Annotated in this window: 146 protein-coding genes and 2 pseudogenes (1 of these 148 cut by a window edge); 84 read left to right on the top strand and 64 right to left on the bottom strand. The window is 67.7% G+C overall.

Annotated features, from left to right (window positions below):
- Nucleotides 1–53: 53 nt before the first annotated feature.
- The 3 genes from RYH80_RS16440 to RYH80_RS16430 form a co-directional block, all read right to left on the bottom strand.
- Nucleotides 54–1,157 (bottom strand): sensor histidine kinase, encoded by a 1,104-nt coding sequence (locus RYH80_RS16440; protein ID WP_370905121.1) that lies wholly within the window; start codon nt 1,155–1,157, stop codon nt 54–56.
- Nucleotides 1,158–1,253: 96 nt separating this feature from the next.
- Nucleotides 1,254–2,207: a sulfite exporter TauE/SafE family protein gene (locus tag RYH80_RS16435; RefSeq protein ID WP_370905120.1), complete on the bottom strand. Its 954-nt coding sequence runs from the start codon at nt 2,205–2,207 to the stop codon at nt 1,254–1,256.
- Nucleotides 2,208–2,700: 493 nt separating this feature from the next.
- The gene (locus RYH80_RS16430; protein ID WP_370905119.1) at nt 2,701–4,230 is read right to left on the bottom strand and encodes an ATP-grasp domain-containing protein; all 1,530 of its coding nucleotides are present in this window, start codon (nt 4,228–4,230) and stop codon (nt 2,701–2,703) included.
- Between the two features lie 107 nt (nt 4,231–4,337).
- On the opposite strand from RYH80_RS16430, the gene RYH80_RS16425 reads away from it, so the two are divergent.
- Nucleotides 4,338–5,336: a succinylglutamate desuccinylase/aspartoacylase family protein gene (locus RYH80_RS16425; protein ID WP_370905117.1), complete on the top strand. Its 999-nt coding sequence runs from the start codon at nt 4,338–4,340 to the stop codon at nt 5,334–5,336.
- A gap of 15 nt (nt 5,337–5,351) precedes the next feature.
- On the opposite strand, the gene RYH80_RS16420 is transcribed toward RYH80_RS16425, so the two are convergent.
- The 6 genes from RYH80_RS16420 to RYH80_RS16395 form a co-directional block, all read right to left on the bottom strand.
- A complete protein-coding gene (locus tag RYH80_RS16420) occupies nt 5,352–5,786 on the bottom strand; it encodes a MarR family transcriptional regulator (protein WP_370905116.1) in 435 nt (144 codons plus the stop codon).
- Nucleotides 5,783–6,208, bottom strand: a complete 426-nt coding sequence (locus tag RYH80_RS16415) for a winged helix-turn-helix transcriptional regulator (protein ID WP_370905114.1) — start codon at nt 6,206–6,208, stop codon at nt 5,783–5,785. The genes RYH80_RS16420 and RYH80_RS16415 overlap by 4 nt, the downstream gene beginning before the upstream one ends.
- 223 nt (nt 6,209–6,431) lie before the next feature.
- A complete protein-coding gene (locus tag RYH80_RS16410; RefSeq protein ID WP_370905113.1) occupies nt 6,432–6,815 on the bottom strand; it encodes a hypothetical protein in 384 nt (127 codons plus the stop codon).
- A gap of 82 nt (nt 6,816–6,897) precedes the next feature.
- A complete protein-coding gene (locus RYH80_RS16405; RefSeq protein WP_370905112.1) occupies nt 6,898–8,163 on the bottom strand; it encodes a M20 family metallopeptidase in 1,266 nt (421 codons plus the stop codon).
- Nucleotides 8,164–8,291: 128 nt separating this feature from the next.
- Entirely contained in the window at nt 8,292–11,258 is a 2,967-nt protein-coding gene (locus RYH80_RS16400) for a PAS domain S-box protein (RefSeq protein WP_370905111.1), read from the bottom strand.
- 189 nt (nt 11,259–11,447) lie between these two features.
- Nucleotides 11,448–11,813, bottom strand: coding sequence for a DsrE family protein (locus RYH80_RS16395; protein WP_370905109.1), 366 nt, complete (start codon nt 11,811–11,813; stop codon nt 11,448–11,450).
- Nucleotides 11,814–12,026: 213 nt separating this feature from the next.
- Between RYH80_RS16395 and RYH80_RS16390 the strand changes: the two genes are divergently transcribed.
- Both RYH80_RS16390 and RYH80_RS16385 read left to right on the top strand, forming a co-directional pair.
- On the top strand, nt 12,027–13,808 hold the full coding sequence (locus RYH80_RS16390; RefSeq protein ID WP_370905108.1) for a glutamate synthase-related protein: 1,782 nt from the start codon (nt 12,027–12,029) through the stop codon (nt 13,806–13,808).
- A gap of 23 nt (nt 13,809–13,831) precedes the next feature.
- Nucleotides 13,832–15,823, top strand: coding sequence for a thiamine pyrophosphate-binding protein (locus RYH80_RS16385; protein WP_370905106.1), 1,992 nt, complete (start codon nt 13,832–13,834; stop codon nt 15,821–15,823).
- A 51-nt stretch (nt 15,824–15,874) separates the two neighbouring features.
- On the opposite strand, the gene RYH80_RS16380 is transcribed toward RYH80_RS16385, so the two are convergent.
- Complete coding sequence (locus RYH80_RS16380) at nt 15,875–16,249, bottom strand: STAS/SEC14 domain-containing protein (protein WP_370905104.1); 375 nt, start codon at nt 16,247–16,249, stop codon at nt 15,875–15,877.
- Between the two features lie 158 nt (nt 16,250–16,407).
- Here RYH80_RS16380 and RYH80_RS16375 point away from each other — a divergent pair, with 158 nt between their 5' ends.
- Nucleotides 16,408–17,973 (top strand): PAS domain-containing sensor histidine kinase, encoded by a 1,566-nt coding sequence (locus RYH80_RS16375; RefSeq protein WP_370905103.1) that lies wholly within the window; start codon nt 16,408–16,410, stop codon nt 17,971–17,973.
- Between the two features lie 80 nt (nt 17,974–18,053).
- Here RYH80_RS16375 and RYH80_RS16370 read toward each other — a convergent pair whose 3' ends face one another.
- The 3 genes from RYH80_RS16370 to RYH80_RS16360 all read right to left on the bottom strand — a co-directional run bounded on the left by RYH80_RS16370 (nt 18,054) and on the right by RYH80_RS16360 (nt 20,463).
- A complete protein-coding gene (locus RYH80_RS16370; RefSeq protein ID WP_370905102.1) occupies nt 18,054–18,422 on the bottom strand; it encodes a DUF7522 family protein in 369 nt (122 codons plus the stop codon).
- A 127-nt stretch (nt 18,423–18,549) separates the two neighbouring features.
- Nucleotides 18,550–18,918 (bottom strand): hypothetical protein, encoded by a 369-nt coding sequence (locus RYH80_RS16365; RefSeq protein WP_370905101.1) that lies wholly within the window; start codon nt 18,916–18,918, stop codon nt 18,550–18,552.
- A gap of 180 nt (nt 18,919–19,098) precedes the next feature.
- On the bottom strand, nt 19,099–20,463 hold the full coding sequence (locus RYH80_RS16360) for a dihydrolipoyl dehydrogenase family protein (RefSeq protein WP_370905100.1): 1,365 nt from the start codon (nt 20,461–20,463) through the stop codon (nt 19,099–19,101).
- Nucleotides 20,464–20,737: 274 nt separating this feature from the next.
- Here RYH80_RS16360 and RYH80_RS16355 point away from each other — a divergent pair, with 274 nt between their 5' ends.
- Nucleotides 20,738–23,071: a methyl-accepting chemotaxis protein gene (locus tag RYH80_RS16355; RefSeq protein WP_370905098.1), complete on the top strand. Its 2,334-nt coding sequence runs from the start codon at nt 20,738–20,740 to the stop codon at nt 23,069–23,071.
- Between the two features lie 58 nt (nt 23,072–23,129).
- On the opposite strand, the gene RYH80_RS16350 is transcribed toward RYH80_RS16355, so the two are convergent.
- From RYH80_RS16350 to RYH80_RS16340, 3 genes are all read right to left on the bottom strand, one after another.
- A complete protein-coding gene (locus RYH80_RS16350) occupies nt 23,130–23,357 on the bottom strand; it encodes a hypothetical protein (RefSeq protein WP_370905097.1) in 228 nt (75 codons plus the stop codon).
- Between the two features lie 411 nt (nt 23,358–23,768).
- Nucleotides 23,769–24,158, bottom strand: coding sequence for a HEPN domain-containing protein (locus tag RYH80_RS16345; RefSeq protein WP_370905096.1), 390 nt, complete (start codon nt 24,156–24,158; stop codon nt 23,769–23,771).
- Nucleotides 24,151–24,516: a nucleotidyltransferase domain-containing protein gene (locus RYH80_RS16340; RefSeq protein ID WP_370905095.1), complete on the bottom strand. Its 366-nt coding sequence runs from the start codon at nt 24,514–24,516 to the stop codon at nt 24,151–24,153. The genes RYH80_RS16345 and RYH80_RS16340 overlap by 8 nt, the downstream gene beginning before the upstream one ends.
- A gap of 439 nt (nt 24,517–24,955) precedes the next feature.
- On the opposite strand from RYH80_RS16340, the gene RYH80_RS16335 reads away from it, so the two are divergent.
- The 3 genes from RYH80_RS16335 to RYH80_RS16325 all read left to right on the top strand — a co-directional run bounded on the left by RYH80_RS16335 (nt 24,956) and on the right by RYH80_RS16325 (nt 27,775).
- Nucleotides 24,956–25,837, top strand: coding sequence for a hypothetical protein (locus tag RYH80_RS16335; protein ID WP_370905094.1), 882 nt, complete (start codon nt 24,956–24,958; stop codon nt 25,835–25,837).
- Nucleotides 25,838–25,953: 116 nt separating this feature from the next.
- Nucleotides 25,954–26,493 (top strand): DUF1097 domain-containing protein, encoded by a 540-nt coding sequence (locus RYH80_RS16330; protein WP_370905093.1) that lies wholly within the window; start codon nt 25,954–25,956, stop codon nt 26,491–26,493.
- A 523-nt stretch (nt 26,494–27,016) separates the two neighbouring features.
- The gene (locus RYH80_RS16325) at nt 27,017–27,775 is read left to right on the top strand and encodes a hypothetical protein (protein ID WP_370905092.1); all 759 of its coding nucleotides are present in this window, start codon (nt 27,017–27,019) and stop codon (nt 27,773–27,775) included.
- 3 nt (nt 27,776–27,778) lie between these two features.
- On the opposite strand, the gene merA is transcribed toward RYH80_RS16325, so the two are convergent.
- Nucleotides 27,779–29,236 (bottom strand): mercury(II) reductase, encoded by a 1,458-nt coding sequence (merA, locus tag RYH80_RS16320; RefSeq protein ID WP_370905091.1) that lies wholly within the window; start codon nt 29,234–29,236, stop codon nt 27,779–27,781.
- 74 nt (nt 29,237–29,310) lie between these two features.
- Between merA and RYH80_RS16315 the strand changes: the two genes are divergently transcribed.
- The 3 genes from RYH80_RS16315 (at nt 29,311) to RYH80_RS16305 (ending at nt 31,326) form a co-directional block, all read left to right on the top strand.
- The gene (locus tag RYH80_RS16315) at nt 29,311–29,667 is read left to right on the top strand and encodes a winged helix-turn-helix transcriptional regulator (RefSeq protein WP_370905089.1); all 357 of its coding nucleotides are present in this window, start codon (nt 29,311–29,313) and stop codon (nt 29,665–29,667) included.
- Nucleotides 29,668–29,763: 96 nt separating this feature from the next.
- Complete coding sequence (locus tag RYH80_RS16310; RefSeq protein ID WP_370905087.1) at nt 29,764–30,504, top strand: NAD(P)H-hydrate epimerase; 741 nt, start codon at nt 29,764–29,766, stop codon at nt 30,502–30,504.
- Between the two features lie 102 nt (nt 30,505–30,606).
- Nucleotides 30,607–31,326 carry an SDR family NAD(P)-dependent oxidoreductase gene (locus tag RYH80_RS16305; protein WP_370905086.1) on the top strand — a complete coding sequence of 240 codons (720 nt, stop codon included), beginning with the start codon at nt 30,607–30,609 and terminating at the stop codon, nt 31,324–31,326.
- Nucleotides 31,327–31,408: 82 nt separating this feature from the next.
- Here the strand turns inward: RYH80_RS16305 and RYH80_RS16300 are convergent, their stop codons facing one another.
- On the bottom strand, nt 31,409–31,768 hold the full coding sequence (locus tag RYH80_RS16300) for a hypothetical protein (protein WP_370905084.1): 360 nt from the start codon (nt 31,766–31,768) through the stop codon (nt 31,409–31,411).
- A gap of 260 nt (nt 31,769–32,028) precedes the next feature.
- Between RYH80_RS16300 and RYH80_RS16295 the strand changes: the two genes are divergently transcribed.
- The gene (locus tag RYH80_RS16295; protein WP_370905082.1) at nt 32,029–32,154 is read left to right on the top strand and encodes a hypothetical protein; all 126 of its coding nucleotides are present in this window, start codon (nt 32,029–32,031) and stop codon (nt 32,152–32,154) included.
- Here the strand turns inward: RYH80_RS16295 and RYH80_RS16290 are convergent.
- Nucleotides 32,126–33,802, bottom strand: coding sequence for a histidine kinase N-terminal 7TM domain-containing protein (locus RYH80_RS16290; protein WP_370905081.1), 1,677 nt, complete (start codon nt 33,800–33,802; stop codon nt 32,126–32,128). The genes RYH80_RS16295 and RYH80_RS16290 overlap by 29 nt on opposite strands.
- Before the next feature lie 542 nt (nt 33,803–34,344).
- Here RYH80_RS16290 and RYH80_RS16285 point away from each other — a divergent pair.
- From RYH80_RS16285 to RYH80_RS16265, 6 genes are all read left to right on the top strand, one after another.
- The gene (locus RYH80_RS16285) at nt 34,345–35,577 is read left to right on the top strand and encodes an aryl-sulfate sulfotransferase (RefSeq protein WP_370905079.1); all 1,233 of its coding nucleotides are present in this window, start codon (nt 34,345–34,347) and stop codon (nt 35,575–35,577) included.
- Nucleotides 35,578–35,976: 399 nt separating this feature from the next.
- Nucleotides 35,977–36,192, top strand: coding sequence for a DUF7861 family protein (locus RYH80_RS20175; RefSeq protein ID WP_489753335.1), 216 nt, complete (start codon nt 35,977–35,979; stop codon nt 36,190–36,192).
- A gap of 186 nt (nt 36,193–36,378) precedes the next feature.
- Nucleotides 36,379–36,774 carry an ArsR/SmtB family transcription factor gene (locus RYH80_RS16280; protein WP_370905077.1) on the top strand — a complete coding sequence of 132 codons (396 nt, stop codon included), beginning with the start codon at nt 36,379–36,381 and terminating at the stop codon, nt 36,772–36,774.
- Nucleotides 36,767–37,933 carry an ACR3 family arsenite efflux transporter gene (gene arsB / locus RYH80_RS16275; RefSeq protein ID WP_370905075.1) on the top strand — a complete coding sequence of 389 codons (1,167 nt, stop codon included), beginning with the start codon at nt 36,767–36,769 and terminating at the stop codon, nt 37,931–37,933. The genes RYH80_RS16280 and arsB overlap by 8 nt, the downstream gene beginning before the upstream one ends.
- Before the next feature lie 10 nt (nt 37,934–37,943).
- A complete protein-coding gene (locus RYH80_RS16270) occupies nt 37,944–38,420 on the top strand; it encodes an arsenate-mycothiol transferase ArsC (protein ID WP_370905074.1) in 477 nt (158 codons plus the stop codon).
- On the top strand, nt 38,413–38,853 hold the full coding sequence (locus RYH80_RS16265; protein ID WP_370905072.1) for an arsenate reductase/protein-tyrosine-phosphatase family protein: 441 nt from the start codon (nt 38,413–38,415) through the stop codon (nt 38,851–38,853). The genes RYH80_RS16270 and RYH80_RS16265 overlap by 8 nt, the downstream gene beginning before the upstream one ends.
- Before the next feature lie 423 nt (nt 38,854–39,276).
- On the opposite strand, the gene RYH80_RS16260 is transcribed toward RYH80_RS16265, so the two are convergent.
- On the bottom strand, nt 39,277–39,696 hold the full coding sequence (locus tag RYH80_RS16260; RefSeq protein WP_370905070.1) for a universal stress protein: 420 nt from the start codon (nt 39,694–39,696) through the stop codon (nt 39,277–39,279).
- Between the two features lie 417 nt (nt 39,697–40,113).
- On the opposite strand from RYH80_RS16260, the gene RYH80_RS16255 reads away from it, so the two are divergent.
- The 7 genes from RYH80_RS16255 to RYH80_RS16225 all read left to right on the top strand — a co-directional run bounded on the left by RYH80_RS16255 (nt 40,114) and on the right by RYH80_RS16225 (nt 49,086).
- Entirely contained in the window at nt 40,114–40,602 is a 489-nt protein-coding gene (locus RYH80_RS16255) for an Lrp/AsnC family transcriptional regulator (RefSeq protein ID WP_370905068.1), read from the top strand.
- Between the two features lie 486 nt (nt 40,603–41,088).
- Entirely contained in the window at nt 41,089–42,597 is a 1,509-nt protein-coding gene (locus RYH80_RS16250) for a proton-conducting transporter transmembrane domain-containing protein (protein ID WP_370905066.1), read from the top strand.
- Nucleotides 42,587–45,229 carry a DUF2309 domain-containing protein gene (locus RYH80_RS16245; protein WP_370905065.1) on the top strand — a complete coding sequence of 881 codons (2,643 nt, stop codon included), beginning with the start codon at nt 42,587–42,589 and terminating at the stop codon, nt 45,227–45,229. Before RYH80_RS16250 ends, RYH80_RS16245 begins: the two co-directional genes overlap by 11 nt.
- Before the next feature lie 150 nt (nt 45,230–45,379).
- A complete protein-coding gene (locus RYH80_RS16240; RefSeq protein ID WP_370905064.1) occupies nt 45,380–46,453 on the top strand; it encodes an alpha/beta fold hydrolase in 1,074 nt (357 codons plus the stop codon).
- Nucleotides 46,454–46,671: 218 nt separating this feature from the next.
- Nucleotides 46,672–47,340: a helix-turn-helix domain-containing protein gene (locus RYH80_RS16235; RefSeq protein ID WP_370905063.1), complete on the top strand. Its 669-nt coding sequence runs from the start codon at nt 46,672–46,674 to the stop codon at nt 47,338–47,340.
- Nucleotides 47,341–47,591: 251 nt separating this feature from the next.
- Nucleotides 47,592–48,311: a hypothetical protein gene (locus tag RYH80_RS16230; RefSeq protein WP_370905062.1), complete on the top strand. Its 720-nt coding sequence runs from the start codon at nt 47,592–47,594 to the stop codon at nt 48,309–48,311.
- A 91-nt stretch (nt 48,312–48,402) separates the two neighbouring features.
- Nucleotides 48,403–49,086: an SCO family protein gene (locus RYH80_RS16225; protein WP_370905061.1), complete on the top strand. Its 684-nt coding sequence runs from the start codon at nt 48,403–48,405 to the stop codon at nt 49,084–49,086.
- Nucleotides 49,087–49,178: 92 nt separating this feature from the next.
- On the opposite strand, the gene RYH80_RS16220 is transcribed toward RYH80_RS16225, so the two are convergent.
- The 3 genes from RYH80_RS16220 to RYH80_RS16210 form a co-directional block, all read right to left on the bottom strand.
- On the bottom strand, nt 49,179–49,811 hold the full coding sequence (locus tag RYH80_RS16220; RefSeq protein WP_370905059.1) for a hypothetical protein: 633 nt from the start codon (nt 49,809–49,811) through the stop codon (nt 49,179–49,181).
- A gap of 111 nt (nt 49,812–49,922) precedes the next feature.
- A complete protein-coding gene (locus RYH80_RS16215) occupies nt 49,923–50,180 on the bottom strand; it encodes a glycosyltransferase family 2 protein (protein ID WP_370905058.1) in 258 nt (85 codons plus the stop codon).
- 101 nt (nt 50,181–50,281) lie between these two features.
- The gene (locus RYH80_RS16210; protein ID WP_370905056.1) at nt 50,282–50,677 is read right to left on the bottom strand and encodes a CBS domain-containing protein; all 396 of its coding nucleotides are present in this window, start codon (nt 50,675–50,677) and stop codon (nt 50,282–50,284) included.
- Nucleotides 50,678–50,918: 241 nt separating this feature from the next.
- Here RYH80_RS16210 and RYH80_RS16205 point away from each other — a divergent pair, with 241 nt between their 5' ends.
- Complete coding sequence (locus RYH80_RS16205) at nt 50,919–52,493, top strand: methyl-accepting chemotaxis protein (protein WP_370905055.1); 1,575 nt, start codon at nt 50,919–50,921, stop codon at nt 52,491–52,493.
- A gap of 39 nt (nt 52,494–52,532) precedes the next feature.
- Here the strand turns inward: RYH80_RS16205 and RYH80_RS16200 are convergent.
- Nucleotides 52,533–52,655, bottom strand: a pseudogene (locus tag RYH80_RS16200) (ArsR family transcriptional regulator); the annotation flags it as partial.
- A gap of 39 nt (nt 52,656–52,694) precedes the next feature.
- Here RYH80_RS16200 and RYH80_RS20170 point away from each other — a divergent pair.
- On the top strand, nt 52,695–52,877 hold the full coding sequence (locus tag RYH80_RS20170; protein ID WP_489753336.1) for a DUF7509 family protein: 183 nt from the start codon (nt 52,695–52,697) through the stop codon (nt 52,875–52,877).
- Between the two features lie 186 nt (nt 52,878–53,063).
- Nucleotides 53,064–55,154, top strand: coding sequence for an ATP-binding protein (locus RYH80_RS16195; RefSeq protein ID WP_370905139.1), 2,091 nt, complete (start codon nt 53,064–53,066; stop codon nt 55,152–55,154).
- 39 nt (nt 55,155–55,193) lie between these two features.
- Here RYH80_RS16195 and RYH80_RS16190 read toward each other — a convergent pair whose 3' ends face one another.
- Complete coding sequence (locus RYH80_RS16190; protein ID WP_370905054.1) at nt 55,194–55,424, bottom strand: hypothetical protein; 231 nt, start codon at nt 55,422–55,424, stop codon at nt 55,194–55,196.
- A gap of 320 nt (nt 55,425–55,744) precedes the next feature.
- Between RYH80_RS16190 and RYH80_RS16185 the strand changes: the two genes are divergently transcribed.
- The 11 genes from RYH80_RS16185 (at nt 55,745) to RYH80_RS16135 (ending at nt 66,268) form a co-directional block, all read left to right on the top strand.
- Nucleotides 55,745–57,586, top strand: a complete 1,842-nt coding sequence (locus RYH80_RS16185) for a S9 family peptidase (RefSeq protein ID WP_370905053.1) — start codon at nt 55,745–55,747, stop codon at nt 57,584–57,586.
- Between the two features lie 287 nt (nt 57,587–57,873).
- The gene (locus tag RYH80_RS16180) at nt 57,874–58,464 is read left to right on the top strand and encodes a precorrin-6Y C5,15-methyltransferase (decarboxylating) subunit CbiT (RefSeq protein ID WP_370905052.1); all 591 of its coding nucleotides are present in this window, start codon (nt 57,874–57,876) and stop codon (nt 58,462–58,464) included.
- Nucleotides 58,461–59,267 carry a cobalt-factor II C(20)-methyltransferase gene (locus RYH80_RS16175; RefSeq protein ID WP_370905051.1) on the top strand — a complete coding sequence of 269 codons (807 nt, stop codon included), beginning with the start codon at nt 58,461–58,463 and terminating at the stop codon, nt 59,265–59,267. Before RYH80_RS16180 ends, RYH80_RS16175 begins: the two co-directional genes overlap by 4 nt.
- Nucleotides 59,264–60,205 (top strand): cobalt-precorrin-4/precorrin-4 C(11)-methyltransferase, encoded by a 942-nt coding sequence (locus RYH80_RS16170; RefSeq protein ID WP_370905050.1) that lies wholly within the window; start codon nt 59,264–59,266, stop codon nt 60,203–60,205. The genes RYH80_RS16175 and RYH80_RS16170 overlap by 4 nt, the downstream gene beginning before the upstream one ends.
- Complete coding sequence (gene cbiG / locus RYH80_RS16165; protein WP_370905049.1) at nt 60,202–61,290, top strand: cobalt-precorrin 5A hydrolase; 1,089 nt, start codon at nt 60,202–60,204, stop codon at nt 61,288–61,290. The genes RYH80_RS16170 and cbiG overlap by 4 nt, the downstream gene beginning before the upstream one ends.
- Nucleotides 61,287–62,252, top strand: a complete 966-nt coding sequence (locus tag RYH80_RS16160) for a precorrin-3B C(17)-methyltransferase (RefSeq protein WP_370905048.1) — start codon at nt 61,287–61,289, stop codon at nt 62,250–62,252. The genes cbiG and RYH80_RS16160 overlap by 4 nt, the downstream gene beginning before the upstream one ends.
- 1 nt (nt 62,253) lies before the next feature.
- Nucleotides 62,254–63,468: a precorrin-3B C(17)-methyltransferase gene (gene cobJ / locus RYH80_RS16155; RefSeq protein WP_370905047.1), complete on the top strand. Its 1,215-nt coding sequence runs from the start codon at nt 62,254–62,256 to the stop codon at nt 63,466–63,468.
- Nucleotides 63,468–63,791, top strand: coding sequence for a ferredoxin (locus RYH80_RS16150; RefSeq protein WP_370905046.1), 324 nt, complete (start codon nt 63,468–63,470; stop codon nt 63,789–63,791). The genes cobJ and RYH80_RS16150 overlap by 1 nt, the downstream gene beginning before the upstream one ends.
- Entirely contained in the window at nt 63,788–64,579 is a 792-nt protein-coding gene (locus RYH80_RS16145) for a cobalamin biosynthesis protein (protein ID WP_370905045.1), read from the top strand. Before RYH80_RS16150 ends, RYH80_RS16145 begins: the two co-directional genes overlap by 4 nt.
- 127 nt (nt 64,580–64,706) lie before the next feature.
- Nucleotides 64,707–65,900, top strand: a complete 1,194-nt coding sequence (locus RYH80_RS16140; protein ID WP_370905137.1) for a CbiX/SirB N-terminal domain-containing protein — start codon at nt 64,707–64,709, stop codon at nt 65,898–65,900.
- Nucleotides 65,897–66,268 (top strand): DUF3209 family protein, encoded by a 372-nt coding sequence (locus tag RYH80_RS16135; RefSeq protein WP_370905044.1) that lies wholly within the window; start codon nt 65,897–65,899, stop codon nt 66,266–66,268. The genes RYH80_RS16140 and RYH80_RS16135 overlap by 4 nt, the downstream gene beginning before the upstream one ends.
- 33 nt (nt 66,269–66,301) lie before the next feature.
- Here the strand turns inward: RYH80_RS16135 and RYH80_RS16130 are convergent, their stop codons facing one another.
- The 3 genes from RYH80_RS16130 to RYH80_RS16120 all read right to left on the bottom strand — a co-directional run bounded on the left by RYH80_RS16130 (nt 66,302) and on the right by RYH80_RS16120 (nt 70,868).
- On the bottom strand, nt 66,302–66,985 hold the full coding sequence (locus RYH80_RS16130; protein ID WP_370905043.1) for a CPBP family intramembrane glutamic endopeptidase: 684 nt from the start codon (nt 66,983–66,985) through the stop codon (nt 66,302–66,304).
- Nucleotides 66,986–67,368: 383 nt separating this feature from the next.
- On the bottom strand, nt 67,369–68,085 hold the full coding sequence (locus RYH80_RS16125; RefSeq protein ID WP_370905042.1) for a hypothetical protein: 717 nt from the start codon (nt 68,083–68,085) through the stop codon (nt 67,369–67,371).
- Nucleotides 68,082–70,868 (bottom strand): VWA domain-containing protein, encoded by a 2,787-nt coding sequence (locus tag RYH80_RS16120; protein WP_370905041.1) that lies wholly within the window; start codon nt 70,866–70,868, stop codon nt 68,082–68,084. Before RYH80_RS16120 ends, RYH80_RS16125 begins: the two co-directional genes overlap by 4 nt.
- Nucleotides 70,869–70,902: 34 nt before the next feature.
- Here RYH80_RS16120 and cobN point away from each other — a divergent pair, with 34 nt between their 5' ends.
- From cobN to RYH80_RS16085, 7 genes and pseudogenes are all read left to right on the top strand, one after another.
- Nucleotides 70,903–74,838, top strand: coding sequence for a cobaltochelatase subunit CobN (gene cobN / locus RYH80_RS16115; RefSeq protein WP_370905040.1), 3,936 nt, complete (start codon nt 70,903–70,905; stop codon nt 74,836–74,838).
- Nucleotides 74,828–75,736 carry a precorrin-8X methylmutase gene (locus tag RYH80_RS16110; RefSeq protein ID WP_370905039.1) on the top strand — a complete coding sequence of 303 codons (909 nt, stop codon included), beginning with the start codon at nt 74,828–74,830 and terminating at the stop codon, nt 75,734–75,736. Before cobN ends, RYH80_RS16110 begins: the two co-directional genes overlap by 11 nt.
- Nucleotides 75,733–76,659 carry a cobalt-precorrin-7 (C(5))-methyltransferase gene (locus RYH80_RS16105; protein WP_370905038.1) on the top strand — a complete coding sequence of 309 codons (927 nt, stop codon included), beginning with the start codon at nt 75,733–75,735 and terminating at the stop codon, nt 76,657–76,659. Before RYH80_RS16110 ends, RYH80_RS16105 begins: the two co-directional genes overlap by 4 nt.
- Nucleotides 76,656–78,008, top strand: a pseudogene (locus tag RYH80_RS16100) (cobyrinic acid a,c-diamide synthase); the annotation flags it as partial. The gene RYH80_RS16105 and the pseudogene RYH80_RS16100, both read left to right, overlap by 4 nt.
- Nucleotides 78,009–78,112: 104 nt before the next feature.
- Nucleotides 78,113–79,618: a cobyric acid synthase gene (locus tag RYH80_RS16095; protein ID WP_370905037.1), complete on the top strand. Its 1,506-nt coding sequence runs from the start codon at nt 78,113–78,115 to the stop codon at nt 79,616–79,618.
- A gap of 114 nt (nt 79,619–79,732) precedes the next feature.
- Nucleotides 79,733–81,397 carry a sensor histidine kinase gene (locus RYH80_RS16090; protein ID WP_370905036.1) on the top strand — a complete coding sequence of 555 codons (1,665 nt, stop codon included), beginning with the start codon at nt 79,733–79,735 and terminating at the stop codon, nt 81,395–81,397.
- Between the two features lie 152 nt (nt 81,398–81,549).
- A complete protein-coding gene (locus RYH80_RS16085; protein WP_370905035.1) occupies nt 81,550–83,853 on the top strand; it encodes a PAS domain S-box protein in 2,304 nt (767 codons plus the stop codon).
- A gap of 91 nt (nt 83,854–83,944) precedes the next feature.
- On the opposite strand, the gene RYH80_RS16080 is transcribed toward RYH80_RS16085, so the two are convergent.
- Complete coding sequence (locus RYH80_RS16080) at nt 83,945–84,847, bottom strand: DUF5694 domain-containing protein (RefSeq protein WP_370905034.1); 903 nt, start codon at nt 84,845–84,847, stop codon at nt 83,945–83,947.
- Nucleotides 84,848–85,227: 380 nt separating this feature from the next.
- Here RYH80_RS16080 and phnD point away from each other — a divergent pair, with 380 nt between their 5' ends.
- Genes phnD through RYH80_RS16055 form a run of 5 tightly spaced genes read left to right on the top strand, consistent with a single transcriptional unit; the run spans nt 85,228 to nt 89,408 of the window.
- The gene (gene phnD / locus RYH80_RS16075; RefSeq protein WP_370905136.1) at nt 85,228–86,250 is read left to right on the top strand and encodes a phosphate/phosphite/phosphonate ABC transporter substrate-binding protein; all 1,023 of its coding nucleotides are present in this window, start codon (nt 85,228–85,230) and stop codon (nt 86,248–86,250) included.
- Complete coding sequence (gene phnC / locus RYH80_RS16070) at nt 86,251–87,090, top strand: phosphonate ABC transporter ATP-binding protein (RefSeq protein WP_370905033.1); 840 nt, start codon at nt 86,251–86,253, stop codon at nt 87,088–87,090.
- 1 nt (nt 87,091) lies between these two features.
- On the top strand, nt 87,092–87,892 hold the full coding sequence (gene phnE, locus RYH80_RS16065; RefSeq protein WP_370905032.1) for a phosphonate ABC transporter, permease protein PhnE: 801 nt from the start codon (nt 87,092–87,094) through the stop codon (nt 87,890–87,892).
- Nucleotides 87,892–88,686: a phosphonate ABC transporter, permease protein PhnE gene (phnE, locus tag RYH80_RS16060; protein ID WP_370905031.1), complete on the top strand. Its 795-nt coding sequence runs from the start codon at nt 87,892–87,894 to the stop codon at nt 88,684–88,686. The genes phnE (RYH80_RS16065) and phnE (RYH80_RS16060) overlap by 1 nt, the downstream gene beginning before the upstream one ends.
- Entirely contained in the window at nt 88,683–89,408 is a 726-nt protein-coding gene (locus tag RYH80_RS16055; protein WP_370905030.1) for an HAD family hydrolase, read from the top strand. Before phnE (RYH80_RS16060) ends, RYH80_RS16055 begins: the two co-directional genes overlap by 4 nt.
- A 78-nt stretch (nt 89,409–89,486) precedes the next feature.
- Here the strand turns inward: RYH80_RS16055 and RYH80_RS16050 are convergent, their stop codons facing one another.
- Complete coding sequence (locus RYH80_RS16050) at nt 89,487–90,935, bottom strand: potassium channel family protein (RefSeq protein ID WP_370905134.1); 1,449 nt, start codon at nt 90,933–90,935, stop codon at nt 89,487–89,489.
- A 390-nt stretch (nt 90,936–91,325) separates the two neighbouring features.
- Nucleotides 91,326–91,919, bottom strand: coding sequence for a DUF7344 domain-containing protein (locus RYH80_RS16045; protein WP_370905029.1), 594 nt, complete (start codon nt 91,917–91,919; stop codon nt 91,326–91,328).
- A gap of 290 nt (nt 91,920–92,209) precedes the next feature.
- On the opposite strand from RYH80_RS16045, the gene RYH80_RS16040 reads away from it, so the two are divergent.
- A complete protein-coding gene (locus tag RYH80_RS16040) occupies nt 92,210–93,163 on the top strand; it encodes a DUF8054 domain-containing protein (RefSeq protein ID WP_370905028.1) in 954 nt (317 codons plus the stop codon).
- A 336-nt stretch (nt 93,164–93,499) separates the two neighbouring features.
- Here the strand turns inward: RYH80_RS16040 and RYH80_RS16035 are convergent, their stop codons facing one another.
- Complete coding sequence (locus RYH80_RS16035; protein ID WP_370905027.1) at nt 93,500–94,345, bottom strand: DUF7344 domain-containing protein; 846 nt, start codon at nt 94,343–94,345, stop codon at nt 93,500–93,502.
- A gap of 417 nt (nt 94,346–94,762) precedes the next feature.
- Between RYH80_RS16035 and RYH80_RS16030 the strand changes: the two genes are divergently transcribed.
- The 8 genes from RYH80_RS16030 (at nt 94,763) to RYH80_RS15995 (ending at nt 103,967) form a co-directional block, all read left to right on the top strand.
- On the top strand, nt 94,763–95,638 hold the full coding sequence (locus RYH80_RS16030) for a SipW-dependent-type signal peptide-containing protein (protein WP_370905026.1): 876 nt from the start codon (nt 94,763–94,765) through the stop codon (nt 95,636–95,638).
- A 142-nt stretch (nt 95,639–95,780) separates the two neighbouring features.
- The gene (locus RYH80_RS16025) at nt 95,781–97,211 is read left to right on the top strand and encodes a vWA domain-containing protein (RefSeq protein WP_370905025.1); all 1,431 of its coding nucleotides are present in this window, start codon (nt 95,781–95,783) and stop codon (nt 97,209–97,211) included.
- A gap of 189 nt (nt 97,212–97,400) precedes the next feature.
- Nucleotides 97,401–99,110, top strand: coding sequence for a SipW-dependent-type signal peptide-containing protein (locus tag RYH80_RS16020; protein WP_370905024.1), 1,710 nt, complete (start codon nt 97,401–97,403; stop codon nt 99,108–99,110).
- Between the two features lie 434 nt (nt 99,111–99,544).
- Entirely contained in the window at nt 99,545–100,360 is an 816-nt protein-coding gene (locus tag RYH80_RS16015; protein ID WP_370905023.1) for a hypothetical protein, read from the top strand.
- Nucleotides 100,347–100,970 carry a hypothetical protein gene (locus tag RYH80_RS16010; protein WP_370905022.1) on the top strand — a complete coding sequence of 208 codons (624 nt, stop codon included), beginning with the start codon at nt 100,347–100,349 and terminating at the stop codon, nt 100,968–100,970. The genes RYH80_RS16015 and RYH80_RS16010 overlap by 14 nt, the downstream gene beginning before the upstream one ends.
- The gene (locus RYH80_RS16005) at nt 100,967–102,349 is read left to right on the top strand and encodes a signal peptidase I (protein WP_370905021.1); all 1,383 of its coding nucleotides are present in this window, start codon (nt 100,967–100,969) and stop codon (nt 102,347–102,349) included. The genes RYH80_RS16010 and RYH80_RS16005 overlap by 4 nt, the downstream gene beginning before the upstream one ends.
- Nucleotides 102,346–103,830 carry a midas domain-containing protein gene (locus RYH80_RS16000; RefSeq protein ID WP_370905020.1) on the top strand — a complete coding sequence of 495 codons (1,485 nt, stop codon included), beginning with the start codon at nt 102,346–102,348 and terminating at the stop codon, nt 103,828–103,830. The genes RYH80_RS16005 and RYH80_RS16000 overlap by 4 nt, the downstream gene beginning before the upstream one ends.
- Nucleotides 103,830–103,967 (top strand): hypothetical protein, encoded by a 138-nt coding sequence (locus tag RYH80_RS15995; protein ID WP_370905019.1) that lies wholly within the window; start codon nt 103,830–103,832, stop codon nt 103,965–103,967. The genes RYH80_RS16000 and RYH80_RS15995 overlap by 1 nt, the downstream gene beginning before the upstream one ends.
- Before the next feature lie 346 nt (nt 103,968–104,313).
- Here the strand turns inward: RYH80_RS15995 and RYH80_RS15990 are convergent, their stop codons facing one another.
- Nucleotides 104,314–105,060, bottom strand: coding sequence for a CPBP family intramembrane glutamic endopeptidase (locus RYH80_RS15990; RefSeq protein WP_370905018.1), 747 nt, complete (start codon nt 105,058–105,060; stop codon nt 104,314–104,316).
- Complete coding sequence (locus RYH80_RS15985; RefSeq protein WP_370905017.1) at nt 105,057–105,641, bottom strand: TetR/AcrR family transcriptional regulator; 585 nt, start codon at nt 105,639–105,641, stop codon at nt 105,057–105,059. The genes RYH80_RS15990 and RYH80_RS15985 overlap by 4 nt, the downstream gene beginning before the upstream one ends.
- 115 nt (nt 105,642–105,756) lie before the next feature.
- Between RYH80_RS15985 and RYH80_RS15980 the strand changes: the two genes are divergently transcribed.
- Nucleotides 105,757–106,596: a GIDE domain-containing protein gene (locus RYH80_RS15980; RefSeq protein WP_370905016.1), complete on the top strand. Its 840-nt coding sequence runs from the start codon at nt 105,757–105,759 to the stop codon at nt 106,594–106,596.
- Nucleotides 106,597–106,907: 311 nt separating this feature from the next.
- Here the strand turns inward: RYH80_RS15980 and RYH80_RS15975 are convergent, their stop codons facing one another.
- Entirely contained in the window at nt 106,908–108,290 is a 1,383-nt protein-coding gene (locus tag RYH80_RS15975; protein ID WP_370905015.1) for an ATP-binding protein, read from the bottom strand.
- Between the two features lie 165 nt (nt 108,291–108,455).
- Nucleotides 108,456–109,217, bottom strand: coding sequence for a CPBP family intramembrane glutamic endopeptidase (locus RYH80_RS15970; protein ID WP_370905014.1), 762 nt, complete (start codon nt 109,215–109,217; stop codon nt 108,456–108,458).
- Between the two features lie 410 nt (nt 109,218–109,627).
- Between RYH80_RS15970 and RYH80_RS15965 the strand changes: the two genes are divergently transcribed.
- Together RYH80_RS15965 and RYH80_RS15960 are read left to right on the top strand one after the other, a co-directional pair.
- The gene (locus RYH80_RS15965) at nt 109,628–110,089 is read left to right on the top strand and encodes a DUF2267 domain-containing protein (RefSeq protein ID WP_370905013.1); all 462 of its coding nucleotides are present in this window, start codon (nt 109,628–109,630) and stop codon (nt 110,087–110,089) included.
- 76 nt (nt 110,090–110,165) lie between these two features.
- Nucleotides 110,166–111,569 carry a sodium-dependent transporter gene (locus RYH80_RS15960; RefSeq protein WP_370905012.1) on the top strand — a complete coding sequence of 468 codons (1,404 nt, stop codon included), beginning with the start codon at nt 110,166–110,168 and terminating at the stop codon, nt 111,567–111,569.
- A 20-nt stretch (nt 111,570–111,589) separates the two neighbouring features.
- Here RYH80_RS15960 and RYH80_RS15955 read toward each other — a convergent pair whose 3' ends face one another.
- The gene (locus RYH80_RS15955; RefSeq protein ID WP_370905011.1) at nt 111,590–113,110 is read right to left on the bottom strand and encodes an SLC13 family permease; all 1,521 of its coding nucleotides are present in this window, start codon (nt 113,108–113,110) and stop codon (nt 111,590–111,592) included.
- A 434-nt stretch (nt 113,111–113,544) separates the two neighbouring features.
- On the opposite strand from RYH80_RS15955, the gene RYH80_RS15950 reads away from it, so the two are divergent.
- The 3 genes from RYH80_RS15950 to RYH80_RS15940 all read left to right on the top strand — a co-directional run bounded on the left by RYH80_RS15950 (nt 113,545) and on the right by RYH80_RS15940 (nt 115,140).
- Complete coding sequence (locus RYH80_RS15950; RefSeq protein ID WP_370905010.1) at nt 113,545–114,024, top strand: Hsp20/alpha crystallin family protein; 480 nt, start codon at nt 113,545–113,547, stop codon at nt 114,022–114,024.
- A gap of 238 nt (nt 114,025–114,262) precedes the next feature.
- Nucleotides 114,263–114,562 carry a DUF211 domain-containing protein gene (locus RYH80_RS15945; protein ID WP_370905009.1) on the top strand — a complete coding sequence of 100 codons (300 nt, stop codon included), beginning with the start codon at nt 114,263–114,265 and terminating at the stop codon, nt 114,560–114,562.
- Nucleotides 114,559–115,140 (top strand): VIT1/CCC1 transporter family protein, encoded by a 582-nt coding sequence (locus tag RYH80_RS15940; protein WP_370905008.1) that lies wholly within the window; start codon nt 114,559–114,561, stop codon nt 115,138–115,140. Before RYH80_RS15945 ends, RYH80_RS15940 begins: the two co-directional genes overlap by 4 nt.
- Before the next feature lie 16 nt (nt 115,141–115,156).
- Here the strand turns inward: RYH80_RS15940 and RYH80_RS15935 are convergent, their stop codons facing one another.
- Nucleotides 115,157–116,410: an APC family permease gene (locus RYH80_RS15935; protein WP_370905007.1), complete on the bottom strand. Its 1,254-nt coding sequence runs from the start codon at nt 116,408–116,410 to the stop codon at nt 115,157–115,159.
- A 216-nt stretch (nt 116,411–116,626) separates the two neighbouring features.
- Nucleotides 116,627–116,776: a DUF7557 family protein gene (locus RYH80_RS15930; protein ID WP_370905006.1), complete on the bottom strand. Its 150-nt coding sequence runs from the start codon at nt 116,774–116,776 to the stop codon at nt 116,627–116,629.
- 342 nt (nt 116,777–117,118) lie between these two features.
- Here RYH80_RS15930 and RYH80_RS15925 point away from each other — a divergent pair, with 342 nt between their 5' ends.
- Nucleotides 117,119–118,009 carry a universal stress protein gene (locus RYH80_RS15925; protein ID WP_370905005.1) on the top strand — a complete coding sequence of 297 codons (891 nt, stop codon included), beginning with the start codon at nt 117,119–117,121 and terminating at the stop codon, nt 118,007–118,009.
- Between the two features lie 102 nt (nt 118,010–118,111).
- Here the strand turns inward: RYH80_RS15925 and RYH80_RS15920 are convergent, their stop codons facing one another.
- The 4 genes from RYH80_RS15920 to RYH80_RS15905 form a co-directional block, all read right to left on the bottom strand.
- Nucleotides 118,112–118,534 (bottom strand): CBS domain-containing protein, encoded by a 423-nt coding sequence (locus RYH80_RS15920; RefSeq protein ID WP_370905004.1) that lies wholly within the window; start codon nt 118,532–118,534, stop codon nt 118,112–118,114.
- 149 nt (nt 118,535–118,683) lie between these two features.
- Entirely contained in the window at nt 118,684–119,670 is a 987-nt protein-coding gene (locus RYH80_RS15915) for a DUF3592 domain-containing protein (RefSeq protein WP_370905003.1), read from the bottom strand.
- An 89-nt stretch (nt 119,671–119,759) separates the two neighbouring features.
- The gene (locus tag RYH80_RS15910; RefSeq protein WP_370905002.1) at nt 119,760–121,463 is read right to left on the bottom strand and encodes a hypothetical protein; all 1,704 of its coding nucleotides are present in this window, start codon (nt 121,461–121,463) and stop codon (nt 119,760–119,762) included.
- Between the two features lies 1 nt (nt 121,464).
- Entirely contained in the window at nt 121,465–122,346 is an 882-nt protein-coding gene (locus RYH80_RS15905) for an ABC transporter ATP-binding protein (RefSeq protein WP_370905001.1), read from the bottom strand.
- A gap of 193 nt (nt 122,347–122,539) precedes the next feature.
- Here RYH80_RS15905 and RYH80_RS15900 point away from each other — a divergent pair, with 193 nt between their 5' ends.
- Nucleotides 122,540–123,721 (top strand): DUF6498-containing protein, encoded by a 1,182-nt coding sequence (locus RYH80_RS15900; protein ID WP_370905000.1) that lies wholly within the window; start codon nt 122,540–122,542, stop codon nt 123,719–123,721.
- A 444-nt stretch (nt 123,722–124,165) separates the two neighbouring features.
- Nucleotides 124,166–126,973: a M14 family zinc carboxypeptidase gene (locus tag RYH80_RS15895; protein ID WP_370904999.1), complete on the top strand. Its 2,808-nt coding sequence runs from the start codon at nt 124,166–124,168 to the stop codon at nt 126,971–126,973.
- Nucleotides 126,974–127,090: 117 nt separating this feature from the next.
- Here the strand turns inward: RYH80_RS15895 and RYH80_RS15890 are convergent, their stop codons facing one another.
- Nucleotides 127,091–128,002, bottom strand: coding sequence for a hypothetical protein (locus tag RYH80_RS15890; protein WP_370904998.1), 912 nt, complete (start codon nt 128,000–128,002; stop codon nt 127,091–127,093).
- 182 nt (nt 128,003–128,184) lie between these two features.
- On the opposite strand from RYH80_RS15890, the gene RYH80_RS15885 reads away from it, so the two are divergent.
- Nucleotides 128,185–129,015 (top strand): hypothetical protein, encoded by an 831-nt coding sequence (locus RYH80_RS15885; RefSeq protein WP_370904997.1) that lies wholly within the window; start codon nt 128,185–128,187, stop codon nt 129,013–129,015.
- A gap of 43 nt (nt 129,016–129,058) precedes the next feature.
- On the opposite strand, the gene RYH80_RS15880 is transcribed toward RYH80_RS15885, so the two are convergent.
- From RYH80_RS15880 to RYH80_RS15865, 4 genes are all read right to left on the bottom strand, one after another.
- Complete coding sequence (locus RYH80_RS15880) at nt 129,059–130,666, bottom strand: M48 family metallopeptidase (protein ID WP_370904996.1); 1,608 nt, start codon at nt 130,664–130,666, stop codon at nt 129,059–129,061.
- Nucleotides 130,667–130,787: 121 nt separating this feature from the next.
- The gene (locus tag RYH80_RS15875; protein ID WP_370904995.1) at nt 130,788–132,239 is read right to left on the bottom strand and encodes a DUF6498-containing protein; all 1,452 of its coding nucleotides are present in this window, start codon (nt 132,237–132,239) and stop codon (nt 130,788–130,790) included.
- 57 nt (nt 132,240–132,296) lie between these two features.
- Nucleotides 132,297–133,301, bottom strand: coding sequence for a DUF8127 domain-containing protein (locus RYH80_RS15870; RefSeq protein WP_370904994.1), 1,005 nt, complete (start codon nt 133,299–133,301; stop codon nt 132,297–132,299).
- 152 nt (nt 133,302–133,453) lie between these two features.
- Nucleotides 133,454–134,335 carry a DUF7351 domain-containing protein gene (locus tag RYH80_RS15865; RefSeq protein WP_370904993.1) on the bottom strand — a complete coding sequence of 294 codons (882 nt, stop codon included), beginning with the start codon at nt 134,333–134,335 and terminating at the stop codon, nt 133,454–133,456.
- 164 nt (nt 134,336–134,499) lie between these two features.
- Between RYH80_RS15865 and RYH80_RS15860 the strand changes: the two genes are divergently transcribed.
- Together RYH80_RS15860 and RYH80_RS15855 are read left to right on the top strand one after the other, a co-directional pair.
- Nucleotides 134,500–135,387 (top strand): ABC transporter ATP-binding protein, encoded by an 888-nt coding sequence (locus RYH80_RS15860; RefSeq protein ID WP_370904992.1) that lies wholly within the window; start codon nt 134,500–134,502, stop codon nt 135,385–135,387.
- Nucleotides 135,387–137,042 carry a hypothetical protein gene (locus RYH80_RS15855; protein WP_370904991.1) on the top strand — a complete coding sequence of 552 codons (1,656 nt, stop codon included), beginning with the start codon at nt 135,387–135,389 and terminating at the stop codon, nt 137,040–137,042. The genes RYH80_RS15860 and RYH80_RS15855 overlap by 1 nt, the downstream gene beginning before the upstream one ends.
- Nucleotides 137,043–137,090: 48 nt before the next feature.
- On the opposite strand, the gene RYH80_RS15850 is transcribed toward RYH80_RS15855, so the two are convergent.
- Nucleotides 137,091–138,359, bottom strand: coding sequence for a DUF8127 domain-containing protein (locus tag RYH80_RS15850; protein ID WP_370904990.1), 1,269 nt, complete (start codon nt 138,357–138,359; stop codon nt 137,091–137,093).
- 256 nt (nt 138,360–138,615) lie between these two features.
- On the opposite strand from RYH80_RS15850, the gene RYH80_RS15845 reads away from it, so the two are divergent.
- On the top strand, nt 138,616–139,080 hold the full coding sequence (locus RYH80_RS15845) for a hypothetical protein (RefSeq protein ID WP_370904989.1): 465 nt from the start codon (nt 138,616–138,618) through the stop codon (nt 139,078–139,080).
- A gap of 18 nt (nt 139,081–139,098) precedes the next feature.
- Here the strand turns inward: RYH80_RS15845 and RYH80_RS15840 are convergent, their stop codons facing one another.
- Nucleotides 139,099–140,058, bottom strand: coding sequence for a CPBP family glutamic-type intramembrane protease (locus RYH80_RS15840; protein ID WP_370904988.1), 960 nt, complete (start codon nt 140,056–140,058; stop codon nt 139,099–139,101).
- Between the two features lie 163 nt (nt 140,059–140,221).
- Here RYH80_RS15840 and RYH80_RS15835 point away from each other — a divergent pair, with 163 nt between their 5' ends.
- A complete protein-coding gene (locus RYH80_RS15835; RefSeq protein WP_370904987.1) occupies nt 140,222–141,070 on the top strand; it encodes a CPBP family intramembrane glutamic endopeptidase in 849 nt (282 codons plus the stop codon).
- A gap of 59 nt (nt 141,071–141,129) precedes the next feature.
- Here the strand turns inward: RYH80_RS15835 and RYH80_RS15830 are convergent, their stop codons facing one another.
- Nucleotides 141,130–142,128: a CPBP family intramembrane glutamic endopeptidase gene (locus RYH80_RS15830; RefSeq protein WP_370904986.1), complete on the bottom strand. Its 999-nt coding sequence runs from the start codon at nt 142,126–142,128 to the stop codon at nt 141,130–141,132.
- Nucleotides 142,129–142,461: 333 nt separating this feature from the next.
- On the opposite strand from RYH80_RS15830, the gene RYH80_RS15825 reads away from it, so the two are divergent.
- The 4 genes from RYH80_RS15825 to RYH80_RS15810 all read left to right on the top strand — a co-directional run bounded on the left by RYH80_RS15825 (nt 142,462) and on the right by RYH80_RS15810 (nt 145,537).
- A complete protein-coding gene (locus tag RYH80_RS15825) occupies nt 142,462–143,343 on the top strand; it encodes an ABC transporter ATP-binding protein (RefSeq protein WP_370904985.1) in 882 nt (293 codons plus the stop codon).
- Entirely contained in the window at nt 143,340–144,008 is a 669-nt protein-coding gene (locus RYH80_RS15820; RefSeq protein ID WP_370904984.1) for a hypothetical protein, read from the top strand. The genes RYH80_RS15825 and RYH80_RS15820 overlap by 4 nt, the downstream gene beginning before the upstream one ends.
- 147 nt (nt 144,009–144,155) lie before the next feature.
- Nucleotides 144,156–144,671, top strand: coding sequence for a hypothetical protein (locus tag RYH80_RS15815; protein ID WP_370904983.1), 516 nt, complete (start codon nt 144,156–144,158; stop codon nt 144,669–144,671).
- 173 nt (nt 144,672–144,844) lie between these two features.
- Nucleotides 144,845–145,537, top strand: coding sequence for an ABC transporter permease (locus RYH80_RS15810; protein ID WP_370904982.1), 693 nt, complete (start codon nt 144,845–144,847; stop codon nt 145,535–145,537).
- 101 nt (nt 145,538–145,638) lie between these two features.
- On the opposite strand, the gene RYH80_RS15805 is transcribed toward RYH80_RS15810, so the two are convergent.
- The 8 genes from RYH80_RS15805 to RYH80_RS15770 all read right to left on the bottom strand — a co-directional run bounded on the left by RYH80_RS15805 (nt 145,639) and on the right by RYH80_RS15770 (nt 151,438).
- The gene (locus RYH80_RS15805; protein WP_370904981.1) at nt 145,639–146,403 is read right to left on the bottom strand and encodes a CPBP family intramembrane glutamic endopeptidase; all 765 of its coding nucleotides are present in this window, start codon (nt 146,401–146,403) and stop codon (nt 145,639–145,641) included.
- A complete protein-coding gene (locus tag RYH80_RS15800) occupies nt 146,400–146,549 on the bottom strand; it encodes a hypothetical protein (RefSeq protein WP_370904980.1) in 150 nt (49 codons plus the stop codon). The genes RYH80_RS15805 and RYH80_RS15800 overlap by 4 nt, the downstream gene beginning before the upstream one ends.
- A 210-nt stretch (nt 146,550–146,759) precedes the next feature.
- A complete protein-coding gene (locus tag RYH80_RS15795) occupies nt 146,760–147,221 on the bottom strand; it encodes a hypothetical protein (RefSeq protein ID WP_370904979.1) in 462 nt (153 codons plus the stop codon).
- Nucleotides 147,222–147,319: 98 nt separating this feature from the next.
- Nucleotides 147,320–148,141: a hypothetical protein gene (locus tag RYH80_RS15790; protein ID WP_370904978.1), complete on the bottom strand. Its 822-nt coding sequence runs from the start codon at nt 148,139–148,141 to the stop codon at nt 147,320–147,322.
- 145 nt (nt 148,142–148,286) lie between these two features.
- Nucleotides 148,287–149,267: a hypothetical protein gene (locus RYH80_RS15785; protein ID WP_370904977.1), complete on the bottom strand. Its 981-nt coding sequence runs from the start codon at nt 149,265–149,267 to the stop codon at nt 148,287–148,289.
- Nucleotides 149,264–150,265 carry a S49 family peptidase gene (locus tag RYH80_RS15780; RefSeq protein ID WP_370904976.1) on the bottom strand — a complete coding sequence of 334 codons (1,002 nt, stop codon included), beginning with the start codon at nt 150,263–150,265 and terminating at the stop codon, nt 149,264–149,266. Before RYH80_RS15780 ends, RYH80_RS15785 begins: the two co-directional genes overlap by 4 nt.
- Before the next feature lie 194 nt (nt 150,266–150,459).
- Nucleotides 150,460–150,849, bottom strand: coding sequence for a DUF5684 domain-containing protein (locus tag RYH80_RS15775; protein WP_370904975.1), 390 nt, complete (start codon nt 150,847–150,849; stop codon nt 150,460–150,462).
- A gap of 145 nt (nt 150,850–150,994) precedes the next feature.
- A complete protein-coding gene (locus tag RYH80_RS15770) occupies nt 150,995–151,438 on the bottom strand; it encodes a DUF5518 domain-containing protein (RefSeq protein ID WP_370905133.1) in 444 nt (147 codons plus the stop codon).
- Nucleotides 151,439–151,608: 170 nt separating this feature from the next.
- Here RYH80_RS15770 and RYH80_RS15765 point away from each other — a divergent pair, with 170 nt between their 5' ends.
- The 5 genes from RYH80_RS15765 (at nt 151,609) to RYH80_RS15740 (ending at nt 156,153) form a co-directional block, all read left to right on the top strand.
- Nucleotides 151,609–152,472, top strand: coding sequence for a CPBP family intramembrane glutamic endopeptidase (locus RYH80_RS15765; protein WP_370904974.1), 864 nt, complete (start codon nt 151,609–151,611; stop codon nt 152,470–152,472).
- 375 nt (nt 152,473–152,847) lie between these two features.
- A complete protein-coding gene (locus RYH80_RS15760; protein WP_370904973.1) occupies nt 152,848–153,258 on the top strand; it encodes a hypothetical protein in 411 nt (136 codons plus the stop codon).
- A gap of 253 nt (nt 153,259–153,511) precedes the next feature.
- Nucleotides 153,512–155,359 (top strand): halocyanin domain-containing protein, encoded by a 1,848-nt coding sequence (locus tag RYH80_RS15755; RefSeq protein ID WP_489753334.1) that lies wholly within the window; start codon nt 153,512–153,514, stop codon nt 155,357–155,359.
- A gap of 126 nt (nt 155,360–155,485) precedes the next feature.
- The gene (locus tag RYH80_RS15745; RefSeq protein WP_370904972.1) at nt 155,486–155,884 is read left to right on the top strand and encodes an SDR family oxidoreductase; all 399 of its coding nucleotides are present in this window, start codon (nt 155,486–155,488) and stop codon (nt 155,882–155,884) included.
- On the top strand, nt 155,881–156,153 hold the full coding sequence (locus RYH80_RS15740; protein WP_370904971.1) for a Rossmann-fold NAD(P)-binding domain-containing protein: 273 nt from the start codon (nt 155,881–155,883) through the stop codon (nt 156,151–156,153). Before RYH80_RS15745 ends, RYH80_RS15740 begins: the two co-directional genes overlap by 4 nt.
- Nucleotides 156,154–156,230: 77 nt before the next feature.
- On the opposite strand, the gene RYH80_RS15735 is transcribed toward RYH80_RS15740, so the two are convergent.
- From RYH80_RS15735 to RYH80_RS15715, 5 genes are all read right to left on the bottom strand, one after another.
- Nucleotides 156,231–156,857, bottom strand: coding sequence for a beta-class carbonic anhydrase (locus RYH80_RS15735; protein WP_370904970.1), 627 nt, complete (start codon nt 156,855–156,857; stop codon nt 156,231–156,233).
- A 204-nt stretch (nt 156,858–157,061) separates the two neighbouring features.
- Nucleotides 157,062–158,204 carry an inorganic phosphate transporter gene (locus tag RYH80_RS15730; RefSeq protein WP_370904969.1) on the bottom strand — a complete coding sequence of 381 codons (1,143 nt, stop codon included), beginning with the start codon at nt 158,202–158,204 and terminating at the stop codon, nt 157,062–157,064.
- Complete coding sequence (locus RYH80_RS15725) at nt 158,201–159,265, bottom strand: hypothetical protein (RefSeq protein WP_370904968.1); 1,065 nt, start codon at nt 159,263–159,265, stop codon at nt 158,201–158,203. Before RYH80_RS15725 ends, RYH80_RS15730 begins: the two co-directional genes overlap by 4 nt.
- 178 nt (nt 159,266–159,443) lie before the next feature.
- Nucleotides 159,444–160,421: a phosphotransferase family protein gene (locus RYH80_RS15720; RefSeq protein WP_370904967.1), complete on the bottom strand. Its 978-nt coding sequence runs from the start codon at nt 160,419–160,421 to the stop codon at nt 159,444–159,446.
- 73 nt (nt 160,422–160,494) lie between these two features.
- The gene (locus tag RYH80_RS15715; RefSeq protein WP_370904966.1) at nt 160,495–161,481 is read right to left on the bottom strand and encodes an ABC transporter permease subunit; all 987 of its coding nucleotides are present in this window, start codon (nt 161,479–161,481) and stop codon (nt 160,495–160,497) included.
- Between the two features lie 393 nt (nt 161,482–161,874).
- Between RYH80_RS15715 and RYH80_RS15710 the strand changes: the two genes are divergently transcribed.
- Nucleotides 161,875–162,670, top strand: partial view of an ABC transporter permease gene (locus tag RYH80_RS15710; protein ID WP_370904965.1) — the 5' portion only. 608 nt of this gene lie beyond the right edge of the window; only the first 796 of its 1,404 coding nucleotides appear in the window; it begins with the start codon at nt 161,875–161,877; its stop codon lies beyond the right edge, outside the window.

Here is a 162,670-nt window from a genome sequence, read left to right as displayed (position 1 = left end):
GCGTCCACGGTGTCGTGCCCACTACTGTAAACTTCCGCGTGTGTGCAGTGTCACTACCGATCCCCGTCGTCCGTGTCGTCCGCCGGGAGTCGAAGCGTGACGGTCGTCCCGTCTGGTCCCGTCTCGATGTCGACACTCCCGCATGATCGTCGAACAAGCCACGCGGTGATCCACAGGCCGAGACCACTGGCGTGTGCCACCGGCGTCGGCGGCGTCTCGCGTCGCGTGACGCGTCGTTCGGCCGCCGGAATTCCCGGGCCACGATCACCGACGACGACTTCGACACACTCGCCGTCGACGGCCGGTGGTGGCCGAACGACGATCCACACACGCGGAGCCGTGGCGTCGCTGTGGACCACTGCGTTCTCGACGACGTGTCGAACGGCGAGTTCGAGGAGGCCTGTGCCGACGACCTCGATCGACTCCGGGAGCCGGGTCTGGAGTCTCGCCTCCGAGTGCGCCGCCGACACGGTGTCGACCGCGCTCTCGACGAGTCGGACCACGTCGACGCCGTCGTCGTGCTCTGGGTTCGTCTGCAGGACCTCTCGGACTTCCCACGTGTTCGCCGTCGTGCCGAGGAGGTCTTCACAGGCCGCCAGTGCCGCTTCGGCGTGTCTCGTCGGCACGCTGTCACCCTCGTCGTCCGTCTCTCGTTCGATCGCCTCGAGGTGTCCGATCACCACGTTGAGGCGGTTCCGGACGTTGTGACGGAGAATCCGGAGGAGCCCGGCGATCTGCCGTGCGCGCCGCGACTCGTCTCGCTCGGTGTGAACGATCGCGACGGACGTGGTGTCGGGTGTCGTCGCCGTGTCCGCCCTCGCCGCACCGTCTCGCCCGACATCGAGGAGCGAGACGTCGGCCGTGATCTCTTCGCCGGTCTTCGTTCGACACGTCAGCCCGTCTCTCCGACAGACGACCTGCTTGCGAGCGCGGACCGCAGCCTCGTGGATGGTCTCCGTCTCGTCCGGGTGGACACGCGAGATCGGTCCGCCACGCAACTCGCTCCGTCTGTACCCGAGGAACCGAGCACCACGGTCGTTGCAGTTCAGAATCTCGTCGTTCCCGGTGTGCAGGAGGAACGACGGACCCTCGACGTGCTCGAGTAGACGGTTCGCCGCCGTGACCGACGACAGGGGACTCGACATACTGCCACTCATGGACGCCACCTCCTACAGTCGGAACCCACAGTAGTTGGGCTCGGACGCTACCCACCGGAGGCTCCCCGCGCTAAGCGTCCGTCCGGGATGGTGCGGTCACGCGAACAGCTCCGTTCCGACGACGAGGAGTCCGACACCGACGAACACGACGCCGAGCCCCTGCTCCATCAGGTCGCTGGGGAGGTACTTCCCGACGCGCGTCCCGACGGTCCCGCCGATCAACACACCCGGGATCGACCACGCGACGACGTACCAGACCGGCGTCGCCGCGAGTGCGTGGACCACCGCGCCGGCCAGTGCCGCGATCCCGAGGACGAAGACGCTCGTCGCGACCGCGACGCGTGGTGGGAGGCGACACCGGACGATCAACTGTGTCGTCGTCACCTCCGGCAGTCCCGCGCTGATCAGTCCGGTGACGAACCCTCCGGCCGTCGCCAGTCCGACACCGGGTGGTCGCCAGCAGGTGTCGTACTCGAACCGCTCGCCGTCCGCCGTCTCGACCGTCGTCGTCCCCCGTCCCTCGTTCTTCTGTCGGAGGTACGACCCCTCACACTCGCCGGGCTCACACTCCTCGGCGGGGTCGTAGTAGACGAGGAACGCACCCAGGAAGACGAGTCCACCCCCGAACAGGAGCTTCAGAATCGTCGTCGGGACGAGGTGGGTCGCGAACGCACCGACCACGACGGACGGCACCGCACCCAACAGGAGCCACTTCGCGGTCCGGTAGTCGACCACCTGTTGGCGGACGTAGTTCGCCAGTCCGTTTCCCATGCCGAACACCTCCGTCAGGAGGCCGGCACCGATCGCCTGTGCCGGACTCAGCCCGACGCCGAGCATGAAGAACGGGCTGAAGAACAGTGCACCCGAGACACCCGACGCCAGTGCGACCAGCGAGAAGAGGATCGACGCCGGAAACACCCACCAGTGTGCGAGAAACTGGTCGACCGGGAACCCCGGCGGGACGACCTGTGCGAGTCCGTACGCCACTCCGACGACCGCGTGGGAGCCACCGACACCGACGCTCCCGACCCCTGCGAGTCCTGTGACCATCGCTCGGAACACACCACACGGAGCCGACTCATGAACACTCCGCGGCACCGCGACTCCGTTGCATACCCGGATCCTCGACGCGAGACAGTGGCCGTCACGGCTGCCGAGCGGTTGGAGAAGTCGCCGTCACCGTCGGCGAGGGGTGTGGAGCGTCGCCAGGAGTCGCATGCCGGTGTCGCCGACGGTGACTGGCCGGGAGCCAGGACGCCCGGCCAGTAGCCGAGACAGTGTACCCGTACCCCCCACACGGGTCCGTTCGCGTCCCCCTCGGGAACAGGGGGAGAGGAGGTGGCGAGGAGCCGGGGGCACCGGGGCAGGGTGACCCGCAGCCGAACACGGTGGGGTGCTCCCGCCACCCACGGTCACCTCGTCCCGGCCAACACTTGACGGTAATTGACGACCCGCTCACCCGGTGACACGACTGTAACTCCACGACGGCACACTCACTGGACGGGTTCGACCGTCGAACACCAACGTCGGACGCCCGCGAGTGTCACTCCTCGAACGAGGTCGCCTGCCCGTCACCTGGGTCGGAGTTGGGGCCCGCACGTGGGTCGATTCGGAACCGTTCCAACACGTCGCGACCCAACAACACCGGGTGTCTGTTCGCCGACCGGTCCGCCAGCCCGGCCGTCACGTCGAACCAGTCACGCCCGATCCGAACCGAGATCGGGACGACCGGCCGTGTCGACGTGCCGTCGCCGGCTCGAACCGTCGTCGTCCCGGAGATCGGTCCCGCTCCGACCGCCTCCGCGACTTCGAAGTCGACCGTCGTCCGATCGGCCCCGGTGTCGACCTTCGCCGTCTCCTCCGTCGCACCCTCGACACCCGCGACGGCGACCGAGGCCGTGTACCCGACCGTGCCGGCGACACCGTCGTCCGACACCAACACGTCGTCGGGTGCACAGTCCGGAAGCGAGTCGTCCAGCTCGTCGGCGAGTCGATGGACGCGGTCCGTGTCGACAGTCCCACCGACACGCTCGACGGCTGCCGCCGCGAGGTACGGCGCGGCACTCACCCCCGTGGCGTCGAACAGCCCTTTGAACCCCGCCGTGGCGTTGACCTCGAGGACCGCCCAGTCGCTCGTCTCCTCTCGTGTGTCGGCTCCCGCTCGCGAACCAGACTCCGTCTCACTCGCACCACCCGACGGGGTGTCGCCCGACGACAGAGTCGACGTGTCCGACGCCACCGGCTCGCCAGCCGTCCGCGTCGTGTCCTCGTACGGTGCGACCGGTTGCCGGTCGCCGACGGGCACCTGCTGGACGAGGTCGACACCCGCAGTGTCGAGATCCAACACCTCCGTCGCTCGGACGGCGATCCGACGCGCACTCTCGGAGAGCGTGTCGGTCACGTCCTCCGTCTCCCCACCCAACGCCACGTTCGAACGCCACTCGTCCGCGGGAGCGACACGCCGCATCGCACCGACGACCGTACCGTCGACGACGTAGACGCGCACGTCGGAGTGGCGCGCTCCACGACTCGGGTGGAACCGCTGGATCAAGTACCCGGTCTCGTGGTGTGTCACCACGTCGTCGCGCTCCACGCGGTCGACGCCGGTCCCGTTCGTCCCGATCCCCGGCTTCCGGACGGCCGTGTCGCCGACCGTCGCCGCCCAGTCGTCCGGTGGGGTCCGTCGCGGTGACAACACGGTGTCTGGGACCGGGACACCGGCACGGGCGAGTCTCGCCGCTGCACGGTACTTGTGGAGCATCGCCGCCACGGTGTCCGGGTGGTTCAACGTCGGGACGGCGTCGGCGACGACACCCGCCAGTGACAACTGACAGAGTGGCCGTGTCGCCTTCGTCGTCAGTAGTCGGTTGATCGCCACGTCGACGGGTGGTTCGACCGACGCGGCACCGCCGGCGACACGACTCGCGAGGTTCGAGCGACCGAACCACACCGGGGTGTGTCCGAGGTCGGCGACCGCGTTACAGATCGCCTTCGTCTCCTTACTGTTGTGGAAACTCACGACGCCGACGCGAACGTCGTCCGTGTCGTGCTCGTGGCTGGCGGGGCGGCCCATGTGACTCTCTGCTCGGGCGACCGTGAAATCTCCCGCGTAACCTCCGACTCACCCGGTTTCGGACGGCTCACTCGACGTTTTAGTGTGGCGTCGGTGTCGGCGGGAGCATGGGGAGTGACGCCTTCGAGTACGACGGTGGCAGTGTCGACCCCGGAGAGACTGCGCGGTTCCGGTTCCCGGTGAGCGAGACGTACCTCGGGGACTCGGTCGACATCCCGGTGACGATCATCAACGGCGACGAAGACGGCCCGACGGTGTTCCTGTCGGCCGCGATCCACGGCGACGAACTCAACGGGATCGAGGTCGTCCGCGAAGTCGCCGAGGAGTGGGACCACACCGACGTCCACGGCACGCTGGTGTGTCTCCCCGTGTTGAACGTCCAAGGGTTCCTCACACAGGAGCGGTACCTCCCGATCTCCGGACGCGATCTCAACCGCTCGTTCCCCGGCAAGGAGGGGTCGACGAGTTCGAAACGGGTGGCCCACCGCATCTTCGAGAACTTCGTCCGCCCCTGTGACTTCGGCCTCGACTTCCACACCTCGACACGCGGTCGGACGAACATGTTCCACGTCCGTGCGGACGTGAGCGACGAGGCGGTGGCGCGTCTCGCCAGGGCGTTCGGGACGAACGTGACGATGGCGGGTGAGGGGAGCGAGGGGATGCTCCGCCGCGAGGCGACCGAGGCGGGTGTCCCGACGATCACCATCGAGATGGGCGAAGCACACCGGTTCGAGCGGCGTCTCATCGACCACGCGCTCGGCGGGGTGAGGAGTGTCTTCGCGGAGTACGGCGTCTACCCACAGGAGACGGTTCGGTGGCCCGGCTGGCGGACGACGATCGAGGGGTGGAGCGAGAAGACCTGGCTCCGCGCCGACGACGGCGGTATCGTCGAGATGGAGTACGAACGCGGCGACTACGTCGCCGAAGGCGCGGAGATCTGTCGCATCACGAGTCCGTTCATGACCGACGTGACGACCGTCACGGCACCGTTCGACGGCGTCTTGGTCGGTGTCCTCGAGAACCCGGTCGTCTACCCAGGGAACCCACTGTGCCACTTCGTGAAGGTGGGTGACGAAGTCACGTCGATCCTCACTGGCGACGAGTAGCCTCGACGTGTCTCGTCACGAGTCGTCGACCGTCCAGTCGAACGTGGCGACGCTCTCGACGGCGTCGCGCGCCCACCGTTCGATGGCGTCCGTCAGCACGCGCTCGACGCCCTCCGTCGACTCGGCGTAGTGTTCGTAGAAGTATCCGCCGTCCTCCATGATCCGTCTCCGTCTCGTCACGAGGCCGGTCTCTCTGAGGACCGTGACCGACCGCGTCACGTTGCTCCGGTCTCGATCGATCACGTCTGCGATGTCGGTCGTCGTGATCCCCGGCTTCGACTGGATGGCCGTCAGGGTCGCGAGATCCCGGTCGTTCAGTCCGAAGACGGTCTTGACGGCCTCGTCGAACGACGGTGACTCGACGGCCGCACGGGTCGCGTCTGGTGCGTCCGACGCCTCCGCGGCAGAGAGGTCCAACACGGTGTTGCGGTCGTGGTTGCGACTGCTCATCGGTCCACCTCCGTGCCGCCGTCGGCGAGCGGTCGCTCCGGGCCGTCCGGTGTCGCCGGCCGGTCGTCCGCTCGCTCTCCGTGCTCGCGCCCCCACGACACCATCGCGCCGAGGAGGTCCTCCATCGCACGACCGCGCTCCGTCAGGCTGTACTCGACGCGAACCGGTTTCTCCTCGACGATCTCGCGGCGCACGAGACCGCGCTCCTCCAGTGCCCCGAGGCTGTCCGAGAGCATCTTGTTCGAGATTCCGTTCACCCGCGAGCCGAGGTCGCTGAACCCGAGCGCGCCCGCGGTCAACAACTGGTGGAGGATCACCGTGTGCCACTTCCGACCGAGCACCTCCGCCACCTCGACGAGAGTCTCCTGGGTGCCCTCGTAGGAACTGTCCATCCGCCCGACTGGCGTGTGGTCCGTGCTCATGTGCTACCAGACACGAAGTGGACCACCCCAATCAGTTGGGCTGGTAGGTGTTTAGGTCGGTCGGAACCTACGTACGTCGGTACGAGAGTATCGACGGTGGGTAATACCTATGTGTCTCGGTGTGATTTGTAAGGTGGTCAGGGACTCGGCATCGTGTGTCACCCGTCTGAGTCCAACGACCGAGTCTGCCCGACACACCACCCACTCGACGATTGGGGCGCTGCTACGACGGCTCGACACCGTCGACGGCCCACGCCTCCGCCACGGACAGCGGGTCGGCCGTGTCGCTGGCGTCGACGATCCGATCGTCGATACCGGAGTTCTCGACGAGCCGGTCCAGTTGCATCTTCGTCGTCGCAGCGTCGACGACCGTCGCCGACCGTTCCATCCCGGCGTCGTCGCAGTACCGCATCAACTCCTCCAACTCGTCGGCCGCTTCCTGTGGGAACACAGTGAGGTCTCGGAAGTCTGCGACGACTCCGAACGACCCGGTCGTACTGTCGGCAGCCTCTCTCGCGCTCGCGATCAGACTGTCGATCTGGTCGGTGTCTGGTGTCCCGTCGACAGTGAGTTCGAACCCGTACTCCGTCTCGGTCACCTCGTACATCGGTCTGGTCGACTCGACTCCAGCGATTAACGGTTGCTGAGGACTCGGTAACTAGGGTCGACAGAGAGCGTCGGCTGCTCGTCTACTCGTCGACTGCGAGTCGCCCGTACAGTACGGGAATCGTCGCGTAGCTGACGACGTTGCGCCGCAGTGCCTCGGTCGTCGTGTACTCGTCGACCCCGTGGGCAGTCTGCGTTCCGAACCCGAACTCGACCGTCGGGATCCCCTCGTGGCGGAACACTTTGGCGTCGCCACCACCGGTCGCGCTCCGCCGGAACACCTCGCCGTCGACGACGTGTTCGGCCGCCTCCGCACTCGCCTCGACGATCGGACTCTCGAGGGGCTCGTACGACCCCTGGGTCCACGACAGGTCCGAGATCTCGATGCCCTCCGTACCGGACAGGCAGTTTCGAATGCCACTGAGGGCGTCCGTCGTGTCGACCCCCGCGGTCAGTCGGATATCGACCCGCGCACAGGCAGACGCCGGGACCGTGTTGATCGCCGTTCCACCTTCCACGACACCGAGGTTGATCGTCGGGTACCGGTACAGCTCCCGCGTCGACGCAGCGCCCGCCTCGGGCTCGTAGAACCTGACCGACTCCTCGACGATCGGGTCCATCGCGGGGTCGATCGACAGCTCGCGTCGACCGAACTCGGTTCGCAACTGCTCGACGGCGTCGACCAGCCTGTCGATGGCGTTCTCGCCGATCATCGGCCGTGAGCCGTGCGCGGCGGTCCCCGAGGCCTCGAGTGTGAGCCAGACGTTCCCGCGGTCGGCGACGGAGACCGAGTGCCGTCCGTCGCGCGCCGTCGTCTCGCCGACGACACAGGCGTCGGGATCGAACGCGTCCGTGTCCAACAGCGTCGTCAGCCCCGCGTCGCCACCCTTCTCCTCGTCGCTGACGAGCGCGAACTGGAGTGTCACCGGTGGCTCCGTGTCGGTCCGCGCGTACGCGAGTGCGACCTGTACCATCGCGGCGACTGCACCCTTCATATCTGTCGTCCCGCGCCCGTAGATTCGGTCGCCGTCTCGCTCGCCGAGCGGATCGACGGACCAGTCGTTCTCTGCGAAGGGGACCGTGTCGAGGTGGCCGTTGAAACACAGCGTGTGGTCGGTCGCGCCGGGGAGTGTCGCGACGAGGTTCGGCTTCTCCGGATCGACGGCGTACCGGTCGAGCGAGAGCGCCGGCCCGTCGAGTGTCGTTTCGAGCCACTCGACGATCTCGACCGTCCGGCCGGGCGGGTTCTGTGTGTCGAACCCGACCAGCCGTTCGAGCACGTCACACAGTTCGGCGTGGTTGTCGGTGATGTACTCCGCGACCGGTGTCGGAAGTGTCGACGTGTCCATAGTTGCGGCGGGTGTCTCGTGGTGTCGGACGCAGCGTTCGCCCGACCCACAGGGTGAGTGGCAACAGTAGTTGGGCCCGCGTGTACGACGCGTGCACGGCGGTCGGTCGAGTCGCCTCCGGTGACGACTCACCGGGACTCGTCGCCACAGATCTGGTCGATCAGCTTCCGTTCGGCCGCTCTGAGGTGCTGGTGGAGTGTCGACCCGGCGATGTCGAGTGTCTCGGCCACCTCTTCCGCTGTCCGTTCACGAGGCCAGGCGTAGTACCCCTCGCCGTGTGCCGTACACAGTACCTCGCGCTGTCGGTCCGTCAACCCCGTGTCCGTCGAGATCGCGTTCGACGGGTCGATCCGACGCTCGTGTCGCTTCGCGCGCAAGTACACGTCGTCGTACCACTCGGACAGGAGGTCGGTGACGGCACCCAGGTCGCGGTCCTCCGGCATCTCGACGGTCACGCGTCCGACACCGTCGTCGGCGACGAGCGACCGCACGCTACAGCCGACTTCCGCGAGCAGTGCCGGCAGTCCGTGATCGGCGTACACGTCGAGAACACACCCGTTCTCGTCGCCGTCGACGACGGTCGGCGACTGGTCGGGATCGGTCTCCGTCCTGTCGAAGAACCCACGCACCGCCTCGACACCGGCTCCGGAGACGTCGACTCTGTGGACGAACCCGCCGTCTTCGGCGGGCTCCGTGGCACGGAGGACACATCGACAGTCGTGTGCCGCAGAGAGGCGTGCGAGTCTGTTCTCGAGTTCGATCTCGACTTCGACGATCTCGTTGGCGACGAGCGCGAGTCGCGTCCGGTCGGCGACGAGTGCGAACCCGAGTGTCTCGGCGAGCAACTCGAGCCCGTCGCGGACCAGACTCCGCGACGCTTCGGTCCCACTCGTCGCGACGACCAGTGTACCGAACGACTGCGCGGTCGTCTCGACCTCGATGGCCGCCGCCGTGGTCGTGTCGGTCGTCGCTCCGGGCCCGTCGGTCCCACCGGAGTCGTCGTCTGACGGCGAGTCGGTCTCGCCGGGACCGAGTCGTCGTCGCCTGACGACGAGTCCGTCCGTCCGGTCGGCCTCCGAGAGCAACTGTGTCGCGAACGGGGTGTGGACGAGCGACGCCGGGTCGGACTCCGCCAACGAGGCGCCGTCGACGGCGGTCGCTCGCGTCGTCGGGTCGTCGGGCGCTCCGTCGACGAGCCACGCCGCGTCGAACAACTCGGACTCGACGAGACCGTCGACGACCGCCTGTTCCGTCTCCGACCGCGTCGCCGTCTCGAGGACGGAGCCGACGACACCCGTCACGAGGTCGCCGAACTCGTTGGCCGCAGTCAGCTCTTGCCCGCGGCGCTCCAACTCCCGCTTCTGCGAGCGGAGCTCCCGAACGCGCCGTGCACGGGCGAGTGCCGTCCGAACCGTCTCGGCGAACAACTCGAGGAGTTCCACGTCGGTCGGCGAGAACGCGCCGTCTTCGCGGAGCACCGTCACAACACCGTCGTCACCGATGGGGACGTGGAGGTGTGCCCGGTCGGGCGCGTAGGGGTCCTCTCCGGAGTTGTCGACGAGTGTCTCCCCGGTCCGGTAGGCACGACCGGCTCGTGACGCCTCGAGGTCGTACGCAACCTCCGAGTCGACGAGTGTCGCCGCCGCGTCGGTGACGCCGACGCGGTCGAGGCTGTTCGTCTCCTCGTCGTAGGTCCGCAAGCACGCGAGGTCGGACTCCAGCGTCTCGCGGATCACGTCGAGCGCCCGGTCGGCGACGGCGGACGGCGTCTCTGCGTCGACGAACGCTCGGCTGGCTTCGGTGAGCCCGCGGAGTCGTCGTCGGTTCTCGTGTTCCGCCGTCACGTCGCGCGAGACGACGAGTACGTCTCCCTCGAACCCCGAGACTGAGAGTCTGTGGACTCGCTCGCCGTCGTCTGTGGCGACGGTGACCGTGTCGCTCCACTCCCCGTCGCTCGCCACGGACGGCCGTACGTCGACGGCGAAGCGGTCCCCGTCGTCGTACAGTGCCGCCCACGACTCGCCGACCACGTCCGTCTCGTCGTCGTACCCGAGTGCCGTCGCGTACGCCTGGTTGGCGTACACGACGGTCCCGTCGTCGTCGAACAGTGCGACGCCGTCGGAGGTCGCACGGACCGCACGCGAGAGTCGACGGAGTTCGGTCCGTTGTTCGATGCGCGTCGAGATGTCGCGGACACTCGCGACGAGGCGGCGCTCCCCGTCGATCTCGACGAGCGTCCCCGAGATCTCCGCGGGGATCCGCTCGCCGTCACAGGTGTAACAGGAGAGTTCGTCCGTCCAACTCGCACCGGTCTCGTAGACCTCGTCTGCGAACGCGGCGAACGCCTCGTAGTCGTGTGGGTGGATGTCTGCGGGCTCGAGATCGAGGAGTTCCTCGCGGTCGTAGCCCAGCAACTCGGCTGCGCGTCGGTTCGTACGGGTGATCTCCTGGGTCTCCGGGTCGACGACGAAGATCGCGTCGTTCGCGTACTCGAAGATCCGTTCGAACACGTTCCCCTCGCCGACGGCCGGCGCGGCATCTCCGGACTGTGGCTCGGGTGCGCGGGGGCTCGACGACTCGCCTCCGGTGGACCGCGACGCGTCGGATCCGGCCGCGTCGGCACGGGAGAGGACTCCGCCGTCGTCGTCGGGATTCGTCGTGTCGAGGCGCTCGAACAGTACGGTCGTGGAGGCCGCTCCGTCGGTGGTCTCTCCCGTCTTGTTCGGTTCTGTAGTCGGACCGACGACGAGTCGGTAGTTCCGTTTCTCTCCACCGGCGTCGACGGACACCGTCTCCACTGCCGACAACGGGTCAGTCGCCGTCCACGTCGGCGGCGAGACGACGATCTCGTCCGTGTCCGCGAGCACGCTCTCGACGGACCGTCCGACCGGATCGGGCACTGGATGGTCGTCTCTCGTGTGCGTGTCGTCGGCTTCATGATCGTTCACCTCCGGCGCCCGTCCCGTCGACAGTGTCCGAAACGCGTCGTTGGCGTACTGGATCACGCCCTCGTCGTGGACCAGGAGTGGTCGCGGGACTGCGTCGAAGGCGTCGTACTCGGTGAACGCGTCGTCCGTCGGGTTACACTGAGTCATCGATGTCGATCTTCGAAGTCCGGGACGTGCGAGACACGTGCTGTGTGTCGGTCGATTCTCGATCTACTCTACGACGCCGCGAGCTAAAACCTCTCCCCCGTCGTCGGCCGTCGTCTCCGACGACAGGTACCGGCCAGTGACTGCGAGTGTGCTCTCGTCGGAGGTCGGCGGTGTCGACACACGATCGACTCAACTCACCGGGAGCAGGTCGTAGCCGTCGGCGACGAGTTCACCCACGTCGGGTGCGTGTTCTTCGCCGGCCGTCCCGTGGAGTGCCACGTCGGCGTCCTCACACCCCTCGGTCGCACCGAACACGTCCGCACAGTAGGCGCAGGCACCGGCGAGTGCTCCGTGCTCCTCCAGCCGATCCAGACTCTCACTGACCGGGTGATCGGCGCGCCGCTGTACCTCGCCGGGCCACTTCGTCGCGGCGCCGTCGAGGAACACCGCGACTTCGTTGTCCGCGTCGGCCAACGAGAGCGCGTACTCGAACCCGTTGACCGCACTCCCGGCGTCGTCCGGCCCCGCAGTCAGGACGACGGCGAACTTCCCCATACTGCTCCCCTGTACGGAGACCGTACATAAGCCTCGCTCACGGGTCGCTCACCGGGTTACACCGGTGTAACCGCGCGCCGGACGCACCACACCGACCGGCTCCGTAGCGCGGCCACACGACCGCGACGTGTCTTATGAGACCGGTCCGTGTCGAGACTGTATGGCGTACGATCAGCGACGCACCTGCGTCGACAGACGACGGAGGGGAGACGGGTGAGCGAGCGTCCCGCCGAACCGGACTGGGAACGGGTCGCGACGTGGAGCGAGCTTCCGGACAGGGAGCCGACCGGTGCCCGTGTCGCGGGTGTCGACCTCGTACTCGTCAGAGACGACCGAGACGTGTCGATCCTCCACGGGCGATGTAAACACCGTGGCGTCTTGCTCGCCGACGGTCGCGTGGAAGGGGACAACTTGATCTGCGGTGTCCACGGGTGGGACTACCGCTACGACACCGGGATCAGCGAGTACGACAACAGCGAGCGGTTGGAGAAGTTCACCGCGCGGGTCGATCGCGAGGCGGACGCGGTGTACGTCGACCGTGCGGAGGTCGCCGCTTGGAGCGACGACAACCCGACGGAGTACACCGACCCGGACACGTTCCCCGAGTTCTACGGCGATCCACACGGGACGGACGAGGAGCCGTACAACAGCTACATCCGGACACTGGCACAGGAGGGTCCCGAGGGGATCGGCGAACACGGCGACGTGTCGGCGATGGGTGTTCCGAGAACCGAACTCCCGACGTGGGAGGACCTCCAGATCCTGACTGCACAACTCGACCGAACGCCACTGCGCGAAGACGTACCGGTCGACACGACGCTGACGATCGGTCCACGAGCAGAGAATCCGCTCGAACTCGAGATCCCGGTCTTCGTCTCCGACATGAGCTACGGGGCGTTGAGCGAGGAGGCGAAGGTGGCACTGGCGAAGGGTGCCGACGCCGCCGGGACTGGGATCTGTTCTGGAGAGGGCGGGATGCTCCCCGAGGAACGGGCGAACAACACGCGGTACTTCTACGAGTACGCCACCGGCAAGTTCGGGTGGGACTTCGACGTCGTCGAGGAGGTGCAGGCGTTCCACTTCAAGGCCGGGCAGGGTGCGAAGACAGGGACCGGCGGGCACCTCCCGGGCGAGAAGGTCCAGGGGAAGATCGCCGAGGTACGCGACCTCGAACCCGGGACCGACGCCGTGAGTCCGGCGAACTTCGACGACCTCCGGACGCCAGCGGACTTCGCCGCCTTCGCCGATCGCGTCAGGGAGCGTGGTGACGGGATCCCGGTCGGATTCAAACTCTCCGCACAGCACGTCGAGCGGGACCTGGACTTCGCCCTGGAGGCGGGTGCCGACTACGTGATCTTGGACGGTCGCGGCGGCGGCACCGGTGCCGCGCCGGACGTGTTCAAAGACAACATCTCGGTGCCGACGATCCCCGCCATCGCTCGTGCCCGCGATCACCTCGACCGGACGGGGAACGGCGACGTGACGCTGATCGCGACGGGCGGCCTGCGGACGGAGTCGGACTTCGTGAAGGCGATGGCACTGGGCGCGGACGGCGTCGCCGTCGCGAACTCGGCGATGCAGGCGATCGGCTGTCTGGGGATGCGCGCCTGTGACTCGAACAACTGTCCGGTCGGGATCGCGACGTCGGACGAGGGCCTCCGGAACAGGCTCGTCGTCGACCAGGCCGCCACCGGGTTGGCGAACTTCTTCGCCGCCACGACGGAGTTGATGTCGGTGTTGGCCCGGGCGCTCGGGTACGACGATCTGGGGGCGTTCCGACGCGACGACCTCACGAGTTGGAAGCGTGACGTGGCCGATCTCGCCGGTGTGGAGTACGCCGGCGTGGGACGCCGCCCGGCGCCGCGCCACCGACCCGGGGCGGCTACCGACGGGACTCGCTCCGCCACCGACGGCGGTGACCGACGGCCACGAGGGCGGCGTTCGAACACGGACGGACGAGTGAACGAGAGTCGAGACGACGGAGACGGGCGGTAATCCGAGACCACACTACGATCCAGATGACCGACGACGTACACACCGAGACGGACGACGCAGAACTGCACTGGCACAAGGCCCTCGACCGAGACGAACTCCCGGAGGGACGGGTCGAAGCCGTCTCCTGCGGTGGAACGACGGTCGCCGTCACGCACTACGACGGCGAGTACGCCGCCATCGACAACAGCTGTCCGCACCAGGGCGGTCCACTCGGCGAGGGGTCCATCGAGAACGGTCTGCTCAGGTGCCCGTGGCACGGGTGGGACTTCGATCCACTCACCGGGGAGTCGCCCGGGAGTCACGACGACTGCCAGTTGGTGTACGAGACCGAGGTTCGTGAGGACGGCGTCTACGTCGGGTTCCCACCGGAGGACCCACGCGAGCGGACGGTCTCCGACGTCGTGATCGAGACGCTGACGAACTGGGGACTCCGACAGGTGTTCGGGATCGTCGGACACTCGAACCTCGGCGTCGCCGACGCGATGCGCGAGGCGAGCGAGCGCGACGAGCTGTCCTACTACGGTGTCCGCCACGAGGGGGCGGCCGCCTTCGCCGCGTCCGCGTACGGGAAACTCACCGGCCGTCCGGCGGCCTGTTTCGGCATCGCCGGCCCCGGCGCGACGAACCTGTTGACCGGCCTGTGGGACGCGAACGCGGATCGCTCGCCCACGATCGCACTGACCGGACAGGTGGAGAGTCAGGTACTCGGGACGAAGAACTTCCAAGAGATCGATCAAGAGGCCGCCTACGGCGACGTGGCCGCGTTCGAACAGACCGTCCTCGGGACGAGCGATCACGCCGAACTCGCGACACGTGCCGCGAAGACATCGATCCTCGAGCGCGGCGTCTCACACCTCATCTTCCCCGACGAGGTGCAGACGATGCCCGCCGACGGCGCGACGCCGGGCGATCCCGAGGGGAGACTCGCCTCTCGCGACATCGCACCACCAGAGCCAGAGTTGCAGGAGGCAACCGACCTGTTGGCGGACGCCGAACGACCGGTCGTCGTCGTCGGCCACGGGGCTCGGTTCGAGACGGACGCGATCACCGACCTCGCCGAGTCGCTCGGCTGTCCGATGGTGACGACGTTCAAAGCGAAGGGACAGATTCCGGACGACCACCCACTAGCCGGTGGCGTTCTCGGACGGAGTGGGACACCGATCGCGAGCCACTTCATGAACGAGGCGGACCTGCTGGCGGTGTTCGGCGCGAGTTTCTCGGACCACACCGGAATCTCGGAGTACAAACCGATCGTCCACGTCGACTTCGACGCGATGACGCTCGGGAAACACCACTCTGTCGACGTGCCAGTGTTGGGTGAGATCGGCGTCACGGTGGAGCGACTCCGCGAGCGGTTGGCGGACAGAGAGCCCGACTCGATCGACCACCGCGAGGAAGTCGCAGATCGGTGGGCGATCTGGCGCGACGAGAAGGCGACACGTCGGAGTGAGCCGGCCGAGCAGGGTCTGAACTACGCGGAGGCGTTCCACGTGCTGAGTGACGTGGTCCCCGACGACGCGATCCTGCCGGTCGACGTGGGGAACAACACCTACGCGTTCGGCCGCTACTTCGAGACGACGAACCAGGACGTGCTCATGTCCGGGTACATGGGGTCGATCGGATTCGCGCTCCCGGCGGCACTCGGTGCGTGGGCGGCGACTCAGGAGGGAGACGCCGAGTTCTACGACCGGCCCGTCGTGTCGATCTCCAGTGACGGCGGGTTCGGCCAGTACATGGCCGAGTTCACGACCGCAGTGAAGTACGACATGGATCTGACGCACGTCCTGTTCAACGACGACGAACTGGGGAAGATCAGCAAGGAGCAACGCACCGGTGGGTGGCCGGAGTGGCAGACGAGTCTCCAGAACCCCGACTTCGCGGCCTTCGCGGAGAACTGTGGTGGCTACGGTGTGCGGGTGACGGAGGTCGACACACTCGAGTCGGAACTGGACGCTGCCGTCGCCCACGACGGCCCGGCGCTAGTCGAGATCGTCACCGACTCCGACCCGGTGTGAGTTTCCCGACGAGAGTCGGCGGGGTGCTCCGGGGACTCGCTCGAGACTCGCTCACGCCTCGGTCGCCCACTCGATCGCGGCGTCGCGGTCGTCGAAGCCGCGAACCGCCAACCCTGGCCGGCGGAGCTGTGAGATCGTCGACATCCGCTTCAGTTGATCGCCGACGACGGCCCACCGCTCGACGCCGTGTTGGACCGCTACCTCGCCGGACCGTGCCCACACGTCGAACGTACTGGCGTCGAACGGCTCCGAGATGTCGACGACGGTGACCACGGCACAGACCGTGTCCTGCTCCAACGTCTCCGTGTACTCTCGCCACGCCTCGTCACCGAACGACTCCTGTTCCATCTCCTCGGTGAACCCGAAGACGAGCGTCTCGCCGATCTGGTCGACCTCCCACCCGTCCGTCCGGCGTAGGATAGACATACGAAGTCCTCACGAGGAACACGACTTCAACCCTCGACCGGTGGTGTACGCGCGGTACCGACCCCGTCGGTCCGTGGACGTGTTCATACTCGACAGAACCGCGAGGCGTTCACGTAGTGACCCGTCGTGGTGTACGTATCCGAGTGAGGAGAAGACAGATGGCAGATCACACAGACGACACGGAGTCGCCCCGCGAGCCGCCGTCGTCGGGTGGCGACAGCGTCGGCTACGAGTTCTCGCGTGGTGCTGGTCCAGATCTCACTGGATCCGTCGTCTCGGATCCAGACGTAGCCGTCGACCCAGAACGCGAGTACGGTGAGCCGGGTACCGAACTTCCGGAGGATGCGCTCCCAGACGCCTACCGGGCGACGTTCCGTCACACCAACGACGCCGTGTTCGTCGTCGACGTGGCCAACGATGCCGTCGTCGACTGTAACGCCGCGGCAACCGATCTCGTCGGGTTCTCCAGACGCGAGTTGCTCTCGATGCCCGCCTCCGATCTCCATCCACACAACTTCGAGGAGTTCCGCGAGTTCGCCGACACGGTGCAAGCGGAGGGATCGGCGACGACCGACGAGATCACCTGTTACTGTCGCGGCGGTACCATTCTCCCGGCGACGATGTCGGCGACGGTGATCGAGGTCGACGGACGACCTCACCTGTTGAACCACGTCCGTGACAGGGTCGACGACACGGCTCGTGCCTACCACGAGGCACTCACGGCCCACTCGCGCGATCTCGTCACCGTCCTCGCACGCGACGGAACCGTGCGGTACCAGGGCCCCTCCGTCGAGTCGGTGCTCGGTCTCGACCCGGAGACACTGCGGTCACAGCCGTACCTGGAACGAGTCCACCACGACGACCGGTCGCGCGTCGCAGAACTCCTCGAGGTAGCCGTCCACGCGGACAACCCCGCCACCGATCGCGTCGAGTACCGCTTCGGGACGGCCGACGGCTCGTGGGTGTGGCTGGAGTCGGCCGCCAGCCACCGCCCCGACTCCCCCGTCGAGGGGATCGTACTCAACTCCCGCGAGGTGACTGCACGCAAAGAGAACCAACAGCAGGCGGGCGTCCTTCACCGGGTGCTCAGACACAACCTCCGCAACGAGTTGACCAAGATCCTCGGGTTCGCAGAGACACTCCGCGACGCCGACGACGAGTCGACGGCGAGCGCTGCCGACCGAATCTACCAGAGTGCAGGACGACTCGAGAGTGTGACATCGTACGCTCGGCTTCTCAACGACATCTTCGAGTCACACCGCGTGGAGCAGCGCTGCCACGAACTCGACGCAATCGTCCGTGACACCGTCGCGGACCTCGAACCGGAGTTTCCGTCGGCGACTGTCGACGTCGACATCCGGACCGATCGGCCAGTGGATGCAGCGCCTCGAATCGATGTCGCCGTCGAACAGTTAGTCGAGAACGCACTCGAACACGCCGGCGACGAGCCTCGTGTCGCCGTCCGTCTACTGCCAGACGAGTACGACGACTCGCGGCTCAGACTCGTGGTCGTTGACGACGGCCCCGGTATCCCCGCACAGGAGCGTCAGACACTCCTCGAAGGCGAGGAGCAGCCACTCCAACACGGCAGTGGCCTCGGGCTGTGGCTGGTGAACTGGATCGTCACTCGCTCTGGCGGCCGGATCACATTTGGTGAGTCCGACCTCGGCGGAAGCCGTGTCGCGGTGTCACTCTCGGTCGCCGACGAGAACACCACCGTCTGATCGCTTGGAACGTCGTCGACGCTCGAATGGCCCACGGAGTCGCCAACACGGCAGCAGAGTACTCGGGTGGGATCTCAGGGTCACTCGTAGAGATCACCACGGATATCGGCGATGAACTCTGTGAGGTTCCGTGCGACGCTCGGATCGAGGAGGACGAGTGTCCCGCTGTCGTCGTCACGTGGTAGGTTCAATACGACGCGCCCCGCGAACACGTGGACGGTCGCGGCGAGCGGACCCTCGTACAGCCCCGACTCCGGCGACTCCCGCCGCGGGCGTCGTCGCGCCTCTGCGAGCAGTTCTCCTTCGAGGTCGGACCCGTGCATCTCCCGCAAGTCGTCGCGCCGGTAGAGATCTCGGTGGGTCTGATCGTCGTAGACCACCACGGCTTGGAGCGCCTCGCCGGCGTGCGAGCGGAGGTGTGCGACGACGTTCTCGGTGTCGAACGTCACGTGTGTCGGTACTGGGACCCGCCACTTCACTGTGGTGCCGGTCGTGATCCACGCCCGGACGAGCGGTGCGCTAACTGCGTGTTCCCGTTCGTCCCGTCGTCGACGGTCCCGTTCGTCTCGTCGCCGATCAGTCTCCACGTGCCCACCGGAGTGCCTCGCCACGGTCGTCGAATCCCTCGACTTCCAGTCCGGGCGTGTCCAACTTCGACCGTGTCGACATCCGCTTGAGTCGGTCACCGACGACGGCCCACCGCTCGACCCCAGCCTCGACGGCACGATCACCGGATCGGTCCCACACGTCGAAGGTAGCGGCGTCGAACGGATCTTCGGTCTCGACGACCGTCACGACCGCGTCGACGGCCTCCCGTTCCAACATGTCGGTGTACGTCGCCCACGCCTCCTCGCCGAACGCAGAGATGTCCATGTCGGCCCCGAACTCGAAGACGAGCACGTCGCCGGTCTGTTCGACGTCCCAGGCTGCTGCCGAATCGGACATGGTACAATACAGGGACCAGAACTATCTGAACCCCACTGCGGTCGTGTCACGGCGGTACAGGACCAGCGACAACGATGGAGGACTGGTCGAGACGCCACGATCGCCACTGGTGACGGTCGTCGAGGGACGTGTGATCGTCGTGAGACACGCAGTCGTCGTCGAGTGACGGTGTGTCTCCGGTCACTGCGATGCGGCGTCCACGAACGCGGATTCGACCACCTTGTTCAGCGTCGGGTGAGCGTGGATCGTGTCGGCGACCGCGTCGACACCGACGCCGTTCCGCATCGCGACGACGGCTTCGTGGAGAAGAGTCGACGCCTCGTACCCGATCACGTGACAACCGAGAATCTCGCCGTCGGGTGCGGCTAGTACCTTCGCGAACCCCTCACGGAGCCGCTTCGCCCGTCCCATCGCCGAGTCGGCGTAGTCGGCACGCCCGACACGGTAGTCGACTCCTCGGTCGGCGAGTTCGTCTTCGGTCGCACCGACGCCAGCGATCTGTGGCTCGGTGAAGATGGTGTGTGGCTCCGCGCTGAGGTCAATCTCGACACCCTCGTCGTGGACGACGTTCGCGACGGTGTGTTCGGTCTCGTAGTCGCCAGTGTGTTTGAACATCGACTTGTCGGCCACGTCTCCCTGTGCCCAGACGTTCTCGGCGGTCGTCCGCAAGTGACTGTCGGTGGTCACGAACCCGTTCTCGTCCGTCTCGACGGCGGTGTGTTCGAGCCCGATGTCGTCGCTGTTCGGCCGACGCCCCAACGCGACGAGGAGTTCGTCGCCGGTCAGTGTCCGCGTGTCGCCGTCGGGCCCCTCGGCGTGGACTCGTCGTTCTCCGTCGACGTCCTCGACCGCCGTGACGCGGTGACCGGTCACGACCTCGTGGCGCTCGGTGGCGATGTCGGTGAACGCCGCGGCCACGTCGTCGTCCTCCCGCGGCACGAGTCGGTCTTCCATCTCGACGATCGTCACGTCGGTGCCGACGGACTCGTAGTAGTACCCCAACTCGACGGCGATGTACCCGCCGCCGAGGATCACCAGTGAGTCGGGGCGATCCGTCCGCTCGAACACGTCACGACTCGTCATGTGTGGTGTCTCGTCGAGTCCGTCGATCGGTGGGACGAGGGGCCGACTCCCGGTGGCGATCACGACACGGTCTGCGGTGACGGTCTCGCCGCCGAGTTCGACCGCACGATCGTCGACGAACCGAGTGTACTCGTCGAACAGCGTGAGGTGCTCCTGTTCGCGGTACCGCCCCTCCATGTCGACCGCGATTCCGGAGAGTGTGTCCATCGTCTCGGCGACGACGGTGCCGTGGTCGATCCCGGTCAGTGTCGCACCGACGTGGAACTTCTCGGCGTCTCGAACGGCGTTGGCGGCGTTCGCGGTCTGTAACAGCATCTTCGACGGGTTGCACCCTCTGTTCAGACACGTCCCACCGAGTGGTCCAGGTTCGACCAGCGCGGTCTCGAGACCGGCCTCCGCCGCAGCCGCCGCCACGTTGTTCCCGGTCCCACCGCCGATCACGAGTACGTCGAAGTCTGCCATAAGTCCTCGTCCGACACGGAATGATCTATAACCCACACCGCTCGTGCGGTCTCGATACACGCCCTCTCGGGCGTGTCACGTGGATCAGGGCTCGTCGGTGGCGTTCCATCCTCGCGGCGCACACAGACGGCCAGTAGTGTGTCGCACTCTCGCCGCTCGTAGACGACCACTACGACGACCGTCGAACTGGTGTCGTCACTCGGGTGACGGTGACGTAACCGTGTGTGAGCGCCGTTACTGGGGAGTCAAGTGGGGAAACGACACAGTCGGGCGTATGGCCACCGAACAGGGGGCGAGTGACGACGACGGATCGTCACTCGTGCAGTCGATCCGGGGCAGTTTCACCGCGAAACTCGCAGTCGCGTTCGTCGTGATCGTGGTACTGGTCGTCGCGATCGGGGCGAACACCTACGTCACGACCAGAGGCGAGGTGCAGGCGTCGACGGAGGACACACTGCGTCGAACCGCACAGCTCCAGAGTGAGACACTGAGTCAGTGGATCGGATCGATGCGACAGGAGTCCGTGATGGTCTCGAGCCGCGAACCACTCGCCGCACGCGACCCCGGTGCGGTGAGTGAGTACCTCGCGACGGAACTCGACTCGCGTCGCATCTCCGACGAGGTGGCGGCGCTTCATCTTCTCGCACCGCGTGACGGAACACTGACCGTCACGTCGAGTAGTAGTGCCGACTTCGTCGGGCTCAAGCCACGGGAAGAAGGGGTCCCGTGGATCCAAGAGCTGACTTTCGACAGCTCAGACGGGACGCTCGTCACGGAGCCGTTCGAGAACCCGAAGGGTGCCTTCGTCTTCGCCGTCGTGAGTCCGGTCCCCGAGACGGACCGCTACCTCGTGATGATGGTCAGTCTCGGTGCACGTAGCGAGGGACTGACGAAGCCCGACGCAGACGGGTTCACACGTGTCGTCGACGACCGTGGCGTGACGGTTCTGTCGACACGACCAGACGAGATCGGTGGGCAGAACCGCGAGACGGACGAGAGCCTGTCCGTCGACTCACGAGCGGTCGAACGAGGCTTGGACGGAGAGTCGGGCGCGGCAGTCTTGGGAAGCGGGGCGAGCCGGACTGCAGTCGGGTACGCGCCGGTCGCCGGGACGGACTGGGTCGTGACGACACAGGTTCCGGCACGCGATGCGTTCGCGCTCCGGCGGACACTCTCGCGTGACCTCCTGTTGCTGCTCGGGGCGGTGATCGGCGGACTCACGATCGTCGGCGGTGTGACGGCGTACCGGACGATCCCACCGCTGACACGACTCGCCGACAAGGCGGCCGCACTCGAACGCGGCGAGTTGGACGTGACCATCGAGAGCGATCGTGGCGACGAGATCGGCGACCTCTACGACGGCTTCGCGGCGATGCGTGACTCGCTCCAACGGCAGATCGAGGCCGCAGAGAGTGCGAAAGAGGAGGCCCGGACGGAACGCGAGCGCGCAGAGGCACAGGCTGCGGAGTTACGAGAGCGTGTGACGGAGGCCTGTAGCGCGATGCGGGCGGCTGCCGACGGCGATCTCACGGCGCGGATCGAGTCCGACAGCGACATCGAGGCGGTCCAAGAACTGATCGACGAGTTCAACACGCTCATCGCGGAGATTGAGGCGACGGTCGGAGACGTACAGGTGTTCGCCGACGAGGTCGTCGCGGCCAGCGAGGACGTGTCCGTCGGTGCCGACGAGATCGAGACGGCCAGCCGCGAAGTGGCGACCTCGATCGAACAGATCTCGGCCGCCGCGTCGGATCAACGCGAGCAGTTGGGACAGGTTTCCGACGAGATGGGTGATCTCTCGGCGACCGTCGAGGAGGTCGCCGCCGAGGCAGACGAGGTCGCAGACTCCGCCCGGGCCGCCGCGGCAGAGGGTGAAGACGGTCGCGAAGCGGCCGAGGCGGCCGTCGCGGAGATGGACGCCATCGTCACCGACGCCGAGGCCACCATCGCGGAGGTGGAGGCGTTGGCCGACGAGATGGAACGGATCGAGGAGACGGTCGACCTGATCCGGACCATCGCCGAGGAGACGAACCTCCTCGCACTCAACGCCTCCATCGAGGCCGCCCGTGCCGGACAGGAGGGAGACGGCTTCGGAGTGGTCGCCGACGAGGTGAAGAACCTCGCGGAGGAAGCGAGCGAGGCGACCGACGAAGTCGAGGTGAGTATCGAAGAGGTGCAGACGGCGACGAGCGACGCCGTCACCGACATCCGCGAGATGGGCGAACGGCTGGAGTCCGGCTCTCAGACCGTCGAGAACGCCGCCGAGAGTCTCCAACAGATCGTCGACCGCGTCGAGACGGCGACGGACGGGATGACGGAGATCAGTCGCGTGACCGACGACCAGGCGGCGACCACGGAGGAGGTGGTCACCGTCGCCGAGGAAGTCGCAGAGACGAGTCGCGAGACTGCGTCGGAGGCGGACGAGGTCTCCGCCGCGGCCGAGGAACAGACGGCCTCTCTCGAGCAAGTCACCGACAACGTCCGGTCGTTGTCGGACCGCGCACGGGAACTACAGTCGCTCCTCGACCACTTCGAGACGGCTGCCGTCGATACGGAGATCGACGGGACGGACTTCGACGCCGACGCGGTGACGGCCGACGACGACTGAGGCGTGCCGTCGCTCCGGTCGGTGCAGGCCTCTCACGCCGGAGACTCTCACGGGTCGTCTACTGTTCTGGTGGGTGAACCGTCTCACCGTCCCGACGGACACGGTCGAACTCCGAGAGGTACGCGAGCCGCTCGCGAACGTCGGCGGCGTCGACTCCCAACTCGTCAGCCAGTTCGTCGACGGACATCTGTTCGCCGAGCAACTGGATAAACTCGGTAGAATCGTTCTCGTAGGACCGCTGAACCCACGACAGCTCTTCTGACCGATTGCCGAACGAGGGCGGCACACACGGGTGCCCACTCGCCGAATACATAAGTAGAATGATGACTGAACACGATATGTCTGAACGTGATATGCCTGAACACGATTTGTATATCCTGAGCTATCCTCGCGGTCCTGGCGGTCGTGTTTCGGGAGAGACATCACCAGACGCCGCGACCGCCTACGGCACAGTCGAGGTGAAACGCTAGACGTTCAATCCACTCTCGGCGACCGCCTCGGCGGCCTTCCCGTGGGCATCGTCCGCGAGTTGGGGATCAGTCGTCTTCGACTCGGACATACGCCGGGCAAACACCCCTCGACGTGATTGTATCTCCCCGTGTGGCGGAACCACCACTGATCCATTATTGCACGTGCGACCCACGTCTGTGTCGACAGTTGTCGTTGCGTTCGTCCGGCCTGGACGGTCACCACGATTTTAATCGGCGTCCTCACAGAGCGACTCCATCTTGGTGACGAACTGCTCTGTCCGTGTGACCAGATCACCGATGTCGTCTGTGATCGCTTCGTATCCGTAGTCGGCCTGCTGACGTAGTTCCGAGAGGTGGTTCAAGAATCGTCCCAGATCTCGTGACACATCGCCCGAGACGACTAGTTCTGATCCCACCAGCGAGAGAACGCCCCCGTGTGAGACTGGATTATGTCCGTCGTCGTACAGAGCACCTTTCGCCGCGTGAAACGCCGCGTAGTACAGCCGATTCACCACCGCAGCGTCCGACAATCCTGCGTCACGACCGGTTCGTGCATCGCGTAGCGCTTGGCGCGCCTGTGTGAGTTCCCGCTGAACCGACACCTCTTCGTCAGGCATACACTCGCCCCTCCGAGATCACCCGCTCCACGAACGGGTTCCCCTCGCGCTGGTACTGCTCAAACGTCGAGACTGACAGGACGTGGAGTTCGACCACTGGCCCGTACTCGATCATCACGTCGTACGCGAGGTCACGGAGCCTGTCGGCTGCCGTCTCTCGTTTCCCGTCTGCGAGGACGACCAACACGTCCACGTCACTCGACAGGTCGGCCGCCTCACCACTGATCGTCGAGCCGAACACGTACAGTCCCTCCAGTTCCTCGCCGCACGCTGCCCGAGCGCGCTCGGCGAACGCCTCGGCGGCCCTCCCGTGGGCATCGTCCACGAGCTGGGGATCAGTCGTCTTCGACTCAGGCATACGCCGGGTCTACACTCTTCGACGTAATGTGTATTTCCCCGTGTGTCGAGACCACCACTGATCCAGTGTCGCACGTGCGGCCCACATCTGTGTCGACAGTTGTCGTCGCGTTCGTCCGGTCTGGGCCGTCACCACACGTCTCGTCAACCCGTGGTGACCGACACCCTACGACCACACCGTCCGCTCTACTCGTGCGTCTTCGACTCGGTCTCCCTCACGCTGTGCACACAAATTCCGAGAAGTCGTGTAACGAAACACGAAGGTGGGGTATAAAACGTATTCGAGAAGTGTTACAGTCGGCCGGATCACCCGTTGTCGGTCGTCCGCCCGGAGAGAGGAGCGCTGGCGGTGTCGACTCCACCCCTGGCGACGTGACGGTCGGGTGAGACGAGGACAGTTCCGAGCGGTGTTTTTCAGCGTCGGGGGCGACGACACGTCTGTGAGAGGCTACAGGGCACTCCAGCGACGGACGCGAGGCCTGAGCGACGCCGTCGAGGAGTTACTCTCTCACGAGTTCGACTGGTCGGTCGGCCACCTGACGGCGTTGCTCAACGGGTGTGTGTTCGCGCCGTCGCTGTTGACCTTCTGGCTCGTCAACGGCGTCTTGGACTTCTCCACGGCGTTTCTGTTGGGGACCGTCTCCTCTCCCGGCGGACTCGTGGTGCGCGTCGTCGCGTACGTCCTGCTCGTACCGACGTTCCTGCTGTTGCGGATGGCCTACTACCTCGGTCACCCGACACACCGGCGGAGCGTCCTGTCCGGTGCCTGTCCGAGCAGTGACGCGCTGAGCCTCGACTGGTTCAGTGTCGGGATCCTCGCCACTGGACTCCCGCTCGCACTCCAGACGCTCGGCCCGTGGATCGGATCGAACCTGGTCTTCCTCGTCGGCCTGTTCGTCCTCCCTCGGTTCGTCGCGAGTGAGCGAATCCAGTTAGTCGTCAAGACCACGAGTCTCCTCGGCGGCTCCGCCGTGTTCCTGTACGCGAGTTACGGTGCGGTGGCGGCGGAGATGCTCCCACTGCTCCCGCCACCGGCGAACACACTCGGGTGGGTGGCGACACTGACGCTCGGCGATGCCACGGTCGGACGGCTCCTCGCTGTGACGAACAGTCTCCTCACCGGACCGGTTGTCGTCGCCGCAGTCGCACTCCTCTCGAACCGAGTACTGACACGCCCGGAGCTCACGTCGATCCCGCTCGTTCGCTACTCACTCCCTGCCCGCGACCCGGCGCGGCGGGTCCTGACCAGTGCCGCGTTGGGGACGCTGTTCTACCTCGGCGTCGTCGCCGTCTGGACCGGTCGGGTCGCGGTCCTCCCGTGATCGAACCCAGCGGTGCCGCATCTCCACCCGGACCAGGTGTGGACGACTCGTCGCTCGTGCTCGGTCGTTGGCACCACCACGACGCTTTTGTTCGCGAGTCCAGTCGACCCGGAGTAGTGATCGGACGACGTGTCGTCGCGTCGGAGCTAGACGAGACACTGGCACTGGCGATCGTGTTCGGCGTGGCGTCGGTCCCGTGGACGTACGTGTTCGTCGCCGTCCTCGAGATCCCGCTCTGGCCGTCGTTCGTCGCGTCGGCGAGCTTCTACGCGGTCGACGCCGACGGACTCACACGACTGCAACGTGGGCTCTTGAGCAACCTCGCCGGCATCTGCTACGCAGCACTGACGCTGGTGATCGTCGACGGTTTGTTCGGCGGTGGGCACGTCGCGTTGAGTCTCGTGGTCGGCGCGTTCATGCTCCTCGCGAGTCTCCACGCGGCGGTGCCGGTCCTCTCGTTCACCCCCGGTGGGTTCTTCGGGTACGCCACGCTGTTCAGCGTCCACGCCGCCGGAGCGTCGGTCGGCGGCCTCGGAGGGCTCCCCGGTGAGACTGTGGCGACGGTCCTGTCGATGTCACTCGGGGCGACGATCGGGTTCGTGACGCGTGTCGGGAGTACTCGACTAGATCACACGCACACAGGGAGGAGCGAGTGAGACCCGTCTGCGCCGCTGCAGATCCGACGGGAGTGTCCGGACGACGCGCGAACACGGAGGGAATAAATCTCGTCCAGTGAAAGAAGTAGATCAGATGGATACGAGAGACCACCGGCGACCACGGCGCGGACGATCGCTCACTCGTGCTCTCGGCCTCGTCGCTGTGACGGTTAGCCTCTTTTCTAGATCGACCGTCGCCCACTCTGGAACGACACACGCCGGGATACCGCATTGGGTTCTGTTCGGAAGTGTCGTCGTCGGCGTCGTACTACTCGCGGGGTCGGTCGCCGCCGTTCGGAGAGTCGGTGTCACTCCGACTCAAGCCGCAGTTCCGGCACTCGGTGGTGGTATCGCGGCAATAACCGGACTAATCGGGGTCGTCGAAGTACAAGTCGTCGGAACGAACCCACCAGAACTCGTCGCAGTCTACCCCGTCTTAGCACTGGTAGTCGCTGGGTCGCTGGCCGTCGGAGCCGTCGTCTTCACCGCCACTCGGTACCCACGACGACCACGGTACGCGTTGTTGGGACTCGATCTCGCCGCTTGGATCGCGTACCCCGCCGTCATGCCGAACGGCGGCTACCTCCACCCACTCGGGTACCTCGTTGCACTGGCTCTCCCGGTGCTCGTCGGGTACGTCGTCTGGACCGACGCCCGAGGAATCGTACAGGGAGTCGTGCGTGATCGAACACCACGACTCGTCGGTGGGATGACAGGGATTCTCATCGCCGTGTTGTACGCGTTTTCGGCAGGTACGATGACGTTCAATCCCGACGACGGTGTGAACGCACCGACCGACGCGTTCCTGATCTCGTACGACGTTGCGAGCCCGCTAGTCGTCTGGCCTGCGGTCCAGTGGAACGTCCCGTCGATCCCGTTCGCCGGCTACCTCTCGGTCGGATCACTGTTGACGATGCTGCTGTTCGGTGGACTCGTCGGATTCAACGCTGCGGTCGTCACACAGCAGCTGTCCGGTAGTCGGTCGATCGAGAGCGGTCGACTGTTCGCCGGGACGACCGCGATGACCGGAGCAACTGCCTGCTGCTGTTGTGCTCCCGCCTTCTACGGTCTCCTCAGCGTGCTCATCGGCACCACGGCGACACCCATCTACTGGTCGTTCATGATCCCGGCGTCTCCGGTGAGCGGAACGTTTCTTTCCGGAAGCGTCCTTCTGCTGCTGTGGAGTCTCATCCGGTCGTCGGGTGGGCGACGGGACACGTCGGGTAATCTCTCGTTTGTCGACGTCGACTCTACCGTCACCAGCCGGCTCACAGAGGAGTAGTACTCACTCCACACAGCAACTCATCGCCGAAGTATCCCGCCGAAACGCCTGGCAGGCGTGTTTGAACGCCTCGCTGAACGTCGGGAACGGGTGGACCGTGTCGACGATGTCGTCCACGGTCAGTCCGAACTTCACGGCCAGTGTCGCTTCCACAATCGTATCTGCAGCGCGGGGACCGACCATGTGGACGCCGACGATCTCGTCGGTCTCGTGGTGTTTGACGACCTGGACGAGCCCGTCCGTGTTCTCGACCGTCTTCGCCCGCGGTACGTCTTCCATCCGGATGGTCCGGCAGGAACAGGTCCCGTGCTCATCCATATACTCGCGTTCGGTCGTGCCGACCGTGGCGACCTCGGGGCTGGTGAAGACGACAGCCGGGACCGCGTCGTAGTCGATACTGACACCCTCGCCCCCGAACGCGTTCTTAACGGCGTGGTTGCCCTCCTTGGCTGCGACCGTCTCTAGCTCCGGTTCGCCGATCACGTCGCCGGCTGCGTACACGTCGGGATTGGTCGTCTGGAAGTGCTCGTCGACGCGGATCGTGCCGTCGTCGTCCGTTTCGACTCCCACCGTATCGAGGCCGACGCCCTCGCTGTTGGGCTGGACACCGGTCGCGACGAACAGCGCGTCACCAGTGACCGTCCGCTCGGTGCCGTCGACAATCGTCTCGACGGCGACACCCGACTGAACCGTGTCGGCTCCTCCGTCGGCTGCTGCTGCGTAGACACACTGGAAGTCGTTTCTGGTTACCAGCTCGATGCCATCCTCTTCGAATGCCCGCTGTATCTCGCGTCCGAGTTGCCCCTCTGTGTCCGAGAGCACCCGGTCGGAACGCTGGAGGACAGTCACGTCGACGCCGACGCGGTGTAGGATCTGGCCCCACTCCAACGCGATGTACCCGCCGCCGAGCATCACGATACGCTCGGGAAGCTCACGCTCCTCGAGGATAGTCTCGCTCGTGTAGTAGTCGACCTCACCGAGGCCGTCGATGGGTGGTTCCCGCGGTGAACTCCCGGTCGCGACGAGCAGCTTCTCACCGGTGATGCGTGCCCCCTCGTCGGCCCCGTCGACGACTTCGATCGTCGTGTCGTCGACCAACTGACCGTACCCCTCGTAGGTATCCGTCTCGAAGTGCTCGGCGACATCCACGTAGTTCTCCCGTCGGAACTGCTCGACGAGGTCGGTCGTGCCGTCCAGTGCAGTCGGCCAGTCGACCGTCGGTTCGTCGTCACTGTATTGTACGGCCTCGAACGGATTCTCACTCGACGCAGCAGCGGTCTCCCCGACTGCCAACAGATGTTTGCTCGGGATACACCCGACGTTCACACACGTCCCACCGATTGGGAGTCCAGTGTTCACCAGTGCCGTAGACAGTCCACGCCGACTCGCCTCGGTGAGTGCCGCGAACGCTGCCGCACCACCCCCGAGGATCACGAGGTCGTACGATCGAGTCGTGACCATGTCTAAGCTCTCGTTCCCGAAGCCATTATACTGTGGAGTCCGAAGCCACGGAGTAAGTTCGAGGCCTCGAAGTCATGGCAGACTCGACTCCGACACCGACTCGCGCGTGTGACGTTGACGGCACCTGCTACTGCCCGTTGACGGGTGTGATCGACGTGCTCGGTCGCAAGTACGCGATGCAGTTGATCAGTATCATCGGGGCACACGAGACACTCCGGTTCGCCGAGATCGAGTCACACCTCCCAGGTGCGAGTAGTTCCACGGTCTCGAGGCGACTCGACGAGTTCGAAGAGGCCGGGCTCCTCTCGCGAACCCAGTACGACGAGATCCCGCCTCGTGTCGAGTATTCACTGACGGCAGACGGACGGGAAGTGAGCGACAGGCTCGAACCACTACTCGAGTGGGCAGAAGCGAACGAGACGGAGTCGTAAGCTCTGTACGCACCGATATCGTACGAGAACGCCGCTACACCGCGGAACCCACAGTACCGCACAATCGTCAAGTAGCCAGTCTGTGTGACAAATTACGTGTCGTCCGATCAGTTCCAGACAGCCACCGGACGCCAGATTCCGGCGGTGACGGCCGCGGAGATGCGCGAGGTGGATCGTGTCGCTGTCGAGGAAGTCGGCCTCCAAGTGCTCCAGATGATGGAGAACGCCGGACGAGCTCTCGCCTGGCACGTCCGCGACATCGGTGACAGCCCGGTCGTAGTCGTCGCTGGTAATGGTGGGAACGGTGGTGGTGGACTGGTCTGCGCACGCCACTTGGCGAACCGTGGCGTGACCGTCGAGGTGATTCTCGACCGACCTGCGGCCGACCTCACCGGCGCGGCTGCCCACCAGTTCGAGACTCTCTCGGCGATGGATGTCCCCACTCACGAGACGGTCAACGACGTCCTCCAGTCGCGCGAACCGTCGGTGATCGTGGACGCACTCGTCGGGTACGGTCTCGAGGGGGCGCTGCGGACGCCGGCGAGTACACTCGTCGACGCGATCACCATGGCCGGCCGCGGGGAGACGAGCGTCGTGTCGCTGGACGTTCCCTCCGGACGGAACGCGACGACCGGGAACGCGTTCGTGCCCGTCGTCGAGCCCGATCGAACGGTGACACTCGCTCTCCCGAAGACGGGGCTCGACTGTGGTGTCGGACGACTGTTCCTCGCCGACATCGGGATGCCGGCGGTCGTGTACGAACGGGCTGGTATCACGTACGACTCGCCGTTCGAGGATGGTGACTGGATCGAACTCACACCGTCCGAGTCAGTCTGACTCCTGCCCCCGAGCGAAACTGGACCGAGACCGAAGTGGATACTTGCTGGATCGGCCGGACTGTCAGCACAGTTTTTGCGGGTGCACGGCCTACCAGTCGTCGTGAGCCGAACAGCAGTCGTCGCCGGCGTCGGACCGGGACTGGGCGAGTCGCTCGCACGAAAGTTCGCCGCCGAGGGGTGTCGCGTCGCACTGTTCGCCCGATCGGCGGACTACATCACGGACTTAGCGGACGACCTCCCCGATCCGGGTGAGGGGCTCGCCGTCCCGACGGATCTCGCCGACGTGGCGCAGATTCGGGACGGGTTCGAGACGGTCCGCGACGCGTTCGGCCCGATCGACGTGCTGGTGAACCACGCGAGTGCCGCCTCGTGGACGGGACTGTTGGACACGAGTGTCGAGTCGTTCGAGGAATCGTGGGCGGTCAACGGGCGTGGGGCGTTCGTCTGTTCCCAGGAGGCCGTCGAGGACATGCTCGAGACGGGCGGCGGAACGGTGATCTTCACCGGCGCGACCTCCGCGGTCCGGGGTCGCGGTGGTGCGATCGGGTTCACGGCCGCGAAGTTCGCCGCCCGCGGGATGGCGATGGACATCGCCCAAGAGTACGGCCCCGACGGCGTCCACGTCGCCCACGTCGTCCTCGACGGACAGATCGACAGTCCGGGCGTCCGCGAGCGGAACCCGGATCGCGATCCGGAGACGTTCCTCGACCCAGACGAACTCGCCGAGACGTACTGGCACCTCGTCGAACGAGACGACCCGAGTACGCAACCGTTCGAAGTCCACCTCACGAACGGCCCGCAGCCGTCCGAGTTCGTCTGACTCGCCGAGCGAGCGTGTCCGGCCCTCACGCGGATCGAGAGCCAGAGGGGACTGGTCTCTCCTGTCTGCTGTCGAGTCGGCGTCAGAAGGTGAGCAGTTCGTAGTCGTCGGCGACGAGCGAGCGGATGCTCGGGTGACCGTCGTAGTCGGCGAGTCGGGCGAGTCCCGCCTCGTCGACGGCCTCGCTCACGTCGAACGCGTCCGCACAGTAGTCACACACCGAGACGTGCCCGCGGACGGCGGCGTAGAGGTCGTGGTAGTCGTGTGTCTCGTCTTCGAGTTCGGGAATCCACTGGGTCCCCGCCCCGTCGAAGATGACCTCCACCTCGTCGCCGTCCGTCTCGACGAACTCCTTGGCGCCTTCGAGCGCGTTCACTACGTTGCCGATACTCGTCGCACTGCCGTCTGCACCACTCGTGATCACGAAGGCTGCTTTCGCCATTGCGTGTCCACGTACCGGCTGCACAGACGACAACCCCGCGCGGCCGTGTGGGAGTGTCGGCGTCACGGCACAGGTTCTTGTGTGTCGGCGAACCGATCGTCTCCGTCTCTCTCGGCCGGGAGGCGGTCGCTCGGTTCAAGCCTCTGGAGTCCGGACTCGTGAGAGACGACCAGCTACCAAATCTGAGCGAGGCGGTAGGGCTGTCAGCGTGAGTATCCAGCCCTCACGAGGGTGAGATATTCTGACACGTATCGCCGCACGTGAGCGAGACCACACGGATCTCCGAGAAGGACCAGGCGACGATCACGCACGGGCTCCGCGAGAAGTACGACTTGGAGCCAGGCGACGGTGACGCCGCTACGCAGACACGACCGCAACCTGTGTGATCTCGAACCGGGCACCACCGTCGGCACTGTCGACAACTCGGACGGTCCACCCGTGTGCGTCGGCGATCACATCGACGATCGCGAGTCCGAACCCCGTTCCACCGTCCGACGTCGAGTACCCGCGGTCGAAGACGTCCGCGCGCTCCTCTTCCGGAATCCCAGGACCGTCGTCACACACGTAGAACCCGCCGTCGACGGGACCGACGGTGACCGTCACATCCGGCCCGGCGTGTTCGATCGCGTTCCGGAAGAGATTCGCCAGCAGTTGTCGCGTCCGGTCCCGATCGGCTCTGATGACCCGATCGGTCTCGATCTCGAGTGTCGCCTCCGACGTCTCGACTGTCTGCCACCCTGTCCGTGCGACGGTCGACAGCTCGACGGCAGTCGTCTCCTCGACCGCGGTACCCGAGCGAGCGAAGGTCAGCAAGTCGTCGATCAGAGTCGCCATCCGTTCGTGTGCGTCTTCTGCAGCCTCGAGGTGGTCGTTGTCGACCTCCGCTCGAGCGAGCGTGACCCGGCCCTGTGCAACGTTCAGTGGGTTCCGCAGGTCGTGTGAGACTGTGCTGGCGAACTGATCGAGGCGTTCGTTCTGGCGTTCGAGTTCCTGCTCCCGCTGTTTTTGTGCAGTGATCTCTCGGAGGACGATCAGTCGACCCTGGACAACTCCCTCCCCGTTGTCAATGGGTGCGATGTCGGGTGTGAAGTACCGCTCTGTCTCGCCATCTGCGATGCTGATCGTGCGGGGGTCGGCTTCACCGGTGACGACGCGACGTGTATCCTCGCAGAGTGGGGCGAAGAACGCCTCTGCAGCGGTTCCGTGCCAGTCGGGCGGGGCACCGACGATCGCTCGTGCGGCGGGGTTGCAGTCGACGACCGCCTCGTCGTCGTCGAGCATGACGACTGGGTCGGGCATCTCTCTGACGAGTTGCTGCCGTCCAACGGGTGCGACGTCGAAGAGTCGGTACCGGAACGTCGCCACCGCGAACGCCACGGCTGTGACGCCGTACGAGACACCCGTCAGGCTCAGCTCTGGCGGAACGATCCCGGTGATCAGTGATGCGCCTGCTACCAGCGGGGCTCCTACTCCGACTACGATCGCGACAGCGTGACCCAACTCGACGTCCCCGCGACGTCGGAGGAGGTAGCGACCGAGCACACCACCGGCGAGAAGCCCCACTACGTAGACGTAGAGGTGGAGCAGTAGAAACGGCGGCTTGAGCGTTCGATCGAGCGTGTACCACCGTCGAAACGTCACCCCCAGAACCGTCACGGGACCGTGACTGACGAGCCCGTGGACCTCGTACAGGAACTCCGGGGCGACAGTTCCGATCACACCGAACGTGATCGGCGTCGCGACCGCGACTCCGATCGTCCACCGGTTGATCCACCGAGTGTTGTTCGAATACGCCAAGGCGAACCAGAGGAGCGCGTAGCTCGACACCCAGATACAGACTGTGTTGAGGAAATTGAATCCGAGGAGCTTCAGCGCCGGCGATGTCGCGATTCGAAGGAAAGTCTCTGCGAGCAGTGACAGACTCAGTGCTCCCATCAGCGCGACGAACGCGAGCAGGTCGTTCCGCCGAGCGCGCTGCAGATACTGGCGCCGGCCGTAGCCCGCTAGTGAGACCGTGATGAACAGGGAGACCACGAGAGGTGGCACTCGCGGTGGGACCTGAACTATCACATAGTTGCCAGGTACGATCCAACATTATGTTTGTGGTGTGTCTCTTTCATATCTGATTGTAATTCAGCCACACTTCAGCGCGTGCTCGACGGTAGCCGGCGTTCGTGAGCGACGTGACGACCGGGAAGCCTGCTCCTACTAGCGAGAGTGTCCCGGGTAGGGAGTGTCGCTGCCCGGCACGAGGCACTACTCGGTGAAATCGCCAAGTCGTGGTGTCAGGTGTGCCCCGCCTGTCACCGTGTCGTGTGCCTGCACACCGTGGCCGAGATGACCCCCTTTCCGCACCTGACTCTCTGTACGATCAGTGGAAAAGTCCTCGTCTTTCTGCAGGAAGGATAGTCCCTACCACTGCAGTTCTCTGTTGCCAAAGCAAATACCGAACAAATATTTGTGAACAATGCTATCTAGGGGAAGGGAGACAGAGGATGTAAGGAGATTGGTGAACACGATGAGTCTACATGAACTACATTCGGGTTGTCTGTGTCTGTCTGTTCGTCGTTCCACTCGTGATAACAGTCGCTACGAATCCGGTGTTCGGTACCGACGATCCCGGCTACTCACCCGAGACTACTGTGTCCGGTCCGACGGTCGTCACTGGCACAGCACTCGTCGTGGTCGAGGGGGACGGGACCGTATCGTACCGTGAGACGGTCCGCGACGAGTACTGGGACGTCGATCCGATCACTGGTAGCGACGACGTGATCGTCTCGACGGTGGTGAATAGCCCTGAGAGTCTCGACTGTACGAACTGTGTGCGACAGCGTATCGAGCAGATAGACCCCGAAACCGGTGCCAGAACCGTCCTCTACAGTGAGGTCACACCCGGACGACGCAATACGGAGTGGCACGATGTCGACCGTATCAACGAGACACACTATCTCGTCGCCGACATCGTCCAGCAGGAGGTGGAGATCGTCGACACCAGCACCGACACCACCACGTGGGAGTGGAGCGCGTACACCACACTGGCACCGGACAGTGGCGGCTCGTTCACCGGTGACTGGACGCACCTGAACGACGTAGAGCTCGTTCGTGACGGACGGTACGTGACCGCGAGTCTACGTAACCACGACCGAGTGATATTCGTCAACCGCTCCTCCGGACGAGTGAACGAGTCACTCTCACTGGGTGCCGACGATGCCCACTCGACGCTGTACGAGCAACACAACGCCGACTACGTCCCCGAAGAGCGGGGTGGCCCGGCGCTGATCGTGGCCGACTCGAACAACGACAGGATCGTCGAGTTCCAGCGTGTGGACGGTACCTGGACCGAGTCGTGGGTGTGGCGAGACGAGCGGCTCAAGTGGCCACGCGACGCCGACCGCCTGCCCAACGGACACACGCTCGTCACGGACACGAACGGCAACCGTGTTCTCCAGATCGATACGCGTGGGACTGTCGTCTGGTCGATCTCGACGGCGATCGACGTGTACGAGGCGGAGCGCCTCTCTACCCCCGACGAGAGTGCGAACGGCGAAGCGGCCGTCGAACTGGGTCTCCGGTCTCGGACTGCCGACCCCGAGACGCCGGTCGAACACGCCCAATCGCGAGTCGAGTCGGTGCTCGGTCCCCGCATCGTGAACGGTCTCGTCTGGGTCACACCACGGTGGATGCGTATCCCCGAGTCGTTCACACTCCTCGTGAGCGTCCTCTCGGCGCTCGTGCTCGCCGGATACGAACTCGCCGGTCGTTGTTCTGCCGCCCGACGGCGGCTATCGTCGCTTCGAGACGACGACTGACTCGGGCCCCGACCTCGACCGTGCCGGCAGCGTCTCCGTAACTCGATTCTCCGCGAGTCCTTCCACTGCAGTCATAGGTCACGGGCTGTCGAGGCGAGTTTCTCGGCCTGCTCCGCCTGTAGAGGTGGCTGATCGGGGTACCGTCGACGTTCACCGACGCGTGCCGCGTCAGACGGACAAATCCCAGAGAGGATCCCATAGACCGGAGTACCCCCCGCGAGGTGGAGAAGTTGCCTCCGGGGAACCGGCATAGTCGAAATCCCCACCGGGGGAATCCCACCTCTTCAGGGGTGGAGGGATTGCAAAGCGACGAGGACGGCACTCGCTGTCAGTCACACCCGGCGCACGTACTGATTCGAATCGTCGTCGTCACGCACCAGCGTCACGAGTCGTAACAGATTGCGGAACGGACTCGGAGGTCTTAGTGGTGACGACAGATCAGAACCTGAGACGGTCGAGTTGACCGTGACGTACGCCGTTCGTGATCTCGTCGTGTCACGGTTGGACGGGGAGTTAGAAGACTCACCAATCGGCGAGAACTCGACGACGACCGGTGTCGCGGTGAGAGTCGGAACTCGAAGAAGCCACAGACTCCCCAGTCGCGTCGGGTCGTAGCCGCGCACGACTCCACGTTCCCTTCGGCCACCGGGCTCGCTCCCGTACTCCGATTTAAGCACTACTCAAGTGTAGTGGACTCTCTGATCTTCAGTCTCAAGTTCTGTCGTACTGTAGGACGCTTGAGCGAACGAGCCTCCGGTTGTACCGCAACTGTTAATTGAGAGTCTTCTCAAGTCACGGTCGATGGCACAAACCACAGAACGGCTTCGTCGCTACCTCGACGACGAACTCGAGGAGTGTCGCAACGAGGACGTCGAGCGCCGCCTCGACGAGCTCGGCACCCTCGAAGCGACACTCGGGACGGCGCAGTTGAACGCCGAAGTGGGTGTACTTTCGGCACTCTCCAACGAGACACGATACACGCTGGTCCGTGTCCTCGTCGCGGCTGGCGAGGAACTCTGTGTCTGTGAATTGAACGCGGTCGTCGACGTGACCGAGAGCGGGCTCAGCCACGCGCTCTCGAAACTCGTCGACGCGGGACTCGTCGATGATCGCAAAGATGGCCGTTGGAAGAAGTACCGTGCGACGAACCGAGCCGTGGCACTCGTCACCGTTCTCGATGGGAGTGTAGATGAGTAACGTCGATGCCCACGACCACGGGTCGAACTGCGACTGTGAGAGTTGTGGCGACCCGCGGTCGATGGACTTCCTCGACAAGTATCTCACCGTCTGGATCTTCGGGGCGATGGCGGTCGGTGTCGGTCTGGGGTTCCTCGCACCGTCGGTCACTCGACCGATCCAGGACCTCTACTTGGTCGAGATCGGTCTCGTCGTGATGATGTACCCACCGTTGGCGAAGGCCGACTACTCACAACTCCGCACCGTGTTCAGTAACTGGCGCGTGCTGGGCCTGAGTCTCGTCCAGAACTGGCTCATCGGCCCGACGCTGATGTTCGGGCTGGCCGTGATCTTCTTCAGTGGGCTCGTCCCGGGACTGCCGGCGCGCCCCGAGTTCTTCCTCGGACTGGTGTTCATCGGGATGGCGCGGTGTATCGCGATGGTGCTCGTCTGGAACGAACTCGCAGAGGGGTCGACCGAGTACGTCACCGGACTGGTCGCGTTCAACAGCCTGTTCCAGATCGTCACCTACGGTGTGTACGTCTGGTTCTTCGGGGTGTTCCTGCCGCCACTGCTCGGGATGGAGTCGCTCGTCGCAGGGATCACTACGTTCGACATCACGCCGATGCAGGTGTTCGAGGCGATCGTAGTCTTCCTCGGGATTCCGTTCGCGGGCGGACTCCTGAGCCGCTACGTCGGGACGCGGATCAACGGCGAGACGTGGTACGACGAGGAGTTCGTCCCGAAGATCGACCCGTTGACGCTCGTCGCGCTGCTGTTCACGGTGATCGTGATGTTCGCCACGCAGGGGGAGAACATCGTCGCCTCGCCGGGTGACGTACTCTTGATCGCGGTGCCGCTGACGATCTACTTCGTCGTCATGTTCTTCGTGAGCTTCGGGATGGGTCGCGGAATCGGTGCTGACTACTCGACCACGACGGCGATCGGATTCACGGCAGCGTCGAACAACTTCGAGTTGGCAATCGCGGTGGCCGTGGCAGTGTTCGGTGTCGGCTCGGGTGTCGCATTCACGACGGTCGTCGGCCCGCTAATCGAGGTGCCGGTTCTGCTCGCGTTGGTCAACGTCGCGTTGTACTTCCAGCGGACGTTCGAGTGGGGGAGTGGAACGAGTGACCAGCCTCCGTCACCGAACTCGGAACCGGCACTGGACGACGATTGAGAGGAGAGAGATGTCAGGCCACTCCGACAGTCGTGACCCGCTTCGTGTCGCATTCGTCTGTGAGGAGAACGCCGGACGGAGTCAGATCGCGGCGGCGGCGGTCGCCGAAGTGCAGGTCCGAGTCCAAGACCGGCCAGAGATCGAGATCGTCAGTGGCGGGACGAACCCTGCGGAGGCGATCCACCCTCCAGTCGAGCGTGTGATGGAGGGGAAAGGGTACGATCTGTCGGCACGATCACCGACCCGGCTCACCGACACGGCGCTCGAGACGTGTGATGTAGTCGTCCTGATGGGACATTCGTCGATGGTGGAAGACCTGCCAGCTGGCGTCGTCGTACGCGACTGGGGATTCATCGACCCAGCTGACAGCGACATCGAGACAGTGGGGGCGATCAGTACAGAAATCGAACAGCGGGTGATCGAATTGATCGACGACCTACCGACCAATCCAACCTCGAAGCAGGAACTTCACCGATCCAATGACTGACAACGACGATTCCGACCCGACTCGTATCGCTTTCATGTGCGTCCAGAACGCTGGTCGCTCCCAGATGTCCACAGCCTTCGCGGAACAGGAGCGAGAGCGACGTGGTCTCGACGATCGTATCGAGATTCTGACCGGCGGCACCGATCCGGCAGACCACGTTCACGAGGAGGTAGTGACTGTGATGGAGGAGGAGGGGCTCGACCTGTCCGACCGGACTCCGCGAGAGATCACGATCGCGGAACTCCGATCCTGTGACTACGTCGCGACGATGGGCTGTTCGACGCTCGATGTCGGTGACGTGGGTGGGGCTGTCGACGTGCGTGACTGGGGACTGGACGACCCCGACGGTCGAGACCTCGACGATGTCCGTGCAATTCGTGACGAGATCGAACGGCGGGTTGCCGACCTGTTCGACGAGATCACCGAATCCTGAACACCCGACCGTCGCGCGTCGGATCTGAGTACGGGGCTTTGGGATGCATCGTCGAATTAACGTGAGACTGGTCGCAGGTCGCCTCGAGAGAACCGTTCTGACGTGTTGTCGGCGGGTGTAGACTGTCAGAGTCCCGAGTAGGGTCGGTCAAGTTTGCTATCGCAAAATAGAGTTTACGCGTGGTGGAAACACCGATCCAGCCGCGCTATCCCGAATATCTGCCCACCGAAGACGCACGCACCCTACCGTGTGTTAGAACACAAAGACACAGTGTAGTTCACCGGGGCCCACGTCGGGAGGGGCGGCGCGTCGGTCCCGATCGGATCACACCCACCTCACGCGGGCGGGCCGGGGTCGACGGCCGGGCGCACAACGGTGTCGGGCGGGCAGTCTCGTCGGGTTCGTGTCGGCACCTGTGTTCCGTCACCTGACGACCGTCACGGGGACTGGCGACCGACGGACGACGGTCTCGGCTGTGTTCCCGACGATCAGTCGGTCCGCGAGCGAGCCACCGTGGCTCCCGATCACGAGTGCGTCGAACGCCCCCGCTCGGTCGAGGATCACCCGTGCCGGGTGTCCAACGTCCACCGCCGTCTGGATCTCGGCGCCGCGTTCGGCGGCGACCTCTCTGGCACGCTCGAACACCGGCCGGGCGTACTTTTCGGTCGACTCTTCGACGTCGTCCGCGAGCGCGATCGCAGTTGCCTGCCCGAACATCGCCGACGGCTCACCGACGACGGTCAGGACGGTCACCGTCGCGTCCGGGTGTGCCGCTAGTGCGTGCCGGAGTGCCCGCTCGCCCATCTCCGACCCGTCGACGGCGACGAGAACACGTTCGATCATACCACCCCCACGCGCGGTGTGGAGATGACGCTTCCGGCGAGCAGAACACGGTATCGTGCTCTCGTTCGACTCCGTGGGCAGACTGGGATACCGTTCGAGTCGGAGTTGATCGCCCACCGTAGTCGACCCGCCGATCGGAGAGACGGGCCCACTCTCGGTGTCGGGTCGTACCGGGGGTCGAGATCCCTCGACGTCCCACAGTGGGGTGGTCAGAGCCAGAACCCGTCGTCGAGAAACTCGAGGTCGTCCTGCGCGGTCGTGAAGGGCGATCCGACACTCCGATCGACGACCGGCGGTGACGATTCCTACGAGATCTTTCGGGGAGAGCGGACCACGGGTTCCGGTCACCCCGGCGACGCCGATCGCGCCTCGTCCACCACACCGGAATTGAAGTACGGCTGCCGTCGAGACGCTGGTATGACCGAGCAGACCGATGACGTCGACGAGGCGATTCTGTACGCGCTCCAGGACGACGCTCGGAACACGTCGTCCAGCGACATCGCCGACCTGGCGGGGACGTCGGGGAGTACCGTCCGCAAGCGGATCCAGCGACTCGAGCGAGACGGCGTGATCAAAGGGTACAGTGCAGACGTCGACTATCAGGAGTCCGGGTACCCTCTCCGGATGTTGCTCTACTGCACCGCGTCGATTCCGGATCGAGGCGACCTCGTCCCGGAGATTCTCGCCATCGACGGGGTCGTGTCGGTCCAAGAGTTGGTCACCGGCGAGCAGAATCTCCTCGTGACCGCCGTCGGCGAGTCGGACAGCGACATCACGCCGGTCGCACAGGAACTGTTGGACTTGGGGCTCACCGTCGCCGACGAGGTGCTCGTCCGGAGTCACGAGACGACACCCTTCGGAGAGTTCGCTCCAGAGAGTGAGGAGGGAGACGACGGTGAGGTGTGAGAGGAGGGTGGAGGGAGGCGTCTCGGAGTAGAGTGAGAGACCCGAATCCCGTACTGCCGGACCGAGCGAACGGGCGGGCCGTTGAGTCCCCATCGATGCTAACGGAGTGGTCGGATAGGCCCGCTCCGGAGAACGATCCGGTAACTTCTTCCCCGCCGCTGGGGGACACACCGGTGACGAACGACACGAGTCGGTCGGATCGGCTGACCACGATCCCACGGGGCCGACACGAACGCCAGCGAGACGACAGCGAGAGCCACCCGAGCGAGTCCGGAGAGCGAGAGTCCGTAGACGGGTTGACCATCTCGTTCGTTCGATCTCTGTTTGCGAACGATACGGTAGTACAGTCAGATTTAATATACAGAACGTCCGTGTTCCCGGTGTAGTCGATCGACGACCACGTTCCCGGTGATCGTCGGCGGTCGGTCGTCGACGGAGTTCGGTCGGGGAGACGACGTGGGTGTGGTCGGTCGGCAATTCGAAACGATGACTGGGAAACGACAGAGAGCGACGGTAGGGGAACTCCCGACACCGACGGACGACGCGTCGGTCGTACCGACCGTCCTGACGTGGCTCGTGTGGACGCTGTGGGTCGTGGCGGTCGGGGTTCTCGCGGCCGGTGTCTGGACTGGGGAGACGGTGGCACGGATCGACGTGTCGGCGGGCACACCGTTCCTCGCCGTCGACGGACTGACACTCGTGATGTGGGTGGCGGTCACCTTCTTCAGTGGGGTCGTCCACAGCTACGCTCGGCGGTACGTCGCCGGGAGCCGAACCGACGACCGGTTCTTCGGGCTGGTGTTCGCGTTCACGCTCGTGGTGGCGGTGCTCGTCGCCGCCGACCACTTCCTCCCGTTCGTCGGTGCGTGGTTGCTGATGGGGCTCGTGATGAGTCGGCTGATCGCCGCCGTCGACGGGTGGCCGCAGGCGTCTGCAGCGGGCTCGTTCGCACGGCGGTACTTCCTGGCGAGTAGCGCACTGGTCGGGGTCGCCGTGGGGACGGTGTGGTGGGCCACCGGCGCGGTGGCGGTCTCGGAGCTCCCGTCGACGCTCGGCGCCGCTCCCTCGCCGGTCGTCTCGGTCGTCGCCGCGACACTCCTCCTCGCGGCGGCGATCCAGTCGGCGCTGCTCCCGTTCCACGGGTGGCTCCTCTCCTCGATGACGGCACCGACACCGGCGTCGGCGCTGATGCACGCCGGGTTCGTCAACGCGGGCGGCGTCCTGCTCGTCCGGTTCGCGCCGGTGGTCACCGCCGAGGCGTGGGTGATGCTCGCGGTCGTGGTCGTCGGAACTGTGAGTGCGCTCGGCGGCAAGTTCCTCAAGACGGTACAGACGGACGTGAAGGGGCGACTCGGCTGCTCGACGGTCGGGCAGATGGGGTTCATGATCCTGCAGGCCGGACTGGGGTTCTTCGGTGCCGCCATCACGCACCTCGTCTTGCACGGGTTCTACAAGGCGTACCAGTTCCTCGCCTCGGGGAGCCGGGTCACACACGAACACCCGAGCGAGCCGGCGGACCGGGACCGGTCGACCGGAGCCCTCGGCGTCGTGGTCGCCCTCGGCACGGCACTCGCCGGTGGGGCACTGTTCGCCGCGCTCACCGGCAAGGGGACCGAGGTCGACGCCGGACTCTTGTTGACCGGACTGGTCGTCTTGACGGTGCTCCACGCCGTGCGCGAGGCCGTCCGGTCGGCGTCGCTTCCGGCCGCCGTCCGGTACGGAGCGGTCCCGCTGGTCGCACTCCCGGCGATCGCCGTCTACGCGGCGACGTACCGCGTGGTCGAGGGGCTGCTCGACGGCCTCCCGGCGGTCGGACAACCGGCCGAACTGACTGCCGCCCACGCGATCGTCGCGGGGGCGTTCCTGGCGACGTACCTCGCGGTGGAGACCGAGGTCTACCAGCGCAGCGAGCGACTGTACGTGCTGTTGTCGAACGCGACGCGACCGGCGTCCGACACCGTACTGACGAACACGGAGGAGTACGATGAGTACTGATCGGCGTGTCCACGACAGTGTCGACGTTCAAGACAGTATCGAGGCGGCAGCAGACGCGGTCGGGTCCGTCTGGCCGCTCCACTCGTTCGTGACGGCCAACCCGCTCGCCGGGTTCGAGGACCGGCCGTTCCACGAGGCCGTCGCGGACGCCGAGCGCCTGCTGGGCGGCGACGGCTACCCGAGTGTCGACGTGTTCCGCCGTGCGTGGGAGTCCGGTAGGATCGACACGGACGTGTTGGAGACCGAGTTGGCGGCCGCGGGGTACGATCTCGACCCGGAGACGGCCCTGGACCGGATGGCGAGCGACGAGTCGGACGACACGGAGCGGAAGACCGAGCGGTCCGGCGCCGACTCGGAGACGGCGGAGGCGGACGTGACGAACCGGGAGCCAGAGCGGTCCGACGCAGACGACCGGGTCGACACGGTCCTGACCAAGTGGCTGTCGTCGTTCCTCGACCAGGACCAGGCGGAGTGGCCGATGCCGAACCGCGAGCAGGGGTTCTACCACGCGTTCCGCAGCGTCGCACGTCACGACCGAGCGATCCCGAACAGAGAGCGGCTCGCCGAGCTGCCCGACTCCCCCGTCGCCGCGATCCGCACCCTCCTCGACGACTACCCGACTGAGGAGTGGGAGGCGATCTTCGCGTCGCAGTTCGCCGCACTCCCGGGCTGGACGGGGCTACTCAAGCGGCGGGCAGCCGACGACGGCGCGTGGCAGTCGACGTACCCGATCACCCTCGCCGGCTACCTCGCCGTCCGACTCACGCTCGCGAACCTGTTCGACGCGCCGCTGGCACCCGACGAGGGGGCCGAGACGGCAGTCGAGGGCGAGGCTGCGGACGGAGGCGAGGAGGCCGACGACACCGAGCCCGGCGCGGTGCCGCTCCCCGAAGTCTGGCTCTCCGCGTGGGAGGCCACGTACCGCGAGGAGCTGGTCGGCGAACTCACGGACGCCAGCGAGGCGCTCGTGGAGAGCGACTCCTCGGGTTCCGGGGTCGCGTCTGGGGGTGCGGAGGCCGGATCGGCCGACACGGACCGCCCGGACGCACAGTTGGTCTTCTGTATCGACACGCGGTCCGAGATCATCAGACGGCACGTCGAGCGCGTCGGGGACTACGAGACCCACGGGTACGCCGGGTTCTTCGGGGTGCCGATGCGGTACTCCGGCTACGACTCGGACGTGACTGTCGACGCCTGCCCGCCGATCGTCGACGCCGGACACCGGATCGACGATCGGCCACGGGAGGGCACCGACGACGAGCGTGACGCCTACGACCGGTGGCACGGGGTCCGCGGGACGGCGGAGACAGTGATCGAGAGTCTCGAGACGAACGCCGCCACCGCGTTCAGTTTCGTCGAGAGCGCCGGCGTCGGGTACGGTGCCGCACTGGCCGCGCGGACACTCCTCCCGTCGCGCGTCTACGACCTCCTCGACGGCGTCGACGAGCGGATCCCCGACGACCACGAGTTCTGCGAGCCTGGCCTCGATCCGGACGACAGTGGCGACGGGTGCGACGGGGGCGCCGGCGAGGACCACGACGGCGCGGCCGGCGATCTCCCCAGAGGGCTGTCGGTGGACGAGAAGGTGGAGTACGCCGCGGCCGCATTCGAACTCACCGGGTGGGAGGAGTTCGCCCGCGTCGTCGTCTTCGCGGGTCACGCCAGCCAGACGACGAACAACCCCTTCGACGCGAGTCTCGACTGTGGAGCCTGCGCCGGCAACCCCGGCGGGCCGAGTGCTCGCGTCCTCGCCGCGATCTGTAACGAGGAGGCGGTGCGTGCGAGACTCCGCGAACGGGGGATCGAGATTCCCGAGGACACCGTCTTCGTCGCCGGCGAACACGACACGACCACCGACGAGATCGAGTTGTTCGCCGACGACGTGCCCGAGACACACGAGCGAGACGTCGAACGGCTCCGTCGCGATCTGGCAGACGCCCGCGCCGGAGCGGCCGCCGAGCGAGCCGAGGACATGGGCGTGACGGTCGGGGACGCCGAAGCGGGCCTCCGCGAGACGCAGCGGCGCGCAGCCGACTGGGCGGAGACACGTCCGGAGTGGGGACTGGCCGGGAACGCCGGCTTCGTCGTCGGGCCACGGGCACTCACCGCGGATCTCGACCTCGACGGGCGCTCGTTCCTCCACTCGTACGACTGGCGGACGGACCCCGACGGTGACGCCCTGGAGGCGATTCTCACCGGCCCGATGGTCGTCACCCAGTGGATCAACACCCAGTACTACTTCGCCACCGTCGACAACGCCGTCTACGGCAGCGGGTCGAAGGTGACCCAGAATCCGGTCGGGAACGTCGGCGTCTACCAGGGGAACGGCGGCGACCTGATGACCGGGCTCCCGCTCCAGTCGCTCACGAGTGGCGTCGACGAGCCGTACCACCAACCGATCCGACTCTCCACGGTGATCCACGCCCCGGTCGATCGCGTGACCGAGACTCTGTCGGCCAACGAGGCGGTGGCAGAACTCCTCGACAACGACTGGCACTCGCTCACGGTCGTCGATCCCGAGCGGGATCACCGGGCGTTCCACTACGAGGGTGGGCTAGAGTGGGAGCCGCTCCGCGAGTCGGAGCCGAGCGAGGCGGTGACGCCGACGCCTCTCTCGGTCGGGGACGACTGATCCAGGGATCACGCAGGGAGCCGGCCCTCGAGTTCACTCGCGGAACACCACGAGGAAGCTGTCGTCGGCACACGACTACACGCGTCGTATTTGTACCCCCGCACAGATCCGGCACCAGACTCCACACGACACGTCCCGAACCGAGGGCCGATGGCGACAGGAGACGAGACGGCTGGCGGAGGAGACGCCCCCGACGAGACCGACCGGCGCGCTCGGGACGCGGGGACGACTGGAAACTCGGCGGCGACCGAGAGAACGGCCGGATCGGCCACGTCGGCGACGACGGCGGCCGACGGAGCGCCGCGACTCGCCGGACGCACGCGGCGGGTGACGTTCGACGACGGGGGACGCGCCCACGGCGACGAGAGCCGTGCACACGGTGGATCGTTCGCGTACGCCGAGTACGGCCGCGCGGACGGGACGCCGGTCGTGTTCCTCCACGGAACCCCCGGATCGCGGAGGTTGGCGTCGCTGTTCGGTGACGCGGCTGCCGCCGCCGGTGTCCGACTCCTGGCGCCCGAGCGTCCCGGGTACGGTGACTCGCCGCCGGCACCCGACCGGACGGTCGCCGACGGCGCGAGACTCGTCGCGGCGGTGCTGGACGACGCCGGTGTCGACTCCGCACCGGTGGTGGCGTTCTCCGGGGGCGCAGCGTACGGGCTCGCGGCAGCCGGGACCGTCCCCGACCGCGTGTCGTCGCTGCACCTCGTGGCCGGTGCCGTCCCACCGCGGCTCCGGGAGGCGACCCCGGTCGTCCAGCGAGTGCTCGGTACCCTGGCGGTCCACACACCCCGACTGGCCGGCGCGCTCGTCGGCCTCCAGGGAGCCGTCGCGGGGAGCGCCCGCCCCGAGGCGGTCGTGGGACAGTACGTCGACGGCCGGGAGCCGACGGACGTGCCGGATCGGGTCGCGGAGACGGTTGCGAGCGACTTCCAGACGGCCGTCGGTGGGGCGGGGCGCGGGACGGTGACGGAGTTCCGACACGCGACGACGGCGTGGGACCTCTCGCTCGACGCCGTCGAGACGCAGACGACGCTCTACCACGGCGACCGCGACGAGAACGTCCCGCTGTCGGGCGTTCGGGAGTTGGCCGACGAGCTCCCCGACGCGACGCTCGACCGCCTCCCCGACACGGACCACCTCGGGAGCCTGACGACGGCGGTGCCGGAGATCATCGCCGAGTTGGGCGAAGATGGACGGTCCGAGACGGAGTCGGAGCGGTAAGCGGTCGCGGTGAGTCCCCGCTGGCGCACTGATCCTCCACCGACGCCGACGCAGCGGCCCTCCACCTCCGCTGGCGCACTGCCCCTCCACATCCACCTCCACCGACGAAACACCGCTCCGCGCCGACGCAACACCTCTCCACTCGCGTGGGGTTCCCGAGGCCGGTCGGATCGGCGCGATTCAAGTACCGGTGCCACGAACCGCCGAGCCAGAGCCGCATGAAGCGTGTCGCCTTCGCGACGTGGTACACCGACGAGGCGGTCCACCCGTTCACCACGGGGTTGCGAGCCGCGGGACTCGACCGCGCCGAGTTGCTCACGTGGAGTCCGACCGCCGAGCCGACCACGCTCTCGTGGGTCGACGGAGACCCGGCGGCCGCCCAGCGGGTCGTGGACGCCGTCGACTCCGTCACCGTGAGCGAGACCGTCGCGGGCGACTGGGGGACGTACCTCTTCCTCCGCCAGCGGGCCTACGAGTTCCCGGCGGCCGCGATGGACGTGGTCGCGGCCGCCCGCGTCGGCTTCCCGCCGCCCGTCGTGTTCCACACCGACGGGCGCGTGACGTTCGAGGCAGTCGGCGAGTCCGACGCGGTGAGTCGGCTCCACGACGACCTCCGCGACCTCGCGGCCGTCGAACGGGTCCGGATCGAGCGCGTCCAGCCGTTCGCGCGCACCGAGCGTCCCGAGCGGCTCACACCGCGGCAGGAAGCCGCGCTGGAGACGGCCGTCGACGTCGGTTACTACGCGGTGCCACGCGAGGGGCGTGTCGCCGACGTGGCCGCGGAACTCGACTGTGCGACCAGCACCGCGGGCGAACTGCTCCGAAAGGCCGAGACTGCCGTCGTCCGGGCGTACGTGGAGAACGATCGCGCCTCGGGCGGCCCGTGAGTGGCACCCGAACGACCACCGCCGTCTTCGTCGCGGCGAGAGGAACCCCCAGACGGACCGAGATGCTCGGCACCGCACCGCTCCGAGTGGTCGAGTCGGTGGGGGCCGACCCCGACCTCGTGGGTGGCGGTTCGACGAGTAGCGGCGTGAGAGTCGGCAGAACGCGAGCGATGTCGAGGACGGTGTCGGACCGAGTACCCCCGTCGTCGGATCGTCCGAGGTTTTTTCGAAGCCCACCCGTTCCACTCGGTATGGTCGCGTTAACGACGGTCGGGGTCCTTGGGCTCGTCACGGTGGTCGGAGGCGCGCTGGCCGCCTTCGGGAGAGATCTGACGGACACACTCGTCGCTTGGACTGGACTGTTGGCCGGTGGGGCACTCGGCGGTGCCGGTGGGTGGCTCGGCGCACCGGTGGTCGCGAGCGGGTCGATCGAGGCGCAGATCGGGCTCGGTGTCGCCGGGGTGCTCGTCGGCGCGATCCTGGGTCGGCTGTTGTTCCCGACGGCCACGCGACTCGCGACGCTGTTGACGGGGTTCGTCGCGACCGCCGGGTCGACGCTGGTCGTGTTGGTCGGTGGCGACGTGACGCGCGTGTTGGCGACCGTCGAGTTCGAGGGCGTCGGGACGCTCGCGACGACCGTCGAGCGGTTGGTGAACTCCCCCGCGTTCCAGTCGGTGACGTTCCAGCGGTCGCTGGCGATCGGCCTCGTCGTCGGGATTCTCGGCGCGGCGGTGGCGGTGCGGTACCACGAACTCGTCCTGGCGGCGGCCGTGACGGCGGTCGGCGCGGGGCTGCTCGCGGTCGTCGTCCCCCTGTGGCAGCGGGCGCTGACCGGCGACCTCGTCGTCGGCGGCGGCCTCACGAACGCCTCGCCGGTGTGGTTCGCCGTCGCGTTCCTGGCCGGCGTCGGCGTCCAGTACGCACGGGCCCGCTCCGAGGAGTCGCTCGAACGCAACCCGTTGGATCTGTGAGGGGCCGACGAGCCACTACCTCACGCGGCGACTGTCCGAACGGGTGGGACACACCGAGTGGGACAAGTAGGTGGATCACCGAGTCGCCTCCATGCAACGACGGTCGTACCTCCGAGCAGTCGGCGCGACTGGTGCGAGCCTCGGACTCGCCGGCTGTGTCGGTGGGCTCGCGAGTCTCGGCGACCCGAACCCGAACGTGACGCTGTCGGAACCCGACCGGCAGTACGAGAGCGCCGACGTGCCGTACCCGGCGTGGGGACAACGGGTGCCGGACGTCACGCTCCCCGCGGCGACGACCGACGCGAGCGTCTCGTTCCCGGACCTGTCGCGGCCGACGTTCGTGACGTTCTTCTACAGCACCTGCATGACGGTGTGTCCGCTCGTGGTCTCGGAGCTGGCCGCGATCCAAGACCGCGCGATCGAGACCGACTACGCGGACCGTGTCACCTTCGCGCCGATCACCTTCGACCCCCAGCGTGACACCCCCGAGACGCTCGCGACGTACGCCGAGGAGATGAACGTCGATCTGACGGCCGGGAACTGGCGGTTCCTCCGGCCAGAGTCCCGGGAGCGTGCCCAGGCCGTCGTCGGCGAGGAGTTCGGACTGACCTTCGAGCGGACCCAACCCGACGACATGGACCAGTACATGTTCACCCACGGGGCACTCGTCCTGCTCGTCAACGCCGACGGCTACGTGGAGCGTGCCTACCGCGACCGCCGGCCACCGCGCGAGCAGATGGCGAGCGACCTCGAGACCGTCCTCGGCGTCGCCTGATCCCGGCCCACCACGTGGGTGTCGGCCACTCGGAGGGCAGGCTCGCTCGCGACGGAGTCACATCTCGTCGGATCCACCGCTCTGTCGGCCCCTCACTCTCGCATCTCGTCAGATCCACCACTCTCCGCCATCTCCTCGCTGGCCGGCTCCCGGGAGCGGTCGAGGACCGTCGCGTCGTAGAGGCTCCGCCAGCGGTAGCGGCGGCCGTTCCACTCGAACGTGCTCCGCGAGAGCCCGTAGACGACCAGTGGGAGGGAGAGCCAGTAGGCCGGGACGGCGAGGAGGAAACTCGGCCGCCGGAGACCACAGTAGGCGAACGCTACCCCCGCCACTGCGGTGATGAACGGGACGACGACGAGGGGCGCGAACAGCGAGCCGAGGACGACCGCGAGCGAGAGGGCGACGCCGAACACGAGCCCGCCGGGGTCGAGGTAACGGGCCGTCAGTGTCCACCGCACCTGTCGTGCGAGCGTCTCGTCGACGGTTTCCGAAACCGGCATCGGACAGATCAACTCCGGGACCGACTCGACGTTCGCCACTCGGTCCGTCAGCAGTGCGTCGTCGCTCACCGTCCGACGCAGGTCCGCGACGTACTCGTCAAGCGCGAGGGCGTCGTGAGCGAACGCCATCGTCCCACCCCAGGCGGTGGTGTTCAGCGTGACGGTCAGGAGGGCTCCGATCGCACCCGGCCCCTCGAGGAGTCGCAGGAGTGGGCGTTCGCTCACCGGCACGGGAGCCGACGAGACGACGGTGTCCCGCGGTGCAGCGGCGAGGTGTTCGCAGACCGTCTCCAGCCAGTCGGCTCCGTGTGGGAAGTCGGCGTCGGTACAGACGAGTTACTCCCCGCTGGCGCGGTCGAGACCCGCGGCGAGCGCGTTACACTTCGCGGAACAGCCGTCCGGTGGACCGGCGACGACGACGGTCACCGGACGGTCCGCCGCCCGCTCGACAACCGGATCGTCGGGGTGGTCACAGGCGACGACGAGTTCCCCCTCAGGCCCGACCTGCGAGACCAGTTCCTCACACGCCGTCGTCCACGTCCTGGTGGGCAACACGACGGAGTAGTCGCCGTCTAGTGTGGCACCGGGTGACACTGTGTCGTCTCGCGGGGGCCACGAAGAAGTATCTCACGGGAACTGCGGTGTCCCTGAAGTTTGCGTGTGGCTCGCCCGAAGACCTCAGAGGGACGACCGGGTCACTCGGGGGAGACGGTCACCTGCCCCGCGAGGTACTCGCGCAAGTCGCTCTCCGTGACGATGCCGACCACCTGGTCGTCGACGACGGGGACGTGTCCCACGTCGTGGTCGTGCATCGTGGCGGCAACCGACTCGACGGGTTCGTCGGGCGAGACGGTGATCACGTCTGTCGTCGCGTGCTCGCCGACGGTCGTCTCCGGGAGAGCTACGTCGGACGCGACGACCTCGATCAGGTCCGTCGACGTGAACACGCCCGTCGGCTGGCAGTCCGCCGAGATCACCACCAGCGAGTGGATCTCCTTCGTGGCCAGCGCGTCGACCGCGTCGGCGACCGTCGTGTCGTTCTCGACCGTCAGTACCGGCGTCGTGGCGAACTCCGAGACTGGTGTGGGCACGCAGGTGCCTGTGGCGCGAGCGGCAAGTACACACGGGTCTCGGCAACGTGGTGAGAACGCCGAGCTGGGAGAGCCCGGGTGGAACGCCGAGCCACGGAGACACCACACGTCGCCCGTGGCGTTGCCGAACTCCGACGCCGAGAGAGGGCTTCTGTGAACGGACGATTCGAATTGTGCGTACGGGAGGAACCCGAAGCGATGCGCTACAGACTTCCCGCCAGTCACGCAAGAGGTGCCTACAGTGACTAGAGACGAGTCGGGGGCGACGAACGGAGAGGCACCACGACCGACGGCGCCCGGTGCGGACGCCGACGGAGAGACGAGCGGGCGCGTCGGGGCCGACACGTCGACCGGGGCAGTGGACGAATCCGACGCGGGCCAGAGTGAGTCGGCAGGTGGGGACGGGGAGCGACGAGTTGCCGAGAGCGCCGTCTTCAGACTGTACCATTCCGTCGAGACGCTGTCGGAGGCAGACTCCCGCGAGGCGGCGGCGGAGGCGGCTGTTGACGCCGCCGTCGACGTACTGGGACTCCCACTGACGGGCGTCCACCTGTACGACGAGACGAGTGAGTCGCTGCCGGCGGTCGGGTGGAGCGGGACACTCGACGAGGAGCTGGGCGAACCCCCGGCGCTCGGCCCTGGGAGCGTCGCGTGGTCCGTCTACGAGTCGGGTGAGGCGGTCCACGTGAGCGACTACTGGGCCGAGGACGGCACGCATCACAACCCGGACGCGACGTTCCGGAGCGAACTCCTCGTCCCTGTCGCGGGCCACGGCGTCGTTTTGGCTGGCTCGCCGGACCCGGCCGCCTTCGACGAGGGCGACGAGCGGTTCCTTGACGTGTTGTGTTCGGACCTCGGGAAGGCACTCGACCGGATCGACAGACTCGACCGACTGGCGGAACGGGAACGCGAGACGGAGCGCCAGCGAGAGGCGCTGGCCTCGTTGACGGACGCTGTCCGCGAGACGGTTCGAGACCTCGTCGACGTGTCGGAGACCGTCTCGGAGAGTTCCGGCGAGATCGAGCGGACGACGGAGGCACAGCGGGCAACGATCGACGAGATCGCCGACGAGGTGGCGGACCTCTCAGCGACCGTCGAGGAGGTCGCCTCGACCGCCGACAGCGTCTCCGCGACGACGGAGTCGGCGCGCGCGGCGGCCGACGACGGGACGGCGGCCGCCGACGACGCACTCGCCGTGATGGAGGAGGTGTCCGACTCGGCGGACGCGGTCGCGGCAGACGTCGACAACCTGCAGGCGCGCATCGAAGAGATCGACGAGGTGGTGGAGGTGATCGACGACATCGCTGATCAGACGAACCTGTTGGCGCTGAACGCCTCCATCGAGGCCGCGCGCGTCGGCGAGGCCGGCGAGGGGTTCGCCGTCGTCGCGGACGAGGTGAAGAGTCTCGCCGAGGAGTCACAGACGCAGGCGACGCGGATCGAGGAGATGGTCGACGAGATCCAGTCGGAGGCCGACGAGACGGTGACGAACCTCCAGGAGACGACCGCACGGATCGACGACGGCGTCGACGCCGTCGAGTCGACGATGACGAGCTTCGAGGACATCGCCGACACGGTCGCCGAGGCGGCCGACGGCGTCGGACAGGTGGCCCGTGCGACCGAGGATCAGGCTGAGTCCGCGGAGGCGGTCGCGGCGACCGTCGACGAGGCGACCGAACAGGCACGTGCCGTCGCCGACGCGGTCGACGAGGTGACCGACGCCAACCGGCGACAGTACGAGCTCGTCACGGACCTGGAACGAGAGCTCGACGAGGCCGAAGAGGAAGCGGCCGAGACAGAGACACCCGATGAGTGAGGGTCGAAACGTTGGGTCGGACGACCGTCCGAAGACAGTTCAATCGCTTGTCGGCCTGCCGTACATCTCGCCGAACGGGTGTTCACCGTGAACGAGTTCGTCCACGCCCTCGGTGAGAGTCACCCCACCAAAGACAATCGTGCGGTAGTATGTGTCGAGTCCGACGCGGCACAGGCGTCACTCCGGCGTGTCGAAGGCGAGTTGCAGGCAGATTCTAGTGTGAACGCATTGCCCGCGGTGGACGTGGACACGACGACCCAGAGGACGAAGTTCACTCGCTGTAGCGGTGCAACTGCATTCGTCCTTCCATTTCCGGGACACAACGTTGGCGTCGGTGAGGTGACTGATAGTATTCTGGACGCTGTTTCCGAGACGCTAGAGTGAGCAGCAGTGTGGGTCTTGGCCGAGTCGTGAGAGTGGCGAGTGGTGCTGTCAAATAGGTATCGAGGCTGAGGTAGTGACTCTGTCGAACTGTGACCTGCCCTAAAGCTAGGGACAGACCGACGTGCGCGTCCCTCTGTTGCATCTGCAACACACTGCTTATGCGTCTCTAGACCCTGTAATGTGTACATGCTGTCTCCTCTGGATACCCCCACTGGTAGCGTCTACGTCGCCGTTTTCTTTCTCACGGGAGTCGCCTGTCTAGTCTCCATACCTCGAGCTCGGACAGTTGTCGATGAGGAGGTGCGGTACGGACTCGTCGGACTACTCGGCCTGACTGGCCTCTGGTCTCTGTTCAAAACCTCATACCTGCTGGTGCCAACCACGTTCAAGCCGGCTACCTACATCCTGGGCCTCATCCTCGGATTCGGTGCCGTTTGGGCGTGGCTGTACTTTGCCTCTGCGTACACCGGACGGACCTTACACAGGCGACGGACACCACGTCGTCTCGCAGGGGGGATCTTTCTATTTATTACGGCAGTGAAACTGACGAACCCGATCCACCAGCTTTACTTCACTACTGTCGAGACAACGACGCCGTTCCGCCACCTCGCGATCCGCCACGGGGTCATCCACTGGGCTTCGACCGGCCTCTCGTACGTTCTCGCAGGTGTCGGTCTGTTCATGATCTTCGAAATGTACGTCGAGTCGGGGTACGATACTGGTCCGCTCAACGCGTTGACAGCGTTGCTCGCACTGCCAGTGACGATCGACATCGTCGCCGTCACGACGCCGTATCTTCTGGAGCTCATATACGCTCCGTTGGGGGTCGCAGTCTTCGCGATCGGTGTGCTGTTCGCCTTCGGCGAACAGTTTCTCGCGGCACGAACCGAGGCACAGGGCGATGCAGCGACGATAGTGCTCAGTGACGAAGGGCAGATTCGAGCGTACTCCGCTGCAGCCGAAGACATCTTTCCAGAACTCGAGGGGTCGACCGGAGCGTATCTCGAAGACGTGGTTACGGAGATTGAGGACATCAGCGAGACGGACGACAACCAGATAATTGAACGAGATGCCGACGACGACCCACGCTACTATCTCGCTTCCCCGCGGGCGATGAGACTCGGCGGCACGACGGCGAGAATCGTCTCACTGACCGATATCACGGAGTCTGAACGCCAACGGCGTGATCTGATCCGAAGAGAGCGTGAACTCGACGAGCGCAACGAACTACTCCGGGCCATTGTGTCCGCGAGTTTCGCGTTCGTCTTCCGAGTCGACACCGAGGGCAAGTTTAGTTTCGTATCGAAATCCACCGAAGCGTACACTGGGTACACCCCAGAAGAACTCGTCGGAGAGCCAATCTCGGTTGTGATTTCGGACAAAGAGACTGTGCAGAAGGCGTACGGGGATTTCTACGACGCAATCCAGAATGGAGAGTCTGTTCAGAGCCGGGAGGTGCCTATCGAGACACGGGCGGGCAAGACGCTGTACGTAGATGTCCGGGCAGAACCAATCTACGACCCTGAGGTCGACCCGGACGAGCGAACTCCCGAAGATGTTGTCGAAGTACAGGCGATGGCTCAGGATGTAGGCGAACGGCGCAATCGTAAGAACCTGATCAACGTCATCAACCGTGTTCTTCGTCACAACGTTCGTAACAAGCTCACAGTCATCAATGGGTACGCGGAAGTGCTGGCCGAGGACCTCGACGACGAGGATGCGGTCAAGGCAGAACGTATTCTCGATGCCGGAGACAGGTTGCTCGACCTCAGTGAATCCGCTCGGCGGATCGAGTCGAACCGAGGCCTGTCGCCGGAGTTGGAGCCGTTGGATGTCACCGCGATGATTCGTGACCTCGTGACGCAGCTCGAAGACGACAACCCCGAAGTTTCGACCACAGTGGATCTCCCCGAATCCACTTTCGCGAAAACCAAGCCACGTATCGAGACGGCACTGTGGGAGTTGTTGGAGAACGTTGCCAAGCACACTGGCCCAGAGCCAACGATGAAGGTCACAGTATCGTCGACCGACGAGGAGGCCGTCATCCGAATCTCAGACGACGGATCAGGTCTACCAGATGCGGAACAACGGGTCCTCACCACGGGTGAAGAAGAACCATTGGTCCACGGCCAGGGACTCGGACTGTTCCTGACACACTGGATCATCACGAATGTAAACGGTGCTATCTCGGCGGAAGTGACCGACCGGGGGACGACCGTCGAGGTTCGGCTTCCAGTCTCGTCGATGAGAGGGGACAGTGACGAATCTCGAGAGTAGGGTAGATGGATCCGTTTCGAACTGTCGATCAGTTGGCTATCACCGAATAGATGGACTTTCTAGTGGTTCACTAACAACGCCGTCAGGGATGTTGTCGACGACACCGACTCCGTCGGCGAGTTCTGTCGGACTCGTGTCGCCATCGTGGACGAGTCGATAGAGAATCTCGTACTGCGTCCAGTGTCCGACCGCAGCGTGCCTATCAAGATACTCGTCGAGCGAGAGTGCACTCTCCCCAAAAAGTTCGGCTGTATCGTCTGGCGCCCCCACCTACCACGTGCTGTGCGTCAATCGGATTTCTCGTATCGATCCAGTCTGCTACCGTACGTATTCACTGTCGAGTCGAAGACTGTCGGAGAGGTACCATCTTCAGTTGCTGTCGGCCTGCTGTCGAGTTCGTACCCGATCAAGCACGACTGTTCGACGAGCGCTGTCGGCAGGTCACTGCCGGGGTCGTGGACCGCGAGCGGCGTGATGATCTCGACCAGTTGGACTGATACGTAGCGGGTGGAATCCTCTCCTCAAAGCGGTGGGAGAGAGTCGAACAGTGCCAGGGGGTATTTGTGGGCGACCGTTCTGGTGACGGACGAATGTCGACACAGATCGACTCCGCCGACGAGTTGGACCCCGAGACACTCGCCAGACTCCCGTCGTTCGTGACGCCGCGGATCTCGCCGGACGGGTCGGAAGTGGCGTTCTTCCACGACCGGAGCGGCCGGATGGAGGTGTACGTCGCGTCGACCGCCGACGCGTCGGACCCGTCGACGTGGACCCGCCTCTCCGACGGGAACGTCCCGCGGAACCCGCGTGGCGCGCTCCACTACGACACGGACGGCGAGGAGATCTTCTTCCACCGCGACGAGGACGGCGACGAGCAGAACGACGTGTACCGCCTGGACCGCGACGGCACTGCGACCCCCGTGATCGAGACAGACGGACAGTCGTTCCTCGTCGACACCGCGAGCGACGGGACGCTGGTGTACGTCTCCGACCACGGCGAGCAACTGAACCTCTACGCCTTCGACCGCGAGGCCGGCGAGTCGACGCGACTCACGACGTTCGAACAGCCCGTGCGACCCGGGCCGTCGACGCTGAGTCCCGACGAGGAGCGGATCGCGTTCGCGTGCAACGAGTCGGAGAATCTCCAGAATCGGGACGTGTACGTCGCGGCACGAGACGGCTCGGATCGTCGCCGTCTCGACGTGGGCGAGGACGGCGCCGAGGCGAGCGCGGTCGACTGGTTCCCGGACGGGGAGCGGCTGCTCGTCGACGACAACTCGACGGACCGCTCGCGAGTGGGCGTGTACGACCTCGACGCGGACACCGTCGAGTGGCTGAGCGACGGGACGACGGAGGAGACCGCCGACGCCGTCCTACCGGGCGGCGACGCGGTGTTGGTGACACGTACACGCCGCGCCGCCGAGGTGCCGGTGGTGTACGACCTCGCGGGCGGCGAGAGCCGCGAACTCGACGTATCGGAGGGTGTCGTCTCGCTGGCAGCGAGCCCGGCCGAGAGCTTCCTCGACGAGACGACCGTCGCTCTGCAGGTCACGACGGGAGACAGTCGGTCGGAACTCGTCGCATACGATCTGACGAGCGACGAGACGCGGACGCTGCTCCCCGCCGACTACGGCGACGTGGACCCGGACGTGTTCGTCGCCCCGGAGTACGTCCGCTACGAGTCGGAGGACGGCACCGAGATCGGTGCGCTGTTGTACGAGTCACCGACCGCCGAGTCGCCGGCACCGGCGGTCGTGAAGGTCCACGGTGGGCCGTCCGTGCAGGCGCAACACAGCTTCGACGTGTACACCCAGTTCCTCGTGAGTCAGGGGTACACGGTGTTGGAGCCGAACTACCGCGGCTCGACGGGACGGGGTCGCGAGTTCAAGAACGCCATCGACGGCGACTGGGGCGGGATGGAACAGGTCGACGTACGGTGTGGCGCGGAGTGGCTCGCCGCGGAACGGGATGTGGACCCGGACCGCCGTGCCGTGCTCGGGGCCTCCTACGGCGGGTACTCCGCGTACTGTCAGTTGACGATGCACCCGGAGCCGTGGGCCGCCGGCGTCGCGTGGATCGGGATGACGGACCTCCTGCAGTTGTACGAGGACTCGATGCCACACTTCAAGTCCGCGCTGGAGCGGTACCTGGGTGATCCCGAGGAGAACGAGGCGCTGTACCGCGAGCGATCCCCGATCACGCACGTCGAGAACGTCGAGGCGCCCATCGGGATCCTCCACGGCGTCAACGATCCGCGGTGTCCGATCTCGCAGGCGCGGCTGTTCCGCGACGCGCTCGAAGACCGCGGGTGGTCCGCGCCCGAGGACTTCGCGTACCACGAACTCGGCGAGGAGGGCCACGGCTCCGCCGACCAAGACCAGAAGGCGCGCGCCTTCGAGCTGATCGCCGAGTTCCTCGACGACCGGCTCTGACGGGGCACTCCCGCCAGAGTCGCCGCGTCGGAACTCACTTCGTCGCGATCACTACCTCCCGGTTCACGCCGTCGCGATCACTGCCTCTCGGTTCACGCCGTCGCGATCACTGCCTCTCGGTTCACGCCGTCGCGTCGGACGCCCATCTCCGAGCGGCGGCACTGACCCGTCGAGCCACCTCGACGCTCGCCGGTGACGACACCGGTCGGGTCACCACCGACGTAGACAAGCGTGCTTGAACTACGACAACCACAATTGTTTTACGGGAGTCACACCGTCGTCGTGGCGTGTCGACGATACGACTCCCACGAGACGCGAAGGCGGGGCCGACGAAACCCGAGGTGCGTGCCGTCGTCCGGCAGAAGTTGGCGCTGGACGACGACGAGCACGTCGTGGAGGTCGGTGCCTGCACCGGTGCGGTGACAGCGACGGTAGCGCGCGACGCGGGTCGCGTGACGGCGCTGGAACGAGTCGCGGAGAAGCTGGACGCGACCGAGGCGAACCTCGCGGCCAACGACTGTCGCGATGCGGTCGAGTTGGTCGCCGCCGAGGCACCGGACGGACTGCCAGACGACTACGACGCGCTGTTCCTCGGCGGGACGCGCAACTACGAGGCGGTGTTGGACCACGCCGTCGCGACCGGCGTCGACCGCGTGGTCACGAACGTCTCCCGGCTGGAGGTGGCCGGCGGCGTCGTGGACGCCTACCGGGAGCGGGACCTACTGGAGGACGTCGTCCAGTTCCAGGTGAGTCACGGCTACGAACTCGCCGGCGCCACCTCCTTCGACGCCGAGAATCCCGTGTACACCGTCGTCGGCAGTGCGAGCGACGGGTCGGGGAGTGACACCGACACCGGAACGGCGGGGGGCGAGCCGTGACCCTGTACGGTGTCGGACTCGGTCCCGGAGCGGCGGACCTGCTCACGATCCGTGGGCGAGAGGCGCTGGAGTCCGCGGACGTGGTGTACACTCCCGGCCGTCTCTCCCGACGGGTGGCGACGGAACACGTCCCGGAGGACCGACTCGGAGACCTCGACTTCCCGATGACCCGGGACCCCGAGGAACTGCGGCGGGCGTGGCGCGAGGCGGCCGCGACGGTCGCACCGGTGGCTCGCGAGGGCGACGCCGCGTTCGTCACGCTCGGGGACCCGAACGTGTACTCCACGTTCGGCCACCTCCGGCGCACGCTGGCGGCGTTCCACCCGGCGGTGACACTCGAAGTCGTCCCCGGCGTCTCCAGCGTGACGGCGTTCGCGACGGCGTTGGGTGTCGAGGTGGAGTCCGGCGCGGGGCTCGCACTGCGAGAGGCCGACGGCGGCCGCTCCCCGACCGGTCCCGACCGGATGATCCTGTTCAAAGTCACCGACGCACCGGCGACACACGAGGGGCTCGTGGAGGCGGGCTACGAGGTGACCTACGGACGCCGGCTGTTCATGAACACCGACGAGACGGTCGTCACCGACGACCCGACCGACGTGGCCGAGCGGGACTACTACACGCTGGCGTACGCTGAACGGGGCGACCTGGAGCGCGACCACCCGACCGACTTCGCGTCGGCAGAAGACGGGGAGACGGACGAAGGTGCAGTCGCAGCGGACGACGGCACGGGTACGAGAGACGACGATGCGGGTACCGAGGACGACGACACGGCTCTCGCGACCGACGGCGGTGGTGCGCCGTGAGCGACGCGGAGACGGACCCGCAGGCGGCCATCGACGCCGCGAGCGAGCGCCGCGAGCGGGAGCGCGACCCGCGCGTCCACGAGCACACGGCCGGCGACGAGCAGCCGGGGATCCCGTTCGTCGGCGCGGGACCCGGCGACCCACGACTGCTGACGGTCGCCGGGAAGGAACTCGTCGAGTCGGCTGACCTCGTCGTCCACGCCGGGTCGTTGGTCAACAGCGAGTTGTTGGAGCGGTACTGTGCGGACGCGGAGACGGTCTCCTCCATCGGGAAGGAGCTGGAGGAGCTGATCCCGCTGATGCGGGACGCCTACCGCGACGGACGCGACGTGGTGCGACTCCACTCCGGCGACCCGTCGATCTACGGCGCCGCACTCGAGCAGATGGACGCACTGGAGTCCGAGGACGTGCCGACGTACATCGTCCCCGGCGTGACGGCGGCGTTCGCCGCCAGCGCGACCCTGCGGACGCAGTTGACCCTCAACGGGACGGCCGATCACGTCGCGTTCACGAGACCACAGGGGAAGACGCTCGATCCCGAAGACGATCACGTCTCGGAGTTCGTCGCGATGGGCGACGTGACGACCTGTCTGTACCTCGGGACGCACGCGATCCCGGAGGTGATGGAGCGACTCCTCGCCGACGGACACGACCCCGAGACGCCGGTGACGGTGGTGTACCACGCCTCCTGGCCGGACGAGGACGTGATCGACGGGACGATCGCGACGATCGGCGACCGCGTGACGGAGGCGGGGTACCGCGCCTCGGCGCTGGTGCTGATCGGCGAGGCCCCGGCGGGCGCGGGGTACGACCGCTCGTTCCTCTACGACGGCTGGGCCGACCGCGGCCCGGACGACGGAGAGGGTGCGGACGACTCGGGTGGGACCAGTGAGACGGAGACAGACGACAGATCGACCGACACGGAGACAGACACGTGAGTACCGACGACACCACGACGACAGAAGAGTCGACCACGGCAGACGACACAACACAGACGGAGACCGTACCGGACGAGGAGCAGACGGAGCCAGACCGGGAACAGACGGCGGCGGACGACGACACCACGGAGTCGGAGAGTTCCGGCGGCCACTGTTCGACGGCGGACTCCGACGGCGAGGTCGCGGAGACGCTCGGGATCGTCGCCTTCGAGCGGAAGCTGGAGACTGCCCGCGAGGTCCGCGACGGACTCGCCGACGAGTACGAGACGATCGAGATCCTGGAGTACCACGGCGACGTGTTCGCCGAGTACTGGGGCGAGTTCGACTGTTTCCTCGGGTTGATGGCCTCGGGGATCGCGATGCGCAAGACCGCACCGCTGCTCGACGACAAGTGGGACGACCCCGCGGTCGTCGTCGCCGACGAGGAACTGACGTGGGGGATCCCGCTCACCGGGGGTCACCACGGCGCGAACCAAGTCGCCGACGACCTCGCCGGACTCGGTGCGGTGCCCGCCACGACGACCGCCTCCGAGGCGGCCGGCAAACAGGGCGTCGAGGAGCGCGCGAAGGCACTGGACGCGCACGTCGTCAACGGCGACTCGACGGTCGCGACGAACCTCGCCGTCCTCGACGACGAACTCGGCCCCGTCGCCCGACTCGACGGTCCGGCGGCGGTGATCGCGGACGAGGACGTGACCGTCCTGAAGCGCAACGATCCCGACGGCGTCGTGCTCGGGACGGGGAGCGTCGCCGGAGCGGACGCCGAGCAGTTCCACGCCGCGTGGGAGTCGGCGCTGGACGGGACCGGCTACACGCTCGACGACGTGTCGTTCGTCGCCACCGGGACCCGGAAGGAGGAGGAGCCGGGGCTGCTCGCGGCCGCGGGAGAGCTCGGAGTCGGCGTTGTCTCCTTCGAGAAGGAGACGCTCGAACGCTTCGAGGGACCGACCCCGTCCCGGTCGAAGGAGTTGATCGGGTGGCCCGGAATCGCCGAGGCGTCGGCCATCGCCGGCGGGGCCGACCACGAACTACTCGTCGAGAAGGAACGGTACGAGGAGGCCGTCACCGTGGCGGTGGGGCAGTGAGCGACGCCGCGGAGTCCAGGAGCGCGGCCGCCGGGTCACCACCCGAGGAGTACGGGACGCTGTACGTCGTCGGGATCGGACCGGGGCTCCCGGATCACGCGACGAAGCGGGCAGTGGACGTGATCGAGTCCGCCGACTGCGTGATCGCGTCGGACCTCTACCAAGCGTTCCTCCGCGAGGACGGCACGCTGCCGCCCGAGGACGCCGGAGCGGGCGGCGGCAGCGGAGAAGGCGGTGACGCCACCGCGAGCGACGACACCGGAGCGGACGAAGACGCCCGGGTGGGCGACGACACCGACGGCGAGCCCGCCGTCGATCCGCGACCGGATCAGGAGGTAGTGCGGTCGAGTATGGGACGGCAGGTGGAGTTGGCGCGGGAGGCGTTCGAGCGCGTCCGCGACGGACAGGACGTGGCGCACGTCTCCGGCGGCGACCCGAACGTGTACGGGAAGTCGGACCTGCTGTACCTGATGGCCGACGAGGAGGACGCGACGGACGTCCCCATCGAGATCGTACCGGGTGTGACCGCGGCACTCGGCGGGGCGGCGAACCTCGGCGCGCCGTTGTCGAACGACTTCTGCACGATCTCGCTGTCGGACAAGTGGCGCGGCTGGGACGAGATCGCGGAGAAGCTGCGGGCGGCGGCGATCAGCGGCTTCGTGATCGTGCTGTACAACTGCTGGCGCGACTACGAGCGGGCGATCGAGGTGCTCCGCGAGGAGCGGGCCGACGACGTGCCCGTCGCGATCGTCGACGACGCCGGCCGCGACGACGCCGGGCGCAACGCAGACGGCGAGACGGAGACACTGACGACGCTCGGCGAGGTGACCGCCCACGCCGACGAGATCGGCGGGATGGGCACCTCGATCCTGATCGGCACCCACGAGACGGACGTGTGGCGCAACGACTACCGCGAGTTCCTCGTCACGCCGCGTGGCGGTCGTGACGTGGAGGACTTCTGACATGAGTACGGACGACACCACCACGGAGACGGACGCACCGACGGACGGACAGACACGGACTGCGGACGCGGAACGGGCGGGTACCGCGGCGACGACCGAGACGGGGACAGAGGCCGAGGTAGGGACCGAGACCGAGATAGAGACAGAGACCGAGACGACGGAACGCAGCGAGTCGATCTGCGGCGGTGCGGACGCCGCCGAGGTCGGACCGAAGGACCCGGGCGACACCGAGGACACGGCGACCGCCGACACAGCGGAGCAGACGACCGCCGACGCGGGGAGCACCACGTCTTCCTGCGGTGGCGCGACGGAGCCGGAGTCGTCGGCGTGCGGCGCGAGCGGATCGGCAGACGCGTCGGCTTCCTCGTCGTCTTGCGGCGCGAGCACGGACGACGACACGGTCGAGCAGGAGGTCGGCGCGACCGTCGACGACTTCGAGGGCGACGCTGGGAGTCTCACCGCCGTCGGGTTGGGACCGGGCCAACCAGAGGGGATGACGGAGCGAGCGACCCGCGCACTCGCGGACGCCGAGCACATCGTCGGGTACACGACCTACGTCGAGTTGCTGCCGGACGAGATCACCGACGACGCCGAGGAGATCTACGACACGCCGATGTGCGGCGAGGTGTCGCGGACGGAGGAGGCGATCGACCGCGCGCTCGCCGGCAACGACGTGGCCATCGTCGGCAGCGGCGACCCGAACGTGTACGCGCTGGCGGGGCTGGCACTCGAGATCACGGAGTCGAAGGGCGCCACGGCGTCGATGCTAGACTTCGAAGTCGTGCCCGGGGTGCCGGCGGCACAGTCCTGCGGGGCGCGGTTGGGTGCGCCACTCGTCAACGACTCCGTCAGCGTGTCGCTGTCGGACCACCTGACGCCGATGGAGGAGATCGAGTCGCGACTCCACGCCGTCGCCGGCGAGGGGTTCACCATCTCGATCTACAACCCGTGGAGCCGCAAACGACGCGAGAACTTCCAGCGCGCCTGCGAGATCCTCCGCGAGCACCGCGCCGACGACACCCCGGTCGGGATCGTCCACGGCGCAGGTCGCGAAGACGAGGCCGTCGAGATCACGACACTCGGCGAGTTGCCGTCGTACGGCGAGACGGAGTTGGTGGACATGACGACGACGCTGGTGATCGGCAACGAGGAGACGTACGTGTGGGACGGTCGGATGGTCACCCCGCGCGGCTACGAGACGAAGTACGACTACTGATGACGGACTCGAACACCGAGACCACCGCACGCTACCGCGTCACCGTCGACCGCGAGGCGTGTGACGGCGTGTTCGCGTGTCTGACCCGCGATCCACGGTTCGTCGAAGACGACGCCGGACTGGCGACGCTGGACCCGGACGCAGACCCCGCACCACCCGCCGGCAGCGACGACGGCGAGATCACGGAGACCGCCGAGCGGGTCGTCGGAGAGTTCGTCGACCACCGCGTCCAGGAGGCGGAGCAGGCCGCCGCCGCGTGTCCGTTCGACGCGATCGACGTGACCGAACTCGAGGCTGCGACGGACGGAGGTGAGGAGTCGTGAGCGACCTCGACACGGCGTCCCCAGAGACCGCGTACCTCTGGGGGTACGTCGCCGGCGACGGGGCGGTTCGTAGTGGTGACGCGCCCGCTACCGGCGAGAGTGGAGCCGAGAGCGTCGAGGCCGCCGGACTCCGTCTGACCGCACCGGACGAGACGAGTGCGGAACGGTTGGCCGCGATCGCCGGCCGCAGTGCGGTCGAGCGGGAGGTCACCGACCGTGAATACCTACACGACACGTCGATCACCCGCAGAGAAGAGTCGTTCGTGGTCGACGTGGCGGGTGACTTCGCCGCCGCGGCCGAGCGGTTCGGTGTCCCCGTCGACGGTGAGACGGCAGACGAGACGGGAACGGAGCCAGAGACGGGGACAGAGCGGGAAACCGAGACGGGATCGGAAGCGAGCGAAGAGTCGGAGCCGGCGCCGGCGTACGACTTCGACGCGCTCGCAGACCACCCGCGCCCCCTACTCCGCGGGATCGTCGAGTCGACTGGGACCGTCTGTTTCAAGTCCTCGAGCGGCACCGTCGGGCTCTCCGTCGTCCACGAGAGTCGGCAGTTCCTCCGGCGAGTGCAGGAACTCCTCGACGCGCTCCCGGTCGCGGCGCCGACGGGCGACGTCGCAGAGGCGTCCTCCGGCTACTGGTTCGGCGTCGACGACGAGGCCGTCCCGGCGGTCGGAGCGGCGATCTACGAGGACTGCGAGACGTTCGAGCTGTTCGCACCGACACGCCGCCGGAAACTCCGCCGGAGTCTCAACCAAGCCGACGTGGAGGTGACGGCGCGTGTCTGACACCGCCGACTCGGGGCGGACCGTCGAGGCTGGCGGCGGTGGAGACACTGCCGTCGGTGGAGAAGCCGGGAGCGACACCGGTGCGAGCCGAGACGGAGCGCAGACGACGACCGCGGCGGACCCGTCACTGGACGATGAGGCGGTACTGCTCGTCGGCCACGGCTCCCGCCGCGAGAAGTCAAACGAGCAGGTGCGGCGACTCGCCGCGAACCTGGAGTCGCGGCTCGGCATTCCGGTCGACGCCGGGTTCCTCGAACTCGCGGAGCCGTCGATCCGCGACGCGATCGACGGACTCGCCGGCAGCGTCTCCACCGTCTCCGTCGTCCACCTCTCGCTGTTCGCCGCCAGCCACGTCAAGAACGACGTGCCGGCCGCACTGGCTCGCGTCCGCGAGGAGCACCCAGAGTTGTCCGTCGCCAACGGCGCCCACCTCGGCGTCCACCCGGCGCTGGTCGACCTGTTGGACGACCGCGCCGCCAGTGTGGAGGCGGAACTCGGAGTCGACCGCGAGGACGACGACGTGACGGTGGTGCTGTGCGCTCGTGGGTCCTCGGACCCGGACGCCAACGCCGACGTACACAAACTCGCGCGGCTGTTGTACGAGGGCCGCGCGTTCGACCGCGTAGACGCCACCTTCGTCGGCGTGACGGAGCCGACACTCGACGAGACGCTCCACGACGTGGCCCGACACCGACCCGACGGCGTCGTCGTCCTCCCGTACATGCTCGGCGACGGCGTGTTGACGGGGCGGATCCACGACGGTGCCGCCGAGTTCGACGCCGACTACCCGTACGTCGACGCCGCCTCGGGCGACCCGCTGGGCACCGACGACAGACTCCTCGACGTGCTCGGCGACCGCTGGCAGGAGGCTCGCACCGACAGCGTCGAGATGTCGTGTGACACCTGCAAGTACAAGGTGGAACTCGACGGCTACGAGGAGGACGTGGGCGGCGCACGGGCGATGTTGCGAGCGCTCACCCACCAGGCGGCCCACGAAGACCGCTCGGACGTGGCCGACGAGCCACACGTCCACGACACGCCCGCCAACCACGTCGCCGTCTGTACGAACCAGACCTGCGCCGGGAACGGCTCTGCGAAGGTGTTGGAACGCTTCCGGCAGGCCGTCCGCGACTCGGAGGCCTGTGACGCCCGCGTCACCAGGACTTCCTGTCTGGGCCCGTGTGGCGACGGCCCGAACGTCGCCGTCTACCCGGACGGCGTCTGGTACCAGGGCGTCGCGCCGGACGACGCCGACCGCATCGTCTCGTCGCACTTGGACCGCGACCGCATCGTGAGCGACCTCGACACCCAACTGCTATGACCTGTCACGAGATCGAAGCACTCAGACTCGGACTGACGACCGTCCTCGGAACCACGGACCGCGCCGCCGAAGAACACGCCCGCCAGGAACTGGAGGGCCACATGGAGGGCCCTATCGCGGGGATGGCCGACGCCGAGAGTCTCGACGAACTCCAGCGGCACTTGGACGCCGCTCTGGTGGACTTGGAGGAACTCGTCGCGGAGACGGACGCGGACGACCCGGCGTACGACTACCGGCGCGGCCGTCTCGTCGCCGTCAGAGACGCCGAGCGCTCGCTGGCGCGGCTGGCCACACTCGGCGAAACGTTCTTCGACGATCTCGGCGAGACACACGACTCGCTCCACGACGCGTTCCCCGTCGAGGAGTGAACTCGTCCGCGACCCGGGTGGGTCCCACCTATGTCACTCCGTTACCGCGCTCAGCGTGTTCACGACGACGTGAGTGAGGCAGGCGACGTAGACGGAGCCGGACACCACGTACAGTGCCGTGAGGACGGCGGCGGGGACGCCGATGTACACCGTCTCGGCCGTCGAGAAGGTCTCGCCAGCGGCGTGAGCCGCGGTGAAGACGACACACGAGAGGCCCGCCGCGAGGATCACACTCCCGGTGAGTCCGGTGAGACGTTCGATCAAGTACCCTTGGTACAACAGGGACTCGACGACACCGGCCGAGAGAACCGTGAACAGGTACCTGGCAGTCCCACCGTCACGGAGCTCGTCCTCGAACGACTCCAACAGGGGGAGACCGAGTCGTGTGTAGAGAGCGTAGACGGCCACCGTTGTCACCCACGTCGCGACCACACCGAGTCCCGACCAGACGAGCACGTCGAGCACCGGTGTGAGACTGCCAACGACTGGAAGTGCGTCGGGGGCTCGCAAGCCGATCGAGGACAACGCTCGCCCTTCCACTCCGAGAACGTACGCGAGCATCGCTCCCGCCGCGACCCACTTGACGACGTCACTACGCGTCCGGTCGTCGGCGATCACCGTCTCGAAGCCGACGCGTGCGGCCAGCCGAGAGAGTGTCTGGTGGCCGGCCGCAGCCAGACCGACACCGAACAGTGTCACGAACGGGAGTTCGAACACGACACAGAGATTGCCGGGGAGTAACACGAAAGTTGTGGACTCCGTCGGCACCCTCGGTCGTCGTTCGTCACGAAGTGTGTCGGGGTCGTCGTTCGTGGTGGTATTCAAATAAAGGCGAATGGTCTGGTCAGGCTGGCATTCAGCAAGCCTCGATCCGCTCGCGGTCGCTCGGTAGCATATCACGTCTCTCGGCACCGCTCGGCGCAGTAGAGGTCGCCGAGACTTCTAAAGTGAACGCGAGCAGATCGGGGGTTCCAGTTCCGCCCAAATCCGCTCCGCACAGCACCTCTGCATCCCCAGCCTCGCCGCTCGCTTCCCCTCGCGCGTCTCTCGCGTGCCACCCCTACCAGCTTATCTGACTGCCGCCGCAAGCTCTCAGGAACTCACACGAGGAGTCGCACCGCGAACCCGAACACGACGACACCCGCCGCGACCTCGAGCGTCCCGTGAGCGTGGCGACTCCGCCGCCCCGCCACGCCGAACGCGCCGGCCAGTCCTGCGCCGACGACGACCATCGAGAGGGTGAGGCCGACAGCGTAGACGGCGACCGCAGACAGCGTGAGGGCCGCGCCGGCCGTCGGCAACACCGCCGAGACGAGCGCGAGCATACTCACCGGCGGCGAGAGCGCGAACGCCGAGCCGACGACGCCGGTCCGGAGGTAGTCGCCCGCCGTCTCGTGGTCGTGCCCGTGGAGCCGGTGGTGGACCCGCGCGAGCACCCACCCGACCGGGCCGTCCGTCTCCCCGCGGTGCGGGTGTGGCGACCGGCCGCGGACGCGACGCAACCCGGTGGTGGCGAGCAGGAGTGCGACGCCGGACAACACGACCGCCGGCACGACGGTGCCGACCGTCTCCGCGACTCCAGGCACGGCGGAGAGGGTCCCACCCAGCGCGCGGAGGCCGGCGAGCCACACCAGAACCACGACGACGTGGCCCACGGCGAAACTCGCACCGACGAGCGCCGCGTGGAGCCACCCGTCGGCGTCGCTCGTCAGCGCCGAGATCCCCGCGGCGTGATCCGGCTCAAAGCCGTGTGTGACGCCGAGCACCGCAGCCGAGGCGAGGACGCCGAGTCCCGCGAGTGTGGCGAGTTCCGTCACGTCGGGTCACCCCCGTCGGTCGCGCCTCGGGACTGGCTCCTCCCGTCGGCCGCCGTCGCGCGGTCGGCGGCGTCGGCGACGCGGTTCGCGGTCAGATCGTCGAGCGGGACCCGCTCCCCGCCCGTCGCCGCCACCACGTCGCCGACCAGACTCGTCCGGCCGTCCGTCCCGGCGTCAACGACGAGCACACGCGGGTCTCGTTCGGCGAGTGTCGCCGCCGCCCGACGTGTCGCCACCACCGGTGACACGGTGGCGCGCTCGTCGCCACTCCGCTCGGCCTGCGGCGTCTCGTCACAAGAGTGGTCTCTCTCCGCCGACCCAGTTGTCTCAGTTACCTCAGGTACCTCAGTTGCCTCAGGTGCCTGAGTGGTCTTCGAGGAACCAACTTCGTCTGTCGCGGCGGGCTGTCCGTCGCCGACCGCGCGGCCGGTCGCGGTCGCACGGCCGTCGGTGAGGCAGACGACGACGGCGGAGTCGGCGTCGGCGCGGGTCAGAACTCGCTCCGTGGCGCGGAGGCCGGCAGGCAGGGGGGTCCGGTCGCCGGTCGGGAGCGACTTCAGGTGGCGCGCAGCGAGGTCGACGCTGTCGGTCGGCGGGAGCACCACCTCGGCGGTCTCGCCGGCGAACGTCACCACCGCGACTTCGTCGCGACGTTCGTAGGCGTCGCGCAGCAGGTCGAGTGCGACACCTTTCGCGGCACGCATCGGCGCGCGCATCGAGGCACTGGCGTCGAGTGCGAACACGACCAGCGCGCCGTCGCCGCCGGATCGGACGGAGCGCCGGAGGTCCCGCGACTGCACCTCGTCGGCACCGCGCGCCGCGGCGGCGCGGGCGGTCGCTGCGGCGTCGACCGCGTCCGTCGCGTCGGCTCGTTCTGTCCGCACGGTCGCGCCACGAGCCGCCGTGCTCGCTCGCGTCGCGTCGTGGTCGCCGCCGTCCGGCTCCGACGGAGCGGGTGGGTCGAGGTCCGGCGTCTCGATCCCACCGCGTTCCGTCCGCTCGTCGTCCGTGTCGCCGGGGAGTCCGTGGCTGCGGTCCGCGTCGGCGTCGCCGTCCTCGTCGTCGTCCCTGTCGCCGCCACCGGGTTCTGCCGCCTCGTCGGCGTCGTCTCCGGCGGCAGCAGCGGGACGCTGCTGGCCGGGGACGAGCGGCGTCGCCTCGGCGTCGGCTCCGCGGTCTCCGTCGTCCTCGTGTGGAGTCACCGTCGTGTCACCACCGCCGGTACCGTCGGGACCGAGACGGACACTCCCCGCACCGCCAGCAGCGGTCCCCTCCTCGCCGAGCACGCTCCCGCCGTCGTCGCCGTCGGACACGTCCGGTGTCTCCTCGCCGTCGAATCGGCGACTCTCGTCGTCGCCGAGGCCAGACGTACCGTCAAACTCGTCGCCACCGGGTCCTTCTCCTGCACCTCCGCCTGCGTCGTCGGGACCACGGCCGGCGCCCGCTCGTGTTCGGTCGTCGTCGGGGGCCTGCTGGCGGTCCGTTCCGGCAGTCTCGTCGCCCTCGCCGCCGGGGGCACCGTCGGGCTCCCGACCCCCGGAGCTGTCCCCCTCACCGGTTCCCCCGCCGTCGGCGTCGGCACCCGACACCCCCTCGTCGGCGTCACCGGCCCCCTCGCCAGCATCACCGGCACCCTCGCCGGCGTCGTCGGTCCCCTCGCCACCCTCCTCGCCGAAGTGGTCCGCGAGGAGGCGGTCCAGATCCGCCCCGTCGCCGAACGGCGTCGCGGCGAGGCGGTGCGGCAGCGCGAACGTCGCCGCCTCCCGCAGATCCGATTCGAGTACTCTGGTGCGCCCGTCCAACGCCGCCAGCGTCCGAGCACACCGCGCCAGCGCCACGTCGCCGCGGTGGCCGTCCACGCCCGCGTCGCGACACAGGTCCGCGATCGACCGTGTCAACGAGTCCGGGAGTGTCACGTTCGGCAGGCGCTCCCGTGCGGCGACGAGCCGCTCGCGGATCGCGGCCGTCGCCGCCTCGTGGTCGCCGTCGAACCCCGACAGCGACCGTTCGATCACCGCGACGCGTTCGCCCAACTCTCGGCTCCCCGTGACCGTCACCTGTAACGCGAAACGGTCCCGGAACTGCGGCCGGAGCCGTCCCTCCTCCGGGTTCATCGTCCCGATCAGGGTGAACTGCGCCGGGTGTGTCCGACTCACGCCGTCGCGTTCGACGCGGTTCCGTCCCGAGGCGGCGGCGTCGAGCACCACGTCGACGAGGTGATCGTCCAGCAGGTTCACCTCGTCCACGTAGAGGAACCCGCGGTTGGCGCGCGCCAGCAGTCCCGGCTCGAACGTCGCCTCGCCGTCGAGCGCGTCCGGCACCGACAGCGACCCGACGAGGCGGTCCCGCGAGGCCCCGAGCGGCAGTGTCACGAACGGCACTGAGCGCCGCCTGACCGGGACAGCCGTCGAGTCGTCGTCCACGTCTTCGAGCACGTCGGCTCGATCGCGACCGCTCTCCTCGACATCACTCGCCTCGTCGAGCGCGACCGCCTCGCCCTGGCGGAGTCGCTCGCGACACGCCGCACACTGCGCGTCTGGGTCGTCTGGCGGACAGCCGAACGGACAGTCCGCGACGGCTCGCTGCGGCGGCAGCAGCGCCGCCAACCCCCGCGCTGCCGTCGACTTCGCGGTCCCCTTCTCGCCGCGGACGAGCACCCCGTCGACCGACGGGTTCGCCGCCGCGACCAACAGCGCACGCTTCAGGCGGTCCTGTCCCACCACCGCCGGGAACGGCACCACCTCGCGTGCCGAAGGGTTCAAGTCGGCGTCGAAATCAAGCACAGTTGCAGAAGCACAACGGCGCTTTAACAAACTTATGCACGAGATCGCACTCTACACGGCGACGGAGAACGAACTGGGGGCGCTGGCGGCGGCGGCCGAGCGTATCGAGACTGCGGACGTGACGGCCGCGTCGGGTGATCTGGAACCCGACGAGGTCGCCGCGTTCCGCGAGACCGCGCAGGACGCGACGGCGGTCGTGTTGTGGTTCCACGGCGACACGGAGGGTGTCCCGGGGTACGACGGCCTCGTCGCGGACCTCCGGGAGGCTGGGGTCCCGACGGTGGTCCACTCGACCGGCGACGCGTTCGCGGCCGAGGACACCACGACGGACGCGGCGGTCCGCGAGCGGGTCGTCTCCTACCTGGAACGTGGCGGGACGGCGAACCTCGCGAACCTGCTGCGGTCACTCGTCGACACCTACACCGACGAGACGGTCGCTCACGACGACCCCGTGGCGCTCCCGACGGAGGGCGTCTACCACCCGGACCACCCCGGCGCGAGCTACGAGGAGCTGCGGGCGACGCTGGACCCGGACACGCCGACGGTGGCGGTGTGGTTCTACGAGTCACACTGGACCCACGAGAACACCGCCTACGTGGACGCACTGGTCCGCGCGCTGGAGTCGGAGGGTGTCGACGCGCTGCCGGTGTTCTGTAATCCGGCCACGGACACCAGCGAACAGGAGGACGCCGAGTGGGTCGTCGACGAGTGGTTGACGGAACCCGACGGGGAGGGCGGTCGCGAACCGCTCGTCGACGCGGTGTGTTCGGCGTTCATGTTCGCGCTGTCGATGGACGAGCGGGGACGCGACGCCGACGACGAGGGCGCGGGCGCGGAGTCGGTGTTCCTCGACCGCCTCGGCATCCCGGTGCTGGAGACGATCACGACGATGCGGTCGCCGAGTCGCTACGACGCCGCCGACACGGGCGTGATGGGGTTCGAGTTGGCGCTGTCGGTCGCGTTGCCGGAGTTCGACGGCAACGTGATCACCCACCCGATCTCGGGGAAGGCACGCGGCGACGACACCGCCGGGATCGGCACCGCGCCGAAACGACACGTCCCGATCCCGGACCGCGTGGCCCACGCGGCGCGACTCGCCGCGAACTGGGCCCGACTGGGCCACCGTGACCCCGCCGACCGCCGCGTGGCGGTCGTGTTGCACAACTACCCGCCGAGTGACGACGGGATCGGCACCGCGTTCGGACTCGACACGCCCGCCAGCGCCCGGAACCTGCTGGCCGAGTTGGCCGACCGGGGGTACGACCTCGGCGGGGGAGAGAACGGCAGTGAAGGTCAGAGTGGACGCCACGCCGGTCCACCCGACGACGGCGCGGACCTGATCGACGCGCTCACGAGTCAACTCACGCTCGACGACCGCTGGGTCGCGCCCGAGGACGTGCGCGAGCGGAGCGTCGACGTGGTAGAACCCGAGACGTACGAGACGTGGTGGAACGACCTCGACGAGGACTTCCGGGCCGCGGTCCACGAGGAGTGGGGTGACCCGCCGGATCGCCCGTTCGCGATCCCGGGCGTCGAGTTCGGGAACGTGCTGTGTACCGTCCAACCGCCTCGCGGCTTCGGGATGGACCCGTCGAAGGTGTACCACGACTCGGCACTCCAGCCGCCACACGACTACGTCGCCTTCTACGCGTGGCTCCGGGAGTCGTTCGACGCCGACGCCGTCGTCCACCTCGGCACCCACGGCAGTCTGGAGTGGCTCCCCGGGAAGACCGTCGGGTTAGACGCCGAGAGCGCGCCGGACCAGCTGATCGGGGACCTCCCGAACGTCTACCCGTACGTCATCAACAACCCTGGCGAGGGGACACAGGCGAAGCGGCGCTCGTACGCCGCCGTCGTCGACCACCTCACGCCGGTGATGGCCGACGCGGGTACCTACGACGAACTCGCCGAGTTGGAGGAGCTCGCGACGCGGTATCGCGAGGCAGGCACCGGCGTCGGCGCGGAGACCGAGGCGAACCTCGCGGAGCGCATCCACGAGCAGGTCGCCGAGTTGGACCTCGCCGTCGAGTTGGGGATCGCGGGCGAGATCGACGAGCGCGTCTCGGTGCGCGGCCCCGACGAGGCCGGGACCACACTCGCGGAGGGCGAAGTGACGGGCGACGAGGTGGACACCGACGAGTTGGTCGAGCGTATCCACGAGTACGTCACGGACGTGAAGACGACACAGATCCGCCTGGGGCTCCACACGCTCGGCGAACCGCCGACGGACGACAGACTCGTCGAGTACGTCGTCGCACTCACGCGACTGGAGAACACCGGCGCCCCCTCGTTGCGCGAGAGCGTCGCCGGTGTCCTCGGGATCGACCACGACCGGCTGCTCGCCGAACCGGGCACGTACGACGAGACCCTGGGGATGACGTACGCCGAGGCCGCCGACGTGGTGTACGAGACGAGTCTCGACCTCGTCGGCCTGCTCGCGGAGACGGACTTCGACGTGCCCCCCTCCGGCCGCGAGGCGGACCCCGACGACGAGGTGACTATGAACACCCTCGTCGTCGCCCTGGAGCCGTTGGGTGACGCCCGTGCCGAACCGGGTGCTCACGAGCAGCTGCGCGAGGTCTTGCGGTACGTCTGTGAGACCGTCGTCCCGAAGGTACGGGGCGCAAGCGAGGAGGTGACGCGGACGGCCGACGCACTCGAGGGTGAGTACGTCCCCGCGGGTGGCAGCGGCGCGCCGACGCGGGGCGGCGTCGACCTGCTGCCGAGCGGCCGGAACTTCTACACGCTGGACCCGCGGAAGGTACCCGCTCGCACGGCGTGGGATGTCGGCCGCGAGGTGGCCGACGGCGTCGCGGAGCGACATCGCCGCGAAGAGGGCGCGTACCCCGAGGAGATCGGCGTCGTCGCGTGGGGGACGCCGACAGTCCGGACCCGCGGCGAGACGGTCGCGCAGGTGCTCGCGCTGATGGGCGTCGAGCCGGTGTGGACCGACGCCGGACGGATCGACGACGTGGAGCCGATCCCGCTGGACGAGTTGGACCGGCCGCGGATCGACGTGACGACGCGCGTGTCGGGACTGTTCCGCGACGCCTTCCCACAGGCCGCGGGGGTGATCCACGACGCCGTCGAGGCGGTCGTCGAACTGGACGAGCCACACGAGGAGAACTACGTGAAGAAACACGTCGAGGAGGCCGAGGCGGAGTTGCGCGACCGGGGCCACGACGACCCGGAGACGGCGGCGCGTCACCGCGTGTTCACGACGCGGCCCGGCGGGTACGGCGCCGGGACGAACAAGGCGGTCGACGAGGGGAACTGGGACGACCGGAGCGACCTCGCGTCCGTGTACGTCGAGTGGGGTGGCTACGCGATGGGGTGGCGTGGCTCCGTCGCGGAGGCCCACGACGCCTTCGAGCGCCGACTCGCGAGCGTCGACGCGACGGTGAAGATCGAGGACACGATGGAGCAAGACGAGTTCGACTCCTCGGACTGGTACGCGTTCCACGGCGGGCTGATCACGGCCGTCGCGGAGGCGGGGGACGACGGCGAACCGGCCTCGTACGTCGGCGACTCCTCGGATCCGTCGAACGTCGACGTGTACACCAACGAGGAGAAAGTCCGGAAGGCGATGCGGGCTCGCGTGCTCAACCCCGAGTGGCTCGACTCGATGGAGGAGCACGGCTACAAGGGTGCCGGCGACCTCTCCTCGACGGTCGACGTAGTGCTCGGCTGGGACGCGACGACCGGCGTCGTGAGCGACCGGCTGTGGACGGACGTGGCCGAGAAGTTCGCACTCGACCCGGACAGGCAGGCCTGGATGTCGGACGTGAACCCGTGGGCGCTGGCCTCCATCGCGGACACGTTACTGGAGGCGATCGATCGCGACCTGTGGGACGCGCCGGACGACGTCCACCGGGCGTTGCGCGACCTCGACTTACGCGCCGAGGGCGAGTTGGAGGCGGAGACGAGTCGTCCGCCCGCCGCGGTCGGGGAGGTGTCCGATGACGACTGACGAGTTCGCCGAGCGGCTGCCCGACGAGACCGGCTCGGACGGCGACGGGACCCGGCGGCGGCGCGTCGCACGGGTGACTGACGGGAGCGCGACGCCGGGTGAACCGTACCGCACGGACGGCGGCGGGCCCGGCGACGAGGCGTACGCCGATCTCGGTGCGACGACGGAGCGGGCGATGGAGATCGCCGAGACGAGCATGGATCGGGTGCGGGAGTTGGTGCCGGACGAGACGCTGGCGGATCGGCTCCGACAGAAGGCAGTTCACGCGACCGGCGACCCGGAGTTCCAACACCTGTTGCGGTTCACGGCTCCGGAGACGGGCGACGACGTGGAGCCGGTCCGAGCGGGTGCTCGGGCGGTGTTGGGCGAGCGCCCGATCGTCACGGACATCACGATGGTCCAGTCGGGGGTCACCGGGCGCGGCCACGACTGTCCAGTGTGGAAGGCGATCGGCAACGGTGCGGAACTCGCGGCGGAGACGGGGATGACCCGCACCGCGGCGTCCGTCCTCGAACTCGACCGCGAGGGGACGTACGACGACGCCGTCGCGGTCGTCGGGAACGCGCCGACCGCGGCGTTGGCGCTGGCGGACTGCATCGAGGACGGGACGCGACCGGCGGTGGTCGTCGCCACGCCCGTCGGCTTCGTGAAGGCCGAGGAGAGTCGCCGACGGCTCCGGCGCGTCGCCGCGGCCCACGGGGTGCCGGCGATCACGAACGTCGGACGGCGTGGCGGGAGCGGACTCGCCGCGGGGCTGACGAACGAGTTGATCCACGTGGCGAGTGACGCCCGCGACGGCGAGGTGTCGTTGGCGGCGGACGAGCACGGGGGAGACGGCGCCGGAGGACAGCGACCCGACGGCGGCGACGACCCACGACCAGACGGGGGCGACGCGTGACTGCCGACGAACCCGACACGGGGGCGACGGACGACTACGACCTCGCGAGTGGACCGGATCCCGCCGACTTGGCGGCCGCAGAGCCAGAACCCGTCGGCGGTGTCCGTCGGACGGGCCCGACGGGGGTAGGTGACGGAGACCACGACACCACCGAAGTCGCCGAGTCCGACCGCGCCGACGCCGTCGACCCGGTGTACGCGGTGGGGATCGGTCCGGGGTCGCTGGAGTTCCTCACCCCGCGAGGCCGGCGAGCGATCGAGCGTGCGGACGTGGTGGTCGGGTTCGAGACGGTCGTCGAGTTCGTCGCAGACGCGACGGACGCGGACACGCTCACCTGTGGCTACCGAGACGAGGCGGCGGCGCTGACGACGTTCGCGGACCGCGTCGCGGCCGGCGAGCGCGGGACGGCCGTCCTGATGGGCGACCCGAACCACTCCGGCTACCAGTTCCTCGGGAAGGTCCAGGACGTCGTGGACCGGCCGGTGCGCGTGGTGCCGGGAATCTCGTCGCTCCAAGTCGCCGCGAGTCGGGCGCGGACGCCGATGGAGCGGACGACGTTCGTCACGCTCCACGTCAGCGGGGCCGTCGACGACGGGCTCGCGCGACTCCGGCGGGACGTGGGCGACAGACACTTACTCGTCCTCCCGCGGCCGTTCGACTGGATGCCGGGCGACGTGGCGGCGACACTGTGTGACGCCGGTGCCGACCCCGGACTGGAGGCGCTCGTGCTCGAACGACTCACCCACGCCGACGAGGCGATCACGCGGACGACGCTCGGCGAGTTGGCGACCCACGCGGGCGAGGAGACGCCGTTCTCGGATCTGTCCGTGCTCGTGGTGCGACGGACGACCGCGGGCGAGTCGCCAGTTCGTCGTCCGGAACTGTCGCAGTGGGCCGTCGCGGACGAGGGAGGCGAGCCGTGAAGGGAGTCGTCCTCGGCGGGACGGCATCGGGCGTCGGGAAGACGGTCGCGACGCTCGTCGTCACCCGAGCCTTGGCGGCGGCCGGCTACGACCCACAGCCGGCGAAGGCCGGACCGGACTTCGTCGACCCGAGCCACCACGAAGTCGCCGTCGACGCTCCGTCGCGCTCGCTGGACCCGTGGCTCGCCGGCGAGGATGGCACCCGCCGGACGTACTGGCGCGGCGAGGGTGACGTGTGTGTCGTCGAGGGGATGATGGGGCTGTACGACGGCTCCGTCTGTTCGACGGCTCGCGTCGCGGAGGTGTTGGACCTCCCGGTGGTGTTGGTCGTCGACGCGAGCGCCGGGATGCAGAGCGTCGGCGCGACTGCGCTCGGGTTCGCAGCGTACGCCGACGAGGCGGGGTACGACGTAGAGGTGGCCGGCGTCCTCGCACAGCGTGCCCACGGCGGGCGCCACGCCGAGGGGATTCGCGAGGCGCTGCCGGAGGAGTTGGCGTACGTCGGTCGGGTCCCCCCAGACGAAGATCTCTCCGTGCCGGATCGGCACCTCGGACTCGTGATGGGCGAGGAGACGACCGTCTCCGAGGCGGCCGTCGAGGAGGCGGCCGAGCACGTCAACGCCGAGCGGCTGGTCGAGGTCGCTCGCGAGCCACCGCGACCGGCGCAGTCGGGTCGGGGTGGACCCGCAGACGGCGACTCGGGAGTCGAGGGACGCGAGGGACGGGCCTCGAACATCGACACCGACGAGCCCCGTGTCGCGGTCGCGGACGACGCCGCGTTCTGTTTCCGGTACCCCTCGACGCTCGACCGACTCCGAGCGCGTGCGACGGTGGTGCCGTTCTCCCCCGCCGCGGGCGACGAGCTCCCGCCGTGTGACGGCGTCTACCTCCCGGGTGGCTACCCCGAACTCCACGCCGCGGCGCTCGCCGAGAGTCCGGCGCTGGCGACGTTGGCGGAGCGGGCCGCCGACAGACTCCCCGTTCTCGGCGAGTGTGGCGGCCTGATGGCGCTGGTAGAGACGTTGACGACGGCGGAGGGGGAGACCCACGAGATGGCGGGCGTGCTCCCGGCGGACGTGCGGATGTGTGACCGGTACCAGGCGCTGGATCACGTCGAACTCAGTGCGACGGACCGGACGCTCACGGCCGCGAGCGGGGAGACGGTTCGCGGCCACGAGTTCCATTACTCGACGGCCGACGTGGCGAGCGACGCGCGGTTCGCGTTCGAAGTGACGCGCGGCGACGGGATCGCCGACGGCCGCGAGGGGCTGACGGAGTACCGGACGCTCGGGACGTACACACACGTCCACGCCGAGTCCGGCGCCTTCGACACGTTCTGTGACCGTGTCGCGGCGTGGGCGGAGGGTGAGCGGTCGCGGGAGCCGCAGAGGGCAGACGAGCGGTCCCGAGCGCCACCGTCGAGCACAGAACGATCCGGGGGGTCACGGGAGAGGTGACCGAGACGATCCTCGTCGTCGGGACGGCGAGTCACGTCGGCAAGAGCACCGTCGTCGCCGGACTCTGCCGCCGGCTGGCGGACGCGGGCTACGACGTGGCGCCGTTCAAAGCCCAGAACATGAGCAACAACGCCCGCGTCGCCGCGACACCCGACGGCGAGTGGGGCGAGGTGGGCGTCTCCCAGTACGTCCAAGCCCGGGCGGCTCGTACCGCGCCGTCGACGGACCACAACCCGGTGTTGCTCAAACCGAGCGGCGACGGCGAGAGTCAACTGATCGTCGACGGCACCGCCGTCGGCCACTACGAGGCCGGCACGTACTACGACGAGCACTGGGACCGGGCCCGCGAGGCCGCCGCGGCAGCCCACGATCGACTCGCCGCAGACGCGGACGTGATCGTCGCAGAGGGAGCTGGGAGCGCGGCGGAGGTCAACCTCCACGACCGCGACCTGGCGAACGTCGAGGCGGCACGGTTCGCGGACGCCGACGTGCTCGTCGTCGGCGACATCGAACGCGGCGGCGTGTTCGCCAGCCTCTACGGCACGTTGGAGTTGATGCCCGCGGCCCTCCGCGAGCGAGTCCGTGGGTGTGTGATCACGAAGTTCCGCGGGGACCGCTCGCTGCTGGCCCCCGGCGTCGAGGAACTGGAGCGGCTGACGGACGTGCCCGTCCTCGGGGTGTTGCCCTACGACGACCCCGGACTGCCCGAGGAGGACAGCGTCTCGCTCCCGCCGCAGGGCGAACGAGCCGTCGTCGGGGACGACGACGAGGTGTCTGACGCGGACGCACTCCGCGTTGGCGTCCCGCGACTCCCACGTGCCTCCAACGTCACCGACTTCGAACCGCTGGCGCGGGTGCCAGGCGTCCGTGTCGTCTACCTGCCGGCGGACGCCGCTCTCGACGCGTTCGACGGGATCGTCCTCCCGGGCAGCAAGAACACGGTCGACGACCTGCGGACACTCCGTGCCGCGGGGGTCGGCGAGCGACTCCGCGCGTTCGACGGGCCGATCGTCGGCGTCTGTGGCGGCTACCAGATGCTCGGCGAGCGGATCGAGAACGCCCACGTCGAGGGCGCGGAGACGGAGGGACCGGTCGACGGGTTCGGACTGCTCCCGGTGCGGACCACGTTCTCGCGAGAGAAACGCGTCGAGCGGACGACGGTCCCGGCGAGTGGGGCCGGCCCGCTGGCGGGGCTCGACGCGGCGGTCGCCGGCTACGAGATCCATATGGGCGACACGGAGCCGCTCGACGCGGCGGCCGTCGAGCGCCCACTCGGACCACAGAGCGCGGTCGCGGGTGACGTACTCGGCACGTATCTCCACGGGCTGTTCGAGAACGAGGGCGTCAGGCGGGCGTTCCGGCGGGCGCTCGCTCGCGGTCGCGACGGGGCCAGGTCGTCGGACGGTCACACCGGAGACGGGGGTCACGAGGCGACCCGGTCGCCGTACGACGACGCCGCCGAGTTGGTCTCGGAGATCGACCTCTGGCTCGACGGCGTGTGAGGGTCGGTGAACGACGAACTCGAGGAGTGTCGCCCGGACCGACACGGTGGGCACCCACTTCCGTTCTCTAGACGACTGCGGTAGATTTATTCGTGGTGGTGGTAACCACGACCCGTGATCGTCGCCCGCCCGGTGTCGTCGTTGGCGATCGCCTTCCTCGGTGTCGGGGGGCTGTTGAGTCTGATCGCCGTGTTCACCCACCTGCTCGGCGAGGACTCGGAGGTCGCCGAGTGGTTCGAGATGTTGTTGGTGGCGGACGCGGCGTGGGCGTTCGCGAGTGTGCTCCCGCTGGAGGCGGGGTCGGTGCCGGTCGCGTTCGTCGGCGAGGCGATCCGCGTCGCCACGAGCAGCATCGCCGCCACGGCGTGGGTGACGTTCGCGCTGGTGTACACCGGGCGGACGGCGCTGGTGACACCGAGACGGATCGCCCTGCTCGCGGCGCCGTTCGTGGTCCACGTCCTCGCCGTCACGACGAGTCCGTTGCACGGACTGGCGGTGCGGAACCTCACCGTCGAGGTGGCGCCGGTCGTCACGGTCGTGTCGTACGAACTCGGGCCGACGTTCCTCGTCGCGACGGCGTACTCGCTCGTGCTCACCGTGATCGGACTCTTCCTCGTGGCGCGAACCGCCCTGTCGGACACGGACCTGTACACGGACCAGAGCGTCGCGCTCGTCGTCGGCTCCGTCATGCCCGTCGTCGGCGTGGTACTCACCGCGACCGGCGACGTGTTCGTCGGCTCGACGAACGCGACGCCGTTGACACTGGCCGTCACCGGCGTCGGGTACGGCTACGCGTTGTTCCGTACGGACCTGTTGTCGAGTGGCCCACTGATCGCCTCGACCGGTCGCGAGGTCGCGATCGACTCGCTGGAGGAGGGGTTCCTTATCCTCGACGGCAACGACCGCGTCGTCGACGCGAACGACGCCGCGGCGGCTGTGTTGGAGACGACCGATCCCGTCGGCGAACCGGCGAGGACGGTCTTCCCAGACGCCCTTCCGACCGACGGCGCGGTGACACAGCAGGCGGAGTCGGGTCGACTGCTCCGCGTGTCGGTGACGCCGATCGAGGACGGCGTCGGCCGCGCGGTGACCGTCAGAGACGTGAGCGAGCGCGAGCGGCGCCGGGAACGGCTCGGCGTGTTGAACCGGGTGTTGCGCCACAACCTCCGCAACGAACTGATGACGATCCGAGGGTACGCGGAGAGTCTCGACGACGAGACGCCGATTCCGCGGGAGGAGGCGGTCGACCGGATCGGGTCGAAACTCGACGACCTCGACGACCTCGTCGAGAACGTGCGGACGCTCGATCGACTGCTGTCCGTCGACGAGACCGCCGAACGGGAGCCGGTCCACGTCGGGCGCGTACTGGAGGGTGTCGTCGAGCGGGCGGTCGACGACTACGACGGCCAGGTGGCGGTGGAGACGGCGTTCGACGTAGCACCGACGACGGCCGTCGAGACGAACGAGCGGATCTTGGAGACGGTGTTGGCGGAGGTGGTCGAGAACGCACTCGTCCACAACGACACGGAGACGCCGACGCTGGAGACGCGTGTGACGGAGACGGACGACGCCGTGCGGGTGGTCGTCGCCGACGACGGTCCGGGTATCCCCGAGCAGGACCGCCGCGCCGTCACGACCGGCGAGGAGTCGCCGCTGGAACACGGGAGTCGACTCGGCCTGTGGGTCGTTCGGTGGGGGACCCGGTACCTCGGTGGCGAGTTCCGGATCGAGTCGCGCGACGGCCGCGGAACCCGCGTGATCGTCGATCTGCCGCAGTGAGGTCGCCGTCGGTCACCGTCTCGAACCCACACGCGACGGACGGTGACGGACGGGTGCACGACCGGCCGGTCGTGTGTCCCCTCGATACTCGTTCGAACACCGCCGATCGAGGGCGACGAGGTTTAAGTGTCTCACGGCCCTACAATCAAGTATTGAATCTCACAGAACCGAGTGAGGCGTCGCCTCGACGGGAACCGATCGACGTGCTCCACGTGGACGACCGACCGCAGGTGCGCGGACTGTTGGCGGAGCAGCTCGATCGGTTGGGAGACGAGTTCTCCGTGCGGACCGTCGGATCGGCCGCCGCCGCGAGAGAAGTGTTGGAGACGGAGTCGGTCGACTGTGTCGTCTCGGACTACGAGATGCCCGACGGGACAGGGCTCGATCTGTTGGAGACGGTTCGCGACGAGTACGGCTCGCTCCCGTTCGTGTTGTACACCGCTCACGGGAGCGAGGAGATCGCCAGCGAGGCGATCTCGCGGGGTGTCGACGACTACGTGCAGAAGCGGACCGGCGGCAACACCGCGGAGATGCTCGTCAACCGGATCAGGAACGCGGTGGATCGCCACCGCGCGGAGACTGACTACCGCGAGATCTTCGCGAAGACCGCCGACGGGATCGCACTCCACGACCCCGAGAGCGGGGCGATCGTCGACGCGAACGATCGCTACTGTGAACTCGTCGGCCGCGAGCGAGACGCAGTCGTCGGCGAGACACCCACGGCGTTCACCGCCGATCACCCGGAGCGATCCGACGACTGGCTCGCGGCCGTCGTCCGCGGTGAAGCGTACGGGGTTGACGGCGAGAGCGAGCGACCAGACGCCGAGAGAGAACGAGTGAACGACGGGGAGGAACTGGGAGACCGCGACCACGCGGTCGAGGGCGACCGAGACGAGGAGTTGGAGTGGTACGTCGCGCGACCGGACGGCGAGGTGGTCGTCACGGAAGTCCGCCTCGCGGAGGCACGGATCGGGGGCCGCGACCTCGTCTTGGCCTCGGCGCGGCCGGTGACGGAGCGCGAGCAGAGCCAGCGGTGGCTGCGGTCGGTCGTCGAGCGGACGGACCACGCCGTCTTCGTGAAGAACGTCGACGGCGAGTACGAGTTGGTCAACGAGGCCGCGGCGGAGGCGGTCGACTCGACACGCGAGGAGATGCTCGGGGCGACGGACCGCGAGCTGTTCGGATCCGAGGAGGGCGACAGGATCCGTCGCCGGGACGAGCGCGTGCTCGACGGCGAGTCCGTCTCGTACGACCGTCACCTGCAGACCGACGACGGGGAGCGGTTCTTCCGCAACGAGAAGTACCCGCTGGCGGGGCCGACCGGCGAGGTCGAGGGGCTCGTCGGGATCAGTACCGACCGGACGGAGACCGAACGCCACGAGCGAGCACTGCGGGCGCTCCACGGCGTCGCCACGGAACTCGGCTCCCACGAGTCCGTCGCCGCCGTCTGCGAGCAGACGGTCGAGACGGCCGAGCAGATCCTCGCGTTCAGCCACTGTTGTCTCAATCTCGCCGACGACGGCTCACTCGTGCCGGCGACTTGTTCGTCGGACCTCTCGTCGGAGACCGTCGAACGCGTCGCCGCCGACGAGGGGGTCGTCGGACGCGTCTACACGAGCGGCGAGACGGCCGTGACGGCCGACACGGCGGCAGACGACGACGCGCTGAAGCCCGACCGGTACGGCTCCGCGCTGACGGTCCCGATCGGCGACCACGGGGTCCTCCAAGCCGTCGCGGAGGAGACGGACGCCTTCGACGAGCGAGACGCGGAGTTGGCGGAGATCCTCGCGAATCACGCCCGTGTCGCCTTGGACCGACTCGACCGCGAGGCGACGCTGGAACGACAGAACGAACGCCTCGAAGAGATCACGGCCGTCGTCTCGCACGATCTCCAGAGCCCGCTGAACGTCGCCAGCGGTCGCCTGGACCTGGCTCGCGAGGAGTGTGACAGCGAGCACCTCGACGACGTGGCGACGGCACTCGACCGGAGTCAGGAGTTGATCGACGGGCTCCTCGAGCTCACGAGTGGGGGAACCGCCGACCGAGACACCGAGGCGATCGAACTCGCGACCGCCGCAGAGGCAGCCTGGGTGACCGTCGGCGGCGACGACGCACACCTCGTCGTCGAGACGGACGCGACGCTGCGAGCGTCGTCGTCCCGGCTCCGACAGTTACTCGAGAACCTGTTCGGCAACGCCGTCGAACACGGTGGACCGACGGTCACCGTCACGGTCGAGCGGACCGGCGACGGCTTCGCCGTGAGCGACGACGGTCCCGGCATCCCCGCAGACGAGCGCGAGGCGGTGCTCGACGCAGGGTACTCGACGGCTCGCGACGGGACCGGGCTCGGGCTCTCGATCGTCCGCGACGTGGCCCGCGAACACGGGTGGACGGTCGCCGTCGGCGAGAGCGACGACGGCGGCGCACGGATCGAGGTCGGCGGCGTCTGGGGGTGAGCGGGTCGCCGCACCCGCTCGTCTCGCGTCGGTCTGCTTGTCTCGCGTCGGTCTGCTCGTCTCGCGTCGTCTACCGCCCGTGTCGAGTCCGCTACGGCTCGTCGTCGGTCAACAGCGGGAGCGGACTCGCGGGAGTGATACCGACCGCGGCGTCGGCGACTTGCCGAACTGGGATCACGTGGGCCGCACCGATCACGAGCATTCCCTCGGAGCTGGGCGTCGCGACGGCGCGACAGTTCTCGCAGATCCGGGCGTTGCGCTCGTACCAGTACCCCAACTGTCTGGCCCCGGCGTAGTCGGTGGTGGCATCGGCAGCCACGAGCGGCGGCTCGGTGTCCGACTCCGCCTCACCGGTGGTGTCGGACGCCGAGAGCTCCGATGACGAGAGAGAGGCGGCGACGTTGAGCCGGTGGTTCTGCTGGAGTTGCGGCTCTCGGTTCGTGTGCCGGAACAGTTCCAGGTAGCTGGACTCGGCAACTCGCGACTCACGATCCGCGACGACCGCCTCCGGGTCTGGCACGTCGTACGGCACCGCCTCCGAATCGACGGCGAGCGACCAGTCCAGTTCCGCCGTCGAGCCCGCAGGCGGATCTGGCGGCGCCGGTTGGCTGTCCACCGCGTGGACACGCGCGTCGAGTCGTCGAGCCAGTCTGAGTCCGATCTGGACCGCCTCGCCGCGGACACGCAGCGGCCCGTCGGGCCACTCGTCCGGGTCCGTCCAGACCGCCTCACCTCGCTCGGCGACTGCCGCGTCGACGGCGTCGACCTGCTCCGCGAGGGCGTCCCGGTGGTCGCGAGGGATCTCGAGGCCGACCCAGTCGAACGAGCGTCCGGCGAGTCGGTCCCGCAGCGCCGCCAGTTCACGTTGTCGACCGTCGTCCAACGGGTCGCCCGCGTCCGTCCCGTGTTCGTCGTTGCCCGGCTGTGCGAGGTGGTGACTGCCGAGGATCGTGAGTCGCGTCTCGGCGGTCGTGTCGGCGTCGGAGTCTTCCATTCCTGCGTGTTCGCTCGGAGGGGTTCCGCTTGAATCTGTCCCGAGTCGTACAGATCTGGGCGGGAGCTCGGGAGAGTACGTTCCACTATTGAACGACCCGTACCGGTGCGGTCCCCTACGACCAGTACGGGTTTGTACATTATACAACGTATAAAATTTCGATAGATTGAAGTTCTAACACTGGATGTAGTGTCACGATGTCTGACAAGGACACGCCGCGGCGGCGTACCGTGTTGAAGGGATCGGCGACGGCCCTCGCAGTCGGATTGGCTGGTTGTTCTGGTGGGAGTGGTTCTGGATCCAGTGGCTCCGACGGGTCGAGTGGTTCCGGAGACGCCGACTCGTCCGGTGGGACGAGCAGCACGGGGACCGGGGACCCGATGTTGGCCGATGCCGGGAGCTTCGATCCAGCGAACCCTGCGTGGGAGGAAAACAACTATCTTTCGACGCCACTGGTCGATGCCACCTACGAACGCGGGTCGACTGCAGATCTGAAGAACATGCGTGGCCGCAGCGTCGACGAGGTGCCACACGGCCAACCAGTTCGGGAGACGCCGAGCGACGAGAGCGAACTACTAGACCCAGACACGCTGGTGTTCACCGAGAGCCCTAGTGAAGACGTCCAAGGCCGGTTCGAGGAGGACTTCGAGGCCGTCTTCGACCGGATCCGCGAGGAGACGGGGAAGGAAGTCGAGTTCAGCAAGGTCAACAGTTACGCCGCGTCCGTCGAGGCGATGCGGTCCGAACGCGCACACATCGCGAACTTCTCGACCGGGACGACGGCGTTCGCGGTCAACCTGGCGGGTGCAGTTCCGTTCGCTGCTGGCCTGACTCCAGACAAACTGTTCGGGTACCGCCTGTTCGCGACGACCCGCGCAGAGGCCGACAGCATCCAGAGTGTCGAGGACTTCGCTCGCGACGATGTGAAGATAGGTCACTCGGAACCGGCTTCGAACTCTGGGCACCAGGCGCCGTCGGCACTGTTCGACCAGTACTTCGACGTGACGGCGGAAGAAGACTACGAGGTCAACTTCTCCGGCGGTCACGGGAACACGACACGCGGTATCGCAGCCGGTGACTACGATGCCGGGCCGATCTGTTCCACCTGTTTCGTCGACACCGTCGAGGCGACGAGCGACCTGAGCTTCGACGATTTCAAAGTGGTCTGGGCCTCGGCGCCGTTCCCGAACGGCCCGGTCGCTTACCGGTACAATCTCAAGCCGGAGATCATCGAGGGCATCGAGCGAGCGTATCTCGAGTCAGACTTCGGTGGGACGGCGTTCGAAGAGCGCACCGGGTACGACCAGTTCGTCCCCATCGACTACCGGACGGTGTTCAAAGACATCATGATCATCCAGCGGTACAACGGCGTCGAGTACACCGAGAGCGCACTGGGTTCGTAGATGCTCGAAGTCACCGAGTTGCAGAAGACGTACTCGACCGGTGACGAAGCGCTCGAGGGCGTCTCGCTGTCGGTCGAGGGGAGTGAAACCGTCGCGATGATCGGTCCCAGTGGCGCCGGGAAGAGTACGTTCATCAGGTGTATCAACCGGCTGACCGAGCCGAGCGGTGGGCAGGTCCGACTCGACGGCACGGAGTTGACCGGGCTCGACGACGGCGCGTTGCGGTCGGCACGCCGCGACATCGGGATGATCTTCCAAGAGTACAATCTCGTCGAGCGATTGACTGTCATGGAGAACGTGCTGACGGGGCGGTTGGGATACGTCTCGGCGTGGACCGCGTTCCGGCGCTCCTTCTCGTCGGAGGACGTGAATCGCGCCTACGAGATCCTCGACCGTGTCGGATTGGGAGACATGGAGAACAAACGTGTCGACGAACTCTCCGGCGGGCAACGACAACGGGTCGGGATCGCCCGGGCGGTCGTCCAACAGCCGAAGATTCTGCTCGTCGACGAGCCAACGTCGAGTCTCGATCCCGAGACCTCCGGGACAGTGATGCGGCTCCTGACCGACATCGCCGCCGAGCGCGACGTACCGGTGTTGATCAACATCCACGAAGTCGACTTGGCGTTGGATCACGCAGACCGGATCGTCGGGCTCCACGACGGTGAACTCGTCTTCGAGGGGACGCCGGCGGAACTCGACGAGCAGGGACTCGACCGCGTCTACCGCGGGGCAGCGGTCCCCGACGACACCGGAGAGCACACCGGGATACCGAGCGACAACGACGAAGAGCGAGACCGAATCGCGGGCGCCGACAACTCGCCGACGGGAGGGCTCTAACGTGGCGACCGGCGAACGGACGTGGGAGCGCCCGTCGGTGTTCCCCCGTCGCGAGGTGAAGTGGGCCGTCTACGCCAGTGTCGTCGGGTTCTTCCTGTGGTCCGGTCTGGGCGTCGGTGCCGACCCGGGACGCGTCGCACGGGGACTCGCCAGCGCCGGCTCGCTGTTGGGGGACTTCTTCCCGCCGACCGCGACACCCAGACAGGCCCAGCGAATCCTCGACAAGATGCTGGAGAGTGTCGCGATGGCGACGGTCGCGACGCTGACTGGAATCGTCGTCAGTGTGCCGGTCGCGTTCATGGCCGCGGAGAATCTCTCTCCGAGACCACTGTACGCGGTGAACAGAGGGTTCATCTCCGTCTCGCGAGCGTTCAACGCGATCATCGTCGCGATCATCGCCGTGAAAGCGATCGGCTTCGGTCCGCTCGCGGGGATCCTCACGATCACGTTCAAGACGGTCGGGTTCTTCTCGAAACTCCTCGCGGAGGACTTAGAAGACATCGACATGGGGTCTGTCGACGCAGTTCGGGCCGCCGGGGCGTCGTCGACACAGACGCTCTTGTACGGTGTCGTCCCTCAGATCGTGCCGCGATTCGCCGGGCTCTCGGTGTACCGGTGGGACATCAACATCCGCACGTCGACGGTCGTCGGAATCGTCGGTGCCGGGGGGATCGGATCGGTACTGCTCACGGCGTTCAACCGCTACGACTACCAGTACGTCACGGCCATCCTCGTCGCAATCGTCGCCGTCGTCTTGGTGGCCGAGGGCGTGAGTGCGGTCGTTCGACGGAGGTACCAGTGATGGCGGTCGACGAACCTCGCTGGCGACGGTTCGACCGCCGCCGGCGGCTCGGACGGTTCGCGCTCTGGGTACTCGGCGCCGTCGCCGTGGTCGGGTCCTGGGAGTTCATGGAGATCGGCGTCACGAACCCGGGCACGATCCCGCGAGAGGTCACAGACCTGCTGACCAGGATGTACCCACCCGACGTGGCGTACACCGGTCGGATCGTCGATCCCCTGATCGAGACGGTACAGATCGCCGCGCTGGGGACGCTGGGTGCACTCGTCTTGGCGGTCCCGGTCGCGTTGTTGGCCGCCGAGAACACGACACCGAACGCGGTGACGTTCTGGCTCGGGAAACTGATCGTCACTGTCAGCCGTTCGGTAAACACGATCATCTGGGCGTTGATATTCGTCGTGATGTTCGGGTCCGGCCCACTGGCGGGCGCCGTCGCGATCGCCTTCCGGTCGGTCGGGTTCCTCGGGAAACTACTGGGTGAAGAGATCGAGGAGATCGACTTCGGACAGGTGGAGGCCGTCCGAGCGGCCGGTGCATCGCCGGGGCAGATCCTCCTGTACGGTATCCTCCCACAGGTGAAACCCGCGCTGGTCGGACTCTCGATCTACCGCTGGGACATCAACATCCGCGATTCGACGGTCTTGGGGTTCGTCGGGGCCGGTGGTATCGGTGTCCAACTGTTCCGGGCTGTCAACGCCTTCGCCTGGCAGTCCGTCGCGACGGTGTTGCTCGTCATCCTCGGTGTCGTCGTCGTCACCGAGAGCCTCTCGGCGTACACACGGGGGCTCGTCAGATGAGTGGACCGAGTCTCGCGGGAGACGGCGAGCGGAGCTCGGAGTCGATCGAAGAGTCGGGACAGCCTGCGGTGTTGTTCGACATGGACGGCGTCCTCCTGCGTGGACGCGCGACCGACTCGTCGGTCCACGAGCGGGCACTCACAGACGCACTCGACGAGTGTGGGCTCGATCCGGACGAGCAGACGCGCACGCTGTTGTCGGGGTACGAGTACGATGTCGAGTTCGCTCGTGGCTGTGATCGGTTGGGGGTCGACCCGGTCGCGTTCTTCGACCGACGAGAGCGTGCCGCCGCACGACGGGTGATCGATCGCCTCGACGCGAAGCGGCGCACTCCGTACGGCGACGCGAGTGTCGTCGCCGACATCGCCGACGACTACCGAGTCGGACTGGTCAGCAACAACTACGACGACGTGGTGCGGGTCGTCGTCGAACGGTTCGACTTCGACGCGTTCGAGTACGCCAGCGGTCGAGCGACCGGCGTCCGCGGGTTCTACCGACGCAAGCCGGCACCGCACCTCCTGCTCGACGCGCTCGAGGCACTGGAGACGGACGACAGTCTCTACGTCGGAGACAGGGAGACCGACGTAGTCGCTGCCACTCGTGCCGGCCTCGACACCGCGTTCCTCCGTCGGTCACACAACGCGGCCGTCGACCTCTCGATCACGCCGACGTTCGACGTCGACTCGCTGACTGCCCTCCGGAAGCGACTCGACGACTGGTGACAGTCGCTGCTCCCATCCTCGGGTTCGAGCCGGTAACAGTGTAGTTCGGCGCGGTGGGGAAGTGGCTCTGGACGGCGGCTACTGTCCCGGTTCGACGGGCGTCACGTCGAACTGTCGGCGGAACTCCCGGATCGCCTCGTCGGAGCCGACGACGACGATGGTCTCGTCGCCGGAGAAGCGTCGCTGTGGGTCCACGGTGGCGACGAACCCGTCGTCGTCCTCGACGGCGATCACGCGACACCCCGTCTGTTCGTACACGCCCGACTCCGCGAGCGTCGAGCCGGCCAACGGCGTCGCCGGGACGCGCAGCAGGCGGATCTGTGTCGCCGGAGTGAGGATGTCCTCGCCGCGGAGCTCTCTGGCGACCATCCGGGCGCTCACGCGCGGCACGGAGAGCACGTAGTCGGCCCCGCCGCTCAGCGCCTTCTGGGTGGCGTCCGTGTCGCTCACCCGGACCAGGATCTCGATCTCCGGGTTCAGCGACCGCGCCAACACCGTCGTCAGCAGCGCGGCGGAGTCGTTCGGGAGGCCGACGATCACCGCGTCGGCGGTCTCGATCCCGGCCGCTCGGAGCGTCTCCTCGTCGCTGGCGTCGCCGACTACGTCGACGCCGTCACCGTCGTCGCGGTCGATCGTCGTCACCGCGAGGCCGGCGTCGACGAGTGCCTCGTGAGCCGCCGCTCCGACCTCGCCGAGCCCGGCGACGACGACACGGTCGTGACGGCGGAGCGTCTGTGACGGGCGCGTGTACTCGTCGAACGCCGCCAGCGCGTCGTTGGGGCCCGAGAGGAGCAACACCGTGTTCGAGCGGACGACGGCGTCCGGGTCTGGCGGGAGTTGCAACTCACCGTCGATCCACGCGCCGACGACGTTCGCTCCCGTCTCCTCGCGGATGCGGGAGTCCCGGATACGTCGTCCGACGAGGCGGTTCCCCGGCTGGATCGGCACCTCCGCGAGTTCGAGGTCGCCGCCGAGTTCGACGGCGTCGGCGGCGTCGCCATCCACCGAGGAGAGTGCCTTCTCGGCGAGACGGCGGCCGAGCACGCCGTGTGGTGAGAGGACGCTGTCCGCGCCGGCGTTCGAGAGGACGCGCCGGAGGTCGCTGTCGTCGGTGAGCGCGACGACCTCCACGTCGCGGTCGATCGAGCGGACCGTCAGGATCGTGTCGACGTTCGCGTCATCGGTGTCTGCGACCACCGCGCGGGCGGTGTCGATACTCGCCCGTTCGAGCGCCGACCGGTCCTGTGGTGAGCCGTCGATCGCGGCGTAGCCGGCGTCCGAGAGCGCCTTGGCACTCTCGTGGTCCGAGGAGAGCAACACGTAGTCGATGCCGAGGTCTTCGAGTTCGTCCAGGAGAACCGCAGAGTCGCGCCGGTACTCGCAGACGATCACGTGGTCGCGCTTGGGCGTCAGGCGGTCGTCCAAGTCCACCTCCGCGTCGGTGAACAGCGGGATGATGATCAGACGCAGAGTGAAGAAGCCGATCCCGATCCCGGTGATCTGCGTCAGTGCGACCAGGACGAACATCAGCGGGTGACTCCAGAGGCCGGCGTCCTGGCCGTAGCCGGTGGTCGTCATCGTCTGGACGACGAACTCGATGGAGGCGAAGTACGACTGCTCGACACCCTCCAGGCGCGCCATCGCGGTGTTGTAGATCGCCGCGTAGGTGAGGACGAGGGCGGCGAGTCCGAGGAGGTAGTAGACGATCAGTCGGTTCCGGCGCGAGAACTCGACGCCGAGGACGCGTGTGGGTGCCCGCACGTGAGATCGTCTCTCGTTACCGAGCGCGTCGGCTTAAAAGGCCGCGGTGAGAGCGGCGGGTGTAGTCGGGAGTGACCTGGACTGTCTGACGGACTTCCCGCCACGGAGCAGCGTCGAGGCTGAGGAGCAGTCGGAGAAGAGAGGCGCACGACGGAGTCACCGACGCGGCGGGGTCCCCTCGACCGCCGAGCGGCAGTGGAGACTGTAGACGAAGTGGAACGCGGCGACGACGAGGAGTCCGATCGCCACGAGGAGTGCCCACCCGTAGCCGTCGAGCAGACCGAACGGTGGGACGCCGGCAGTGCCGGCCGTCACCGACAGGACCGCCAGGAACGCGAACCCGAGGTAGAACTGGTTCCAGGGAACGTCGCCGGGTGCCACCATATCGAAGTAGACGTCGAACGCTGCCATCTCGGAACCGGAGGCGACCGTCCCACGCGCACTGTCGTACTCTACGATCCCAAGCCGATCCAGTTTCGGGAGGTGTGTCTGGTGGAGTGCCGTGTACAGACGTTTGCGCTGTCTCGACGTGACCGCAGAGAGGTCCACGTCGTTCTCCCACGCGGCGAGCTGTTCCGAGAGTGTCCCGACCGTGGTCGTCTCGCCGTCTGCCAGACCGACGAGGTAGTGGAGTAGGTGCCGTCGGCGGCGGTTACTCAACGTCTCGAACACCGCGTCCGCCTCGAGCAGCCCAGTCTCGCGGTCACCACCCGATTCGGTCCCAGAGACGGACGAGGTACTACGTGACATCAGTTCTCGTTCGTATGTACGCAGTACCTGCACATAAATGGACGTGTAACAGGAAAACACTACCATCACCCGAGGGCCGACGACACCCGGGCACCCGCGAGGACTCGCTCGGCGACCCGACCACTGGGAGACGGCATCGGCTCGTCGTAACCGAGGGCGTCGGATCCGGTAGGAGCGTCTTTCGAGGAGGTACCGTGGGTGGCCCTGCTCTGCGCCTCGTTCGCGTACGCGACCCATACTTACCTCGACACGTCGCGTATCGGCAGCCGACCGGCAGTGCCGGCAGACAGATGACGACCAGCGCACCGCGGCGACGGACGGGCGGGGAACGTACCGAGACGACGGAGGCAGACCGACGGGACGGTGTGGCAGCCGGGTGGCTCCGCGAGCGGCGGGGGCTGCTCCGTGAGAGACGGAGGCGACTCCACGAGAGCCCGCTGGGAGCCACCCTCGGGCGACTGCGACAGCCGGAGTACGTCGGCGAGAACCGGTGTCTCCCGTGTACCGTCGTCAACCTCGCGTTCGTCGCGGCGGCCGGGACGGCGCTGGCGATCGTCTCCCCGGCGGTGGCTCTCGTCGTCGTAGCCGTCGGGTTGCTCGCCACCTGGCTCCGTGGGTACGTCGTCCCGTACACACCGACACTCACCAGTCGGTACCTCCCGGAACGCGTGTTGGCGTGGTTCGGGAAGGCGTCGACACCGTCGGAGCCGCCGACCCGAGGCGTCGGATCCGAGAGGCTGTTGGAAGGCACCGGGTTGCTCCAGCCGACGCCCAGCGGCGACGACGTGCGGCTCGACGGTGGGTTCGCCGCCGCGTGGCTGTCCGGAACGCGGGCGGCGTTGGCGGAGGAGACGGGCGAGCGGACCGCGCTGGCGAGGGCGCTCGACCTGGACCGCGACCGGCTCGTCGTGACGACGTACGACGACGGGGTCGTCGCCTACCTAGAGGGGGAGTGGCTGGGGACGTGGGAGTCGCGGGCGGCGCTGTTCGCCGACACGACCGCGTTCGACCTCCTGCCAGAGTGGGTGCCGGAGTGGGAACGACTCGGGCCCGCGGCGCGGACGGAGGCGGCCGCGAGCCTCCGACTGTTCGCGGAGGTGTGCCCCGAGTGTGGCGGCGCCGTCGAACTCGGCGAGGAGCCGGTCCCGTCGTGTTGCTCCTCGCGGCGGGTGATCGCCGTCGGTTGCGTGGACTGTGGCTGCCGGCTGTTGGAGGTCCGCGTCCCGGCCGACAGTCTGGCGTAGGCGAAACGACGCCGTCTGGTGCGGGCGGCGCGGGCGCTGCAGGCAGTGCGGGCGGCGCGGGCGGTGCGGGCGGTGCGGGGGGCGCGGGCGGGAGCGGTCGAATCGATCGGATCGGCCGGTGCGGTCGCTCGTCTGGAATCCGTTTTCCGAGAAGTCTCCTCCGTAGCCGGCGTGTGGTGTCCGTCGTCGACTCTTGGTCGTCGCGGCGACGCCGTCGAGTCTCGCCGGCGCCGACACCGTCGGCCCAGTTTCACGTGGGCGTCACTCGTCAGTCGTGTCCGAACTACTTCCGAAGAAGAGAACCGTCCGCCACCCGCTCTCGGGAACTGACAGTCGTCACCGGGATCTGCGTCCGTCGAGGTCGTCCGCGTCCTCGTTCGGCGCTCCGCGGTCCCCGGCCGGGCCGCCGCCGTCGGCTCTGCTCGCGGTGGGGTCACCGATTGTCGTCTGTCGTCCGCCGTCACCCGTCCTCCGTCCACCCTCTCCCGTCGTCTCTCCACCTGCTCCCGTCGTTTCTCCACCCGCTCCCGTCGTCTCCCCGCCGTCGCGAGAGACGTTCACCGAGATCTCCGTCCAGACGCGGCCGAACCGGTCGCCGAGCCGCCGCAGGTCGGCGAGCAGCCACGCGAGTCCCCGCAACCCACCGACTGGGGCGGCGAACAGTTGGTACAGTGTCGAGACGGCGAAGAGGACGAGCGCGCCGCTCGCCCACAGCAGCGGGTCGACGCGGCCGACCACCGGGAGTTCCGCCAGGGCGGCGACGACGAGACAGAGGCCGCCGATCCCGAGGCCACGGTAGTACTCCCCCCAGGTGACGCCGACGGGTGTGACCGTGTCCATGTACCGGACCAGGTCGCGCACCTCCGCACGCACGAGTACCCGCTTGCGCACGGGGTCGTAGTCCACGAAGCCGTGGCCGGCCAACGTCGGGAGGTGTGTCTGGTGGAGCGCGTTGTAGACACTCCGCCGGAGCGGCCGCGGGGCGGGCGTCTCGCCCGCCTCCGCCGCCGCCACGCGTTCCGACAGCTCTCTGAGCGCCACCGGCTCGCCACCCGGCCGTCGAGCGAGGACGCGGAGCGTCTCGCACCGCCGCTGGCTGCTCAACAGGTGGTGCGCGTCCGTCTCTCGTAGGGTGGTCGCTCTCGTCACGTCCGTACGGACGAGCAGTCGGGTCTTGGCCATGCACTCCCAGACCGATCGACTGGGTGTGGCTGCCCGACGGCACCGCGAGCCACCACCGCGTGGTACGGCACGGCTGAGTCGTGGTCCGACGCGCGGACGGCGAGGCTCGGACCCCGTTCCGGTCGGTCTCGGCGACACTACAGAGCGACAGGCGGACGCTGCAGGGCCTCCCAGCGGGCGTACAGAGCCCCTGACCACGTCCGGAACGGTGGTACGGAGTAGCCGACCGACCGCCAGGGGACCGGTACGGAGCCCCCGACACACGGCCGAAAGACCCCGAATATCGGGGTTAGAGAGCCTGACGAGCCGTCATCGGCCGGATGCACCGGGTTGAATCGGATCATAGCTAATCCAGTACCCAGCCACGGGACGTGTATCCCGGGACGGTCGGACGGACGGCCGCCGGGGAGTACGACCATGACAGACGACGAACCCCGACTGTACGACCTCTCGCGGCGGAAGATGCTCGCCGGCCTCGGTGCCGTGGGCCTCGCCTCCGCGGGCGCAGGACTCGGTACGAGCGCGTTCTTCTCCGACACCGAAGAACTCGAGAACAACAGCCTCACCGCGGGCACCCTCGACATGTCCGTGACTGCCAGCATCGTGGCCGCCAACGACTTCTGGGCCGACCAGGAGTCGTTCCAGCTGGGCGCGTCCACGACCGCAGACGGCCAAGACGCCGTCGTCGGCCTGGTGGTCGACGACGCCAAGCCAGGCGACTGGGGGATCGTCTGCTGTGAGATCGAGGTCCTCGACAACCCCGGCTACGTGCAAGTGTGCACGGAGGAGTTCGCGGAGGCGGGCGGTGCGAACCCCGAGCCCGAACGAGAGGCCGAGGGCGACACGAACAATAGCGCGGACCTGGGCGAGTTCCTCCTGTCGACGGTGTGGCAGGACTACGCCGGCCCGACGGACGGCTCCACGGGCGGCACGAAGACGGACCTCACGAACCTGGACCCGGTGTTCAACAACGCGAGTGACCTGCTCGGACTCACCTACGCCGACCCCGACCTGGACGGCGTCGTGGACGCCGACCAGCACCACACCACCGCCCGGGAGGCCAACGCCGTTCTGGACGTGAACGACGGTGGGTACATCGTCAAGGACGACCAGGGGATGCCGCTCGCCATCGGTGGCGTCGACGGCGACTCGTACGTGTTCTACCTGCTGCTGGAGATCCCGTACGAGGTGGGCAACGAGATCCAGGGTGACAGTCTCTCGTTCGACCTCGTGTTCAAGACGGAGCAGGTCCGGAACAACACGGACCCGTTCAACAACACCGTCGCGAACTGAGTGGTCGCCAGCGGGGTGACCGACTCGGCGGCGACCCGAGTGGACTGACGACCGACGACGGCCGGGCGGAACCCCGGCGACACCGGCGGGCGACGGCAGCGGCGTCGTCGAGACACGCCGCGACAACACAACGACACACGACATGACAGACACGAACGGGCTGGGGCGACTCAGCAGACGGAAGGTGCTCGCGGGCGTCGGTGCCGTCGGACTCGCGTCCGCCGGCGCCGGGCTCGGCACGAGTGCGTTCTTCTCCGACGAGGAGGAGTTCCGAGGCAACCAGGTCACGGCCGGCGAACTCGACCTGAAGCTCGACTACAAGTCGACGTACTCCGGCGGCGAGGGACGGCTGGCACAGATCAAAGCGATGGGCTACCCGGAGGCCGAGGATCTCGGCGACGGGACGTACCTGCTCGGGCAGGCACCGTCGCCGGCGGACATGCAGGACTGGGCCGACCTCGTCCAGGCGGAGGGCGACCAGGCGTTCGACTTCTGTAGCCCCGCGGCCGACGAGTTCCTCGTCAACGGCGACGAGGTGCCGATCTTCACCCTCTCGGACGTGAAGCCGGGCGACACGGGCGAGGTGACGATCAGTCTCCACCTCTGTGACAACCCGGGGTACGTCGAACTGTTCGGCGCGATCACCGGCGAGGGCGACAACGGCCAGAACGACCCGGAGATCGACGCGGAGGGGATCGACACGGACGACGTGAGTGAACTCCCCGACGAGATCCAGGTGTGTGTCTGGTACGACGAGGACTGTGACAACGTCTTCGAGCCGACCGGCACGGGCGAGCGCAACGAACTCGAAGTCGCCCTGGTCAGCGACACCTCCGGCTCGATGCGCCAGGAGATCAACGACCTGATCGCGGCGGCGACGGACTTCGTCGACAACCTCTCCTCGCCGGACGAGGCGGCGGCAGTCTCGTTCAGCAGCGGTGCGAGTCTCGACCAGGAGTTGACGACGGACTACCAGGCCGTCAAGGACGCCATCGACGACTACACCGCCGGTGGCACCACGAACATGACCGCCGGGATCGACACGGCCGAGGCCGAACTGCTCGGCGGCACGAACGCGACGGCGGGCGCCTCGAAGGTGATGATCGTCCTCTCGGACGGCTCGCCGAACAGTTCGAGTTCCGCCGCGGCCGCCGCGGCCGACGCCCGCAACGCGGGCATCCGGATCTTCACCATCGCGCTGGGCGCCGGTGCCGCAGCCGGGTTCCTGGAGACGCAGATCGCCTCCAGCCCGGACGACGCCTTCGTCGCGCCGGACCCCGCGGACCTCGACACGGTCTACGGGGAGATCGCGGAGGTCGTCCTCGCGGGTGAACAGAAGATCGCCGAGGGCACGATGCGGGAGGTGTTCGAGGAGTTGAGCGAGCGGATCAGCCTCGACGGCTCTCGCGTCGAGTCCGGCGTCCAGCCGTACCCGGGGAACACGACCCAGTGTATCGGCTTCGAGTGGGAGCTCCCGTTCACCTCGGGCAACGAGACGCAGTCCGACAGCGTGAGCTTCGAGATCGGCGCGACGGCGGTCCAGGCGCGCAACACGACGCCGCCGTCCGCCTGAGCGACCGGTCACACGGATCCCGACGAACCGACGGGCCACGTAGGTCCGTCGGCGGTGGGGGTCGGAACGACTGCCGACCCTTCGGGGATCGGCTGTGGTGCAGACCCGAACGACCACCGGTGCTCCGAGGACCGGCTGCGGTGCAGAACCGAGCGGCGACCACGAATCACGAACCACACGACACATCACATGACAGACACGAACGGAATCGGACGACTCAGCAGACGGAAGGTGCTCGCGGGCGTCGGTGCCGTCGGACTCGCGTCCGCTGGCGCCGGGCTCGGCACGAGCGCGTTCTACTCCGACCGCGAGGAGTTCCAGAACAACGAGGTGGTCGCGGGCGAACTCGACCTCCTCGTCGACTGGCAACAGACGTACACCGCGAACGGACAGACGGCGTTCGTCAACGCACACCCCGACCACGACGACGACGGCGAACAGTCGATCAGACTTCCCGACGGCAGCGTCCGGCGGTACACGGACGACGCCGGGCTAGAGGGGCCGGACGACAACGGCCGCAACGTCGACGTGCTCGACTGTGACAACATCCCGCCGCTGTCGGAGGCAACCTTCGGCACGGATCCGACGACCGGGGCGCCCCAGGAGGCGCTGATCGACCTCGGCGATGTGAAGCCGGGCGACGAGGGCGAGGTCACCTTCAGTCTCCACCTCTGTGACAACCCGGGCTACATCTGGATGCAGGCCGACGACGTCTCCGAGAGCGAGGGGCTGAACACGGACAGCGAGGCGGCCGTCGACGAGACGGACGGGCCGGACCTCGCCAGCAACATCGAGGTGGAGATGTGGTACGACGAGGACTGTGACAACGTCCGCGACGAGGCGGAGCCGGTGGACATCATGCTCACACTGGACTTCTCCGGCTCGATGCTGTACGACCAGTACGGTGGCGTCGTCAGCGACGACGAGATCACCATCGACGGCACGACCTACCAGGAGACCACCCGGATCGACCTCGTGGAACTCGGCGCCCGGCAGTTCGTCGAGTACCTCGACCAACAGAGCCCGGACTTCCAGGTCGGCGTCGCCTACTTCGACGGCGAGGGCAGCGACGACACCAATCCGCGGACGGGCGTGCTCCAGTCGCTCACGTCGGACCTGAGCGTCGTCGACGCGGCGTTGTCGGGGCTCCGACAGAAGCTGGCGGACCTGGTGACGGGGCCGGAACCCTCGACGCCGGGCGACGGCGACGGGAACCCGAACCCGAACGCGAACGCGTCCAACATCGCCACGGGCACGTTCATCGGCGAGGGTGTCCAGGACGCACAGAGCGAGTTGGCGAGCAACGGCCGGCCGGGCGTCCGGGCGGCGAACGTCACGCTGTCGGACGGCTCGAACTTCTCGGGGCAGGGGCCCAACACCCCGGTGGACCCGACGGACGCGGCCGACGACGCTCGCGCGGCGAGTCCCGCACCGGCGACGGACCTGTACACCGTCTCCGTGGCGAGCGCCGACGAGGCGACGCTACAGGCGATGGCCGGGCAGGCCGGGACGGCGGGTAACGACCCGAACTTCTTCTTCGACGTGGACGATCCCGCGGTGCTCCCGGCGGTGTTCGGGCTGCTCGCGGGGCAGTTCGTGCCGGAGAAGGTGATCGTCGCGGACACGCTCGACAACGTCCTGGCGGCGCTGTCCTCCGGGAACGGGATCCCCCTGGACGGCAACCGCGCGACGCTGTACGACGAGTTCGACGACGCCGCGACCGACGAGGACCGCGAGCCGTTCGTGGGCGCCGGCATCCAACACTGCCTGGCGATGTCGTGGGAACTCCCGTTCGAGGTCGGCAACGAGGTGCAGGGCGACGACGTCGCGTTCGACCTAGCGTTCTACACCGAGCAGGCCCGGAACAACGACGGTGGGGGGCCGTCCGTCGCGGTCTGATCGACGGCGCCGTCGCGCCCGGTGACACGATCACCGGCGTCGACGGCCACGATCCGAGTCCCCCTGGGGCCTCCGTCCCGGTACGGACACCGTACCGTGACCGGACGAGACGTCGAACCCTGGCCTCGGGGCCGGACACCGCGACGAGAGCGACTCTCGCGGCCGGAGACCTCGACGGCAGGGTACACCCGACGCGGTTCGGTCCGGTCACCGGACCGGACGGCAGTGGGTGTATACCTAATCTCTCGGGGGACGACTGGACCGGTGAGGAAGACCGGAGGGACGGGAGGAGGAACCGAGAATGGACGAGAACGGACGATAGACGAGACGCGGAGGGAGAGAGACGAGAAGGGACGAGATCGAAGCGAGACCGGGACAGCGCGGAGACGGGGTCGGATCGGCCGGCCGGCGTCGGCGCGAGCCGACGAGGCACCATGCAACTCACACGCCGCACACTGCTGACCGCCGTCGGGTTGGGATCACTGGGGGTCGGGACGGCCACCCTCGGACAGCCACGGCGACGGTTCAGTGACTACACCTACGCACAGACGAGTGACCTCCCGGAGTCGGTGGTCCGGGTCGCCTGGTACGAACGCTACAACGGCGTCTTCCAGGAGCGACAGAACGGCACCACCGATCCCGGGTCGAACGAGACACTCGATCCGGAGACGGCGCCGGCGTACGTCGACGACGTCGCCACGACCGCCGACGGGCCCGTGCTCTCGTTGACGGGGTTGCTCCCGGGCGACGACGGCGTCGTCGTGGTCGGCCTGGAGACGGAGCCGACCGACGACCTACTCGCGGACGAGATCGACGTGTACCTCAAGACGACGGTGACAGACGACGAGGAGGTCGAACTCCTCGATCCCGAGCGCGCCGCGGGTGACACCACGGCGGACGACGGCGAACTCGACGACGAACTCCTCGTGACCGTGTGGCGGGACGGCTCGCCGCTGGGGACCTGTGACGGCGACGTGGACTTCGCAGAGACCGTGACGGTGCCCGAGCAGCCCGCCAGCGTGGCGTTGGGGGCCGACGGCGCCGGCGCCGACGCCGGTGTGAAGGTCGTGACCGGGTTGACACCCGGCGCGCCACGGTGTGTGTCCATCGCGTGGACGTTCCCGTTCGAGTCGGCGACGAACCGCTCACAGGGGGACACGCTGGGATTCGACGCCGTCTTCGCGGCGGTGCCGGCGGGCGCGACGAGTCCGTTCGCGACGACCGGGGGTGAGACCAGTGCAGCTCGGTAGACGCCGTCTGTTGGCGGGGCTCGTCGTCGGGACGGCAGCGCTCGGCGGTGCCGGCACCGGCGCCGTCGTCCGCGACCGGGAGGCGGTCGGGAACGCCGTCGACGCCAGCCAGTTGGACGTGCGGGTCGCCTACTGGACGGACACGGACGCCGGTGTCGACCCGGCGACCCCCGACGGCGTCGTCGACGGACCGACGGTGACGCTCCCGGCCGTCGAGTTGACGGATGCGAGCACGACAGCGACCGTCGTCCTCGAAGTGGGACCAGTCGACGATTACGACCGGCCGGTCGCGCTGTCGTTGCGGGCGACGGCGCCACAGACGCAGGTCTCGGAGACGGTTCGGGTCCGAGTGTCGGCGGCGACCGCAGACGGGACGCCGACGCAGACGCTCGCGTCGGACACGCTGTCCGGCTTCGCGCAGTCGACACCACTCGCACTCGACGACGGCAGCGGGTCGAACGGCTGTGTCGTCGGCCCGGTGACGCTGGCGTTCGAGTTCGACCCGGCGGGGTTCGTCGGGGAGGCGGCGGTGGACCTGACGCTCACCGTCGACGCCCAGCAGTGCGTGCCACCGACGGCCGCGCTGAGCGAGCCGAGGTGGTCCCGGTGACGCGGCTGTCGACCGAGGAGCCGCGGGACCCGCGGGTGACTGCACGCCGAGCCGCGACGGTCGGTGGCACCATCCTCCTCCTGGCCGTGGTGCTCCCGTTCGTCGTGTTCGCACTCCCGCAGTTGATCGGCGCGAACTACGGCTTCGTGATCCTCTCGGGGAGCATGGAGCCGGCGCTGTCGACCGGCGACGTGGTGATCGTCGACGCCGGGACGGCGGTCGGCGTCGGGGACGTGATCACGTTCCGCGACGGTCGCGACGTACCGACGACCCACCGCGTGGTGGAGGTCGTCGACGGTGCCTACCTGACGCAGGGTGACGCCAACGAGAACCCCGATCCCGGACTCGTCTCCCCCGCCGACGTACTCGGCGAGGTGACGCTGTCGATCCCGCTGATCGGGTACGTGATCCTCTGGGCGAACACACCGCTCGGCTACGTCGCGTTCGTGGTCGTCCCCCTGCTCCTGTTGGGTGCCTCGGAGCTGTACGGGTGGGTCCGGAGCGACGACGGGAGCGAGAGCGACGACGGCGCCGGGAGTGACGACAGCGTCGGGAACGGCGCGGCGACGGAACTCGACGACACCGTCGGGAACGGCGCGACGACGGGAGTCGACGACGGCGCCGGGAGCGACGCCGTAGCCGGCGTCGACGATGCGACGGCGACACCGAGCACGGACGGCGGTTCGGTCTCGTCGGCGTCGACCGAACAGGCGGCGACGGCGCGTTCGGTCGAGACGGCGGAATCGGCCGCGACGCAGTCGGCCGAGGAGACGGAGACGGAGGCCGCGACGGTGTCGGTCGCAGAGACGGACCTGACGCTGAGTGCGCTCGCGGCCGGGAGCCTCGCCGCGTACGCGGGGTGGAACGTGTACGGGTCGGTGTCGGTCGGCTCGGCACCGGACCCGGTCGCGGTCGCGGCGGCGACGGCGGGACTGTTCGGCACGCTCGCGGCGGCGTACGTCACCGTCGACGGGCGTCGCCGAGCGAGTGCGGCCCGCACGGCAGTCGCCGCCGTCACGGAAGGAGCAGCGGCTGCCCCCGCGACGGACGAGCGCGGAGACGAGACTCCCGCAGACGAGACTCCCGCAACCGGGACGCCAGCGGACGAGTCGATCGCCGACCCGTCGACGGCAGTGTCCGAGATCGTCGAGGCGGCGGAACCCGACGCTCGCGGCGGTCACGAGGGGGCGGACCCGCTCGCCGACCGCGGCGAGTTCGGGGCGCCAGCCGACCGAGACGACGAGAGTCCAGTCGACGGCGAGATCGAGACGGGGGTCGAGAACGGGCACGGCGACGAGTTCGAGATGGTCGCCGAGGCCGAAGCTGTCGAGGGCGAGGACGACCTCGACGACCGATCTCGGGACGGTGAGTCGTCGTGAACCGGATCGCGACGGTGTTCCTGGTGGCGCTGGTCGTCGTCGCGGCGGCCACGGCGGGCGCGGGCGTCGGGAGCCTCGCGCTCGTGAGTGACGCCGAGACGGCCGTCCAGCCGGTGACGGTGGACATTGCACCCGCCCCCTCGCCGACGTCCCTGGGCAACGTGTCGGCGGACGGCGACGACACGGACGAGGAACGACTCGGCGACGACGAGAAGATGCCCGTCAACGTGCTAGACAACAACGAAACCGACTCTGGCGACGAGAAGACGCCCGTCGACGTGCCAGACGACAACGATACCGACTCTGGTGACGAGAAGACGCCCGTCGAACCCGCGCCAGACGGCAACGAAACCGACTCTGGTGACGAGAAGACGCCCGTCGAACCCGCGCCAGACGGTAACGAGACCGACACTGGTGACGACGAGGAGACGCCCGTCGAACCCGCACCGGACACGAACGGTGAGACGGACGACGAGGCAGAGTCCGAGGGCGAGACCGACGACAGTGGTGACACCGACGAGGCAGGCGGCGAGGACGAGAGAGATTCGGACGACTCTGAGGTGGACGAGAGCGGTGACGAGACCGACACGTCCACACCGGCCGACGACGAGTCCGACGCGTCTGCAGACGGCGAGTCTGGCGAAGATGTCGACGACGAGTCCGACGAGACCGCCGACGACGGCGAGCAGGTCGACGAGACAGAGTCGGACGCGGACGACTCCGACGACGGCACGGACGCAGACGACACCCCAGGCGCCGATACCGACGAGGACGGTGGCGACGAGGACGGTGGCGACACGGACACGTCCGAGACACCCGCCGAGGAGTCCGATTCGGACACGGCCACGGAGTCTCCGGCGGACGAAGACGCGGACGACGCGCCGGACGACGAGTCCGACACGACGGAAGCCGGTGACGGTGACGCCACCGACGGTGGCGACGACGAAGCGGCTTCAGACGACGAGAGTGGTGACGACGGATCGGCCGGTGAGGAGTCCGCCGACGCAGACGAAGCGAGCGAAGAGACCGAGACGAGCGGCTCCACCGACGGCTCCGCAGACGACTCCACAGACGAATCGGCCGACGACACCGCCGACGACTCTACAGATGACTCTACCGAAGACGCCGCGGACGAGTCTGTAGACGACTCGGCTGGCGAGTCCGTCGACGACTCCAGCGCGGACGACTCTACGGACGAATCGGCCGACGACTCCACAGACGAGTCCGCGGGTGACTCCGACGGCAGTGACTCTGCGGGGACCGAGAGTCCCGGTGACGACGGCGACGACGCGACGACGACCGACGACGCCAGCGGCGCCGAGGAGACGGGTGACTCCGCGACAGACGGGAACGACGACGGAGACACCGACACGGCCGCCGAGTCGGACGAGAGCGACGGGACCACCGAGACTGCAGAAAACACGGAGACGACCGAGACCACCGAGACGACGGACGGTGAACCGGAGACGAACACCGGCTGATGGCGAAGCCTCGCGGCTGGTTGCGGCTCCCCGGAACCGAGCCGGACGCGCCGCGACGGAACGTCCTGGTCTGGTTGCTGTACCTCTACGTCGTCGCGCTCGTCCTCGGACTCCTCTACTCCGTCGGGGCGTTCTGACGGTGTTCGGCCTGCGTCGAAGCCGTCAGCTTCCTATCGTCGAGCGTCCGTCCTACGACCAGTTCGCGATACCGTGACCGGCAGCTCGACTGCACGCCGGTCGATCACTCCGAGACGTGGTTCCCGAACTCGACGACGACGGTGTCCCTCGGGCGTGGCGGCACGCAGTCGGCGGCGTGATCGCGTCACTGCCGACGGCCACGGTGTCGAACTGGCTACCGAACTCGGGAGCGACGGCCGTCGGGCGGTGAGTGACGACCGAGACGAGCGTGTCGCGACCGCTTCGTCGGGGCCGGGGACTGCGGGGAGCACCTCGTGGAGCCCCTCCGCTCGTTCCTAGCAGTACTCACGAGAGAGTCACCAAGACGGCGACGTAGGGGCCGGCGTTGAACAGCGCGTGGACGGTGAACGGGACCACGACGTTGTCCGTCGCCTCGTACACCGAGCCGAACACGATCCCCATCGCAGTGTAGTAGACGGCACCGCCGACGAACGGTGGCGTACCGATCCCGAGCGGCCAGACGTGGAACCACGCGAAGCAGAGTGCCGTGACGCCGACGGCGCCGGCACTGCCGACGACCGAGCGCAGGTACGTCTGAACCGTACCACGGAAGAACCACTCCTCGACCGCCACGGTCACTCCGGAGAACACGACGAGTGAGACCACACCGACCAGCACGGACTCCGGTGTCACGGCACCCGCGTCGACACCCGCGAAGTGTGCGAACGCCGGCGCGAACGTCGTCGTGCCGACGACGTACGCCCCGAACGTGAGGTACGCGACGACGACACCACCGGCCACGTACCCGAGGTCGGTGACACTCGGCGGGCTCACCTCGACGGGACGCCCTCGGACCGCGAAGAACCCACCGAGACCGACGACGAACGGGACGAACACCGTCGCGAGTCGCCAGCCGATCTCCGACAGGGACCCAGCGGGTGGGCTCGTGAACTCGACGAGACCGTACTGTACGACGGTGACGCCACCGGTGAGGGCCACGACCAGTCCGAGCGCCAGAGCGGGTCCGTCGCGGACGATCTCCGGTCCGCCCGTGCGGCTCCGGTTCGCGGCCTCCTCCGTCGAGTCCGTCACGGACCCACCTCCGGGGGCTCCGCCACGTACAGGTCGTCGAGGACGTGAGCCGTGAGACTCTCTGCGAGCGGGTCCAGCGACAGGTCCAACGCGCTTCGAACCGCCGCGGAGTCGGTCGCCGACGCCAAGAACGTCGCCACCCGTCTCGGGTCGTCGGTCTCGAACACCCCAGACGCCACACCGTCCTCGATCACGTCGGTCACGTGATCGACGTACGTGTCGACGTACGACACGAGGGCGGCCTGTACGGGTCCGGGCCGTGCTCCGGCGACGACGAGTTGAATCCCCGGTGGGGCGGTCAGCTCGCGTACCGCCTCTGCCATCTCGAACTGACGCCGGACGACGGCGGCGAGCCGTTCCTCCGGCGGTCCGTCGTGTGACGCCAGTGTCTCCGACAACTGCTCTCGGAGACTGTCGATCAGTGCCACGAGCAACTCCTCTTTCGTCTCGAAGTGGTAGTGAATCCCCGCACTGGTGACTCCGACCGCCTCCGCGACTCTGTTCGTCGTCAACGAGTCGTAGCCCTCTTCGACGAGAATCTCGCGCGCCGCCTCGAGTATCTGTGTTCGTCGGTCGCTCATGCTGTTCGTGTCGATCACTTAGTTACCACTAACTAAACCGTTGCGGTGTCGAGGACACCGAGCGCTCGCCTGCGGCTTCGTAGAGTTGAGGTTCGGCCGGAGACTACCGGATCTCGTGATCACTGGAGAGGCGATTGCCGCCGTGGTGTTTCTCGGCGTGGCACTGTTGCTGCCGGCCTCCGTGATACTCTACAAGGGTCGGCGGTACCGCGAGCGGTACCGTCTCGTGAGAGACACGTCGGAACTGGCGGCCACGACGGGTCGGCCAGACGAGCCAGTCTTCGTCACCGGACCCGTGGGCGCCGACACCAGTGTCACCGGACCCGTCTCGGATGAGGCGGCCGCGTTCGTCGTCTGGTCGATCGAAGGCTGGCGAGACAGCGGCAAGCTCAAACAGTGGATGCCGGGCGCACACGGCGTCCGGTGTGATCGACTCCGTGTCGAGACGGACGACGGGAGTGTCGTCGTCTCCGTCACCTCGACCGCGTCGGGATCGAACTTCGGCGACAGACTCACCGGCTACGAGACGCTCGTCGGGGTCGACACCGCCGAAGCCCACGTCGAGATCGACGAGTTCGACTGTGACCGCGAGGTCGCTCCCGACGAGACGCCACCGGAGCGACTCCAGCGGCTCCGCGACGAGGTCGACGTCACCGAGCCGAGCGACACGTCGAACCTGATCGACCTCGGTCGCACCCACGGGACCCACCGCTACCGCGAACACGCCGTCGAGTCGGGCGAGCGACTCACCGTTCGCGGGACGCTCTCCACGCCCGCCGAGCCCGGAGAGGCACCCCGTGTCACCGAACCCGAAGACGACCCGTTGTTGATCAGCACACTCTCGCCGGACGAGTTGGCGAAGCGATACCGCCGTGCGTACTGGCGGTTGTTCTACGGACCACTCACCGTGATCGGACTCGTGTTGGCGGGTGCGTTGGTCCTCTTGTCGATCTGACTCGCGATCACTCGGTCACGTCGACGGCTCCGGTACAGTCGTGACTGTGAGACGGAGTCCCCGTGAGTGTCACGAGAGGGTTTCACAGCCACGGGTCACCGAGACTGTCGTCTCGGACGGACGGGGGCATCGTCTCGAACGGGACGGTCCACGAGGCGAAGTGGACACCGTCGGCACGGTCTGGTCGTCGGTGCGTTCGTACGCGGGCCGGCGAGAGTCCCCCAAGGTGGATGAATCCCCTCCGTCGGTGTCGTCGAGCGTCGCCGGTCGTGCGGCGGGGCCGCTACCACCGCGACGGCCGGGTCCGAGTCCTACAGTAACGCGCGAAGATCATCGAGCCCGAACAGCGACCAGTCGTCGCCGAGATCGTCCGCGAGACCGTCCACGAACCCACTCCGCGAGAACAACGCGAACGTCTCGTCGCGTGTGTCGGGTCCCCAACGGACGCGTTCGGCCGTCTCTCGGAGGTCGGACACGAGTGTGTGGCCGACGGGATCGCTCGTCCACTTGCACTCCCCGAACAGAATCCGGTCCGTGTCCGGGGCCAGTCCCACGATGTCGATCTCGTCTTCCCCGTACCACCACCGGCCGACCTCCGAGTACGGCGGGAGTTCGTCTCGACGGACTGCCTCCCACACGGCTTCTCGACAGATCCGCTCGAAGGTCGGTGCGACGTGGTCTGGGAGGGTCGGTTCGATCGACCGCTCGTAGACGACACCGGGCGCTTCCTCGATACTGGATCGGTTCGGCTCCACGAACCGGAACCAGAACCGGAGGAACTCGTCCGCGACGTGGTACCGCGACCGTTTGGACTGTTTCGGCGACGCCGTCACTGGGACCTCGCGATCGACCAGTCGGAGGCGTCGGAGAGTCTGGAGGTACTTCGACAGTGGGCCCGAGTCGATACCAGTCGCTCCGGCGACCTCGTTGGGCGTCGTGTGGCCGGTCGCGATCGCCTCGAGAACACTCGTGTACCGAGCCGGACTTCGTAGTTCCGTTCGAAGAAGGAACTCCGACTCGTTGTACAACACCGCCGTCGGTGAGAGGACGCTCTCTCTGACGTTCTCTCCGAGTGGACGGTCGTAGTCGAAGAGGGTGAGGTACATCGGGGTGCCGCCGGTGACGGCGAACGACCTGATCGCGTCCTCGATGTCGTACCCGACGACACTGCGAGCGGCTCTGAAGTCGAACGGTTCGAGGTCGATCTGTCCCGTACGGCGGCCGTACAGCGGACTCTCGTGGCCGAGAACCTCGGACTCCATCGTGCTCACACTGGAGCCACACAACACCAGCATCGAGTCTGTATCCACGAGTAATTCGTCGACGAACGACTGGAGGTACGACGGGAGCGAGTCGTTCTCGTCGACGAGGTACGGGAACTCGTCGACGGCGACGATCAGTCGTTCGTCGGCGAGCCGGTCGCCGAGGTACTCGAGTGCCTCGTCCCACCCGTCGATCCGCGGGACGCGGTCGTCGAAGTGTGTCGCGACCCGCTCGACGAACTTCTCGCGTTGCCGAAACTCGGACTCTTGTGCTGCGAGAAAGTAGATGTGTGGGCGGTCGGTACAGAACTCCTTCAACAGTGCCGTCTTTCCGACACGGCGTCGTCCGTACACCACGTAGAAGGCGTGCCCCGTCGACTCGAACGCTGTCTCGAGAGCGTCGAGTTCCGCCGAGCGGTCGTGAAAGGTCATACTCTGAATAATGATTATCGTGATAATGACTTATGCCTTCCTCCGCTCTGATGCCCTCCTCCGCCCTGCGATCATCACGGACGCGGGTCCGAGACGTACCCCCACACGGTCCGCGACGGGAGACGCCGGGAGCGGCTCGGTCAACCCTGTACAGAGACTGTCGTCTCAGACGAACGGGAGAATCGTTTCGAACGGGACGGTCCACGAGGCGAAGTGGAGCGCCGCCGGGACGACCAGGTTGTCGGTGCGTTCGTAGGCGAGTCCCCAGACGAGGCCAGGAACGACCGTCGACAGTCCCCACCGGAGTGCGCTCACGGAGCCCGGCGTGAGCAGCCCGACGAGGAAGTGCATGAACCCGAAGGCGAGTGCTCCGAGCAGGACGACGCCGACGGTGTCGAACGCCGCGCGGAGACGGCCGTGGACGATCCCACGGTACACCAGCTCCTCGGCCGGCGCGGCGAACAGCAGTTGCCACCCGATCGCGACCGGGAGGAGGTGGAGGTTCGCGACCAACGCCAACTCGCCGCCACCGGCACCGTGGTGTGCGGCGGGGCCGAGCACCGTCGTGAGCAGTTCACCGGCCCCGAGGCCGAGGTAGATCGTCAACGGCATCCCGAGCAGGAGCCACGCGACGCCCTCGACGGAGGGCCGTCGGACACGGACGAACCGCTCGCGGTCGCTGCGAGTGAGCAGGTACGCGACCGCGAATCCCGCGAACCCGACCTGGATGAGGGTGCCGGAGGCGTACTCGAACGCCTCCGTCCCGACGAGTCCGAGCGCGGCAGCCGTCGGGCGGGTGAACAGGATACCGACCACCCCGGCGACGAAGCCGCCCGTGGCGAGTCCGAACGCCGCGAGTGCGGTCCACGCGCGGGTCTCGGTCGGCACGTCGGGGAGTCGGTCGAGTCGTCGTGGGAGTGCCGTCACTGTGACCACCCCCGAGCGGGGCGAGTGAGCGGGCGCGTGTCGGTCTCGTGTGTAGTCTGCTGCCGTCGCCAAGGCGTCTGTCCCGGACCGGCTCGTGGATCGAACGTCGTCGACATCGGTAGTGACACACTGGGTAGGGCGTCGGATATACCCGTACGGCCGTTCGGGTCGTTTTCGACCGGTTGACGGCCGTACACCGTCTCTAGCGGCGGCTCGCCGGTTCGGGTGCGGGCTCCTGTACGGGGCGTACACCCCGCTCCCGGCGGGCCGTACATCCCCGTCTCCGCCGAGTTGTCACCTGCCGGTGGAGTGCTCGCCTCGGTCGGGTCGAGTCCCGACACCGTCGTCGCAGCGGCTGCGACGCGCGTGTGGCTTTATCGAGCCGCGTCTCGAATCGGGAGACGATCAGCATGGACTTCGACGAGTTCACTGGGACGGTCCAACACCGGCTCCAACTCCCGGGAACCGGGGAGTCGGTCAGAGCGACGCGAGCGGTGTTGACGACGCTGGGGCGACGGATCCCGGAGGGTAACGCCGCAGACCTGGCGGCGTCGCTCCCGATGGAGGTTCGTTGGTACCCGACCGGCGCGGTCGACGAACACGGGGAACGGTTCGACTGGCAGGAGTACGTCGCCCGTGTCGCCGAGATCGAGGGTGTCGACCCGCCGAAGGCGGCCTACCACGCCCAGGTGATCGTCGACCTGGTGGCAGAACTCGTCCCGCCGTCGGATCTCCAGCAACTCCGAGACCAACTCCCACCCGGCGAGGACGACGAGAACTGGCAGAAGCTGTTCACGATCGTCGACGCAGGCGGGTGGACCGAACGCGGAGAGTCGGATGCCGAGACCGTCGTCGACGAGTCGGACGGGTGAGTGGACGACTCGGAGTGAGTGGACACACCGCGCCGAGAGACACCCGTCGACCGTCGTCGGTCGATCACGCCCAGCCGTGACGACGGAACGGTGGTCGTCGCAGTTCGGATTCGTCCTCGCGACGGTCGGTGCCGCCGTGGGACTCGGCAACGTCTGGCGGTTCTCGGCGGTCGTCGGACAGAACGGCGGCGGGGCGTACCTCGTCCCGTACCTCGCGGCGGTCGTACTCTGTGCGGTCCCGATGCTAGTGTTGGAACTCGGTGTCGGACGACGACTCCGAACGGACCTCGTCTCGGCGTTCGGGACCGTCGGCCGGGAGTACCGGATGGTCGGGTGGGCGGTCCTCGGCGGCGTACTCCTGCTGGCGAGCTACTACCTGGTCCTCACCGGGTGGGTTCTCGGGTTCTTCGTCGGGTGGCTCGGTGGTGCGCGGACGACGTTCGCGGCGTTCGTCACCGGGTGGACCCCCGTCGCCGGCTTCCTCGCCGCGACCGCGATCACCGGCGTCGTCGTCTCGGGGGGCGTTCGGAGCGGAATCGAGCGACTCACGACGGTTGCGATGCCGACTGCGGCACTGTTGCTCGTCGGACTCGCGGTGTACGGGGCGACACTGTCGGGGTGGGACACCGCGGTCGCGTTCCTCTTCACGCCGCGACTCGCCGCGCTGACCGATCTCGGGGTCTGGAGCGCCGCGTTCGGACAGGTGTTCTTCTCGATGTCCGTCGGACAGGGAGTGATGCTCACCTACGGCAGCTACGTCACCGACGAGACGGACCTCCTCGAGTCGTCGGTCGTGGTCGTGGTCGCGGACGTCGCGGCGGCACTCGTCGCCGGACTGGTCGTGTTCCCGATCGTGTTCAGTTTCGGGCTCCAACCGACGCTGGGGACGGAGTTGGCGTTCACCACGCTACCGACCGCCTTCCGCGTGATGCCGCTCGGCCGGCTCGTCGCCGTCTGCTTCTTCGGACTACTCGCACTGGCTGCGCTGTCCTCGTCGGTCGCACTCCTCGAAGTCGGCGTCGCGGCGGCGGAGACGACGACCCGACTGTCACGGTCGGGCGCGACGGCACTCACGACGGCCGGAGTGGTCCTCGCCGGTGTCCCGTCGGCACTGAGCTACAGTCCGGTCGGGCTCACGGCCCTCGGTCGTCCGGTGTTGGACGTGATCGACGAGTCCGTCGGGACGTTCGCACTCCCGTTGTCGGCGCTGTGTCTGGTGGCCGTGTTCGTCTGGGTGGCGGACGACGACGCCACTCGGTCCGAACTCGGCCGTCTCTTCCCCGCCGTGAAGTACCTGATCCCGACCGTGTTGGTCGTCGTCGTCGCCGCGCGAGCGGGCGGCGTCACCGGACCGGCGTGGCGGCTCCTCCTCGGTCGCGCATCCGGAGACGGTGTGGCCGTGGTCGTCGCCGTACTGCTCGCCGGCCTCGCCGCGGCGGTCGCGTGGCTGTCACTCTCGCGGTTGCGTCGGACGGGGTGATCGTCCCTCGTCGCTCGCGACTACGGCGGGGCGAGTGCGATCGGGAGCCAGAGGTAGGTGGTCGCGACGAGCGCGGCGATGGCGAGTAGATTCAGCCAGAACCCCACTCGCGACATCTGTCCGGCAGTCACGTAGCCGCTCGCGAAGACGACCGCGTTCGGCGGTGTGGCGACCGGGAGCATGAACGCGAACGACGCCGCGAGCGCGACGGTCGCGGCGAGTGTGACCGGCGGAACCCCGAGCGACGGGCCGAGTGTGATCGCGATCGGGACGAACACCGCCGCAGTGGCCGTGTTGGACGTGACCTCGGTCAAGAACACGACGACTGCGGCGAACGCCGCGACGAGTCCGACCACCGGGAGTGTCCCCAGCCCGGCCAACGCTCGTGCGACGGCGGTATCGAGACCGCTCGTCTGCATGGCGTTCGCCAACGAGAGTCCACCGCCCAACAGCAGCAAGACTCCCCACGGGAGGCGGGCGGCGTCAGTCCACGTCAAGAGACGCCTGCGCTCGCCGTCGCCGGCCGGGACGACGAACAGCGCCACACCACCCGCGATCGCGACGACCGCGTCGGACGCGCCGGGGACCACCGGCGCGACCAGCACTGGCCGGAGCAGCCACCCGGCTGCGACGACGGCGACGACGGCGAGCACGCGCCGTTCGCCACGCGACGGCGGTCCGAGCGCCTCGCGGCGACGACGGAGCACCACCTCGGTACCCACGCCGTCCGGGAGTGTCGGACGGAGGAGTGCAGTCAGGAGTCCCCACGAGACCAGCAGGAACACCGCGGCGAGTGGGCCGGCGAACGACAGCCAGTCGAGGAACGTCACCTCGATCCCCAACTGCGACCCGACGACCCCGACGAAGACGGCGTTGGGTGGACTCCCGACGGGGGTCGCGACACCGCCGATGGAGGCGGCGTAGGCGATCCCCAGCATCGTCGCGAGTCCGAAGCGTGTCTGTGGGCTGCGCTTCGCACCGACCGTCCCGTCGACCGCCCCCGTGGAGACGTGGTCTTCACCGGACGCACTCGCGCCGAGCGCGTCGCCGTCGAGCGGGGTCTCGTCGGGCGGGATCTCGTCGGGCCGCCACGTGGCGTCCGGGTCGAGAGCGGCCGTAACTGCCGCTCCGACCGGGAGCATCAACATCGCGGTGGCGGAGTTCGACACCCACATCGAGAGCAGCGCGGTCGACACCATGATGCCGAGGAGGAGCCGGTCGGACTGGAGACCGACCGCGGTGACGACCGTCAGTGCGACCCGCCGGTGGACCCCCCAGCGCTCGATTCCGACCGCGAGGAGGAACCCGCCGAGCAACAGGAACACGACCGGGTCCGCGTACGGTGCAGTCGTCTTGGCGACACCCGTCACCCCGGTCGTCGGGAACAGTACCACCGGGAGGAGGCTCGTCGCCGGGATCGGGATCGCCTCCGTCACCCACCACGTCGCGAGCCAGAGCGTCCCCGCCAGTGTCGCGGTGGCGGCCGGCGAGAGGCCAAACGGAGACGCGAAGAGTGTCCACCCGAACGACAACGGCCCCACCAGGAGGCCGACGCGTTCCAGAGAGACGACACGACGAACGCGGCGAACGACTCCAGAACGACGGAGTGAACCCCAGTACCGGGCGACCACCCGACGGAGGCTACCGGGTGGTGCCACCGCCGACACTCCGGTCGGTGCAGTCGGTCGTCGTCACTGTCCCCTCTCGCTCCGACCGGTCGACGCCGCCACACTCCCGACGACCCGGTCGACCGTCGTCTCCACACGCTCGTCGCGACGAGCTATCGTTGCTCTACCTCCCTCTCGTCGGCCGATCATCGGCATCGCCCTCCAGTCGTCCCGACAGTTCGTCGGGTCGACGCTTCAATCGTGTCGGTCGTCGCGACGAGTGACACGAGGCCGACGAGACTGCAGTGTGTGAGACCGACACACAGTATATCACGGTGGTCGGCGTAGCGTTCCACGGAGGATCCACAGTGAGTACACGCAACCCGTTCGACGAGTTGGAACAGCTGTTCGGGCGGATGAGTCGGCAGTTCGAGGAGTCGTCGCGCGCACTGGACCCGGACTCGACACTCGGACGACTGACCTCGGGTGCGAACGAGATGGCGATGGACTTGGTCGAACACGACGACGAGTTCGTGGCGACGGTCGACCTCCCGGGATTCGAGCGCGACGACGTGGACGTTCGCGTGACGGACCACACACTCCACATCGACGCCGAGCGCGACGAGGTCGTCACCGAGCACGACGACGACGCCAGCGATCGCGACGACGGTCACTACCTGCGACACGAACGCCGTCACGAGTCGCTGCACAGATCGGTACAGCTACCCGACGAGGTGGACAGAGACGCCGTCGCCGCGCGGATGAACAACGGCGTGTTGACGATCACACTGCCGCGACGCACCGCGTCGGAGGCCCACCGGATCGAGATTCAGTCCGACGCCGAGTGACACGAGACGGGGCGAGACGCGGCGAGGCGGCAGGCGACGGCGACTGGAACGCGACGACGCCCCCGCCTCGTCCCGCTTCACCCCGGCCGCACCTACTCACCACACCCCAGTCACACTGCCACGACACACCCCGGCCGCACCTACTCACCACACCCCGGTCACACTGCCACACCACACGCCGATCACACCCGTCGCCGCGTCGCCCCGACCAGTCCGACCACGTCTCGCCCGACCCACCATGGCCCCAGTTCGCCGAATCGTCTTCGACGTGTTGAAACCGGACGCCCCGCCGCTCCCCGAGTTCGCCGCACGGCTCGCGGACACCGACGGCGTCGCCACCGTCACGGCCTCCCTCGTCGAGATGGATCGAGAGGTACAGACCGTCTCGGTGACGTTCGAGGGAGGAGACGTGGACGTGGCGGCGGCGGAGACGGCGGTGACGGAACTCGGTGCCGCGGTCCACTCCGTCGACGAGGTCACCTGTGGAGACGCGACGGGGCGACACCGGGACGACCAGACGGAGCGAGCAGAGTCGTGATCCCGTTCGGCGGGCTCGTGAGACAGCTCCTGCGACGAGAGGAGGTCCTCGCGATCTCGCGGCGGTACTTCGTCTCGAACGGGTTCGACGGGACACTCACCTGTATCGGACTCGTCGTCGGGGCCACACTCTCGGGCGTCTCGGACGGGTTCACCGTCGTCGAGATCGGACTCGGGGCGACGATCGGGCTCGGCACCTCCGCCGTCTGGAGCGTCTGGGAGATCGAACGCGCCGAGACACGCGCGGAGATCGAGCGTGTCGAACGAGCGATGCTGACGGATCTCGACGACACGCGGATCCAACGCGAACGTCGTGGCGTCCGACTCGTCCACGCGACGACGAGCGGGTTGGGACCGGTCGTCGGGATCTCGATCCCGTTGACGCCGTTCCTCCTGGAGGGGACACTGTTGACGATGGGGCAGGCCGCCCTCGTCGCCGTCGCGCTCGGTGTCGCGATCCTCGGCACGTTCGGGGCGTACATGGGGTCGATCTCGGGACAGCGGTGGTACGTCGCCGCCGGCCGGATGGGACTCGCCGGGATCGTCGTCGCCGTCGTCAACTACCTCCTCCCGGGGTGACGCGACGACTACGCCGTCACAGCAGATTCCACAGGTACACGACGAGGAGCCCGAACGAGGTGACGACACCCGCGATCGCGGTGAGTGAGAACCGTCCGACGGTCAGCGGTGCCGTGAATCCCTCGTGGGCCCGGGGCGCGTCGTAGCGGAGCTTCACCAGTGCGGCGTTGACGACCACGAAGACGACGAGCAGCGCCGCGTTGGCGACGCTGGCGACGGCACCCAAGTCCCCGATCAACACGAACGGGACCGTCACCCCGCCGACGAGTGCGACCGAGAGGTACGGCGTTCGCCGGGTCCGGTGGACTCGCGAGAAGACCGCCGGGAACGAGCGGTACTCCGACTTCGAGACGCCGTACACCAGTCGCGAGGTCGACACCAGGAGGATGAGAACCGTGTTCGCCGTCGAGGTCAACGCGACCGCGCCGACGACCGTCCCGAGTGTCGGGTCGCCGCCCGTCTCGGCGACCAACGCGAGCGGGGACGCCGACGCACCGAGGACGCGCCAGTCGACGACGGCGACCGCGGCGACGGCCACGAGCACGTACAACACCGTCGTGATCCCGACGGCGACGACGATGGCTCTCGGGATCGTCCGTGTCGGGTCCTCCGTCTCTTCGGCGACGGTGACCATCGAGCCGAACCCCAGGTACGCGAAGAACACGAGGAACGTCGCCTCGAGGACACCGGTGACGCCGGCGGGTGTCTCCAGTGCGGGGAGCCGTCCGAGTGCGCCCCCGCCGAGCCAGATCACGACCACGAGCCCCGCCACCTCGACGGCGGTGAAAACCACGTTGAGACGGACGGAGGTCTCGATCCCCCAGAAGTTGATCGCCGAGGCGACGACGACCAGCCCGACTCCGACCACGGCGACTGGCGTCTGTGTGAAGGCGGTGAGGTAGCCGCCGAACGCGAGGGCGACCGCCGCCGCCGAGACGGCACCGACGAACACCCGCAGGAACGCGACGACCTCCGCGAGTCGTTTGCTCCCGGTCGCCTCGCGAACGTAGACGTAGTCGCCCTCTCCCTTCGGGAACCGCGAGGCCAACTCGGCGTAGCTCAACCCGGTGAAGGAGGCGACGACGGCTGCCAAGACGAACGACACCGGGACTGCGGTCCCGGCGACTGCGGTCGCCTCCCCGAGGATGGCGTAAATTCCGGCGCCGAGGATCAATCCGACACCGTAGACCACGACCTCGAGCAGGCCGAGCCCCCGCCGCAGTGTCGGGTCCGCCGATCCACTCGACCCGAGGTCGTTCCGAGTCGTCACCGGTCCCTCCAGACACGGGGCGTCGTCATCTGTGTTCTCGAACGAGTGGTCGCCGTCTGTGCTCGGGTGGCCTCGTCGTCTGTACACTCGACCCGATTGGCTCGTCGTCTGTACGCTCGGCCGCTCGTGGTCGCCCGCGGCCGGACAGTTCACCCGTAACCCCGAGGAGTCCCGAGTGACACCTCGTGATCACCTCCGCGCCGCGGTCTCGACCCGTCAGTCTTCGGAGTACCCCTCTTGGAGGAACGAGCCCTCCGTCTCGTAGATGTTGAGCAGCTCCGTCAGGAACTCCTCGTACGTCTCGTCGTCCTCGAGGTGGTCGTCGATGCGGTGCTTCAGTTCGTCGCCGATCTCGATGGTGGTCATGGGAGGCTGTCGGACCGCGTGGCTCGGCACCGAGTCACTCGGACCCACCGTCGTGGCCGACTACACGGCCGTACCCGTGGCCGATCCCGACTCGGCGACCCCGTCACGGCGTCGCGGTCGAACACGTGGTTTCGCCGACTTCGACCTAACGACTGTGTCTCTTCTCGGTGTGTGACAACAACTGTCTCGACTCTTGATACCAGGTCGCGTACCACACGGCGTGAGGACTCGAGAGAGCGAACGCGGGAGCCGAACCGAACACCGAGCCCGAATCGGGGTCGAACCTGCGGTCCGGTGGCGCCGGAGCGAACTCGCCGCCTCGGGGAGGGTGTAGTCGGGCCAATGTACGACGACATTCTCGTCCCGACCGAGGGGAGTGACAGCGCCGAGGTCGCGATTCCACACGCGGTGGCCGTCGCGACCGTCTACGACGCGACGGTTCACGCACTGTCCGTTGTCGACGAGCGCTCCTCGCCCGACACGGCGGCGCTTCGCGACGCACCCGCCGCCGGGCGAGTGAGCGCGCTGGAGGCGGGAGCGGAAGCGGCGGTCGACCGTGTCGAGCGTGTCGTGACCGATCACGGACTCCCGTGTCGTCCCGCGGTTCGACACGGTGTCCCGGCGGAGGCGATCCACGCGTACATCGCCGACGAGGGGATCGACGCCGTCGCGATGGGGACACACGGCCGCACCGGACTCGACCGGCTCCTGGTCGGCAGCGTCACCGAGCGCGTCGTCCGGCAGAGCGACGTACCGGTCCTCACGGTCGCGTTCGATCCGGAGCGAGAGACGACGACGCCGACCGACTACGACCGCCTCCTCCTCCCGACCGACGGGAGCGAGGCCGCACTCGCGGCGATCGAACACGGGGTCGCACTCGCGGACGCGTTCGACGCGACCGTCCACGCGCTGTCCGTCGTCGACGTAGACGGACTCGTCGGAGCGTACGCCGCCGGGCCGACGCTCCCCGACCTCGTCGACACGATCCGGGAGGGGTGTGAGGAGGCCGTCGAGACGGTCGAGACGGCGTGTACAGACCGCGGCGTAGACGTGGTGACCCACGTCGCCGAGGGGACAGTCCACCGGACGATCCGGCGCTACACGGACGAAGAACGGATCGACCTGATCACGATGGGGACACACGGACGGACCGGACTCGAACGACAGCTCCTCGGGAGTGTGACCGCACGGACCATCCGGACGAGTGAAGTTCCCGTGCTCGCGGTGCGGTGAGTCGCCACGCGAGGGGTCACTCGCCGGTCGGAACGCCCGCTCGGTCGTCGACCGGGAGTCGGACCCGTCGGCGGTCGGGAATCGGAGATCACCCGGCGACGATCAGTAGCCGGGGCGCTGGGTCTGTATCACGGACGCCAGTTGTCGACTCTCGTCGGCGAGGAGTTCCAGCAGATCGTCGGCCGTGACGATCCCCTCGATCTCGTCGTTCTCGCCGCAGATCGGCAGTCGTCGGACGCCGTTCTCGCTCATCACTTCGAGCGCCTCGTACACCCCAGCGTCCGGGCCGACGGCACACACGTTCGTCGACATCACGTCGTCTGCCGTGTGCCCGTCGGCCTCCATCGCCTCGGCGAGTACTCGGGTGGTCAGGTCGCGGTCGGTGACGATTCCCGCCGGTACGTCGTCGTTGGTGACGACGACACTCCCGACGTTCTCGTCGCGCATCCGCCGGGCGACGTCGAGGACCGGTGTCTCTGGACCGACACTCACGATCTCGTCTCGGGCAAGGTCTCGGATCGGCATCTGTGGTACCTCCGTTCGGGGGTTCGCCGAGTGACCACATATACCGAGAGGGATCTTCTCGGACACTCGCAAGTTCTCTCTCGTGTCGCCACACACCCTCTCGTTCCGTCTCGTGCTCTCGACAGCGGCGGACGCTCTCTCCCGTCGTCTCACGACACGACCTGCACGGCCGAGACGGTGAGGATCGCGGCGACGAGGACGGCACTCCCCGTCAGTCGCACACGGCGGACGTACTCGTTCGGATCGTCGTCGTCACCACGCACCAGCGTCACGAGTCGCGACGGATTGCGGAACGGACTCGGCGGTGTCGGGTCCGCGAGGCGCTCTCGCAGGCGCCGGTACTCGACGAACGACCAGGCGCCGTACAGCGACAGCGAGACGACGAGCCCGACGTACGACGCCGCGACCACGACACCGGCGATCCCGATCGGGTCCGTCGGGTCGACCGAGAACGCTGCTGCCGGGCCGAAGATCCCGCCACTCCGGAGGACGATCAGCCCGAACCCGACGAGGAACGAGCCGAGGAGCGTGACGGTACAGACGGCGATCGACCGGGTCGTCCAGCGACCGAGGGGGTCGTGGAAGCGTCCGAACACGGACCGCTCGTGGACCGGTGGGACGGCACCCTCGGGTCGGAGGTCTGCCGTCGCGTCGGGGTTCTGCGGACCGATGGCGTCGAGAGCGACGATCACCAGGACGGCGAGCCCGAGCCAGAAGAAGTCCAACGTTCCGGGTGGCCGCTGGTCGTTCAGAAACGCCTCTCCAGGTGCGTCTGGGGGGACGTACACGCGGGTCGTGTCGCCCGGTTCGAGTCCGTCGAGTGCCGCGCGGGCCGCCTCCCGCTCGTCGTACGTCGGGACGTACGCACCCGGGAACACGCGATCACCGGTGTACGCCGTGCCCCGGTATCGGTAGTCGAACTGAACCTCCAGCCCGTACGAACCGCCTCTTCCAGAGTCGTCGTAGCGTACCTCTGCCTCGACCACCGTCGCCTCGACCGCCGTCGCGTCGTCGATCGCTCGCGACTGTTGGACGTAGTCGTAGCCGGTGAACGCCACGGCGGCGACGGCGAGGAGTGCGACGATGACGCGCCACGCAGGCGCGTGGATCGTGGTGTCTCCGATCGAGAACTGCATCCGGACGAGGAGTCGGTCGGCGACGGCTTGTACCCTCCGCAGCGTCTCGGCGTCTGTGGCTTGGGTGCGTATCCCAACGTGTCGTCGTATCAGTGTACGTGGCGTCGTTTCGCGAGCACTGCCGCGACGAAGGCGAGACCACCGATCGCGAGGAACGTCGCCGGTGTCCCGGCGGCGAGTGCGGTCGGCGTCGCCCCCGCGAAGTCCAGCGCCGGAACGTTCAGCGGCCCGACGTACCACAGACAGAGGTACCCCGCCTCGAACACCCGACGCGACCCGGTCGTGACACCGAGCGCGAGCGCCGTCGAGGGTGCGAAGACCGCGACCGACGCCGTCGCGAGGAGTGTGGCAGGGGTGACGCCGTCGGCGAGGATCGCGGGCCCGGCGACGACACACGCGAGAACGACACCGACGGCCCACTCGGCGAACAGTTGGCGGTACGCGGCGGACGAGGAGTGGACGAGTGCCGCTCGGTCTCGGTGTGTCGCTCGGACACCGAGCGACGACCAGACGAACACCGGCCACGCGGTCGCGAGGGCGACGAACTGACGGCGCGGTGGGGAGGCGACGGCAGCGACGACGACGGTGGCGACGACGCCGACGTACCACCACCAGCGGCGTCCGCGGAGTTTGCCACGGAGTTCCTGCCAGAACAGGCGACCGAGCGGCGCTGCTCCACGACGCTCGACCGGTGTCGACGCGATCTCGGAGAGCGCACGACTCGCCGGGTCGTCCGTCTCCGACGCTGTCGTCGAGGAACCGCCGAGACCACTCGGCACCGCGTACGTCCAGAGAGACACACGGAACCGGGTGGCCAGCGTCTGGAGTCGGCGACCGAGTGTGCGTAACCGAGACGGCTCTTCGGACACCCGCGCCCACCTGTCGTGTGGAGCGGCTGCACAGAGTGTCACCACGAGTCCGACGGCGGTGACTGCGAGTCGCTGTCCGGCGAACCACGCCGGGAGAGCACCGTCACCCGGCCCGACCCACCAGACTGGGGAGCCGGCACCGTAGTCGAACGTCCGTGTCGCTCCGACCGGAGAGCCGAGGAAGGAGGTGAAGAACCCGGGCGTGCCACCGCCGTACGCCGGTGCGACGGTCGCGAGCGCGTCCGTCGTCGCCTGGGCGGCGGCGACGGTCCCGTACAGGTCCGTCGCTGCGACGACGGTCGGAACTGTAGACGGGTCGCCACCGTACGTCGACAACCCCGTCACGAACGTCGCGAGTACGAGTCCGAGGTAGACGATACTCCCGAGCGTTCCGGAGAGTCGGTCGGTCGACTCGAAGGCCAGGGTGACTCCGGCGACGAGTGCACCGACGGGGAGGCCGAACGACAGGACGACCACGACCGTTCCGAGCGGGTCGGGGCTGCCGACACCGTGTCGCACGTGATTCACCACGGCAGTGAGCCCGAGGACGGTCAGTGCCAGTGTCACGATCACGACGTGACTCAGCCACTTGCCGACGAGGTACGACGCGGCCGAGAGTGGTGTACTCGCCGTGACACGGTCGACCCCCACGCGGTGTGCCACGGTCAGTGTCCCACGGAGGAGGAAGTACCCGAGGAGGACCGTGGCGTACGTCCCGGCGAGGGCAGTCTCGAGAGCGACTGCGGCAGCCGTCGGTCGCGGCGTGTAGTGCGGTGGGCCGTCGACGCCACGGTAGACGAGTTCGAACCCGTCGACACCCGCCACGAGGCCGACGAGTACGGCCCCCGACAGGACGGCGAGCGTGCGAGGCGTGCGGAGTCGCCGACGCAGGTCCGTCCGTGCGACAGCGAGGACGTGGCGCACGTCACAACCCCTCCCGACCGTCGATCCGTGCGAGGTACGCGTCTTCGAGTGTCGGAGGGACCGGCTCGGCGTCCTCGGTCGGTGGGTCGTCTGCCAAGAATCTGACTTCGACACCGTCTGCTCGCTGGACGGTTCGAGAGACGCGAACACCCTCGCGGAGATCGTCGAGTTCTGCTCGGGAGACGGTCGCCCGGTACACGTCGCCGGCGACGTGGTCGACGAGCGACTCCGGGTCGGTGTGTGTCACCAGCGTCCCGTCGTTCAACAGCGCGACGGTGTTGGCGGTCGCCTCCACGTCCGGGACGATATGTGTCGAGAGGATCACGACTCTGTCCTCGGCGGTCGCAGACAGGACGTTCCGGAACCGGACTCGCTCCTCTGGGTCGAGTCCGACGGTCGGTTCGTCGACGATCAGCAGTTCCGGGTCGTTGATCAGTGCCTGCGCGATGCCGACGCGGCGACGCATCCCGCCGGAGAAGGTACCGATTCGCTCTGCACGCACGTCTGTCAGGTTCGTCACTGCGAGTTGTTCTTCGACGCGTGCAGACGCCGTCTCTCGGTCGAGCCCACGGAGTGTCGCGACGTACTCGAGGAACTCCTCGACGGTGAGTTCCGGGTACGCACCGAACGACTGCGGCAAGTACCCCAGTACGGACCGCACGGCGTCCGGAGACGTCGTCACGTCGACCCCGTCCCAGCGGACGGTTCCGGTCGTCGGGTCGGTGAGTGTCGTCACCATCCGCATCAGCGTCGACTTCCCGGCCCCGTTCGGACCGAGGAGGCCGTGAATGCCCTCGTCGAAGTCGAGCGTCACGTCCGCGACGGCCCACCTGTCGCCGTACTGCTTCCCGAGATTCCTCGTCTGCAATCGAGCGTCACTCACGAGTCCCTCCACGCCGACGCGACTCGGGGACCTCGCCGGCACGCTCCGAGTGACTGCCTCGAATCGGTCGTCGGTCGTCGCTCTCGATCACGGGCACACGGTGCCGTCGAGAGACAACTGTAACCTACTGGCGTGTCTCGCGTCGTGAGACACGATCGAAGAGGTATCCCACCGGCGCGACAGACACGAGAGCGTGATCGCTTCCGATTGGCGCGTCCGTGTTCTCCGGTCGATACTCGCCAACGCCGGCGTCCTCGTCGGTGTCGTCGCCTTCGACTGGCCCGCAGCCGCCCTCCTCGTCGTCTTCCTGATCGAAGCGGCGGTCGCGACACTTCGCGGCGCTGTCCAGGGACTGTTCGCACGACGAGACCCGATCGAGACGGCACTCGACGACAGACTCCCGGCCGCGTCGTGGAGTGCCAAGAGCGGTGGCGTCTCGATCGGACCGCTCCCCCCGATCTACCCACGGAACGTCCCGGTCGTCCTCGGCGGCCTCCTCGCCGTCGTTCTCTTCTGGCCGATCGCGGGCCTCGTCGTCGTCGCGACGGCAGACACCGGCCTCCCTCTAGCGTCGCTGGCCGTCGGGATCGTCGGCGTGCTCCTCGGCCAGCTCGTCGCCGCCGTCGACTACGTCCGCGCCGCGCGGTACACGGACGACACGGTGCGATCGGCGATGGGACGACGGTACGTCGCCGGGGTGGTGGTCCTCGCTCTCGGCGGCGGGATCGTCCTCGCCGAGTACGGGGCGGTGCCCGCCGCGCTGTTGGCCGGTGTCGTCCTCGCCAAGTCGATCGTCGACCTCGGGGAGATCGGGACCGAGACGACGACACGCGACGTGTGGGAGGACGACGACCCGGAGCCACCGGCGGCAGATCCGGTGGCCGTGTTCGCGGTGGACCGGCGGAGTCTGCTCGTCCGAGCACCGGGGCTCGCGCCACTGTTCCTCTTCGTCCCGCCGTACCTCCTCCTCGTGTTCGTCGTGGCCGTCGTCGGGCTCCTCGGCGGACTGTGGGCGGGCACCGCCGCGCTCACCCTCGCCGTGGGACTGGTCGGGGTCGGTCGCGTCGTGGCCGTCGACGTGCTGCGTGGTCACCGAGAGTACCACGTGTACCCGAATCGAGTCGTGGTGTACGACCGACTCCTCGAGACGCCGCAGTGCTCGGTCCGTCGGAAGACGATCACGGACGTGCACACCGAGAACAGTCTCCTCGACCGGGTGAGACCGGGGAGCCGAACGGTCGTGGTGTCGACGGTCGGTACCGACCACCGGCTCCACGCCCTCCGACGACCGGCGGCGTTCGTCGACACTGTCGCCCCTGGAGGTCGGGCAGACGACCGTGAGGATGCGCGAGCACGTGACTGGTACGGAGAGTGACGTGACTGGTGCACAGAGTGACGTGACTGGTACGGAGAGTGACGTGACTGGTGCACAGAGTGACGTGACTGGTACGGAGAGTGACGTGACTGGTGCACAGAGTGACGTGACTGACGCGAAAGGTGTGACGAGTCGTCTCACACGGCCGTCGACGCGACGGGAGAACGTCGGAGAACCGAGCGACGGTCACGCGTCGGCAGTCGACGGACGAGGGGCACTCCGTCCGACGACGCCGGCGGGGTCGACGGGGGATTCGGGGTGGTCGGTGCCCGCCGCCCGGTACCGTGACCGAGCGGACCGAGACACGACAATCCCCACCGACGATCACACCGAGTGAAGCAGTGTCTCACGCACAGAGAGTGCGCTGGGAGAGTCAAACGGCCACCCGGACAGGTTCGGTGCGGAACTCGGTCCACTCGATCGGGCCGAGTCGTCCCCGTTCCCATGACACGCGACACACGCGCTACGGACAGACGGACAGTCCTCCGAACGATCGGCGGTCTCGCCGGCGCCGGCGTACTGGCAGGTGCCGCGACCGACACGGCAGCCGCCGCGGACCCACCCGACGAGCGCCTCTCACGGCACTGGTGGACCGCCTGGCAGAACACGCGCGAGGGTGCCGTCCTCCCGACGGTGTTCCTCGTCGACGACCCGTCCGGGCTCGACCAGATCGAGACACTCGGCTTCGACGGTGTCACCACGACCACCGAGACGGAGACACCGGCGGCGTACGCGCGAGTGTCGGTCGACTTCGAGTCGCTGCGTGCGATCCTCCGACTCGACGCCGTCACGACCGTCCTGTACGCTCCGGGCGCCAACCCGTTCTGGCTGCTGGAACACTACGCCGACCGCGTCTTCCCGACCCCGACGGACGCCGTCGACTACGTCTCGTATCCCGAGTTCGTGCAAGGTGTCGACCACCTAGCGTCCGAGTACTCGGACACACTCCGGCACACACGCGTCGCACAGAGTCCCGGCCACCTCGACGTGGAGGCCGGCGAGACGACTCGTGAGGACGTCCACGTCGTCGAGGTGACCGAGAACGTGACCGACCGCGAGGCGTTCGCACGACGCGAGAAGGTCGTCGTCACGCTCGGGATCCACGGCGACGAGCGGGCCGGTGTCGAGGCCGGTGTCCGGTTCCTGGAACGCCTCTGTCGTGGCGAGGCGGACGCGAGTGACGCCCTCGCAGACACGGCGTACGTCTTCGTCTTCCCGAACCCCGACGGGTGGGTCGCGCGGCTCCCGTTCACCGTCGACGGGCGGTTCGGCGCGGGTGTGAACCCACCGGGGAACGCGTTCGAGCGCGTCACGGGCACCGACCACGATCCGAACCGGCAGTACCCGACGGTCGGGTGGATCGATCCGGGCCACCGACCGGCCGAACCGAGGGGGGCGAACCTCGTCGACGACGCCCCGGGAGTCGACGGCGACGTACCGACGACACCACACGACTACTACGAGGAGGTACCGGGCGCACTCGGCGTCGTCGAGCACCTCCGCGGGTACGACGACGTGGCGTGGGTCGCGGACTTCCACGGGATGTTCGGCTCGGAGGAGTTGGTGAAGCTCCTCGCGATGAACGCCTCGTTCGAGTACGAGGACGCGTACGCCATCTTCGACTTCGCGGCCGAGACCGAGTCGGCGCTCGACGACGCCGTCGGCGACCTGCTCAAGACGACGCGACCGGCACTGGAGTCGCGAGCCGAGGCGGTCGCCGAGGAGTACGGGATCGACCGGACCCCACCGGTCCCGTCGACGACGTTCACTGCCGGCACCATCTTCGACATGGTGCGGTACAACACGACCGGCGGCTTCGCCTCGTGGGCGAGTCGACCCACGGAGGCCGGTGGACTCGGCGCCCGTGGCGTGGCACTTGAGATGGCGTGGGACAACCGCGTCGGTGACGGGATGTCGTTCGACTCGGAGGTAGTCGAACTCCAGTCGCGAGCCTACGAGACGGTTCTCGAGACGCTGGCGAGCCACGAGACGGCGTCGCCGACCGTCGAGACACCCGCGGAACAGACCGTGACGGTGGTCGACGGCGACGACACGGGTGCGACCGCGGCGGAACTCCCGTTCCCGACGGCCGACACGGCAGCGGCCGCGTCCGCGGGAGAGTCGGACGACGGAGAGTCGGGCTCGGAGGGGTCCGGCGACGGAGAGTCGGGCTCGGAGGGGTCCGGCGACGGAGAGGAGGGAGACGCCTCCGGGGAAACCGGCGAGGAGACCGGTGTCACGTCGACGGCGGTGCCCGTCTCGGTTCGAGCGGGTGAGACCACGAGTGTGCCGGTCCCGGTCGAGGCAGAGACCGACCGACTCGCCGTCGTGGTCGACACGACCGTCGGCGCGCTGGAGGCGACACTGTACGACCCGGACGGTGTACTCGTCCGGACGGTCGAACGGCGCACGCTCGCGACCAGACCGAACGGGCAGATCACGTGGGGAGTCTCCGATCCGGCGGACGGCGAGTGGCGCGTGGAACTGTCGAACACCTACGGCGAGCGCCTCGCGCTGGGCTCGGTCACCACACGGGTGGAGACGGGTCGGACCCGCGACCCACGAGTCGCACTCGGGTACGAGCAGCGCGACTACGACGTCTCGATCACCGACGTGATACCGGACTACGAGCCGGCGACGGACGGGGGTGCGACGTTCACCGTGACCGGTCCGACGGACCTCGCCGACGATCCGAGTGGCCCGGTGGTCGTGCCGACCGACACCGGCGTGGATCGCCCCGAGTACGTCCAGCGACTCGGCGAGCTCCTCACCGACGGGGAGACGATCGTCGTGACCGACAGTGGGCTCGAACTCCTCGGTGCGGACGAGTTCCCGCTGGACGTCTCCGGCGACGACGTCGAACGGGTGACCGGACGGAGAATCACGCTCGGGAACCGCGTCGAGGAGCACTCGTTGCTGACTGGAACGCGGTCCGATCAGCTGGAACTGGCTCGCGGCGGCCCGGTCGGCTACGCCTCTCGGATGTCGGAGGTGCCGATGTACGGGATCGCGCCAGACGCGTTCGACGGTGTCGGCGGCACCGTCGCCGCACGACGCGAGCGTCGGTCCGGGACACTCGTCACGGCGGGTACCGTCTCCGTCGGGTCCGGCGAGCTCGTCGTGATCGGTGGCCTCCTCCCGCGTCCGTCTCAGGAGAACCTCCACCCGTTCGGGCTCGCCGGACACGGGGTCACACACCTCGGGTACACCGTCCTCGCGAACGCACTCGGTCACTCCCCGCCGTCGCCTTGATCGGTCGTCGACGGCGTCGCCCTGATCGGTCGCCGACGGCGTCGCCCGAGTCAACGTCCGTCCTGGCCGTCTGCCTCGCCCGACTGGCGGCGCTAGCGAGTGGGTGACGCGGTCCCGTCAGCGGGACGCTCGCTCTCGATCGTCGTCTCCGCCGTTCGCCGTCGAGGGGTCGCCGTCCGCGGGGGCGTCGGCGTCGTCGGCCGACTGGCTGGCGCCGTCGACCGACGAATCGGCCACATCGGACGACGAATCGGTCCCGTTGGACGACGAGTCGGTCCCGTCGGCGTCAGCCGACGGCGCAGTTCGGTCCGTCGACGAGCTAGTGTCGTCGGACTCTGCGGTCGGGTGGCCTCGTTCGAGGCTGATGGGGCGTGCGAGTCGACGACCGACGGCCACGAGTCGGTCTCGGAGGCGGTCCAGACGGCCCTCGTCTCTGCTCTCGGTAGGGAGGCGGAGCTCCGACCCCGAGCGGGTGACGACACCGCGGTCGCGGAGTGTCTGGACGGCCGTCGTCACGTCCTCGGGGTCGGCGTCGAGTGCTTCGAGCAGTTCGCGACGAGTCCGCGGTCGCTCCGCGAGCGCCTCACGGACGCGGTGTCGGACGTGTTCGCGGTACACTGCTCGGCCGTCCAGCGTGTCGCGTGTCGCGCCGAGGTGCCGAGCGGTCTGGACGGCGTCGACGACGAACCACAGCCCAGCGAGCAGGAACAGTACGGGAACTGCGAGTGCCTCTGGTCCCGTCGCGTCGGCCGACGCCTCGACGAGTGTCGTCCCCGGGAGCACCACCATCCCGAGCCCGCCGAGCAGCGCGTACACGCCGAGACCGGCGTGTCGGACCGACTCCCGGAGGTCGTAGGCGTCACCGACCACGTCCGTCGCCGCGACGACACCTACCGAGACGAGCATCGTGACGAACTGCAGCGGCGACGGGTCGAGTACCACCCAGAGGACGCCGAGCGCGAGCGTCGTCTCCGTCAGCGCACGGATCGTCAGTCGCTCCGCGACCGCATCCGAGAGTGTCCGCGACACGGGTCGAGAGATACACGGCCACGACTTCAAACCACGACCGCCGTCTCGCGGACACGCGCACCGCACCGGACACTGCGAGGCACCTGGCGTGCGCCTCAAGCACTGTCCGACACACAGTGTCGACTCGACGGCGAGACACACGTCGCCGGGATTCTTGACGGTCGTCGTCCTATCGCCCGTTCGTGCCGACGATCCCCTCCACGTTGCGACTCCCTCGACCGGACGGACTCGCGGTCGCGATCGGCCTACTCTGTGGGCTCTTCGTCGCGTGGTCGCTCCCACGCCTCCCGATCACGTGGGCCGAGACCGCTCTCCTCGACCTGCCGATCCCGCCGGCGACGACCGTCTGGGGCGTCGTCGCGGTCACCGGACTCGTCGGTGGCGCCGTCTGGCTGCTGTCGGAGTTCGTCACGGGCGTCGTCGAGACAGTCGTGCGACGCCGTCTCACGCTCCCTCTCGTCGTCGTGACGGGGTCGGGGCCGATCGCCACCGCGGTACTCGCGCGGATCGGTGGCGGTCCACCCGTCGAGGACGCACTCGGGTTGCTCGTCGTCGCCGCGGCGGGTGTCGTGGGGAGCTACGGCGCGACCAGACACGCACGGTACCGGACAGAGACGGAGTCGTGTCACGACCGCGTCGTAGTGACCACGTCGAACCGCTGGCACCTCACTGTCGGTGGGCTCGTCGGGGTGGTCGGGACCGCAGTGGTGGCTGTGCTCTGGGGGTGGGACCTCGGGCTGTCGATGGGCGTCAGCGTGGCGCTCTCGGTCGCCGCACGTAGTGATCCGGACGGACGCTGCTACGCACTCGACAGTGGCGTCGTTCTCGAGTCGAGCGCCGGCACCGCGGTCCACCTCCCGTGGCGTGGTCTCGACGGCGTCGACGCGGACGGCGACCGGCTCCAAGTCGGGACGCTGGTGCCGTACCCCGCAGTTCGCCGGCGCGTCGCGCCCGACGCGGCGACGGCGAGCGAGTTCGTCGATACCGTCCGTCGACTCCGCCGTCGGTCGTAGCCGGACGAACGGGTGTCGACTGGTGACTCGACACCGCCCGAGATCACGTCTCACGCTCGAACTCGCGAGTCCGCTCGTGGAGTCGTTCGATCCGCTCACTCGTACTCGGGTGGGTTCCGAAGAGCCCACGCTGGACGAGTCGCCGCGTCCGGTCGAAGAACCGGTGGGGTTCCCAGGCCGGTGGAACGATCGAGAACGCGGCCACGGCTCGCAGGTCCGCCGTCGTCTGCCGATCTACGGTGTCGTCGAGCGTCGCGAGTGCGCTCGCGAGTGCGGCGGGATCGCCGGTGATCGCGACCGCGCCGTCGTCTGCGGCGTACTCACGCGCCCGAGCGACGACGGCGACACACAGTCGACTCGTCGTCCCAGTGACCAGCGCGAACACGACGAGCAGCGGGTTGAGTGTGTACTGCTGGAACACGCGACGTGCCGCGACGCGTGGGAACGACAGCGCCGTCAGGACCGCAGCGTCTCGGTTGGCGACGTGTGCCACCTCGTGGGCCAACACCGCCTCGAGTTCCGCCTCGTCGAGCGCGTCGACGAGTCCGGTCGACACCACCACCGTCGCGTCCGACACCCGGTAGCCGACCGTGGCCGCGACTGGACGCCGCGTGTCGAGGATCCGCAGGTCGGGTGTCGGAACCGACGCCTGTCCGGCGAGCCGTGTCAGTCGCGCCTCGACACTCGGTCCGCCGGTGTCGTCGCTCGTGCCCGACGACGAACCGGTCGCGTCGGCGTTCGACGGGCCGCTGGTCGTGCCGGTGTCCGTCCTTCCACCGGCCGGTCGATCCCGGTCGAACCGCTCGTCGAGTTCGGCGAGGATCGTGCTCTCCATCAGTTCGGCGTGGAGGTCTCCTCCGACGTGTGCGCTCGTGGCCAGCAGAGCGACTGCGACCGCCACCGGACGGTACAGCGCCGCGGTGTCACCGCGACGCGCGGCGAGCCAGAGGCTACCGAGCGCGACGAGTGCCACGGCTCCGAGACAGAGGGGTCCGAGCCACCCGGCTCGGCGGGTCAGGTCGCGGATCGGTGCCGTCCCAGTTCGCCAGACCGCTCGCAGGAACGCGGCACCGGTGGCGAGGTCTCGCCCGTGTTCTCGCCCCTCGAACGTCGAGATGTGCTCGGAGGCACTCTCGTCGTCCGTGTCTGACGACTCGCGCCAGAACGGGTCGGTCTCCGTCTCGATCTCCGTCTCGACGTCGAGTTGCTGGAGCTTGTAGGCCAACGCCGGGTAGAAGGACGCGATGGCGAGAATCCCGACCAGAATCTGTGCCCACTGCGGCACGCTCAGTCGTCGGAACAACGTCCACGCGAGCCACACCGACGCACCGAACAGAGCGACGTACGCGTAGGTGAGGAGCTGTGGTGCGAACTCGAACCCGTCGTCGGATCGGCTCGCCGCACGGTGGACGGCACCGACGACCCAGAACACCGAGAGACAGCCGAGCGTCGCGGCGACGAGACCGGTCACGGGACCGGCTCCGAGAGTCGTCACGACGGCTCCACCGAGTCGCAACAGTCCCGTCGCGACGACCGCGAGCAACGCCACTTCGGTCGTGAGGAGCACGACGGCGAGGAGCCCGATCACGAGTGCCGCGATGCCGACGCGGACCCAGCGTGTCCCGTGCCGCGTCCCGGCGAGGGCGCTCACGGTGACTCCCTGGTCGGCGGCCGACAAGTCGGTTCTGGTCGTGTCTCGGACGGCGAGACACGCCGAGTGGCAGAGACGGGTGTCGGGTCGAGACCACACCGGAGAGGAGCCGACCGACCGCTCACCCCGAGTACGCACGGTTCCAGACGACCTGGAGTGAGAGGAGGGCGAACGGGACACCGAACGTGACGAGCGCCAGCCTCGGGACCGAGCCGACGGGGACGACGAAGACGCCGAGTCCGACCGCGACGGCAACGACGGCGACCAGACAGACCGTCGTCCAGACGACGCGACGGTCGAGTGGGTCGACCGTGGTCTCCGCCAGCGGGAGCTCGAACGCGTCCACGGCGTCGGGTGCCGCCCGCAGGTGGGCGGCGACCCACTCGTGATCCGCCACAGTCGGCGTGAGAGCGATCGTCCGCGTGTCGTAGACGCGATCGGCGAGGTGTTCGTCGCGGAGTGTCACGTCGCGGAACGCACCGACCGGAGCCGTCCACTGGACGGCGTCGACCAGTTCGTCGGACACGACGACCGTGTCACCGTACCGCCGGTACACGACCCACCCGTGAGCGAGTGTGTACTCGACTGTCCAGAGCGTACACCACACGAGTGGGGCGAGCCCGAACACGGCGACGGTGACGCCGACCCACGGGAGTTCCCACGCCCCGACCGAGACGATCCAGACGAACGCCAACAGCGGGATTCGGACGAGGAGTCGATTGGCCGCTCGCAGTAGTCCCGTGACGACGACGGCGCGTCGATCCGGACGGATCGTCACAGACGGCTCTCCGTCCGGCAGTTCCGTCGACGGGTCGGTGTCGAGGAGTGTCGCCGCCGTCGGACCGTCGTGATCGTCGCCGTCGCCGAACCAGCCGAAGACCCCGTCCTCGCCGCGGAACCGCTCCCACTCGACGAGGAGCTTCGCGAGGACGACGACGGCCAACAGATCCGCCGTCGCGAGTCGCGCGCCGACGACCACGACCGCGGCGACGATCGACGCCTCCTGCAGCGGGACTGCGGCGACGCTCTTCGGCGTGACCGTCTCGTAGCGTCGCCGTCCGAGGTAGCCACCCACGAACGCGACGCCGTGCGAGGCGACGAGCGACCCGACACTCACGAGAACCGTTCGGTCGCCGAGGAGCGTCAGTGGATCGAGTGTCGCGATCAGAAACCCCGCCAGGACGAGCGTGAGGAACACCACGGCGTCGAACCACGTCGAGAGGAACGGGACACTCCGGGGGTACACTGGCGGGAGCCACTCGACGAGAGAGAGGCTGCCGACCCGCCGTTCGAGCGCACTCGCCTCGGGTTTCGGCGCGGGTGTCGGCGACGACGACCACGTGTACGTGGCTTCACCAGACTCCTCCTCGGAGTCGTACTCCGGCGGCTGCTGGGCGAACAGCGACTTCGGCACCGCGAACAGGATCGCGACGACGAGTTCGACGGCGTAGACGAGAGTGAGTGTGTCGGCGTCCCAGCCGAGTGTCAGGACACCGACCAGCGGAACGAGATTCGCGGCCGCCGTCGGGGCGAACTCGGTGGCAGTCGGGGGGAGGCCGGGACGGTCGCTCATGTCGGTCGGAGTGTCTGTGTGGCTGGTATCTGTCGGGGTATCGGTGTATCGATCTTGTCACGTCGTGTCCGCGCCGAAGACGGTGCCGTAGACGAACGGGACGACACCGGCCACGACGGCGGACGGGACGGCGAGGACTCCGGCGAACAACCCGATCCCCCCTGCTACCAGGAACGAGACGGCGACACCTCCGACACCGACGCCGACGGACAGGGCGACGAGCAGCCCCCACCGAGACTGGTGTGCGAGCACACCCGCGACGAGTCCCGTCGCGACGACCGCGCCGACGCCGGGAATCGCCACGAGTGCCGCCACCGACTCGGAGGTCGCGGCGGCGAGTCCGAGCGGGACGGCGCCGACGGCGATGGCCCCCGCTCGCCGGACTGTCGCCGGTCGTGGCGTCGGGTCGCGAACGCGAAGCACGGTGAGTCCGAGTCCGACCGCGGCGTAGCCGGCGCCGACCAGCGACAGTGCGAGACTCCCGGCGCTCGTGAGGAGCACGCCGAAGACCTGGCCGGCGTTCGCCGGCCGGACCGCGTAGTACGTGCCGTCGCGGACGAAGACGCCGTTCGTGACCTCGCCGCCGGTCGCGGAGCCGGTGTCGATCGCTCGCTGCGCCTGTGGCGGTGCCTCGGCGTACGGCGTCGCGACGGCCGCCGCGACCGTCTCCGGGTCGACACTGGACATCCGGATGCGCGCACCGGTCGGGTCCGAACGCAGCGTCGCCTTCCAGCGGTAGTAACGGCCCTCGTAGACGACGTACTCCGTGTCGACATCCGCGAGTCGCTCGGAGAGCGACTCGTCGACCCGTCCGTCGAACGACCCCGTCTGCGCCGCTCGCGTGACCGGATCGACGGGGCGGCCCAGTCGCTCGTCGAGGTTCGTCACGTTCACACTCACGTTGGCGAGTGCGCCCGCGTCGTCGGCGGGTTGGATCTCGGTCGCCTCGACGGTCAGGTTCACACCGCTCGCCGTGGTCGGGAACGCCAGCAGACACCCGACGCCGACGACCGCGAGCAGGACGGCCGCGACGGTTCGCCCACTCGGAACGACATCGCGCACACCGGTCACACTGTTTCACGCGGTATAAACCGGGGGCACGTGTTTCAGACTTGGAAGCACGAGGGAGAACACTCGACCCCGACCGCTCGGTGTGGGACGGTACAGGCGGGTTTCTGTGGCGTCCGAACTCGGAAGGTGATTCCTCGCGTCCCTCACTCGACGACACCACACACCGTCGCGTCATCGTCGAGCGTGACGACGACGGAGTCGTCGCCGACCGTGACGCGCACGTCGACGCGGAGTGGATCGGTCTGCACGACCTCGCTGTCCGCGTGGTCGGCGGTCAGTCGCGCCGCATCCTCGCGTACGTCGACATCGTGATCCCAACAGAGTGCGACGACCGCCGGGTGATCGAGGACACAGCCGGCAGGAACGTGAGTGATCCGGTGTCCACACTGTCGACAGATTGCCTCGAATCGCACTCCGTCTCCTCGCTCGACGAGGCCGCCGTCGGTACGCCCCTCACAGAGCCGACAGATCCCGCGTCGGAACGAACTACAGTCCAGAACGCCGTCCCAGTACCCGGTCGCGTACGCTCGAGACACGCCGACGCGATCGACGAACGCCGAGCCCACGTCGAGTGTCGCACTGTGAGTCGAACACTCGACCTCGAGACACCCGTCCGTGTACCGCACCGGAGCAGAGTCGCCACACACGGGACAGTCGGTCGTCGCACGGAGGTCGGTGTCTGTCTCCGGATCGAACCGGTCGGAGACCACCACAGCGAGCAGTCGGTGACCGACGCGCGAGAGGGTGTACCCCGCGTCCGTCTTCTCGACCGGCCCGCCGACCAGACGCTGGAGGTGGTAGTTGAAGTTCCCCGGGTCGTCGTGGCCGACCCGCTCGCGGAGTGTCGAGAACGACAACCCACTCCCGTCCGACTCCGTCCGGTCGTACTCCCCGAGTGTTGCGACGATCGCCGTCCGTGTCTCGTGGCCGACGAGGTCGAACACGTCCGTCAGTGGAGCGTGGTCGTCGTAGTCGTGGTCGCGGCCGTCGCCACCGTCGGCCAGCGAACGGTTCGAACCCGTCACGGGTGGAGAGACGCGACCGACACACTCGAACCTGTCGGCCCAGTTACAGTAACGCGCTGCTACGACCCCTTAATTGCCGTCGGACGTTGGTGATCGTGTGGTGACACAGACGACAGTCGAACCGGACGGGATCGACGAGAACTCCGTCGGAACGAGGTGACAGTGTGAAGTTGGAACTCGACGGCCTCGGGAAACAGTACGGCGACACGTGGGCACTCCACGACGTGACACTGGAGGTAGAGCCGGGTGTCGTCGGCTTGCTGGGCCCGAACGGTGCCGGCAAGTCGACGTTGATGCAGATCGTCACGACGTTCACCGAGCCGACGGCGGGGACCGTCCGCTGGAACGGGACGGACGTGATCGAGGAGCCGACCGTGATGCGCGAGGCAGTCGGCTACCTCCCCCAAGAGTTCGGCGTCTACCCGCGACTGACGGCCCGGGAGTTCCTACGGTACCTCGCCGCCGTGCGCGGGCTGTCGTCTCCGGGCGACCGGATCGACGATCTCCTCGACGTGGTGAACCTCTCGGCGGCGGCCGACGAGCGTCTCGGGGGATTCTCCGGCGGGATGCGTCGACGTGTCGGGATCGCACAGGCACTCCTGACGGACCCGGAGTTGTTGATCGTCGACGAGCCGACGGTCGGGTTGGACCCGACGGAGCGCGCCCGATTCCGACGACTCCTCGGCGCGTTGGCCGCAGATCGGATCGTGATCCTCTCGACACACATCGTCCCGGACGTGGAGGCGACCGCCGACGAGGTCGCGCTGCTCGACGACGGCGAGTTGGTCGCACACACGACCCCCGGTGCGTTGCTGGATCGGGTCGAGGACTACGTCTGGGAGGTCGTCGTTCCGGAGTCTGCGGTCGACGAGATCGGACGCGAGTACACCGTCGCGAGTACGACACGCCGGAGTGACGGAGTGCACCTGCGTGTCCTCTCGGCGGAGCGACCGACCGCCGACGCGCGCTCCGTCGACCCGACGCTGGAGGATGCGTACCTCCACGAGGTCGAGACGGACCGGATCGGTGTCGCGCCGGAGGTGGCTCCGTAGTGGTCCGGGCGGCGCTCGCGGTCGCCCTCGCGGACCTCCGCCGGCGGACGCGCACCCCGACACTCCTCGTCGCGGGGGTGCTCACCGCCTACCTCGGGAAGCTGATCGTCGTCGACGGCCAACTCGTCGTCGGTGACGGGTTCACCGGCGTCGGGACGGCCGCCTGGTACGGCGCGACCGTCTGTGGCCTCGCCACGACCGTCCTCTTCGTCTTCGGGTTCCCGCTCGCCCGCGGTGGCGTGACACACGACCGCGAGACGGGTGTGGCGACCCTGCTGGGAACCGCGCCGCTGTCGAGCAGTGCGTACGTGTTCGGGAAGGTCCTCTCCGCTGGCGCCGCGCTCGCGGTCGTCACGGCCGTCCTCGCGGCCGCGACGACGGCGGCGTTCCTCGTGGGGGGTACCGGCCCGTTCGATCCGATCGCCCTCCTGGCTCCGTTCGTTCTGATCACACTGCCGTCGCTCTCGGTCGTCGCCGCCGCGGCGGTGCTCACCGAGGTGATCGGACCGCTGCGTGGGACTGCCGGGACCGCGTCGTACGTCCTGAGTGCGATCGTCGTCGTCGGGTTGGGTGTCGAGGGGACGCTCCCGTTCGACCCGACCGGTGTCTCGGTCCTCCAGGCGAGCATGTCGACCGCCGTCACCGCGCAGTACCCGGACGCCGCGGGCGCGGCGACGGGATTCGCCTACGTCTCGGCCGGCGAGGCGACGACGGCGTTCCGGTGGACGGGTGTCGAGTGGACGCTGCCACGACTCGCCGAGCGAGCGGGACTCGTCGGGGTCGCACTCGCGCTCTCTGGTGTCGCCGTCGTGTCCTTCGACCGGTTCGATCCGGACGCCGGGGTCACGCTCCCGTCGCTCGGGAGTGACGACACCACGGACGGACCGACGGACCGCTCGCGGTCGGAGTCGCGATCGGCCGACTCGTCACCACCGAGCGAGTCACGGCCGGCCGAACGGGCACCGACGAACGAGTCGTCGCCCGAGCGGGCTCGATCGGGCACCGCCGAACCGCTCGTCGACGACGCAGTCGATCGACTCGCGTCGGTCGAGGTCGGCCGTTTCGGCCTCGTGACGGCGACGACCGCCGAACTCCGGATGGCGTTCCGACGGCGGCGGGCGTGGTACCTCGCCCTCGCCGCCGTCGTCGTCGCCGCGGCCGTCGCCCCGATCGGGATCGCTCGAACGGCCGTCGTCCCCCTCGGGACGCTGGTCGCACTCCCGGCCCTGTCCGGGCTCGGGAGTCGCGCACGGAGACACGACACCGCGACGCTGCTGTTCACGACCGCCTCGCCGGTGCGACTCCTCGTCCCGACCTACCTCTCGGGCGTCGCCGTCGTCGCCGTCGTCGCCTCTCCGGCGGCCATCCGTGTCGCGCTCCTCGGACAGATGGGGGCGCTTCTGGGACTGCTCGGTGGCGTGTGTGCGCTCCCGGCGGCGGCACTCGCGAGTGGCGTCTGGACCGGTCGCCCGCGCGTGTTCGAGACCGCACTCGTCGTCGCGTGGTACCTCGGCCCCGTCAACGGAGTCGCCCCGCTGGACTTCGTCGGCGCTCGTCCGGCGACGGTCGCCGCCGGTGTGCCCGTCGCCTACCTCGCTGCCGCTCCGGCCCTCCTCCTCGTCGCTGCCGTCGGTCGCCGTCGCGTGAGGTCGTGACCCCGCTGGCGTCCCTCCGTCGTCCGAATCCCCACCGGCGCAGAGAGCTCACACACTGTCTGCGACGGCCGTGTCGGACGCGTGGGTGTACCCCAAGAGAGCGACCGGGAGTCCAGTCGCCAGTCCGAGTCCGCCGACGAAGGTCGTGAACACTGCCGGCAGAATCGTCCCCGCCATCGCGGCGGCGAGCACCGCGTGCAGGAGAAGTGCACCGAACACGCCGGCGGCTGCGAGTGCCACGCGCCGGCCGAACCCGTGTCGACGCCAACTCGTTCCGACGAGGAGCGTCCCGGAGACTGGGAGCGTCGAGATCGCGGCGACGGCTCCGATCAGGAGGGCGAGGCCGGCACGACCGACCGTCGGCGGGAGTGACCCGACGATCGGGGCAGCCGTCGACGTGGCCGTCGGCGCCCCGACCGAGACGGCACTGGCCTGTCCGGCCGCGACGGCGAGTTGGAGCAGCGTGAGACCACCGACGGCGCCCAGTGCAGTCCGTTCGGTCACCGGATCGGAACGACCACGTGCGGCGGTCAGCCCGTACACACCGACTGCGAGGCCGACGTACGTCACGCCGAGTCGCTGGAGTGCGGGGAGCACCGTCCGGTGGAGGAAGAACCCGACGAAGTCGGTGATCGGGGCGAGTTCGTTCGTCCGATCGAGTACGTAGTACGTGTCGTCACGAACGACGACCGACGGAACGCGCTCGGCGCCAACGACGACCGGCGCGTCGCCGTCGGTCGCCTCGACGACACCCTCCCCCTCGTCGACGATCCGACGGGTCGCAGGGTCTGTCTCGTCGTAGGGGACCGCCAGCTCTGCGAGGACGGCCGCTCCAGAGACGGGACGCAGCGTCAGCGTGAACGGTTCGAACGCCGAACTGTCGACTGCCGGCGTCTGCGTAGTAGTCGACGCGTCCGTTCCGGTGTCGTCTGCTCCGGACTCACCGGTTCCGGGGTCACCCGTGTCTGACGAACCCGTCTGGCGGGCTCGAAGCCGGTAGTAGTTCCCTCGGTAGACGGCGTACCCAGCCGCGTCGTCGAGACTGGACAGTTCCGCGTCGGCAGTACCGACCCTCACCGTCTCGCCGTCGACGGCTCGGTCGAGCGTCTGCCGACTCGTCTCGGTGTCGGCGAGTGCCGTGAGGTTGCGAACGTCGGTTCTCCGTGTGACCACGGCAGTGTCCACCGACGGATCGACGGCCACTGCGTCGTAGGTCCGTGACGAGTCGGGTGTCGGCACCGCGAACGGTGCGGCGACGAGTGGTACACCGAGCAGGAAGACGACAGCGACGGCCACAGTCGGGCGCGGGAGGGACACGAGCCACGCCTCTCGGTACGACCACTTGAATCGACGGGGAGTGTCTCCGAACCCACCGACGGATCGGGATGTCGCCGGCGCGACGGACTTCGGGACGACTCCCCAGTCTCGCACGACGGGGTCGGGGTCCAGCAGTGAACTCCACCAGAAAGCGTTTGTCGAGTCCCACACCACACCGGGTGTGGTTCCCGTGTCGAGTAGCCTCCTGCAAGTCTCGTCGCGTCCTGCTTTCGGCGGGCGGGTATCGACGGTCGGTGTGGCAGTGCTCGTCGCGCTCGTCGTGACCGTCGGTCTCGTCGTCGCCCGTCGGAGTGGTGTTGGCTTCCGACGGCTCGCCGCCGTGGGTGGTGTGGCGTACGCAGGGACCCTCGTGGGGTTCTGGCTCGTGATTCGACTCCTCTTCTGGCGGCGGCTGGATCCCGAACTCCTGGGATTCGTGTTGGTCTTCGTTCCACTCACCGCCGTCGGGCTCCTCCTGTTGGGCCAGTGGTGTGCGGCCGTCGTCGCGTTCGTGCGCTATCGGTTGTCGACCGCGGTCGCCTGGGTGTTCGGTCTGACGACGTTCACAGTCGACGCGTTCGCTATGCTCGGGGGCGAGGGCGGTCCCGTGATCTTCCTGTTGTTCTGGTTGTTCGTCGTCGGGCCAGCGTCGCTGATCGGTCTCCTCGCCGTGGCCTCCGGCGAGTACCTCGTGAGGACACACCTGCTGGGCTCGTGGTGAACTGCCACGGCCGTCGGCTCAGTCGTCGGTATCACCTCGAACGGCCGTGCCCGTCGGTGGAGCGTCGGTTCCGAAACACTCGCGAACCGAGACCTCGCCTCGGGTGAGCCGGACCCACGCGGCGACAGCGAGCGTGAGCAGCACCGTCGCGACTACCATTACGCCGACGACGGACGGATCACCGGTGAAGCTTCGATCGAAGCGTACGAGTGCTGGCACGCCACTGTCTGCGGCCGGGAACACGGCGCCGGTCATGAAGTTCATCGAGAAGTGGAGCCCCACGGGCAAGGCGAGCTGTTCCGTCAGCACGTACGCGGCCGTGTAGTAGACGACCGCGACGACACCTTGGACCGCCGCGAAGGTCGCCGAGGCACCCGCCGCCGGGACGAAGACGTGCGGGACGCCGAAGAGCACGGCACCGCCGACGACGACACCGAGCACTGCCGTTCGGGGGGTGAGCCCACGCGCGACGAGTCCGTCGACACCGTTTCGGACGAGCACACCGCGGTACAGCGCCTCCTCCCAGAGACCGATACCGAGGTACCCGATCGCTGCCCCGACGACTGGGACCACGACTGCGGCGCCAGAGACGACACCCGTGGAGAGTGTCTCGACGACGGTGGCTGCTCCCGTCGCGACCCACAGTCCGTGGATGACACACTGTGCGAGGACGCCGAGACCGACCCCACCGACGAAGTCGACCCACCACTGGCGGTCGAACGAGAACCCCTGGGCAGCGACAGATCTGCCTTCGAGCCGCTTCGCGGCGACGACGACCGCGGCAGTGCCGGCAGCCGCCGGGAGGATCACGTGTGCGTTCCTGATCAGCTTGGGGACCGGAGCTGCTCGAACGACGACGACCAGTGGGACGAACACCGCGAGGAAAGCGACCGTCGCGGCGACGACCCGCCACGTCGCCCGGAGGCGCGTGTCGTCGCTCCCTCTGAGAATCCCGTCGAGTGGACTCGACTCACTCATCGTTCACCCTCTCTCTACCACACGGCATGAAGGTTCGGTCGGGTTACACTCGTCGAGACTGTGCGGAACTCCGAGGAGAGTAATAAATCTTCCTCCGAGGTGGCGGGCCCACAGACACCGATGTCGTACTATGCCCGTCGGTGATCTACGACGAGTCACAACGATGTCAACGATCACTGACGCCGTGAAACGTCACCCGATCGTGACGTTTCTGCTCGTCACGTTCGGTTGGTCGCTCGGCGCCGATGCCATCGCGTACAGTCTCTACGGACGCTCCCCCCCGACGCTCGCCATCGTGGTTCGTGCGTGGGGGCCACTCGTCGGGGCCTTGGTGACGGCCGGACTGTCGGACGCCAGTGTCCGTGACCTGCTGGGACAGGTGAGACGACTCCGGCACGCACCACGGTACTACCTCGTGGCGCTCACGGTGCCGATCCTGTTCAACTCTGCAGGTGCCGTCGTCTACGTCGCCAGTGGAGTCGACGTGAAACTGCTCAACGTATCCCCCGTCTCTTTCGTCGTGAGTTTCCTGGTCGTTCTGTTGTTGGCGGGCGGACTCGAGGAGTTCGGGTGGCGTGGCTTCATGCAGCCGCGACTCCAGCGGGAGTACGCTGCCGGCACGGCCGCCGTCGTCACCGGTCTCGCGTGGGTGCTCTGGCACTCCACGTTCTTCGCCGTGTTCGACTTCCAGCGGTACCTGTCGAGCGTGGAGGGCTTCACGATCTACCTCGTCGAGATCGTCGCGTTCTCCGTGCTCCTCGCGTGGATCTACAACAAGACCAGCGGCGGTCTCGCGTTGGCACTCGTCATGCACGCCGCACACAACTGGGGCCCACTGATCGTCCCGGCAGACACGGCTCCTGGCGGCGTCGAACGCCTCGCCGAGTTCGCACCGCCGGTCGCGGCGGTGGTAGTTGTGGTCGTGATCGTGGCCGTCGACGGGTGGGAACGACTCGCCGACTCGTCGCCCGATCCCGACGTCGGACGGGCACCGGCGACGGCCGACGACTGACGCTCGTCGCGGAGGTGTCGTGTCGTCGCTGTCGGCCGTCGAACGGTCCGGTCGAGGTATCAGAGAGTCGACGGGAGCCGGTCACCGAGACTCTCGTGGACGACGACCACGTACCCGGCGACGGCGACGAGCAGGAGGAGACCGCCGGCGACGTTGACCACGCCGTACAGCCCCACCGCCCACTCTGGCCCGGTGAACGTCGGGCGGATCACCATCGGGAGCACCGACGCTCCGTCGGCGGCGGCCGCTTGGCCGAAGACGTTGTTCTGTGTGAAGTTCACCGCGAAGTGGAGTCCGACTGGGAGCGCCAGTGACCCCGTCCAGACGTACGCGGCTCCGAGGACGGCACCCAAGATAGCCCTGTGGAGGAACGCTGCCGCCGACTGCGGGAAGTGACCGGCACTGAAGATCACCGCTGCCACGACGACGCCTCCGACGAGTGCCCGCCGATCCGACAGACGGTCCCGGAGTCCCTCGACGGTGTACGTCGTGATCAGCCCACGGAAGATCAGCTCCTCCCAGAACGCGACGAACAGCCACTGGCAGACGTATCCGAGCATCGCGAGACCGAACGGCGACGTGGTCGAGCCGGTCCCCGGCGAAAACACCGCGGCGACCGTCGCCCAGCCGGCGACGAGGCTCACCGACAGTGTCGTCGCCGCCCCGAGTGTGCCGACGAGCCCTCCGGCGAGGAAGTCTCGAACCGTCGCCGGCGACCGAGCCAGTCCGTACGCCGCCAGCGTTCGCCCGTCGACGTACTTCGCAGAGACGACGACGATAGCCAGCGCGACCCCGGCAGCGACGAGGTTGGTCGCGGCACCGTTCACCGAGGGAGGGAGTGAGATCCCGGTCAGCAGGAGACCGGGGAGGAGGAATATGCCGACGAACGAGGCCACGTACACCCCGAGGACTCGAACCGGTGCACGCGGACGTGACTCCGTATCGTTCCACAGGAGTGTGCCGACGACTCCGGTCACCCCGTCGTCGCTCGTCTCACCAGTGGTGGTGCTCGGTTCTGTCGTCTCCCGTTCCGCAGTCGTCTCGGTCGATCGGGTCATCCGTACCTACGCACACGAGTCGAGGGGACAACAATCGGAAGCAGCGGCTTCAGCGGCTGAAGCCACGTCTCGGACGGTGGGCGACCGAGTCGACGACCGAGAACACGACACGGCGATCACTGCGCCGTCACGAACCACACAACGTACATTACGCAGTCGGCCGTACCGCCGACCCGACGACCACTCGGCACTCGCGACGAGGGGTGGTCGTCGACCACGACGGTCGACCCTCACGAGACGGGTGCCGAGCGGCGACGCGAGCGAGCGCAGCCACCGGCAGAGGTCGAACACCGAGACAGATCGACGGACACGAGCCAACGATCAGACACGACGATGCGATCGGACACCACTGTCGACGGCCGACGAGTGTCGGGAGAGCCGGTCGTCTCGGTGACCGGCGTCTCGAAGGCGATCGACGGTGTCGATGTGTTGCGGGACGTGTCACTCACACTCCGAGAGGGCGACGTGTACGGGTTGCTCGGCCCCAACGGTGCGGGCAAGACGACGACGATCGAGACGATCCTCGGACTCCGACAGCCAGACGAGGGCCGAGTCCGCCTCCTCGGCGAACCCCCGGGAGACGACGCCTTGCGAGAGGTCGGTGTCGTCTTCGAGAGCGAGACGCTCAAGCCGTCGTGGACCGTGCGAGACAACCTGCTCGTGACGTGTCACGTGCACGAACTCCCGCCGGCCAGGATCGAGTCGTGTCTCGACCGAGTCCGTCTCGACCCGTCCGTCGCGAGCGAGCCGTTCGACACCCTCTCGAAGGGAATGAAACGGAAGGTGTCGATCGCCGACGCGTTGCTCTCGGACCCGGACGTGCTCGTCTTGGACGAACCCGTCTCGGGCCTGGACCCGGAGTCACGCGAGACCGTGTTGCAGCTCGTGGAGTCGTCCGATCGGTCGATCCTGTTCAGTTCGCACGCACTGTCGGACGTCCAGCGCGTCTGTGATCGCGTCGGTATCGTCCGTGACGGCCGGACAGTTCTCGAGACGAGACTCGACGACTCACTACAGGTCGTCCGAGATCGACAGTCCGAGCTCGCAGGCGAACGGGTCGCACCGGGGGTCGAGTTGTACTGGCCCGACGGTGCGGCGGCCGGCTCCGGTGACACCGAACCCGCTGGGTCGGGGGACCTGGTCGACTCGCAGGACGTCGAACAGATCGACTTGGAAGCGTTGTACTTCGCGTTGACGCCGGAGGACCAGTCGTGAACGTCGGACGGCAGTTGTGGGTCGAACTCCGGAACGTCTGGCGTGTGAGTGCCGGACTCGCAGTCGTACTCGTCGGTGTCTTCCTCGTACAGCGGCCGGATCGAGTCGTCACACGGGCGGTGGCCGCCGGTGGGCCAGCGTGGCTCGTCACCGTGTACGCCGTCGCGGTGCCGGCGTTCGGAGCAGCGTTCGTCGTCTTCCTGTCGAGTGCGTACGCGGCCGTCGAGGACGACGCCGAGAACGTCTACCACCGGCTGCTCGTCTACCCCGTCTCGTTCTCTCGACTCCTGCTCGTCAAGACGCTGCCCGTCGCAGTGTGTGGTACTGGCGCCGCGCTCGTACTCGGAGGCGTCGCGTACTACTCGCTGCCGAGACTGCGTCTCGTGACGGTGCTCGCGGCGGTCGCCGTCGTCGGCGTCGCCGTCGTCCCGGTCGCGGTACTCGTCACGCTCTGGTACCTCTGGATCGACGACCCGCGGATCGGTACCGTCGTAGTGTTCGCCGTCGTGTCCGGAGGCGTCGTCCTCTCGCGGCTCGGACCCCTCGCGGTGTCGGCGTCACCGGTCACGCTCGCGCTCGGCGGTGTCGCGGCGGTCGTCGTCTCGTACGGGGTCGCGGCCGTCGCACTGATCGGCCTCGACCTCGAACGACTCGTCGTTGGGTGATCACGAGTGCGTGTACTCCGACAGGTCGCGAACGAGTGCGGTGAACTGTGGCAGCCCGGGATCGGTATCTCACTCCTCCTCGGTGTGTCGTTGACACTCCAGAATCCGATCGTGTCGCTCCGTCCGGCACTGGGTGGTCCACTCGCCGTGGCGGGGTACGTCGGTGTCGTCTCGACGTTCGCCGCGACGACCGTCGTCTTCCTCCTCGGAGCGTACACGGCGATCGAAGACTCTCTCGCCGGCGTCTACCGCCGGCTGCTCGTCTACCCGGTCTCGTTCCCGACGTTGCTGGTCGTGAGAGCCGCTCCCGTCGCGCTGTGGGGGACGGCGGCAGCGTCGATCGTCGCGGCCGGACTGTGGGTCACGACACCGGGACTGGCCGTCTGGCAGGTTGTGGCTCCCGTCGCGGTCGTCGGCGCGGCGATGCTCCCGCTGGCGGCGCTGGTCACGCTCCTCTACCTCAGAGTCCGTCGACCACGGGTGGGTACGGCACTCTCGTTCGCCGTTCTGGTGCTCGTCGTCTCCGTCCCGCGACGTGTCGGTGTCGGGACCAGTCACTCGGCAGTGCTCGTCGGTGCCGTCGTCTGCGGACTCCTCGCGTGTCTCGGCGCCGCGGCGTACGTCGCAGCCACTCGTGTCGATACGGAACAGTTGGTGCGGTGACGCGCCCACTCTGACGTGGGCCGTCGTCGCCTCACTCTCCCCGCCGGCACATCTCGTGGAGTCACACGACCGCCGCCGGCACGTCTCGTGGCGTCGCGCGATCGGTGCCGACCGTTTGCCCGTGCCGTGATCCCGCTCCGGGCTTTTTGTGCTCGTGCTCCCACACGACGCGTATGGCCGACGACCCGGCGTCGCTACTGACCAACACGCAGCGTGAGCGGGTTCCCGAAGACTTCGAGAGCGTCGACGGCGCGAAGCGGCGCCGTGGTCGCCAGCGCGTCCGCCAGCGGCTGTCTGCAGGCGTCCGGGACTTCGACCACCTCGTCGCCTACCCCGACGACGAACTGGCGGCGGCCTTCGAGGACACCGACGAGGAGACGGTGGAACGCTCTCTCGCCGCGATGCTGGTCGTCCACGAGCGACTCCGGGAGATCCACGGCGTCGAACGAGCGGCCGTGATCGAGCGAGCACGCGAGCGCGTCGACGAGGTCGACACCGAGCGCGAGGAGCGGACGCTCGAGTCGATCGACCTCCGGACGCGCGAGGAGGTGGAGAGTGCCGCCGCGGCCGAACTGGCGGCCGCCGGCGACCCCTCCGCGTGGAAGCGTCGATCGGAGTTGGCGTTGAAGATCGGGACCGCGCTCGCGCTCCCGGGTGTCCTGCTGGTCCCCGTCCCGTTCGGCACCGTGCCGCCGGGAGTCGACGGCGCGATCGCGTTCGTCTCACTCGTGTTCGGCGGGTCGGCGTTGGCCATCGGACTCGGTATTCTCGCCGCTCGCAGCGTGAAGTACGATCTCGTGCCCAAGCTCCGCGAGTTCGTCGACGGTCCGGCGGCCACGCTCCGGTCGGTCTGGGAACGGCTCTAACCGAAGCTGGACGGGGTCTCGTCCCGGACGCGCCGTCGTGGCGACGGCGCGACGGAAGTCCCGTCGAGTCGCGGTCGTGGAAACCGCTCGTCGTCCGCGGGTCAGACGAGCGAGAGCACCACCTCGTAGTTCACGACCCACACAGACGCGTGCGCGACGGCCGTCACGGCGAGGTTCCGCGTCCGCTCGTAGGCGTACCCCCAGACGACTCCGCCGATCGCGGTGCGGAGGAACGCGAGCGACGCCTCGGCGACACCGCCGAACACCACTGGCAGTGCGTGCATCAGTCCGAACGCGGCAGCGGCCACGAGAACCGTCCCGGCGGTCCCGAGGTGCGGTCGGACTCGTCCCTGGACGATGCCACGGTAGAGGAGTTCCTCCATCGGTGCCGCGACCAGGAACAGCCACCCGAGCACCAGCACCCAGACGATCGGCTGCTCCGCGAAGACGACACCGACGTCGAGGATACCCTCCGAGCCCGCGTGCGAACCGGTCTCGACGCCGAGTGCCGACTGGATCGCGAGGAAGGTCCAGCCGACGAGTGTGATCGCGACCGGCGTCGCGAGCGTCCAGCCGACGTCTTCCAGTGTCGGCCACCGAATCCCGACGTAGCGTCGCGGGTCGTCCGCGACCGCGAGGAACACGAGAGCGAGTGCACCGAAGCCGAGCTGAATCCCACTGCCGAAGGCGTCACCGACCGGTGTGCCGGCGATCCCGACGGCTTCCCGAATCGTCGAGAAGGTGAACACCCCCGCGATGCCCGCGACGAGCCCGCCGACGGCGAGTCCGAGTGCCGCGAGCACCGCCCGAGCCGTCGCACGATCCGGAACGGCGGCCGAGAGCCCTCGATCGGAGGCGGTACTCATCGTGCACCCTCCCGGTACCCGAGAGCACCGTGTGGCTCATCCTCCGCACCGCGGTCGATCTCGTCGGTTCGTGCGTCCTCTCGACCGATGTCGCGCCGTGTCATCGACAGTGTCGTGTCGAGCAGTGGGTATAGTGCCGTCTGCACCGTTCGCGCCCCGAAACACCTGTGTACGGGCGTACAGAGATCTCTCCGATGTTGTACTGCCGTACAGCTCGGTCGAACGCTGGGTCCACGAGGTGACTGGCGCGCGTGGAAGTACCGAAGGGTCACGGTCGGCTACACCACTCGCCGCACCTCACCCCGTTCACCGCCGAGCGAGTTCGCCGTCCCGGCCCGACCGTTCCAACGTGATGGCTACAGCGTGGCGGTGTAGCAATTGAACTGTTCGGTCGAGGTAGCGAGCGGTTCTCCGTCGGTGTCGACCAACGCGACCGTGAACTCGCCGTGGACCGGCGGACGTCCAAGTGATACTGCGTAGAGTTCCCCGCTTCCCTCGGTGAGGATACCGTAGTCGCTATGCTCAAGACGGCTCATATCCCGATTGGCGAAGAGTGGAATCGAGGCGACGAGTTCGTCCGCTGCGTCTCGGATGCGGATCGCGTGGAACCTGTCGTCGCGCGCGGCCTGTCTCGAGACGACCACCCCGAGAGCCACCCGTTCGTCGCCGCGGAGTACGGCGACCTGTCGCAGGTGCTCTGACTCGCTCGCCACCCCGCGACTGGAACACCGGACGGGCGGGTCGTCGTCACCGCTACAGCCGGCAGTTAGCGTCACGACACCAGCGACACTCGCGATCGTCTCGCGTCTGGAGGGCACGGTGGGCAGGTCGTCGGTACTCGACGTATACCTATCGACAGCGTGTCGAGAGCGAACGAGTCCGAAGAACCCACCGATCCCAGAAGTAGGCGAGACTCCTAGTTGAAGAAGGACAACCTCGCGTAGTAGGTTGTGCCGTTGTACGTCACCAGCCACCGGCCCGAGTAGCTAGTGTGCACGAGTGCTCGCTCGCGAGGGAGTGATCGGTTCAGTTCGGCGAAGTCCTCGGTGTCCCCGTAGTACGCTTCCTCCCCGATCGCCTGGTTGACAGCACTGTTGTTCTCGAAGTCGAGTCGAACGAGTTTATTTCGATAGAGATAGGCGACGTACTCGTCGGTCGAGTTGGCGATCTGTGTCGCAGTGTAGCGGTAGCGTGGCCGCGTCTCTGTCTCCGTCTTGGTGACATCGAAGACGAACGTCTCGGTCGGTGTGCCGATCACGACGGGTGAGTCCGACCCGACGATCACGGAGTCGTCGACCTGGCGTGGTGTGTACACGATGGAGGCGTTCGAGGGGGTCTCACCCGATCGAAGTGTCCGTTTGAATAGTGCCTCGTCTCGACGCGAGAGCGTGTCGAGTGAGTAGTCTGGTGAGTCAGCGGTGGACTCGGCGGTGACCGTCACGACGGTGACCGTCTGGACACCGGCTCGCGTCTTCTCGGTGGTGTAGTACGTGCCGTTGTGCGACACTGTCTGTCCATCCTCAGTCGAGTACTCCAGCGAGGAGTACACTGTCTCGTCGTCGGTGACGATCGGTCGGAGTGGCGGTGCGACCGACTCGAGTGCGTCGGACGTCTCGTCGGCGATCGACTCGTTGTCCCCGACCTCGGCGAACCGAACCGTCGGCGGCTGCGCGCCGCACCCTGCGAGGACGGTGACCAGCAGAACGACTACGAGACCGATCGACAGGTTACGCGGCATCGTCTGTCGGGTCGTCCTCTCACCCACACAAAAGTATGTGGTCCGTCTCAGCGGATGTGAGACGCGTTTCGTCGTGCTCGATCTCTTCGACGTGCGAGGTGTACTTGTACGGGGAAAGAACGGTCGGGGGAAGGTGTGACTCGACTCAGCGACGCGGGGGACCGCGACGACCCTCGCCGTCGGAGTCTTTCACCGGTGCGTTCTCGTCGATCTTCTCGCCGGAGACGAGGAAGTCGGCGACGTTGCCGATCAGCACCTCGTTGTCGGCGACGTACGCGTCGTCCGGCTGCAGGAACGTCGCGTCACCGATCACGGAGACGTTGCCGTTCGTCGCCGCGACCGGATAGCGCCCGCTGCGGCGGTTGGACTCGATGGTCACTTCGCCGGCCGTACGGACGGCGACCGTCGCGTCGCCACCGACGGCGACGGGGACGGCGTCGTCCATCACCACGCGGTCGACACCCTCACCGAGCGTGCCGCCGGCACCGGTCGTCGCGATCCGAGAGTAGTGACGCCCGTCGGCCGAGATGTTGAACAACTCGCTCGGACCGGTCGAGACGCCGTACTCCGAGGTGACGCCCGTCGCGCTCGAACTGGACTGCGAGCCGCCACCGAAGCCGAAGAATCCGAAGGAGGCCGTCGACTCGGCCGGGTCCATCATCACCATCAGCCGCCCGCCGCTGTCCGTGAAGTTACGGAGCCCCCGGCGCTGACTCGCCGAGAACCGCGACCGTGGGTTCACAGTGACGAAGGCGTCCGCCTTCGACAGCGACGTGTTTAGGTCGACGCGCGGGTCGGCACGCGGGTCGAAGAACCGAACCGTGTGCCCGTTGGCGACGAGCGTGTCAACAAGCGGTGCGATCTCACTCCGCTCGATGTCGTTCTCGTGGCCCACGTCGAAGACGATGGTCTTCGGCTCCGCGTCGGCGGACATCTCGATCTGCCCGCTCTCGGGGCCGGGTTCGATCAGTGCGTTGTCGGGTTCGTACTGCGAGGTGTCCAACTCCGCCGGCTGCTCGGGCGTGCCGGTCGACTGACCCTGTACCATCGGGAGGACGGCTGCCGCGCCGACCACCACGACCACGATGGCCACCGTCAGACCGGCGGCCTTGAGTCTGTCACTCATGCGTCGACACCTCCGAGTGCGGGGGCCCCGTCACGCGCAGACGGGGCCGACTCGTCGGACTCCGATTCACTGTCGTCGATCGTTGCAGACCCGACACCGTCGTACTCGCTGGCGACGATGGTCGGGAGCTGTTCGACCGACAGGGCGTAGTACTGTGTCTGCGGTGTTCGAAGCACCCCGTCGTCCTTCACGACGACCTGTGTCCCCTCGCTGGTCTGGAGGAGGAAGAGCCCGCCGAACACGCTCGTATCTTTCCGAACAATCTCGTAGGAGTCGAGTCCGGCCTGGTCCGCGACCCAGGCGGTCGCGTCGCGGGTGTCGCCGAGCTCGTCGGCGAAGCCGTTCTCCACGGCCCGCGATCCGAGGTAAGTGTGTGCCATCTCGACTTCCGACCGGTCGACCTGGATCGTGGTCCCGCCGTGGTCGGAGTTCGGCCCGCGCTCCTTCAGGACGCTCGCGACGAACGTCCCCTGGAGTTCCTCGACGGTCCGCCGCGTGGTCTCGTCGCGGTTCTCAGCTTTGTCCGGGCTGCTCCGAACGATCGAACTCGGGAAGTCGACGGCCTTCGGCGTGCGCACGCCGACGCTTCCGACCACAGCGGACGGCTGCGTGAAGATCCGGTCCGCGGCGATGGAGCCGTAGTAGCCGCCCGAGGCCGCCTGTGCCTTCACGGCGACGGCGACCGGCAGTTCGTTGCTAGTGTGTTTCACCGCCTTGTACAGTCGTTCGGAGGCGGTCACACCGCCGCCGGGGCTGTTCATCTCGATCACGACGCCTCTGATCGACCCGTTCGTCCGTGCCTCGCGGAGGGAGTCGACCGCCTCGTCGACCTGCGTCCCGGTGATCCTCCCGTCGTAGGAGAGCACCATGACGCGGTCGGGGTCGGCGGGTTGGGTCGCCTGGAAGGCGACCGGAGCGAGGACCGCACTCACGAGGAGTCCGACTACGATCGCGAGGACGTAGGCGGCTCCTCCCGAGCCTGTCGTTGTACGTGACATCCAGCCGTCACCAGCGGGGCGTTCGTCATAAGTCTCGTGTGGCTCAAACGGGACTGTTAGTGAACTGGTCACACACGGGTCGGCCGTAGCCGATTACCGGAACTCGAGCGGGCACACGGCTCTCGACGGGTGTATCGCCCGTAGCCACCGCCACTGGTGTGGCCGACGACGCCGACGGAGACCGAGAGACGTGGTCACGCAACACCACTGGGGTCGCGGTACTGTGCGTCGCCGAACCCTAGCAGCGGGTAGAAGACGAAGCCGAGGAACACGAGTCCCAACGCGAACCCGATCCCTCTGCCGAACGCGCGAGCGACACCGGCCTGGATCTTGTACAGTGCGTACAGTTGTACGATGGGGACGAACAACACGAGGAGCCACCACCACGCGTTGTCACCGATTTGGAGCATCACGTAGAAGTTGTACACTGGGACGAGAGCTTTCCATCCGCCGTGACCCGCTTTTGAGAACACCGCCCACGTCCCCGCCAGTTGTGCGACAGCGAGTACGAGTTGGAGGGCGAAGGCGCCGGTCGCGACCACGTCGGTCGCTTGGAGCGCGAGGGTCTGGACACCGTTCGACATCGAACTACGGCGAGGTGTGGCCCGTGCTTCAATCCCTGGGGAGCTTCTCACGGACGGTAGTTGTGACCTCGACGGGCGGAGTAGGCCGAGTGCCTCGGGACCCGATCCAGAAGTATTCACCAACTCGGGTCGACGCCGTCCGCGACTACGATCCGACCTCGATCTGTCGTCGGGGGTGTCCTCTCTGTGTTGCGAGCCAGCCGCCGAGTCGTCCCGCGAGCGCACCGACGAGCGCGGCGAATCCGAACAAGAGGGGGACGAACACAACCAGCGTCACGCCCGCGACCGCGGTGAACCAGGCGGGCTGAGGCAGTCCGAGAACGTACGTGAAGAGATCTGGAACCGACGACAGGACGGGCAGGCCGCCGATCACACCGGTACGGGTGCCGACGGCTGTACTCTCGAGGCCGCGGCGTTTCGCGAAATATCCGGCGACGAGAGCGGCGAAAGCCACACCCGCGAGGTTCCACGACTCACTGGGTGTTCGCCAGCTGAGAGCGAGCGTGAGTGGGACCGACGCGAGACCGGCTGTGAGGGCGTACCGCCACGTGGCGGACGACCACACTTGTCGAGCGGTGGAGGGCAGCATAGTTCGATGTCCCGGTGAGAGCGACATAGTACTTGTGGTGGACGGTCTGGAGACGTGTCGGGGGCAGATTCCCCTGGCTGGTGTCGAGTCACTTAGTTCTTGTTTCGGTCTGTCGTCGTGACAGGCCACGACCCCCTCATACGTCGCTCCGGAGCGAATGACGACCCACGATGACGACGAGACACGTTTCGATCGACGGACGAGTCACTGGGGTAGTCGGGTTCCTCCTCGTGCTGGTAGTGTACTTCGCGGTCAACCACTGGGTCGACACTGCCGTCCCAGCGGAGCCAGAACTGGTTCGGAACGCCGTTGAGGCGGTGTGGTTCCTCGGGTTCGCAGCTATCGGTGCGGTGTTCTTGTACAGAGACGACGCCAGCCCGAGTGATATCGGGCTTGCCAAGCGCTTCCTACTTCCTGGCGCCATCGCGTTCCTCGCCGTCTGGGTCGGACTCAACGTCGTGGGCGTCGGTATCGCGACCGCGAGCGGTAACGCGTGGGGTCTCGACGTACTCTGGCCGGTCGCGCTCGGCGGGCTCGTGGCGTCGTTCGGCTACGCGTTCGTCGAGGAGTTCGTGGTTCGCGGCTACCTCCAGAACAAGGTACGGAGCGTTCTCGGTGCGAACGGGTGGGTGAGCAGAGGGACAGCGATCGTCGTCGCCGGCGCCCTGTTCGGACTCGCTCACGTTCCGCGAGTACTCGTCGAGGGCGGGTACGTGAGCGGGACGTCGGTCGTCGGGACACTCCTCGTGCTCACGCTCTCTGGAGTCGGGTTCGGTCTCGTGTACGAGTTGACGGAGAACCTCTACTTCGTCGGCCTCCTCCACGGACTCGGCAACACCTGGCCGCTGCTCGTCGACGGGTTCACCTGGGACGGCACGGCGAAGACGGCGTTCTTCGTCGCGATCGGTGTCACGTACTTCGGAATCGTCGGCGTCTACAGGCGAGTGACGGCGAGGACGAGCGTGACACCACGGGTCCGGGTAACACCGGGAGGCGCCACCACGGACCGACGAGCGACCGATTCGAGTCGGTGACCGGCAGTGACGTGAGTGTCGTCGGGTACCTCGAGGGTGAGCACCGAGGCACTCACCTCGACTGCCTGTGAACCGCCTCGGGGTCAAAGCCCCGAGGCACTCGCCTTGCTCATCTGTAGAGTATCACCCCACAGTGGTCGTCTCACCCCCGTCCGAGCAGTGTCACTCTCGCCGTCGACGAACCATCGCTCGCCGCGTCTCGTCGGGGCCGTGTTTCGCCCCGAGAGAAACTGAGGACGGACTATACCTCCTCGGACCGACGGGGTGTGTGTGCACACGAACTGCTCTCGACGGCGACTCCTCGCCGGTGTATCGACTGCGACCGTCGCCGCCACAGCCGGTTGTTCTGGAATCCTCGAGTCGGCCGTCTCGAGTGTGTTCCAAGAGGTCAACGTCGTCAACGGTACCGATCGGCGAATCGCCGGAACTGTCACTGTCACGGGGCCGGACGGCGGGACGGTGCTCGACGAGACGTTCGATCTCGTGTCGGAGCGACAGACGCAACAGGGGACGGCGACGGGGACGAGGACGGAGCCGGACGCGGAGGTCGGCGTGGCCCGGTACGACGACGTGTTCTCCGCGACCGGGACACACACCGTCGCGATCAGTCTCGACGAGGGGTCTGCGGTCGACGGCGTGAGAGAGGCGAGTACGGATGTCGATGTGCCCGACACGGAAGAGACGAACGTCGTCGTCGCCGTCGGCAGTGGAGAGGAGAGTGACGAACCGATCGAGATCACTAGACTCGGACAGGAGACCCAGACGGAATCTGTGACCTCCGAGTGACCCCGCTAGCCGCCGACTCGTCGGTCGGCTCCTCTCCAGTCGTCGGAGTGGAGCCGGTGGTCCTCGTCGGTGACGGGTGTCGTCTGGTCCGGACTATCACTCACATATCAACTTCTCTATCGTAACCACTTCGTTTCTATCTGCCACAGACAGCCTACAGAGACCGTCAAAAACGAATCGGGTCGAATTTGGGTGAGACTTTAGTCGGAATCCCGAAAGGACCTATGAATGAGTGGGTGTAGTGTTCCAGTGTATGTCAGACGACAAGACGCGACGACGCGTTCTCACCGGAATCGGTACGGGTGTCGCGGTCGGGCTCGCGGGGTGTGGCGGGCAGGGGTCGGACGAGACGGACTCTCCGACGGAGGAGTCCACTCCGACCTCGGAGGGGACGCCGACACCGACGGCGACCCCGGAGCCGACGGACACACCGACCGCCGCACCGACCGGCTCGCTGCGCGTCGCTCACCTCTCGCCGAACGCGCCCAACGTAGACGTGTACGCCGACGGCACGGCCGTACTCGAGGATGTCGCCTTCGGCGCGGTGAGCAGCTATCTTAGCGTGCCGGCCGGCGACCGACAGATAGAGATCACACCCGCCGGCGACGCGGACACGACCGTCTTCTCGGGGGCCGTCCCGGTGGAGGCCGGGACCGCCTACACCGTCGCGGCGACGGGCGAGATCGGCGACGACGCCGACCAGCCGTTCGAACCGCTCGTCCTCGAGGACGACGTGAGTAACCCGGGCGAAGACACCGCACGGGTGCGGCTCCTCCACGCGGCGCCGGACGCGCCCGCCGTAGACGTGACACTCGCCGCCAACGGCGACGCGGTCTTCGACGGCGTCGCCTACGGCGACTCGGCGACGGTCGAGGTGCCGGCCGGCGACTACACGCTCGAGGTACGCGGCGACACCGAGGGGAACGACGGCGACGTGGTGTCCGCCTACGAGGTGAGTCTCTCGGAGAACACCGTGTACACGGCGTACGCGGCTGGCTATCTGACAGCAGACGACGAACCGGCAGACACACCGTTCGACCTGCTCGTGTCGAACGACTCCGCCGGCGGCGTCGTGAACCCGCCGGTCACACCTGCACAGGTTCGCGTCGCCCACCTCTCGCCGAACGCGCCCAACGTGGACGTGTACGTGGACGGCTCCAGAGCGGTCTCGGACGTGGCGTTCGGCACCGTCGGGGGGTACCTCGACGTCCCGGCCGGCGAACGACAGGTGGAAATCACACCCGCCGGTAGCCCCGACACGACCGTCTTCTCGGGGCCCGTGTCGGTGATCGGTGGTGCCGACTACACCGTCGCGGCGACGGGTGAGATCGGCGACGACGCAGACGAGGCGTTCACTCCGCTCGTGTTGCGCGACGACAACGACAGCCCGGCGGACGACACCGCGCGGGTCCGACTCCTCCACGCGTCCCCGGACGCGCCGGCGGTAGACGTGACGCTTGCGTCCAACGGCGACCCGGTCTTCGACGGCGTCGCCTACGGCGACTCGACGACGGTCGAGGTGCCGGCGGGCGACTACACGCTCGACATCCGTGGCGACACCGAGAGCAACGACGGCGACGTGGTCGCCAGCTCCGACGTGAGTCTCGCCGGCGGACAGGTGTACTCCGCGTTCGCGGTCGGCTACCTCACGCCGGACGACGAACCCGCCGACACGCAGTTCGAGTTGCTGCTCACCCAGGACACCGGCGGGATGGGCGGTGGCGACATGTCCGGTGGTGGCGGTGGGATGGAGGTTCCCGCGGAGATCGACTCGTTCCTCGCGGACGCCAACGGCTACGACGGGTCGATCCAGGACGCGACGGGCCAGGACTCGGTGACAGTCGCCGTCGGTGGCGACGGCCTCGCGTTCGACCCGCCCGCGCTGCGAATCGACGCCGGGACGACCGTCGACTGGGAGTGGATGGGTGGCACACACAACGTCGCCTCGACGAACGACTCCAGTTCCGACTTCGACAGCGGCGACCCGACAAGCGACACCGACACGACGTTCTCGCAGTCGTTCGACGACACCGGCCAACAGTTCTACCTGTGTGAGGTCCATGAGGGCGGCGGGATGCTCGGCGCCATCGACGTGGTCTGACCGGGATCACGTGGCTGGCCTCCGGTGAGGTTCACACAGTGTCTCCGGTGAGGTTCACGGATGCGGTCGTGCGTCCGGACGCGCGACCTCACTGGGTTCGAGTGCCCGGCGCACTCACGACGGCTCGTGACTCGTACCGTAGTGGTCGGTGGCACTGGCCCGACGATCGGCGAGTCGGTCGCACGACGCTTCGCGTCCGAGGGGGATCGGGTGGCGTTGTGGGCGCGGAGTGAGTCGTTCACAGAGGAGTTCGCAGCGGACCTCCAGTCGGAGACGCCGGGCGACGTGATCGCACAGCGCGTGGACGTGACCGAGCCGGACGCCGTCGCGTCGGCCGTCGAGGAGCTCCACGAAACGTTCGGGAGCGTCGACGTGTACGTCCACAACACGCCGGTGCCGAACTGGAGTGGCCCGTCGGACGACGATCCCGAGGCGTTGCGGACGACTGTCGAGACCGTCGAGTACGGGTTGGGCTCGTCGTCGACACGATGCTCTCGGACTTACTGGACGGTGGGGCGACGGTGATCCTCAACACGGGCGACTTCGCCAAGTGGGTCGCACGGAAGACGGCCGAGCAGCTCGCTCCCGAGGGCGTCCACGTCGTCCACGCGTCCGTCGACGGCTGGGTCGACGGGCCAGATGTCTCCGAGGACGTGCTGGCCGAGAAGCGCGCCGATCCGGATGCGATCGCGGCGGAGTTCCACCGCCTCGTCGAGCAGAACTCCGACGTGTGGACGTTCGACGTTGACTTCCGGCCATACGGTGACGACGCCTTCCGGACCCGACGGAGGTAAGCCTCGGTGAGCGGCCACTGGGGCAGTGCGCCCGCGCCCTCCCCGACACGCAGCGGTCCAAACGCCCATCCGACCCGTCAGACCCGCCGTTCGCTGATCTCCTCTGCGATCCGGTCGCCAGGCTGGCGGAGTTCGCCGGACTCGACCTCGTAGACGTACCCCGTGATCGTCACGTCGTCCGGGACGAACGACGACTGTTCGAGGTACGCGACCTGGGCGGCACACGCCTCGTCGATGTCGTCCGTCGTCTTGATCCAGTCCATCACGTCCGCGTCACCCAGCGACAACTCAGGCAGAGACGGGTCGATGTCGGCGTCGTCGAGCCCGCCGGTCTGGGCCTCGAGTCCCTCTCTGATCGCCTCGTCGGGGGCGCTCATCATCCCGCAGTCCGTGTGGTTGACGACGACGATCTCGTCGGTGTCGAAGAAGTTCGTCGTCAGTGCCGCCGAGCGGATCACGTCGGCCGTCACCTTCCCCCCGGCGTTCCGGAAGATCTGTGCGTCACCCAACTCCAGTCCCAACACCTCCTCGACGGGGATGCGTTCGTCCATACAGGCGATCACGAGGAGGTTCTCGCCGGTCGGGATGTCACGCCGTCGCCGCCGCGCCCAGTCTTCTCGCTCCGTCACGTCCTCGTCGATCCGCTCGTGGACGTGGTCGTGTTCGTGATCATTCTCGTGGTCGTGTTCGGTCTCGTCGGACATCGTCGTGTACCAGGCACTGCTCCGACAAACGGGGTGTGGAACCGGGGGCTCGTGCCGGGGACCGAGGAGTGTTGCCGCTCGAACGTCGTGAGACGTGTCACGATCTGTCGAGTCCTTCGACGTGTCGCTGCGAAGGCGACACCGACCGATCGACTCGTGACCGCGAGGGGTGTGCCGTTCGGGCAGCAATTCGAACAGATCCGATCAGAACCCGAAGATCGGGACGTACCGGAACGTCAGGTACGCGCCGACGGTCGCGACGACGGGCACTACGTTCTGCATCAGGACGATCCGTGCGGTCGTCAGCGGGTCGAACAGGGCGCTCGGGTTCGGCACCTCCGTCGCGTCGGTGTCGGTCCCCTCGCGCAGCGGGTCGTCGGATTCCCCGTCACCCGTCACGACCGCCGGCGCGGGTACGCGCCTGGTCGCACGACCCCACCCGAGGCCGACGACGGACATCGTCGCGATGATGACGAAACTCGCCGGGATGCCCAGCGCCGAGAGGAACACCACCAGCGTCGAGGAGACGGCGGCGACGACGATCGCCGCGGTGAGCGGGAGTTCCGTGATGTCGCTGCCCATCGTCTCCAGCGTCCGGCGCGCGATCGTGAACGCCCCGACGGTGACCGCGAGCCCGCCGAGTGCGATGGCGGGGTTCATCGCCAGGTTCCCGCTGCCGACGAGCGGCGCGACGGCGTTGGCGATGTTCGACGTGCCAGACGAGAAGGCCATCAGACAGCCGATGCCGACGACCGTCGCGGTGCCGGCCAACTCCCGGCGGTTGGTCGTCCGGTGAACACGCGGAACCGGCACCGAGCCGGACCGGTCGACTGTGAACAGCGGTCCCTCGCTCCGTTCCATCGCCACCAGTTCGTCCAGGCGGTCGTAGACGTAGCGCCCGACGATCAGCGAGACCCAGAAGCCGACGATGGGCGAGACGACCCACCAGACGACGATCTCGCCCATGACGGCGAAATCGAGGACGCCGCCGGCGAGTCCGAGGCCGGCGATAGCGCCGACGGCGGTCATCGACGTCGACGCCGGGACGCCGAAGACGTTCCCGACCAGCAGCGCGACGCCGATGAAGAACAACACCGTGATCGAGGTCGTCAGGGTGAACACGCCGGTGTCGACGACCAGTTCCGAGCCCAGTTTCGTCACGACGTTGCGCCCCAGCGTCCACGCGCCGAGGAAGAAGAACACGCCCATCAGCCCCGCCGCGACGGGTTTGGAGATCGCACCGGCGCCGACCGCCGGGCCGAACGCCGGACCGGTGGTCGACCCGCCGATGTTGAACGCGACGAACATCGCGACGAGCACGCCGACGACCAACAACAGCGAGATCACTGCTCGTCTCCCGCGTCCGTCGCGTCGGTCTCGTCTCCGTTCGCGCCGTCGTCTCCGTTCGCGTCGTCGTCTCCGTTCGCGTCGTCGTCTCCGTCCGATCCGTTCGTGCCGGCCGTCTCTCCGTCAGTTTCGTCGTCGGTCGTCGATGCATCCTGCTCCTCGAGTTTCGCCTCGACCGTCTCCTCGACCGCGTCACCGACCGTCTCTTCCACCTTCTCACCGACTGTCTCCTCGACCGCCACCTCTACGGAGTCACCGACCGTCTCTTCCACCTTCTCACCGACTGTCTCTTCGACCGCCTCTTCGACTGAATCACCGACCGTCTTCTCTACGGTGTTGCCAACCGTCTCTTCGACCTTCTCGTCGACAGTCTCTTCGACAGTGTCGCCGACCGTCTCCTCGACCGTCTCTTCGACAGTATCCCCCACCGTCTCCTCGACTGTCTCTTCAACTCTCTCACCCACTGCCTCTTGTACCGTCTCCTCGACGGTGTCCTCGACGGATTCTTCGACCGCGTCACCCACGGTGTCCTCGACGGACTCGTCGACCGTCTTCTCGACCGTCTCTTCGACCGTCTCCTCCATCGTCTGCTCCACCGTCTCTTCGACCGCCTCACCGACCGCCTCCTCGACGGACGCGTCGACGGTCTCGCCGACCGTGTCCTCGACGGTCTCCTCCACCTTCTCACCCACCGTCTCCTCGACCGTGTCTTCCACCGTCGCCTCCACCGTGTCTTCCACCGTCTCTTCGACGGACGCGCCGACGGCCTCCTCGACGGACTGGTCGACAGTCTCGCCGACCGTGTCCTCGACAGTGTCTTCGACGGTCTCCTCGACCGCCTCGCCGACGGTCTCTTCGACCGTCTCTTCGACCGCCGTGGTCATCCAGTTCGGGTCGAACCGTGCCATCTTCCACCCGACGTGGAGGACGTACGACGCCAACACACCGAAGCCGAACGCCAACCCGACGGCGTCGCCCGCGAGGACGATCAGTCCGACCGAGACCGCGATCAACAACCCGTACGTCAGGTCGACGATCGAGTCGACGTGACCAGGGTTCACTCTCTGCCTCCGCAGACGACCGACCGCCCCGAGAACCGAGACGCGACGTGATCTACCGTGTACATACTAATTTTCGGTTCCACGCGCACAAGTAGGTTTGCAATGCAGCGCGACACTCCGAGACGGCGAGACACCGCCCGCGACCCGGACGCGACACCCGGTCGCGTGTGAACTGCGCTCACTCGAGCACACCGAACGAGCGGAGACTGTCGAGCGTGTCCTCGGCCAGCGTCGCCGTCGACACGTCGGATCGTCTGTCGGCGAAGAGTTCGAGGTGTTTCCCGACGCGGAGCGTCGCGTCGAGTCGGTACACCGCCGGAACGTCGGGGAACGAGTCCACGCCGGCGACGGTCGTGTAGCTCGCCCGGAGCGGGTCGCGCAGTCGGGGCGGGTCGTCGACACCGGGCCACGCGGTCAGGAGCGTCTCGACGTGTGCGAGTTCGTACGCCGGTGGCGCCGCCGCGGCCCCGCCCCAGTCGAGCACCGCCCGGACCACCGGCTCCGCACCCGTGTCCAACACGAGATTCGCCGGGCGGTAGTCCATGTGGGCGAGCACCGAGTCGACTCCGTCCGGTCCGTCCCAAGCGGCGAGAACCCGCTCCACGCCGTCTCGGATCGCGTCGCGGTGATCGTCGAACGAGGCCGGGAGCCGGTCGATCTTCGCCGTGGCGGTCCGGCACAACAGCGACTGCCACCCACGGTCGGGGCCACCGGGAGTCGGGCCCGTGTCGTCGGGTACCAGCGGCCCGACCCCGTCGAACGAGGTCGACTCGTGGAGCGACGCGAGGTGCCGCCCGGCCGCGTCGGCGACACGCGCCAACGTCGCCGACGATAGGTCCGGCGAGAGGTCGTCGACGGTCTCACCGGCCACACGGTCGAACAGAACACACGGGACCGAGAGCACCTCGTCACTCGCGGCCACGACCGTCGGGACGGGGACGGTCGTCGCGTCGGCGACGAGCGCGATCACGGCGGGTTCGGCGCGGACGCGCTCCGGCGACTCCGTCCCGAGTTTCAGCACCGTCTCGCGGTCGTCGAACCGCACGTGATAGACCGCGTTCTTCCCCGGAGCGATCTCGGAGACGGACTCGACGGTCGCGCCGGGACGGAGCGTCGCCGCGGCGGCGCGTACCTCGTCGGTCGTGAACGGAGACACGGGCGTGCCTGTGGCGAGGCGAGTATCAATCCCGCGGCCGAGTGTCGACCGGTGAGACGGGTGACCGTTCGGATCATCCGCTCGTCTCCCCGTCGCCGGCGTCGACACGCGGGTCGAACAACAGGTAGTACAGTTCTTGGAGGAGATTGACGGTGACGACGACCACCACCGGGAGCAACACCACCGGGAACACGAGTCCCGGGCGCCGCGACGCCACCGCCTCGATGGTCAGCGCGAAGATCCCGGGGGTCGAGGTCGCCCACTCGATCACGTAGCCGGCCACGAGCACGGCGCCGAACGCCTCGGACAACAGCAGCGTCGCCAGTCGAGCGGCGGCGTGTGGGAGGAGGTGGACCGCCACGCGGAGCGGCCCGGCACCCTTCGCACGGGCGATCTTGACGAACGGCCGATCTGCGTACTCTGCCAACTCCGTGCCGGCGTACCGACTCTGGATCCCGAACAACACGACCAGCGTCGCTGCGAACGGCGTCGCCGCGGGGAGGAGGTTCCGCGGTGCGAGTGGCGACAGAGAGGGCCTGTACCCGGTCCCGATCACCGTCAACTGGGTCGTCTCCGCGAGGAAGACCGGGACGAACGTGTTCGCCAGGTACGCGAACAGGAACGCCGGCACGCTGACGACGAGGACCGCCAGCGGTCGCGTCCACGCGTCGAGTGTCCGGTCGCTGGCGGCCGCGTACAACTGCACACCCGTCCCGAACAGCAGCGCGACCAGCAGTGCCGGGAGGAAGTACACGGCCGTGAACCCGAGCGCGTCGCCCACGAGCGCCGTCGCGGCCCGCGTGTCCGGTCCGCCGACAGTGCCCCACTCGCCGGTGAGGAGTCGCACCGCCCACTCGACGTAGCTGTCCAGGAGAGATACGTCGCGGCGAGCGAACATCGGGTCCGGGGACGTGCGGACGCCCTCGAACGTCGGGGCGTAGCCGAAGCTGCCGAGGTTGCGGTTCGGGACGAACGACTGCGCGAGGAACGCGAGCGTGTAGACCAGCGGGACGACGGAGAGCGTCCGGCCGATCCGGGCGAGGAGTGACAGTCTACGCACGAAGACTCACCTCCGCTCGAGACCGACACCGGGTCGTGACGGTGTCCTTCCGACAGTCCCGGGTCGCTCCGTCAGTGTGACACGTCTCGACGACACGAGCGGTCGCTGTGACCGCACCGTGTTGAATGTTCCTGCGCCGTCTCGGTCGATTCGGCGCCTGTGTCTCCACGCTGGACGAATCGGGAGGGCACCACCTAAACGAACGATCACGATGTCGGGACACGCTGGGGGCCCGGTGTCGGACGACTGACACTGGTCTCGGGAGACTGGTGACGTGCCGACGGTGACACCCTCCAGAGACGGTGATCGAGCCCGTCGCGTCCGACGCACCCCTCGAGAGCGGTGAGATCGAGCGAAACACACTTCTCCCGTGCGTAGTAGCACCCGACGGCCGTGACGAGAGAGCCAGCGGACGAGCCGGACGAGAGGGCGGCACACGGTGAGAGCGACGAGCGCGACTCGACACCGCGGGCGACGGACGGGCGTAACTCGACACTGCGGGCGGCGGACGGCCGTAACTCGACACCGCGAGCAGCGGAGGGGGGGAACTCGACACCACAGGCGACGGATGTGCGTGACTCGACACCGCGGTCCGCAGCGGAGAGTGTCGCCGAGTTCACCACCGTCGACTGGGACCGGGTCGATCGAGACGGTCGCACCGTCTCGTGGAGAGCGGTCTCCGTGGTGTGTCTCTCGGCGACCGTCGCGGTCCTGGCAGTTGCCGAGGCGCTCCTCGGCGTCTCTCCACCAGTCGGCGCCTCGATCACCCGCGACCTCTCCGCCGTCCAGTGGTTGTTCGCGTGGTCGCTCACGGTCGTCGTCCCCGTCGTCGTCGCGGTCGTCCCGGAGACGAGCGAGCGGCGACGTGCGGTGTGGCAGGGTGTCCGTCGTCGCCGGCTCGCACTGGGCGGCGCCGTGGTGCTGGTGCTGTTCGGTCTCGCCGGACTCCTCGGGCCGGTCCTCGTCCCACCGCCGCAGTTCTCGGCACTCGACCGTGCACAGCCGCCGGTGTGGGGATCGGTCGACGCCGCGTTCGTCTCTCGGTGTGTCGGGCCCGTCGTCGACGGCCAGTGTCGCGGGAGTTGGCAGTACCCACTCGGGACGACGGACCGCGACGGGAAGAGTGTCGTCGCGTTGCTGGTACGTGGGCTCCGCACCTCGCTCGTCGTCGTGCTCGCCTCGACGGCGA

Source organism: Halobaculum sp. MBLA0147 (assembly GCF_041361345.1).
Classification (GTDB): domain Archaea; phylum Halobacteriota; class Halobacteria; order Halobacteriales; family Haloferacaceae; genus JAHENP01.
The sequence above is the reverse complement of the archived record's forward strand: the minus strand, read 5'-3'. Positions and strand labels throughout refer to the sequence as shown.

Bases quoted from the DNA above. Each gene is read 5' to 3' on its own strand.
- RYH80_RS15810 (WP_370904982.1), top strand. From the start codon at position 144,845: ATGGCCGACGACCCGGCGTCGCTACTGACCAACACGCAGCGTGAGCGG.
- RYH80_RS16420 (WP_370905116.1), bottom strand. From the start codon at position 5,786: ATGAGCAGTCGCAACCACGACCGCAACACCGTGTTGGACCTCTCTGCC.
- RYH80_RS15920 (WP_370905004.1), bottom strand. From the start codon at position 118,534: ATGCCGATCCGAGACCTTGCCCGAGACGAGATCGTGAGTGTCGGTCCA.
- RYH80_RS16225 (WP_370905061.1), top strand. From the start codon at position 48,403: ATGCAACGACGGTCGTACCTCCGAGCAGTCGGCGCGACTGGTGCGAGC.
- RYH80_RS15780 (WP_370904976.1), bottom strand. From the start codon at position 150,265: ATGTCACGTACAACGACAGGCTCGGGAGGAGCCGCCTACGTCCTCGCG.
- RYH80_RS16040 (WP_370905028.1), top strand. From the start codon at position 92,210: ATGACGACCAGCGCACCGCGGCGACGGACGGGCGGGGAACGTACCGAG.
- RYH80_RS16235 (WP_370905063.1), top strand. From the start codon at position 46,672: ATGAAGCGTGTCGCCTTCGCGACGTGGTACACCGACGAGGCGGTCCAC.
- RYH80_RS16300 (WP_370905084.1), bottom strand. From the start codon at position 31,768: ATGGCGAAAGCAGCCTTCGTGATCACGAGTGGTGCAGACGGCAGTGCG.
- cobJ (WP_370905047.1), top strand. From the start codon at position 62,254: ATGAGTACGGACGACACCACCACGGAGACGGACGCACCGACGGACGGA.
- RYH80_RS15785 (WP_370904977.1), bottom strand. From the start codon at position 149,267: ATGAGTGACAGACTCAAGGCCGCCGGTCTGACGGTGGCCATCGTGGTC.
- RYH80_RS16250 (WP_370905066.1), top strand. From the start codon at position 41,089: ATGACTGGGAAACGACAGAGAGCGACGGTAGGGGAACTCCCGACACCG.
- RYH80_RS15840 (WP_370904988.1), bottom strand. From the start codon at position 140,058: ATGAGTGAGTCGAGTCCACTCGACGGGATTCTCAGAGGGAGCGACGAC.
- RYH80_RS16365 (WP_370905101.1), bottom strand. From the start codon at position 18,918: ATGTCCGATTCGGCAGCAGCCTGGGACGTCGAACAGACCGGCGACGTG.
- RYH80_RS16195 (WP_370905139.1), top strand. From the start codon at position 53,064: ATGCTGTCTCCTCTGGATACCCCCACTGGTAGCGTCTACGTCGCCGTT.
- RYH80_RS16080 (WP_370905034.1), bottom strand. From the start codon at position 84,847: ATGGAAGACTCCGACGCCGACACGACCGCCGAGACGCGACTCACGATC.
- arsB (WP_370905075.1), top strand. From the start codon at position 36,767: ATGAGTAACGTCGATGCCCACGACCACGGGTCGAACTGCGACTGTGAG.
- RYH80_RS16360 (WP_370905100.1), bottom strand. From the start codon at position 20,463: ATGGCAGACTTCGACGTACTCGTGATCGGCGGTGGGACCGGGAACAAC.
- merA (WP_370905091.1), bottom strand. From the start codon at position 29,236: ATGGTCACGACTCGATCGTACGACCTCGTGATCCTCGGGGGTGGTGCG.
- RYH80_RS16025 (WP_370905025.1), top strand. From the start codon at position 95,781: ATGACAGACACGAACGGGCTGGGGCGACTCAGCAGACGGAAGGTGCTC.
- RYH80_RS15945 (WP_370905009.1), top strand. From the start codon at position 114,263: ATGGCCCCAGTTCGCCGAATCGTCTTCGACGTGTTGAAACCGGACGCC.
- RYH80_RS16185 (WP_370905053.1), top strand. From the start codon at position 55,745: ATGTCGACACAGATCGACTCCGCCGACGAGTTGGACCCCGAGACACTC.
- phnE (WP_370905031.1), top strand. From the start codon at position 87,892: ATGGCGGTCGACGAACCTCGCTGGCGACGGTTCGACCGCCGCCGGCGG.
- cobN (WP_370905040.1), top strand. From the start codon at position 70,903: ATGCACGAGATCGCACTCTACACGGCGACGGAGAACGAACTGGGGGCG.
- RYH80_RS15875 (WP_370904995.1), bottom strand. From the start codon at position 132,239: ATGAGCGACCGTCCCGGCCTCCCCCCGACTGCCACCGAGTTCGCCCCG.
- RYH80_RS16150 (WP_370905046.1), top strand. From the start codon at position 63,468: ATGACGGACTCGAACACCGAGACCACCGCACGCTACCGCGTCACCGTC.
- RYH80_RS16415 (WP_370905114.1), bottom strand. From the start codon at position 6,208: ATGAGCACGGACCACACGCCAGTCGGGCGGATGGACAGTTCCTACGAG.
- RYH80_RS15790 (WP_370904978.1), bottom strand. From the start codon at position 148,141: ATGCCGCGTAACCTGTCGATCGGTCTCGTAGTCGTTCTGCTGGTCACC.
- RYH80_RS15735 (WP_370904970.1), bottom strand. From the start codon at position 156,857: ATGTCCGACGAGACCGAACACGACCACGAGAATGATCACGAACACGAC.
- RYH80_RS16055 (WP_370905030.1), top strand. From the start codon at position 88,683: ATGAGTGGACCGAGTCTCGCGGGAGACGGCGAGCGGAGCTCGGAGTCG.
- RYH80_RS16135 (WP_370905044.1), top strand. From the start codon at position 65,897: ATGACCTGTCACGAGATCGAAGCACTCAGACTCGGACTGACGACCGTC.
- RYH80_RS16400 (WP_370905111.1), bottom strand. From the start codon at position 11,258: ATGACTCAGTGTAACCCGACGGACGACGCGTTCACCGAGTACGACGCC.
- RYH80_RS16015 (WP_370905023.1), top strand. From the start codon at position 99,545: ATGCAACTCACACGCCGCACACTGCTGACCGCCGTCGGGTTGGGATCA.
- RYH80_RS16045 (WP_370905029.1), bottom strand. From the start codon at position 91,919: ATGTCACGTAGTACCTCGTCCGTCTCTGGGACCGAATCGGGTGGTGAC.
- RYH80_RS15995 (WP_370905019.1), top strand. From the start codon at position 103,830: ATGGCGAAGCCTCGCGGCTGGTTGCGGCTCCCCGGAACCGAGCCGGAC.
- RYH80_RS15835 (WP_370904987.1), top strand. From the start codon at position 140,222: ATGTCAACGATCACTGACGCCGTGAAACGTCACCCGATCGTGACGTTT.
- RYH80_RS16440 (WP_370905121.1), bottom strand. From the start codon at position 1,157: ATGAGTGGCAGTATGTCGAGTCCCCTGTCGTCGGTCACGGCGGCGAAC.
- RYH80_RS16355 (WP_370905098.1), top strand. From the start codon at position 20,738: ATGGCCACCGAACAGGGGGCGAGTGACGACGACGGATCGTCACTCGTG.
- RYH80_RS16405 (WP_370905112.1), bottom strand. From the start codon at position 8,163: ATGGACACGTCGACACTTCCGACACCGGTCGCGGAGTACATCACCGAC.
- RYH80_RS16050 (WP_370905134.1), bottom strand. From the start codon at position 90,935: ATGTTCGTCCTGGTCGCACTGACGCAGATCACCGGGATCGGGATCGGC.
- RYH80_RS16280 (WP_370905077.1), top strand. From the start codon at position 36,379: ATGGCACAAACCACAGAACGGCTTCGTCGCTACCTCGACGACGAACTC.
- RYH80_RS16315 (WP_370905089.1), top strand. From the start codon at position 29,311: ATGGCAGACTCGACTCCGACACCGACTCGCGCGTGTGACGTTGACGGC.
- RYH80_RS16270 (WP_370905074.1), top strand. From the start codon at position 37,944: ATGTCAGGCCACTCCGACAGTCGTGACCCGCTTCGTGTCGCATTCGTC.
- RYH80_RS15805 (WP_370904981.1), bottom strand. From the start codon at position 146,403: ATGAGTACCGCCTCCGATCGAGGGCTCTCGGCCGCCGTTCCGGATCGT.
- RYH80_RS16375 (WP_370905103.1), top strand. From the start codon at position 16,408: ATGGCAGATCACACAGACGACACGGAGTCGCCCCGCGAGCCGCCGTCG.
- RYH80_RS16410 (WP_370905113.1), bottom strand. From the start codon at position 6,815: ATGTACGAGGTGACCGAGACGGAGTACGGGTTCGAACTCACTGTCGAC.
- RYH80_RS15770 (WP_370905133.1), bottom strand. From the start codon at position 151,438: ATGCTGCCCTCCACCGCTCGACAAGTGTGGTCGTCCGCCACGTGGCGG.
- RYH80_RS16255 (WP_370905068.1), top strand. From the start codon at position 40,114: ATGACCGAGCAGACCGATGACGTCGACGAGGCGATTCTGTACGCGCTC.
- RYH80_RS16020 (WP_370905024.1), top strand. From the start codon at position 97,401: ATGACAGACACGAACGGAATCGGACGACTCAGCAGACGGAAGGTGCTC.
- RYH80_RS16230 (WP_370905062.1), top strand. From the start codon at position 47,592: ATGGTCGCGTTAACGACGGTCGGGGTCCTTGGGCTCGTCACGGTGGTC.
- RYH80_RS16110 (WP_370905039.1), top strand. From the start codon at position 74,828: ATGACGACTGACGAGTTCGCCGAGCGGCTGCCCGACGAGACCGGCTCG.
- phnC (WP_370905033.1), top strand. From the start codon at position 86,251: ATGCTCGAAGTCACCGAGTTGCAGAAGACGTACTCGACCGGTGACGAA.
- RYH80_RS15825 (WP_370904985.1), top strand. From the start codon at position 142,462: ATGCGATCGGACACCACTGTCGACGGCCGACGAGTGTCGGGAGAGCCG.
- RYH80_RS16385 (WP_370905106.1), top strand. From the start codon at position 13,832: ATGACCGACGACGTACACACCGAGACGGACGACGCAGAACTGCACTGG.
- RYH80_RS15895 (WP_370904999.1), top strand. From the start codon at position 124,166: ATGACACGCGACACACGCGCTACGGACAGACGGACAGTCCTCCGAACG.
- RYH80_RS16380 (WP_370905104.1), bottom strand. From the start codon at position 16,249: ATGTCTATCCTACGCCGGACGGACGGGTGGGAGGTCGACCAGATCGGC.
- RYH80_RS16435 (WP_370905120.1), bottom strand. From the start codon at position 2,207: ATGGTCACAGGACTCGCAGGGGTCGGGAGCGTCGGTGTCGGTGGCTCC.
- RYH80_RS15765 (WP_370904974.1), top strand. From the start codon at position 151,609: ATGACGACGAGACACGTTTCGATCGACGGACGAGTCACTGGGGTAGTC.
- RYH80_RS16395 (WP_370905109.1), bottom strand. From the start codon at position 11,813: ATGGGGAAGTTCGCCGTCGTCCTGACTGCGGGGCCGGACGACGCCGGG.
- RYH80_RS15915 (WP_370905003.1), bottom strand. From the start codon at position 119,670: ATGCAGTTCTCGATCGGAGACACCACGATCCACGCGCCTGCGTGGCGC.
- phnD (WP_370905136.1), top strand. From the start codon at position 85,228: ATGTTGGCCGATGCCGGGAGCTTCGATCCAGCGAACCCTGCGTGGGAG.
- RYH80_RS16030 (WP_370905026.1), top strand. From the start codon at position 94,763: ATGACAGACGACGAACCCCGACTGTACGACCTCTCGCGGCGGAAGATG.
- RYH80_RS15925 (WP_370905005.1), top strand. From the start codon at position 117,119: ATGTACGACGACATTCTCGTCCCGACCGAGGGGAGTGACAGCGCCGAG.
- RYH80_RS15965 (WP_370905013.1), top strand. From the start codon at position 109,628: ATGGACTTCGACGAGTTCACTGGGACGGTCCAACACCGGCTCCAACTC.
- RYH80_RS16430 (WP_370905119.1), bottom strand. From the start codon at position 4,230: ATGGGCCGCCCCGCCAGCCACGAGCACGACACGGACGACGTTCGCGTC.
- RYH80_RS15985 (WP_370905017.1), bottom strand. From the start codon at position 105,641: ATGAGCGACCGACGAACACAGATACTCGAGGCGGCGCGCGAGATTCTC.
- RYH80_RS16425 (WP_370905117.1), top strand. From the start codon at position 4,338: ATGGGGAGTGACGCCTTCGAGTACGACGGTGGCAGTGTCGACCCCGGA.
- RYH80_RS16345 (WP_370905096.1), bottom strand. From the start codon at position 24,158: ATGCCTGACGAAGAGGTGTCGGTTCAGCGGGAACTCACACAGGCGCGC.
- RYH80_RS15930 (WP_370905006.1), bottom strand. From the start codon at position 116,776: ATGACCACCATCGAGATCGGCGACGAACTGAAGCACCGCATCGACGAC.
- RYH80_RS16240 (WP_370905064.1), top strand. From the start codon at position 45,380: ATGGCGACAGGAGACGAGACGGCTGGCGGAGGAGACGCCCCCGACGAG.
- RYH80_RS16260 (WP_370905070.1), bottom strand. From the start codon at position 39,696: ATGATCGAACGTGTTCTCGTCGCCGTCGACGGGTCGGAGATGGGCGAG.
- RYH80_RS16265 (WP_370905072.1), top strand. From the start codon at position 38,413: ATGACTGACAACGACGATTCCGACCCGACTCGTATCGCTTTCATGTGC.
- RYH80_RS15830 (WP_370904986.1), bottom strand. From the start codon at position 142,128: ATGACCCGATCGACCGAGACGACTGCGGAACGGGAGACGACAGAACCG.
- RYH80_RS15755 (WP_489753334.1), top strand. From the start codon at position 153,512: ATGTCAGACGACAAGACGCGACGACGCGTTCTCACCGGAATCGGTACG.
- RYH80_RS15775 (WP_370904975.1), bottom strand. From the start codon at position 150,849: ATGTCGAACGGTGTCCAGACCCTCGCGCTCCAAGCGACCGACGTGGTC.
- RYH80_RS15975 (WP_370905015.1), bottom strand. From the start codon at position 108,290: ATGACCTTTCACGACCGCTCGGCGGAACTCGACGCTCTCGAGACAGCG.
- RYH80_RS16035 (WP_370905027.1), bottom strand. From the start codon at position 94,345: ATGGCCAAGACCCGACTGCTCGTCCGTACGGACGTGACGAGAGCGACC.
- RYH80_RS16340 (WP_370905095.1), bottom strand. From the start codon at position 24,516: ATGCCTGAGTCGAAGACGACTGATCCCCAGCTCGTGGACGATGCCCAC.
- RYH80_RS16245 (WP_370905065.1), top strand. From the start codon at position 42,587: ATGAGTACTGATCGGCGTGTCCACGACAGTGTCGACGTTCAAGACAGT.